Consider the following 227,978-nt stretch of genomic DNA (forward strand, 5'->3'; position numbering starts at 1 on the left):
GATCTACGACGGCCCGGTGCCGGCGGACTCGCAGGCCTGGGCGCAGGGCCGCATCGACGGCGCGTTCGCGGCGTTCAAGGCGGCCGGCCTGGCCGCGCCGACCATCTTCGAGTTCCCGCACTACGCCGGCTCCGACGCGTCCAACAGGGCGGTCGCGGCGACGTTCAAGACGCGGTACGACCGCGGTCTGTACACCTCCGGCGCGCTGCGCGGCGGGGCGCTGGACAACAGCCGCATCTTCGGCCAGTTCTTCCCGTACACGGTGCGCGACATCTACGGGGTGCTGACGGTGCCGGAGAACATCGGCAACATCGAGCTGGAGCCGTTCAACAACCACCCGGCCCACCTGTCGGCGGACATCGTGAAGTCCGCGCAGCTGAACACGGTCGTGCGGGACGGTGTGGCGAGCTTCTTCTTCCACCCGTACGTGCCGCTGAGCTACCTGCAGGAGACCGTCACGGGCATCCAGGCGGCGGGCTACACGTTCGTCGCGGCAGGGTCCATGTAGTCACCACGGCAACACCCAGGAAGGCCGGTGCCCCCAGCGCCGGCCTTTCTGGCTGCCCGGGGGACAGATCCGCACCCCGATTGCACCTAAATTCGACATGTCAGCAAAATTCAGCGCTTGTACCGCAGGAGGCCCGCGTTGGTAGCGTCCCTGGAGATCTCCGAGGAGCCGGCGACGGCGACGGCTGAGGAGACGAAGCCGCGTCGCAACCCGAAGCTCGCCGCCGGTGCGGCCCTGCTCGCCGTCGCGGCCGGCGTCATCGGCTGGCAGGCCCCGCGGGTCGTCGACATGCTGACGAAGCCCGCGTACCTGGGGGAGCCCGCCGCCAAGGTCGCCGCCGACCTCGGCTGCGACAACTACACCCAGGCGACCACCCACGACGAGTCGGTGTACCGCTTCCACGACCAGGGCACCTGCTCCCTGGAGGGCACCGTCGTCACGATCACCACGTTCGACCGGGCGAGCGACGCGCAGGCGTTCGAGTCGGTGATGAAGGCGCTCATCCCCGTCGTCCACCCGACCTGGCAGGGCGCCACCTACGCGGCCGGCGAGGGCTGGAACGTCGCCGACGCCCGCAACCTCACCCCCGAGACCGCCACCCTCGTGGTGCAGCGCCTCGGCACCGGCGCCACGACGGTCATCCCCTTCCCGAAGGGCTGAGCGCCGCTTCGGCCGCGACCGGCGCCGCGAAGTCGATCGGGTGGTCGAACTGCCACCGCCACTTCGCGGGGTTGGCGAACAGGCGCATCATCGGCGGCATCAGCAGGTCGCGCAGGACCCGCGCGACCGGACCGGCGGCCTTGTCGCTGTTCGTGCTGGCCGCGGTCGCGATCACCCGCTCGACCCGGGCGCGCCGCAGTCGCTCGTACGCCGTGAACGCCGCCGGCACGGGAAGGTCGCGCAGGCAGCGGGCGAGCTGCACGGCGCTCTCGATGGCGAGGGACGCGCCCTGCCCGGAGCTGGGCGAGGTGGGGTGCGCGGCGTCGCCGATGAGGACGGCCCGGTCGCGGTGCCACACCGGCACCGACGGGATGTCCTCCAGGCCGCCGGTGACGACGAGAGCGGCCGGGTCGGTGCCGCGGATCAGCGCCACGGCGGGGATCCGGTCGCCGGCGAACGCGTCCGCGAGGATCGGCAGCCACTCCTCACGGCTGAAGGTCGCACCGTACGACGGATCCTTCGACGGCAGGTTGACGAACCAGCCGCTGTCCCCACCGGCGGTCACCTGGTAGCCGAAGAACGCGCGCCGGCCGAAGACCAGGTGCATCTTGTCGCCGGTCGGGGCCACCCCGGCCGGGCCGCAGCGGGCGCCGAAGCCGAGCAGCCCGACGTAGCGGGGCGAGGGTGCGGACGGGTCGATGAGCCGGCGCACGGTGGAGCGGATCCCGTCGGCGCCGATGACGACGTCGGCCTCGGCGGTGCTGCCGTCGGCGAAGCCGGCGACGCCGCCGCGCACCGAGACCAGGCGCTTGCCGTGCACGATGCGGACGCCGCGGGCGACGGCCTCGTCGTAGAGGGCGCGGTAGAGCTCGTGCCGCCAGACCAGCTGCATCGGCGGCAGGTCGTCGAACGAGCCGAACTCGGCGAGCCGCTTGCCGGTCCAGCTCTGCATGACCATCCCGGACATCGGTGTGCCGACCCGCTCCACGACGTGGTCGGCGTCGACGGCGGCGAGGGCGGTGCGCCCGTTCGGCGCGATGCTCAGCGCCCCGCCGACACCGTCGGCGAAGCCGTCGTGCCCCTCGTACACGGTGGCGGCGATGCCGGCCTTCCGCAGGGCGAGCGCGGCGACCGGGCCGGCGATGCCGCCGCCGACGACGATCGCGGACGTGACAGTTCCCATGACGAACCCCCGACGAGACGATTGGTTGACACCAACTATCCGTCGCTGACTAGTCAGAGTCAACTATTTCGCGTCGTGGTACGCGGCCCACATGGGACGCCAGCCGTCGGCCGGGTCGGTGATCTGTTCGATGAACCGCTCGACGAAGGCGATCTCCGCGTCGAGCAGGCCCAGCCGGTACACCTCCTCGATCAGGAACAACGGGTGCGGCTCGGTGCCCCCGGCCAGCTCCGCGGCGGTCGCGCGGTCGGTCCGCAGCCGGGACAGGCGCTCGCGCAGCAGCTCGACGACGACGTCCGGGTGCAGGGCGCTGACCAGGGACAGGGCGGACCCGAACGCCGGGTACTCGTGCCGCGGCACGCCGACCAGGTCGCGCAGCCACCCTTGCAGCTCGGCCCGCCCTTCGGGGGTGATGCCGTAGACGGTCCGCTCGGGGCGCTGCCCTTCGCGGGTCGTCTCCTGCTCGGCGATCAGGCCGGCCTTCAGCAGCTGCTCGACCACCATGTACACCGAGCCGTGGGTGAACTTGATGCTGCGGTCGTCGCCGTGGTTGCGCAGGGTCTTGGACAGCTCGTACGGGTGCATCGGCCGCTGGCTCAGATACGCCAGCACCGCGAGCGCCAGCAAATTCTTCCGGTTGCTCATCCGATTTCTTCTAGAGCGAGGTCGTCCAGGACGACCCGCCCCGCGCCGACGTTCTCCTCGAGGTGCTCCAGGGAGGCGGTGCCCGGGATGAGCAGCGTGTTGGGCGCGATCGCGAGGATCCACGCGAGGGCGATCTGCGCCGGGGTGGCGTCGAGGCGCAGCGCCGCGGACTTCACCGCCGGGTGGCCGAGGACCCGCTCCCGGCCGAACGCCGCGCCCAGCGGGAAGAACGGCACGAAGGCGATCCCGCGGTCCGTGCACGCGCGCAGCACGTCCTCGCCGCCGCGGTCGACCAGGTTGTACGGGTTCTGCACGCACGCGACCGCGGTCCGGGTCAGCGCGTGCTCGAGCTGGGCGAGGGTGATGTTGCTGAGCCCGACGGCGCCGATCAGCCCCTCGTCGCGCATGGCGATCATCGCGTCGAGCTGGGCGTCGAAGTCGCCGTCCGGGCCCGTCACCCGCAGGTTCACCACGTCGAGCCGCTCCACGTCGAGGGAGCGCAGGTTGTCCAGGACCCCGGCGCGCAGCTGCTCGGGCTCCTGCGCCGGCAGCCAGCCGCCCTTGTCGTCCCGCGCCGCGCCGACCTTGCTCACCAGCACGAGGCGGGAGTCGTACGGGTGCAGCGCCGAGCGCAGCAGCTCGTTGGCCACGTCGGGGCCGTAGTACTGCGCGGTGTCGATGTGGTCGACGCCGAGCTCGACCGCGCGCCGCACCACGGCGAGGGCCTCGGCACGGTCCCGGGGCGGCCCGAAGGCACCCCGGCCGGGCAGCTGCATCGCCCCGAAGCCGATGCGGTGGACGGTCCGGTCACCGAGCTGGAATGTCTTCACGCAGCCAGCCTACGACGGCGGTCACGCACGACATCTGCACATCTCGCACACCTGCTCGCCCCCGGTCGATGCCTACCGTCGGTGCCATGCGGGTGCTGATGATTCTTCCGGCCCTGACCGAGGCGACCAGCCCACTGTTCCGGCCGATCAAGTACAGCCTCTTCCCACCGCTCGGCCTCGCGACCCTCGCGGGCTACCTGCCCGGGGACGATGAGGTGCGCATCGTCGACGAGCACGTCGAGCGCTTCGACCCGGCCCTCGCCGACCTGCCCGACCTCGTCGTCATCCAGGTCTACATCACCTCCGCGCGGCGCTCCTACGAGCTGGCGGACTGGTACCGGGCCCGCGGCGTGTTCGTCGCGCTCGGCGGGCTGCACGTCACGTCGTTGCCGGACGAGGCCGCCGCGCATGCCGACAGCGTCTTCTGCGGGCCGGGCGAGGACACGTGGCCCGCCTTCCTGGCCGACCTGCGACAGGGGACCACGGCCAAGCGGTACACCTCGAAGCAACGCACCCTCGCGGGACTGCCGCCGATCCGGCGTGACCTCATCAAACGCCACCGCTACCTGGTGCCCAACTCCATCGTCGTGTCGCGGGGCTGCCCGCACCACTGCGACTTCTGCTACAAGGACGCGTTCTTCGAGGGCGGGAAGTCGTTCTACACGCAGGCGGTCGACGACGCGCTCGCCGAGATCGACCGGCTGCCGGGGCGCCACCTGTACTTCCTCGACGACCACCTGTTCGGCAACGCGCGCTTCGCCACCGAACTGTTCGAGGGGATGCGCGGCGCGGGCCGGGTGTGGCAGGCGGCCGGCACCGTCGACTCGATCCTGCGGCCGGGCCTGCTGGAGCGGGCCGTCGACGCGGGCCTGCGCAGCCTCTTCGTCGGCTTCGAGACCATCAACGCCGGGAACCTCGCCGAGCAGCGCAAGCGGCAGAACGTCGGGCGCGACTACGGCCAGGTCGTGCGCCGGCTGCGCGACGCGGGCGTGATGGTGAACGCCAGCTTCGTGTTCGGCATGGACTCCGACGGGCCCGACGTGTTCGACCGCACCGTGGACTGGGCGGTGCGGCAGGGGATCGAGACCGCCACGTTCCACATCATGACCCCCTACCCGGGCACCGGCCTCTTCCGCCGCATCGAGGCCGAGGGCCGGATCGTGCACCGTGACTGGGAGTTGTACGACACCCGGCACGTCGTCCACGAGCCGCGCGGCATGACCGCCCGGCAGCTCGAGGACGGCTACTGGCGGGCCTACAAGGACTTCTACCGCTGGTCCAACCTCTGGCGCGGCGCCTCCGCGAAGCCGCGGCCCGGCGACCGGCTGCGGCATCTGGCGTACGCGGGCGGGTGGAAGAAGTTCGAGCGGGTGTGGGACGTGCTCATCCGGTCCGGGCAGGTGCTGCACGCGCTGCCGCTGCTGGAGACGGCGCTGTCCAGCTTCGGCACCCGGTCCCCGGGTGGGACAATGCGCGGGGACCTTCTGGAAGGGGCAGTGGATGACCGTCGCGGTGCTGGGGACCGGGATCATGGGCGCGGCCGTCGCGCGGAACTGGCTGCGGGCCGGCGTCGCGGTGCGGGTGTGGAACCGCACGGCTGAGACCGCGGAGGCCCTGGCGCCGGACGGCGCGGTCGTCTGCGACACGCCCGCCGCGTGCGTCGACGGCGCCGACGTGGTCGTGACCGTCCTGTTCGACGCCGCGTCGGTGGCGACGGTCATGACCGCTGCGGCGCCCGCGCCCGGCACCCTGTGGCTCCAGCTGAGCACCGTCGGCGTGCCCGGCGCCGACGACCTCGCCGCCCTGGCCGCCGAGCTCGGCCTGGTGTATGTCGACGCGCCGGTCCTCGGCACCCGGCAGCCCGCGGAGCAGGGCAAGCTCAACGTCCTCGCGTCCGGCCCCGCGGAGGTGCGGGAGCGGGTCGAGGCGCTGTGCGCGCCGATCGCGGCCAAGGTCACCTGGCTCGGCGACGCCGGCGCCGGCAGCCGGATCAAGCTCGTCGTCAACAGCTGGGTGCTGACCGCCGTCGCCGGGCTCGCACAGAGCGTCGCGCTCGCCGACGGCCTGGGCCTCGACCCGAAGCTGTTCCTGTCCCTGGTCTCCGGCGGGGCCCTGGACATGCCGTATCTGCACGCGAAGGCACCGTCCATGATGGAGCGTTCCTACCCGGTGGCGTTCCCGGTGAGCGGCGGGGTGAAGGACGCGGAGCTGGTCGGCGACCTCGCGTCGGCCGTCGGCGTCGACCGGTCCGTCGTGGACGCGGCGGCGGCGCTGCTGCGGACCGCCTCGGACCGGGGGTTCGCCGCCGACGACCTGGCCGCGCTGTACGAGGCCGTGCGGTCGCCGTCGTAGTGCGCCGCCGTGCCCTGCTCGGCGTCGGTCTGGGGGCTCTGGCGGGCTGCACCGCCCGCCCGGCCCGCGGGACGCCCCGCGCCCCTGCCAGCCCTTCGCCGGTGTCGCCCTGGACGCTGCCGGTCGCCACGCCGTCGCCGTGGCGGACCGGGAAGTCGCGCGCCGACCGGCTGCGGGACGCCGTCACGCCGTTCCTGTCCTCGCTGATGTTCCCGGGCGGCGTGGTGTTCGCGGCCGTCGACGGGGCGGTGGTCGCGCACTTCGCGTTCGGCGACGCCGTCCGGTACGACGCCGCGAAGGCCGAGCTGTCCGCGGACCGGCGGGTCCCGGCGACCACGGAGACGCTCTACGACCTCGCCTCGCTGACGAAGACGTTCACCGCGGTGCTGGCGCTGCGCCTCGTCGAGCAGGGCCTGCTCGCGCTGGACGCCCCGGTGGCCGGGTATCTGCCGTCCTTTGTGGACAAGCCGGCGATCACCGTACAGATGCTGCTGACGCACACGTCGGGGCTGTCGAAGGACGTCCCGCTGGCCGGATCGACGCCCGCCGAACGGGTCGAGCACGTGCTGCGGGAGCCGCCGGTCGGACCGGCCGGCGGCGGCTACCTGTACGCCGACCAGAACTTCATCGCCCTCGGCGCGATCGTCTCCCGGCTGAGCGGCAAGCCGCTCGACCTGCTCGTCCGGGAGCAGATCGCCGGGCCGCTCGGCCTTGCCCGCACCGGCTACAACCCACCTTCGTCGCTGCCCACCGCCGCCACCGAGGGCGGGATCCGGGGGACGGTGCACGACCCGTCGGCGGCCGCGTTCGGCGGTGTGGCCGGGCATGCCGGGCTCTTCGCCACCGCCTCCGACGTCGCGCTGCTGGGCCGGGTGCTGCTGACCGGTGGTGGCCCGCTGCTGCGACCGTCCACAGTGGACCTGATGCGCGCCGACGCCAACCGGCGCTTCGGCCCGGCCGCCGCCCACGGGCTCGGCGTCGACGTCGACCAGGCCTGGTACATGGGGAAGCTCGCCGGCCGGGGCGCCTTCGGCCACACCGGCTTCACCGGCACGTCGCTGGTCTGCGACCCGGGCCGCCGCATCGTCCTCGTCCTGCTCACCAACCGCGTCCACCCCGATGCCAGCAGGGGCAGCAACAACCCCGCCCGCCGGGCTGTGGCCGACGCCATGCTGTCGTAGCACCGCGTCATGGGGTATCTTGGAGGGGATGTGATCCACTGACACCTCCCCGACCCGCGCCCGAGGCCACTTGCCCGGCGGGTTTCCGTTTACCCAAACGTCGGTGGTGTCCGCATGTCCTCTTCCGCCCTGCTCGCGTATGACCTCGTCCGCACGTACGGCACCCGCCGCGTGCTCGACGGCGTCTCCCTGACCGCATCGCCAGGCCACCGCATCGGCCTCATCGGCGAGAACGGCGCCGGCAAGTCCACCCTGCTGAGGCTGCTCGCCGGCGCCGAGGAGCCCGAGACCGGCACCGTCGTGCGCCCGGAGGACCTGGGGTACCTGCACCAGGAGATGCCGTTCGACGCGGACGCCACCATCGCCGACGTCCTCGACGACGCGCTGCGCTCGTCCCACGCGGACGTCGCGGCGCTCGAGTCCCCCTCCTCGATGACGCTCGAGGAGTACGGCGTGGTGCTGGAGCGCGCTCAACTGCACGACGCGTGGGACGCCGACCGGCGCGCCGAGCTCGTCCTCGACGGCCTCGGCCTGGGCGCGCTGGCGCACGACCGCCCGCTCGGCTCGCTCTCCGGCGGGCAGCGCGGCCGGCTCGCCCTCGCCGCCGTGCTCATCCGCCGCCCGGCGGCGCTGCTGCTGGACGAGCCCACCAACCACCTCGACGACGCCGCGGCCGCGTTCCTGGAGGCGCAGCTGCGCGACCTGCCCGGCGCGGTGGTCCTCGCCAGCCACGACCGCGCCTTCCTCGACGCCGTCTGCACCGACCTGATCGACCTCGACCCCTCCGTCGACGGACCCACCCGCTTCGGCGGCAACTACACCGGCTACCAGGCTTTCCGTCTCGCGGAACGGGACCGCTGGCAGCGCCGCTTCGAGGAGGAGCAGGAGCAGCTCGACGAGCTGCGCCGGGCCGTCGCCGTCACGGCGCACCAGGTCGCCCCCGGCCGCGAACGCCGCGACAGCGAGAAGATGGGCTACGGCCACACCGCCGGCCGCGTCCAGCAGCAGATCTCCCGCCGCGTCCGCAACGCCGGCCGCCGCCTCGACGACCTCACCCGCACCCAGGTCCGCAAACCCCCTGCCCCGCTGCGCTTCAACGCCACAGCGCTCGCTTCGGCGTCGGCGGATGGTGTACTGGTCGCCGCCCGCTCCCTGACGGTGCCGGGCCGGTTGTCCGTCGACCGCCTGGACGTCCTCGCCGGCGACCGGCTGCTCGTCACGGGACCGAACGGTGCCGGCAAGTCCACCCTCCTGGCCGTGCTCGCCGGCCGTCTGGCGTCCACGGGCACCGTCGAGCGCCGCGGCGGCCTCACCGTCGGCCTCCTCACCCAGGACACCGTCTTCCCCGACCCGGACCGTACGGTGGCCGCCGTCTATGACCAGACCGTCGGCCCGGACCGCGCCGCGTCGGTGCCGCTGCGGTCGCTGGGCCTGATCGCCCCGCGCGACGTCGCCCGGCCCGTGGGGGAGCTGTCGGTCGGCCAGCGCCGCCGGCTCGCCCTCGCCCTGCTCATCGCCGACCCGCCGGAGCTGCTGCTCCTCGACGAGCCGACGAACCACCTGTCCCCGACCCTCGCCGACGAGCTGGAGGACGCCCTGGGCCCCGGCCCCGGCGCGATCGTCGTCGCCAGCCACGACCGCTGGCTCCGCTCCCGCTGGCCCGGCCAGGAGCTGCGCCTGTGAACCGGGCTGCGCCTTTGAGCCGGGCTGCGCCTGTGAACCGGACTGCGCCTTGACCAGCGCTCGACCCGGCCGCCGCGCCGGCCGCGGGTCACGCCGGTGAACCGCGCTCGACCCAGGTCTGGGTCCGGCTGCCGCGCACGGTGACGGCGCCGCCGGCGAAGAACTGCGCCAGGTCGTCCGCCGCGCCGAGCCGCTGCACCTCGCCGACCGGCGGGCCCAGGTCGGCGCTCACCGCCGCCCGGTACAGGTCCGTCGGGACGGCGGTCGGCTCGCCGTCCGCACCGGCGACGATCACCCCGCCCTCGTACTGGAACGGGTCGTGCCGCTTGTCGATCACCCAGCGGGTGTAGCTGCGCCCGCGTGGGAACCCGAGCCAGCCCTCCGGGCCGCCGGCGCGCACGTAGGCCTCCTGCATGGGCTGTCCAAGCTCGATGGGCCGCAAGCCGTCCGCGACGTAGACGGTGACCGGGTCGTCCGGCGGCCCGAAGTCCTGCCAGAAGCCGCGCTGGCCGTACGCCGAGCGGACCGGCGGCGCGGCCGGACCCACCGGTCGCCGATGGGCCCCGCCGCGCCCCAGAAACGCGCGGACCGTTTCGTCGACGGCGATGTGGCCGCCCGCGCCGTCCGAGTGGATGTCGGCGTACTCGAACCGCTGCAGCGTCCCGTCGCCACGCGTGACGATCTCGGTGACCGGCGCGCCCCACATTCCGGGCACCTCCAGGCGCGACACCGTGGTGGTGAACACGCCGGCGGGGGACTCGACGACCACCCAGTCGTCGCCCTCCACCTCCAGGCCGTCGAACGTCACCAGGCTGCCGTCCGCCGCCGCTCCCACCGGCAGGCCGAGCCGGCCGCCCGGGCCTCCGGCCGCGAGGTAGTACCCGTCGATCGGCTCCGGCACCGCCACCGGACGCGCCGACCGGTGCCAGTAGACGGCGCCGCGGGCGCACGGCAGCCGGAACGCGCGCAGCGGCGGAGGAGCCGGGTGGGGCTCGACCGGCCCCGACTCGTCGCCGAGCAGCGCCCGCGCGGTCGCGTGCGCCGCCCTGATCTCCGTCACCGCGTCCGGCAGGTCGCCGATCCACTCGGTGTCTGCCCTGAGCCGGCGGATCAGCGCCGCCGCCTTCCCCCGGTGCATGCTGCACAGGACCGCGACGGTCCGCGCCTCATCAGTGGCGAGCAACCGCTGCAGCAGCGGCACGGCCTCGTCGGGCGCGATGCTGGCCAGCAGGACCGCGGCCTCGTCGACGTCCTCGCGCAGCAGCCGGCGCGCGGCCGCCACTGGGTCGAGGTCGGTGAGGTGGGCCCTGGTCAGCGGCTGCCGGGGCAGCACATGGTGGTTGACCTGCGTGGTGTGGTCCCCGATCGGCATGCCCTGCGCGTCTACGAACTGATGCGGGTCCACGCCTGCACCTGCTCCCCACGCACCGTGACCATCCCGTAGTCGAAGCACTGCGCCTGGTCCCCACCCGTGCCGAGCGGCTCGACGTCGCCGGTCGGTGCTCCGAGACCGTGGGCCGCCATGAAGATGGCGTGCGGGACCGCGAAACCCCCGGTGATCACGCCACCCTCGAAGCTGAATGGACGCCGTTCCGAGGAGCGGCGCCGCCGTGGAAAGCCGAGCCATCCCCCCGGACCCCCGGCTGCCTGATAGATGGCCTCGATCTGAGGGCTGAGGACCGCAGTGTCCTCCTGCCCGGCGACGTACACGACCACCTCGGCACGCGACGGCCCGAACCGCTGCCACGCCCCTCTCGTGCCATAGATCGACGAGACGGGGCGGGCGCGGTCGGCACACGCTCGCAGCTTCCTCCAGGGCGTGTCGCGCAACGCCGCACGGATGTCCTCGGCGACGACGAACACGCCGCCGAAGTCGTCGGTGTCGACGTCACCGTGCTCGAAGCTCTGCCGCCATCCGAAGTCGAGTCGCACGGCCTCCGAGAGCGGGGCACCGAGGAACTTCTTGCGATACAAGGGCAGTTCGGTGGTGAACGTCCCGTGCCCGGAGGTGACGACGACGAGGGAGTCCTCGAACTGCTGGCCGCCACCGCTGGCCGCACGCAGCGGGAAGCCGAGGCGGCCCGCCGGGCCGCCGGCCGCGTCGTAGTAGGTGAGGAACGGTCCGTGGACCGGCACGGCGCCGGCGTCCGGGCTCCAGTAGATCGTGCCGCTCGTGCAGGGCAGGCGGAAGCCGCGCGGGCCGGCCCGGGTGATCGCGCCGGCCTCGTCGCCGAGCGTGTCCCGCGAACTCCCATGCACCCGCCGGATGGCGGCGGTCGCGGCGAGCAGGTCCGCCAGCCAGGGAGCGGTGTGGGTCAGGCGGTCGATCAGCTGCTTCGCCTTCGCCGGGTGCATGCACGTCAGCACCGCAAGGGTGTGCTCCTCGCCGGCGGGCAGCATCGCCTCCAGCACCGCGACCGCGCTCGCACTCGTGGCGACCAGGACCGCGGCCTCGTCCGGGTCCTCGCGCAGCAGGCGGCGGGCGGCGCTCGCCGGGTCGAGCTCGGTCAGGTGCGCCGGGGTCAGCGGCTGGCGGGGGATCGCGAAGTGGTTCGTCTGCGTGTTGTGGTTGCCGACCTGCATCCCGCGGGCGCCGACATCACCGTCCGTCACTCGATGATTGTGCCGGACGGTGACCGGGGATCGACATACCGTTCCGGTCCGTCGCCGGTCGGATCATCGGGTGCCGCCGGCCACCTTGGAAGATGGCCGGCGGCGGGGTGGCTCAGGCGGCGCGGCGGGCGCGGACGGCGGCGGCCAGGTCCGCCAGGAGGTTCTCCGTCGTGTCCCACGACATGCAGGCGTCGGTGACGCTCTTGCCGTAGACGAGCTCGCCGCCGAGGTCCTGCCGGCCCTCGACCAGGAAGCTCTCCAGCATGACGCCGGCGATGCCGGCCTGGCCCGCGGCGACCTGCTCGGCGATCTCCCGTGCCACCGCCCCCTGGCGGACGTGGTCCTTGCCGCTGTTGCCGTGGCTGGCGTCGACCACGAGCCGCTGCGGCATGCCGGCCTTCTCCAGGCGCGCCAGGGCGTCGCTGACGTCCGCCGGGCCGTAGTTCGGGCCGGAGCGGGCGCCGCGGAGGATGATGTGGCAGTCGGGGTTGCCGGCGGTCTCCACGACGGCGGCGCGGCCGTCCTCGTCGACGCCGAAGAACACGTGGCGGCTCGCGGCGGTGTGGCAGCCGTCGATCGCGACCTGCACGTCGCCGTCCGTGGCGTTCTTGAAGCCGACCGGCATCGACAGGCCCGACGCCAGCTGGCGGTGGACCTGGCTCTCCGGGGTCCGCGCGCCGATCGCGCCCCAGGAGACGGCGTCGGCGATGTACTGCGGGCTCGTCGGCTCCAGGAACTCGCAGCCGACCGGCAGCCCGAGGCCGAGCACGTCCAGCAGGAGCCGGCGGGCCAGCCGCAGGCCCGTGGGCACGTCGAACGTCTCGTCGAGGCCGGGGTCGTTGATGAGCCCCTTCCAGCCGACGGTGGTGCGGGGCTTCTCGAAGTACACCCGCATCACGACGCACAGGTCTGCGCTGTGCTCGGCGGCGACGGCGGCGAGGCGGCGCGCGTAGTCGACGGCGGCGACCGGGTCGTGCACCGAGCACGGGCCGACGACGACGAGCAGCCGGTCGTCGCCGCCGGTCACGATCGCGTGGACCTCGTCCCGGGATCGTCGGACGACCTCGGCGCGGGCGTCGTCCATCGGCAGCTCGGCCTGCAGCTCGCGCGGCGTGACGAGTGGCCGGTAGCCGGTGACGCGCAGGTTGCTGGTGTTCATGTCCCGTCCTCTTCTCAGGTGTGAGGCGGGTCCGGTGCTCCAGCCCGCCGTGTGACACGACAAAGGGCAGAGACGTTGGTCTCTGCCCTTGCTGGCTCCGGGTGATGTCAGGTCAGCGCAAACGCCCGCCGGCTCCACCCGGAGCCACGGTAAAGCGCCAATACGCCGTCATCACGCGGCCATCGTACGCCAAGAACACCGCGATGCACCCTCAGGCGGACCGCAGTTCGATCAACGTCACATCTGGCGGCGCGCCGACCCGCACCGGCGGGCCCCAGAAGCCCGCCCCGTTGGTGACATAGACGGGCATATCGTCCACGGCGCCCAGGCCGCTGATCACCGGCTGGGACATCCGGGTCACATGGTGGAACGGCCACAGCTGCCCGCCGTGCGTGTGCCCGGACAGCTGCAGGTCGACGCCGCGGCGGGCCGCCTCGTGCGCCTGGACCGGCTGGTGGGCGAGCAGGACGACAGGCCGGGCCGGGTCGCGGCCGGCGAGCGCCAGGTCGTAGTCGGGCGGGTCGCCGACGGTGCCGCCGGTCGCGTCGTTGACCCCGGCGAGGTCGAGCCCGCCGAGCTCCACCCGCGCGTTGCGCAGCACCCGCAGCCCCAGCGTGCCGAGATGCTCGACCCAGTCCTCGTGCCCGGAGAAGTACTCGTGGTTGCCCGTCACGAAGTACGCGTTGCGCAGCGCCCGCAGCGGGGCGACGGCGTCGGCGAGGTCACCGACAGTACCGTCGACGAGATCACCGACCATGGCCACGATGTCCGCGTCGAGGGCCTCGACGGCCGCGACCACCCGCTCCGTGTGCGCCCGGCCGAGCAGCGCGCCGAGGTGGACGTCGGACACGAGCGCGATCCGGGTGCCGTCCATGCCGCGCGGCAGCTTCGCGAGGGGGATCTGGACCCGGCGGGTCCGCGGCGGGCCGAGCGCGGTGACCATCCCGGCGGCGGTGACGCCGGTCGCGGCGAGCCCGGCGGCGATCGCGGCACCGCGCGCCACCAGCAACCGCCGGCTCCGGTCCGCATCCTCACTCGTCGTCGCGTTTTCCGCTGATGTACGGCGTAAGCCGCGGACCCACGTCGCCAACCGGACCGGCAGCTCGAGGACGAGGAGCGCGAGGGACAGGTAGGCCGCTGCTGCGATCCACACGTAACCGGGCCAGCCGACGACGCGCTCGAACGTCATCTCGAACCGGCGCGGGAGCGCCCGGTTCCCGACGGCGGTGACGGCGAAGAGCAGCGCCAGCGCGCCCACCACCCAGGCGCCGATCCGCCGGGCCCGGGGGTGGCGGGTCGTGTCGCGCACCAGCCGCAGCCACAGGTACCCGTGCGACGCGGCGACGGCGACGAGGACCAGTCCGGCGAACAGCATCCGGCGATCGTGCCAGCCGCCCGCAACCTCAGCCGGTGACCGCAGCCGCCGCCTCCGCGCTGGTGACCGCGGGCGCCTCCGCGCTGGTGACGGCGGCCGCCGCCTCCGCGCTGGTGACCACCGGCACGACCTCGAAGTCGACCAGGTCGGACCACTGGGCGGTCCACGTCATGAGCAGCGTGAGGTCGTCGCACTCCATGAGCTGGAAGCAGCGGGCGAAGCTCGCCTCGACCCAGCTGTCGACGTAGCGCAGGCCGTCGGGCATGAGGCGGCCGCGCTCGCGGGCCCGCTCGTACACGGGCCGGGGCTGACCGTCCTTGAACCGCTCGATCACCATGAACAGCACCGGGACGAGCGTAGTGGACGGGGCGGCCGGCCCCGACCGTCCGCCCCGTCCGCCAGGCCTGGACGACCACCCCACCGTCGCCGTCCTCGCCCGGACACCCCCTGCCGGGGAGCTGTAACAAATGAAACATCGGCGTGTAACATCGCCTGGAACCAGGAAACAGCCCTGGTCGGCCTACTGTCAAGTGTCCTTCCCAAAGACGCCGGAAACGGGGACCGCAACGGATGCGCAAGGTCACGGTGAGAGAGATCGCGGCGGCGACCGGTATGTCGATCGCCACGGTGTCGCGGGCGCTCAACGACCACGGCACGGTCGCCCCGCACACCCGCGACATGGTGCGCCAGGCGGCGGAGCGGCTCAGCGCGCAGGGGCCCGCCCGGGAGCCGCGACCGGCCGGCGACCGGGTGTACCTGCGCTGCCCGTATGTGCTGACGGACTACTTCGGGCTGATCGTGTCGTCGATCGCCGAGACCGTCCAGCTGCACGGCCGCCAGCTGGTCCTCACCGCGGGGGAGGCGGCCCAGCGCACCCCGCTGCTGCGCGACCTGGAGCGGCACGACGGGATCGGCGGCATCATCGTCATCCTGCCGCCCGAGCCGGGCGCGGACCTGGTCGAGCTGCAACGGCGGCGGATCCCGTTCGTCGTCGTCGACCCGCGCACCACGCTGCCGCCCGACATCGTGTCGGTGTCGGCGGCGCACTTCGCCGGCGCCCGCAAGGTCACCGCGCACCTCGTCGGTCTCGGCCACCGCCGCATCGGCGTCATCGGCGGCCCGACCGAGTGGCTGGCCAGCGACGCCCGGCTGGCCGGGCACAACGCCGCGCTCGCCGATGTCGGGGTCCTGCCAGCCGTCGAACTGCTGCGGGCCATCGAGCCGACCACGGAGCACGGCCGGCGGGCCGCGGGCGCGCTGCTGGACCTGCCGCAGCCGCCGACGGCGCTCGTCGCGTTCAACGACAAGGCCGCCGTCGGGGCGATGCAGGCGGCCGCCGAGCGGGGCCTGCGGGTGCCGGACGACCTGTCGGTGACCGGCTTCGACGACATCGACCTGGCCGAGGCCACCAGCCTGACCACGGTCCGCCAGCCGCTGCCGGAGATGGGGCGGATGGCGGTGTCGCTGCTCGTGCGCCTGCTGGAGCGCCACCAGCTGGACGCCCTGCACGTGGAGCTCGCCACGCACCTCGTGGTGCGGTCGTCGACGGCGCCGCCGCGGGCTTAGGATCGTCGTCGATGTCGTTGCCTGTACGCGGCCCGTGGGTCGTGACCCCCACCTCGTCGTCCGTCGACTGGGTGGTGGCCGCGGCCGCCCTCGCCGCGACCGCCGACGGGAGCGCCGCCGCGGTGGTGCTCGGCGGCCCTCCGGCCCCTTCGCAGTTCACGCCCCCGTCTTCGGAGGTCGTGCCCCCGTCTTCGCAGTTCGTGGCCCCGTCGTCGGACGTCGCGGCGCCGTCTTCGGACGTCGCGGCGCCGTCTTCGGACGTCGCGGGGTCGGATTCGCAGTTCGCGGTGCTGGCTTCGCACGTGGCGGCGCTTGTCGAACTGCCGGCCGGGACCGGGCTCGACGCCGTGACCGCGGTGGTGAGGGACCTTGGTGCGAAGCACGACCGGGTCGTGATCCTCGTCGGCGACGGGGTCGTCACGCCGACCGGCGGTGACTGGACGGTGGCCGACCTCGCTTCCGCCGTCCGTGCTCCCGTCGCCGTGGTGACCGGCACCGACGCGGACGCCGTCGGCCACACCCTCCTGGCGCTGGAGGCCCTCGACCGCCGGCGGGTCCCCGCGTCGGTGATCGTCGTCGGCGACGGCGGCGACTTCGACGCCCTGCCGGTCCGCCTGGCCGGACGCATCCCCGCCGACCACACCGCGTTCGCCAGCGACTTCGCGGTCGCGGCCGCCGGCTGGGTCGACCCCCTCGACGGCAGCCGCCCCGCTTCCGTGCAGCCGCCCGTCGTGACCCCCGCCCACCCACGCGACCTGCAGACGCGGGTGGCGATCCGCGCGGCGTGGACCCTCGGGATCGCGTTCCTCCTCGCGATCGTGCTGCTGTGCCTCTGCGGTGGACTGCGTTACCCCGGTTCGTACACCTAGGAAAACCGGCCGCGACGTCTGCTGTGCCGCCCCGGTTCGTACACCGAGAAATCCCGCCGCAGCGTCTGCTGTGCCTCTGCGGTGGGCGGCGCTACCTCGGTTCGTACACCTAGGAAGCCCGCCGCAACGTCTGCTGCCGCCGCCGCACCTTGCGCTCCAGCGGGGCCAGCCGCCGGTGCCGCGGCCACGTCAACGTCAGCTCGGCACCCACCTCAAGGCCCGCCCACGTCCGCTGCGCGGCCCGCAGCGCGGCGACCGCGCGCACCACGGCCGCCTTGTCGCTCACGGCGAGCGGGTCCGCGCCCTGCTGGGCGGCGAGCCGGTCCAGGTCCAGGTCCCCGTCCGGGACGGCGGCGGCCCGCTCGACGAACCCGCCGATCAGCTCCGCCCGCTGCAGCCGGTCCCGGTTGGCCCGGATCAGCTCCGCCGAACGCTCCGCCGCGTGCGGCGGCCGGCGCCCCGACACGTGCGTCATGCTGCGGAACACGACCCCGCCCGCGATCGAGCCCCAGATCCCGTCGGGCATGCCGAGGGCGTCCTCGACGGTGAAGTGCACCAGGTCGTGCGGCGCGTGCGCGGTCACCGGACCCGCGTGCATCCGGTAGACCACACCGTCGTCGCGCGCGATGAGCACATCGGCCCACTGGTGGTCGGCAAGCCGGTGGAAGGTGACCCGCATCGCTCCACCATCCCCGCCGGCGGCAAAGCGCTCAACCGAATTCACCGGCACGAAACGCGCGTCCACCAGCATGGGCACATGGTGGACGAACGGGCCAGGCTCGAGGTCAGGACGCTCGGTGAGAGCCGCATCGACTCACCCCTGGCGGCGCTGCTGCGCACCGGGCGCACCACCCAGCACTACGTCGACGAGTCCGACCGGGTCCTGCTCGACGACACCGTGTCCCTCGTCGCGGCGCGCGGGGTGCCCGTCGACGAGCTGCCCGGCTTCGAGCCCGGCGGCCCCCGCCGCAAGATCTTCTTCGACCCGTCGAAGACCCGCGTCGGGATCGTCACCTGCGGCGGGCTGTGCCCCGGGCTCAACGACGTGATCCGCGCGCTGGTCCTGGAGCTCACCAACCACTACGGCGTGCGGCGCATCTTCGGCTTCCGCAACGGCTACCAGGGTATGACCGCCCGCTACGGCCGGTCCGTGGTCGACCTCGACGCCGACGTCGTCGCCGGCATCAACGAGTACGGCGGCACGATCCTCGGCACCTCCCGCGGCAACCAGGACCCGGACGAGATCGTCGACTGCCTCGAGCAGCTGTCCGTCAACGTCCTGTTCGTCATCGGCGGCGACGGCTCCATGCGCGGCGCGCTGAAGATCGCCGAGGTCGTCGCCGAGCGCGGGCGGCGCATCGCCGTGGTCGGCGTGCCGAAGACGATCGACAACGACATCCCGTACATCGAACGCTCCTTCGGCTTCCAGACGGCCTTCGCCAAGGCCACGGAGGCGATCCGGGCCGCACACGTGGAGGCGACCGCGTTCCCGAACGGGATCGGGCTCGTCCAGCTGATGGGGCGGCACTCCGGGTTCATCGCGTGCTACGCGGCGCTCGCCAACAACGACGCCGACTACGTCCTCATCCCGGAGGTGCCCTTCTCCCTCGACGGCCCCGGCGGCTTCCTCGCCCACCTGCGCGCCCGCGTCGTCGACCGCGGACACGCCATGATCGTCGTCGCCGAGGGCGCCGGCCAGGAGCTGTTCGACGCGGCCTCCTCACTCGACGCGTCCGGCAACGTGCGCCTGCAGGACTTCGGCCGGTACCTGCGGCACCGCATCGCCGAGGACTTCGCCGCGGCGGGCGTCGAGGCCAACCTGAAGTACATCGACCCGAGCTACACGATCCGAAGCGTGCCCGCGAACCCGTACGACAGCGTGTACTGCATCCGCCTCGCACACGCCGCCGTGCACGCGGCGATGGCGGGGCGGACGGAGATGGTGGTGGGCAGGTGGCGGGGACGGTTCGTGCACGTGCCGATCTCCCTCGCGATCAGCTCCCGCAACCTCGTCGATCCCGACGGCGACCTGTGGTTGTCGGTCCTGGAGGCGACTGGGCAGCCGCCGGTGTTCGCCTGAGCCTCGCGCTCCTGTCCTCGCCCCGGCCGCGGCCCGAAATTGTCGGTGGGTCTGGTTAGGGTGACTGCGTGACTGAGAAGGCGGTGGCCGGGGGCGCTCTGCCTGCGGCGGCGCCTGCACGGCTGGTGGTGCCGGCGTCGTGGCGGCGCAGCATCCACCCGCGGCGAGGTGGGACGCGCGTGGCGTACACCCCCGTGACGGATGCGGTGCCCGACTGGCCCGACACGTCAGCCGTCCTGCGCCTCTCCCCGGCCGCGGCGCTGGCCGACGCGCCCTCCGACAGCCCACCCGGCGCGGCGGCAGCGGCCGCGGCCGCGATCCTGCTCTGGACACCGCGGGTGCCGACGTTCGACCCCCGGGCGATCGCCGACCGCTGGATCGCCGACGGGGGCCTGGCGTTCGCCGCGGCCGCGGGCATCGAGCTCGCCGGTCTCCGACCACTCACCGTGCGCTGCGACGCCCCCGCCTGCCCCGGCCGGCACACGACGGTCACCCACCGTGCCGACGAGGCCGACGCACACAACGGCACCACCGGCGTCGAGACGATCCTCGCCCAGCTCCGAGTCGCCCTCACCGCCGCCTCCGACGACCTCCACGCGACGGTCATCGAGTCCTTGTCGGACCTGCGGACCAGGACGCCATCCGGTCAGCTCGCCACGCCGGCGGTCGCGTCCGTGCCGGAGCTGCGGGCCGGGTCGCCGTCCGGCCAGGTCGCCACATCGGATGGCCTCGCCGCGTCGGTGGTTGCGTCCCTCGGCGGCGAGGCCGACAGGACCCGCCGCGCGTCCGTGTCGAAGCCGTGGGCCGGGGTGCGGTCCGGCCAGGTGGCCGTGTCGGGTGGCCTTGACGTGCCGGCGGTCGAGCTGTTGCGGGAGCCTCGGGCCGGGACGCTTGCCCGGCGGATCGCGGCGTCGTTCCTCGCCCCCGACCAGACGGCCTGGGTCGACGAGGACGTCCGAGAGCTGGCCGCCGACGGCCGGCGGCATCCGTACGCACCGCTGCTCATGGCGGCCGCGCACACCCTGGCGCAGGCGGCTCTCATCCGTCCCCAGATCCACTCCGTCGGCTGGCGGCTGCTGCGTGGCACCGCCATGATCCACACGGTTGCCGAAGGGCTCGGCGACGGCGTTCTCGACGTCTACGCAGGCTGGCACCGGTCGGACTGGGGCACCGCCGACGAGCAGCGCGTCCTGATGGCGACCCTGGCCGCTGTCCCGACCGACCGCGCGTTCCAGGCACTGCTCGACGCGCTCGACGTCCGCGGTGCCCAGCCGGCCGTCGAGACCGCCGCCGAGCGCTTCCCGGAGCGGGCGATGCGCCTCCTGTCCTCCGCGTCCGAGCCCGGCGCCGGCCATCCAGCGACGGCACCGGCGGTCTCGAGCCATCCGGCCGCAGCCGCGACGGTTTCGGGCGGTTCAGCTATTGCCGCAGCGGATTCGGGAAGTTCGGCCGCGGTGGTTTCGGGCGGTTCGGCCGCGGCGGGTTCGGGGAGTCCGGCTGCGGCCGCGGTGGTTTCGGGCAGTTCGGCCGCGGTGGTTTCGGGAAGTTCGGCCCCGGCGGTTTCGAGCCATCCGGCTGCGGCCGCGCTGGTTTCGGGCGGTTCAGCTATTGCCGCGGCGGGTTTGGGAAGTTCGGCCGCGGCGGGTTCGGGGAGTCCGGCTGCGGTGGGTCATCTGGCGGCCGACGCGGTGCAGCGTGGGGCGAGGATCGCCGAGCTGCTGCGGCGGCATGCCGTGCGGCATCCGGGGCTGGTGCCGGCCGTTGCCGACGGTGCGCGGGCGGCAGGCGGGGGCTTGGCCGAGGCCGGGCGAATCGCGTTGCCGGCGGTGCTGGTCACGCCGCCGTGGGAGGTGCGGCGGGCGGTGGTGAAGCCGGTCGTGGTGCCCGGTCTCCGGTGCGACGACGAGCCGGCCGTGGTGTGGCCGCCCGGTGAGCGGGAGCAGCTGGTCGCCCGGCTCAAGCGCGGCGTGGACCGCGACGACCCCGAGCAGCTCGCCTCGCAGCTGCGGGCCGGGTCGCTGGAGGACTGGCTCGCCGTCGACCTGTTCGAGGCGGGGCCCGAGGACCTCGTCAGGCCGCTGCTGGCGACGTGGGAGCCGAAGCGCCTGTGGGGTGCGCACTACTGGCTTCGGCTGATCGCCGCGCGGTTCGGGGTCGCGGCCCTGCCGCTGGTGTTGCGGGTCGCGCGGCGGAGCCCGGCGGACGGAGGGCCGGCGTTGCTGGCGTACGCGGGGCCGGAGGTGGCCGTGCTCGTCGCCGGGTGGCACGGGCGGCTGAAGGCGGCGCGGGCGGTCGCTCTGGAATGGCTGCGGCGGCATCCGCGGGCCGCGGCGCGGGCGCTGGTGCCGCCCGCCCTCGGCAGGCAGGGGGCGGGCCGCCGGCACGCGGAGCAGGCGCTGCTCGCGCTGGCCGCCGAGGGGCACCGGGACACGGTCCTCGACGTCGCCGGTGGGCACGGGCCGCGGGCCGGCGACGCGATCCGCGACCTGCTCGACACCGACCCGCTCGACGTCCTGCCCGCGCGGATACCGTTCGCGCCGGCGTGGGCCGACCCGGCGACGCTGCCGCCGGTCAGGCTGCGGGACGGCGCGCACGTCCTGCCGGCCGACGCCGCCGGGCACCTGGTGACGCTGCCGCCGGTCAGGCTGCGGGGCGGCGCGCACGTCCTGCCGGCCGACGCCGCCGGGCACCTGGTGACGATGCTGATGGTGTCGAGGAGCGGCGACCCGTACGCCGGAATCCCCATCGTCAGGGACGCCTGCGAGCCGGCCGATCTGGCCCGGTTCGCCTGGGCGCTGCTGGAGCGCTGGGAGCGGGCCGACGCGCCCACGGCGGACAGCTGGGTGCTGGACGCGCAGGCGCTGCTCGGCGACGACGAGACCGCGGTCCGGCTCGCCGCGGCCGTACGGGATTGGCCGTACCAGGGCGCCCACCAGCGGGCGGCGGCCGGCCTGGACGTGCTCGCCCAGCTCGGCACCGACGCGGCGCTGACCCAGCTGCAGGACATCGCCGTGAAGATGAAGGCCAAGGCGGTGAGGGCACGTGCCGAGCTGAAGCTCCGCGAGGTCGCCGAAGCGCTCGACCTGACCCCGGACCAGCTCGCCGACCGGCTCGTCCCGCACCTGGACCTGACGCCCGACGCGACCCTCACCCTCGACTACGGCCCGCGCGGGTTCGTGGGCGGGTTCGACGAGCAGCTCCGGCCGTACGTGATCGACGAGGCCGGGGCCAGGCGCAAGGACCTGCCGGCGCCGGCCGCGGGCGACGACCCGCGCCTCGCCCCGGCCGCCCAGCAACGCTTCGCCGCCGCGAAGAAGGCCGTCCGGAAGGCCGCCGGCGAGCAGGCGCGGCGGCTGGAGCGGGCCATGGTGATGCGGCGGGAGTGGACCGGGGCCGAGTTCCGCCGGACGTTCCTGCAGCACCCGCTGCTGTGGCGGCTCGCCCGGCGGCTGGTTTGGCTCGTCACGCACGGCGGCGTGGACGTCGCGGTGCGGCTGGCGGAGGACCGGACGCTCGCGGACGCCGGCGACGGGCCCGTCCTGCTCGCCGACGAGGCCGTCGTGTCGGTGGCGCATCCGGTACACCTCGACGTGCCGAAGTGGGCGGAGGTGTTCGCCGCCTACGAGATCCTGCAGCCGTTCCGCCAACTGGCCCGCGACACCCACGCGTTGACGGCCCAGGAGGGCACGGCGACGCGGCTGGACCGGTTCGACGGCAGGAAGGCGCTGACGGTCAAGCTGCTCAGCCTGGAGCGGCGCGGCTGGCGCCGGTCCGGGCAGGACGGCGGTCACCAGGACCGGATCGAGCGCGACCTGCCCGCGGGTCCGGGCGTGCCCGGCGGCGGCACCCTGATCGCCGACCTCGATCCCGGCATCATGATGGGCGTCCCGGGCGAGCACCCCGAGCAGTCCCTGGAGATCTGGATCTGCCCAGCCGGCGGCGACCAGTGGTCGAGCGAGCGCACCGTCCCGTTCTCGGCACTGGACCCGGTCTCGGCCTCGGAAATCCTCCGCGACCTCGGCGGATGCCACTGAAGAGGATGCCACTGAACCCGGCCACAACCCGGCCGCCGGCGTCGCGAGGAGCAGGGCGGGGGCGGGGGCGGGGGCGGGAATCGGGTTGCTGGGGTGGGGGTGGCGGGTCGATCGTCGGGGGCGGAGGTGGTGATGACCGGGCAGCGGCAGATCCGGGCCGACTTCGACGCCAGCACGATCGTGGTCTATCAGGCGTACCCGCGGGCGATCGCCGACGCGGCGCTGGCGGCGGGGAGGTTCGTGGCGCCGTTCTCGTTCGGGAGGATGACGTGGATCAAGCCGTCGCTGCTGTGGTTGATGCACCGCAGCAACTGGGCGCGCAAAGCCGGCCAGGAGCGGATCCTCGCGGTGCGGATCAGCCGGGCGGGATGGGAGCGGGCCCTGGCAGAGGCTGTGCTGACGAGCGACCCTGAGCTGGCGCGGGCGCGGGTCCACGTGCAGTGGGATCCGGAGCGGTCGCTGCGCGGTGCGGCGCTCAACCACTACAGCATCCAGGTGGGGGTCGGGCGGGAGCTGATCCGCAGGTACGCGGAGGAGTGGGTCACCGGGCTCACCGACCTCACCCCGGCCGTGCACAAGATCGCCGTGCTGGTGCGTGGGGGCAGGACCGCCGAGGCGCAGCGGCTGCTGCCGGTGGAGCGGCCGTTCCCGCTGGAGCCGGCCCTCGCCCGCCGGATAGGGGCGGACTGAAGGCCCGTCATGCATTGCGGCAATGCAGGACGGCCCGATGTGTTTCGTGACCTCAGCGATGGACGGTTGAGGTAGCGTACGGAGGCGTGTTGTCGTGATCACCTCCGGTGAGGATGCGTTCATTGTCGCGCAGACCTGTGTCCGTTCCGCTCGCCGTCGCCGTGGCCGGGGTGTTTGGGGCCGTCGGTCTGGGTGGCTCGGGTCTGCTCGGCCCGTGGTGGTCGCAGTTCGTCGACGACCTGGCGCAGTTCGGCGCCGGGCTGGCCGCGACCCTCACCTGCTGGCTCACCGCCCGGCGGCACATCGGCGCCCAGCGCAGCTGGCGGCTGTGGATGGGCGCGGGCGCCTGCGGCTGGTCGATCGGACAGTTCATCTGGTCCTGGCACCAGCTGTTCGGTGACGACGCGCTGCCCTCGCCGTCGCTCGCCGACGCCGGCTACCTGACCCTGCCGGTCTTCGCGCTGCCGGCCCTGGTCGCGCTCGCCGTGGACCGGCCCGGCGGCGGTGGGCCCCGGCGGCTCGCCGCGCAGCTGGTGATGGTCCTGGACGGGCTCATCGTCGTCGGCGCGCTGTTCGTGCTGACCTGGGCCACGTCGCTCGGCGCGGTCGTGCGGGCCGGCGCCGCGACCCCGTTCGCCTACACGGTGGCGATCGCCTACCCGGTCACCGACCTGCTGCTCACCGTCATCGTGATCCTGCTGCTGGCCAGGTCCGCGGCCGCCAACCGGCGGCAGCTGTCGTTCCTCGGCATCGGGCTGTTCTGCCTGTCGTTCTCCGACAGCGTGTTCGCCTACCTGGTCGCCGCCGGCGCCGAGCGCATGCCGCCGCTCGCGGACGCGGGGTTCATCGCCGGCCAGGCCTTCGTCGCCGTGGCCGCGCTGACCCCGACGAAGAGCGCGAGTCCGGACCAGGCGACGGCCACAGGCAGGCCGCACCACCGCTGGGGGCACCTGCTGCTGCCGTACGTGCCGGTCGCCGGCACGGGCGTCCTCTTCATGATCCAGCTGGTGCAGGGCCGGCCGATGGACGCCTTCGAGATCGCCGTCGAGACGGCGGTCATCTCGCTGCTGATCATCCGGCAGGCGGTGACCCTGGTCGAGAACGCGGTGCTGCTCGACCGTCTCTCCGACAGCCAGGCCAGGCTCAGCCACCAGGCGTTCCACGACGGCCTCACCGGGCTGTCCAACCGGGTGCTGTTCCACGACCGGCTCGACCACGCCCTCGCCCTGCACCACCGCGACGACCGCCCCCTCGCCGTGCTCTTCCTGGACCTCGACGACTTCAAGGCCGTCAACGACCGCTACGGCCACCACGCCGGCGACCGGCTGCTGCGGCAGGTCGCCGAGCGGCTCCGGGGCGCGGTGCGCGACGGGGACACCATCGCCCGCGTCGGCGGCGACGAGTTCGCGGTGCTCCTGGAGGGCGGTGGCGACCCGGGCGTCCCCGCGCAGCGGATCATGGCCGCGCTGCGGGAGCCGTTCGACCTCGACGGCGCCGTGGTCGGCGTCGCCGCGTCGGTCGGGCTCGTCGAGGCGGGCACCCACGGGCCGGTGCACAGCGCCGACATGCTGCTGCGCCGCGCCGACGCCGCCATGTACGCCGGCAAGCGCCAGGGCAAGGGCACCCTCGTGCGTTACCGCGTCGACCTCCCCGACGGCACCGGCAGCTCCGACCTCGCCGAGATGCTCGCCGACACGCTGCGCGACGGGCGCGGCCTCGACGTGCACTACCAGCCGATCGTGCGGCTCAACGACGGCACGGTCGTCGCCGTGGAGGCGCTCGCCCGCTGGACCCATCCGAGCCTGGGGCCGGTGAGCGCCGACATGTTCATCGCCACCGCCGAGGAGATCGGCCTGATCCGCCTCGTCGACGACTTCGTGCTCGACCGCGCCTGCCGCGACGCCGCCGCGTTCCGCGGGCCATGGGCGAGCATCGCCGTGCACGTCAACACGTCCGCGGCCCGCCTCGGCCGGCCCGAGCACGAGGAGACCGTCCGCGCCGCGGTGCTGCGCCACGGGCTCGCCCCGCACCGGCTGCTGCTGGAGCTCACCGAGACCGCGCCGCTGCCCGACCTGTCCGCCGCCGCGGGGGCGGTGCGGCGGCTCGGCCGCTTCGGCGTGCGCTTCGCCCTCGACGACTTCGGCACCGGATACAACGCCCTCGCCCAGCTGCACGCGATCCCTGTCGACGAGGTCAAGCTCGACCGCAGCTTCACCCTCGCCGACGGCGGCCGCAGCGAGGCGATCTGCCGGTCCATCGTGTCGATCTGCGCCGGCATGGGCGTGACCGTCGTCGCCGAAGGCATCGAGACCGACCGTCAGGCCGCGACGATGGCCGCGCTGGGCTGCCGGTACGGCCAAGGCCACCGCTACGGGCTCGCCGGCCCGCTGCACGAGGTGGCGCCCCCGGGCGCACAGGACCCCGAGAACAGCCTCGTGTGACGTAAGGTCCTCTACGTGTTGGGCCTGATTCTCGCCGCGCTGCGGGCCCGGCGCGCCACCGCGGTCGTCATGTTCGTCCTCGCCGCGGTCACCATGGGCGCGGCCGTGGGCGCCGACGCCGTGTCCGGGCGCCTGGAGCGCAGCGCCGCCACCGCCAGGGTCGAAGCCGCCACGCCCGTCGAGCGCACCCTGTCCGTCCATGCGTCCGTCGCCCTCGGCACCGCACCCGACGACATCGTCAGCCGGTTCCGGGCGACGATCACCCGGGTCCCCGCGGACCGGACCCTGATCGGCGTGCGGTACTCCGGCGTCCTGCGCACCGACACCTCGCGCCTGCCGCTGGAGCTGCGGGCCGTGGACGGGTTCTGCGACAACATCACCCTGGTGCAGGGGCGCTGCGTCGAGCAGGACGGCGAGATCGTCCTGGCCCCCGACGTCGCCCGGCAGCTCGACCTCGCCGTCGGCGGCACGCTCAAGCAGGACGGCGGCTCCGGCACCGCCGTGGTCCCGCTGACCCTCGTCGGGCTCTACGCGCCCAGCGACCCGCTCGGCTGGTACTGGTCCGGGCTCGACGGGATCGCCGCGTACACCACGCGCAACACCGTCGCGAAGCCCGGCGGCGCGGCGGTCGCCACCTACGACGCCCTGCTGCCCGCCGAGGCCTTCGACGACCCGGCCGGGATCGAGGCCATGATCACCCGCCTGCGCAACGGGTCCGTGGACGTCTCCTCGGCCGCGGGCACGCTCGCCGCGACCGTCGCCGCCGACCGCCGCGGGGTCCGGCGCGGGCTGCTGCTCGTCGAGCTGCAGCTGCTGCTGTGCGGCGGCCTCGCGATCGCGGTCGCGGCCGGCTACGCGGCGCAGGAACGCCGCGCCGACGCCGCCCGCATGGCGATCCGGGGCATGCCGCCGTGGCGCATCCTCGCCGGCACCGCCGGGCAGAGCCTCGTGCCGCTGCTGGCCGGCGCCGCCTGGGCGGTCGCGCTGCGCCCCGCGCTCTGGCCGGCCCTGGTCGCCGGGGTCGTCATCGTCGTCTCCGCCGAGTGGCCGGCAACGCGGGCGAGCGTGCCGGCGCTGCTGCGGGTCGTGCAGCCCCGCCGCCCGCTGATCGCCGCGACCCTCGAGATCTGCGTCCTCGCGGTCGGCGCCGCCGCCGTCTTCCAGCTCGCCGCGGAGCCGGCCGCCAACGTGCGGCGCGACACCGGGTTCGGCCTCGGTCAGGCCGCGGTGCTCCTGATCGCGTTGGCGGCAGGTGTACTGGCGACGCGCGCGCTGCTGTCCCTCGCCGGGTTCGCCGGCCGGACCGCCCTCGCCGGCGGGCACGTCGGCGGTGCCCTCGCGGGCCTGACCCTGGGCCGGCGGCGGACCGCGTACCGGATCGTGCCCGTGCTCGCGGCCGCCACCTGCGTCCTCGCCGTCGCCGCCCAGGACTGGGCCGGGGCCGCGGGCGCCCGCGCCGACCGGGCCGCCGTCGAGGTCGGCGCCGACCGCGTGCTGCGGATCGCGCCGATGGACCGGGAGCGGCTCCTCGCCACGGTCCGCGCCACCGACCCCGGCGGCCGGGACGCGATGGCGGTCGCGATCGGCACCGGCATCGGCGCCCCGGTCATCGCCGTCGACGGCACCCGCCTGCGCGCGGTCACCGGCGTCGACCTGCCGTCGCTGCGCGCCGAGGCGCCCGCGCCGCTGACGCTGACCGGCACCAGGCTCTCGCTGCGTTTCGTCTCGGCGGGCTCGCCGGTGACCATGCTGCTGGCCGGCGACGCGGAGCGCGTGACGGCGGTCTTCCGGCCGCCGGGTGGCGAGCCCGCCGCCGTGCCCGTCGACCCGGCCGAGCCGCCACCGCCGGCGGTGGAGTCCACTGTGGAGGTCGCCGTGCCGCAGTGCGCGGCCGGCTGCCGGATCGTCTCCGTCGAGATCAAGCGCGGCCCCGTCGACCTGCTCGAGCTGCGCGCCGACGGCAAGGTGGCGGTCGACGGGGCCACGTTCGCCGACCCGACCCGCTGGCGGACGACGCTGGGCCGGGCCATCAGCACCGTGCAGGCCGCCCAGCGCGACGGCCGGCTCCGCCTGCTGGACACCGACCCGCCCAGCGAACGCCCCCGCGACAACCGCCTGTACGTCGTCGACACCCCGGTCCCGCTGCCCGCCCTCGTCGCGGGCGACCCGGACCTGTCCGACGACAACGACCTGGCCCGCGTGAAGATCTTCGGCGCCGACATCCCCGTGGCACCGCACGGCGTCACGTCGATCCCGCGCGGCGGTGCCAGGGGCGCGCTCGTCGACCTCGAGTACGCCGCCCACATCGCCGGCCCGGCCGGCGGCGCCACCTCCGGCGCCCGCGAACGCCTCGAGGTGTGGCTCGGCCCGTCCGCCCCCGCCGACCTGCCCGACCGGCTGCGGGCCGCTGGGCTCACCATCATCGGCGGCGACAGCGCCGCCGCGGCCGCGGCCCGCGCCGACCGGCTCTCCCCGGCCGTCACCCTGCTCGCCGGTCTCGTCGGCGGCGCCGTCGCGCTGCTGCTCGCCGCCGTCACCGCCGCGGTCGTCGCCGCCGTCGACCGCCGCCGGCGCGGCGCCGAGCTCACCGCCCTGCGCCGCCAGGGTCTGCCGGCCCCGACCGCCCGCACCGTCGGCCGATGGACCGCCGCCGTCCCGGTCCTCGTCGCGGTCCCCGTCGGTCTCGCCGCCGCGGTCCTGCTCCGCCTGCTCACCCCGGCACCGGTCCGGCCGTTCGCCGACCGGTGGCCGGTGCCGGTCGCGCCGGTCCAGTGGCTCGCGCTGCTGGCCACGGCCGTCGTCGTCTTCGCGGTCCTGCTGCCGCCCGCGCTGTGGTCCCGTTCGGGCGACCGGGCACGACGAGCCGCGCCGGCGGCGGGGAGGGGGTCGCGGTGATCGGGCTCGTGCTGGGGATGCTGTGGTCGCGGCGGGGGCGGGCCGCGACCGTCATGCTGCTGACCGCGCTCGCCACCGCCGGGGCGCTCGCCGCGCCCGCGTACCTCACCGCCGCCGACGACCGGATCGTCCGCTCCGAGGTGGCCGCCGCCGCGCCCAGCGAGCGGACCGTGCTCATCACCGGCGAGGTGCTGTCCTCCGGTGGCGGCAGCATGGCCAAGACGTTCCAGAGCCTCGCCGGCGGCTGGCTCGACGCCCCCGGCTACGCGACCGTGTTCTCCGCCCAGTTCCCCGCACAGCCCGGGGACCTGGCGATGGCGACCGCGTCGCAGCTCACCACCGTCGTGTTCCGCGAGAACATCTGCGCGCACGTCCGCGTCGTCGCCGGCCGCTGCCTGATGGGCACCGGCGACACGATCCTCTCCGGGCGCACCGCCGACCGGCTCGGCCTGCACCCCGGCGACACCATGTCGCTGACCGGCTCCAGGTACGACCAGCTGTCCAGCCGGTACGTGCCCGCCGGGCCGCCGACCGCGCTCACGATCGTCGGTGTCGTCGAGCCCCGCGACGCCGGGGAACCCTACTGGGGCCGCACCGGCGGCATGCGCGACGCGTTCCAGGTCGACCGGCGCACCCTGGACACGTTCTCGCGGCCGGCGGAGCTGGAGTCCTACGACGCGTACCCGCTGCCCGGCGCCATCACCGTCGACACCCTTCCCGCGCTGCGCGAGTGGACCGGGAAGGCGCAGCAGCGCAGCACCGAGGAGGCGCGGCTCAACACCGACCTCGACGTGCTGCTCGACCGCATCGACGAGCGCCGCGCCGAGGTCCGCGCCGCCGTCCCGTTCGCGGTCGCGCCCGTGCTGCTGCTCGCCTGGGCCGTCATCACGCTCGCCGTGTCCACCGTCATCCGGGCCCGCCGCTTCGAGCACGGCATCATCGCGCTGCGCGGCGTGGCCCGTCCCGGCCGGTGGTGGCTGGCGACGGGGGAGACGCTGCTGTCGGTGCTCACCGGGGCGGCGCTCGGGTTCACCGCCGCCGGCGGCTGGCAGATCCGCGGTGCCTGGCCGTACGCGGCCGTCGCCGTCCTCGGCGCGCTCGCCGTCGCCCTCACGGTTGCGCTGCGCACCGTGTCCGCGCCGGTGTCCGCGCTGCTGCGGCAGGTCGACCGGCACACCGCCCGCTGGCGCGGCCTCGCCCTGGAAGGTGTCCTCGTCGTGGCCGCCGTCGTCGCCGTCGCGCAGGTCCGCGGCCGGCCCGGCGGTGTCGCCCTGCTCGCGCCGGCCCTCGTCCTGGTCGCGATCGCGGTCCTCGCCGGCCGGGTCGGGCCGATCCTGAGCGGGCTGGCCGCCGCCAGGGTGCTGCGCCGCCCCTCCGCCGGCCGGTTCCGGCTCGCCGGGGCCCTCGCCGGGTTCCGGCTGGCGCGGCGGCCCGTCGGCGCGCGGCTCCTCGCGCTGCTCACCCTCGCCGTCGGGTCGCTCGCGTTCGCCGCGGGCACGACGTCCGCCGTCGACCAGCGGCAGCGCGACCAGGCCGCCCTCGCCACCGGCGCGCCCGTCGTCCTCAACGTCGACGCGACCAGCCGCACCCAGCTGCTGCGGGCCGTCCGCGCCGCCGACCCCGAGGGGCGGTCCGCGATGGCGGTGGTGCCGATCCGCGACTCCGACGACAACTCCGGTGCCGTCGCCGTCGCCGTCGACGCGGCCCGCCTGCCGGCCGTCGCGCTGTGGCCCGCCGGCGCGCCACCCGTCGCCGACGTGGCCGCGCGGCTGCACCCGCCGGCACCCGCCGAGGCGGTCACGCACACCGGCGCCAAGATCGCTCTGGACGTCACCGTCTCCGTGCTCGACCGGCCCGACGTCGTCCTCACCGCCACCCTCGCCCCGCTCGACGGCCAGCCCACCGCCACCGCCGACCTGGGCAAGCTGGTGCTGGGGCGGCGGACGTACACCGGCGAAACCCCCATGTGCGTGCGCGGCTGCCGCCTCGTGGAGATCGCCGCGAAGCTGCCGCCGTACGTCGGGCCGACCATCGTGGTGACCCTGCACTCGCCGCCGCCGACCGAGTGGCGCACCGCACCGGGCGCGACCGCCGTGCGCGGCGCCGACGGGATCACCTTCAGCCTGCCGATGACCTCCCAGCCGGGCGCCGGCGTGCTGCGCCCCGCCTTCGGCCCGGCCGAGCTGCCGGTCGCGACCACCGCCCCGCTGCCCGACGCCGAGTTCAAGACCTTCGGCAGCAAGGCCGTCCCGGTCGCCGAGTTCAGCGCCACCCGCCTGCCCCGCGTCGGCACCGCCGGTGCCTTCGTCGATCTGGAGTACGCCGACCTCACCGCCGAGGACGACGGCCGCGCCACCGGCGCCGAGGTGTGGCTGTCGGCGACCGCGCCGCCGGGCATCGTCGACGCCCTGCGCGCGCAGGGCCTCACGGTCACCGGCCGCCGCACCGTCGCCGACACCCGTGCCGCCCTCGCCGCCGGCGGCACCGCGCTCGGCCTGCGCTTCTACCTCATGGCCGGCTGGCTGTCGGCGGCCCTCGGCGCGGCCGGCCTCGCGGTGGCCGCGATCGGCACCAGCACCCACGACCTGCGCGCCCTGCGCGTCCAGGGCCTGCGCCGCTCGACCGGCACGCTGGTCGAGCCGTTCGTGGTGCTGGTCCTCGTCGCGGCGGCCGGCGTCGCGGGGGTGCTGGGGGCGGGGCTCGCGTGGTTCGCCGTCGGCGGCACGCTGCCCGGGCTGAAGGGCACCGGCCTGCCGCCGCTCGGCGTGCCCGCGGCGACGGTCGGGGTGACGCTGGCGGCGCTGGCCGTGGCGGGCCTCACCGCCCAGGCGGCGGCTTCCCGCACCCGTACGCCGCGCCGCTCACCCCGCTCCGGCAGGCCCCCGCGCCCCTCATGACCCGGTGCTTCCGTGATCCGGTAGACCTTGTGCACCCAGGGCTGCACGAAGTCTTCCGGATCACGAGGAACGGGCGTGGAGGCTGAGCTGCGGTGGCGGTTGCGGTCCGGCCAGCGCTTTCCGTGATCCGGTAGACCTTGTGCACGCGGGAGTGCACGAAGTCTTCCGGATCATGTGAGAGGGGCGGCGAGGGTGGACAGGCGGGTGGTCAGGCCGGCGGCGGTGATGAGGTCCTCGTGGGTGCCGGGGGCGCCGCAGGCGTACGCGCCCGACACCGCGCCGGCCAGGGCGCACTCGGCGACGGGACGGCCGGCGAACCAGCGGCTCATGAAGGCGGTGCTGAAGGCGTCGCCCGCGCCGTTGCTGTCGACGACCGGGCGGTCCGGGGTGACGGCGGGGTAGCGGACGATGCGGCGGTCGGCGCGGTCGAGCACCTGGCAGCCGGCGGCGCCGCGGGTCGCCACGACGAGCGTCGCCCGGCCCGCGTCGAGGACGGTGCGCATGAGGTCGTCGATCCGGTCCGGGGCGGCCTCGGCGCTGAGGAACACCAGGTCGGCCTCGCGGGACAGGGCCAGGCCCCACTCCGATGTGCCGTCCCAGGCGTGGATGTCGGTCGAGGTCGTGATGCCCAGCCGGTGCGCCTCGCCGAACGCGGCGGCGGCCCGGCCCGCGGCGATGTGCACGTGCCGCGACTGCGCCAGGGCCGGCAGGTACGCGTCCGGCGGCAGGACGAGGTCGGCCGGGTGGCGCGGGTCGAAGAACGAGAACCGGCGGCCGGCGGCGTCGACCAGGTTGACGCTGCGGGGCGTGCCGTTCGGGGCGGGCAGGTGCGCGAAGTCGAGGCCGGCGGCCGCGTAGCGGGCCAGGATCTGCGCGCCCTGCGGGTCGTCGCCCAGGAAGTCGATGAACTTCGTCCGCAGCCCGAGCGCGTGGAACCCCAGCGCCACGCCGTTGCCGGAGTGGGCGACGTAGTCGCGGACGGGGTCGACATGCAGGTTGTCGCCGGGCGGGATGGCCAGGTCGGGGACGCGGACGATGGTGTCCACCCCCACGCCGCAGAGCACCAGGACGTCATAGGTCACGTGTCATTCAACCATGTCCACAGTGGACAGAAGCACCGCACGAACGGAGAAACACGGACGCCGGAAGAAGTGGCATCGTGACAGCGACGGCGTGTACCGGAAGGGGAGCGACATGGCACACATCGATCTCGGGGTCGACGAGAAGCAGTTCCCGGGCATCACGGGACCGATGCGGTTCCGCCCGGAGACCGCGAAGCCGCTCAACGAACTGGCCGAGGTGCTGCTGCGCGCACCGCACTCGCTGCCGGCGGGAGAGCGGGAGCTGATCGCCGCGTACGTGTCCGGGCGCAACGACTGCAACTTCTGCTGCGCGTCGCACTCGGCGTTCGCCGCGGTGCAGCTCGACGAGGGCTACACGCTCGTCGACCAGGTGCGCGCGGACCTCGACACCGCCCCGGTCTCGGCCAAGCTGCGGGCGCTGCTGCGCATCGCCGGCGCGGTGCAGGTCAGCGGCCGCCAGGTGACCACCGAGCTGGTCGAGGCCGCCCGCGCGGAGGGCGCGACCGACGTGGAGATCCACGACACGGTGCTCATCGCCGCCGCGTTCTGCATGTTCAACCGGTACGTGGACGGGCTCGGCACGTTCGCGCCCGAGGGCCGCGACGCCTACGCCGAGTCCGCCCGCCGCGTCGTCGAGGTCGGCTACGGCAACGCCATTCCGATGGACTGAGCAAACACAAGGGTGACCGAGCCCGATCCAACTGCGATCGTCGATGAATGGATCGTGAACGCCGCCTGCTCCTATCCGCGCAGCAACTCCTGGCAGACATGGTCGACCGGCTGGCCACGCTCGTCGCGTGCGAGTCGGCGCCGGGCTCGCTGCCCCATCTCGAATCCTGTGCCGACCTGCTCGCCCGCTGGGGCTCGCAGGTGCTCGGCCGGCCCGCCCGGCGGGTCGTGATCGACGGCCTGCCGCACCTGCTGTGGCCGGCCGCCGATCAGCGGGTGCTGCTCCTCGGCCACTTCGACACGGTCTTCCCGATCGGCACGACCAGGTCCAGGCCCTTCACCGTACAAGGGGACATCGCGACGGGTCCCGGCGTGCTCGACATGAAGGGCGGCATCGTGCAGATGCTCGCTGCGCTGCGCCTGGTCGAGGACACCTCGGCGGTCGGCGTGCTGCTCACCTGCGACGAGGAGACCGGGTCGGTGACGTCGCGGCCGCTGATCGAGGCCGAGGCGCGGCGCTCCGCCGCGGTGCTCGTCTGCGAGGCGGCCACGCCGGAGGGGCACGTGAAGGTGGCGAGGAAGGGCGGCTCGGTTTACAGCCTCACCATCCAGGGCCGCGCCGCGCACGCCGGCGTCGAGCCGCAGCGCGGGATCAACGCGACGGTCGAGGTGGCCCACCAGGTGCTCGCGCTGGGCCGGCTCGGCGTGGCCGACAGCGGCGGCACGTCCGTCACGCCCACCCTGCTGTCGGCCGGCACGACGACGAACACCGTGCCCGAGAGCGCCAGCCTGGCCGTCGACGTGCGGGCCTGGACGAGGGACGAGCTGGAGCGCGTCGACCACGCCATCCGCGGGCTGGTGCCGGTCCTGTCGGACGCGACCCTGGCGGTGGGCGGCGGGATCAACCGGTACCCGATGCCGGCGGAGCTCGCCCGCCCGCTGCTGGCCCTGGCCCGGTCGACCGCACGCCGGCTCGGCATCGCGGACCTCGCCGGGGCGTACGCGGCCGGCGCGTCCGACGGTAACTTCACCGCCGCGCTCGGCGTGCCGACCCTCGACGGCCTCGGCGCGGTCGGCGGTGGCGCGCACGCCGCCGACGAGTACATCCGCCTGGACCGCATGCCGGAGCGGGCCGCGCTGCTCGCCGGTCTCGTCGAAACGCTCGCCGCGGCCAGGCGTGCCGAGGCCGCGAAGGCGGGCGGGATCCCGTAACGTGCGTCGGCATGACCTCGGCGCAGCGCCCGGCATCGTCAGTCCCTCTGGTCGGCGTCGAGGAGGAGTTCCTCGTCGTCGACGCGTCCAGGGGTGAGGTGGTCCCGGAGGCCGCGACGGTCGTCGACGCGGCCCGCCCCGCCCTCGGCGCCAGGGTCGGCGGTGAGATCACCAAGCTGCAGGTCGAGACCCGCACCGACCCGTGCCATAGCGTCGACGACCTCGCCGCGCAGCTCGCCGACGGGCGCGCCGCCGTGCAGGCCGCGGCCGTGCGAGCGGGCCTGCGGGTGATCGCGAGCGGCTCGCCCGTGCTCGGCCGGGCCGTGCCGCCGCCCATCACCGAGGGTCCCCGGCAGGACCGCGGCAACGCCACCTTCCGCGGGCTGCACGACGAGCTCGCGATCTGCGCCGTCCACGTCCACGTGGAGGAGCCCGACCGGGACCGCGCCGTGCTGATCGGCAACCACCTGCGCCCGCACCTGCCGGTGCTGATCGCGCTCACGGCCAACTCGCCGTACTGGGCCGAGCGGGACACCGGCTACGCGAGCTGGCGCAGCGTGACGTGGGGGCGCTGGCCCGTGGCCGGCCCGCCGCCGTTCCTGACCTCCGCGCGCCAGTACGACGACCACGTGGACATGCTGCTCGACGCGGGCGCGCTGGTCGACCGGGGCACGATCTTCTGGGACCTGCGGCTGTCGGCGAACCACCCCACCCTGGAGGTCCGGGTGGCCGACGTGCCCGTCACCGCCGACGAGTCCGCGGCGCTCGCGGCGCTGGTGCGGGCGCTCGTCGTCGTCGCCGGCGACGCCGTGGACAAGGGCGACGAGGGGCCGAGGCCGCTCGCTGAGCTGATGCGGCTGTCGTACTGGCGGGCCGCCCGCGACGGGATGGGCGGCCACGGGGTCGACGTCGCCACCGGGCGGCTGCTGCCCGCGGCGGCGCTGGCCGAGCGCCTCGTTGCGCTCGCCCGGCCGGCGCTGGACGAGGCGGGCGACCGCGCGCGGGTCGAGGACTGGCTGGCGCGGCTCGCCACCGGCGGCGACGGCGCCACCCGCCAGCGCGCCGCCGCGGCGCGGCGCGACCGGCTCACCGACGTCGTCGACGACCTCGCCGCCCACACCGCCCCCGGCGTACCCCTGGCATCGATGACAGTCGAAGAGAGCACGTCCGCATAGCGACGAACCGCACCGGCCTCCGCGACGCTGGAGGGGCCGGGCGCCGCCTGGGCGACCGGCCGACCCTCACAGGGAGGCCACAGGTGACCGACACAGAACTGCTCGCCACCGTCCCGATCCGGCACGACCGCAGGCCACCGGCGGACATGGTCCGCGCGGCGGAGGTGTTCGCGGAGCGGATGGCGCAGCGCCGTTCCGTGCGGGACTTCGCCGCCGACCCGGTGCCGGACGGGGTGATCGAGGCCGCGATCCGCGCCGCCTCGACCGCGCCCAGCGGCGCGAACGTGCAGCCGTGGCGGTTCGTCGTGCTGACGGACCCGGCCCGCAAGCGCCGGCTGCGCGAGGCGGCGGAGGCGGAGGAGCGCGAGTTCTACGAGCGTCGCGCCCCTCAGGAGTGGCTGGGTGCGCTCTCCGCGCTCGGCACCGACTGGCACAAGCCGTTCCTGGAGACCGCACCCGCCGTCATCGTCGTGTTCGAGGTGCACCGGGGACCGCACAGCCCGAAGCCGTACTACGTCAAGGAGTCCGTCGGCATCGCGGTCGGCCTGCTGATCACCGCGCTGCACCACGCCGGCCTGGTCACCCTGACGCACACGCCCAGCCCGATGCGGTTCCTCAACGAGGTGTGCGAGCGCCCGCCGGAGGAGCGCCCGTACGTGGTGATGCCCGTCGGCTACCCCGCGCCGGACGCCCGCGTCCCGGACCTGACCCGCAAACCCCTCGAGGAGGTCATGGTCCGCTGGTGAAGTCCTTGGCCAGGAAATCCACGAGCGGCTCGACGTGCCGGTCGGGGCGCCGCCACTCCGCGAGGAGGTCCTCCAGCAGGTGCTGCTCGGCGACCAGCTCCGTGCCGCGGTACCGGCGGATCACCGGGTGGATGAAGGCGCTCTCCCTGGCCCGGTCGGGGGTGGGGTGGCGCTCGATGGCGAAGACGTCGCCGTAGTCGTCCCGCCCCCAGCGCAGCGCGAGCGTGTACCAGTGCCGGGCGTCCGCGAACCGGTCCACGGCGTAGTCCTCGGGCAGGTCCTCGTAGTGGTGGAAGTCGCCGGTGTCCTCGTCGCGGACGAAGACGTCGCACAGGTACTCGAACTGGGTCCACAGCGCCGAGCTCCAGTTGACCCGGTCGAGCATCAGCTCCGCCAGCGACCCGGGGTCGGCCGGCGTCGCCGCGCGGGGCAGCGGCACGCCCTCGTAGCGCTCCCGCAGGATCCGGGTGAAGGTCCGTAGGTTGTACCGGAAGCCGTCGATGAACGGCGACGACGCGTGCTTCACGTCCCGCGCCTGCGCGATGGTGCCGGCGAAGTACAGGCCGTTGACGTTGCTGGACTGCCAGTCGGGGCGCAGCCCGGGCATCCGCCCGTCGCGGATCATCTGCGGGCTCGTGGTCTCGTCGAAGATGCCGGTGTCCATCTGGAAGCCGGTGCAGCGCAGCACCGTGTGGTAGTCGAGGACGGCGGTCTCGCCCTCGGCGTGCGTGTACGTGATCGACACCTGGAAGCGCCCGTCGACGGGACGGATCTCGTCGATCGTGCAGTCCAGCACCGAGTGCAGCGTCTTGAACTGGTAGCTGTCGAGGATCGCGCCGTACTGCCCGCGGACGTCCCCGGGATGCTTGGTGTTCCACGCGAGCCGCAGCGGCTGCCGGCTGGCGAGGTGCACCATCGACGCGCGCCCGAGGATCGCCGACGCGGTCTCGAACGCCGAGTTGCCCTTGCCGATGATCAGCACCCGCTGGTTGTCGTATGCCTTCGGGTCGATGTCCATGTCCTCGTACCCGACGGCGTGCTCGATGCCCTTGATGGCGGGCACGAACGGCGCTCCCCAGCCGGCCGCGACGATCACGCACGCCGCGCGCACGTCACCCTGCGCCGTGCGCACCGTGAACCCGTCACCCGTCTTGGTGATCCGCTCGACCGTCGTGCCGAACCGGATGTTGAGCCGGTGCACCCGCTGGAACTCCGCGAGGTAGCCGACCAGGTCGTCGGCCGCCGGCAGGTACTCCTCGCTGAACTTCGGGAACAGCAGCTCCGGGTCGTCGTTGAGCAGGGAGTTCCAGTCCCACCGCAGCCGGATCTCCGGGTCGGTGCTGTCGGTGTGCACCTTGTTCAGCGAGATGAGCCGCCGGTGCCGGGGGAACTTCGTGAAGAACCCGCCCGGTGCGTCTCCGCTCTCGAGTGTCAGGTAGTCGGCACCGTGCTGCTGCAGGTAGTAGCTCAGTTGAACTCCGGCGGGTCCCGCCCCGACGATGACGTACCTGTGCTCGCTGCTGGCCATCCGTAGCCCTTCCGCAGATCGACGGCGATGCGTTGCACCGACCTTGGCGGCGGAGGGCGACACGTGTCAAGGCTCACGCGGCCATGCGGGACCAGCTGTCGTAGTCATGGATCGCGATGCCGTTGAAGGAGGTGTACCGCGCCGCCTCTGTGTCCACTGTGGACAGTGCGGCGGACAGGGCGGACCTGGTGCCCGGGGCGAACGTGCAGTAGGCGCAGTCGGCCAGGGGCTGAGTCTCCGCGGCGAGGCGCACCGGGCGGCCGGCGCTCTGCCCGCGGGCGAGCAGGTCCGTGCCGACACCGACGACGCCCGCCGCGCTGTCGCGGTACGACATGACCGTGATCGCGTGCACCCTCGCGATGACGGCGTCGGCGAGGTTGCCCTTGCCCGCGGGCACGGTCGCGAGCCAGAAGGGCACGTCCGCGTCGAGCGGCTCCGGGCCGGCGGTGCGGACCGCGTCGAGCATCGCCAGGTAACCGGCGACGATCCGCGGCTGGTCGGTGGTCCAGCCGGGCAGCAGGTACGGCTCGACGTCCAGGTGGATCCCGTCGAAGAGGCCGGTCGCCGTGGCCCGCTCGCGCCAGGCGACGGCCGACGCGGGGTCGAGGGCCCAGGACGGGTCGCCGCCGAGGGCGGAGAGCCGGATGCCGGCGGCGCGCGTGCGGGTCCGCAGGTCCTTCAGCCGGGCGAGCTGCGCGGCGGTCGGCTGCCACGGCACCGCCACGAAGATCTCCGTGATGCGCTGGCCGGTGGCCCACGGCACGACGGCCGCCGGATCGGCCTGCGACCACAACCACATCGCCCGGGAGCTGGCCATGGTCTTCGCCTTCGAATCGGTCGTGGTCCTCGTGGCCGGCGTGGCCGGCGTTGCGGCGGCCGGCTTCGTCGCGGCCGGTTTCGCGGCGGCCGGTTTCGCGGCGGCCGGTTTCGCGGCGGCCGGTTTCGTCGCGGCGGGTTTCGTCGCGGTGGGCTTGTTCGTGGCGGCGGACGCCGCGGTCGGGGCGAGGGTCAGCCCGACCGTCAGCGCCGCGGCCACCGCCCACAACTTCCGTGCCATGCCCGACCTCCGTGCCCGCCGTTGTGCGTGAGGGGCAAGCGTCACGGCCGGCCGTTGCGGGCAGGTGGCGGGCACGGTCCCGGACCGGTTCGATCCGGTTGCCGTGCCACGGGTCGGGCACATCCCGTGATACTGCGCCGCCCGCGACGTGCGGCCGGCCGGATCCCGGTGACCGGCCGGCCGACACGTGCGGGGTGTTGTTACGGGGTGCAGCAGGTCATGGCGTACACCTGGAACTCGAACAACGAGTAGCCGTAGGTCGTCGCGCGCTGGGTGCCGAGGACGCGGACATAGCGGCCCGACCCGCTCGCGTTGAGCGTCTGCACGCCGCCCGTGCCCGTCGTCGTGGAGTAGATCGTCGTCCAGGTGGTGCCGTCGGTGGATGTCTGCACCTGGAACGCCTTCGCGTAGGCGGCCTCCCAGTTCAGCACGACCTTGTTGACGTTCATGACGGCGCCCAGGTCGACCTGCAGCCACTGCGGGTCGCTGAACGCGCTCGACCAGCGGGTGCTGCCGCTGCCGTCGGTGGCGTTCGCCGCGGCGGTGCCGGCGTTCTCCGTTGACGAGGCGGTCGTCGGCCTGCCCTGCGAGACCAGGGTCCCGCCGGTGTTGCTGCCCGGCGTGCCGTTGACCGACATCTCCCACAGCGAGTAGCCGTACGCGGTGCCGCGCTGTGTGCCGTACATGCGCACGTACCGGCCGGAGCCGTTCACGTTCCAGACGTCGGTGCCGCCGTCGCCCGTCGTCGTCGCGGCGATGTCGACCCACGTCAGCTGGTCGTTGGAGGTCTGGATCCTGTACGCCTTGCCGTACGCCGCCTCCCAGTTGAGGGCGACGTTGGTGATGTTGTACGTCTGGCCCAGGTCCACCTGGAGCCACTGCGGGTCGCTGAACGCGCTCGACCAGCGGGTGTTCAGGTTGCCGTCGGTGGCGCAGGCCGGGCAGCCCGCCCCGCCCTCGTTCGAGGACGCCGTGGTCGGCTTGCCCAGCGCGACGTTGCCGGTCGGCTGGCTGCCGGGGCCCTTGTTGTACACGGCGACCCAGTCGATGTTCAGCTGCCCGCCGGAGACCGTGGCGGCGTTGGGCCCGCCGCCGAACGCGTCGGGGAAGCCGCCGCCGATCGCCAGGTCGTAGATGATGAAGAACGGGTGGTGCACCGCGTTGGCCCAGGTGGTGGCGTCGACCCGGGTCGCCGGCAGGGTGAAGTACAGCGCGCCGTCCAGGTACCAGCGGATCTCCTCCGGCGACTTCGACCGGTCGATCTCCACCGCGTACGTGTGGTAGCCGGTCTGGCAGCCGGCGCACGGCCGCTCGCCGCTGCCGAGCCCGGTCGACTCGTTGCACGGCCCGCCCGGGTTGACCCCGCAGTGCAGCGTGCCGAACGTCGAGCTGCGCCCGTTGATGTCCTCCATGATGTCGATCTCGCCGCTGGTCGGCCAGCTGGTCCCGGTCCGCAGCGTGGAGCCGAGCATCCAGAACGCGGGCCAGTAGCCGGCGCCGTTCGCGGTCGTCACGTCCGGCTGCTGGAGCGAGGACTCCATCCGCACGACGCCGCCGGGCTCGGCGCCGAACGTCGCGGCCTGCGTCTCGATCCGGCCCGACGTCCAGCCGGCCCGCGGGTCGGTCCCCGAGTGCAGCGCCCGCAGCGCCAGGTGACCGTTGCCGTCGTGGAACACGTTGGTGGTGCTGCTGGTCATCGTCTCGATCTCGCCGGTGCCGAAGCTGCTGCCCGGCCCGGTGTCGTACTTCCAGTTGGCGGTGTTGACGCCGGTGCCGGCGGCGGCGCCGAAGTCGTCGCTCCAGGTCAGCGTGAAGCCTGCCGGCGGCGCGGGCACGGCGGCCGCCGCGGCCTGCACCGTGCCGGCGGTGGTCGCGGCGTTCGCGACGGCGGTGATCGCCACCAGGGCGACTGTGGCGGCGACTGTGGCGGCGGCGGTGCCGGCGGCGACCCACCCGCGGAAGCGGCGCTTCGGGGCGGGCGCGTGCGGTGGTGTGTGCACTTCGTGCGGGTCGTTCATGCGGAATCTCCTCAGGCGGGGGTGTCCACGAGCGGCGGAGTCCTGCCGATGGGCGCGACGATGCGGCCGATGGCGGGTCGGCGGGCGGTGCCGGGACGTCCGGGCGGGTGGACGCGGACCGTGTGATTGGCCACGGTCGATGCGTTGAAGCTGAGAGAGCGCTCTCCCGGCACCGTACAACGCGCGGCGCCGGGTGGAAACCCTCGTTCTGCGCGCGGCGGGGCACAATCGGGGACGTGCGGATCGGGGTGCTGGGGCCGCTCGAGGTGCGGGCCACGTCCGGCGCGCCCGTCGAGATCGGCGGTGCGCGGCTGCGGGTGCTGGTCACGCTGCTCGCGCTGGACGCCGGGCGGCCGGTCACCGGCGCCCGCCTCGCCGACGGCATCTGGGGCGGCACCCCGCCGGGCGACGCCACCAACGCCCTGCAGTCCCTCGTGTCCCGGCTGCGCCGGATCCTGCCTGACGGGATGCTGCTCGCCCGCCCTTCCGGCTACCAGCTCGACGTCGACCCCCGCGACGTCGACCACCTCCTGTTCGCCGACCTGGTCGAGCGCGCCAGGGCGCTGCTGGCCGAGGACCCGGCCGCCGCGGTGCGCCTGTTCCGCGACGCGGAGGCGCTGTGGCGAGGCCCGGCGCTCGAGGACGCGGGGGAGGCGCCGCTCGTGCTCGCCCGGCGGGCCACGCTCGACGAGCTGCGCCTGGCCGCGACGGAGGACCGGACCGCCGCCGAGCTGTCCCTCGGCCGCCGCGTCGTGGCCGACCTGGAGGCCGCCGTCGCCGCCCACCCGCTCCGGGAGCGCCTCGTCGACCTGCTGATGCGCGCCCTGCACGCCGAGGGCCGCACCGCCGACGCGCTGCGCGCTTACACCCGCTGCCGCGAGACCCTCGCCGAGGAGCTGGGCGCCGACCCGTCCCCGGCGCTGACCTCCACCTACCTGACGATCCTCCGCAGCGCCCCACCCGGCCACCACGCGGCGGAGCCGCCGCAGATGCCGGGGGAGGCCGCGCCGGAGGAGTCCGCGGCGAACGGGGTGGGGAACCTGCGGGCGCCGCTGACCAGCTTCGTCGGGCGGGCGGAGGAGCTGCGGGCGCTGCGGGGCACGCTCGCCACGGCGCGGCTGGTGACGCTGGTCGGGCCCGGGGGAGCGGGCAAGACGCGGCTGGCGACCGAGGCCGGGCGGGCCGCCGCGCCGCGGGACGGGGTGTGGATCGTCGAGCTGGCCAACGTCACGGACCCCGCGGACGTCGTGCAGGCGGTGTGGACCGGGCTGGGCATGCGGGACCCGTCGGCGGCGGCCGGGCCCGTCCGGCGGGCGACGGTGGCACTGCCGAGGATCGCGGAGGCTCTGTCGTACCGGCGGATCCTCCTCATCCTCGACAACTGTGAGCACGTCGTCGAGGCCGCCGCGGCGCTCGCGGACCGGCTCCTCGGCGACTGCCCGGACCTGCGCGTGCTCGCCACCAGCAGGGAGCCGCTCGGCATCACCGGGGAGGTGCTGCTGCCGGTCGGGCCGCTGCCCGCGGACGCGCTGGACTCGGCGGCGGTGCGGCTGCTGTCGGACCGGGCGGCCGCGGTACGGCCGGGCTTCCGGCTGGACGGATCCGCCCTCCGGATCTGCCGGGCCCTGGACGGGATGCCCCTGGCGATCGAGCTGGCGGCGGCGCGCTGCCGGTCGATGACCGCGGCGCAGGTCGCGGACCGGCTCGACGACCGGTTCCGGCTGCTGACCCGGGGGAGCCGCACCGCGCTGCCGCGCCACCAGACGCTGCGGGCCGTCGTCGACTGGAGCTGGGACCTGCTCACCGAGCCCGAGCGGGCGATGCTGCGCCGGCTCGCCGTCTTCCCCGGCGGGGCGACCCTGGAGGCGGCCGCGGCCGTCTGCGACCCGGACGGCGCGCTCGGCGACCCGGTCGAGCTGGTCGCCGCGCTGGTCGACAAGTCGCTGCTGGTGGAGACCGGCGGGCGGTACGGGATGCTGGAGACCATCCGCGCCTACGGCCTGCAGCGCCTCGACGAGCAGGGCGAGACCGCGCGGCTGCGGCACCGGCACGCGACCTGGTTCCTGGCGCTCGCCGACCGGCTCGAGCCGACGCTGCGCACCGCCGGGCAGCTGGAGTCCCTCGCCGTGCTGTCCGCCGAGCACGACAACCTGCACGGCGCGCTGCGCCGCGCGATCGCCGACGGGGACGCCGACCTCGCCGTCCGGTTCGTGCTGGTCCTCAGCTGGTACTGGTGGATGCGCGGGCACCGGGTCGAGGGCGGCGCCCTGGCCGTCGCCGCCCTCGCGCTCGACGGGCCGTGCGACCCTGGGGCGCGCGCGATGGCGTGCGGGGTCGCCGCCGTCAACGGGTTCGACGGCGTCGGCGAGGCCTCGCAGGTGAACGAGTGGTTCGACGAGGCGTTCGCCCATCAGGGCGACCACCCGATGTTCCGGCTGTTCCAGGCCGTCGCGATGCTGTTCCGTCAGGGGTCGAGCGAGGCCACCCTCGACCGCATCGGCGCGCTCCTCGACGACCCCGACCCGTGGCTGTCGAGCCTCGGGCAGCTGCTGCTGTGCCACGCGGAGATGAACGTCGGCATCCCGTACGACGCCGCGGTCGAGCGCTTCGACCGCGCGCTCGCCGGGTTCCGGGCGATCGGGGAGCGGTGGGGGATGGCGGCGTCGCTGCAGTCGCTCGGTGAGATCCACGCCCGGCGCGGCGACTACGCGACCGCCGCCGGGCACATCGAGGAGGGGCTGCGCCTGTTCGACGTGCTCGGCGCCACCGAGGACCGGCCGCCCGCCGAGGTGCGGCTCGCCCAGCTGTACGAGCTGCTCGGCCGCGCGGACGAGGCGGAGGCGATGCTGGACCGGGCGCGGCACACGGCGCTCAAGGTCGGGTTGCCCGACGGGATCGCCTACGTCGAGTACGTGCACGCCGACCGGGCGCTGCGGGCCGGCCGGCTCGCCGACGCCCGGCAGCGGTTCGACCGTGCGGCCGAGGTGCTCGGCGCCGACCGCGCCTCGCCGCAGCTGCTCGCGGCCGTCCACGGTGGACTGGCGGTGGTGCGCGCCCGGGAAGGTGCGACGGCGGCCGCCCGTACCATGGCCGCAGTGGCTCTTGAACACGCCCGCGACGCGTTCGACGGGCCCGTCGCCGGAGCCGTGCTCGAGGACGCGGCGGAGGTCCTGCTGCTCGGCGGTGACCCGGCCACGGCCGTGACGCTGCTCACGGCGGCCCGGAAGACCCGCGGCGGCCCCGACCGCACCCGCCCGCACGTCGCCACGCTCACGACGGACGCCGAGGCCGCCCTGCCGGTCGCGGAGCGTGCCGCGGCGGTCGCCAGAGGTCACGCCCTGTCGATCGAGACGGCGGTTGATCTCCTGTAAATGGTTTGAAAATGCCCCGCGTCGCGGCGCAGGCTGAGAGGCCGCCAACACGATCCGGGGGGATCCACCATGCGCCTGCTCCGTGACCTGTGGGCCACGTCGCCGCGCCGCACCGGTTTCGTGGTGTTCCTGGTCGTCCTCGGCGCCGCCGGTCAGGCCCTCGCCGCCGGCGTCGCCGGATCGGTCCTGATCCATCGATCATGGACCATGTTCGTGGTCCTCGCGGTGGCGCTCTTCGCCGCCGTGGCCACCGACCTCCTCGTCGGGCTCATCATGGCCAGGGTCACCGCCGACTGGTCCGCCGACGTGCGCCGGCGGCTGTGCCGGGTCGCGTTCGGCCAGGACCTGCCGACCCTGGAGACCACGCCGGTCGGCGAGCTGCTCGACCGCATCGACGGCGACGTCTACCAGGTCGGCTCCGAGCTGCGCGGCAGCGGCGTGCGGATCGCGCAGTCGATCGCGTTCGGCGTGCTGTCGATCGGCACCACCTTGTACGTCTGGTGGCCCGCCGGCGTCGGCATGATCGTGCTCGTCGCCGGCCTCACCGCCGTGCTGCGCAAGCCGACGTCGAAGATCGGCACCGCCCGCATGGGCGAGGAGGAGGCCTGGTCCGACCTCGCCGCCTTGATGGAGGAGTCCATCCACGGCCAGGACGACGTGCGCACCAGCCTCGCCCGTCCCTACGTCCTGCGCCTGTACGCCCGGCGCGCCAGCGTCGTGCTCGAGCGCGGCCGCCAGGTCTGGACCCGCTCCGGCGCGGTCACGGCCGTCGCCGCCGGGACCGTCCGGGCCGGCATCGCGGTCATCGTCGTCGCCGGGCTGTGGGCAATGACCTCCGGCCACATCGACGGCGCTCGCCTCACCGCCGTGTGGCTGCTCGCCCTCGGCTTCGGCGCGACCGTCGAGCACACCAGCCGGATGGTGCCGGAGCTGCAGTACGCGCTGGGCGCCTGGGGCCGGGTGCTCCTGCTGCGCGACTCGCGGCAGGAGCCGCTCGGGGGTGCCGCGCCCGCGCCCGGCGACCTCGTCGTGCGGGACCTGACCTTCCGGTACGGGGCGGACTCCACGGCGCGGGCCGCGCTGCGCGACGTCAGCCTCACGTTCGCGCGGGGGCGTTCGTATGCCCTCATCGGCCGGACCGGATCGGGCAAGTCGACCCTGGCGAAGGTGCTGACCCGCGCCGTCGAACTGCCCCGCGGCACCGTCTTCCTCGGCGGCACCGACCTGCTCGACCTCGACATCGAGGCGCTGCGCCGCTGGATCGCCGTCGTGCCGCAGCGCACCGAGATCCTCGCCGGCACCCTCGCGGAGAACATCGCCCTCTTCGACCCCGCGCTGCTTCCCCGGGCCGCCTCCGCGCTGGAGGAGCTCGGCCTCACGTCGTGGGTCGCCGAGCTGCCGGACGGGATCGACACCAAGCTCGGCGAGGGCGGCCACGCGCTGTCCGCCGGGCAGGAGCAGCTCGTCGCGTTCGCCCGCATCGTCGTGCGCGACCCGCAGGTCGTCATCCTCGACGAGGCCACCGCGCGGCTCGACCCGGTCACCGAGGCGCAGGTCCAGCGGGCCACCGACCGGCTGCTCGTCGGGCGCATCGGCATCATCGTCGCGCACCGGCTGTCCTCCGTACGCCGCTGCGACGAGGTCGTGGTCCTCGCCGACGGCGCCGTCGTGGAGGCCGGCCCCATGTCGTCCTCGACCCGGTTCGCCTCGCTGCTGGCTTCTTCTGAGGTCCGTGTCACCGTGCCCGCGTCTTCCTCGTCGGTCGCGGTGCTCGATGCGCCGCCGCCGTTGGAAGGTTCGCTGGTCTCCGCCGTCACGGACAAAACGGACCCGCCGCCGCTGCCGAAGCTGCCGCGCGCCCGCACGCTGTGGAACATCTACAAGCTCGCCACCAACGACGCCCGGTTCGGCCTGGTCTCCGTCGCCATGTTCTCCCTCATGGTGTTCCTCGGCCTCGACGGCTCGGTGCTGCCGTGGCTGTGGGCCGACCTCGTCGACGGCACCGGCGACCTGCTGTGGCCGGCCGTCGGGATCGTCGCCGGCCTCCTGCTGCCGTTGCCGCTGCCGTACTACACCGGCAAGTGGTTCCCCGAGTGGTGGGTCAGGCAGCTGCTGCGCATCAGCCTGCGGCTCGTGCACGGCCAGACCGGCCCGCGCCGGGTCAGCAGCCACACGCCCGCCGAGGTCGTCGCGCAGGGCGGCGACACCGAACGCGTCGTCGTGCTCGCCGACAACCTCATCGACCAGTGGATCTGCGCCTTCGTCCTGGTCTCGATGACCCTCGTCTCGGGCTCCCTGGTGCCGGCCGCGTTCATGGCCGCCACGATCGTCGTCTCGGGCCTCACCGCCACCCTCTTCGGCCCCGTGCTGAAACGCTCGGCGACCTTCACGGTGGCGGCGCGCGCCGCGTTCGCCACCGCACTCGTCTCGTCGCTGTCCGCCGCCCGCACGGTGAAGCTCGCCGGCGCCACCAGCCCCGTCCTGGACCACCTCGCCAAGCTCGACGAGATCCGCAGCGCCCGGCAGCGCTGGGAGATCTCGATGCAGGTCTGGGCCCGCTCCACCCCCGCCATCGCCAGCGGCCTGCTGCCGATCGGGGCCTGGGCGCTGCTGCTCACCGGCCACCTCACGCCGGGCGCCACCCTCGTCGCCGTGTCCACCCTGGGCTCGGCCCGCTGGTTCGCGTGGACGACCGCGTCGCTGGTCTCGCAGCTGCCCTCCGCCCGCGTCTGGACCCGCCGCACCGTCGCGATGACCGGCGAGGGGGAGTACGCGGCGCAGGTCCCCGGCGTCGACCTGTCGCTGGGCACCGCACCGGCCCCGGTCGCGCCGCCGCGCCGCCCGCTGCGCCGCCTCGACCTCGACGGCTTCACCGCCGTCCACGAGGACGGCACCGTCGCCGTGCGCGACCTCGACCTCACCGTCTCCCGCGGCGAGCTCGTCCTCGTCGTCGGCCCCGTCGGCTCCGGCAAGTCCTCGCTCCTGCGCGCCCTGGCCGGCATCGTCCACCACACCGGCGCCCTGCGCTGGAACGGTGAGCCCGTCACCGAACCCGAGATGTTCCTGCGCCCCAACCAGATCGGCTACGTCGCCCAGCTCCCGCGCGTGCTGTCCGGCACCGTCGCCGACAACATCAGCCTCGGCCACGAGGTCGACCCCGACGACGCCGTCTCCACCGCGCAGCTCACCCACGACCTCGCCGCCGCCGGCGCCGGCCTGGGCCTGCTCATCGGCCACAAGGGCACCCGCCTGTCCGGCGGCCAGCTCCAGCGCCTCGCCCTCGCCCGCGCCCTGGCTCCCCGCACCGAGCTCCTCATCGCCGACGACGTGTCCTCCGCCCTCGACGTCACGACGGAGCTCGCCCTCTGGCGCGCTCTGCGCGCCCACGGCGTCACGGTGATCGGCTCCACCTCCAAGCGCGCCGCCCTCACCCAGGCCGACCGCGTCGTCGTCCTCCTCGACGGCACCGCCGCCGCCCAGGGCACCTGGCACGACCTGGAACCCCACTGGGGCCACCTAGCCGGCTGAGCCTTCGGGTCGCTTCATGATCATGTAGCGGATCCGGTCGCCATGACGACCGGATCCGCTACCTGATCAAGGACGGTGCGGGAGGGGTGGGTGGGTGCGGATGCGGGGCTGGTGGCCGGCGGCGAGACGGGTCAGGTAGGCACGCTCGACCGACCGCACGAATGCCGCCGGCGACTCCCGGATCTGCCGTGGCGAGAAGTGCAGCACCAGGGCGCCCGCCTCGGTCAGCCGCCGGTGCCGGCGCATGGTCCGCTCCCAGTCCTGCGGGGACAGGTGGTACTCGCGGGAGTCGACCTCCACGGCCAGGTCGGCCTCGGCGATCCATCCGTCCGGAGTGGGCAGCTCGACGCCGCCGGGGGTCGTGAGCCGGGGGTTCCACAGCGATCGGGGCAGCACCCGGGATCTGGCCAGGTGCGCCCGCGCGTCGCCCTCGGCGACAGACCTGATCCCGGCGACCATCTCGTCGACCGCCCGGCGCAGCAGCGCGGTCCCGGCGCGCGGTGCGGCAGCCAGCTCGCGGACCAGGTCCTCGACCGTGCACCGCCCGTCCTGCACCGCCTCGGCAACCATCGCCCGCACCTGCCGGGGGTCGCCGCACCGGCGGGCCGCCTCGGCGACCGAGCGCTCCGGTGACGTCACCCGCAACGGGCCGATGCGACGCGTGAACGGGTCCGGCCGGTGGGTGTGCTGAACCAGGACGAACCCCACCGACGGTGTGTTGCGGGTGGGTGGCACGAGCACCTGCAGCATCGGGTCCCTCGGCACGTTGCGGAATCCGTGCGCGGTGAGCGCGGCGGCCCCGGTGAGCAGGGCATCCGGGCCGCCGTGCAGCAGGGCGGCGATGCACCGCTGCCGGTGGTCGAGCTCGCCGCTGAACACCGCGAACACGTTCGGCAGCACCCGCTGCCAGCGGCCGGTGTGCAGGCGCCAACGCAGCTGCGATCTGGTCACGCCGGCGGCGGTGAGCTGTGAACGGGCGATGAGGCCGTGCTGAGTGCCCCCCATGAGGCCCGACAGTGCCGCAGCTTCCGCCGGACCGGAAGCGGCGGGCAAGAGCTGTGGACAACGCGAAAGCGGCTGGCGTTGACGCTGGTGGCAAGGTTTACGGTTGGCGGCATGCGGATCGGTGAGCTGGCGGAGCAGGCCGGGACGAGTGCGCGGGCGCTGCGGTACTACGAGCAGCAGGGGTTGCTCAGCGCCAGGCGGACGTCGAACGGGTACCGGGAGTACGACGAGGAGGACCTGCGGCTGGTGCGGGAGATTCGTGCCCTGCTGGAGATCGGGTTCAACCTCGAGGACACCCGGCCGTTCGTGGAGTGCATCCGCGAGGGGCACAGCTCGGGGGCGGAGTGCCCCGGGTCGGTCGAGGTGCTCACCCGCCGGCTCGCCGAGATCGACGACTACATCGTGCGGCTGCGGCGGATCCGGGCCACGATCGTGAAGGAGCTGGGCTGAGTCATGCAGGACATCACGGATGCCACGTTCGCCGAGGAGGTGCTCGGCAGCGAGCTGCCGGTGCTGGTGGACTTCTGGGCGGAATGGTGCCCGCCGTGCCACCGGTTGTCGCCGGTGCTGGAGGAGCTGGCCAGGGAGTACGAGGGCCGGGCGAGGATCGTGAAGATCGATTCGGATGCGAACCCTGAGACGGTGCGGGCGTACGGGGTGCTGTCGATGCCGACGCTCAGCCTGTTCCGCAACGGGGAGCTGGTGTCGCAGGTGGTCGGGGCGCGGCCCAAGTCACAGCTGCGGGCGCAGCTCGACACCGTGAGCTGAAGCACCCTCAACCAGGCGGCGAACCCGCCGAAATAGCACAGGTGCGGGGAAAGCTGTGGATGTGGTGGACGGTCGCCGGCGTACTGACGACCGTCGGCTACTTCCTGCTCCCCACCGGGTCGCTCGCCGCCGGCCTCGTCTACGACGGGCTCGGCGCCGCCGCCGCGACGGTGCTGCTCGCCGTGGCCCCGAGGCAGGCCGCGAAGGAACGGCCCGCGTGGTGGCTGTTCGCGGCCGGCATGCTGCTGTGGTCGAGCGGCGACGCCGTCTACACCTACTACGCGCACGTGCTGCACCAGGACCCGTTCCCGTCGGTGGCGGACGCGCTCTACCTGGCCGCGTACCCGCTGCTCGCCTCCGGCGTGTTCGTGCTGGTCCGGCAGCGGGCCGGCCGCAGCCGCGCGGCGGTCCTGGACGCCTCGATCGTGGCGACGGGCGCGGGGCTGGTGCTGTGGACGTTCCTCATGCAGCCGATCGCGGACGACGGCACCGCGATCGGCACGCGGGTGGTGGCGCTCGCGTACCCGGCGTTCGACGCGCTGCTGCTGGCCATGCTCGCCAGGCTGTTCGTCTCCGGCGCTGTGCGCGACGCCGGGATCGGCCTGCTCGCCACGTCGCTCGCCCTGCTGAACTGCGCCGACGTCATGTACTCGATCGTCACGTCGTACACCTCCTATGGCGGCGGGCTGTTCGACGCCGGCTGGATGCTGTCCTACGTGCTGTGGGCGGCCGCCGGGCTGCACCCGTCGTCGAGAGCGCCCCGGGCGAAGGCACGGGAGGCGCGGGCGACGGTCGGGTGGGTGCGCCTGCTGACCCTGGCCAGCTCGTCGCTGCTGGCCCCGGGCGTGCTCCTGGTCCAGGGCGTCACCCGGCCGCACGACATCGACTGGCTGCCGGTCGGCGCCTGCGCCGTCGTGTTGTTCCTGCTGGTGGGTGTACGCATGGCGGGGCTGGTCCGGCAGGTGCACCGGCTCGCCATGCTCGACGACCTGACCGGCCTGGCCAACCGGCGGGAGCTGGAGGCGCGCATCCGGGCGGCGCTCGACACCCCCGCGACGGTCGCGCTGATCGACCTCGACGACTTCAAGGGCATCAACGACCGGCTCGGCCACGGCGTCGGCGACCGGCTCCTCATCGCCGTCGCCGAGCGGCTGCGGTCGGTGGCCCGCCCGGGCGACACCGTGGCGAGGCTCGGCGGCGACGAGTTCGCGCTGCTGCTGCCCGGCGGCGACGTGGCCGCCTACGCCGAGGCCCTGGAGCGGCCGTTCCAGGCAGGTTCGCACCGGCTGCTGGTGCGCGCCAGCGTCGGCGTCGCGGACTGCCTGGGCACCGGCGAGGAGTTCGAGCCGCTGCGCCGCGCCGACGTCGCCATGTACGCGGCGAAGAAGACCGGCGGGCGGGTGCTGCGCTACGACACGGCCCTCGACCGGCAGGCGTCCGAGCACGCCGAGCTCGGCGCCGAGCTGCGCACCGCCCTCGACGAGTCGCAGTTCTTCATGGCGTACCAGCCGATCGTCGCCCTCCCGTCGGGGGAGACCGTCGCGGTGGAGGCGCTGGTGCGCTGGCGGCACCCGCTGCGCGGGCTCGTCAGCCCGGCCGACTTCGTGCCGGTCGCCGAGCACAACGGCCTGATCGTCGAGCTCGGCGCCTGGATCCTGCGCGAGTCGTGCGCCCGGATGGCGCACTGGCGGGCCACCCTCGGCGCCGACGCGCCGCAGCGGGTGAGCGTCAACGTCTCGGCCCGGCAGCTGTCGGAGCCCGGCTTCGCCGAGTCGGTCGCCGCCGTGCTCGCCGACACCGGCCTGCCGCCGCGGCACCTGGTCGTCGAGGTGACCGAGACCGCGGTCTTCGACAGCGACACCGCCCTGGACACGCTGCGTGCGGTGCGCGCGCTCGGCGTGCGGATCGCCCTCGACGACTTCGGCACCGGGCACTCGTCGCTCGGCCTGCTGCAGACGGCGCCGGTCGACATCCTGAAGGTGGACAAGTCGTTCGTGGATCACGTCGGTACGCCCGGGCGGCAGGCCGTGATCGCGCGGGCCCTCATCGACGTGAGCAACCATCTCCAGCTGACCGCGATCGCCGAAGGGGTCGAGACCGCGGCGCAGGCCGAGGAGCTGTACCGGCTGGGTTACCGCTTCGTCCAGGGGTACCTCTACGGCCGGCCCGCGCCGGACCTCGTCAGGTCGAGCGGCCAGCACCAGCTGACCGCCTGGACCACCACCGTCAGGAGGGCGGCCGGCACCAGCTGACCGCCTGGACCACCGCCGTCAGGAGGCGGTCAGCACCAGCTTGCCGCGCAGGCCGCCGGCCTCCAGCCGCCGGTGCGCCTCCGCTGCCTCGTCGAGGGGCAGGGTGCCGGCGACCCGGGTGACCAGGCCCGCGCCGAGCAGCTCGGCGAGCAGCGCCCGGTCCGGGGTCACGTGCACCGTGCCGACCCGCACGCCGCGCTCGGCAGCCGGGGCGGCCGGGTCGGTGACGGCCACGTGCACGCCCCCGTCGCGGACCGCGCCGATCGCCCCCGGCACCGACGCCGCGTCCAGCACCGCGTCGAACGCCTTCGGCGGCAGCGGGTCGGTGCGCGACAGCACCGTCTTCGCGCCGAGCCCCGCGACGAACGGCTCGTCGCTGGTGGACGCGACCGCCGTCACCTCGACGCCCGCGGCCGCCGCCAGCTGCACCGCGAACCCGCCGACGCCGCCGCTCGCCCCCGTGACGAGCAGTGACTGGCCGGCGCTGAGCCCGGCGATGCGCAGCGCCTGCGCCGCCGTGACCGCGTTCAGCGGCAGCGTCGCCGCCGTGACGAGATCCGTGCCGGCGGGCACCGGCGCGAACCACGCCGGGTCCGCGAACAGCACCGAGGCCTGGGCGCCGACGGTGCCGCCCTGCTCGAACCACGGCACGAACCCGGCGACCCGCTGCCCGTCGTCGGTGACCCCGGCGAAGTCCCAGCCCAGGACGAACGGCCCGGTCAGGTCCGGCAGCAGCGCGGCCAGCCAGCCGGCCCGCGTCGCCACGTCGACCGGGTTGACCGCGGCCGCCTCGACCCGCACCCGCACCCGCCCGGCGGTGTCAGGGACCGGCGAAGTCCGCTCCACGACCCGCAGCGCGTCGATCCCGCCGTACCGCTGCACCTCGACAACTCGCATGACGATCCCCCTCTGGTGTCGCTCTGACAGGGACCAGCCTGAATCGAGGCAGGTACTGTTGGAAACCAGGCACCTGAAAGTGCCCTAGGGACGCGAAGGGACCGTCATGACGAAGACCGCGGAGCAGCAGCGCCTCGAGGCGAAGGTCCTCTACGACGCCTACATGGCCGCCTGCCCGACCCGCGAGGTGTTCGCCACGATCGCCGACAAGTGGGCCGGCCTGCTGGTCAACGCGCTCGCCGACGGCCCGCGCCGGCACAGCGAGCTGCGGCGCCGCATCGCCGGCGCCAGCCAGAAGATGCTGACCCAGACACTGCGCACCCTGGAGCGCGACGGCCTGGTCAAGCGCACCGTCACCGCCGCGGTCCCGGTCCGCGTCGACTACGAGCTGACCCCGCTCGGCCAGTCCCTGGCCCCGGTCCTCGGCGCCCTGAAAGCCTGGGCCGAGACCAACATCGAGCACATCATGGCCGCCCGGGACGCCTACGAGACCGTTTGAGCATCGGCGGCGTCACAAGCCCTTCAGCGGGCGACCGCCCGGCCGATGACGCGGGCATGCCGGGACCGACGATGGACGCCGCCGCCCGCGACGCGGTGTTCGCCACTGTACTGGCGGAGCACCCCGACGCGTTCGTCAGCGCTGTCACGGTGCAGGGGCTGTTCGCGCCGCTGCCGGACGAGCTGCGCCGCAGCGGCCTGCGCCCGCTCGAGGGTCCGTCGTCCGCGCTCGGCCTCATCGTCGGCGAGGACCACCCGGCGGTCGTCGACGCGTGGCACCGGGCGGTGACGGAGGGCGCCGCCGAGTGCCTGGTCCGCCCGAGGGCCGCGCCCGGCGTCGTCGCCCGCATGCTCCTGGTCGACACGACGCACCGCTTCGGCCTGTACACCTGCTGCATCACGGGACTGGAAGGGCCGCTCGGCGCGCTCGGCGCCGACCCGGTGCGGCCGCGGATGGTCACCGTGCGCAAGGACCAGACGGCGGTCATCACCGCCGCCGATCCGGGCATCGAGCGGCTGCTCGGCTGGACCGCGGAGGAGCTCGTCGGCCGCCGCACCATCGACCTCGTCCACCCCGACGACCACCAGCGGGCCATCACCGGCTGGATGGACCTGCTCACCGTTCCGGACGGCGGCGCCCGCCGGGTCAGGCTGCGGCACCTGCACCGCGACGGCCGCGCCGTCTGGTTCGAGATCACCAACCACAGCTTCCTCGGCACGCCCGGGGACCCGCACGTCGTCGGCGAGATGCTCGACATCAGCGACGAGATGGCCGCCGAGGAGGCGCTGCGGGCCAGCGAGCAGCGGCTGCGCCGGCTCACCGAGGCGCTGCCGATGAGCATCCTGCAGATCGACGCCGACCGGGTCATCGTGTATCAGAACGCGCGGGTCGCCCGCACCGTCGGCACCGCGGAAGGCGACGTGCTCGACGGCGCCCGCCTCGCCGGCGGCGTCACCCCCGGCGACCTGCCCAAGGTCTCCGCCGCCCTCGACGCGGTCCTGCGCGACGGCGCCGACGCCGACCTCGAGTACGGCTTCCGCCACCCGGACACCGGGCTGCGCCGCGTCGACGCGAAGGTCCGCGCGCTCGCCGGCGATGACGGCCGGGTGACCGGCGCCATCATCTGCCTCACCGACGTCACCGACGCGGTCCGGATGCGCGAGGAACTGCACCGGCAGGCGACGTACGACGCCCTCACCGGCTGCCGCAGCCGCGCCGCGACCCTCACCGCCCTCGAAGAGGCCCTGGCCCTGCCGGCCGGCGGCCGGGGTGTCGCCGTCGTCTTCGTCGACCTCAACGAGTTCAAGCAGGTCAACGACCGGCACGGGCACGCCGCCGGCGACCGCCTCCTCACCCACGTCGGCGACCTGCTGCGCGGCGCGGTCCGCGACGGCGACGTGGTCGGCCGCTTCGGCGGCGACGAGTTCGTGGTCGTCTGCCGCGACGTCGCCGGCCGGCCGCAGGCCCGCCGGATCGCCGAGGCCCTCGCCACCGCCGTCGCCGCCGACAGCGCCGCCCTGCGGTTCGACGGCATGCGGATCCTGCCGCGGGCCAGCATCGGCGTCAGCTGGGCGCGCCCCGGCACGGTCGACGCCGACGCCCTCGTCGCCCGCGCCGACGCCGCCATGTACCGCGCGAAGAAGTCCCGGGCCGGCCGCGTCGCCCTGCAGGAAGCCGCCTAGCACGGGGCCTCCTGCCGCCGCCGGGTCCTCCAGGATCGGCGGTCGACTCGGGGGAGGCGCCGCATGGATGACCTGGCACCGTCGGACACGGAGGCCACCGTCGTCACCGTGCTGACAGGAGCGGGGGTGCTGCTGGCGCTCGCGCTGCTGGCCACCCTGGCGGTGCTGCGCCGCAGGCGCCGCCCGGTCGCACCGCCGCCGGGCCGGCCGGCGCTCGGCCTGGCGTTCCTCACGGTGGTCGCGACCGTGCTGCTGTTCTTCGGCGGCCGGATCCCGTTCGTCGACGCCCACCCGGGCGACTCCGCGACCCTCTTCGAGCTGCACGGCCGGCAGGCGCCGGTGTACTGGATCGCGTACCTGATCGGCGGCGGCCTCCTCGTCGTCCTCGTCACCGCGCTGTTGAAGTCGCCAGCCACCCTGCGCTGGGTCGTGGGCCCGCCGGCTGCGCTGGTCGCGGCCCTGATGATCCTGCTGATGGCCGCGCTGCGCCTGAAGATCAGCCACCTGGACGAGCGCCTCGCCGCCGCCCACCTGCCGGAGATCGGGCCGACCCCCGAGGCCAGCGACGGTGCCGCCGGCGCGTACGCGATGGGCGGCTGGATCCTGGGCGTCCTCGGCGTCGCGCTCCTGGCGATGGCCCTCGTGCTGCTGCTCGCCCGGCCCGCACGACCTGGTGGTGCTCGTCGCGGTGACCGCCGGCGTCACGATGCTCAGCGCCCCGCACCTCGGCGCCGACTACTGGGGCCTGCGCGACGGCAGGGCCGAGCGCGTCAGCTACTCCGCGTTCGAGCTCGGCGGCCGCGCCCTCGCCTGGCCCGCCGTCATCACCCTCCTGGCCGCGCTCGTCGTCGCGATCCCGTTCCTGCCGAAGTGGTACCGCGGCGTGGCCACGTCCGCCGCCGCGGTCGCACCCGTCTGGATCGGTCTCGCCGTCGGCGTCTCGGCCGACCTCCTGGACGGCGTCGCCCAGCGCCGCGACGCCGAGGGCTACACCGTCGCCGTCACTCGCGGGGGCAGCGCCGGCATGTTCCTGTACGTCGTCACGCCGGCGCTCGTCGTCCCGATCGTGGCGCTGCGCGCCTGGTCCGTCTCCCGCCGCCGCACGGCACCAACCGTGGCGGGCCCGGTCGCGCCCGCGGCCGCCCCGGTGGAACGGGCCGGCTAGCGGCGGCCGCCGCTGCCCCAGTAGAACGGGCCGGTCGCGTGGACGGTGACGGCCCAGCCGAGCTCGTCGAGCCGCCGCTCGAGGTCGGCGGGCCGGTGCGGGATCTTGAGGATCCGGTAGGGCGTCCCGTCGGTGAGCCGGCGCTGGATCACCGGGGAGTCCGCGCCCTCGATGAGCTCCTCCTCCGTGCGGTAGGCGTCGTCGACGAAGAGCACCCGCCCGTCCGGTTCGAGGCAGTCGGACACCATGGACCAGAACGGCGCGAAGCGCTCCGCCGGGACGTGGGACAGCCAGAAGCCGAAGAACACCACGTCGTAGCGGCGGTCCGGCCGCCAGTTGAACAGGTCGGCGCGCTCGAAGCGCACGGGCGCCGCACCCACGCGCGCCGCGGCGATGCGGAGCATCTCGGCGGAGGCGTCGACGGCGGTGAGGTCGGTGGCGTGCCGCAGCAGCTGCCGGGTCCAGGTGGCCGGGCCGCAGGCGAGCTCCAGGACCCGGCCGGTCGGCCGGAAGTCGTCGATGGCTCTGGTGAGTTCGTCGCCGCCGTCGAAGTGCAGCGCGTGGTCGTCGTACTCGGACGCGACCGCCTGGTAGAAGGCGGCCTGTTCGTCGAGCAGCGTCGTCAGCCGGTCCCCGTCGCCCATCCGCCGACTATCCCGGAACCCTCCGCCGGGGCGCAACGCCGTCGGTCAGCGGATGGCGAAGACCGCCAGGCCCTCCGGGGCCTCCGCGTGGATCTCGACGCCGGAGACGGACGCCTCCGCGGGGCCCTGGCGGGTCCACGCGACCAGCCGCTCGACCGCCTCCAGGGGGCCCTCGAAGACCGCCTCGACGCGGCCGTCGTCGAGGTTGCGGACCCAGCCGCCGACGCCGGCGCCGACGGCGACCCGCCGGCACGTGTCGCGGTAGTAGACGCCCTGGACCCGTCCCGACACCAGCACCCGCCTGCGCTCCATGCTGCGACGCTACGTCATCGGGACGGCCGTTCGGGCAGGAGCCGCTCCTCGTGGTCGAGCTCCCGCTCCAGGACCCGCAGGCCCTCGTCGGGCAGGGTGCCGGCGTCCCGCCAGCGCAGCAGCTCCTCCCGCTGGGCGTCCATCGCGGCGCGCCGGACCCGCAGCGCCGCCTCGTACCGTGGCGACACCGGCATCTCGGGCGACTCGGCGTTCTGCAGGAGGTCGATGCGGCCCTGGTAGCGGGCGAGGCGCTGGTTGAGCAGGCCGCGCATGACCTGGATCGCCTCCATCTCGGCGGCGGCGTCCTCCGCGGACCGCCGGCCGGGCTTCTCGCCGATGACGACGGCGAGGTCGTCGAGGCGTTCGAGGGCGGCGCGGACCGACGCGGAGCGGGCCTCGTTGCGCAGGCGGGCCTCGTCGACGGCGTCGGCGCGCAGGCCGAGGCGGCGCACGAGGGGGCCGAACGTGAGGCCCTGCCCGACGAGCGTCACGAGGACGACGGTGAGGGTGCAGAACAGCAGCAGGTCGCGGTCGGGGGTGATGATGGGCAGGGTGAACACGGCCGCGAGGCTGATGACGCCGCGGGTGCCGGCCCAGCTCAGCGCGGTGACCTCCCGGCCGGTGAGCTTGCCGGCGTGCTGCCCGGTGCCGAGGCGGGAGTGCAGCGACCTGGGCAGCGACTGGGTGAGCAGGAGCCACACGGGCCGGATGAGCAGCACCGACCCGACCGACACGAGGACCGCCGTGACGATGGTGGAGGTCTCGTACCGGCGCAGCCCTTGGAGCACGTCCGGCAGCTGTTGGCCGATGTACAGGAACACGAAGCCCTCGAGCAGGAAGTCGACGAGCCGCCAGACGGCGCTGGTCTGCAGGCGGCTGGCGCCCGACGCGGCGCGGGGCGCGTGGTGGCCGACGACGAGACCGGCGACGACGACGGCGAGGACACCGGAGACGTGCAGGTGCTCGCCGAGCAGGTACGCGGCGAACGGCGTGGCGAGGGAGATCGCGTTGGCCGTGAGCGGGTCCCGGTTGAGGGGCCGCAGCATCCCGACGCCCACGGCGACGACCGCGCCGACGGCGGCACCGCCGACGGCCGCCACGACGAACCGGACGACGGCCGCGGTCGCGGAGAACTTGTCGCCGAGGATCGCCGCGGACGCGAAGCTCAGGATCGTGAGGGCGGTGGCGTCGTTGAGCAGGCCCTCGCCCTGGATGATCGTGACGAGCCGCTGCGGCAGGCCGACCCTGCGCCCGACGGCGAGGGCGGCGACCGGGTCGGGCGGGGCGACGGCGGCGCCGACCGCGATCCCGGCGGCGAGGGACGCGCCCGCGACGAGGTGGTGGAAGCCGGCGCCGATGGCGAGCGCGGTGATGAGCACCAGGATGACCGACAGGCTGACGACGATCCGCACGTTGCGCCGGATCGCCATCAGCGACGCGTCGAGTGCCGTGCTGTACAGCAGCGGCGGCAGCACGAACGTCAGCAGGATCTCCGGCTCGAGGGTGATGTCCGGGGCGGGCAGCAGCCCGTACACGATGCCGAGGACCGGCAGGATCGCGGCGGCGGGCAGCCCGGTGCGCCCTGCGAACCAGCGCACCGCGACGACGACGGCTACCGCGGCGAGGGCGAACAGCAGCAGCGTCTCGGCACCCACCACCCCATTGTCGGTGCCTAACGGGTGGAAGGCTTCCCAGACGGCGACTTCGCCGTCGTCGCGCCGGGCGTCACGGCCGGCTGGTCGGCGTTGTTGTTGATCATTTCGGGGTGCCCGGCGAGGAACGGGCCGACCTCGTCCCGGGCGATCGCGGTGAGGAGCGCCTTCGCGTTGTCGTCGAGGATCTCGTACGACTGCCCGCCGATCGTCTCGGAGTGGAAGTCGCCGTTGTTGACCTTCAACGTCACCATCTGGTCGGGTTTGATGCCCTTGAGGGTGAAGATCCAGTCGGTGAGGTCGATCTTGTTGTTGTAGAACGAGACCGCGTCGCCCATCCGGTTCAGTATCTCGGTGATCTTGATCGGGTTGAGCATGACGCCGGAGCTGGTGGCCTTCTTCAGCATCGCCTTGATGAACTGCTGCTGGTGGCGCTGCCGGCCGTAGTCGCCGTCGTTGTTGGCGAGCTTGTCGCGCTGCCGCACGTAGTCCAGGGCCTCCCAGGCCGCCATGTCGTAGCAGCCGACCTCGTAGGTCTGGGCACGCATGTTGGGCTTGAGGGTGGTGGGGAGGTCGTTGACGAAGTTGTAGGGCACGCCCTCCTTGCCGGTCTTGGTGTTCCAGCCGGTGTGGATGGAGATGACCCGCTCGTCGACGCACATGTGCACGCCGCCCATCGCGTCGACCAGGCCCTTGAACCCGTCGAAGTTGACGATGGCGGCGCCGTTGAACCGCAGGCCGCCGGTCAGCTCCTTGACGGTCTCGGCGAGCAGCTCCAGGCCGCCTTCGCGGCCGCCGCCGTTCTCCGAGCCGGCCTGGAACGCGGCGTTGATCTTGCCGGTGCCGCCGGTGTACTTCGTCTTCGGAAACGCCGGGATCCTGACCCGGGTGTCCCGGGGGATCGAGGTCAGGTAGACCGCGTCGTGGCTGGCCGGGATGTGCGCGATGATGATCGAGTCGGCGCGGGCGCCCATCTCGGCGTTGCCGGCGCGCTCGTCGACGCCGACGAGCAGCAGGTTGATCGGGCCGTCGATGATGTTGCCCTCGGCGGCGGCCTGGCCGAGACCGCCCTCATGGGTGATCTGGTCGCTGTAGTGGTCCAGCAGCAGCTTGCCGCCGATCAGCCCGCCGCCGCTGGCGACGAGCAGCAACGCGCCCAGCACGAGGAGCAGCTTCGCCCACAGCGGGTCCTTGCGTTTCTTCTTCGCCACCGCACGCCCTTCCAACCGTCGATCTCATGCTGAAGACGGAACCGGGGCGTGCAACGTTGCGTCTCGCTACTCGGGTCGGCCGTCTTTGACGATAGCGCCGACGAGTTTCCACTGGTCGTCCCGTGTTCACCCGATGTACGGGTGGCAAGTGTGGCGATGCTCACCCTGCCAGGTCGACCGCCGAGCCCGACGGGCGGCGTGGGGAGGCGGGGGCGGGCTGGATCCGGCCGGGGACGCCGATGCGCACCACCATCGCCGGGTGGCCGACGTCACCGAGCATCCGGCGCAGCATCGTGCGGGCCGGCAGGACCTCGACGAGGTCGCTCATCGGCGAGGCGGCCAGGCCGTCACCGGCGGCGGTGAGCAGCACCGCCGACAGCGCCTCGCCCGCCGCGATCCAGTCGCGGGCCAGGTCGCCGCCGGTGACCAGCACCGCGTAGCGGGCGTGCCGGTCGGCGACGTCGCCGCCGGCGTACACGCTGGGAAGGGCATCCGGCGTACCGGTGAAGTCACGGACCGGCACCGGCCGCGGCCCGCCCTCCGCGGCGGTCGCCGGCGGGACCCCGTCCTCGGCGCCGTCGTGCACCCAGGTCGCCAGCTCGGCGCGGTACGCCGGGTCGGCCCGCTCGACGTCGGCCGCGTGGCCGGCGGCCACCACGACGTCGACCAGGTCCCGCGGGCGGACCACGTGCAGGTTGGCGCCGGCGGTCGCGGCCGCCCGGCGGAGCCCGTCGAGGGCGGCCTCGGGCACGTCCCGCTCGGCGAACGGCCGTCGGTCGGTGCGCCGGATGCCGATCGCCCGGCGCAGCCGCTGCGCCGCCGCGGTGCGTTCCCCGGCGCCGGTGACCCGCACGGTGGCGAGCAGGTCCGGGTCGCCGGCGTCCGGCAGGTACGTCACCTCCGCGGCGAACCCGTCCGCGGCGAGCGCGACCCGGGCGTGGTGCAGGGCGGCGCCGCAGCTGAGCGTCAGCAGCCGGCCGTCGGGGTCGATCACCGGCAGCTGCCGCGACCGGTCGGCGCGCAGCTGCGCGGTGTCGCCGTCGATGCGCCAGTGCCACGGCTGCGTGTTGAGGATCGACGGGGCGCCGAGGGCGGCGAGGACGGCGTCGGTCAGCGCCCGGCCGGCCGGGCTGACCCGCACGGCGGCGCCGTGATCGGTGTACAGGATGGCGGCCATGACGGGCTCCTTCGGATGCTCTGAGAGTGACGCTTCCAGCCTCGCCCCAGGCGGCGGGTGGCGGGCAGGGCGCAGATGCCCGCACCCGCGGGACCTTGGTCCCAGCCTTCTCAGGACCGTTTGTCTGCCGCTGTACGAGAGGCCGCCTGCGGCGCGGTGTGCGACGCAGGCGGCTGCTCGGTACGGGTTGCTCAGCTTGTTTCCTGGTTCGCCCTGGGCTGGGTTGCTCAGGCGGTGGCGGGCTGCGGGGCGGGGGTGCGGCGCAGGCGGGGCAGCCAGCGGACGTCGCCCGCGGTGGCCGGGTCCGAGCCGTAGGCGAGCAGAGTCAGGAAGACGCCGTAGACGGGCAGGTGGCCGAGCAGTTCCGGGGCGCCGAAGATGAGCAGCGTCGCGTTGAACGGGACCGCCGCGACCAGCATCGCCAGCTGCGGCATCGCGCCCGAGAGGACCAGCAGGCCGAAGAGCAGCTCGGTGGCGCCGGCGACGAGGATGAACGTGTCGGCGGGGACGTGCAGGCCGAGGTAGGCGAAGACGTCCAGCTGCGGGTAGTGCTCCAGGGTGGCGCGGGCCATCGCCGGGTTGGCGAGCTTCTCCGAGAACGCGAGCGTGACCAGGGCGGTCGCGACGCCGACCCGCAGCGCGAGCAGCGCCCGGCGCAGGGCCTTCGGGTCGGGGGTGACGGCGCCGTGCCGGTCGCCGGACGGCGGCAGGAACGCGAGGAACCCGGCGATGCCGAGCAGGTCCGCGGCCTCCAGGAGGCTGACCGGCCCGGTCGCGGCGAGCGCCACCGGCCCGACGACGACCAGCAGCAGGGCGGCGGGGCGCAGCCGGTACCCGGTGATGAACCAGACGCCGAGCGCACCCTCCACGACGCCCAGCAGCGCCGGGGCGGGCAGCTCGTGCAGCTCCAGGTCGGCGGCGAGGAAGTAGCCGCGGGCGGCGAGGGTGAGCAGGCTGACCCCGAGGTGGATCGCCAGCAGGCGCGGCAGGTAGGGGGTGATCCGGCCGAGCGGGCGCAGGATCCCCAGCTCCGGGGTGCCGACCCGCCGCCCGACGGCCCGCCAGGCCACGGTCACCGCGACGACGAGCGCGAGCACCGCGAGCGTGGTCGGCCGGGTCGCGAACGACCAGTCCGGCGTGTAGGCCGACGGGTCCTCGAGGAACCACTTCTCGTGGGCCAGCACAATGTCGTCGCGTTGCATCGGGTCGCCTCCAGCGTCCGCCGTCATCCCTGCCATCTCAGGATCGGCGGGCACGGCACCGGTCCTCAGGGCCGAAGGTCCTGAGTCGGCGGGACACGTGGCATCACGACAGCACGGCGTCACCGCATCGGCACCACGGGGGCACCGCGAGGGCACCACGAGGGCACCACGAGGGCACCACGGCGGCACCGGGGTCAGCGGTCGACGGCGATCCAGGTCGCGTGGGCGACGGCGAGGACGTCGCCGCCGGGGCCGTACAGCGTGGACAGCACCGACGCCTTGCGCCCCTCGGAGCCGACGTGCCGGCCGGTGATCACGCACTCGGCCCCCGGCGGCGGGACGGCGTCGACGTGGGCGGTCATGCGGCCCAGGACGTACGGGCGGCCCTCCGTCAGCACGGACCAGCCGCCGGGGCAGTCCAGCGCCGCCCAGACCAGGACCGGCGACACGTCCGCCGGGACGCGCCAGGGCGTGGCGGTGCGGCCGTCGGGCAGCGGCCCGGGGAACAGGCCCAGGCCGTCGGTGCGCTCCGGCCCGCACACGAAACAGGTCGGGAACGGGTGCGCGGCGAACCCGAGGTAGCCCGCCGACGCCTCGACGGCCGCCGCGAACGGGACCGACGGGACCGCGTCGGGCCGCTCCCCGCTGTCGGCCCGCGCGGAGGCGACGAGCGCGTCGCCGTCGTGCACCTGCACCGAACCGGCCGTGGTACTGACGGCGAGCGGCGTGTCCAGCGGCGGCGGCCTCCGCAACGTCACCTCGGCCGGCCCCTCGAGGTGCGCCGCGACCAGCCCGGCGGTGTAGCCGCCGTTGCCGGAGCCGGGTGGACCGTTGTACCGCGCCTCGATGATCATCGTGCCCCTTCACGTACGCTGCCGGCATGGACGGCTCTGACGCGCCCTTGCCCCGCTCCGCCGTGCCCTCGTTCGAGGCGCCCCGGTTCGACGTGCCCGGGCAGGTGGCCCTGGTGACCGGGGCCGCGCGGGGGCTCGGCCGCGCGATCGCTCTCACCCTCGCACACGCGGGCGCCGACGTCGCGCTCGGGCTGCGCGACGCGGGCGCCGACGCGGGTCTCGCCGCCGAGGTCGCCGCGCTCGGCCGGCGGGTGCTGCCGCTGCAGATGGACGTCACCGACGTCGGCCAGGTCCGCGCCGCCGTCGACGCGACCGTCGCGCACTTCGGTCGCCTCGACATCCTCGTCAACAACGCCGGCATCGCCCCGGAGAACCTCGCCGAGGACGTCGTCGAGGACGACTTCGACCGCACCCTCGCCGTCAACCTCAAGGGCACCTTCTTCGCCAGCCAGGCCGCCGGCCGCGTCATGATCGGGCAGGGGTACGGCCGCATCGTCAACATCGGCTCCCAGGCCGGCGCCGTCGCCCTGCCCGGCGAGGCCGTCTACTGCATGACGAAGGCCGCGATCGCGCACCTGACCCGCTGCCTCGCCGTCGAGTGGGGCGGGCACGGCATCACGGTCAACGCGGTCGCCCCGACGTTCATCCACACCCCCGGCACCGAGGAGTACCTCGCCGACCCCGCCCACCGCCGCGACGTCGTCGAGCGGATCGCCGCCCTGCACCGCATCGGCGAACCCGTCGAGGTGGCCGGCGCCGTGCTGTTCCTCGTCTCGCCCGCCGCGTCCCTCATCACCGGCGAGACCCTCCTCATCGACGGCGGCTGGACCGCCCGCTGAGTCCCTGACCCCACTGCCCCGCGGGTCAGTCGCGCAGGGCCAGCTCCGTGGTGCCCAGCAGGCGGCGGAGGCGGGTCAGGGCGCGGGCGCTCTGGGCCTTCACCGTGCCGGTGGGGATGCCGAGGAGGTCGGCGACCGTGTCGACGCTCTGGTCCTCCCAGTAGCGCAGCACCAGGATCGCGCGGTCGCGGGCGGGGATGTGGGCCATCGCCTCCAGCAGGGTCAGCCGGAGCTCGGGCTGGTCCGGGCGGGCCTCCGGCTCGGCGATGTGCGGCACGACCAGCTCGCGGCTGCTGCTGCGGCGCTGGTGGTCCAGGAAGACGCGGAGGAGGACCTTCCGCGCGTACGCGTCGGGGGCGTCCCGCCGCTGGATGCGCCGCCAGTGCACGAACAGCTTCGCCAGCGTCGTCTGCGTGAAGTCCTGCGCCAGATGCCAGTCGTGGCAGAGCAGGTACGCGGTGCGCCGCAACCTCGGCGCCGCCGCCCGCGCGTAGTCGACGAAGTCCTCCTCCGCATCCGTCATGTGAGCTCCGGCAGCGTCGGATGGCGGGCGGCGCCGGCGTCCACGAGGGAGCGGGGGATCATGACGCCCCAGCGGGGGTCGGCGGCGACCGCCTCGGCCTGCACGGCGGTGAGCACCTGCGGCGCCTCCGCGTTGGCGGTGCCGTCCCAGGCGAGGCACGCGGCGATGTTGACCTGCACGACGACCCGGTCCGGGCGGTGCAGCACGACGACGGTGCGCTGCACGCAGTTGTCGGGCAGGTACGCGACGGTCACCTCGGCGCCGTCGGGCCGGCGGAACGGGCCGGTGACCGCGCCCTGGCTCAGCTTCGCGCGCTCGTCCGTGCCGAGCGGGCCGTTGGTGTCCCGGCCGACCGCCACGCGCAGCATGCCCGGGCCCCGGCCGGTGTCGAGGTACACCTGGACCATCAGACCGCCGTCGGCGGAGCCGGCGTAGCCGCTGGTCACGCCCTCCGGCAGGAGCGACTCCAGCAGCACCAGCAGGCCCGCCGGGGTGGCCGGGACCAGCGGGCCGGCGAGCGCGGGGGCACCGACCTGCGCGGCCCCCGGGCGCAGCACGGCCCACCCGCTCACCAGGCCGGTCGTCACCAGCACGGCCAGCAGCGCGGCCGCCCCGTGCCGCAGCCGCCGGGTCACCCGCAGCCGCCGCCCTTGCAGGATCGACGCCGCGACCAGGTCGCCGATGGGCGGCTCCGGCCCCGCCGACAGCTCGTCGGCCAGCCGCGACCGCAGCTCCAGCTCCACCGGCGCCTCCCCACCTGCCCGTCCACCCTTCCCGACGGGCCGGGTCGAGCTTCCGGTTCAGTGGCGTGCGTCACAGCTGCGCCGGGCGTGGGGATGGGCCCCGCGGCCGCGGCTCAGGACAGGCCGAGTTGCAGCGCCAGCCGCTCGTCGGGGTCGTCGAGCCGGTCGCCGTACGCCGCGCGGAGCTTCCGCAGCCGGTACCGGACGGTCTGCGGGTGGGTGTGCAACGCCTCGGCGGTCGCGATGACCTGCCCCTGGCAGCGCAGCCACTGCAGGAGCGTCTCCGCGAGCACCTCCCGTGACGCCGGGGTCGCGTCCGCGAGCGGGGCGAGGGCGCGGGTGGCGAGCCGGTCAGCGACGCCCGGCTCCCACGCGCGCAGCAGCGTCACCAGGTGCTCGTCGCAGGCGACGACGCCGTCGGGGAGCGTGCCCGACTGCTGCAGCTGCAGCGCCCGCCGCGACAGCCGGTGCGACGTCCGCGCCCGCCGCAGCTCCACCTCCGGCCCGACCGCCGCCCGCCGCCCGGTGAGCCCGCGGACGGTCCTGCCGGGCAGCACGACGCTGGTCGCGCCGTCGATGACGGTGGCGATCGCGTTGCCGCCGACCGCGCGGGCCACGTGCTCGGCGTCGGTGCCCTCGACGCTGACGACGGTCACCGTCGCCGGCAGCGGCCAGCGGGCCGCCTCCGCGGCGGCGTGCAGTGCGGCGTCGCCGGGCGGGTCCGGCTGCACCAGCAGGGTGATCAGGCGGCGCCGGACGAGCGCCCAGTCGAGCGCGGCGTCCTGCTGCTCGTCGAGGTACCCCTCGGCGGCGGCACCGGCGAGCACGTCGACGTAACCGAACAGGGCGTGCGCCACGGCGGACAGGTCGGCGCGGTCGAGCGGCTCGCCGTCGTCGCCGGGATCGCTGACGGCGGACCAGATCGCCCGGCCGCCGACGGTCAGCACCGAGCGCAGCGCGTCGATGCGGTGGCCTTCGCGGTACTCCGTCCGGCCGAGCTCGTGGAACACCGCACGGGTGCGGGTCAGGTCGCCGCCGGCGACGAACGTGTCGACGAACGCGTCCACGGCCGTCTCGACGCCCATGGTGAGCCCGCGCCCCTGCCCGCCGGACAGCGACCGGCCCTGGGCGAGCATCGCCGCGCTGACCGTCGCCAGGGTCCGGTCGTGCAGCCGCTCGCGCAGGCCGCGGAGCCGCTCGCGGACGGCGGCGCTGAGATCGACCGTACACCTCCCGAAATTGTCACCGGAGTGACAAGACGACGCCGAGATTCTGCTCCCGACGCCACGATTCTCGCACGCCGATGCCTAGTCTGAGGGCGTGGATGCAGATGTGATCGTGGTCGGCGCGGGGCTCGCGGGGCTGGTCGCCGCGGCCGAGGTCGCCGACGCCGGCAAGCGGGTGATCCTGCTGGAACAGGAGCCGCCGCAGAGCCTCGGCGGGCAGGCGTGGTGGTCGTTCGGCGGGCTGTTCCTGGTCGACACGCCGGAGCAGCGCCGGATGGGGATCAAGGACTCCGCCGACCTCGCGTGGCAGGACTGGCTCGGCAGCGCCGCGTTCGACCGGGACGAGGACCTGTGGCCGCGCCGCTGGGCGGAGGCCTACGTCCAGTTCGCCGCCGGCGAGAAGCGCTCCTGGCTGCGGGCGATGGGGCACCGCGTGTTCCCCGTCGTCGGCTGGGCCGAGCGCGGCGGCGGCCCCGCCGACGGCCACGGCAACTCCGTGCCCCGCTTCCACATCACCTGGGGCACCGGGCCCGGCGTCGTCGAGCCCTTCGCCCGCCGGGTCCAGGCCAGCCCCTGGTCGAGATCCGCTTCCGGCACCGCGTCGACGCCCTGGTGAAGACCGGCGGCACCGTCACCGGCGTCAGCGGCGCCGTCCTGGCCGACAGCTCCGTGGCGCGCGGGCAGACGAGCTCCCGCGAGGCCACCGGCGAGTTCACGCTGTCGGCCCAGGCCGTCATCGTCACCTCGGGCGGCATCGGCGGCGACCACGACCTCGTCCGCAAGGCATGGCCGGCCCGGCTCGGCACGCCTCCGAAGCGCATGGTCGCCGGCGTCCCGGCGCACGTCGACGGCCGGATGCTCGGCATCACCGAGGCCGCCGGCGGGCAGATCATCAACCCCGACCGGATGTGGCACTACACCGAGGGCCTGCAGAACTGGGACCCCGTCTGGCCCAACCACGGCATCCGCATCCTGCCGGGCCCGTCGTCGCTGTGGCTCGACGCCACCGGCAAGCGCCTGCCGGCGCCGTGCTACCCCGGCTTCGACACCCTCGGCACCCTCAAGCACCTGATGGCGACGGGGCACGACTACAGCTGGTTCGTCCTGACCCAGAAGATCATCGAGAAGGAGTTCGCACTGTCCGGGTCCGAGCAGAACCCGGACCTCACCAACCGCAGCGTCCGGCAGGTGCTGCAGCGGGTCCGCCCCGGCGCGCCCGCCCCCGTGGAGGCCTTCAAGCAGAAGGGCGCCGACTTCGTGGTGGCGCCCACGGTGGAGGAGCTCGTCGCCGGCATGAACACCCTGGCCGGCTCCTCCCTGCTCTCCGCCCCCGCCGTGAAGGCCGTCATCGAGTCCCGCGACCGCCAGCTCACGAACCCGTTCGCCAAGGACGCGCAGATCACCGCGATCCGCGGCGCCAGGGCCTACCGCGGCGACAAGCTCATCCGCGTCGCGACCCCGCACCGCCTCCTCGACCCGAAGGCCGGCCCGCTCATCGCCGTCCGCCTCAACATCCTGACCCGCAAGACCCTCGGCGGCCTGCACACCGACCTGTCCGCCCGGGTCCTGCAGTCCGACGGTTCGCCTTTGCCGGGTGTGTACGCCGCGGGCGAGGCCGCCGGCTTCGGGGGCGGCGGCATGCACGGCTACAACTCGCTCGAGGGCACGTTCCTCGGCGGCTGCCTGTTCTCCGGCCGCGTGGCCGGCCGGGCCGCGGCCGCCGCGATCGCCTGACCCCGGCGACCCACAGGCCCGTCCGGCGGTGGCCGGTCCGGCGGTGGCCGTCTGGCGGTGGCCGTCTGGCGGTGGCCGTCTGGCGGTGATCGGCTGGCGGTGGCCGGCGGTCCGTGGCGTGCCGTCCTGCTGCCCGGCGGCGGGGGCGGGACGTCAGACCAGCGGCGGCAGGGCGCGCGGTGGGGCGAGGGCGGCCGCGAACAGGTCGCCGCGCTCGGCGACGCGGTCCGCGACCGTGCGGACCGTGAACGCCGCCGGGGTCAGCGCCGGGTCGTCGAGCTCGTCCCAGCCGATCGGCGCAGACACCGGCGCGCCAGGAGCGGCGAGCGGGCTGTACGGCGCGACCGCCGCCGGCCCGCCCGCCACGCCGTGGTGCTCGAAGCCGGGCGCCACCGCCGCGATGGAGCGCGCGAGCGACTCGACCCAGGCGGTGGCGTCGCCGGCCGCCGGCACCCAGAGCTCGATGCCGGGCCCGACCTTCACGCCGGCGGAGACCTTCAGGTGGTCGAACGCCGTCCGGTACAGGCGGGCGAGCGCCACCTGATCCGCCCACGCGTTGCCGGCGCCCAGGTCGATCACGGCCAGGCCCGTCGTGTCGACGTGCGCCGGTGTGCGGGTCCCACAGCCGGTCGGGGTCGGCGAGCACCTCCTCGCTCGTCCGTCCACTGAGGACGGAGCGCGGATGGTCCTCCGGGTCCCAGCCGTCGACCGCGTGCTCGTCGCGCTTGTGCAGCAGCAGCCAGTCGTCCTTGCCGTTCTGCTGCCGCCCCGTCCGGATCAGGACGAACGCCCCGCGCAGCTTCTCGCCGTGCAGCCGCGCGTGCAGCTGGCCGGCGGCCACCGCGGCGGCGGGGTCCGGGTCCTTGTACGGCTCCCACGTCCCGGCGTCCCACACGATGACGTCGCCGCCACCGTACCCGCCGGCGGGGATGACCCCTTCGAAGTCGACGTAGTCCATCGGGTGGTCCTCGACGTGGAACGCGGCCCGCCGCACCTTCGGGTCGAGCGTCGGCCCCTTCGGCACCGCCCAGCTGGCGAGCGCCCCGTCGATCTCCAGCCGGAAGTCGTAGTGCAGCCGCGTCGCGCGGTGCCGCTGCACCACGAACCGCCGCTCGCCCGCCATGGCTCCAGTCAAGCACGGGGTGGGGTACAGTGCCTGGTGGCGCCGTCCGCGCGCCGTACCCTCTGACCGGTGGCCCACGCCCGCCGGCCGCGCGGGGGAGAAGGTGGTCCGTTGCCATCGCGGTCGCCGCTCGTCTTGTTGAGGCCCGGTCCCGCACGACGGTCGCCGACTTCGCCGCGTGGGCATGCGAAAGCGGCCCGACCGTCGGTGAGGCAGCCGCGATGACCGACCACAAGCATCTCAAGCGACTCGTCCGTGAGCGCAGCACGCGCACCGGGGAGTCCTACACCACCGCCCGCAGGCACGTCGTCGCTGCACGCGTCGCCGCCGCCCGCCCGCCGCAACATCAGCCCAGCGACCTCGTACGCCGCCTCCTGCACGCCGCCGGCTCCGACCTCAGCGAGCCGATGACCTGCGGCCTCGGCGGCGGCATCGGCTTCATGGCCGCCGTCTTCGACTACCGCGGCATGCCCCCGATGCTCACCGTCGTCGCCCAGCACCATCCCGCCCCCTGGACCCCCACGGTGCTGACCCGCCTCGGCGTCCCGTTCACCGAGTCGCACAGCACCACCCCGGCGGCCGCCCTCAAGGCGCTGCGGCTCTCCCTTACCGCCGGGCGTCCGGTGTACTGCACCGTGACCGCGAGCCGGTTGCCATGGCGTACCGTCACCGTCCCCATCGACGCGGACCCCCACGGCATCCTCGTCCTGGACGAACACCCCGGCGGTTTCACCGTCCACGACGGCGCCCCGCACCAGCTGCCCGTGGATGCCTTCATGGAGGCCTGGTCCGCCCACCGCAAGGGCCGCCACCACCGCCTCGTCGTCACCGGCACCCCCACCGTCCCCCTGCCCACCGCGATCCCCGCCGCCCTCGCCGAAACCACCGCCCACCTCACCGGCCCCGTCCTCGGCAACGCCTTCGACGCCAACTTCGGCTTCTCCGGCATGACCCGCCTGGCGTCCCAGCTCCGCGACACCCGCACGAAGACCGGCTTCCCCCGCCGCTTCGCCGAACCCGCCGCATTCACGTTCGCGCTCCGGCGGCTTCACGAGTGCCTGGAGGAGCAGTACACCGCCCCCGCCGCCACCCGCCCGCTCTACGCCGAGTTCCTCGACGAGGCCGCCACCCTGACCGGCAATCCCCACCTCACCGAAGCGGCGTCGGCCTTCCGCTCCTCCGCCACCGTCTGGTCAGCGATGTCCACCACCGCCCGCCACCCCACAACCACCGACCCCACCACCGTCTTCACCACCCTGGCCGACCTCCTGGACCAGGCCCGCACCATCGAGGAGTCCGCGATCCCCCTCCTCCAACCACCCACCTGACCACCGCAGCCCGCGGCGGCTCGACTCCGGACGCGGCTGTGGGCTCAGGTCCGCTGGCACTCCGATACACCGCCGGACCACAACGCTCCGGCATTGATCCAAGGACGGATCTGGCCGCCCCCACGACCGGATCCGTCCTTGGATCAACCGGCAGCCACCACACCGTCGGTCACCGCATCCCGGCCGCCCCGGAGACCCGGCACCACCCACCACCACATCCTCTGCGGCCCGCTCCCACCCACGTTGCCAATTGGGCGGGGCAGGACGATTGGAGCGCCGTGGACGGATCACCGCGGCTGGTAGACGGTCAGGCGGGGCCGGGAGATCGATCCGGCTGACCGGCGGTGGCCAGCGTTGCGGTGTGGAGCCAGCGGGCGGATCAGGCGCGCTGCTGGTCGCCGGGCTGGCAGGGCCGGGTGGAGCGTCGACGGCTGCAGCGGTGCGTGCGGCCGGGTCGGCCAGCCGGCGGGCCGGTTGGCGCGTCGGTCGTTGGAAACGCCCGTGATCGGAGCGTTGGCTGTCGGAAAGCCGGTGGGTAGGGCGGCGAAGGCGGTTGCTGGCCCACCTGGCGTGGCGCGCTGGGTGCTGGCGACCAGAGCTGTGCGGCTGTTCGGCCGGCCGGCGGGGGCGGTTGCCCGGCTGGCGAGGCGCGGCGAGTTCGAGATCCAGCGGCTGCCTCCGTGTGGCTGGGCAGCCGGTTGGACTGTCGATCGAAGCGCCCGTGGCTGGAGTGTTGGCCGCTGGAGGATCGGTGGGTCGGGCGGCAAGGGCGGTTGTTGGCCCAGATGGCAGGGCGTGCCGGGGTGCTGGTGGTCAGCGCCGCGCGCCCGGTTGGCCGAAGGCAGGTCCGGTTGCAGAGATGGCGGGTGGAGGGCCGGCGGGTGGTTGCCCGGTTGGCGAGGCGGGGCGAGTTCGGGCTTCAGCAATCGCTTCCGTGCGGCTGGGCGGCCAGCCAGCGGGACCGGTGGTGAAGGCGGTGTTGGTCCCACGGGCGGTTGCTGGCCCGGGTGGCCGTGGCGTGTTGGGTGCTGGCGGTCAGATTCGTGCGGCTGGTTGGCCGGCTGGCGGGGCGTTGGAGAGACGGCCGTTGAAGGGCCGGTGGGTCGAGGCCAGTGGGTGGGGTGCTGACGGGTGGGTGTCGGTGGGTGGGGGCGAGCGGGCGGTTGCTGGTCTGGGTGGCGTGGCGGTGCTGGGTGTTGGTGGTTAGAGCCGTGCGGCTGGTCGGCCGGCTGGTGGGGCTGGTTGGAGCGACGGTGGGTGGAGGACCGGCAGTTGTGGGGACGGCCGGTTGAGGGCTGGCGGGTGGAGGGCTGGGGCGTGGGGCGGTACGGCTGGCTGGCCCGGCGGCGGGGTGGGGTGAGGGGCGGGCAGGGCGGGATGGCCGGGGGGTGGCTCCGGGGTGCGGATCAGCTTCCTGGCGGTGAGGACGCCGATGGTGAGGGTGAGGATGACGGCGCCGGGGAGGAGGGACATGCCGTCGGCGGCCCAGCTGCTGCCGGCGACGGTGAACAGGACGTTGGCGGCGAACATCGACAGCAGCAGGGACGCGGCGACGAGCAGGAAGCTCAGCACGGGGCTGGTGAGGACGAGGACGGTCCAGAGGGTTGGTCTGGCCCAGCCGCCGGCGGGGCGGCGGGTGCGCATGACGGCGATGACCGTGAGCAGCATCGGGGCGGACAGGAGCAGGCCGGTGATCGTGATGTCGCTCGGCACGCCGGCGCCGGTGGTGAGGCCGAGGGCGCCGAGGAGCAGCACCGGGGCGGCGGTCACGGCGGCGGACCAGGTCGGGTGCAGGGGGACGGGGCGGGCCGCGGCGGCGGACCGGGCGGCGACGAGGGCGAGGCCCGCGGCGACGAGCGCGGTCGTGACGGACAGACCGGTGGGCAGGAACGGGTGGTTGACCGCCGGGGTGCCCTGGCCCAACATGATCGGCCCGCAGCAGGCGGCGATGACCGCCGTCCAGGCGAGGCGGCGGCGGGCGGCCAGGCCGTCCCTGCCGAGGGTGGGGCCGGCGACGGCCCAGGCGACGGTGGCGGTGATCGCGCCCGCGGTCAGGGCGGTGCGCAGGGTGGGGGACTCGGTCCGGGCGAGGACGCCGTCGGTGACCAGCAGCGCGACGGTCTGCATGGCGGCGGCGAGCGGGCCGGCCCGGCGGTCCGCGGTGGCCAGCAGCAGGCCGAGGGCGGCGAGGGTCACGCCGCCCCAGCGCAGCTCGGCGACCCACATGTACAGCTCGCCGTCGCCGCCCGGCATCGGAGCCGTCTCGCCGACCCTGGGCATGGCGGGGGTTAGGACGGTCAGCGTGTAGGCCCACGAGATCAGGCCCACGAGGAGCGCCACCACGCCGGCCGTGACGGTGGACGGGCGCAGGCGCATCGGGGCGGTGGTGGGCACCGGGACCGGTGCCGGCCTCGGCGGGCGGGGGTGGGCCGCGCCCACACCGTAGCCGAGGGCGACGCCGGTGAGGATGAGCAGGTGCACCGGGTATGCATTGGTGGCGTTGAACAGGCTGATGGCGCCGTGTGACTGGTACCACGAGTCGGCGCCGCCGCCCAGGACAGCGCCGGAGACGAGGTCGGGTGCCCAGGCGAAGGCGGCCGACAGGTCAGCGCCGGAGGCGGCGATCGACGGCAGGACGGCGGCGGTCACCGCCAGCTCCACGACCAACGGCGTCCCCACGAGGGCGAGCAGCACGGCGACCGGCCACCAGCGGCGGCGCGTGGACGTGAGCCGGGCGACGGCCGCCGCCAGCGCCGCGGTGAGCGCCGCCCAGACCGGCGCGCCGATGACCAGGCAGACGGCGAACGTCTCGCCGTCGATGCCGATCGAGCTCTGGGTGCCCACGACGAGCACCGCGAACGCCAGTGCCAGGGGCAGCGGCGCCGCGGCGGCGGAGCCGGCCCGGCCGAGGCGGGGCAGGCCCAGCGGCATGCGGCGGCCGAGCCACCACGCGACGATGGTGAGGACGAGCAGCGCGGGCACCGACGTCAGCGCGGTGATCGTGGCGCCCGAGGGCCAGCCGATCTTCACGCCGGCCAGGCCGAGGAGCCATTCGTTGACGGCGCGGAGGACGCCGGCGGCGGGGCCGATCGCGATCAGGCCGAAGAACACCAGCACGGCGAACGGCTGCAGGGCGCGGCCGGCCGCCGGCAGGGCGTCGCGCCAGCCGCGGGGCACCCCGTCCTCGTCGTCGACGGGCGCGGCGGCGGCGAGGCTGAACGCGAACCGCAGCTGCCCGAACGCCCGCCGCCCGGCACCCGCGCCGGGCTCGGTGCGCAGCGCGTGCAGCTCGGCGGACCACTCCTGCAGCTGCACCTCGCGGACCGAGGCCGGCCACCGCCGGGCCGCCAGCCGCAGCAGGGCCTCGGCGAGGCGGTCGAGCGCGGTCATGCCAGCCCCTCGGTGGTCCGCGGCGCGACGACGGGCGCCAGCCGGGCATAGAGCTCCGCCACCGCGGTCCGTGCGGCGACGACGCCGTCGGGGGTCAGCCGGTAGTAGCGGCGGGCGGGGCGGCCGACGGCCACCGGGTCGATGTCCTCCCAGTGCGCGTCGACCCAGCCGGCCCGCTGCAGGCGCAGCAGGATCGGATACAGCGTGCCGCTTGGATGACCGGTCGCCCGCATCAGATCCAGGCCATATCGATCCACGGCGGGATCGGCGAGGAAAGCGGACACCACCTTCGCCACCGCCGCGGTCATTCGAACATCCGACGCCATGCATCGACTCTACATAGCCCTCAGCCGTTTTTCTACATAGCCCCTGCGTGCTAGGACAAATCAGTACATGAGCGAAAAATCGGAAAAAATGGACCTAGGCTCGGCAGCGTGAAGCGCAGAGCACTCCTCGTGGCCGGTGGGGCCTTCGCCGGCTCGGTCCTGGGCGGAAAGGGCGGAAGAACGGCACAGGCGAAGCAGGCGGTCGTGCAGTGGCCGATGTTCGAGTGGGAGAAGCAGCGCGGGTTCTTCCCGCCCGGCGTCGGCGTGCTGGTGCCCCCGCCGCTGGCCGTCTACGGCGACGGCGAGGCCTACGCCGACGCGGCGGCGCACCAGTACCTGCCGGCCGGGGAGGCGGAGGCGCTGCGGACCCACGCGGTCCAGGTCCTCGGCAAGCGGGCGGACCTGCGCCGCCGGCCCGGTTTCGAACCGCCGAAGGACGCCCCGTCGGAGCGGGTGCGGGTCCGGACCGCCGACGGGCACTACCTGACCGCGCATCTCGACGGGTGGGGCGACGGCGATCCGCGGCATGCGTTTCCTGTCGCGCTGCACGAGTTGTACGACCACGTGCAGGTCCTCCGGCGACGGGTGCGCGCGGACGGGACGCCGTGGGCCGCCGACGCGCTGCTCCTGGTCGCCGTGCATCTCGACGCCGAGCCCGACGGCCCCGAGCCGTGGCCCGCGAGCGTGCCGGTGCCCGACGTGCGGCACGACCGGCCCTACCGCGAGACGAAGCTCGCGGGCGCGAAGGCCAGAAAGGTCCGCCGCGACCTGCCGAGGTCCGATGAAGATGAAGGGGTGTGGCCGTCCTACCGGACCCCGGCGGGCGCGTTCATCGCGGCGAACTGGCGCTACAGCCTGCCGCACGAGTGGTGAGTCAGAAGCGAGCCTGCCGCGCGAGTGGTGAGTCAGAAGCGCAGGTCGGACAGGAACTTGAAGCCGTTCCGGGCGGTGGTCAGCGCGTCCGCCGGCGTGCGCGGCGGCGTCCCGGCGTCGTCGCGCTCCACGATGTACTCCACCAGACCTGCCTCACGGGCGTGCTCGAAGATCCGGCCGAAGTCGATGAGGCCGACGCCCGGATCGGTGAACGCCGCCGCCGTGTCCATGTCCTTCACGTGCACCTGACGGATCCGGCCGCGGTGCCGCTGGACGAGGTCGACCGGGTCGGCGGCGCCCCGCCACGCCCAGAAGAGGTCGACCTCCAGGTGGACGAGGTCGGGATCGGTCTCGGCGGTGAGGATGTCGTACCCGGTGCGGGACCCCCCGTCCTGGCGGACGAACTCCAGCTGGTGGTTGTGGTACCCGAAGTCGAGGCCGGCCCGCCTGGCCAGGGCGCCCGCGCGGTTGAGGTCGCGGGCGAGCGCGTGATACTTCGCGCCGTCGCGGATCGGCTGGCCGGTGGCGGGGTCGATGCCGAAGAACGGGTGGACGATGAAGCGGTTGCCGACGACGTTGGCGTCGTCGAGGGCCCGCTGCCACGCGGTCGCGTCCCACGGCTGCGGGATGGCGACGTGCCCCGAGGTGGCCTTCAGGCCGGCGGCGTCCAGCGCGGCGCGGAACTGGGCGGCGGTCCGGCCGACGAACCCGGCGTGCTCGACCCGGGTGTACCCGATGGCGCGCAGCTCGGCGAGGCTCGCGGCGAGGTCCAGGCCGAGCTGGTCGCGCAGTGTGTAGAGCTGCACGCTGATCCGGTCGAGCGGCACCCGCGACTGGCGGTGCGCGGGCGCGGCGCTCGCGGCCGGGGTCCCCAACAGCGAGGCGCCACCGAGAGCGGCCGCGCCGAGGAGACCGCGCCGGCTGACAGAGGAGCTGGGCATGCTGCACTTCCCTCCGAGATGTCAGGAACTTCCGTTCATCCTGACATTTCTATAGTTCGATGCAGCGTTTGTCACGGCTCAGGCCGGCGTCGTCTCACCCCGCAGGTCACGCTGCCGGGGCAGCTCAGTGTCGTCGCCGCGCAGCCAGCTCAGCGCGGCGTCCCGGTCGGGCAGCACGACGAACAGGTGCAGCAGGCACAGGGTGTGCATCATCCGGCGCATGAACGGCGCGATCCCCACCAGGCACGTGTGGCCGCCGGCCTGCGCGGCCCGGTGCCGGGCGGCGACGAGCAGCCCCAGCACCGACGAGTCGAGGGTGGTGACCCGGCTCAGGTCGAGCACCAGGTGCCCGGGCCGGTAGCCGGCGGGCGACAGCGCGTCGCGCAGCGCCGGCCCGACCTCGATGTCCAGGTCGCCGCTGAGTGACACCACCAGTGCCTCGTCGACCACCGCCGCGCTCACCCGGGCGTCGGTGACGACCACGGGGGCGGGCGCCGCCTCGACGACCGCCTCCGAAGGCGGTGCGTCGCCGGCGAGCCAGCCGACCGGGTCGGCGTCCGCGGACGCGAGGGGCACCCGGGAGCAGCGCCCGCAGCTGTGCGGGCCGGTCGCGAGCCGTGCGCCGGTCCAGCCGTGCCGGCGGAACAGGCTCCAGACGAGATCCCAGTTGTGCATCGTCGCGCCCAGCCCGGTGACGCTCTGGCCACAGGCGTCGCAGATCAACGTGAAGTCGGTGCCGTCAGGTGTCGTCGCCGCGGTCACGGTCGCCGCTCCTCTCAAGAGGCCGCTCTGGTCTCCGTCATCATGTCGTGTCCGTCGTCCTCGGGGACCATTCGTAACACGTGATTTACGTGCGCGATTTGCAACGTTCTCCTGACGCGGGGTGACGGGGCGCGCAAGGTGAGTCTGCCACCCGAGGTCCAGACCTGCCGGTGGACGTCCAGCAGCATGCCGATCGCGGTCGCGTCGATGAACGGGCATGCGGAGAGGTCGAGGACGAGCTGCTCGGGGTGCATGGTGAGCGCGTCCTCGAGCAGCGCCCGGACCCGTGGCTCCGAGGCGGCGTCGAGCTCCTCGGTGACGACGATCTCGACCAAGGGGGTGCCGGTGTGCATACGACGAGCCTCCGCCGCGCATGTGGCGGGAGTTCCGCGGAAGTATGACAGTTCGATGACAACGCATCCGACCTGGCATGATGCAGTGGTGTCGGGCGTACTGGTCATCGAGGACGACGATCGGATCCGGTTGTCGCTGGTGCTGGCGCTGGAGGACGAGGGCTATTCGGTGCGGGGCGTGTCCACCGCCGAGGACGGCCTCGTCGCGCAGCGGGCCGAGCCCGCGGACACCGTCCTGGTCGACCTGATGCTGCCCGGCGTCGACGGCTTCGAGTGCATCCGCCAGCTGCGCCGCGACGACGACGTGCCGATCGTGGTGGTCAGCGCCCGCGACGACACCCACGACATCGTGGCCGCGCTCGAGGCCGGCGCCGACGACTACCTGGTGAAGCCGGTCGCGGTGAAGGAGCTGTCGGCCCGGCTGCGCGCCCTGCGCCGGCGCGGCCGGGCGGTGCTGGCCACCGTGTCGACGCTCGTCTTCGGCGACCTGGAGATCCTGCCCGAGGCGGGCGAGGTGCGGGTCGCGGGCGAGCCGGTCGCGCTGACGCGGACCGAGTTCCGGCTGCTGTGCGAGCTCGCAGAGCACCCCGGCCTGGTCCTGTCCCGCCAGCAGCTGCTGCAGCGGGTGTGGGAGTACGACGTCGGCGACGAACGCCTCGTCGACGTGCACGTCGGCCGGCTGCGACAGAAGATCGAGGACGACTCCCGGGCGCCCCGGCGCCTGGTGACGGTCCGCGGCATGGGCTACAAGCTGCAGCGATGAGGCGGGCCGGGCTGCGCACACGGGTCATCGCGGGGTTCGCCGCGGGGGCCCTGGCGCTGTCCGCGTCGATGGCGTTCATCTCGTACGAGCTGACCCGCAGCGCCCTGCTCGCCGGGCGGGAACGGGCCACGGTCCGGGCCACCGCGTACGACGCGAGGATCATCACCGCGAGCCTCCGCGACGACGACCCCGACGTCGTGGACATCCTCAGGTCGCTGGACACCGGTGGCAACCGGCGCACCCTGCTGCGCCGCGCGGACGGCTGGTACACGCGCAACAACGACCCGGGCGCCGCCGCCGCCGTCCCGGCGGGGCTGCAACGGCTCGTCGAGGAGGGCGGCCAGGGCGCCCAGTGGGTCCGCGTCGACGGGGTCCCGGCGCTGGTCATCGGGGTGCCGCTGTCGCCGACGACGGCGCTGTTCGAGATCGACTACCTGCGCGAGCTCGACCAGACGCTGCGGACCCTCGCCTGGGTGCTCGGGCTCGTCGCGGCCGCGGTCGCGGCGGCCGGCGCGGGCCTGGGCTGGTACGCGACCCGGTACGTGCTGCGCCCGCTGCGCTCGGTCGCCGACGCCGCCCAGGGCATCACCGACGGCGACCTGAGCGCCCGCCTCGACCCGGCCGCCGAGCCGGACCTGGCGCGGCTGACGACGTCGTTCAACGGCATGGTCGACCAGCTGGCCCGCCGGCACGAGCGGGACCGCCGGTTCGCCGCCGACGTCAGCCACGAGCTGCGCTCCCCGCTGCAGACCCTCGCGGCGTCGGCGAGCGTCCTGCACCGGCGGCGGGAGCACCTCGACGAGCGGACCGCCCTCGCCGCCGGCCTCGTCGTCGAGGAGATCGAACGGTTCCAGTCGCTCGTCGACGACCTGCTCGAGCTGGCCCGCAGCGACCAGCCGGCGCAGCGCGCCCCGGTCGACCCGCACGCCCTGGCCCGGCGGGTGGCCGAGTCGCAGGGCCTGCCGGCGGACCTGGTGGAGCCGCCCGGCGCCGACGAGGCGCCGCAGTGGCTGGTCGACCGGCGCCGCCTCGAGCAGATCCTGGCCAACCTGCTGGACAACGCGGTCCGGCACGGCGGCGGGCCGGTCGCCGTCCGGCTCACCTGCGTCGCCGGGGCCGGCCGGGTCGAGGTCGACGACGAGGGCCCCGGCGTCCGCCCCGCCGACCGCGAGGTGATCTTCGACCGGTTCGTCCGCGGCCGGTCGGCGGGCGCCCGCGGCGGCGGCGACGGCACCGGCCTGGGCCTCTCGCTGGTCGCGCAGCACGCGAGCGCGCACGGCGGGCGGGTCGAGGTGCTCGACCGTCCGGGCGGCGGTGCGCGCTTCCGGGTGGATCTGCCGGGTGTCGTACGGTGAGACGCCGCGCGCTTCTCGCCGCCGCCCTGCTCACGCTCTCGGTGCAGGCCTGCGGGGTCCCCGACGAGCACGCGCCACGGCCGATCGAGCCGTCGCTGGTGATCCCCAACCCGTCGCAGAAGGCGCCGGGCAACTCGGCGGGCAACTCCGTGGGGGCCGTCGTCGAGCGGCTCTACCTGGTCCGCGACGACCAGCTCGTGGCGGTGGAGCGGCGGGTCGCCTCGACCAGCGACGTGGCCGCGCTGCTCGCCGACCTGGCCGCCGGCCCGACCGACGCCGAGCGCGCCGCCGGGCTGACCAGCGCGCTCACCGGCACGGACCTCATCGCGGGGGTGCGGCTGGTCGCCGGGACCGCGGAGGTGACGTTCCGTCCGCAGGCGGGTGGCCGTACCGACGACATCCTCGCGATCGGACAGATCGTGTGCACCCTGGAAGCCCGCACCGACGTGGACACGGTCCGCTTCCTGCAGGACGGTCAGGTGCTGAAGGTGCCCGGCGCCGACGGCGCGCTCACGGACCGGCCGCTGACCGTCGCCGACTACCACACGCTGATCACCGACCGGTGAGGCGGCCGATCACCAGGTAGTAGCGGTCGATGCCGTGGATGAGCTTCGCCAGCTGCGCGAAGTCGACGGGCTTGCGGAAGAAGTGCTCGCTGGGGACGCCGAAGTCGCGCAGCATCTGCTCCTCCGCGGGCGAGCCGGTGAGCACCACGACGGTCAGGTCGGCGAGGCGGGGGTTGCCGAGGATCCGGTCGAGCACGACCCGGCCGTCGACGCCGGGGAGGTTGAGGTCGAGCAGGACGATGTCGGGCGTCGCGGCGTCCACGTGCGCACCGCGGTGCTCGAGGAAGTCGATCGCCTCGAGGCCGTCGCCGATCACGGTGACCTCGTTGCTGAGCCGGTGTTCGCGGAACTCGTCGAGGGTGAACGCGACGTCGCCGGCGTCGTCCTCGACGATGAGGATCCGGGCCAGCTCCGGCGTGCCGTCGCCGTTCATTTGCCTCCTTCTAGAATGTTGCCGTACTGCAACCGTCAAAGCACACGATAGTGCACCCGGAACGACGTATCCACCATGCAACGATGTCCGGATGACCACCCTGGGGGGAAACGAGGCGTTGGTTCGTGCGTTGCTGGCAGTCAGCCGTTGCATGGTTGCACTGGCGGATCGGAATCTGGCGGCGATGGACTCGGACGTGACGCTGGCCCAGTACCGCACGCTGGTGGAGCTGGCGACCGGCGGCCCGCAGCGCAGCGCGGACCTGGCCAGGGAGCTGGACGTGGCGCCGTCGACCTTGACGCGCATGTGCGACCGGCTGGAGCGCAAGCACCTCGTGCGGCGCTTCCACCGCGTCGACGACCGCCGCTCGACGTGGCTGGCGCTGACGCCCGCAGGGCGCGACCTGGTCGGGGTGGTGATGCGGGAGCGGCTGCGGGAGCTGTCGGCGATCGTCCACGACGCCAAGGTCGACGCGTCGCAGGAGAGCGTGGACCTGCTGGACCGCATCGTCGAGGCGTCCGGTGAGCTGCCGGACGCGCAGTGGTGGCAGCGGTGGGAGACGTCCGCCGACCCCCTCGACAGCGTGACGCTGCCGTGACCGCCGAGCCCGTGCTGCCGTCCGTCACGCTGACCACGCCACGCCTGGTGCTGCGCCCGTTCGTGCCCGGCGACGCGCAGGACGTCCACGCCGTCTGGCACGACGCCCGCTTCGTCGACGCGTCGCCGCTCGGCTACGCGTACGCCGGAGCTGGTCTTGACACGGCGCTGGCCTGGTGCACGAGCGGCATCGAGGAGCGGCGCCGCGCGGGCAAGGGCATCGGCTTCGCCGTGGCGCCCCGCGAGGGCGGGCGGCTGGTCGGGCACGTCTCGCTGTTCAGCGCCGACTGGACGGCCATGTCGGCGGAGATGCACTACTGGACGGCGCCGTGGGCGCGCGGCCGAGGCGTCGCCGCCGAGGCGGCCGCGGCGGTGGCCCGGTGGGCGCTGACGGAGCAGGGCTTCCACCGCATCGCGCTGCAGGCGGCACCGGCGAACGCCGCGTCCCGCCACGTCGCGGAGCGGGCCGGCTTCCGGGCCGAGGGCGTGCTGCGCAACGTCGCCGTCTCCCGCTCCGGCCGGCACGACCTGGTCATGTACAGCATGATCCCGTCGGACCTGTCAGCCGCCGGCTGACGCCTCGTCTCCCCGGCGGCGCCTTGTCTCCCATTAGCGCCTCGCCTTCCGGTGGCGCCTCGTCTTCCGGCGGCGTCCCGGCTTACGGCGGCGCTCAGTCTCGCGGGAGTGCCTCGCCGAGCATGCGTCTGGCGATCGCGGCGAAGGCGGGGTTGCGGTCGCGGTAGTACGGCAGGGCGACCAGGCCCATGCACAGCACCCAGCCGCGCGCCCGCTCCCACATCGCGTCGTCGGCGCCGACCGCGTCGCGGAACGTGTCGCGGTGCTCGGCGGTCAGCAGCGTCCAGGCGGGCATGACGTCGCAGGCCGGGTCGCCGACGCCGGCGCAGCCGAAGTCGATGACCGCGCTGACCCGCCCGCCGGCGGCCAGGACGTTGCCGGCGTGCAGGTCGCCGTGGCTCCACGTCGGCGGGCCGTCCCACGGGGCCGCGGCCAGGGCCTTCTCCCACGCGGCGGTGGCGGCGTCCGGGTCGAGCTCGCCGTCCAGCTGGGCGATCGCGTCGCGTACCGACGCATCGTTGCGGGCGAGGGAGCCGCCGCGATACCCCGCAGGGGCGCCGGCCGGGTCGACGGCGCGCAGCGCGCTGACGAACGCGGCGAGGTCGAGTGCGTCGCGCCGCTCGGTGAACGCCTCGACCGTGTCGCCGGGCAGCCACCTGCCGACCGTCCACGGGAACGGGAAGCCGAGCGCGGGCCGGCCGGTCGCCAGGGGCTCGGGGATCGGGAGCGGCAGCCGGGGCGCGAGCAGCGGCAGCCAGTGCGCGTCGCGCTCGACCTGGGCGGCGCCGCTCGCCTGCCGGGGCAGGCGGACGGCGAACTCGTCGCCGAGGCGGTACATCGCGTTGTCGGTGCCGGGCCTGGGCACCGCCGCCACCGGCAGGTCCGTCCACTGTGGAAACTGGTTGGCGACGAGCCGCCGCACCAGGTCCTCCGCCGTGTCTATGGCAGCCGCTCCTCGATCATCGCGACCCGCTCCTGCACCGTGCCGGGCGGGATCTCGAGCAGATCGTAGCCGTGCTCCCGGTACACCTCCTCGTGAATTCCGGCGAAGACCAGCGACTGCTGGTAGGTGATGCGCCGGGCCGCGGTCGGGGTCACGAACCCGATCGGCTGGATGAGGAACACCAGCCGCTGGTAAACCTGCTGCTCCTGGACCCGCCGCACCTCCGCGACGAGCGCCGGGGTGGGCTCGACGACGGCGAACCTCGCGAGATACCTCGCGAGGGCGAGCGTGCACAGCGGCGAGCGGTCGAAGAGCTGCACCGGTGTGCCGCCGGCCTGCTCCTGCCGGTGCCGCTGCAGGTGTACGACCAGGTCGAGGAACTCCTCGTGGCGCTCGTGCGGCCGCTCATGCGGTGACGCGGCGATCACGTCGGTCGCCGCCTCGTCGACGACGTGGTGCCCCCGGGCGCGCAACGCCAGCGCCACGATGGTCTTCCCGGCGCCCGGCGCCCCGGTCAGAATGTATCGGCGGACATCCATTGACTTCACTCCATTCATACACTTATATGCGTCTATGCGAAGACTGATGCGCCTGCTCAGTGCGGCGCTACTGATGGTGTTCTCGACGGCCGGAGCACTGATCGTCACGGCCGGACCGGCACACGCCGACGCCTGCTACACGTGGAGCGGCACGCTGGCCCAGGGATCGTCGGGAGAAGGGGTCCGGCAGCTGCAGATCCGCGTCGCCGGTTACCCCGGCTCGGGCGCGGTCCTCGGACTCGACGGCGTCTACGGGCCCGCGACGAAGTCAGCGGTGGCCCGGTTCCAAGCAGCATACGGCCTCACCGCCGACGGCATCGCCGGACCCGCCACGTTCGCCAAGCTGTACGCCCTCCAGGACGACGACTGCACGCCCGTGAGCTTCAGCTATGCCGAGCTGAACAACTGCAACAGCACCTGGGCCGGCGGCAACGTCTCCGCCGCGACCGCCAAGGCCAACGCCCTGGTCACGATGTGGAAGCTCCAAGCGCTGCGGCACGCCCTCGGCGACCAGCCGATCCGCGTCACCAGCGGCTTCCGCAGCGCCGCGTGCAACAACGCCGTCGGCGGCGCCTCGTCCAGCCGCCACCTCTACGGCGACGCCGCCGACCTCGGCGCCGGCCCGCACTCCCTGTGCACCCTCGCCCAGGCCGCCCGCAACCACGGCTTCGCCGGCATCCTCGGCCCCGGATACCCCGACCACAACGACCACACCCATGTCGACGGCCGCCCGAGCCGCTTCTGGTCCGCCCCCAACTGCGGCGTCGCCAGCCTCACCGGCGGCCTCGACCCACTGCGCGACAACTGACCCACTGCCCCCTGCCCACTGCCAGGCCTGACCGCCCGCCGGCACACACCACCGGCGGGCGGTCACCGTCAGCTGTTGCTCCCGCCCCACCCGCTGTCGCGGCGGGTCCCGGCGGGGGATTCCCACCGGCGGAAGTGGGTAGTCGTCCAGCCATGGGCCAGCAGGTGAAGAACATCATGACCAGCGCACCACTCACCATCGACGTCGACGCCCCGATCACCGCCGCCGCGGAGCTCATGCGCGACGCTGACATCGGCGCCCTCGTTGTCACAGCCACCAGCGGCGTCCGCGGCGTTCTGACCGACCGCGACGTCACCGTCCGCGTGGTCGCCACCGGCGCCGACCCGGCCACCACCGCCGTCGGCGACGTCGTCGCCCCCGACCTGGTCGCCGTCTCCCCACACGACGACGTGGACACCGCCACGGAGCTCATGCGCACCAACGCCCTCCGCCGCCTCCCAGTCCTCGACGGCGACAACCTCGTCGGCATCGTCTCCCTCGGCGACCTCGCCATCGACCGCGACCCCACCTCACCCCTGGCCGACATCAGCTCCGAGGCCCCCAACAACTGACCCCCCGCCCCCACCGCTCTCCGGCGACGGGTTCCCACCCACCCCCCGAAGTGCTGCCACACGTCCCAGACGCGCCGCGTTGTCAGCCGTGCCGCGTTGCGGGGTGTGCGGCGTTGCGGGGTGTGCCGCGTTCCCAGACGTGCCGCGTTGCTGGGCGTGCCGTGTTGCTGGGCGTGCCGTGTTGCTGGGCGTGCCGCGCTGCACGGGGAGACGCTGCGCTGCCGGAGATGCGGCGCTGCTGGGGTGCTGGGCCGGGGCGAGCCGTGTCGTCATGTGTGACGTGCTGCCGGGGTGCTGGGCTGCTGGATGCGCAGCGCTGCCATGTGTGACGCGCTGCCGCGCTGACAGGGCGGGCCCTGCACTGCGGCCGGCGGTCGGAGGCCGCTCCACCGACGTGCGACGGCGAGAGCGTCGCGATCGCCGCGGCGCCGCCGTGCCAGCCGTCGGACGTGACGGCCGGGAAGTTGCCGGGGCTCGCCGCATTCGTTCGTCAGCCTCTGCAACGCGAACCATGAGCGGCGACCACGTATCGCCGTGGAACCGTCCGAGCCGGCAGCACCTGTCGGTTGCGGTGGCGAGCGCCCACGCCAGCCGATCGGGCGCGGGCACGGCTCGGACAACGATCTTGGCGGCCGCTGAAGGTCGGGGAGATCCTCGGCGTGCCGGTGAACGACGCGGAGATCTGTGGCGAGGTGGAGAGGTCGTGGACGCCGGCGGCAGGTGTGAGGTGCAGGTGGGGCGCATGCCGAGGGACGCGTTGAAGGTCGTCGAGTCAGGCGGCGGGATGTGAAGGTCGTGGCGGCCTGTGACGGGCTGGTGAACGACGTGGAGGCGAAGGTCGTGCAGGCCCACGGTGTCTGAGTGTTGAAGGGCGGGGGATCTGCAGCGAGGTGAAGGTCGTTGGGGTCTGTGGCCGGGTGGGCGAACGACGTGGGGATGAAGGTCGGGGAGATCCTCGGCGTGGCGGTGAACGGCGCGGAGTTCTGCGGCGAGGTGGAGAGGTCGTGGAGGCCAGCGGCAGGTGTGAAGCGCCGGTGGGGTGCATGCGGAGGGGCGCGTTGAAGGTCGTCGAGGCAGGCGGCGGGATGTGAAGGTCGTGGCGGCCTGTGGCGGGCTGGTGAACGACGTGGAGGCGAAGGTCGTGGGGGTCCGTGGCGGGGCGGTGAGCAACGTGGGGATGGAGGCTCACGGTGCCTGGGTGTTGAAGGGCGGGGGATCTGCAGCGAGGTGAAGGTCGTTGGGGTCTGTGGCCGGGTGGGAGAACGAGGTGGGGATGAAGGTCGGGGAGATCCTCGGCGTGGCGGTGAACGGCGCGGAGTTCTGCGGCGAGGTGGAGAGGCCGTGGAGGCCAGCGGCAGGTGTGAAGCGCCGGTGGGGTGCATGCCGAGGTGTGCGTTGAAGGTCGTGGAGGCCTGTGGCGGGCTGGTGAACGACGTGGAGGCGAAGGTCGTGGGGGTCTGTGGCGGAGCGGTGAACGACGTGGGGACGAAGGTTGTGGAGGCACGCGGCGTCTGGGTGTTGAAGGGCGTGGGGGTCTGTAGCGAGGTGAAGGTCGTCGAGGCAGGCGGCGGGATGTGAAGGTCGTGAAGGCCCGTGGCGGGGTGGCGAACGACGTGGGGATGAAGGTCGTGGATGCGTGCAGTGGCCGGGCGTTGGAGGACGTGGGGATCTGCGGCGGGTAGTGAAGGACACGGAGACCCCGCGGGGCTGAAGGCGGTTGGGATGTCCGTTGACGAAACCAGTGCAGCCGCGCCGCAGCGGGCCACCGGTCGGGGCCGGCAGTGGTTGTGGCTGTCTGGGGTGTCGGACGGGGCTGAGGTGGTCGGTGATCGCCTGCGCCGCCAGGTGCAGCGCCCTGGACCTGAACTCGCCCCGCCAGCGGCGTGGGGTGCGGAGGGGACGACGAGGTAGTTGAGGGTGGTGGGCAGGGAGGCGGTGAACGTGGTTGCGCGTAGGTCGGGCTGGAACTGGAGCCGGATGGGGCTGAGGGGCCGGTCGGTGTCAGGCGGGTGGTGGGGTGCGGAGGGGGACGACGAGGTAGTTGAGGGTGGTGGTGGGCAGGGAGGCGGTGAACGCGGTTGCGCGCAGGTCGGGCTGGAACTGGAGCCGCACGGGGTGGTGGGGGAACGCGCGCAGGGCGTCCAGGAGGAGGCGGGCCTGGAACGAGCGGACGACGTGGGTGCCGTCGGTGGTGGCCTTGAGGGTTTGCTCGGACTCGCCGGTGAGGGGGTCGTCGGCGTGGACCAGGAGGGCGCCCTCGATCGGTTGGAGAGTGACGCGGCCGTGGGGGCCACCGAAGGCGGTGGCGCGGTCGACTGCCTGGGCGAGGGTGTCGGCGTCGGTCTCGACGGTGCAGATGGCGGAGATGTCGAGGAGGCGGGACATCTGAGCGTCGGGGTAACCGGTGCCGAGGGTCGGGGTGGTGAGGCTGCCGCCGTCCCAGGACAGGGCGAACAGGTCGTCGTCCGCGTGGACGTGGATGGTCTCCTCGCGGGACAGGTGCTGGGCGGCGCGGGCCAGCACGGCTGCGGGCACGAGTGCTTCGACCCCGGCGCGGACGGTCGCAGTCTCGCGGGCGACGGCATCGGTTGCCGGCGTGGAGGTGGGGTGCCAGGGGATCGCGGCGGCGGCCAGGCGGAAGCGGTCGGTGGCCAGGAGCGACAGGGTGCTGGTGTGGGCGCGGAGACGGACGCCGGTGAAGAGGGGGAGGGCGTGCTCGCGGGAGGCGGCGCCGGCCACCGGGACGGCGGCGGTGCGGAGGTCGTCGCCGGCGACGGTGCCGTGGGCAGGGGGCAGGTGGACCGGCGGGGGTGTGGCGTCGGGGATGCTGGGCAGCGCGAACCGGGCGCCCGGGACGCGGATCGACAGGCGGCCGCCCTGGACGGTGAGGCGGGCGTCGGCGGCGTCGAGGGACGTGAGGGTGTCGGCGACGGCCCGGCGGGGGACGACGACCTCGCCGGGGGTGTGGACGGTCGCGGGGGTGTGCAGGTGGACGACGACCTCGCCGTCGGTGGCGACCAGGTGCAGGCCGGCGTCGTCGGCGCGCAGCAGCACGCCCGCGTGGGACGGCTGCAGGGAGCGGCCGGTCAGCATGCGCAGCAGAAACGACGCGGCTGCGGCGAGCCGGGAAACAGATGCGGTCACGTCCATGCCTGCGAACCTACGCCGAGGGTATGACAAAAACCGGAGCCGGCGAGAGCACGCAGCCCTCACCCGATCGCGGTATAAAACCGACCAATGCCGCATATCATGATCGCGTGGCGATGACCGCTGTCACGGAAGCGCCGCCGGGGCTGTCGCTGGTCTTCGGCGTCGGTGACCTGTTGTGCGCACTGCCCCTGCGTGAGGTGGTGGAGACGATCCGGCCGCTGCCGGTGCAGCCGCTGGCGGGCACGGCCGACGTGCTGCTCGGGGTCAGCGTGATCCGCGGGCTCGCGGTGCCCGTCGTCGACACGGCGCGGCTCCTCGGCGCGGCGGCGGAGCGGCCCAGCAGGTTCGTGACGACGCGCACCGGAGGCGGGCCGCTCGCGTACGCCACCGGGCCGGTCCGAGGCGTGCTGCCGGTGGAGCCGGACGCCGACCGGCCGCCACCGCCGATGCTCGCCGCCTCGGCGACCAGGATCGTCGCGGCCGTCGGCGTCCTGGATGCCCGCCCCCTGCTGTTCCTGAGCAGCGAATGGCCACTGCCGAGCGCGCCCCGCGACGAATGGCCGTTGACAAGCCCAAGCCCAAGCCCAAGCCCAAGGACAAGCTCAAGCACAAGCACGGAACACGACGAGTGGCCGGTGCACGATGGAACGTGACGAGGACGTCGCGCGGCTGCGCGAGCTGCTGTCGGTCCGGCTCGGGCTGACGTTCGACGACAAGCGGGACCCCCAGCTCGCCGCGACCCTGCGGGCGCGCGCCGGCCAGCACGGCCTGTCCGGCCGGGGCTACCTCGACCGCCTCGGCACCGCCTGGAACAACGAGCTCGCCGCTCTCGCCGAGGCCGTGACCGTCAACGAGACCTACTTCTTCCGCAACATCGAGCAGTTCAACGTCCTGGCGGAGGTGGTACTGCCCGCGCGCGTCCGGGCCAGGGCCACCCAGCGGTGCCTGCGGCTGCTGTCGGTGGGCTGCTCGACGGGCGAGGAGGCGTACACGCTCGCGATGGTCGCGGCCCAGCGCGTCGAGCCGTCGTGGGACGTGTCGATCGTCGGGCTCGACGTCAACCGGGCCGCCCTGCGCGTCGCCGCCGCCGGGCGGTACTCGCAGTGGTCGCTGCGGGAGACCCCGGACGCCGTGCAGCAGCGATGGTTCCGGGCCGCCGCCGACGGGGTCGAGATCGACGAGCGGCTCCGCGGGCGCGTGCGGTTCCTGGAGTACAACGCCGTCAACGACGACCCGGTGCTGTTCGCGCCCGACACGTACGACGTCGTCTTCTGCCGCAACCTGCTGATGTACCTGACGCCGAGGACGGTCGCGGCCGCGGTCGCCCGGATCACGCGGGCCCTGGCGCCGGGTGGCTACCTCTTCCTGGGACACACCGACACGCTCGGCAGCAAGCCGCCCGCCCTCGCGGTGCAGCACACCCACAACACGTTCTACTACCAGAAGGTCGTACAGCAGGCGCAGAACGCACACCGGGTGCGGCCGGCGCCTCAGGAGGACGGCAAGGCGAAGGCGCTGCATCTCGTGCAGCAGGAGCGGTTCGGTGAGGCCCTCGCGGCGCTCGACGCGATCGACACCGCCGCGGCCGACCGGCCCGACGTGCTGCTCCTGCGCGGCGCCGTCCTCGCCCATCTCGGGCACACCGGGCGGGCCGCCGCGGTCTGCCACCGCCTGCTGGACCGTGACGCCCTCAACCCCGACGCGCACCACCTGCTCGGCGAGTGCCGGGAGGGCGACGGCGACACGGACGGGGCGCTGGAACACCACCGGATGGCCGCCCACCTCGACGCCGAGTTCGCGATGCCGCGGCTGCGGATGGGGCTGCTCGCCCGGCGCGGCGGCGACCGGGCGACCGCCGAACGCGAGCTGGGCCGGGCCGCGGCCCTGCTGCGGCACGAGAAGGAGGAGCGCGTCCTGCTCTTCGGCGGCGGGTTCGGCCGCGGCGCCCTGATCGCCCTCTGCCACGCCGAAACGGCCGCACCGCGATGACGCCCGCGGAACACGCCATGACAGCCGCGGACCGAAGCCGACCGCCGCGGGACACGCGATGAAGACGAAGACCCTCGACCTGATGCAGCGCCTCGCCGAGCTGCGCGAGTCGTTCGACCGCTCCTTCACCGAGCCGCACCGTGAGCAGGTCACCGGCTTCGACGACCTCCTTGCGATCCGGGTCGGCGGCCACCGGTACGCGCTGCGCCTCACCCAGGCCGCCGGTCTCTTCCCGGACCGCCCGGTGACGCGCCTGCCCGGCCCCCAGCCGTCGCTGCTCGGCGTCGCCAGCTTCCGGGGCTCGATCGTGCCCGTCTACGACCTCGGGGCCGTGTTCGGCCACCCGGCCACCGCCGACCGGCGCTGGCTGGTCCTGGTCGCCGGCGAGCCGACGGTGGCGCTCGCGTTCGAGGGCCTCGACGGCCACCTGCGCGTCCCGCGCGACCTGATCGTGGAGGAGTCGGCGGGCCACGGCCCGCGCGGCTGCCTGCGCGGGATCGTGCCGATGGACGGCGGCGCCCGGCCGATCGTCGATGTCCCGGCGGTACGGGCGGCGATCCAGACACTGACGGGAGCCGCACGGGAAGCGGTGACAGCGGGGGACGGGGAACGATGAACCGGAGATGGACGTTCGGCCGCAGGCTCGCCGCGGGCTTCGCGGCCGTCGTGCTGCTCACGATGATCACCGGCGCGGTCACGGTCGCCGCGCTGGACACGGTCGTCGGCGGCAAGGACCACGTCATCGACATCGGCGTGCAGGGCCTGGTGGAGGCGCAGCAGCTGCGGGTGTCGGTGGAGGCGAAGAGCAGCGCGGCCCGCGGGTACCTGCTGACCGGCGACGATCGGTTCCGCACCCAGATCACCGAGGCCCGCGCCGCCTTCGCCCAGGCGGTCCAGCGGTTGCGCGGAGTGACGGACTCGCAGCGCGAGCGGGACCTGCTCGACGCCTCCGTCCAGGCCGAGCAGAACCACCAGGCGGCGCTGGAGGCGGTGATGGCGTTGCAGCGGGACGCCGCCCCGGCAGAGCGGATCGGCAGGGAGTTCGACGACACGGTGGCGCCGCAGCGCGAGGCGCTCAACCAGCACATCGACGCGCTGGCCGGGCTGCTGCGTCAGGACCTGACGGCCCAGCGGGACGCCGCGTCGAGCAAGGCGCGGGTGGCGACCTTCGTCGTGATCGGCATCGCGCTGATTGCACTGGTGCTCGGGGTGCTGGTGGCGGTGCTGCTGATCCGGGCGCTGGGCAGGCAGGTCGCCAGCACGGTCGGGCACATCCAGAGCTCCTCGGCCCAGCTGGAGGCCGCCGCCAGCCAGCAGGCGAACGGCGCCCGCGAACAGGCGACCGCGATGAGCGAGATCAACACGACGATCGAGGAGCTGCTGATCACGTCGCGTCAGATCGCCGAGGGCTCGCAGCGGGTCGCGAAGATCGCCGAGGAGACCGCGGGCGCGGCCAGCTCCGGCGACGCGACCATCGAGCAGGCCCGCGAGTCGATCACCGCGATCCGCCGCCAGGTCGACCTGATCGTGCAGCACATGCTGGAGCTCGGGCAGCGCTCGCAGCAGATCGGCGGCGTCGTCGACCTGGTGTCGGAGCTCGCCGAGCAGACCAACATCCTGGCCATCAACGCGACCATCGAGGCGTCCGGGGCGGGGGAGTGGGGCCGCCGGTTCGCGGTCGTCGCCGACGAGATCCGCAAGCTCGCCGACCGCACCGCCGGCTCCGCCAAGGAGATCCGCGCCCTCATCGAGGACGTCCGCGGCGCGGTGAACACGACGGTCATGGCGACGGAGACCGGCGCGAAGGCTGTCGACGCCGGCACCCGGCAGTTCGGCGCGGTCACCGCGTCGTTCCAGCAGATCGCCGACCTGGTCGCGACGACGACCGAGTCGGCGCGGGAGATCGAGCTGTCCACCAAGCAGCAGACGACCGCGGTCGAGCAGGTCAACGTCGCGGTCACCGACACCGCCCGGGTCACCCAGGAGAGCGAGTCCAGCGCCGTGCAGACCAGACAGACCGCGACCCATCTGGCCGGGCTCTCCACCGAGCTGCTGCGGCTGGTCGCCGCGGGCGCCGACCGGCATTGAGCGCCCCGTCGCCCGCGGTGCCGGGAGCTGCCGGAATGGCGCGACAGGCCAAGGACCCGCTGCGGTACTTCCGGATCGAGGCGCAGGAGCTCGTCGGGCAGCTCGCCCAGGGGGTCCTGGAGCTCACCCGCGACAGCGCGGACCGGGAGCCTGTCGCCAGGCTGCTGCGGCACGCGCACACGCTCAAGGGCGCGGCGCGGGTGGTGCGGCAGAAGGAGATCGCCGACGCCGCGCACGCCCTCGAGGAGCTGCTCGTCCCGCACCGCGACGGCGCCGCGCCGGTCCCGCCGGAGACTGTCGGCGCGCTGCTCACCCTGACCGACCGGATGACCGCCCTGACCGACGTTCTGCAACAGCCGGACAAGAAGGAAGAAAAGCCCGAAAAGCCAGAAAAGCCAGAGCCTCAAGCCGCTCCTGTACGCCGTGACAGCGCCGACATCGATGAGCTGCTCGACGCGGTCGGCGAGGCCCATGCCCGGTTCGCGCCGCTGCGCCGCCAGGTCGCGACCGTCGAGCGGGCGCGCCGGGCCGCCGAGGCGATCACGGAGCAGCTGCGGATCCGCGCCGCGCAGCACGACGGCGCCGACGGCCGGACGGGCGCCATGGCGACCCGCCTGGCCGCCGAGCTGACGGCGCTCGGCCGGCAGCTCACCGAGACCGTCGAGCAGGTGGAGCGCGAGCTCGACGACATCCGCGGCCGCGCCGAACGGCTCCGCCTGGTGCCGGTCGCGGCGGTGCTGACCACGCTGCACCGGGCCGCGTACGACGCCGCCGCCGCCGAGGGCAAGAAGGTCGTCTTCGACAGCCGCGGCGGCGACCTGCGGCTCGACCCGCACGTGCTGAGCCTGGCGTCCGGCGCGCTGCTGCACGTGGTCCGCAACGCCGTGTCGCACGGGGTGGAGACCGAGGCGGAGCGGCGCACCGCCGGCAAGCCGCCCGCTGGGCACGTCACCGTGGAGGTCCGCCGCCGCGGCACGAACGCCGCGTTCCGCTGCACCGACGACGGCCGCGGCTTCGACCTGGCCGCCGTGCGGCGCCAGGCGGAGGCGCAGGGCTTCGTGGCCGGCGGCTCCGGGACGGCCGAGCAGGACGTGCGGGAGCTGATGCGGCTGCTCATGCACGGCGGGATCAGCACCGCCGGCGAGGTCACCGGCATCTCCGGGCGCGGCATCGGCCTCGACGCCGTCCGTGACGTCGCCGAGCAGCTCGGCGGCGAGATCGACGTCAGCACCGAGCCCGGCCGCGGCACCACCGTGGAGCTGGTCGTGCCGCTGTCGCTGGTGTCGCTGTCGGGGCTCGTCGTCGAGGCGGCCGGGACCCTCGCGTCGCTGCCGCTGGACGCGGTGCGCACCTGCGTCCTGCTGAGCGCCGTCGAGGTCGCCGCCGCCGCGGCGGCCGGCGCGATGGCCCACGAGGGGCAGGTCATCGCGTTCCTGCCCCTCGCGCGCGTGCTGACCCCGGGCGGAGATCCACCGGCGCAGCCGCAGGGCGACGGCGGCGCGGTCGGCGTCATCATCGCCGCCGGCGGCCGGGTCCTCGCGGTGGGCGTCGACCGGCTGCTCGGCACGTCGGCGCTGGTCGTGCGGCCACTGCCGGAGCTCGCGCCGGCCGGCGCGGTGGTCAACGGCCTGTCCATCGACGCCGAGGGCAACCCACGGATCGTGCTCGACCCGCACGGCCTCGTCGCCGCGGCCGACGGCGAGAAGCCCGCCGACCCGCTCACCCGGGAGGCCGCCGCCGCCGGGCGCACCGACCCGGTCCTCGTCGTCGACGACTCCCTCACCACCAGGATGCTGGAGCGCAGCATCCTCGAGTCGGCGGGCTACGAGGTCGAGCTCGCCGCCTCCGCCGAGGAGGCCCTCGAGCGGGTCAAGCTGCGGCGGTACGCCCTGTTCCTCGTCGACATCGACATGCCGGGCATGGACGGGTTCACGTTCGTCGCCCTGACCCGCGAGGACCCGGTGCTGCGCGAGACGCCCGCGATCCTCGTCAGCTCGCGCGCGTCCGCGGAGGACCGCCGCCGCGGCGCCGAGGCCGGCGCCAGCGCGTACATGGTGAAGTCGGAGTTCAACCAGGAGGAGCTGCTCGGCCACATCCGCGACCTGGTGGGGAACCCATGATCAAGGTACTGGTGGTCGAGGACTCCGCGACGGTGCGGCAGTGCCTGCGCGAGGCGCTCACCGAGCGGCACGGCTTCGACATCGTCGGGGAGGCCGTCGACGGCGCGCAGGCCGTCGAGCTGTGCCGGCGGCTGCGGCCCGACGTCATCACGATGGACGTGGTCCTGCCCGTGATGAGCGGCCTCGCCGCCACCGAGCGGATCATGGCGAGCCAGCCGACGCCGATCCTCGTGGTGTGCTCGGCGTCCCGGCAGGAGCTGTTCACCACGTACGACGCGCTCGCCGCCGGAGCGGTCGACGTGCTGGAGAAGCCGCGCGGCGACGCCTCCGACGACACGTGGGGCGCGCGGCTGCGCACCGCGGTCAAGGTCGTGTCGCGCATCCGGGTCGTGACGCGGCACCGGCCCCCGGGAGCGGCCGCACCCGTGCAGGCGGCCATCCGTACACCTCGGATGCCCAGGAGACTCGTCGCGGTCGGCGCCTCGACGGGCGGCCCCGGCGCCATCGTCACGTTGCTGCGCGGCGTCCCGAGAGGCTTGTCGGTGCCGCTGCTGTACGTGCAGCACCTTGCCACCAACGAGACGTTCGCGCAGGCCTTCACCGGGTGGCTCGCCGAGCAGACCGGCCATGTCGTGCGGTACGCCCGCGGAGGGGAGAGCCTCGAGTCCGTCGCCGGGCAGGTCGTGATGGCGCCGCCGGACCGGCACCTGATCGTCCGCGGTGGGCACCTGCACCTGAACTCCGGGCCGCCCCGGCACTCGTGCCGCCCGTCCGTCGACGTGCTCTTCGAGTCCGTCGCCGCCGAGGTCGGCGCGGGCGCCACCGGCGTGCTGCTCACCGGCATGGGCCGCGACGGCGCCGAAGGCCTGCTCGCGATGCGCCGCTCCGGCGCGCACACCTACGCGCAGGACCAGGGCAGCTGCGTCGTCTACGGCATGCCGAAGGAGGCCGCGGCGCTGCACGCCGCGGTGGAGATCCTGCCGCCGGACCTGATCGCGGCCGGGCTGACGGAGAAGGTCGGATGGCGAGCACCGTCCTGATCGTCGACGACAGCCTGACCGTCCGGATGGACCTCCACGAGGCGTTCGAGGAGGGCGGCTTCCGCACCGTGCTGTGCGCCAACGGCGCCGACGCGCTCGCCGCGTTCGAGGCCGAGCAGTTCGACGTCGCGCTCTTCGACGTGCTGCTGCCGGACGCCGACGGGGTCGAGCTGCTGCGGGCGCTGCGCGCCCATCCCGGCCACGCCGGGGTGGTGGCGCTGCTGCTGTCCAGCGAGGCGGAGGTCAGCGACCGGCTCCGCGGCCTGCGCCACGGCGCCGACGACTACGTCGGCAAGCCCTACGACGCGCACGCGGTCGTGGCCCGCAGCCGGGAGCTGCTGCGGCGCGGTGTCGAGCCACCCGCCCAGCCGTCGGTGCTGGTCATCGACGACAGCCTCACGTTCCGCGAGGAGCTGCGGCACCTGCTCGCCGGCGCCGGCTACGAGGTCCTCGCCGCCGCCAGCGGCGAGGAGGGGCTGCGGGTCGCGGCGGCCAGCCCGCCGAGCGCGATCATCGTCGACGGGGTGCTGCCCGGGATCGACGGCGCGACCGTCATCCGCCGGGTCCGGCTCGACGCGACGCTGCGCAACGTGCCGTGCCTGCTGCTGACCGCCGCCGACGACTACGCGACCGAGCTGCAGATCCTCGACGCCGGCGCGGACGCGTTCGTGCGCAAGCAGGAGAGCCTGGCGGTGGTCCTCGCCAAGCTGGCCGCCGTGCTGCGCAAGAGCACCGTCACCCCGCTGCCGCCGGAGGGCCCGTTCCACGGCCAGGTCAAGGTGCTGCTCGTCGACCCCGACCGTGGGTTCCTGGACCACGCCGCGGACCTGCTGCGGGAGGAGGGCTACGAGCCGGTCGCCGCGCCCGACGCCGACGACGCCCTCGCCATGCTCGCCGTGCAACCGGCCGGGTGCGTGGTCCTGGCGGTCGACGGGCAGGGCGACACGACCGCGGGCCTGGAGCTGTGCACCCGGATCCGGTCGGTGCCGGGGCTGCGTGACATGCCGGTCATCGGCCTGGGCGCCGGCGACGCGCTGCTGGACTGCCTCGCCGCCGGCGCCGACGACTACGTGCGCCGCGCCGACGGCCCCAACACGCTGCGCGCCCACATCCGCGCGCACATCCGCCGGCAGCAGCTGCACGAGCAGAACCGGCGGATCCGCGACGAGCTGGTGCGCCGGGAGCTGGAGGCGGCGCACGAGCGGGCCGCCCGGCAGGTCGCGGAGGCCCGCGCCGAGCTCGTCGAGGAGCTCGAGTGGCGCAACCGGGAGCTGGAGGCCTTCAGCGGCTCCGTCTCGCACGACCTGCGCTCGCCGCTGCAGACGATCATCAGCTTCAGCGAACTGCTGCTGGAGGAGCAGACCGGCGGGGAGCCCACCGACCTCGCCCTGCGCATCCACAGGGCGGCCCAGCGGATGAACGCGCTCATCGACGCGCTGCTGCAGCTCGCCTCCGCCAACCGCGGCCAGATCCAGCGCGCCGCGGTCGACCTGACCGCGCTCGCCACCGACGTCGTGGACGAGCTGCGCCAGCGCGACCCGGACCGGGAGGTGGAGGTGACCGTCGCGCCCGGGATGCGGGCCTCCTGCGACGGCGAGCTGGTCCGCGCCGTCCTGATCAACCTGGTCGGCAACGCGTGGAAGTTCACCGGCCGCACCGCGTCCCCGCGGATCGAGATCGGCTGCTCGCCGCCGGCGTTCTACGTCCGCGACAACGGCGCCGGCTTCCCCGCCGAACGCGCCGACCAGCTCTTCCGCCCCTTCGGCCGGCTGCACGACAGCAGCGACTTCCCCGGCACCGGCATCGGCCTGACCACCGTCCAGCGCATCGTCGACCGCCACGGCGGCCGGGTCTGGGCGCAGAGCGAGCCGGGCCGCGGCGCGACGTTCTCCTTCACGCTCCCCGACGCCTGAGCTTCGTGGCGTCGCCGCAGAACCTTCCGGGCGGCTGCCGAGTATTGAGTGCATGCAGCGGCCCGAGAACGACGACGACCGGTTCGTCAGCTTCATGCATGCCAGCGCGGCCCGGCTGTACCGGGTCGCGTACCTGCTCGCCGGGGACGCCGCGCAGGCGGAGGAGCTGACCCAGCAGGCCCTCGTGCGCACGTACACCGCCTGGTCCCGCGTCGCCGGCGACGACGCCTACGGCTACGCCCGCCGGATCCTGGTGAACCTGCACAACGACTGGTGGCGGCGGCGGTTCCTGCGGGAACGGCCGACGCCGGACGTGCCGGAGCCCCGCCGCGCGGAACAGGACCCGGCCGACGGGGTGGTCGTCAGGGACGGGGTGGCCCGGGCCCTGCAGACGCTGTCGCGACGGGAGCGGGCGGTGATCGTCTGCCGCTACTACCTGGACCTCACCGAGCAGCAGACCGCCGACGAGCTCGGCGTGGCCCTCGGCACCGTCAAGAGCACCAACGCGCGGGCACTGCGCAAGCTGCGGATCGCGGCAGACGAGACGACGTATGAGATGAAGGAGGCGCGGTGATGCGCAGCATCGAGGAGCTCCGCCGGGCGATGCGCGACGAGACCGCCGACCTCGCGCCCCGGGTGACGTTCGCCCAGGTCCGGCAGCGGGCCCGCCGGCGCCGCTTCACCGGACTGTTCACGTTCGCGGCCACTGTACTGGTGTCCGTCGCCGCGACGATGACCGCCCTGGCGGGCGCGCCGGCCGGACCCGCCCCGCTGCCCGCGCCCTCGCTGAGCGCCGTCGCACCCACGCTGAGCGCCGCCGCGGCGGCACCGACGCAGCTGGCCGGCGACACCGAGCTGCGGGGCACCGGGCCGGTCGTGCGCACCGGCGTCGCCTACGGCACCGGCGAGGAGCTCGTCCTGCGCTACAGCGGCGACGACATGAACGGCCTGTACTCGGCGCTGCACGACCCGGCCAAGGGGACGTACCGCAGGCTCGGCGGCGGCATCACCGTGCCGCCGGTCGGCGGGTTCTCCACGATCCTGGAGCTCGACGACCGGCACGGCGGCATTGTCGACTACGGCGTGGTCCACGGCGCCGGCCTGCGGGTCGAGCTCACCGCGGACGGGCAGCGCACGCAGGCGAGCACCGCCGAGCTGCCCGGGATGCCGGACGCGACGATCTTCTGGGTCCGGCGCGCCGGGGTCGCGGTCCAGCCGACCGGCGCGGTCGGCGGGCCCACACCGGATCTCGGGTTCACCGCCCGCGACGCCGCCGGGGTCGTCGTCGCCACCGGCGGCCAGGTCCAGCGCAGCGACGGCGAGGTCGTCATCGCCGACACCTCCGTCCAGATCGGTGACCTCATGCGGACCGGTGTGACGCTCGCCGACGGCGGCCGGCTCGTGCTGTGGTTCAGCGGCGACGAGCGCGGCGCCGGGCTCGTCGCCGGCAGCGACCACGGCACCGGCGCCCCCACTGAGGTGCGCGGCCTCGGCCGCTTCGCCCGCCCGCCGTTCGACATCGGCTTCTACGGCGGCCGCCACGAGTTCGACGAGGCCGGCGGCACCAAGGTCGTCGTGGCCGTCTACGTCGGCCCGGCCGCCACGGTGACCCTGGGCGCGCCCGGGGCGACGGGCCGCGGATCCGCGCGCTGGAGCGCCCACCCGCAGCTGCGCGTCGCGTGGGTCAACGGGGTCCCGGCGGGGGACGGGTGGAAGGTCAACGGCGTCGCCACCGACGCGCAGGGGGCGGTCGTCGCCGCCTACGACGGCCGGTGACGGCGCCGGCGGGGTGTGCGATCGTGCCCGCATGGATATCCGGGTCATCCGGTCAGGCACGGTGCAGGTCCGGCACGGGCTGCTCGCGGTACGGACGATGGCCGCGCTCGGGGGCGAGATCTACGGCCGGATGGCGACGCTGTCCCGCGACCAGCGGGACGAGCACTCGATCATCGACATCGTCGACCAGTTCAACCGGGTCCGGTCGGTGGCCGACGGCGAGCGGGAGTACCTGCAGGGCGTCATCGAGTTCTACCAGGCGCGGACGGAGACCAAGATGACGATCGCCGCGGAGCGGCTCGCCGTGATCGCCGCGGTGACCCTGCCGATCACCGCGCTGTCGTCGGTGCTCGGCATGAACCTCATCGTCAGCGACCACACGCGGTGGCCGCACCTGATCGCGGTCCTCGTCATCATGGTCGTCATGTCCGGCACCCTGCTCGGCTGGGCCAAACGGCAGGGCTGGTTCTAATTGGCCACAGGCCGGCTCTCGCTACAGGGCTGGTGCTCGCTACAGGATGCGGGCGAGGAAGGCGTCGAGCTTGCCGCGGGTCCGCTCGACCTTCTCGTCCACCGAGAGCGTCTCCCTCGGCCCGCCGGCGTCCGGGGTGCGCAGCCCGCGCACGTAGAGCGAGCAGGCCAGGTCGCTGCAGATGTACGAGCCGACCGAGTCGCCCTTGCGGCCCGCCTCGCCCGCGCGGCGGCCGGTCATCAGCGACACCCCGTTGCCCGGGTGGGTGGTCAGGCACAGCGAGCACATGTTGCGGTGCAGGAAGCCGCGCTGCTGGGCCGCGATGCGCAGCGTGACGCCGACGAGGGCGTCGCCGCCGCCCGGGGCGACCAGGTAGGCACGGTCCAGCGCGCCCGGGTCGCGCCAGCCGAGGAAGTCGAGGTCGGGCCAGGGCCGGTCGGCCAGGTCGCGGGGGAGCGCGATGCGTTTCGCCTCGCCCTTGGAGCAGTTGACGAACGACGCGCGGATGTCGGTCTCGGTCAGTGGTCTCACGCAGCCGACGGTACCGACGCCTAATGACCCTAGGCAACTGACTATTGTGGCTAGGATGAGACGCGCAGGGCTCACCACCGACCTCGTGACCCGGGCCGCCGCGGACCTCGCCGACGAGGCCGGGCTCGACGGCGTGACGGTGTCGGCGGTCGCGCGGCACTTCGGGGTCAAGGACGCCAGCCTCTACTCGCACGTGCGCGGGCTGCGGGACCTGCGCTCGCGGGTGGCGATCCTCGCCGCGGCGGAGTTCGCCGACCTGCTCGCCCCGGCGGTCGCCGGCAGGTCCGGCCGGGACGCGCTCGTCGCGTTCGCCGACGCCTACCGCGGCTACGCCCGCGCCCACCCGGGTCGCTACGCGGCGCTGCAGGCGCCGGTCGACCCGGCGGCGGACGTCTCGGCCGCGCGGCGGGGGATCGAGCTGACCTACGGGATGCTGCGCGGCTACGGCCTGGAGGAGCCCGACGCCACCGACGCCGTGCGCCTGCTGCGCAGCACCCTGCACGGCTTCGTCGACCTGGAGGCCCGCGGCGGCTTCAACGACCCACGCGACGTCGACGCCTCCTGGCGCCGCACCGTCGCCGCGCTGCACGTCCTGCTGATCCATTGGCGGGAAGCGCTCTCAGAATGAATTAGCAGCTCAGAGCGCTGTTTGAGAGCGCTCTCAGAAGTTGACCATTGACATTGGTCAGATCGATTCCCCAAAATCACCAGGGACCCCAGGAAGCCGCCCACTTCTGATCGGAGTCCCACCCGATGCGCCTTACCCGAGGCCGACCCTTGTTCACCGGTGCCGCCGCACTCGCGCTCGTCGCCTCCGCCGTCACCTTCGTCGCCCTGCAGAGCGCCGCCGCCGACACGCTCGGCTCCGGCAGCTACGCCACCACCCGCCCCGCCGGTCAGGCACCGCCCGCCGGCTGCGGATCGATCGGCACCAACCCGCGCCAGTGGGTCACCGCCAACGCCCCAGCCGGCGCCGTCCCCACCAACGACTGGTGGTCGTCGCTGCTGTTCAAGAAGTTCAACTGCAGCTACTCCGAGCCGCTCAACGCGCACCCGATGGCGTTCAAGCCCGCCAACAACGGGCTCGGCGTCAGCTACACCACCGACGCCGCGATCTCCGGCACCGCCACCGGCGTCGGGGAGTACCACTACCCGTACACGACCGACTTCACCCTCGGCGTGGCCGGCCTCAACTCCCCGGACACCAAGGTCGACGGCTGGACCGACTGGACGGTGACGCCCTACTGGTCCGACGGCGCCCGCACCCTGCGCGCCACGATCGGCCACGGCCTGCCCTTCGTCTACGCCCGCACCAGCGGCGGCAGTGCCCAGCTGACCTTCGGCGGCCCGCCCGCCGTGTGGAGCAACAGCGGCGCCAGGATCGGCTTCACCGTCCGCGGCCACGACTTCGTCGCCTACGCGCCGACCGGGGCCACCTGGACCGTCAGCGGCAGCACCATCACCTCGACCCTCGCCGGCAAGGACTACTACTCGGTGGCGCTGCTGCCGACGACCACGTCCACCCCGGCGGCCGACCGGACGGCGCTTGCCAACACGTACGGCACCTACGCGCACAACCACGTGACCGGCACGCGGGTCAGCTGGGCGTACAACGCCGGCGCGAGCACGGTCAACGCGACCTACGCGTTCACCACCACCGCCCGTGAGGGCAGCGGCAGCGGCACCGTCGTGTCGCTCTACCCGCACCAGTGGAAGAACCTCACCGGCGCCACGCCCATCGCGCAGACCTACGTCTCGGCGCGCGGGCCGATGAAGACGCTCACCGGCGTCTCGTCGTTCACCACCGGCACGAAGTACCAGGGCGTCCTGCCGGAGATCCCCGCGGTCGCCGACAGCAGCGGGGCCGACCTGGCCACGCTCGGCGGCTACCTCGACCAGGCCGCCTCCGGCGACCCCCTGGCGGGCTTCGGCGACGACACCTACTGGACCGGCAAGGGCGTCGGCCGCGCCGCCCGCCTCGCCGAGATCGCCGACCAGCTCGGCCGCACCGCCCAGCGCGACGCGCTGCTCAACGCGATCCGCACCCGCCTCACCAACTGGTTCACCGCCAGCCCCGGCGAGGCGACCCGGCTGTTCGTCTACGACGCCAACTGGGGCACGCTGATCGGCTACCCCGCGTCGTACGGCTCCGACAGCGAACTCAACGACCACCACTTCCACTACGGCTACTACATCGCCGCGGCCGCGACCCTGGCGAAGTTCGACCCGGCGTGGGCGGCGAGCAACGCCTACGGCAGCATGGTCAACCTGCTCATCCGGGACGCCAACAACCCCGACCGCAACGACACGATGTTCCCGTTCCTGCGGGACTTCGACATCTACGCGGGCCACGACTGGGCCTCCGGGCACGGAGCGTTCGGCGCCGGTAACAACCAGGAGTCGTCCTCGGAGGGCATGAACTTCGCCAACGCCCTCATCCAGTGGGGCCAGGCGACCGGCAACACCGCCGTGCGCGACGCGGGCCTGTACATCTACACGACCCAGGCGCAGGCGATCCAGGAGTACTGGTTCGACTCGTCCAACCAGAACTTCCCGTCGACGTTCGCGCACAACACCGTCGGCATGGTCTGGGGCGACGGCGGCGCGTACGCCACCTGGTTCTCCGCCGAGCCGGAGATGATCCAGGGCATCAACATGCTGCCCATCACCGGCGGCTCGCTGTACATGGGCTACAAGCCGGCCTACAACAGCGTCAACTGGAACGAGATGGTCACCAACAACGGCGGCCCGCCGACCGTCTGGCAGGACGTGCTGTGGTCCTTCCAGGCCCTCGGCAACGGCGACACCGCGCTGGCGAACTTCCGGGCCAACTCCGGCTACACCCCGGAGGAGGGCGAGAGCAAGGCGCACACGTTCCACTGGCTGCGCAACCTCGCCGCGCTCGGCCAGGTCGACACGTCGGTCACCGCCAACACGCCGCTCTACGCGGTGTTCACCAAGAACGGCGCGAAGACCTACGTGGCGTCGAACCTGACCGGCTCGCCGCTCACCGTGACGTTCTCCGACGGCCGGACGCTGACCGTGCCCGCCGGCAAGACCGCCACGACCGGTGCGTTCACGTGGGTCGGCGGCGGCGGGACCAGCAACCCGCCGACGTCGCAGCCGCCCACCTCGCAGCCGCCGTCGTCCCAGCCCCCGTCGTCGCAGCCGCCGTCGTCCCAGCCGCCGGTCGGGTCGAACCTGTTCTACCTGCGCAGCGGGCCGGCGCTCAACACGACCGCCGGGACCGCCGCGGGCACCCAGACGGTCAGCGCCGCCAACGGCAACTGGGACGGCACGCCGCACAACCCGGTGACCTACACCAAGTGCGGCATCACCGGCAGCACGAACGGCCAGGCGACCGCGTTCACGCTGTACGTCGACGCCGGGAACACCGTCGGGCAGGGCATCCAGGTCCGGGTGTCGTACGACCTCACCAACAACGGCAGCGACGAGCGGGTGGAGACCTACCGGTACTTCGCCACCGACCCGGTGCCGGGGACGGAGTCGTACACGCAGGCGGTGGGCCTGTCGTCCTCCTCCGGCAGCCTCGGTGCGATGAGCAACGGCTGTGTCCGCATGGAGGTCTGGAACGCGATCGGCAACGCCGCGACCACGGTCCGGATCGACGCGTCCGCCGCCAACGGCAACCAGTCGACGCTGCGGATCCCGTACACCGTGTGAGTTCTTCCTGAAAGTGGCGGGCCGGCACGAGTCAGTGCCGGCCCGCCATGTTTCAGGCTGACCGGCACCGCTGCTGGGGTCGCACGTATGTCGGTGGTTCGCGAAGTGCTCCTTGCGATGCACCAAACATTACGGAGCCGCTGACCTCGCCGAATCACGGAAACGTGCCAGCGCCTCGGGCCGCTCCTCGACGGGCGCCTGGCCCTGGCCCAGCACCGCCAGGACCGTGCCGAGCTTCTCCCGCAGCGTCGGGTCGAGGTGCAGCAGGACGTACAGCAGCGCCCACGCCAACCCGATCACCTTCGCCCAGTCGTGCACTGCTCCGGAGAAGCTGAGCCACGGCTGCGCCGCGTAGACCGCCGCGAGCGGCAGGCCGGCGAACAGCGCGACCCGCAGGACCTCCGCCGCGACCGCCCGCCCGCCGCGCCGCACCGGCGCCGGCACCGCGACCGCCGCGGCGCGCCGCAGCCGGCCGAGCTCGCCGGTGGCGAGGGCCCCCGCGTTGTGCCGCAGCACCTCCTCGACCCGCCGCCACGCGTCGGCGGACGCGGGCGCGGCGACGAGGAACTTCAACTGCCGCACCGCCCTGGCCGCCCCCCGCCCGCCGTCGGCGAGCTGCCGGTGCGTGTCCGGGTCGACGAGCCCGAACGACGCCGGGAGGTCGTGCTCGACGGCGTACGCGATCCGCTCCAGCCGCTCCACCCAGAACCGCCGCCATTGCAGGTCGTTGCGCCGCCCGTGCTGCCGCAGCTCGCCGAGCATCGCGAGGGTCTCCGTCAGCGCGACGGCCCGCGGCGTGCCCCGCCGGTGCCGGCGCATCGCCCACGCCGCGACGAGCCGGCACGCGGCCGCCACGGCGAGCCGGACGGCGCCCATCGCCGCGACGGCGCCGAGCGTGGCACCGGCGACCGCCGTCCAGCCGTCGTGGCCCCGGTACAGCACCGTCCCGGCCAGCGCGAACCCGGCGATCAGCGGCACCGCCCGGGTGAGGACGACCCGGCGGTCGTCGGCCCGCGTGAAGCGGAACAGGATCCGGTTCAGCAGCAGGTACGCCGCGGCCGCGGCGACAGCACCGACGACCTTGCTGTCCGCGGCCGCGGAGAGGACGAGGAACGCGGCCGCGGTCGCCAGGTAGCCGGCGGTGAGCCGGGCCACGATGTTGACACGGTTCCACAGCAACGTGGCGGTCTCGACGTCCAGGGCGTAACTGTCGAGGATGGACCGCGCGGCCGGGTCGGCCGCAGGGACCGAGACGTCCAGTGTGGACAGCAGCGGGACGGTGCCGGTCCGCCAGGCGGCGAGGGCGGCCCGGTCCCCGCCGCGCATGCGCCGCCGGACCATCCACAATGGACCACCGGTGCGCCACCAGAGCGCGCGGCGTCGGGCGCGCAGCCGCTGTGGCACGGTCGCCGCCGGCCCGATCGCGTCCAGCGCGAGGGCCCACAGCCGATACTGCTCGAAGAGCGTCGACTCCTGCTCCCGGACGGGGAACGTGGCACGGACGGCCGGCGCCGTCGCCTCCAGGAGCTCGACCGCCGCCCGCGGGCGGCCCAGCCAGGCGAGCGCGGCGACCCGCCCGTCGACCACGTCGATGTCGTCGGGGTCCGCCGCCACGACGTCGTCGAGGCGGGCGAGGGTCTCCTCCTCGCGGTCGTCGAGGAACAGCCGCACCGCAAGCTCCTTGACGAGCTGCGGATCCTGCCCGCCGGCGGTGAGCACGTCGATCGCGGCCGGCTGACCCGCCCGCGCCTCGGCCCGCTGGGCCCGGTCCAGGACGCCGGCGGCGTGGGCGGCCGCGTCCATGAGCTCCGCGGCGGGGACGCTCGCCAGCGGGCCCAGCACCTCCTCGACGGACAGCGGCGCCCAGGCCGCGACGACCTCCTCGTCGCGGCGGTGCAGCCGGCGCCGCAGGGCCGGCAGCGGGCCACCGGTCCGCCACCACAGGAGCCGGTGCGGGTCCTCCGCGTCGAAGGCGCCGCACGCGGCGGCCGGCAGCCCGGCGTCGTGGTATGCCTGCGCCACGACCCGCCGCAGCGGCCGGGCGCGCGCGGCCTCGGCCGGCAGGCTGTCGGCGAACCGCACCGCCTCCGGCAGCCGGCGCATCCTGATGAGCAGCGTGCACTGGCGGACCAGCACCTGGATCGGACTCGGGTCGACGGCGAGCCGGCGGTGCAGCGCGAGCGCCGGCCCGGGCCGGTCGAGCCGCTCGGCGACCAGCGCGGCGCGGCGCAGCAGCAGCGGGTGCGTGGAGTCGCGGCGCAGCGCCTCGGCGAGGGCGGCCGCGGCCTCGGCCCGCCGGCCGCCGTCGAGGTGCGCGGTGGCGGCGTCGCAGGCGGCGAGCGCGTCGCGATCCTGTGCCGTGCCGTTCACGATCCGGGTCAGCAGCGCGCACATGTCCACCGCGGCGCGGGCGGGCGGGCCGGCCGCCTCGACGAGCCCGGCGAGGACGCGCTCCTCCTCGCGCCGCCGCCGCCGGAACTTCAGCAGGCCGCCGGTGCGCTCCCAGTGGCTCCGCAGACCGGCCGGGTGGGTGTCGACCGCCAGCACCGGCAGGTTCATCGCCTCGTACGTCTCCGCGCGCAGCGCCCGGCGCGGTGCGGTGCCGAGCACGGCGAGGGCCTGGACGAACCGTCCGTGGTCGCGCAGAGCGATGTTGCGGTCGGTGATCACGGCCTCGTCGTCGGGGGCGACCCGGTGGGCCTCGGCGAGCAGGGCGAGCGCGCATCCGTCCCAGCCGATCGCGAACTGCGCCGCGGCGAGCGCGCGCAGCAGATCGGGGTCTGAGGGGCCCGTGATCAGGGCCTCCGCCAGCAGGTGGGCGGCATCGGCGTGGTCGCCGGCAACAGAGCAGAGCTCCGCCGCTTCAAGGACCGCTGCCGGTCCAGTGCTCGACATGGCGGTAAGCATCGAGGGTCGCACGTGTTCAACGCGAGCGGTTCACCTGAAGTATCGAAATATCCGACCATCCGGTGAATGTTTCACGGCCGTCCAGCGTCGATACGTCCTCCGGTCGCCGGTTCGTTGCCATGCGCCGCTCACACACCGTGCAATCCAGGGCAGTGAATGCCTTCTGGAGAGAGGTTCCATGAATCGACGACGAAGACTGGCGCTCTGGCTCGCCGCGGCGGTCGCCGGAACGGGCACGGTGGTCATCGCGGCGGACCCGGCGGCCGCGCACGGCGCGATGATGGTGCCCGGCAGCCGGACCTATCTGTGCTGGAAGGACGGCCTGAACGCCACCGGCGCGATCCAGCCGAAGAACCCGGCGTGCGCGGCGGCGGTCGCGCAGAGCGGGCCGAACTCGCTCTACAACTGGTTCGCGATGCTGCGCTCCGACGGCGCCGGCCGCACGAGCGGGTTCATCCCCGACGGGAAGCTGTGCAGCGGCGCCGCGACCGTCTACGACTTCTCCGGCTTCGACCTGAACCGGTCCGACTGGCCGCTGACCCACCTCACGTCAGGCTCCACAATGGAGTTCGACTACAGTAACTGGGCTGCGCACCCGGGCACGTTCTCGTTGTACGTCACCAAGGACGGCTTCGACCCGACACGGCAGTTCAACTGGTCGGACCTGGAGTCCACGCCGTTCCTGCAGGCGACCAACCCGCAGCAGGTCGGCTCGCCCGGCACCAACGACGGGCACTACTACTGGACGGGGCGCCTGCCGTCCAACAAGTCGGGCCGGCACATCATCTACTCGGTGTGGTCCCGCTCCGACAGCACCGAGACGTTCTACGGCTGCTCCGACGTCATGTTCGACGGCGGCAACGGCGAGGTGACCGGCGTCGGCACCACCGGCCCCGGCCCGTCGACCTCGGCATCGGCGTCCACCTCTCCCAAGCCTTCCACGTCCAGCTCACCGCCGCCGGCCGGCAACGCCGGGTGCGCCGCCACGTACCAGGTGACCAACAGCTGGCAGGGCGGCTTCCAGGCCGACGTCAAAGTGACCAACTCCGGCACCGCACCGGTCAACGGCTGGCGCGTCGGGTGGAGCTGGACCGGCGGGCAGCAGGTGAGCCAGGGCTGGAACGCGACGGTGACCCAGTCGGGCGCCGCCGTCACGGCGACCAACGTGAGCTGGAACGGCACCGTCCCGGCGGGTGGCAGCACCAGCTTCGGCATGCTGGTGAACGGCGCCACGGGCAGCGCACCGCAGCTCAGCTGCAGCGCCAACGGGCAGAACCCGCCGCCCACGTCGCCGTCCGCCTCGGCGTCGGTCTCGCCGTCGGCGTCCACGTCGTCGGGTCCGCCGCCCGCCGGCTGCACCGGTGCCGCCTTCTGCGACGGCTTCGAGAGCCAGACCAGCGGCGGGGTGTCCGGCGCGTGGAGCGTCTCCAACGCCAACTGCTCCGGCACCGGCACGGCCACCGTCGACACCGCGGTCGTGCACAGCGGCAGCAAGTCGGTCCGCATCGACGGGAAGGCGGGCTACTGCAACCACGTCTACGTGCGGCCCACCAAGGACCTCAGCGGGCTGGGCTCGGTGTGGTACGGGCGGATGTACGTCCGTCACACGACGGCCCTGCCGGCCGCGCACGTGGCGTTCGCGGCGCTGAAGGACAACGCCGACGGGGGCAAGGACCTGCGCCTCGGTGGGCAGAACAGCGCCCTGCAGTGGAACCGTGAGTCCGACGACGCGACCCTGCCGGCGCAGAGCCCGTCGGGTGTCGCGCAGAGCCGCCCGCTGCCGACCGGGCAGTGGAACTGCGTGGAGTTCATGGTCGACGGCCGCGGGCTGCTCACGACGTGGCTCAACGGCACCGCCGTGCCCGGCCTGCAGGTCGACGGGGTGCCGACCGCCGACATCGACCAGCAGTGGCTGTCGAAGGCATGGGCGCCGCGGGTCAGCGACCTGCGGCTCGGCTGGGAGAGCTACGGCGTCGGCGACGACACCCTCTGGTTCGACGACGTGGCCGTCGGCGCGTCCAGGATCGGCTGCCTCAGCGCATAGCTGGGCCGCAGCGCGGCGGGGACCCCGGGGCGCCCGAAGAACCAGCCCTGACCGTAGTGGACCCCGAGGCCGGCGAGCGCGAGCGCGTCGGCCTCGGTCTCCACCCCCTCCGCGACGACCGTGGCGCCGCACCCGGCGGCCAGGTCGACCAGCGACCGGGTGAGCACGCGCAGCACCTGGTCGGTGCCGACGCCGGTGACGATGCTGCGGTCGAGCTTGATGACGTCGGGCTGGGTCAGCACGATGTGCCGCAGCGATGAGAACCCGGCACCGACGTCGTCGACGGCGAGCCGCATCCCGCCGCCGCGCAGCGGGGCGAGCGCCTGTTTCAGCAGGTCGTAGTCCTCGACCGGCTGGTGCTCCGACAGCTCCAGCACGATCCGGTCCAGCGGCAGGCGGCCCAGCAGGTCCAGGCACTGCGGCGTCAGCAGCGTGCCCGGTGAGATGTTCATGGCGACGTACCCGTGCACGCAGGCCAGGTGCTCCGCCGCCTTCCGCAGCGCGAGGACCTCCAGCCGGTCGCCGACGCCGATCTCGTGCGCCTCGGCGAAACACACGTCCGGCGGGCGCTGCCACGCCTGCGGGAAGCGGCTCAACGCCTCCGCCCCGATCCGCCGGCCCGTCGCCACGTCCACGATCGGCTGCAGCACCACTTGCGGCCCGCCCGCCTCGATGACCGGCCCGAGCCGGCCGCCGATCTCCGCGTGCAGCTGGCGCCGGCGGAAGTCCGGCTCGACGATCAGCGCGGCCGCCTGCGACAGCACCTCCATCAGCGCCTTGTCACGCTTCGACAGCTGCTTGTCGGCCCCGAACCCGGCCGCGCAGAACGTGCCGTAGACCGTGCCGTCGCTGAGCACCACCGGCACCGACACGTAGCTGCGCAGGCGGGGCATCCTCGCCGCCGGCAGCTTCATCGCCTCCGGGAACCTGGTGACGTCCGGGATCACCGCCGGCAGCCGGCCGTCCATGATGCTCTGGCAGAACGAGTTGGCCCGGGGGCGGGTCGTGCCGTCGCGGAACAGCATCGGCAGCGCCGACTCCACGACCTCCAGGTGCTGGGTCGTCTCGTCCAGGCGGGTCATGAACGCCAGGCTCAGCCCGAGCGCCTCGCGGGCGGTCTTGAGCAGCTCGGCGATCTGCCGGGCGGACTCGGAGCGGGCTCGTGCCATGTCCTGCACCGTCGGCGGCCGCCTCGGGGTCCTGAGGTTCTGTGGTGCAGGGCACGGTGCGGTTTGGTGACAGAGAGTCGATCGCTTTCCTGACGCCGGGCGCCGAACCGGATCCCTACCGTCATGCGGGACACCGATGCAGATGAGGGAATCATGGGACTTTTCAAGCAGTTCAAGGACATGCGGAACGTCGCCGCCGCCGCGCCGGGCATGGTCGCCCAGGCCCAGCAGACCAGCGCCGCCGCGCAGGCCTACGCGGCCCAGCAGCAGGCCACCTACGGCATGCAGGGCTACGGCGCCGCCAACGCCTACGGTGCCCCGGTCGCGACCGGTATCGCCGCCGACGACCCGCGGCTCGCGCCGATCGCCAGCGTCGACCTGGTGATGTACGCCCGCATCTCGAAGGCCGCCTCGCAGGAGGGCCTCAACGCCGACGGCGTGGTGCTGAAGGCGCAGTCCTTCGGCGTGCCCGCTTCCTCGTGGGACGAGGCCGCGGCCGGCTGGCCGGCCCGCATGCGTGGCGACACCCAGCTCGCCGTGCACTACGGCAACCTGTTCGGTCAGGTCTGACAGCCGTGGGCCTCTTCGGTGACCTGCGCCGGCTGAACCAGCAGGCACGGGCGGTCGACGCGACCTACGACCCGGCCGCCCAGATGCGCGCCGGCATGGCGCAGATGCAGCAGGCCCAGCTCAGCATGCAGGCGCAGACCGCGAACCTGGAGCTGGAGCTGATCGGTACACCCGGCGCGGCGACGATCCTCGGGCTGGTCGACACCGGCACGCGGATCAACATGGTGCCGCTGGTGCGCCTGAACCTGCTGGTCGAGCACGCCGGCAAGCCGCCCTACCCGGTGACCGTCGAGACGATGCTGCCGTTGCACGCGTCGGCGCAGGCGGGGATCGGGCAGCGGGTGTCCGTGAAGGTCGACCCGTCACGCGCGGAGCGGGTGCTGGTCCGCTGGGGCCTGCCCGTCTGAGTCCGCTGTTCCGCCGGTGTACCGGTTGCGCCGTTCCACCGCTGTTCCTGGTTTGCGCTGTTCCGCCGGTGTACTGGCTGCGCTGTTCGCCGTTTCGCTGGTGCTTGTGTACCGCTTTTGCTTGTGCACCGTTTGGGCCCCCGGCACGCCGGCCGGGGGCTGCTCAGCGTCCGCTTCTGCGGCCGACCCTGGTCTGCGCGGAGAACGCCGCGGCGCCGGACGGCCGTGCGGTCGCCGCGGTGCCTCCGGTCTTCGGGGCGCCTCCGCCGGCCGCGGTCTCCCGCTGGCCCTCTCGCTGCCCTTCGCGGTGGGTGGCGGGGCGCCGTCCGTGCCGGCGACCGCTGCCCGCGTCGCCGGCCTCGCCCCCGGCTCGGCGTGCCGTGGTGTCGCTGCCCCGGTTTGCCGTGGCGTCCCCGCTCCGGCGGCCGGTGCCGTCTCCGGCGCGGCGTGCCGTGGTGTCGCCACCCCGGGTCGCTGTGGCTTCCCCGCTCCGGCGTGCCGCCGCGGCGCCGCCGCGGGCCGTCGCTTCCTCGCCGCCGCGTGCCTTCGGCTCGCCGCCGCGCGCGCTTCCGCCCCGGCGTCCGGTCCGGCCGGGGCCTTCCGCGGCGAGCGCGGTGCCGCGGCGGGTGGGGGAGGCGGGGGCTGTGATCGTACCGGCGACGCTTGGGCTTGTGGCACTTTCTGCCGCGCTGCCCGCTCCACGGCGGCGACCCGAACGGCGGCGACCCGCGGTGCGCGGGGTGTCGGTGCCGTCCTCGGCCCTGGCGCGACCCTGCTGCCGCGGGACGGTGACCGGCTCGGCGGGCGGCTCGTGGAACGTGCGCACGCCCGGGGCCAGCTCGGTCAGCAGCGAGTCGCCGGGGCGCAGCCTGGTGATCGTCGGCTTGATCCCGGCCTCGCGGGCCAGCTGCCGCACGTCACCGGTCTGCTTGTCGGTCATCAGCGTGACCACGGTGCCGCTGGCACCCGCCCGGGCCGTGCGACCCGACCGGTGCAGGTAGGCCTTGTGCTCCGCCGGCGGGTCGGCGTGGATGACCAGCGCGACGTCGTCGACGTGGATGCCCCGCGCGGCGATGTCGGTCGCGACCAGCGTGCGGGCGCTGCCGTCGGAGAACGCGGTCAGGTTCCGGTCGCGGGCGTTCTGCGCCAGGTTGCCGTGCAGCTCCACGGCCGGCACACCCGCGGCGACCAGCTTGCGCGCGAGGGTCTTCGCGCCGCGCTTCGTGCGCGTGAACACCACGGTCCGCCCGGGCGCGGCGGTCAGCTCGACCAGCACCGGGAACCGGTCCTCGTCCCGCAGGTGCAACACGTGATGGGTCATGTCCACCGGCGGCGCCGCCACCGGGTCGACACTGTGCGTGACCGGGTCGCTCAGGTAGCGGCGGACGAGCACGTCGACGCCGGCGTCGAGCGTCGCCGAGAACAGCAGGCGCTGCGCGTCGGCGGGCGTCGCGTCCAGCAGCCGGCGGACCACCGGCAGGAAGCCCAGGTCGGCCATGTGGTCGGCCTCGTCCAGGACGGTGACCTCGATGTCGTCGAGGCGCGCGTGACCGGACCGCACGTGGTCGTCGAGCCGCCCGGGGCAGGCGACGAGCACGTCGACCCCGGCACGCAACGCGGCGATCTGCGGGTTGGCCCCCACCCCGCCGAACACGACCTGCGTGCGCAGCGACAGTGCCTGCGCGAGCGGGGCCATCGCGGCCTCGACCTGCGTCGCGAGTTCTCTGGTCGGCACGAGCACCAGCGCCCGGGGGCGTCCGGGGCGTCGCGGTGCCCGGCTCGCGGCGAGCCGGATCAGCACCGGCAGCACGAACGCATACGTCTTCCCGGAGCCGGTGCGACCCCGCCCGAGCACGTCACGACCGGCGATCGCGTCCGGCAGCGTGGCCGTCTGGATCGGGAACGGCTCGGTCACGCCGCTGGCGGCGAGCGCGGCGACGAGCGGTGCCGGGACGCCGAGATCGGCGAAGGTCGCCGACGAGGATGCAGGGATGAGGCGGCGGACCGCCATGAAGTCTCCGAACGTCTGAGGGGTCGTCCTGCCCGGCGCTGACAGTGGTGGTCGCGGCGCGGGGGCCGACGGTGCGGACCCATCGTACCCGAGACGATCACCTGGTTTGCGGCTCGGACGGTCCGGGTAGCTGCCAATCCATGGCAGACATCGATGTCCGGACCGCGGCCACCTACGCGCGGAAGGCGCCCGATGAGCGTCCGCTGCGGGGGTACGCCACCGTCATGGCCGTCTTCGGCGCCGCCGTCGCCACGGCCGCCGGTGTTGCCAAACTCACGGGAAAGCGGCTCCCCGAGCGCCCCGCACCGGCCGACGTGGCCCTGCTGGCCGTCGCCACCCACAAGCTGTCCCGGCTCATCACCAAGGACGCCGTCACCAGCCCGCTGCGCGCCCCCGTCACCCAGTTCGAGAGCGCCGCGGGCTCCGCGGAGGTCAACGAGACCCCCCGCGGCCACGGCGTCCAGCACGCCCTCGGCGAGCTCCTGACCTGCCCGTTCTGCACCGCGGTCTGGGTCGCGTCAGGCCTCGGCGCCGGCCTCGTGTTCGCCCCCCGCGCGACCCGCTTCGGCATGGCCGTGGCGTCCGCGATCGCCGGCGCCGACTTCCTGCACCTGGCCTACTCCGCCGCGAAGAAGGCCGCCGGCTGACCTCCGCTCACTGCTTGGTGGAGTCCCCGCCCCCGGTGTGCTGCTGCGCGGCGTCGACGGCCTTCTCGATGTGCTCCGTGTGCTTGCCGCCGGTCTTGTCGTCGACGATGTCGCCCACCTTCTCCAGCGCGGCGTCAACCTTGTCGTCGTGCTGGTCGGCGAGGTCCTTCACCCTGTCGAAGAAGCTGTTCATCGCTCGTCCCCCTTGTCCGTTTTCCGTGCTGTTCCCGTACTCGTGCCACTGTGCCACGATCATGCCCGACCGCCCTCCCCAGGTCACCCGTCCGGCGCGGTTCGCTTCCACCCGGCTGCCTCGACGCGCTGCCTCGACGCGCTGCCTCGACGCGCTGCCTCGACGCGCTGCCTCGACGCGCTGCCTCGACGCGCTGCCTCGACGCGCTGCCTCGACGCGCTGGCCCGGGGTGCTGGCCCGGGGTGCTGGCCCGGGGTGCTGCCTCGACCTGCTAGCTCGACGTGCTGGCCTCGGTGTGCTGCCTCGACGTGCTGGCCCAGCGCGCTGCCTCGACCTGCCAGCACGCCGACGCGCTGGCTCGACGCGCTGGCTCGACGCGCTGGCCCAGCGTGCTGCCTCGACCTGCTAGCCCGACGCGCTGCCTCGACGCGCTGGCCCGGCGTGCTGCGTCGGCGTGCTGGCTCGACGTGCTGCGTCGGCGTGCTGTCCCGGCGTGCTGGCCCGGCGGCGTGCGAGGCGACGATGTTGCCCACACCCCCATCGGCGCCTAGTGAGGCCGCGTCGTCATCCAAGGCCGCAGCGCCACGCCGGTCGCCTCCTCCACCGCCGCCCGCATCTCCTTCGGGTCGTGATGCGCCGGCAGGTCCTCCATCGCCACCTGCACCGCCCCGGTCACCGCCCCGACGAAGGCCCCGACCAACGCCCCCGCCCTGACCCGGTCCAGCTGCTCCGGGAACGCCTCGGCCAGATGCGCCGCGATCTGCTGCTGGGCGTCCAACTGGATCTGTAGCGCCCGCCCCCGCACCGCCGGCACCTCCCGGATCAGCCGCAGCCGTAACGCCGCCAGCCGGTCGGTCAGGTCGTCACTGTCGACGCCGGTCAGATACAGAGCACGGATCAGCACCTCGACCGGCGTGTCCTCCGGGTCGCGGGCGGCTATCGCGTCGACCGTCGCCTGGACCCGGCGGTCGCTCTCGGGGAACAGCAGCTCCTCCTTGCTCGCGAAGTAGCTGAAGAACGTGCGCGTGCCGATGTCCGCCGCTGCGGCGATGTCGGCCACGGTCGTGCGCTCGTAACCGTCCCGCTCGAACAGCTCGGTCGCGGCGTCGACGAGGGACTGCCGGACTCGGGCGCGTTTGCGGTCACGCAAGCTCATGCCGACATCGTACCGCATCAACTGCCGACCCGCACTCATTGCAATTCCGCACTGGATGCAGCTATCGTGGTGGCATGACTCCTCCCACCGTCCTCATCTCTGGCGCCGGCGTGGCCGGCCCGACACTCGCCCACTTCCTGGCCCGCGGCGGGTTCCGGCCCACGATCGTCGAGCGCGCGAGCGGCCTGCGCTCCAGCGGCAATCCGGTCGACGTGCGAGGCCCGGCGCTGCCCGTGGCCGAGCAGCTGGGCATCATGCCCCAGCTGCGGGCCGCCGCCACCCACGCCACCTCGATGCTCGTCATCGACGCCAAGGGCCGTCCCGCCGGCCGCGTCCCCATGCCGAGCTCCAAGAGCGCGGCGGGCAACAGCGAGGTCGAGCTTCCCCGTGGCGCCCTCGCCGCGATCCTGCAGGAGGCCGCCCGCGGCGACGCCGAGCTGCTGTGGGACGACACCATCACGTCGGTGTCGCAGGACGCGAGCGGCGTCGACGTCACGTTCGAGCAGGCGGCTCCGCGCCGCTTCGATCTCCTCGTCGGCGCCGACGGCCTGCACTCCGCGGTGCGCCGGCTCGTCTTCGGTCCCGAGCGCGAGTTCGTGCGGCACATGGGCGTCTGGGTGGCGACGATGCCGCTGGACGAGCCGGCCGACCATCCGCACGACGTGCTGATGCACAACACGCCCGGCAGGCTCGTGTCGATCCATCCGTCCACGGGCCGGGCGATGGTCGCGTTCATCTTCCGCGGTCCGATGGTCGACGGCTTCGACCACCGCGACACCGCCCAGCACAAGCGCATCGTCACGGACGCCTATGCGGGCGCCGGCTGGCGGGTCCCCGAGCTCCTCGCCAGGCTGCAGGCGACACCCGACCTCTATTTCGACTCCGTCAGCCAGGTCCGCCTGCCGTCCTGGTCACAGGGGCGGGTGACGCTGCTCGGCGACGCGGCGTCCTGTGTCTCCCTGTTCGGCGACGGCTCGAGCCTCGCCATGGCCGGCGCGCACACCCTCGCGACCGCGCTCGCGGCGAGTCCGTCCGACCATGCGTCGGCGTTTTTGGCGTACGAGGCAGCTCACCGCACCCGCACCGACGCCAAGCAGCGCGCCGCCGGCCTCGCCGCGACGATGCTGATCCCGAAGACGCGGCTCGGCATCGCCGCCCGCAACGTCGCCGCCCGCGTCCTGCTCTCGCACGCCTGATCAACCGACGGGCGGCCGCAGGCCGACCCCACCAGGCTGCGGCCCGAACGATCTCACCACTGCTCTTGGAGGTGTCAGGTGTGCATCGCGGCGATCGTGTCGGCGGCGGCGAGCATCTGGGCGGCCAGCGGCTGGAGGCCGACCTGGACCAGGACGAGGCCCGTCGAGACGCGTTCGACGACACCCCACTCCCAGATCGCCGTCTCGTCGAGGCCGGTGCGGGCCGCGAGCCAGCGCGAGCGGTCACGGGGGTCGGCCGCCATCAGCTCCACCGGGTCTTCGCGCATGATGACACCGAGGTCGTATTCCGCCTCGACGAGCAACCCGTCAGGGTCGACGAGGCGGAAGCCGTCGGGGGCGCGCAGCGTGTTCCACTCGTGGACGTCGCCGTGGACGAGGACGGCCCGTTCGTCGTCGTGGGCAGCGACGCGACGCTCGGCGCAGGCGAGTGCGTGCGCGACGGTGCGTTCGGCGCAGGGCCGGTCCAGCCGCTCCCACGCCCCGGTGATGAAGGTCGTGAGCCACGCGCCCTTCGCCGCCCCGGTCGGCAGCCCGGCGTCCGGCGCCGGCCGCCACACCTGGCTCGCGACGTCGCAGAGGATCTCGTGGCGCGTGGTGACCGGCAGCCCCAGCTCGAAGAGGCTCGGTCCGAGCTTCTCCAGCAGCAGCGCGTCCTGGGCGACGTCGTGCCGCAGCAGCCGCGCGCACCCGTCGCCGCCCGCGAGCCGCAGCACTGTCACCTCGTTGGCCGCGGCGTTGCCCGCCCGCGGCACGATCAGCTTCAGGACCGCGGGCGTGCCGTCGGTCATGGTGGCGTCGGCGACGAAGGCCTCGGTGGCGTCGGTGTACACCCGCCCGACGCGGATGGCCCAGTCCGCCTCGATGTCGGCGACGAGCTCGGGCAACCGTCGCAGCCAGGCGTGTGCCCCGGCAGCTTCCGCCTTCGCCCGTACCGTCGCCGGCAACGCCTCGTCGACCCACCTCGGCGGCCTGTTGTCCGTGCTCGTCACGGTCCGGTCCTTCCTGTGCCGTCCGCACCTGGCACCACCGGCGTCAGTCGCCGACCGGCGTCGGTCGCGGCCGGTGTCGCGGCAGCGGGCGCGGCTCCGGGCGGTTCGTCCGTGCCGGCCGCCTGAGCTGCTCGGTCGACGCGGCCCGGCCGCTGCGATCCGTTCGGGACGGGAGGTGCCTCCATCGGTCGGAGCCTGCCCGCCGGCCGGGCCGCGGGCAACCGCAATACGGCGCCGCTGTGACGAGGGCCCGGCGCTTGGCGGGGTGGCACGGTCAGGTGGTGGCTCGCAGGACGAACCCGCCGCCGTCGCGGTTGCCGATGGTCAGGGTGCCGCCGGCGGAGTCGACGCGTTCGCGGAGGCCGGCGAGGCCGTGGCCCGGCGAATCGAGGTCTGCGTGGCCGGCCGGGTCCCGGGTGGCAGCGGCCCGGGTGGAGGCGTCCGTCGCGGACGCCGACGCGGCGGACGGGCGGGTGGTGGGGCCGCGGCCGTCGTCGCTGATCTCGACGGCGTTGTGCTCCAGGCGGATCCAGCAGTGTTTCGCGTCGCTGTGACGGATGACGTTGGTGACGCCCTCGCGGACGACCCAGGCGAAGAGCTGCTGCCGGGCAGGGTCGGCGGCCTCGGCGGTGAGCGGCACCTCGGCCTCGATGCCGGCGGCGTCCAGGGCGCTGCGCGCCGAGGCGAGCTCCGTGGCCAGGGACATCTCGCGGTAGCCGGAGACGGCGGCGCGCACGTCGACGAGGGCCTCGCGGACGAGGCGTTGGATGTCGGTGAGCTCGGCCTCCGCGCGGTCGGGGGCGATGCGGACCAGCCGGGCGGCGAGCTCGCTCTTCACGGAGACGACGGTGAGGGAGTGGCCGAGGAGGTCGTGCAGGTCGCGGGCGAAGCGGTTGCGTTCGGCGGCGACGGCCAGCTGGGTGATCTCCTCGCGGGCCTCGGCGAGCTGGGCGTTGCGCTGCACGACGCGGGTGACGCCCCAGACGGCGAGGGCGGCGACCAGGACGGCGAAGGTGAGGTCGATGCCGCCGTCCCAGCCGGGCACGAGCTTCGGCAGGGCGGCGGCGCACGCGGCGGCGCTGAGGACGACGGTCCAGGCGAGGCGCGGGCCGAGCGAGAACACGGCCATGACGCCGACGTAGACCAGCGCCGTGAGGCCCGATTCGCCGACGATGAGCGTGAGCGCCGCGGTGAGGGCGATCATGACCCCGAGCCGCCACGCCGCGGAGGGAAGGACCATGGGGGCGCCGGTGCGTCGCATCGCGGCGCGGGCGGCGACGAACGACATCAGGTAGAGCACGCAGAAGGCGAGCGCCGCGGTGAGGCCGGCGACGCGCTCCCAGACCTCCGGGCGGCGCCAGGCGTCGCCGATGGGGCCTGCCATGTAGAACAGCCAGACCGCGGCCCACAGCCAGAAGAACCTGGGTGCGGACCGGCGGCTGGTTGGGTCACTCATGACGGACACGGTACCGACGACTCAGGCGCGGGCGGTGTCGACGCGGAACCGGCGCAGCGCGACGAGCGCCAGCACGAGCGTCCAGCCGCCGAGGACGAGGATGGCCTGGACGTCGATGTGGCCGTGGTCGAGCGGGCTGCGGGCGACCTGCCCGGTCCAGTAGGAGGGGGTCAGCTTCGCGATCTGCTGCATGAAGCCCGGCATGAGCGAGACTGGCACCCAGAGCCCGCCGAATGCGGCGAGGGTCAGGTTGAGCAGCGCGGTGACCTGCTGGACGCCGTCGGGCTTCGCGAGGTAGCCGATGACGACGCCGAGCGCGGCGAAGGGCAGCGCGGACAGCCAGGCGCCGACGAAGCACAGCACCCACTCGGTCGCGGTGAGCCTGATGTGCAGGCCCAGGGCGCCGACGAGGAACGTGACGAGGGCCGGTGGGATGGCGACGAGCAGCGCGACGATGACCTTGTTGGCGACGTACCCGCCGGGGGACAGGGGCGTGAGGCGCAGGGTGCGGTTCCAGCCGAGGCCGCGCTCGACGGCGATGGTGCTGCCGCTGGTGAGGGCGGCCGTCATGGCGCCGAAGAGGGCCATGCTGACCATGACGTACTTCTTGGCGTCGGCGTCGCCGCCGACGGAGACGCCGCCGATGATGAGCAGGAGCAGGGCCGGCATGAGCATCGAGAAGATGACGACGCGCTTGTTACGGACGAGACGGACGATCTCCATGCGGAGGTAGGTCGTGTTCACTTGCTGCTCCCGGCGGCGGTGAGGGCGATGAAGGCGTCTTCGAGGTTGCGCGCGGTGACTTCGACGTCGCGCGCGTCGGTGGAGTTGAGCAGGGACCGCAGGGCGGTGTCGGAGTCGTCGCAGTGCAGCATGACGACGTCGCCGCGGGTCTCGACCCGGTCGACGCCCGGCAGGGCGGCGAGGCCGACGAGGTCGGCGCCGGGGAGGGTGGCGCGGATCGTCCGTCCGGTCACGGCCGCCTTGATCTGGGCGGCGGTGCCGTCGGCGATGACCTGGCCGGAGCGCAGGAGCACGATGCGGTCGGCGTAGGCGTCGGCCTCGTCGAGGTAGTGGGTCGCGAAGAGCACCGTGCGCCCCTGTGCTGTCTCCTGCCGCATCGTCGTCCAGAACCCGCGACGGGTCTCGACGTCCATGCCGGTCGTCGGCTCGTCGAGGACCAGCAGGTCGGGGTCGGCGACGAGGGCCATCGCGAAGCGGATGCGCTGCTGCTGCCCGCCGGAGAGGCCGCCGACGCGCTGGTTGGCGAACTCGGCGACCCCCGCGCGTTCGAGGACCTCCGGCACCGGACGCGACCGCTGCTGCAGGGCGGCGGTGAGGCGCACCGTCTCGCCCGCGGTGAGGTCCGGCAGCAGGCCGCCGCTCTGCAGCAGCGCGCCGACGGTGCCCTTCGCGATCGCCTTCGCCGGGGACTGCCCGTCGAGCAGGACCGTGCCCTCGTCGGGGCGCAGGAGGCCGAGCAGCATGTCGATCGTCGTGGACTTGCCCGCACCGTTCGGGCCGAGGAGCGCGACGACCTCGCCGCGTCGGATCGTGAGGTCCAGCCCGTCCACGGCGGTGAGGGCACCAAACCGTTTCGTGAGGCCGGTCAACTGGACTGCTGCGTTCGTCATGCCAGAAGCATCGCCGGGCATCCACCCCGGCGGATCTGTCCGGCGTCACCCGCGACCCCATGACGGATGTCATGCCGGGGTGCATGCCGGATCACCCGAGGACCCTGACACGCGTCCATCGGGCAAATATTTCGTATCGTTATCATTGCGTCCTCGCCCGTTTCATCCGCTTGTGTACCGATATCTGACGACTCATGTAGCCACCTTCGACGTAGATGTCGGTCGTTCGGATGAGCTAACGGGGTGGTGAGGGCCTGATCCCGTGCCATACGATCGCGGTCCCACACCGTCGATCGAGCAGGTCACGTGCGCAAGCAGCTGTCCGTCCCCGAACGTATCGGCGCCCTCGGCGCCGGTATCGCGGTGGCCGCGGCGTTCTGGCCGATGTTCACGACATCCACCGGTCTCGGTGCGCCGTGTCTGCTGCGCACCTTCACCGGCGTCCCGTGCCCGGCCTGCGGTCTGACCACCGCCGCGGTCGAGCTGGTGCACGGACACGTCGTGGCCTCGGCGGCGGCGAATCCGGCCATCCTGGGCGTCGCGGCGGTGACCGCCGTGACGGTACCGCTGCTGCTGCTGCGCCAGGTCGGCGTGGTCGGCGCCCCGGTGCCGTGGTCCGGCAGGGCCCGATCGCGCATGGGCTGGGTCATGCTCGTGGCGGCAGCCATGAGCTGGGCCTTCCAGTTGCACCGGCTCGGGTTCTCCTGAGCCGGAAGTTGTTGCAGTACCCCCACTTTCTCGTCCAAGGAGTTCCATGAACCTCGCAACGTGGCCCGTGCGGGTCGGCGCCTTCATCGTCGACTACATCCCCGCCTGGCTCCTGTTCGGCATCGGCGCCGGCGTCGGCCGCAACGACGACGGCACGCTCGGCCCGATCTACTTCGTGTTCTCGCTGCTCGGCTTCGGCTACATCGTGTACAACCGCTGGATCCTCGGCGGCAAGGGCCAGAGCCTCGGCAAGAAGGCGCTGGGCCTGTACCTGGTCAAGGAGCAGACCGGCCAGCCGATCGGCGCGGGCATGGCGTTCCTGCGGGACATCGCCCACGTCGTCGACAGCATCATCTGCTACATCGGCTGGCTCTTCCCGCTCTGGGACGCCAAGAAGCAGACGCTGGGCGACAAGATCGTCGGCACGGTCGTCACCAAGGCGTAAGTCCGCCATGGGAAGCACCCCGGACCTCCGGGGTGCTTTTTCATGCGCCCGGTAGCGTCGGCGTGATGAGGCTCGTGCTGGTCGCCGACACCCATGTACCGCAGCGGGCGCGTGACCTGCCGGCCCAGCTGTGGGCGGCGGTCGAGGCCGCCGACGTCGTCATCCACGCCGGTGACTGGGTCGACGAGCCGTTCCTGGACCGGTTCGAGGCCCGGTGCGCGCGGCTGATCGGTGTGTACGGCAACAACGACGGCCCGGCGCTGCGGGCCAGGCTGCCCGAGGTCGCCGACGTCGACCTCGACGGGCTCCGGGTCGCCGTCGTGCACGAGACCGGCCCGGCGACCGGCCGCGAGCAGCGCTGCGACGCCCGCTTCCCGGGCCGGGACCTGCTCGTCTTCGGCCACTCGCACATCCCGTGGGACACCGTCACACCCGCCGGCCTGCGACTGCTCAACCCGGGCTCACCGACGGACCGCAGGCGCCAGCCGTACGCCACCTACATGACCGCGACCGTGACCGGCGGGGCGCTCGTCGACACGGTGCTGCACCAGGTGCTCAGAGCGCCTCGAGCGTGAAGTACTGCTTCAGGAACGGCAGCAGCGTCTGGTACGCGATGATCGTGTCGGGCTGCTTGTTGTCGTGGGACAGCACGATCGAGCCCTGCCGGACGTGCTGCTTCACGTCGGCGATGACCCGCCTGATGTGGGCGGCGTCATCGGAGTCCTTCGTGTGGTTCCAGTCCGCGGGGTCGACGTCCCAGTAGATCGACGCCATCCCGAGGTCCTTCGCCTTCGCGATCAGGCCGGGGGTGAAGTTGCCGCCGGGCGCGCGGAAGTACTTGATCGGGGCGCCGGGGGCGGCGGCGTGGATGGCCTCGTTGGTGCGCTTGAGGTCCCAGTCGATGTAGCCGGGGTCCTTCTTCGCGAGATTGGTCAGGTGCTGCCACGAGTGGTTGCACAGGGTGTGCCCCTCGTCGGCGATCCGCCGCACCAGCGCCGGGTTGTCCCGGGCGCGGAAGCCGACCAGGCAGAACGTGGCCTTGACGCCGTTGTCCCGCAGCAGGTCGAGGATCTTCGGGGTGTTCACCGGGTCGGGCCCGTCGTCGAACGTCAACGCGACCGCGGTCGTCCCGGTGCGGCTCTGCGAGCCGGCGGCGCCGTGACCGGAGCCCGGCGGGCGGATCACGAACGTGCCCTCGGGCCCCTTCACCGTCGACGCGCTCGCCTTCGGCGACGGCTTCCCGGCCGGTGACTTCGAGGCGGACGGGCCCGCCGACGGCGACACGTCGGCCGTCGGGGAGGGGTCCGCGGACGCCGTCGCGGAAGGGGCGCCGGTGGCGGGCCGGGCGGCCTGGTGGTCCTGCTTCTTGTCCGACCCGCACGCCGTGAGGGCGAGCATCGAGGCGATCAGCAGCGTGACCACGGACCTGCGTCGGGGCACGTTGAACGCTCCTTACAACAAACGGCAAAACGCGTTGCCCGGCCAACGTAGCCGAATCCGGGCATGATTCACATCCCCTCTAGCGGAACGGAGGCATGTGAATACGTAGGGTCATGGGACTCGATACTGCCGTTATGGTGCTGGCATGACGACCGCCAGGGTGGTGCCCGTGCAGCTCCTACCGCATCTACGCCGTGCCCGGGACCATCTCGACCGGCACTATCGCGAGCCCCTCGACCTCGACGCCGTCGCCGCTGTCGCGTGCGTCTCCAAGTACCACTTCGTGCGCAGCTTCGAGTCGGCGTATGGCGAGACGCCCATGCGTTACCTGACCCGCCGCCGGATCGAGCGCGCCCAGGACCTGCTGCGCTCCGCCAACCTGACCGTCACCGAGATCTGCATGCTGGTCGGCTTCAGCAGCCTCGGCTCGTTCTCGTCCAAGTTCACCGCGATCGTGGGCGAGAGCCCGACCGCCTATCGGGACCGCTGGGCGGCGCTCGGCAATCCCCACGTCCCGGGATGCTTCCTGTTCATGAACGGCGTGCTGACGCGCAATTCTGGAGAAGCACCCCGAAGCTGACGGTCAGTAACGTTGTCCGCATGATCTCGAACGTTTCGCTTGTCACGCTGTACTGCCTCGACCAGGACAAAGCCCGCGACTTTTACGTCGATGTGCTCGGTTTCGAGGTCCGCACCGACGTCACGTTGGGTGAAGGTTACCGCTGGCTGACGATCGGCCACCCGAGCCAGCCGGAGCTGGAGGTGACCCTCATGCTCCCCGGCCCGCCGCTCGACGAGGAGGCCGCCGCATTCGTCCGCCGCCAGCTGGAGAAGGGTCAGATGGGCGCGCTCGGCCTCCGTGTCGACGACTGCCACAAGACGTTCGAGGAGCTGTCCGCGAAGGGGGTCACGTTCCTGCAGGAGCCCTCCGACCGCCCGTATGGCGTGGAGGCCGTCATGCGCGACATCACCGGCAACTGGCTGGTCTTAGTCGAGCCCCGCGCCTTCACACCGTCAGACTTCAGCTGACGGACACCAGCCCGCCAGGGTGAGCCCCTGACCTTCGCCTCGAGTCCCGCAATGTACGTGGAGGGTTGCTGACGACACGCTCGACAACCGGTCTGCCCGGCGCGACGGTCATCGCGACCTGGTCGACGACCTCGACGCCGTCCGTTCGCAGATCAGCCTGGCGCTGACGGGGCGGCCGCTGTCGGTGGTGCGGGTGCTGCGGGGCCGGCCGCCCTTCATGCAGAAGAACCTGCCGAGTGCACGCCCGGCTCCAGCCAGCCCGCCCCGACCTGACGCTCGAAGTGGCCGGTTCCGCAGGCGGCGAGCACGGCTCTGCGATGCGCGACGGCAGCGGTGTGCGACGGCAGCGGTGTGCGGATGGCAGCGGTGCGCGGGTGGCGTCGGGTCGGGTTGGCTGGTGGGCATGGGTGCGCAGAGGGAGATGGCTCAGGCGTGCGGGGCTGAGCTCATGGCTGGTGGGTGTTGTGCGCTGACCAGCCGGTGGCGGCGGCCCACTCCTCCGCTGCGACGATGACGAGGTCGACGACCGGGTCCTTGACGTCGCTGTAGATGCCGAGGTCGTCGGGGATGCCGGAGAGGGCGTCGGCGAGGGCGGACTTGAAGGCGCCATAGGCCGGGACGGCGGCGGGGTGGGCGCGGAACCAGTCGCGGAAGAGCAGGGCCAGGCGTTCGTTCGGGGAGCCGGTGCGCCGGACGTGCAGGTTGATGCCGGGGCCGGACCACATCCGCTTGGTCCATCGGGCCGGGTCGTCGGTCAGGCCGGCGGGCACGTGGTCGCGCTCAAACGGCATGCGGGACAGGCCCAGGGCCTGCAGCGGGGCGTCCAGCGGCGCGTCGAGGTCGGCCACGCTGACCTGCAGGTCGAGGATCGGCTTGGCGGGCATGCCCGGGATCGACGTGCTGCCGATGTGCTCGACGGCGGCGGCGTGCGGGGCCAGGTCGTGCAGGAGGCGGGCGGCGAGCGCGAGGCCCTGGGCGGCCCAGTCCTCGCGCGGCGCATCGACGATGATCGGCATCAGGGCTCCACTGTGGCTTCGCGTTTGGCCTTGGCGCGGCGTTTTCCTTCGTGCATCGCCTGTACACGTGGCACGGGGATCGTGTGGCCTTCCTCGATCAGGGCGGCGTCGAGTCGTTGCGGGGATGGCATCCGCTCGGCCCACGGGTCGGCGCCGGCGAGGAGGGCGGGCACGGTGTGGACGGTGAAGTCGGCCGGCGAGACGTCGTCGAGGTCGTCCCAGGCGACCGGGAAGGAGACCGGCGTGCCAGGGCGCAGCCGTGGACTGTACGCGGCGGCGACCGTCGCGCCGCCGACCCTCGTCGGGTCGAGGAAGACCTTGCCCTCGCGGTCCTCGCGGATGAAGGCGGTCGTGGCGAGGGACGGGTCGAGCCGGGCGGCGCGGGCGGCGACCGCGCGGGTGGCGGCGGCGATGTCCTCCATCGGCGCGTGGGCGTCGATGGGCACGAACACGTGCAGGCCCTTGGCGCCGCTCGTCTTCACCACGCTGTCCATGCCGAGGTCGGTGAGCACGGCCCGGATCAGCCTGGCCGCGCCGACCGCGAGCCCGAACGCGTCCGGCGTCGGCGGGTCCAGGTCGAGGATCATGTGGGTGGTGTGCGCGAAGTCGGGTGCCTTCGACAGCAGCGGGTGGAACTCGATGGAGCGCTGGTTGGCGAACCACAGCAGGGTCCGCCGGTCCTCGCACAGCCCGTAGGTGACGTTGCGCTTGGACGACTCGGCCCAGACGGTCACCCGGGGCACCCAGTCGGGCGTGTACTTCGGCAGGTTCTTCTGCATGAAGGGCGCCTGGCCGCGCAGCACCCGCACCACCGACAGCGGACGCCCCGTCAGCGCCGGGATGATCTGCGAACGGACGGCGTCGAGGTAGTCGACCAGGTCGCGCTTGGTCGCTCCCGCCTCGTCGAACAGGGTCTGGTCGAGGTTCGTCAGCGCGACGCCGTCGCGCTCCTCATTCGCAGCGGTCACCGCCACACCGTAACCCCCGTCCGATGCCAGACACTGGAACCTAGTGTCCTAGGAAGCATAACGCGACGTGACCCCGGCCGCCAGTCGCAGCCGGGGCAGACCCTCAACGAGCGCGGATCACGCCGCGTCCTCCAGTACCAGATCCATGTTGATCAGACCGGCGGTGCTGACACCGGCGGCGGCCGAGGCGATGACCGTGGCCATCGGTTCGGTGACGTTGCCCGCCAGGTAGACCCCGGGGACGCTGGTGGTTCCGGCGGGACCGGAGGGGAGGTGCGTGCCCAGCGGCACGCCGTGCGCCTCGAAGGCGGCCGGTGCCAGTCCCAGCGGCTCGAGGAACGCGGCGCGTGCCGTGACCCGTCCCATCGCAACCAGGGCCTCGACCGGCACGATGGTGCCGTCCGCCAGGTGGGCGCCGTCCGCGCCGTACGAGACGACCTCGCCCTCGACGATCCGGATCCCGCGCCGGTCCAGCCGCGCGACCTCGTCCGGGGTCGGGGCGGGGGCGGTGTGCCGCAGCAGCGTGACCTGCGGGGTCCACTGCCGCCACAGCAGCGCCTGGTGGGCCGCCATGCCGGTGGTGGCGAGGACGGCGACCGGCTGGTCCCTGACCTCCCAGCCGTGGCAGTACGGGCAGTGCAGCACCCGGCTGCCCCAGTGCTCGGCGAGGCCCGGGATGTCCGGCAGCTCGTCGACGAGGCCGGTCGTGGCGAGGATCCGCCGCGCCGACACGGTCCGGCCGTCCGCCGTTTCGACGGCGAACTTCGGCGACGCACCGGTGACGGCGGTGACGACGCCGTCGCGGATTTCGCCACCGTACTGGTGAACCTCGGCCCGTCCGATCGACAACAGCTCCGCCGGCGGCGTGCTCTCCCGGCCGAGGTAGTTGTGCACGTGGCCGGCGGGGGCGTTACGGGGTTCGCCGGCGTCGATGACCAGCACCCGGCGGCGGGCCCGGGACAGGGTGAGCGCGGCGCTCAGGCCGGCCGCGCCGCCGCCGATGATCACTACGTCGTAGTCGTTGTCCATGCAACGAGCGTCCGTCGCCCTGGCGCGATCCGCAATGGTGCTTGCTGAAACAGCAAGGCCGGCTCGTCTGCGGGTAGGACGCGGGTCCTACCTGAGGACGAGAGATCGCGGTTCGGTTCGCTACCTGAGACTGTCGTCGCGGGTCCGTGACCGGTCGTAGCGTCGGGGCATGATCGAGGCGCAGGCATTGAGCAAACGCTACGGCGGCACCGTCGCCGTCGATGCACTGTCGTTCGCCGTGAAGCCCGGGCAGGTCACCGGGTTCCTCGGGCCCAACGGTGCAGGCAAGTCCACCACCATGCGCATGATCGTCGGGCTGGACCACCCGACGTCGGGCACCGCTACGGTCAACGGCCGTCCGTACCGGGCCCATCCCGACCCGCTGCGGCAGGCGGGCGTCCTGCTCGACGCCCGATCCGTCCACAAGGGACGGTCGGCCCGCGCGCACCTGCTGGCGCTCGCGCACACCCACGGCATCCCGGCCACCCGCGTCGAAGAGGTCCTCGGGCTGGTCGGCCTGGAGTCCGTGGCGCACCGGCGCGCCGGCGGGTTCTCCCTCGGCATGGGGCAGCGGCTCGGCATGGCCGCGGCGCTGCTCGGCGACCCCGCCGTCATCATCCTCGACGAGCCGGTCAACGGGCTGGACCCCGACGGAGTCCTGTGGATCCGCAACCTGTTGAAGGACCTCGCCGCGGAGGGGCGTACGGTGCTGGTGTCCAGCCACCTGATGTGCGAGATGGCGGTCACCGCCGAGCACCTCGTCATCGTCGGCCGGGGCCGGCTCCTCGCGGACACCACCGTCGCCGAGCTGATCGCCCGGGTCGCGGTCGGCACGGTCGTGGTCCGCTCGCCCGACGCCACGGCGCTGCGCGACGCCCTGACCGCCACCGGTGCCGTCGTCACCGGCGTCGAGCCCGGCCTGCTGCACGTCACCGCCGCCACCGCCGAGCACATCGGTGACGTCGCGCGCGCCGCCGGCATCGCCCTGCACGAGCTCACCCCGCGCCGTGCGTCCCTGGAGGAGGCCTACATGGAGCTCACCGGATCGGAGGTCGAATACCGATGAGGCTCACGTTTCCGCGCGTGCTGCGCTCCGAGTGGAGCAAGCTGCTGTCGCTGCGCTCGACCTGGCTCACCCTCGGCGTCATGGCCGTCGTCACCGTCGGCCTCGCCGGCGCGGTCGGCTATGGCGTGCACCGTTCCGTCCTCGGTGGCGGCGGTGCACCCGACGTGGCCCGGGCCGTCAGCGCCGGTTTCCTGCCCGTCGACTTCGTCGTGCTCGTCGTCGGCGTGTTCGGCGTCCTGCAGATGACCGGTGAATACGGCACCGGGTCCATCCGCTCCACCCTGACCGCGGTCCCGCGCCGCTGGCCCGTCGTCTGCGCGAAGGCCGTCGCCCAGGCGACGCTCACGGTGCCGCTGATGACGGTGGTGTGCCTAGGGTCGTTCCTGGTGTGCCAGGCGTTCCTGGGCGCCGACGGCGCGTCGCTCGGCGACCCGCAGGTGCCGCGGGCGGTCGCGGGCGCCGCGGCGGGTCTCGTCCTCACCGGCCTGCTCGGCCTCGGCGTCGGCACGCTGCTGCGCCACTCCGCCGGTGCGATCACCGCACTCGTCGCCGCCATGTTCGTCGGCCCGGCGCTGCTCGGCGCCGCGCTGCCCGCCGACCGCGCCGACGACGTCATGCGCTTCGTGCCGACGGTCGCCGCCCAGGCCATGTATAGCGTCGACGGCTCCGGAAACCCGTTCAAGACCTTCTCCCCGGCCGTGTCGGCCCTGGTCCTGGCAGGCTGGGTCGCGCTGTTACTGCTCGCCGGCACCCTCGTCCTGCGACGCAGGGACGCCTGACCCCACCCGCACGCCGCTACGGCCCGGCCGCGCCCAGCGGCGCGACGCGGTCCGAGCCACGCCACCCTTCGCCCGCCGAGCCGGGCAGTGAGCGGGGCGGAGCAGTGCTGGTCGCGCCTCATCGCTGCGCGTGGCCGGGGACCAGCGGGGCGCGGCGGTCCCCGTCGTGCCCCGCTGATTCTCGGCCGGCGTCGGCGGGGCGGCGCTCGCCAAGGTGGTCACGGAGATGTCCGGGCCGGGCGTGAGCGGAGTGGTCCTGGTCGTGTCGTTCTCGCTCGGCCGCGGCCTGGTAGGAGCGGCGGTCCTGATGGTGTCGTCGTTGCGTGGCTGGGCCGGGCGATGAGCGGGGGAGCGGTGTCGGTCGTGCCGTCGTTGCTCTGTCGGGGCGGGGGCGGGGGCGAGGTGCGGCGGGACCGTTCGGGCCGGGACACCGTTGGTTGGCAGGGTCGGCAGTTGCGGGGCGGCGGGGCGATTCTGGTCGTGCGCCTCGTCGGTGCGGACGGGGGCGGCGGTACCGGGTGGGACGGGACGATCGTGGGTCTGCGTCAGTCGCTGGCTCTCGGCCGGGGCGTCGGTGCGGGTGCTGGGGCGGAACGATGAGGTCCGGGGAGGGGGATCGGATGGTGGAACGGGAGCCGCCGGTGGTGCGGGACAGGGGCGCGGCGGGGGTGGGGGCGCGGTGGTTCGGTGTGGTGCGGGGGTTCGTGGTGCGGCGCCCGCGCTGGGTCGACGGTGCGCTTGCCGCCGGGGTCGGGCTGCTCAACGCGGACCGGGCGCTCGCCGGGGCCGGGGCGGCCGGGGTGGCGTTCTACGTGGCCGTTCATCTGCTGCTGGTCTGGAGGCGGGCGGCGCCGGTCCTGGTGTGCTGGGCGGTGCTCGGGCTCGCGGTCCTCGGGCTGGTGGTCGTCGGGGTCAGGGTCGAAGGGCTGCATCCGGAGGCGGTGATCGCCATCGGGGTGTACACCGTTGCGCGGCACGCGGCGCTGCGGCGGCTCGTGCCGGTGGTCGTGGTGGTCGGGTCACTGGCGCTCACGGCGTCGTTCTCGGCCGGGCCGCGGTGGACGGCGGTGGGGTTCGTGACGTTCGGGTTGACCGCGGTGGTGCTGCTGGGGTTGGTGGTGCGGACCCGGCGGGCGTACCTGGCCGAGCTGGAGGATCGGGCCCGGCGCCTCGAACGCGACCGTGACCAGCGGGCCGAGATCGCCGTCGCCGCGGAGCGGGCCAGGATCGCGCGGGACATGCACGACATCGTGGCGCACCACCTGTCGGTGATGGTCACGCTCGCGGACGCGGCGACGTTGACGGCGGCGTCGTCGCCGGGCGAGGCGGTGACGGCGATGCAGCACGTGGCGGGCACCGGGCGGCAGGCGCTCGGGGAGATGCGTCGCGTCCTTGGGCTGCTGCACGAGGACACCCGGGCCGCCGTGTCCGCGGGCGCGGGTGGTGCCGGTGATGTGGCGGCGAGCCCGCAGCCGGGGTTGGCGGATCTGGATGCCCTCATCGCCGGTGTACGGGCGGCGGGGCTCCACGTTGAGGTCACCACCGAGGGCGTACCGGGTCGGCTGGGGCCCGGCGTGGAGCTCGCGGTGTACCGGATCGTCCAGGAGGCACTCACCAACGTGCTCAAGCACGCGGGTGCTTCGAGCCGGTCGGGGGTGCGGGTGCGGTACACCGGCGACCGCGTCGAGCTCGAGGTCACCGACGACGGCACGAGCGCCCCGCAGGGCGGTGGGCAGGCTGGTGGCAGGGGCATGACCGGAATGGCGGCGAGAGCGGCGGCGTACGGAGGCCGGTTCGCGGCCGGTCCACGCACGGACGCCCCGGGCTGGTCTGTCCGCGCGACCCTCCACGGCGACCCGGCAAGCGATGCCCCGGCAAGCAGCGGCCCGGCGAGCGGCACGACAAGCGGCGCGGCGGTGCGTGGGGGAAGGGGTGGCGGGGCGTGAGCATCAGGGTGCTGCTGGTGGACGACCAGCCGTTGCTGCGGCTCGGGTTCAGGATGATCCTGTCGACGCAGCCGGACATGGACGTGGTCGGGGAGGCGGGGGACGGCGTGCAGGCGGTGGCGATGGCCGCGGCGCTCGTGCCTGACGTGGTGCTCATGGACGTGCGGATGCCGGTGGCGGATGGGATTGAGGCGACCCGTGGCATCGTGGGGTCGGGGTCGGCGGCGCGGATTCTGGTGCTGACGACGTTCGACCTGGACGAGTACGTGTGGGCGGCGTTGCGGGCGGGTGCCAGCGGGTTCCTGCTCAAGGACGTGCAGCCGGCGGACCTGACGGGGGCGATCCGGTCGGTCGCGGCGGGGGACGCGGTCGTCGCGCCGCGGGTGACGCGGCGGTTGATCGACGCGTTCGCGGGGCATCTGCCGGACCCGGCGGCCGGGGTGTCGGAGGCGGAGCGGCTGCTGGAGGGGTTGACCGTCCGGGAGCGGGAGGTGCTTGTCGAGGTGGCCCGGGGCCGGTCCAACCTGGAGGTCGCGGCGGTCCTGTCGCTGTCGGAGGCGACGGTGAAGACCCATGTGGGACGGCTGCTGATGAAGCTGGGGCTGCGGGATCGCGTGCAGATCGTCGTGTTCGCGTACGAGGCGGGGGTGGTGCGCCGGGGTGGGTCATGAGGCGGCGCCGGGGCGGATCAGGCCGCTTTCGTAGGCGAACGCCACGGCCTGGACGCGGTCGCGGAGGTCGAGCTTGGTGAGCATGCGGGAGACGTACGTCTTCACGGTCGCCTCGCCGAGGAACAGCGATGCGGCGATCTCCGCGTTGGAGCGGCCGCGGGCGACGAGCCGCAGCACGTCGACCTCCCGTTCGGTGAGCGTGGCGAGCTGCGCGGCGGCGCGTGGGTCGGCGACGGGGGAGGCGGCGTAGGAGGTGATGACCCGCAGCGTCACGGCGGGGTCGAGCAGCGCGTGGCCGGCGGCGACGGTCCGGACGGCGTGGACGAGCTGCTCGGGTGGGGCGACCTTGAGCAGGAAGCCGCTGACCCCGAGTCGCAGCGCCCGGCGGACGGCCTCGTCGTCGTCGAAGGTGGTCAGGATGATCACCTTGGTCGGGCCGGCGGCGAGGATGTGGCCGGCGGCCTCGATGCCGTCGCCGTGGGGCATGCGGACGTCGAGGAGGACGACGTCGGGGTTGGTGCGGCGGACCTCGTCGAGGGCGCGGACCCCGTCGGCGGCCTCGCCGACGACCTCGATGTCGGGCTGGTGGTCCAGGAGCATGCGCAGCCCGGCGCGGATCATCGCTTCGTCGTCGACGACCACGACGCGGATCATGACGCGGTACCGAGGGGGAACGACGCCCGGACGGTGAACCCGCCGGGTCGCGCGCCGGCGGTGAGGGTGCCGGAGAAGACGGCGATCCGTTCGCGCATCCCGATGAGCCCGTGCCCGCCGCCGTCCAAGGCGGGGGTGGGGGCGGGGGCGGTGGGGGGTAGGACGTTGTCGACGGTGAGGGTCAGGCGGTCCGTTGCCCGGTGCAGGTGGACGCTGGTCGCGGCGGTGCCGGCGTGGCGCAGGACGTTGGTCAGCGCCTCCTGCAGGACCCGGTAGGCGGAGATGTCCTGGGCGCGGGGGACGCCGGTGAGGTCGCCGTCGACGGTCAGCTCGACGGGCAGCCCGGCGGCGCGCAGCTCCGCGACCAGTTCCTCGGCGCGGGCGATGGACGGCTGGGCGACGAGCAGGTCGGGTGTGTCGCGGAGGATGCCGACGAGGGTGTGCAGCTCGCGGACGGATTCGCGGCCGAGTCGTTCGACGCCCTGCAGCATCTCCGCCTGTGGTGTGCCGGCCGGGAGGGTGGCGCGGACGGCGCCGAGCTGCAGGACCATGACGCTGATCGAGTGGGCGACGGCGTCGTGCATGTCGCGGGCGATCCGTTGCCGTTCCTCGGCGACGATCGCGTGCTCGCGGGCGTCGCGTTCGGCGTCGAGGGCGGTGGTGAGCCGGGCGAGGAGTTCGGCGCGGTCCTGTAGCCGGCGGGCGAGCAGGCCGACGCCCCAGGCGCCCCAGCACAGCAGGCCGAAGAACAGGTTCTCCCAGGCCATGGCGGCGAGCCCGCCGACCGTGGATCCGGCGGCGCGGCCGGCGATCCACGTGCCGAGGCTCGCCATGAGCTGCGCGGCGAGCGGCGCGAGCCAGGAGCCGGCCGACCAGAACCGGGACGGCCGCGAAGTATCTGGTGGCCAGGAGGCCGCCCGCTGGTAGCCGGCCCAGCCGGGGGCGAGGAAGAACCCGAGGACGGCGGCGCCGGTGGGGCCGTTGAGCCCGCCGGCGACCGCGACCGGGAACGCGGCGGCGACGATGGCGGAGCCGGCGATCGGGAACCGGCCGGCGAGGGCGGTGCCGGCGACGACGGTGGCGAGCGCGGCGGCGGGCACGGCCGGCGCGGCGGAGAACGCGCTGTCGAGGAGGATCTCGGCGACGCCGATGACCGCGAGGGTGACGGCGGCGGCCCAGGGGAGGAGGGCGGCCCGGCGCGCGAGCGTGCGGTGCATGGGTTGATCCTATTGCCGCAGTTCAGGGCCCCGGGTCGGCCGTGCGGCGGACAGGTTGACGGTGCCGTGTCCGTCGCGCGGCGGACGCGGGTCGAGACGCCGGACAGCAGACCGTGGGGAGGGTCGGACCATAGCGTTTGCGGCATGAACGAACACGCAACCACGGCCCACCGGGTCCTTCCATACGCCGCCGGCACGTCGCTGATCGCCGGCGCTGTCCTCTTCTTCGCCGGCCTTGCCACGTCCCCGCCGAGCACCGGCGACGACAAGGCCTCCTACCTGCAGTCGTTGGCCGCCGACCCGTTCCAGACGCAGCTGTCGGCGCTGCTGCTGCACTACGGCAACCTGCTGATGGGCGTCGGGATGCTGGCGCTGCCGCTGCTTGTGCGGGGCCGCCGCGGCAGCGTCATGACGCTCGTCGGGGCGCTGCTCGGGGCGCTGTTCCTGACCGAGATGTCCGGGGCGCTGCTGTCGGACTGGTTCCACATGGAGATCGGCCGGAACCTGCCGGTCGAGCAGGCGGTGGCGCTGTCGGACAAGGTGCTGGCGCACCCCGCGCAGCAGCTGGCGTTCAGCCCCGGCCCGCTGGTGTCGCTGGCGCTGCTGCTGACGTTCGTCGGGCTGGCCCGGGCCGGTGTGATCGGCTGGTGGTCCCTCGCCGGGATCGTCCTGGGTTACGCCGGGCTGCTGCTCATGCCGTACGACACGCCTATCCTCCCGGCGGTAGGGACCCTGCCGATGCTGGCGGTGATGGCGTTCGCCGGCCTGCGGGTCATCGAGCGGGCCAGGATCACCGCACCGGAGCCGGTCCGCGCCGCATAAAGAAAAGTCGCATAGAGACGGACCTCACGACCGGTGGGCCACGCGACGGCGTACAGCGCCGGAGCCGCCCGCCGGTCGTAAGGTGTGTGCATGGTCGACGCCACTTTCACACCCCGGACGGCGGTGGGCCTGCGCTCGGAGCGTGGACCGGTCCTGGCCTCGGTGATGCTGACCACCGGGCTCGTCGCGCTCGACAGCACGATCATCGCGACCGCCGTGCCGTCCGTAGTCCGGGACCTCGGCGGGTTCTCGCAGTTCCCGTGGCTGTTCTCGGTGTACCTGTTGACGGCGGCGGTGACGACGCCGCTGTACGGGAAGCTGGCGGACGTCGTCGGCCGCCGCCCGGTGATGTTCGCCGGGATCGCCGCGTTCCTGGTCGGGTCGGTGCTGTGCGGGTTCGCGTGGAGCATGCTGACGCTGATCGTGTTCCGGGCGGTGCAGGGTGTCGGCGCCGGCGCGATCCAGCCGATGAGCATGACGATCATCGGTGACCTGTACACGGTGGAGGAGCGGGCCAGGGTTCAGGGGTACGTCGCCGGGGTGTGGGGTGTGTCGTCGGTGATCGGTCCGGCGATCGGCGGGGTGTTCGCGGACTACCTGTCGTGGCGGTGGATCTTCTTCGTGAACATCCCGGTCGGGCTGGCCGCCGTGTGGATGCTCGTGCGCAACCTCAAGGAGCGCGTCGAGCGGCGCCAGCACCGCATCGACTACCTGGGCGCGTCGCTGCTGGTCGCGGGCTGCACGCTGCTGATCCTCGGCACGCTGGAGGGCGGCATCACGTGGGCGTGGACGTCGGTGCCGAGCGTGGCGATCTTCTCCGGTGGTGCCGTGCTCATGGTCGCGTTCTGGTTCGTGGAGCGCCGGGCCGCCGAGCCGGTCCTGCCGCTGTGGGTGTTCCGGCACCGGATCCTCGTCGGCGGCAACCTCGTCGCGCTGGTCGTCGGCGCGTTGCTGATCGGGCTCACGTCGTTCGTGCCGAGCTTCGCGCAGGGTGTGCTGGGGGCGAGCGCCGTCGGCGCCGGGTTCGTCGTCGCGGCGATGTCGCTGGGCTGGCCGATCGCCGCGACCCTCTCCGGCCAGGTCTACCTGCGCATCGGGTTCCGTGACACGTCCCTGGCGGGTGGCGCGGTCATCGTCGCCGGGAGCGTCATGTGCGCGGTGCTCGGCCGGTACACCGGCATCGGCTGGCTGACGGTCGCCTGTTTCGTCATCGGTGTCGGGCTCGGGCTGACGTCGAGCCCGACGCTCGTCGCGCTGCAGTCGGTGGTCGGCTGGGACCGGCGGGGTGTCGTCACCGGCACGAACATGTTCTTCCGGTCGATCGGCAGCGCCGTCGGCGGGGCGGTGTTCGGCGCGATCGCCAACACGACCCTCGACCGCCGGTTCGCGGCCGCTCCGCCCGGTGTGCGGGAGCGGCTCGGCGGCGCCGACGCGACCGACGTGGTGCTGAAGGGGAAGGACACCCAGCCGGCGGTCCTGGAGTACGCGCGGGGCAGCCTGTATGCGGCGACACACCACGTGTTCATCGCCCTGGCCTGCGTCGCGGTCCTCGGTGCCGGCGCGGTGCTGCTGATGCCGCGCCGGGCCACGCCGTTGCCGTGATCCGACACACGGTAGATCCATTTCCTACCGGTCAGGTGGGTACGATCGCCGCCATGCGCTCCAGGACCCTCCTCCTCGCCGCGGGTCTCACCGCGGCCCTCGCCGCCGCTGCCGGCTGCGCACCGGCCGACGACGACACTGCATCCCCGGCCGCCTCGAGCGGCGCCAGCCCCGGCACAGCGACCTGTGACCCGGCGAACCTCAAGACGGTCGCCGCGGGCAAGCTCACGATCGCGACCGACGAACCCGTCTACGAGCCGTGGTTCAAGGACAACAAGCCCGAGTCCGGTGAGGGCTTCGAGTCCGCGGTCGCGTACGCCGTCGCCACCAAGCTCGGCTACAGCAAGGACCAGGTCGTGTGGACCCGGGTCACGTTCAACAACGCGATCGCCCCAGGCAAGAAGACGTTCGACTTCGACGTCAACGAGTTCTCCATCACCGACGAGCGCAAGCAGGCCGTCGACTTCTCCGCCCCGTACTACGACGTGACGCAGACCGTCATCGCGTTGAAGACCTCGAAGATCGCCGGTGCGAAGAGCGTCGCGGACCTGAAGGGCGCCAAGCTCGGTGCGCAGGTCGGCACCACCAGCTACCGTTCGATCACCGAGGTGGTGCAGCCGTCGGCGCAGCCGCAGGTGTACAACAACAACGACGACGCGAAGAAGGCCCTGCAGAACGGGCAGATCGACGGGCTCGTCGTGGACCTGCCGACGGCGTTCTACATCACCGGCGCCGAGATCACCGACGCGCAGATCGTCGGGCAGCTGCCGCAGCCGTCGGGCACCCCGGAGCAGTTCGGTCTCGTGCTCGACAAGGGTTCGTCGCTGACCGGCTGCGTCAGCCAGGCCGTCGACGCGTTGCGCGGCGACGGCACCCTCAAGACGCTGACCGACAAGTGGTTGTCGTCGGTGCAGGGCGCGCCGAAGCTCAGCTGATGACGTTCAAGCCCAGCCCGTTGCAGCTGGAACGGGACGCGTACCGCCGCCGGCAGACGATCCTGTCGGTGGCGGTCGCGGCCGTGTCCACGCTGGTCGTCGGGGTTCTGCTGTACGCGGCGGTCACCGGCGCGCCCGGCTGGGACCGGTTCCGTGCCAGCTTCCTGTCGGTGGACGCCGCCCGCGACTCGTTGCCGGCGGTGCTGCGTGGCCTGTGGCTGAACGTGCGGCTGCTCGTCGTCTGCGCGGTCGCGGCGGTGCTGCTCGGCCTCGGCATCGCCACCCTGCGCACCGTCCGGCCCGCGGTGTTCTTCCCGTTGCGGGCGCTCGCCGCCGGTTACACGTACACGTTCCGCGGGCTGCCGCTGATCGTGACGCTGTACCTGTTCGCGTTCGGGGTGCCGGGGCTGCGGCTGAGCGGCACCCCGTCGGTGCTCGTGCTCGGCGGGATCGCGATCGTGCTCACGTACGGCGGCTACATCGCCGAGGTGTTCCGCGCCGGCATCGAGTCGGTGCACCCGTCGCAGCGGGCCGCGGCCCGGTCCCTCGGCCTCAACTACCGGCAGACGATGCGGCACGTGGTGCTGCCGCAGGCGGTGCGGCGGGTCGCGCCGCCGCTGCTCAACGACCTGGTCGCGATGCAGAAAGATGTCGGGCTGATCTCCCTGGCGGGGCCGATCGACGCGATCCGGGCCGCGCAGATCGAGACCGCCGGGTCCTACAACTACACCCCGTACGTCGTCGCCGGGGTCCTGTTCGTGCTGCTGGCGATCCCCGTCGTCGCGGTCACCGACTGGGTCACGCTGCGTGCCGCCCGCCGCCAGTCAGGAGACAACCGGCTGTGACCCTGCTGTCCATCAACGGCGTGCACAAGTTGTTCAACGGCAATCCGGTGCTGCGCGGGGTGTCCCTCGACGTCGCCGAGCACGAGGTCGTCGCGCTCATCGGCGCCTCCGGCTCCGGCAAGTCGACGCTGCTGCGCTGCGTCAACCTCCTGGAACAGGTCGACGACGGCACCATCCACCTCGACGGTGAGGACATCACCGACCCGCGCGCCGACCCGGACAAGGTCCGCCGCCGCATCGGCATCGTCTTCCAGGCGTTCAACCTGTTCCCGCACCTGAGCGTCCTGGACAACGTGACGCTCGCCCCGCGGCACGTCCACAAGCTGCCGGCGCGGGAAGCCGAGGCGAAGGCCCTCGCGCTGCTGGAGCGGGTCGGTCTCGCCGGCAAGGCCCGCGCCTACCCCGACCGGCTCTCCGGCGGCCAGCAGCAGCGGGTCGCGATCGTCCGCGCCCTCGTCAACGACCCGCGGCTGCTGCTGCTCGACGAGGTCACCTCCGCCCTCGACCCGGAGCTGGTGGGGGAGGTCCTCGCCCTCATCCGCGACCTGAAGACCGACGGCGTCACGATGGTGATCGCCACCCACGAGATGAGCTTCGCCCGGCAGGTCGCCGACCGGGTCTGCTTCCTCGACGGCGGTGTCGTCGTCGAGGAAGGCCCGCCGGAGCAGGTGTTCGGCGCCCCGCGCGAACCCCGCACCCGCCAGTTCCTGCAGCGCATCACCGAAGCGGGCCGCCTGTAACCGCCGGCACCTGCTGCGTGCGCTGCCGGGGCCGGCTGCATGTGCGCCGACGGTACCGGCGAAAACCGCGTGCACCGGGGTGGGCGGCTCGGATATGTTGCGGCGATGACCATGACGCATGCTCTCCTCGCGGCGGCGGCGATGTCGGCCGTGCCGGCCATGCGCCTGCGCGCCCGGCGTCGCGCCCTGGTCCGCCAGGTGTGACGCACACCTTGTAGAGCGTCGCCACCCGAGTCGCGCCAGGGCCCTCCGAGTCCATCTTCGGAAACGGACGGGCCGCGATGCCGCCTGTCCGTGTTCGCCGCCCTTCGTCGGGGCGGCAGACGGGACCACGGTCATGGCGCCATCCGCTCATTCTCGCAGCCGTCGCGTGTACGGCCAGAACCTGCTCACCGCACCCACCGAGATCCACCGACTCGTCGACGCCGCCGGGCTCGACCCGTCCACGCTCGTCGTCGAGGTCGGGGCGGGCCGCGGGCACCTCACCGCCGCGCTCGCCGAACGGTGCCGCAGGGTGATCGCCTATGAGGTCGACCCGGACCTGGCGGCGGCCCTGACGGCGGCCCTGCCGGCCCGCGACGGCGTCACCGTCCGGGTCGCGGACTTCCTCGCCGCGCGGCCGCCGGCGGCACCGTTCGCGGTCGTCGGCAACATCCCGTACGCGCTGACGTCCGCCGTCGTCGACTGGTGCCTGCACGCTCCCGGGCTGACCGGCGCGACGCTGCTCACCCAGCTGGAGTACGCCCGCAAACGCACCGGCGACTACGGCCGCTGGAGCCGCCTCACGATCGCGACCTGGCCGTGGTGGGACTGGCGGCTCGTGGGGCGGGTGCCTCGTGGGGCGTTCCGGCCCGTGCCCCGGGTCGACGGCGGCATCCTGCGGCTGACCCGCCGCCCTTCGCCGCTTGCGCCGGCCCGCGGCTACGCGGGGTTCGTGGAGCTCGGGTTCAGCGGGGCCGGCGGCTCGCTGCATGCGTCGCTGTGTCGCCGGTACGACCCGCGCCGCGTCTCGGGTGCGTTCCGGGCGCTGCGGCTCGACCCGGACACGCCCGTCGGGCTGGTGTGGCCCGAGCAGTGGCTGACCCTGTTCCGCCTGCTCCAGCACCGTCCGCGGTAACGCACAGCTGGCCGCTTTTACAAGCGCTGGCGAGCGGCCGGCTACTACAGAAAAGGGCCGGCTGCTACCGCAGCGTCTGCGTCAGTGTGTAGCCGGCAGTCGCGGCGGCGAGTCCCAGCACCAGGCTCGCCGTCACGTACGCGGCCGCCCGCCGCGGCCGGCCCTCCTCGACGAGGCGCAGCGTCTCCAGGCTGAACGTGCTGTACGTCGTCAACGCGCCGCAGAACCCCGTGCCCACCAGGGTCCTCACGGTGGCGGGCAGCGCGTCGCCGGCGCCGATCAACGCCCCGAGCAGCGCGCTGCCGAAGACGTTGACGATCAGCGTCCCCAGAGGGGAGCGGTCCTTGAGCGCCCGTTCGGTGAGGTACCGGGCGGGCGCCCCGACCGCCCCGCCGATCAGCACCAGCAGCAGCGTCATGCGGGACGCCTCGTCAGGCGGCGGGCGGACCACACGCCGAACGACACGGCCGCCATCGCGGTGACCAGCGTCCCGGCGACGTACGCGGCCGCGGTCCAGGCGGCACCCCGGGAGGCGAGGACGACGGCGTCGACGGTGTAGGTGGAGAACGTCGTGAACCCGCCCAGCACCCCCACCCCGAGCAGCGGCCGCAGCAGCGGGTGCCGGCCCTCGACGACGACCACGAGGACCCCGATGAGCAGGCATCCTGTCGCGTTCACGGCGATGGTCGACCACGGCACACCCGCCTGGGCGTCGTGCGGCAGCAGCAGCGCCACCCCGTACCGGGCGGCGCTGCCCGCGGACCCGCCCACGGCGACGGCGCCGAGGACGTGCGAGGGGCGTGCGGACATCGGGTCAGGGTACCGGTTTACCCGATCCGTACCCGCCGCTGACCACGGCCACGCCCACGCACCGGACGCTGGGCCGCATGCAGCGCTCGATGCGGTTGATGATCGTGCCCGCCGGCTCCGTGCGGGCGGCCGTCCTCACCTGGGATGTGTGCGTCAGCCCGCTTCCGGCAGCCGGGAGATGATGGTGAAGCCGCCGGCGGGGACGAGGGCGCGGATACGGCCCGCGGTCGTCGTGTAGTGCTCCAGCTCCTCGCCGCCGGGGTCGTTGACGGTCACGGTCGCGGCGCCCTCAACGGCGCCGCCGGCCCCGCTGGACCTGGCCGCCATGTCGACGTCGCAGACGCGGGTGCTCGTCGCGACGCTGCGCAGCAGCGTCACCCGCGCCCGGTGCTGCGGGTCGCGCAGCGTCAGGCAGCGGATCTCCCCGTCGTCGCGGCAGCTGCCGGCCGTCGTCGACGTGTCCGGGTCCGCCTCGGCGATCCGCGCGACCGCCGCCGCGTGCGGGTCCGCGTCCAGGGCCAGCATCGCCAGGAGCCCGTGGATCGTCGACTCCGCGCCCGCGTCACGGTGCACCACCCCGCGCCGGCCCAGCTGCCGCGGTGACCCGTCGACGATGTCGACACCGTCGTAGGTGCGGCCGGTCGCCGGGTCGTACATGGGCGCGCCGGCGGGGTTGTTGCCGAAGAACCACGAGCCGGCGATCCCGGCGAGGGTCGACAGCGCCGGGCGGCCCGTCACCCGCGCCGTGGTCAGCAGCGACTCGACGCGGGACTGCGCGCCGTACGACAGCTGCACCCCGTCGATCGTCAGCGCCTCCCGCGCTCCCGGCACCGCGACCCGCAGGTTGTCCGGTCCGCCCTCGACCAGCAGGTGCGGGGTGAACGACGCCGCGTCGGCCAGAGCGGCGTCGCGTGCGGCGAGGTCACCGGCGACCTCGTACACGCGGGCGAGTCCGGCCGGTGCGAGCCCGGCCCACGCGTGCCAGGCGCTGCGGGACAGCGCCGACGGCAGCACCGCCCCGAACGGCCACGTCCACGGGGTGCCGGTCCGCATCGCCGTGACGCCCTCGGCGAGCTGCTCGATGAGCTTGCGGGCGTCGTCGTCGCCGGTGCAGCCGGTGTACGCGCAAAGCCCGAGCAGCGCCTCGCCGGTGAGGTCGGCGCCGTCGCCGATCAGCCACGCGGGGGTGGCGGACTCCTCGACGACGCGCCACTGGCCGTACCGTGGCAGCACCTGCCGCCGGATGGCGCTCATCGCCAGCCGGAGCCGGCGGCGCAGGAACGCCGGGAACTCCGGCTCGCCGCCGTCGTCGGCGCTGAACGCGGCGAAGCCCTCGCCGAGCGCCCACACGGTGCGGGCCAGCCACGCCGACTCACCCTCGTCGGACGGGTCGGGGCTCTCCGCGGGGATGCCGCTGCGGTTCAGGGTGCCGTCCGGCTGCTGCCACAGCACGACGTTGCCGTGGGCAAGGTCGCCGGGGTCGTCGTCGGTCTCGTCGTCGTGGACGGTCTGCAGGAAGCAGAGGCCGCGCAGCAGCTGCCGGGCGGCGTCACGGCTGGTGCCGTCGCCGGTCGCCCGCCAGTGCCGCACGTAGACGACGGCGGCGCGGGCGATGTCGTCGGCATTGAACGCGCCCTGGGTGTAGTAGCCGTTGTCGGGGTCGACGGGCCCGCCGCCGACCGGGAGGTAGGTGTCGTCCGGGAGCCGCTCGGCGTAGGTCCAGACGACCTCGACCGCCGGCTCCTCGGCCAGGCGGAACGTCGTGTGCCCCGGCTGCGGCGGCGGGGTGAGGCGGACCCGCAACGAGTCCAGATGCGCAAGATTCGTCAGCACCGGACCGGGATACCCGACAAGTCCGAATTTATGCCACTATCGGTTGACTGCGAGCTCGCCGAGCTCGGACCAGTCGTCCTGGTCGACGGTCGCGTTGACGATCCGCGGGGTCGCGGCGAGGTACTGCGGCAGCGTTCGCTGCGCGTCCTTGAAGTGCGCCGACTGGACGTGCGCGCCGCCGGCGTCACCGTCGCGGAACGCCTCGACCAGTACGTATTCGTTCGGGTCGTCGAGGCTGCGGGACCAGTCGAACCACAGGCAGCCCGGCTCGGCCCGCGTCGCCCGGGTGAAGTCCGCGGCGATCTCCGGCCACCGCTCCGCGTGCTCCGGCAGGACCTGGAACTTCGCCGTAATGAAGATCATGACGTCTTCCTCCGTGGGATCAGCGGAACATCTGTGGTCAGCGGAACATCTGTGGTCAGCGGAACTTTGTGATCAGCGGAACGCCAGCCGCGCCTGGCGGCTCGGCTCCAGGACCATCACCTTGTAGGGGCAGGCCCGGTCGGTGATCGCCTCGTACGCCTTGACCGCCCGGTCGGCCGCGTCCAGGGCCTGAGCGAGGGGCGTCTGCCCCTTAGCCCTTGTTGCGGAACAGCGCGCCGTAGAACGCCGAGGCGAACACGGTGCCCTCGTGCCAGCCCACCCGCGTGGACGTGCCGATGTAGACGATCTCACCGTGCAGGCAGTCGCGCAGCGCCTTCTGCCAGGCGCCGATCCCGGTCTTGCAGCCGTCGGCGAGCACCGCGCTCGCGTTGAGCCCGTGCCCGCGCTCGGCCGCGTAGTCGCCGAACTCCTGCAACGCCAGCATCGTCTTGCCGTCGGTACTGCTGAACGTCGGCGTCTCCGCGTGGTCCCCGTGCGCCATCACGTGCAGCACGTCGCACGCCGCCGTGAACGCGGCGAAGATCGTGTCGGGGTCACGGGACCGCACGAAGTCGATGTCGACGATCGGGACGGGTAACCCGGCGTTGATGCTCTGCAACGTCGACTGCACGAACGCCATCGACGCGTCGAACGACTGGTCCAGCCCGATGTCGAGCAGGCTCACCCGCCGGTTCCGCATACCGCAGCCCCCCTCGCTCCGGTCACATTGTGCGTCAGTCCGGCAGGACGGGCTTCTCCCACACCGAGACGTGCTGGACGCTCTCACTCGTGAAGGGCTCCTGCTGCCAGTTCGCCCAGCGCGCGAGCGGCCGCAGCCCCGCGATCTGCGCCATCAGGTCCAGCTCGGCCGGCCACACGTACCGGAACGGGATCGACCGGAAGCCGCCGCGGCCCCCGGAGATCTCGACGTAGTTCGAGCTCATCGACTGGGTCGCGACGTCGTAGAGGTCGTACGCCCAGCGGGTCTCGCTCACCAGGAACGGCACCACGTCCTGCCCCGGCGGCAGCCGCCGCAGGTCGGGCATCATCACCTCGACCGCGAACCGCCCACCGGGCTGCAGGTGCGCGGCCACGTTGCGGAAGCACGCGACCTGCGCCGCCTGCGTCGTCAGGTTCATGATCGTGTTGAAGACGAGGTACGCGACGGCGAACGACTGGTCCACCCGCGCCGTCGCGAAGTCCCCGATCGTCACGCCGATCGCGTCGCCGCCGGGCTTCTCCCGCAGCCGGGCCACCATCGCCCGGGACATGTCGATCCCGTGCACGGGCACCCCACGTGCCGCGAGCGGCAGCGCGATCCGCCCCGTGCCGATGCCCAGCTCCAGCGCGGGCCCGCCGTCGGCGAGCTCGACCAGGGTGTCGACGGCCGGCTTCACGACCGCGGGGTCCGCCATCTCCCTCGACGACTCGTCGTACCGGGCCGCGACCCGCTCCCCGAAGTAGCCGTCCTCATCGATCATCGCCGGACCCTATCGCGACCGTCCGTTTTCGGTACGTCAGGGGCACGGTTTCCGGTTCCGGCGCGGGGGCCCGCCGCAGCGGCCCCCCGGTGCCGGTGCCACGTGGTCAGAGCTGGCCGGTCCGCTCCCGCCACGCCCGCTCCTTGACGATCCACTCGTTGTCCTGCGGGAACTCGTCGATGCTCGGCACCCGCCGGACCTCGACCTTGCTGCCGGGGAACTGGGGGAGCCGCTTGGCCCACTCGACCGCCTCGTCCTTCGAGGCGACCTCGAGGAGGTAGAAGCCGCCGAACAGCTCCTTCGTCTCCCCGTACGGCCCGTCGGTGACAACCGGCGTCTCCCCGTCGAAGTGCACCACGACCCCCTGCGCCGGGTCGTCGAGCCCCTCCGCCGCCACCAGCACCCCGGCCCGCATCAGCTCCTCATTGAACTTGCCGACCGTCTCCAGCATCTCCTCGAACGGCGTCTCCATCATCTTCGCCGTCGACTCATCGCTGCCGCGCATGATCAGCATGTACTTCGCCATCGTGGTTCTCCTCACGGTGAAGGTCGCTCCTCGACCTTCTCACCCCAAGGTCGAACGACCCACCCGAGGATCGACACGCCACCCAAACGAATTTCCAACGGCGTTCCGCCGCAGCTCAGCCGGTGCCCCACCACCCTCCGCCGGCCCGATCACCCCCGCCCCGCCGGCGCGGTCACCCTCAGCCGGTCGCGTTGTCGGCGACAAATGAGGTGACGCCGCAGAAGCCTATGCGCCCCTGGCCGAGCCGCACGCCGACTGCGGCCGCATCGGCCGATCGGATGGGGTCAGGCGATGATCGGCCATTTCCATGTGCGAAGGACTGTCCGCAGCGCCTAGGAAAGAGCCATGGCCAACGAGGTAACCGTCCCCCTGCTGCCCTGCGCATCGATTGACGACATCGTCACCTTCTACGGGGTTCTCGGCTTCAGCACGACGTACAAGCAGCGCAAACCCAACCCCTGCGTGGGACTGCAACGTGAAGACCTGCACCTGCAATTCTTCGAAATCGCCGGGTTCGACCCAGAGCAGTCCTACGGCTCCTGTCTCGTGCTCACCTCGGACATCGCGGAACTGCACCGGGCTTTCGCCGCCGGCATGCGGGCCGCATACGGCAAAGTCCTGGTGTCCGGAATGCCGAGGATGACCCGACCCAGGGCTCGAAAGAACGCCGACGGGCTGGGCGGATTCAGCGTCATCGACCCGGGCGGCAACTGGATCCGCGTCTTCCAGAACGCCGCCACGATGCCCACGCCAGCACCCGCACCCACCGGACGACTCGCCAAAGCGCTGGCGAACGCCATCGTGCTGGCCGACTCCAAGGGTGACGTCGGCCAGGCAGTCCGCATCCTCGACAGTGCGTTGGCTCGCCCGCAGGCCGACGATGACCCCGTCACACAGGTAGAGGTTCTGGTGTACCGCGCAGAACTGGCGATGGCGCTCCATGACCGGGAAACCGCAACGGAGATGCTGACCCGCATCGAGCACGTCGCGCTGAGCGCAGACCAGACCGGAAGGGCGGCACCGGCCTTCGAGATCGCTGCCGACCTCGCAGCGGCGCTGCGATGAGTTCGGGGGTGCAGCGGAGCCGCAGGCGATGCCCTCTCATCGGCCAAAAGCGCGCGTCGACGTTTGGTCCAACATCGCGATCGGCGTCTACGCAGGGTGACGAGGCGGCCCTGTGCCGATCTGGCCGCTGACTCCCGATGGTCAACAAGTGGCGCTCGTTCTGGGTTCTGGCGCAATCTCCGTGAATGATCACTGCGACTACGCGGGCGCCGTCGAGGCTGGCGCTGTTCGTGCAGTCCAAAGCTCAGTCCTCAGGTAGCCGTCGTTGACATCCGTCCTGGCTTCACGGAATGTGCGCCAGAGCCCGGTTCTCGCGGACAAAATCAGAGGCCTGGAACCGGTCCGGCGGGGCGGTCTCGGCGGCGTCGGACTGGTCCGACAGGAGGCGGTGATCCTGCCGGACTGAAACGGTGAGGTGTGGGTCGCCGGACGGCCGGGTCGCGCCGCCCTCCGGCGGTCCGGTCGCGGTCCGGTCCGGTGGCCCGGTGGGTTGTGGTTCGGTCCGGTGGCCGGTGGGTTGTGGTTCGGTCCGGTGGGGCGGTTGTGGCGAGGCCGGTCCGGCGGGAGGCATTGCTCCTGTCGGACCGGCCGGGAGAAGTGCGGGTGAGTGGGCGGGGTCAGCCGACCTCGACCGCGGCGGCGGCGAACTGGACTGAGTACAGCCTGGCGTAGGCGCCGTCGGAGGCGAGCAGGGAGGTGTGGGTGCCCTGCTCGACGATGGTGCAGTGCTTCCATGTCGTTCCGCCGCGGCTCACGCCGAGGCCCGCCCTCTAGCGGGGCGGTCGCGGCCCGGGCCGGGTCCGGCGGGGTGGACGCGGCGGTGCCGGGCCGGTCCGGCGGGAGGCGGGGCTCCTGCCGGACCGGGCGGCGAGGTCCGGGGCTCCGGACAGGTGGGGCGGGGTCAGTCGACCTCGACCGCTGCGGCGGCGAACTGGGCTGAGTACAGCCTGGCGTAGGCGCCGCCGGAGGCGAGCAGAAAGGTGTGGGTGCCCTGCTCGACGATGGTGCCGTGCTCCATCACGAGGATGAGGTCGGCGTCGCGGATGGTGGACAGGCGGTGGGCGATGACGAAGCTGGTCCGGCCGGCGCGCAGGGTGGTCATCGCGCGCTGGATCAGGACCTCGGTGCGGGTGTCGACAGAGCTGGTCGCCTCGTCGAGGATGAGGATCGTCGGCTCGGCGAGGAACGCCCGGGCGATCGTGATGAGCTGCTTCTCGCCCGCCGAGACGCCGGCGCCCTCCTCGTCGATGACGGTGTCGTAGCCGTCGGGGAGGGTGCGGACGAAGCGGTCCGCGTGGGCGGTCTCGGCGGCCGCGACGATCTTGTCCTGGGTCGGGTGGTCGGCGCCATACGCGAGGTTCTCCGCGATGGTGCCCTGGAAGAGCCACGTGTCCTGCAGGACCATGCCGATCTGTTCGCGGAGGTCGTCGCGGGACATGGTGGCGATGTCGACGTCGTCGAGGAGGATGCGCCCGGCGGTCAGGTCGTAGAAGCGCATGACCAGGTTGACGAGCGTGGTCTTGCCGGCGCCGGTCGGGCCGACGATCGCGACCGTCTGGCCCGGCTCCACGGTGAGGGAGAGGTCTTCGATCAGGGGTTCGTCCGCCTTGTACCGGAAGGAGACGCCCTCGAACGTCACCTTCCCCCGCACCTGGGCGGGGCGCGCCGGCTTGACTGGGTCCGGCGACTGCTCGTCGGCGTCGAGCAGCTGGAACACCCGCTCGGCGGAGGCGACACCCGACTGCACCAGGTTGGCCATGCTCGCGACCTGGGTCAGCGGCTGGCTGAACTGGCGGGAGTACTGGATGAACGCCTGCACGTCGCCGAGCGACAGCGACCCCGACGCGACCCGCAGGCCGCCGACGACGGCGACGAGCACGTAGTTGAGGTTGCCGATGAACATCATCGCGGGCTGGATGAGCCCGGAGATGAACTGCGCCCGGAACGACGCGGTGAACAGCGCCTCGTTGTGCTCCTCGAACGTCTTCGCGGCCTCGGCCTGCCGGCCGAAGATCTTCACCACGGAGTGCCCGGTGAACATCTCCTCGATGTGCCCGTTGAGCTTGCCGGTGCTGGCCCACTGCTTCACGAACTGCGGCTGCGACCGCTTGCCGATGCGCATGGTGACCAGCACCGACACCGGCACCGTGACCAGCGCGATGATCGCGAGCAGCGGCGAGATCCAGAACATCATGCCGAGGACACCGAAGATCGTCAGCAGCGACGTGAGCAGCATGCTCAGCGACTGCTGCAGGGTCATCGCGATGTTGTCGGTGTCGTTGGTGGCGCGGCTGAGGACCTCGCCGCGCGGCTGCTGGTCGAAGTAGCTCAGCGGCAGCCGGGACAGCTTCGCCGACACCTGCTCGCGGAGCCGGTAGACGGTGCGCTGCACCACGACGGTGGTGAGCCGGGCCTGGAGCAGGCCGAGGATCCAGGCGCCGAGGTACACGACGGCGACCCACAACAGGACGCGCTCGAGCCGGTCGAAGTCGATGCCCCGGCCGGGCACGACGTGGTCCATGGCGGCGAGCAGGTCGGCGAAGCGGTCCTGCCCGCGCTCCCGCGCACCCGCGACCGCGTCGGCCTTGCTGATGCCCGCGGGCAGCTGCCGGCCGACGATGCCCTCGAAGATGACGTCGGTGGCGTGGCCGAGCAGCCGCGGCCCGATGACGGAGAGCACGACGCTGCCGATGCCGAAGACCAGCACGGCCGCGATGAGCATCCGGTCGGGCGCGAGCATGCGCAGCAGCCGCTTGGACGAGCCCTTGAAGTCCTCCAGCTTCGCCGGCGGCCCGCCGGCGCCCATCATCATCCGCCCAGGCCCGAACGCGGGCGGCGAAGGCCGCGACCCGCCACCCGGCCCACCAGGGCGCCCAGGTCCGGTCATGCCGTCACCTCCGCTTCGCTCCGGCGCCGGCCTGACCCGACCTGCGCTGCTGATTCGCGGCCCGAGCCGCTTCGCTGGCCGCTCATGCCGCCACCTCCGCTTCGCTCCGGCGTCGGCCTGAGCCGAACCTGCAATGCTGATGAGCGGCCCGAGCCGCTCCGCTGGCCGCTCATGCCGCGGCCTCCTGTTCGGTGAGCTGGGAGAGGACGATCTCGCGGTAGGTGGCGTTGCCGTCCATCAGCTCGGTGTGGGTGCCCGTGCCGACCACGCGGCCCTCGTCGAGCACGACGATGGTGTGCGCGTCGCGGATCGTGCTGACCCGCTGCGCGACGATGACGACCGTCGCGTCGACGATCTCGGCGCGCAGCGCGTCGCGTAGCGCGGCGTCGGTCGCGTAGTCCAGGGCGGAGAAGGAGTCGTCGAAGAGGTAGATCTCGGGCCGGGCGACGAGCGTCCGGGCGATCGCGAGCCGCTGCCGCTGCCCGCCGGAGACGTTGGTGCCGCCCTGCGCGATCGGCGCGTCGAGCGCCTCGGGCATCGCCCGGACGAAGTCGGCGGCCTGCGCGACCTCCAGGGCCCGCCACAGCTCGGCGTCGGTCGCGTCGGGCCGGCCATAGCGGAGGTTGGACGCGACGGTGCCGGAGAAGAGGTACGGCTTCTGCGGCACCATGCTCACCGTCGCCGACAGCAGCGCCGGGTCGATGTCGCGCACGTCGACGCCGTCCACGAGGACGGTGCCACCGGTCGCGTCCATCAGGCGGGGGACCAGGTTGAGCAGGGTGGTCTTGCCGGCGCCGGTGCTGCCGATGATGGCCGTGGTCTGCCCGGGCCGGGCGGCGAGATCGATGCCGCTGAGGACCGGCGACTCCGCGCCGGGATAGCGGAACTCGACGCCGCGCAGCTCCAGCTCGCCGTGGCGGGGCAGCGCGGTGACCGGCTTCGCCGGCACCACGACGCTGGAGTCGGTGGTGAGGACCTCCTGGATGCGCTCCGCGCACACCTCGGCCCTCGGGATCATGACGAACATGAACGTCGCCATCATGACCGCCATGAGGATCTGCATCAGGTAGCTGAGGAACGCGGTCAGCGCCCCGACCTGCATGCCGCCGGTGTCGATGCGGTGCGCGCCGAACCAGAGCACGAGGATGCTGGAGGCGTTGACGACCAGCATCACGGTGGGGAACATCAGCGACATCAGCCGGCCCACGGCGAGGGACACGTCGCGCAGGTCGCCGTTGGTCTTGGCGAACCGGACCCGCTCGTGCTCGTCGCGGACGAAGGCGCGGATCACCCGGATGCCGGTGATCTGCTCGCGGATGACCCGGTTGACCAGGTCGATGCGCACCTGCATGAGGCGGAACAGCGGCCGCATCCGCACTACGATGACGGCGATGATCCCGATCAGGATCGGGACCACGACCAGCAGCAGCGCCGACAGCGGCACGTCCTGCACGAGGGCGAGGATGATGCCGCCGACGCACATGATCGGTGCCGTGACCATGAGTGTGAAGGTCATCAGCACCAGCATCTGGACCTGCTGGATGTCGTTGGTCGTGCGGGTGATCAGCGACGGCGCGCCGAACTGCCCCACCTCCCGCGCCGACAGCTCCTGCACCTTGTCGAAGATGCCGGCGCGCACGTCCCGGCCGAGGGCCATCGCGGTGCGGGCGCCGTAGTAGACGGCGGCGGCGGAGCAGACGATCTGCACGAGCGTGACGGCGAGCATCCAGCCGCCGATGCGCATGATGTAGCCGGTGTCGCCGGTGACGACACCGCCGTCGATGATGTCGGCGTTGAGCGTCGGCAGGTACAGCGTCGCCGTGGTCTGCACCAGCTGCAGCAGCACGATGAGCCAGATCGTCCTGCGATACGGGCTCAGATAGGTTTTGAGCAGTCGGATCAACATCGTCAGGCGTCTCCCCCGGTGGTGTCGGTCGGGCGGACCAGCAGGCCGTCGAGCAGGACGGCGACCACGCCGTCGGCGTCGAGCTCGCCGGGCTCGGCCAGCTCCGGCCGGACCGACGCGATCACGAGCAGCACGAGCATGCCGGCGGTGGTGGCGGGGCTGCGCCGCAGCAGCTCCCGGTCGGGCTCGATGAGGGCCTCGACCGCCTCGGTCAGCACCCGGCGGCCCTCCATCAGCTGCTCGACCTGGCGTCGCCCGGTCTCCATCGGCAGCGTCCGGGCGACCATCATGAGCTGGACATTGGACTCGAACCGGCGCAGCAGGACCGCCGCCGCGTCGCGCATGCGCTTGCGCAGCGGTGCCTGCCGGTCGATCGCGTCGAGGTCGCGCAGCACCGTCTCCTGGTCGAAGGCGGTGCCGAGCGCGGCGAGGATCAGCGATGCCTTGTCGGGGAAGACGCCGAAGATGGTGCCTTCGGCGACGCCCGCGGCCTCGGCGATCTGCTTCGTGGTGACCGCCGCCCCGTGGGTGCGCAGCAGCGGGATGGTCGCGGCGACGATCGCCGCCCGCCGCTCGTCCGGCGACAGCGCGGGGACGCGCCGGCGTCGGGCTCGGACAGGCTGCTGGTTCACGACGGCCACCTTACTGAGCGAGCACTCACTCGGACAACCGAATAATGCTGTGAGCGGAAAAGACGAAAACGGAAACCCGAGTACGACGAGAACCACACCCTAACCACAACCACCGACAGTTCCGGCGGACAGCTACCGCATGGCAACCGGCCGTGATCGCGGCGGGCACCCCGGCGTCCCGAACCTGATGGGGCACAACCGAGCCTGGGAGACGAGATGACGACACATGCTCACGACGAGGAGGCCCGCCTCGCCGCGTTGCACAGTTACGGCGTCCTCGACGGCCCCCGCCCCGCGGCCCTCGACGAGCTGACCCGCCTCGCGTCGTCGATCTTCGACACGCCGATGTCCTCGGTCTCGCTCATCGACCGGGACCGGCAGTGGTTCGCCGGCAGCACCGGCCTCGCCGACGCCGAGACGCCCCGCGACGTCTCGTTCTGCGCGCACACCCTGCCCGAGCGGCGGCAGCTCGTCGTGCCCGACGCCCGGCTCGACCCGCACTTCCGCACGTACCCCAACGTCACCGGCGACCCGCACATCCGCTTCTACGCGGGCTCCCCGCTCGTCGACGAGGACGGCCACGCGCTCGGTGCCCTGTGCGTCATCGACGACCGCCCCGGCGACCTCGGCCCCCGCCAGCGCGAGGCCCTGGACACCCTCGCCGCGCAGGCGGTCGGGCACCTGTCGCTGCTGCGCAACCGGCTCCTGCTCGCCGAGCTCGGCGACGAGCTGGCCCGCGCCACGCAGCGCGAGGAGGACCTGATCGCGACCGTCTCGCACGAGCTGCGCACCCCGGTCGCGGCGATCCAGGGGTACCTGGAGCTCCTCGCGGAGGAGGAGCAGCTCGCCGCGTACGCCCGCCTCGTGGAGCCGATCCAGCGCAACGGCGAGCGGCTCGTCCGCATGGTCGACCACCTGCTGACCGGCACCCGCCCCGCGCACGCCCCGACCGAGCTGCACCGCACCCGGGTCGACCTGGCCATGGTCGTCGAGGCCGCCTGGCGCGCCTGCCGCACCCTCGCCGAGCAGCGCGGGGTGACCCTGTCGGTGGTTCCTTCGCCGGTACGGGTGGACGTCCGCGCCGACGTGACCCAGCTGACGCATGCGGTGCAGCAGCTGGTGCGCAACGCGGTGCTCTTCACCCCCGCGGGCGGCGACGTCACCGTCGCGGTGTCCGGCGGCCCGGTGCCGACCGTCGAGGTCGCGGACACCGGCGTCGGTGTCCCGGCCGACGAGCTGCCCTACGTCTTCCAGCGTTTCTACCGCGGCCGCCACGCCCGCCAGCAGGCCGTCCCCGGCGTCGGGCTGGGCCTGCACATCGCCCGCCAGGCCGCCACCGCGCACGGCGGCACCGTCACGCTGAGCTCGGCCGGCAAGGGCACCACCGCGAGGCTGTCGATCACGGCGTGACGGCCGCGGTGGAACTTTCAAGCGAAAGCCGAAGTCCCGCCGTACCGGAGACGTCGATGCTTGCCAATGGCGGGAGGCCGTGGGAACACTGCGCTCACCTCATGTGAGGAGGAGCACATTGCGCCCAGTGTGGAGCGTCTTGGCGGCCCTCGCCGTCGGCGCTGTCGCGGTCCTCGTGGTGCCCGCCCCGGCGAGCGCCCACGGTGTCGCGATGGTGCCCGGCAGCCGCACCTATCTGTGCTATGTGGACGGACTCAAGGCCACCGGCCAGATCATCCCGTCCAACCCCGCCTGCGCCGACGCCGTCGCGCAGGGCGGTCAGCAGCCGCTGTACGACTGGTTCGGCGTGCTGCGTTCAGACGCCGGCGGACGTACCACCGGCTTCATCCCCGACGGCCAGATCTGCGGTGCGGGCACGACGAAGTACGCCGCGTACAACGCCGCCCGGACCGACTGGCCCACCACCCACCTGACCGCCGGCGCCACGATCCAGATGCGGTACAGCAACTGGGCCGCGCACCCCGGCACGTTCCACCTGTACGTCACCCGCAACGGCTGGAGCCCCACCACCCCCTTGGCGTGGGGTGACCTGGAGCCGTTCTGGAGCGCGACCGACCCGCCGCAGTCCGGCCCGCCCGGCGCGCTGAACTACTACTCGTTCAACGCGACGCTGCCGTCGGGCAAGACCGGCAAGCACATGCTGTTCATCCAGTGGGTCCGCTCGGACAGCCAGGAGAACTTCTTCAGCTGCTCCGACATCGTCTTCGACGGCGGCAACGGCGAGGTGACCGGCATCGGCGGCGCGCCGTCGTCGCCCTCACCCTCGGTCTCCCCGTCGAGGAGCACGTCGCCGTCGGCGTCCGCCTCCCCGTCCAGGAGCATGTCACCGTCCAGGAGCACGTCCCCGTCGCGGTCGAACTCGCCGTCCACGGGATCGGGCGCCTGCACCGCCACCTGGAGCATCGTCCCCAGCTCGTGGGCCGGGCACTTCCAGGCCGAGGTCACGGTCCGCAACAACGGGACCGGCAGCCTCAACGGATGGACGGTGCGCTGGTCGTACACCGGCGGACAAGGCTTCGAGGGATCGCCGTGGAACGGCACACTCGTCGCACAGCCCCCGAATCCGGCCGTCAGCAACGTCGACTGGAACAGGGTGCTCGCCGCCGGCGCCACCACGTCGTTCGGATTCAACGCCACCGGCACCGCCCCGGCGACCGCCCCGACCCTGAGCTGCACCAGCCCATGATCAAGTCACCCCTGTTGCGGCTGCTGACCGGTGTGGTGGCGGTGGCGTTGGTACTGGCAGGCCTCGTCATCGCCACCACCCGGAGCTCCAAGCCGGACGCGCCGGCGGAGAAGGAGACGGTGCACACCGTCACCGGCGCGCACGACGGCCGGCAGGCGGCGACGCTGGAGGTGGTCACCGGCGCGGAGTCGGTGATCATCCACAGCGAGCCGATGGACGGTTACCTGTACCGCGCCTCGACCCTGCCCGGCAGCCGCGTCGAACCCGCCGCGGCCGTCGACGGCGAGGTCGTCCGGCTCAGCCTGAACGGCACGGAGGTCGCGGGCCAGGCGACGGTCCACGTGTACCTGAACTCGACCGTCCGCTGGACGCTCAAGCTCGCCGGCGGCGGCCTGCGGCAGGTCGTGGACTTCGGCTCCGGCCGGCTCGCCGCCGTCGACGTGGTCGCCGGGGTGCAGGAGCTCGACGTCACCGTCCCGAAACCGGAGGGCGAGCTGCCGATCCGGGTCGGCGGCGTCGGCAAGCTCCTCGTCCACGCCCCGGCGGGCCCGCCGGCCCAGCTGACGCTCGGCCAGACCAGCACCGTGGGCAAGGCGACCCTGGACACCTCGGCCAAGCAGAACCTGGCCGGCGGCGCCGTCATCGCCCTGCCCGGCTGGCAGCAGGCCGCCGACCGCTACGCCCTGCACGTCGACGGCGGCGCCGCCGAGGTCCTCCTCGACCGCCGCTGAGCAGCACCGCCGCACGACGGAGGAGGCGCGGGCCCAACCCCGCGCCTCCTCCATGTCGGTCAGCGGGGCTCGTCGGCCACCGCCAGCCGCGCGGCGCTCCTTCGATCGGCGGCCCGCACTGTATCGACCGGACGCACGCGGGAAAGATTCTCCGGGGCGCGTGTCGATCGGCGGGTGGGCCCGTTCGACCTCGGGGTGAGAGGGTCGGGACGCGATCCCCAGAAGGCGAGGAGCACGGCGATGGCGAAGTACATGCTGATCCTGCGGGCCACCGACGAGGCGATGGCGAAGTCGGCCGACATCCCGTTCGAGGAGATCCTGGACATGATGGGCCGGTACAACGACGAGCTGATCCGGGCCGGGGTCCTGGTCGCGGCCGAGGGGCTCGACGACGCGGGCCAGGGCGTGGTGGTGGAGTTCGACGGCGAGACGCCAGTGGTCACCGACGGGCCGTACGGGGAGACCAAGGAGCTGTTCGGCGGCTTCTACATCCTCGACGTCGCCTCGAAGGAGGAGGCCGTCGAGTGGGCGCGGCGCCTGCCGGGCGGGCCGGGCACCAAGGTCGAGGTGCGGCGGGTGTCGGACATCGACGACTTCCCGCAGGACAACGAGTGGATCGCCAAGGAGCGGGCGTGGCGTGAGCGGACCGGGCAGCTGTGACCTCCGTGGACTCCGCAGACCCCGACGGCCCGCCGGGCACCGAGACGGCGCGGCGGGCCGTCGAGACCGTGTGGCGGATCGAGTCGGCGAGGATCGTGGCGGCGCTCAGCCGGTACACCGGCGACTTCGGCCTCGCGGAGGACGTCGCGCAGGAAGCGGTGGCGGAGGCGCTCGTCAGCTGGTCCCGCGACGGCACGCCGGACAACCCCGTCGGGTGGCTGCTGTCGACCGCGCGGCGGCGCGCCATCGACAGCTTCCGGCGCAGGTCGGCGCGCGACGAGCGGTACGCCGCCATCGCCGGCCAGCTCGGCGAGGGTGAGGCCGCCGCCGGGGCGCTGGTGCCGCAGCAGCAGGACGACCTGCCGTGGGACCCGGACCGCATCGACGACGACATCCTCGCGCTGATGTTCGTGGCCTGCCATCCGGTGCTCGCGCCGGAGGCGAGGGTCGCCCTGACGCTGCGCACCGTCGGCGGCCTGTCCAGCGAGGAGATCGCCCGGGCGTTCCTGGTGCCGGTGCCGACGGTGCAGGCGAGGATCACCCGGGCGAAGAAGACGATCGCGGCGGCGAAGGTGCCGTTCGAGCTGCCGCCCGCGCAGGACCGCAGGCAGCGGCTCGGCGGGGTCCTCAGCGTCCTCTACGTGATCTTCACGGAGGGTTCGACGGCGACCGCCGGCGACAACCTGCTGCGCCCCGATCTCGCGTACGAGGCGATCCGCCTGACCCGGATGCTGTCCGCGGTGCTGCCCGGCGAGCCCGAGGTGCACGGGCTGCTCGCGCTGTGCGAGCTGACCGCGGCCCGCTTCCCGGCGCGCACCGGCCCCGACGGCGAGGCGGTGCTCCTGGAGGACCAGGACCGGCGGCTGTGGGACCGGTCCGCGATCCGGCGGGGGCTCGCGGCGTTCACGGCCGCGTCGAAGAAGGGGCTCGGCCCGTACGGGCTGCAGGCCGGCATCGCCGCGTGCCACGCCGCCGCGCCGTCGGTGGAGGAGACCGACTGGGAGCGCATCGTGCTGCTCTACGAGGCGCTCGGCCGGATCGCGCCGTCGCCGGTCGTCGAGCTCAACCGGGCCGTCGCCGTCGCGATGGCGAGCGGGCCGCTGCGGGGGCTCGCGATCGTCGACGAGCTCGTCGCGGCCGACCGGCTGCCCGGCTCGCACCTGCTGCCCGGGGTCCGCGGCGAGCTGCTCCGGCGGCTCGGGCGCACCAGGGAGGCGCGGACGGAGCTGGAGCGCGCCGCCCGCCTGTGCACCAACGCCCGCGAGCGGGCGGTCCTGCTGCGCAAGGCGGAGGCGCTGCCGTAGGTCAGGCATCACCGGCCAGTCGGGAATAGCCTCGTCGGAGGCGTATTCCCGGCCGGGGCGCCGGCTGCGTCACGCTGCGCCGGAGGTCGTGACGCTCCTAGGCTCGGTGGCATGAACATCGCATTGACCGGTGGGACCGGGTACATCGGATCCGTGGTGCTGGAGCAGCTCGTCGCGGCGGGGCACGCCGTCACGGCCCTGGTGCGCAGCGACGAGGCGGCCGAGAAGGTCCGCAAGGCCGGGGCGGAGGCCGCCGTCGGGGACCTGTACGACACCGCGTGGACGGCGCGGCTGTTCGCGGCCGCCGACGCCGTGGTGCACACCGCGGCGCCCGGCGACGGCAGCAGCGAGCAGTTCGACCGGGCGGTCGTCGCGGCGGCGGTCGAGGCGCTCGGTGGGACCGGGAAGCCCTACGTGCACACCAGCGGCGTCTGGCTGTATGGCAGCAACGCCGACATCACCGAGGACTCGCCGCTCGCGCCGCCGGCGCTGACCGCGTGGCGGCCCGCGGTGGAGCGGTCGGTGCTCGACGCGGACCTGGTGGCCACGATCGTCACGCCCGGCGTCGTGTACGGCCACGGCGGCGGCATCCCCGCCGGCGTGCTCACGCCCGCCGACGGCAAGGTCCGGCTGGTCGGCGACGGCTCGCAGCACTGGACGACGGTGCACGTCGAGGACGTGGCCGCGCTGTACGTCACCGTCGTCGAGCGCGGCGAGCGCCTCGGGCACGTGCTCGGGGTGTCCGGCGCCGGCCCGACCGTCCGCGAGATCGCCGAGGCCACCGGCGCCGAGGTCGTGCCGGAGACCGTCGAGGAGTCCCGGGCCAGGCTCGGCGCCCTCTTCGCCGACGCGCTGCTGCTGGACCAGCGGGCCACCGGCGCGAAGGCCCGCTCGCTCGGCTGGTCGCCGACCCGCCCGACCCTGCTGGAGGAGATCAGAGGTTAGGCGACGCAGAACTCGTTGCCTTCCGGGTCGAGCATGACGATGTGGCCGAGCCGGTCGCCGTAGCGCTCCTCGCGCACCAGCGTGGCGCCCGCGGCGACCAGCTCGGCGGCCTTGTCGCGGATCGCCGCCGGGCCGGCCACCCGGATGTCGATGTGCATCCGGTTCTTCGCGGTCTTCCCCTCCGGCACGCGCAGGAAGCCGATCGCGGGGCCGGCGCCGGCGGGGTCGCCGATCGAGGCGCCGTCGGGCTCGTCGTTGCCGGGCTCCGGCACGTAGCCGAGCGCCGCCGCCCAGAACGCGGCGAGGGCGTGCGGGTCCGTCGCGTCGCAGCCCAGGGTCCAGTGGGTCATGCGGCCGCGGTACCGACGAAGCCGGCGCTAACGACGATGGCGGGGCGGGACGCCGAAGAGGGGCATCCGCCACAGCGGCAGGTCGGTGAACGACTGGCCCGACAGGGTCAGCATGCGGCGCAGGCTGAGCCGGATCAGGTGGTGCGCGACGTAGAGCAGCCACGCCGCCAGCGGCAGCTCGACCAGCAGCGCGGTGCCGAGGCTGACCCAGTGGTCGGGGCCCGCCGCCGTCATCAGGTCGAACCATGCGTCGCACACCAGCAGGGTCGCGCTGACGACCGCGGTCAGCAGGAGGACCTGGCGGCGCCGCGCCGCCGCCCACGCGGTGGCGGCGAGGGCGGCGGCGAGCACCAGGTCGAAGCCGACCCACGTGGCGCGCCAGTGGCCGGCGAGGTACCGCGGCGGCAACGTCCACGCGAGCACCGCCACCCACGGGATCAGGAACAGGGCGGCGGTGACGACCACGACGACGAACCGGCGCCGCGTCCGCTCACCCGCACGCGGTGCGGGGATGAGGACGGCCAGGCGCCGGGCCAGGTCGGCCCGCTCGGACGGGGACATCCGTGCGAGCTCGTCGTCGGTGATCGGCACTCAGCGGCCGCGCTGCGCCCGGTAACGGTTGACCAGGGCGGCGGTCGAGGAGTCCAGCGCGGACGTGTCGCCGGCCCCGGCGGTGAGCGCCGGCTCGATCCGCTTGGCGAGGACCTTGCCGAGCTCCACGCCCCACTGGTCGAACGAGTCGATGTCCCAGATCGCGCCCTGGACGAAGACCTTGTGCTCGTAGAGGGCGATGAGCTGCCCGAGCACCGACGGGGTGAGCTTGTCGGCGAGGATCGTCGTGGTGGGGCGGTCACCGCGGAACGTGCGGTGCGGCACCTCCTCGGCGGGCACCTCCTCGGCCGCGACCTCCTCCGACGTCTTGCCGAACGCGAGAGCCTGCCCCTGCGCGAACAGGTTGGCCATCAGCAGGTCGTGCTGGTCGGCGAAGACGCCGAGGCCGGGCGCGGGCTGGGCGAAGCCGATGAGGTCGGCCGGGATGAGCATCGTGCCCTGGTGGATCAGCTGGTAGTAGGCGTGCTGGCCGTTGGTGCCCGGGGTGCCCCAGACGACCGGGCCGGTCTGCCAGTCGACCGGGCGGCCGTCGTGGTCGACGTACTTGCCGTTGGACTCCATGTCCAGCTGCTGCAGGTACGCGGTGAACCGGGACAGGTAGTGGCTGTAGGGGAGCACCGCGTGCGTCTGGGCGTCGTGGAAGTTGCGGTACCAGATGCCGAGCAGCCCGAGCAGCAGCGGCGCGTTCTGCTCCGGCGGCGCGGTCCGGAAGTGCTCGTCCATCGCGTGGAACCCGTCGAGCATCTCCCGGAAGCCGTCCGGCCCGAGCGCGATCATCAGCGAGAGGCCGATCGCGCTGTCGTAGGAGTAACGCCCGCCGACCCAGTCCCAGAACTCGAACATGTTGGTCGTGTCGATGCCGAACTTCGCGACCTCGCCGGCGTTGGTCGACACGGCGACGAAGTGCTTCGCGACCGCGGCGTCGTCGCCGAACGCGTCGAGGATCCACTGGCGGGCGGCGGTCGCGTTGGTGATCGTCTCGATCGTCGTGAACGTCTTCGACGACACGATGAACAGCGTTGTCGCCGGGTCCGCGGCCCGGACCGCCTCGTAGAGGTCGGCGCCGTCGACGTTGGAGACGAAGTGCATCTCCAGCCCCCGGTCGGTGTAGCCGCGCAGCACCTCGTAGGCCATCGCGGGGCCGAGGTCGGAGCCGCCGATGCCGATGTTGACGATGGTGGTGATCCGCTCGCCGGTGAAGCCGGTCCACTCGCCGGAGCGGATCCGGTCGGCGAACGCGGCCATCCGGTCCAGCACGGCGTGCACCTTCGGCACGACGTTCTCGCCGTCGACCTCGACGACCGAGTCGCGCGGAGCGCGGAGCGCGGTGTGCAGCACCGCCCGGTGCTCGGTGAAGTTGATCTTGTCGCCGTGGAACATGGCGTCGCGCAGCTGGGCGACCCCGCGCGCGGCGGCGAGGTCGCGCAGCAGGCCGAGGGTCTCGCCGGTGACCAGGTGCTTGCCATAGTCGAGGTAGAGATCGCCGACCTGCAGGGAGTACTTCGTCCCGCGCTCCGGGTCTTCGGCGAACAGGTCCCGCAGGTGCACCTCACCAAGCTCGGCGCGGTGTTTCGCCAGCGCGGCCCATTCGGGCAGTTGGTTGAGTCGGCCCTGAGACATCAAGCACTCCTTCAGCGAGGTCACACTCTCACAGGGATTGTGCCCCTTTCGGGTGCGTCTCGTCCTCCGTGCGCCGATCTTGCGGTTGGTCCCACCCGCTGACCAGCGCCTCCTCCGGTGCGCCGGCGGCTGCCCGTACATCTGCCGCAATCGCCTGACGTCGGCGCAGGCCCAGCACGACGGCCCCGGCGGTCGCCACCGCGACCACGATGCCGACCGTGGCCGTCGGCACCTCGAACAGTTTCAGCGCGCTCGCGATGAGCACGATGACCAGCGCGGCGCGGACCACGCCGGCGGGCGCCCGGGACGACAGGCGGGCGCCGATGAGCACGCCGGGGATCGAGCCGATGAGGACCGCGGCGGCCAGGTCGAGCTTCAGGTCGCCGAAGATCGCGTGGCCGAGGGCGGCCGCGGCGACGAGGGGGATGGCCTGGACGAGGTCGGTGCCGACCAGGTCGTTCGGGCGCAGCATGGGGTACAGGGCGAGCAGGATGACGATGATCAGCGAGCCGGAGCCGACGGAGGTCATCCCGACCACCAGCCCGCCGACGGCGCCGAGCAGGGCCGTGGGGACCGGCTTGACCTTCAGCGGCACCTCCGACTTTTCGCTTTTTCCGCTTTTGTACGACTTAAGGAGCAGTCCGACGACGGCCAGCAGGAGTGCGATGCCGAGCGCGACGCGGACGATGTCCTGGACCTGCTCGCCGTCGCCCAGCGCGCGCATGAGGAGGACCCCGGCGAACGCCGACGGCACGCTGCCCAGGCACAGCCAGCGCACGAGCGACCAGTTGACGGTGCCGCGGCGGGCGTGGACCCAGCCGCCGAACGGCTTCATCACCGCGCTCGCGGCCAGGTCGCTGGATACCGCGGCCAGGGGAGGGATGCCGAAGAACAGCACCAGGATGGGGGTCATCAGCGCGCCGCCGCCCATGCCGGTCAGTCCGACGACGATGCCGACGCCGAGCCCCGCCAGGGCCATCACAGGATCCACCGGCGAATTGTGCACTATCTCGGTCGTCTTTGTCGGTACGAAACGGGGCTGCGGCGGCGGATGTCACGTCGATAGCGTGTGGCGATGCAGGTTGGCACCCAGGTCCGGCTGGTGTTCTGGTCGGTGGCGGCGGCCGCGGCGCTGCTCGCCGTCGATGCCGCCGTCACGGCGGTCGTGACGCGCGACCTCGCCGCGCTCCACACCGTGCTCATGTCTCCCCGGTCGCTCCGGCAGGTCGAGGCCGACTACCACAACAACCTGGCGGTCGCCTCGGTCGGCGCGGTCGTCCTGGGCGCGCTGCTGTTCTTCGTGCGGTGGCGCACCCCCAAGATCAGGGCCATCCTGTGGGTCGCCGGCCCGCTGCTGGCCCTCGCTCTGCTGTGCGGCCTGGTCGGCGGCCCCGAGTGGGCGGTCGCCCCGACGGGTGACGAGCCGGAGCTGCTGCGCCAGGAGTACGCCCGCGCCGTGCCGGAGTGGTACCTGTGGGTGCACGGCGTGGCCGGCCTCATCGCGGCCGGCCTGCTGTTCTTCGTCGCCGGTTTCCTGGTCCGCACCGACCTGCGCGAGTACTACCTGGAAGGCCAGGGCACGGGGGACAGCTACCGCTCCTGGATCGACCGGACCTCGGCGTGAAGCGGATCCCGGGCGACCTGTCGTTCGTCGTGCGGCGCGGCACCGGGCGGTGGACCGTGCTGATCGGCGGCATCTCCGCGGCGGCCTGGGTCCTGCTGATGATCCTGGTGTCGGCCGGCCTGCTGACTGGTGGCTCGCCCGACCGGACCAACGGCGACGCCGTCGCGGTCGCGGCCATCGGGCTGTGCGCCCTGGTGGTCCTCGGCGCGCTGGCCGTCGCCGCCGTGCGGATCGCGGTGTCCGGCGGTCCGGTGCTCGCGCTCGACTCCGTCGGCCTGTGGGTCCGCAACTCGCGCGGGCTCTGGGGCACCCCGGTCTGGGTACCGTGGGTGGGGGTCTCGCAGCTGACCCGGGCCCGCCGGCTGACCGTCCTCACCACCGACGGGGTCCGCTATTCCGTGCCGCTGCGGTTCAACGACCGGACCCCGGCGGAGATCGTCGGCGCGGTCGGCCGGTTCAGCGGGCGGCCGGTCCTGGAGGCGTGACCCGCGTCCCTGGACTGCGTCCCGGGGGTGGTCGTGCTTCACTGAACGGGACGCGGGGCCACCTCGCCGTCCCCGCATGAACCCCGCGACCGTCCGGCCGGCCCGGCGTCGTGTCGTGCTTCTGCGGTCGGCCGTTTGCCGTGGTGTCGTCGTCGCTGGTTTCGTTTTCCGTGGTGTGGTCGTCTTTTCCGTGGTGTCGTCGTCGCTGGTTGCGGCGCGTCGGGCGCCACATCCGGCGAGGGTGCCACGGAAATGTCAGACCCTGCGGCTACGCTCGCGGGCAGCAGCGCACCAGGATCATTGGAGAGCATCGAGTTGACCGCACAACCCGAGACCTTGTACGGGGCTGACGACCTCACGCTCCTCGAAGGGCTGGACGCTGTCCGCAAGCGGCCCGGCATGTACATCGGCTCGACCGACAGCCGCGGCGTCGCTCACCTGTTCAACGAGATCGTCGACAACTCCACCGACGAGGGCATCGCCGGCCACGCGACCCGCGTCGAGGTGACCCTGCACGCCGACGGTTCCGTCCAGGTCGACGACGACGGCCGCGGCATCCCCGTCGGCGTCCACGCGAAGTCGGGCATGTCCGGCGTCGAGCTCGTGCTGACCCGGCTGCACGCCGGCGGCAAGTTCGGCGGCTCCGGCTACAAGACCTCCGGCGGCCTGCACGGCGTCGGCGCCTCCGCGGTCAACGCGCTGTCGCACCGGTTCGACGTCACCGTGCGCCACACCGGCAAGGTCCACCACATGGCCTTCCAACACGGCGTCCCCGGCGACTTCGACGGCGCCGGCCCAGGCGCGGCGTTCACCCGCCGCTCCGGGCTCAATGTCACGGGGCGGATGAAGCGGGGCCAGTCCACCGGCACCTCGATCCGCTACTGGCACGACTCGCGCTACTTCGAGACCGGCGCCGCGCTCGACGTCGAGGCGGTCCGCGCCAAGCTGCGCAACACGGCCTTCCTCGTCCCCGGCGTGACCTATGTGCTCAAGGACGCCACCGGCGGGCAGATCTCGACGGAGACGTTCCACTACCCCAACGGGCTCGCCGACATGGTGGAGTTCCTCGCGCCGTCCGGCGACCGCGCCGTGTGCGGGCTGCTGCACATCACCGGCGAGGGCACCTACAAGGAGAATGCCGCCGACGAGAACGGCGTCATGAAGGCCAATGTCGAGCGCCGCGCCGAGGTCGAGATCGCGCTGCGCTGGGGCACCGGCTATGAGCGGGTCGTGGAGTCGTTCACCAACACGATCCGCAACGTGCACGGCGGCACGCACCGGCGCGGCTTCGAGCGCGGCGCGTTGCGGGCGCTCAGCGACGCGATCCGCAACACCCGCGGCCTGCTGCGGCCGAAGGAGGACCTGCCGACCCTCGACGACGTGCTCGAAGGCATGACGGCGGTCATCCACGTGCGGATCCCGGAGCCGCAGTTCACGTCGCAGACCAAGGACGAGCTGTCCACCGCGCCGGTGACCCGGGTCGTGCAGGGGATCGTCGAGCAGCACATCAAGGCGTGGGTCGAGGCGCGCAAGACCAAGGTCGAGGCCCGCACCGTCCTGCAGAAGATCGTCGACGCCGCGCGGGTCCGCCTGACCCAGAAGCAGCAGAAGGACGCCGCCCGGCGCAAGACCGCCCTGGAAGGCGCGTCGATGCCGGCGAAGCTCGTCGACTGCCGCTCCACCGGCGTGCAGCGCAGCGAGCTGTTCATCGTCGAGGGCGACAGCGCCCTCGGCACCGCGCGCATGGCCCGCTCCTCGGAGTATCAGGCGCTGCTGCCGATCCGCGGCAAGATCCTCAACGTGCAGAAGGCCAACATCCAGCAGGTCCTGGACAATGCCGAGTGCTCCGCGATCGTGCAGGTCCTCGGCGCCGGCTCCGGCCGCACGTTCGACCTGGAGTCGATGCGCTACGGGCGAATTCTGATCATGGCCGACGCCGACGTCGACGGCTCGCACATCCGCACCCTGCTCATCACGCTGTTCGCCAAGTACATGCGGCCCGCCATCGCCGACGGCCGGCTCTACGCCGCCGTCCCGCCCCTGCACAAGATCGTCACGAAGGGGCGCAACTCGGAGACGATCTACACGTACACGCAGCAGGAGATGGTCAGCACGGTCAGCCGCCTCGAGAAGGCCGGCAAGCAGGTCGTCACGCCGATCCCGCGGTTCAAGGGTCTCGGCGAGATGGACGCCGACGAGCTGTGGGACACCACGATGAACCCGGCGACCAGGGCCGTGCGGCGCATCACCCTCGACGACATCGAGAAGGCCGAGGAGGTCCTCGAGCTGCTCATGGGTGAGCGGGTCGAGCCCCGGCGAAACTGGCTGATCGACGCCGCGCCGCGGGTCGACCAAGAGAACATCGACGCCTGAGTCAGGAAGGGTAGTCCGGCGACATGGCACGCAAGGCCAAACCAATGAAGGCCGACCTGTCCGCCTTCGACCAGGCGGGCGCGCGGGTGCTCAACAACCCGCTCATCACCGAGGTCGAGGACTCCTACCTGGAGTATGCGTATTCGGTCATCCACTCCCGCGCGCTGCCCGACGCGCGCGACGGCCTCAAGCCGGTGCACCGCCGCATCCTGTTCTCGATGCAGGAGCAGGGGCACCGTCCCGACCGCGGCCACGTCAAGTCGTCCCGCGTCGTCGGTGACGTCATGGGTAAGTACCACCCGCACGGCGACAGCGCGATCTACGACGCGATGGTCCGCATGGCGCAGGACTTCTCGCTCAACGTGCCGCTGATCGACGGCCACGGCAACTTCGGATCCCCCGACGACGGTCCGGCCGCCTCCCGGTACACCGAGGCGAGGATGTCGCGCGAGGCGATGCTGCTCGTCGGCGAGCTCGACGAGGGCACCGTCGACTTCCGGCCCAACTACGACGGCTCCCTCGACGAGCCCTCGGTGCTGCCCGCCGCGTTCCCCAACCTGCTGGTCAACGGCTCCTCGGGCATCGCGGTCGGCATGGCCACCAACATGATCCCGCACAACCTCGGCGAGGTCGTCGCCGCGGCCCGCTGGCTGATCAACCACCCGACCGCCACGCTCGACAAGCTCATGGAGTTCGTCCCCGGCCCCGACCTGCCGACCGGCGGGCTGCTGCTCGGCCTCGACGAGGTCCGCCGCGCCTACGAGACCGGCCGCGGCGTCGTGCGCATGCGCGGCCGGATCGAGATCGGCCTGCTCGAAGGCAGTCGCGGCCGGCAGGCCATCACCGTCACCGAGCTGCCCTACGGCATCGGCGCCGAGAAGGTCATCGAGAAGATCACCGACGAGGTCAACAAGACCAAGCGCCTGCAGGGCATCGCCGACGTCAAGGACCTCACCGACCGGGAGAACGGCACCCGCCTCGTCATCGAGTGCAAGGTCGGCGTCAACCCGCAGGCGCTGCTCGCCGACCTGTACCGGCTGACCCCGCTGGAGCAGTCCTTCGGCGTCAACAACCTCGTCCTCGTCGACGGCCAGCCGCAGACCCTCGGCCTCAAGCCGCTGCTGGAGGTCTTCCTCGCGCACCGCTACGAGGTCGTGACCCGGCGCACCGAGTTCCGCCGCAAGAAGCGCCAGGACCGGCTGCACCTCGTCGACGGCCTGCTCGTCGCGCTGCTGGACATCGACCGGGTCGTCGCCCTCATCCGCGCCAGCGAGAACGCGGCCGCCGCCAAGGCGTCGCTCATAAGCGAGTTCGGCCTCACCGACATCCAGGCCACCTACATCCTCGACACGCCGCTGCGCCGCCTCACCCGCTACGACCGCATCGAGCTGGAGGCAGAGCAGGCCCGGCTCAACGAGGAGATCGCCGCGCTCAGCCAGATCCTCGACGACGAGAAGGTCCTGAAGAAGGTCGTCTCCGACGAGCTGGCCGCCGTCGTCAAGGAGTTCGCCCAGCCGCGCCGCACCACGCTCATCGACGGCGACCTCAAGGAGGTCCTCGCCGCGTCCATCCCCGCCGGCCCCCTCGAGGTGTCCGACGACCCGTGCCAGGTCCTGCTGTCCACGACCGGCCTGGTCGCCCGCACCGCCGCCGAGTCGGAGGAGGCCCCCGAGGGCAGCCGCAAGGCCGGCCGCGACAAGCACGACACCGTCCGCGCCGTCGTGCACACCACCGCCCGCGGTCAGGTGCTGCTCGTGACCAGCCTCGGCCGGGCGTTCAAGGTCGACGTCCTGCCCCTGCCCGTCCTGCCCGAGCAGCCCGGCACCGTCTCCCTGCGCGGCGGCATGTCCACCGCCGAGCTCGTCTCCCTCCAGCCCGGCGAGACGGTCGTCGCCCTCGCCCCGCTCGGCGGCCCCGGCGCCGAGGGCTCACCCGGCCTCGCCCTCGGCACCCGCAACGGCATGGTGAAGATCTGCGCCCCCGAGTGGCCCGTCCGCGCCGACGAGTTCGAGGTCATCGGCCTCCGCGACGGCGACGAGGTCGTCGGCGCCACCTGGCTCACCGACGGCGCCGAGACCCTCGCCTTCGTCACCTCGGATGCGTCGCTGCTCCGCTTCCCGGCCAAGCTCGTCCGCCCACAGGGCCTGAAGGGCGGCGGCATGGCCGGCGTCGCCCTGTCCGAAGGCGCCCAGGTCCTCTACTTCGGCGCCGTCAACACCCAGGACCCCCAGCACGGCGAGCCCATGGTCGTCACCGCCACCATCGGCAACGCCAAGATGACCCCGCTGCGCCTCTACCCGGCGAAGGGCCGCGCCACCGGCGGCGTGCGCGCCCAGCGCTTCCTGAAGGGCGAGAGCCGCCTGGTGCTCGCCTGGGTCGGCCCGCGCCCGGCCGCCTCCTCCACCAAGGGCGAGCCCCGCGACCTGCCCGCCCCCGACCAGCGCCGCGACGGCTCAGGCGCCCAGCTCCGAGCCCCCGAAATCGTCGGCCACCTGGTCGAACGCGGCTGACCCCTCACTCGCACCCACCAACCTGCCCACCGGCCCGATCCCGCAACCCGCTCCAGTCCCCGCCGGCGCTGCCCACCCCAGCGCCGGCGCACCGACCCACCGCCGCGTGCTGCCTCCTAAGGGCCTGCGCGCAGCACCGGTGCGCTCACCCGACGCAACAGCACCCGCACCCAGCGCCGGGTGTGGGTTCACCAGCGCCAACGGCGGTGCCTCCTCAGCGTCGGCAAGGGCACCCGGCGCGCCGCGGTGCTGCCCCCTCAGCGTTGACATGCTCGCCCGACGCGGCACCAACAGCACCCAAGGCCGCAAACGGTCGTTGAGGTCACCCTCGACGTCCCAGGTTGTCGGGCGCTGGGAGTCGGGCGTGAGTGTCTCTGGCCGCCGGGCCTGGGCGCCGGGTTCGCAAAGGTGCATTGTCGTGGCGGTTGATCCAAGTCGCGGGGTGGCCGTTACCGCGGCCGGTGCTGTCCTTTGATCACGGGCGTCGCCGTGCCGCTGTAAGGGCGGGTGTGGGTGTTGCCGGGCGCCGGTGAGCCGGGTTCGCAAGGTTGATTCTGGTGGCGGTTGATCCAAGTCGCGGGGTGGCCGTTGCCACGACCGGTGCCGTCCTTTGATCACCGGTGCCGCCGTGTTGCTGCGTCGCCGTGCTGCGGCAGGGGGTGGGTGTGAGTGTTGCCAGCTGCCGAGTTCGTGGGGCTGATCCTCGTGTCGGGTTGATCCAAGGACCGGGGTGGCTGCCGGTGCGACCCGGTCCGTCCTTCGATCATTCGTGTCGTTGGGGGTGCTGGGTGTCTGGTGGGGTCGTCAGGGCTGGTAGGTGAGGTCCAGGGTGTCCGTGTGGGCCGGCCAGGTGAGAGTGAGACGCCAGCAGCCGGGTTGGGGGAGGTCGATGATCGACGGGCCTGGGCCGCCGGGGACGGTGCGCCGGACCACGTCTTGAGTGCCGGTGCGGGTGGCGTCGATCTGGAGGTCGCCGGGTGGGGTGGGGTCCTTGGCGACCCAGAGGATCTTGTTGGAGGAGCCGTCGGGTCTGGTGACGGCGAGCGGGTGGCCGAACATCGCGGCGACGATGGTGCCATGGTCGCTCAGGACGTGCGGCATGCTCGAGTCGCCGGTGAAGCCGGCGCGGGCCCATTCGGGCAGCGGGCCGGTGTCGACCGGGGAGCCGCATCCCGAGCGGGCGGGGGTGGCAGGCACGGTCTGAGTCGGTGTGCTCAGAGACGGTGCGCCCGGAGAGGGTGCGCCCAGTGCGGGGGCGGTCTGGGACGGCGGTTGCGGGCGGTTGGCGGTACAGCCGCCGGACACCACGACGACGGCCGGCAGCAGCACGGCGCACCACGAAGAAAGTCTCACGCGTCCGTGAGTCGCGGCGGCGGCGTGAGGTTCCCGGGCCGGGGCGCGAGCCTAGTCGTCGTAGGACTCGGCGAGCTCGGCGAAGGCCTCCTCGACCGGGGCAAGGCGGGTGAGCAGGTCGGCCAGCGGGCGCCGGCCGACGAAGCGGGCGCTGTCGCGGCCGACGGCCAGCAGGGAGATCAGCGCCGACTCGTCGCGGGTCGGGAGGGTGCCGGCGGCGTCCTCCCAGAACAGGACGTGGTCCTCGGTGTCGTCGGTCTTGACGGCGGCCGCCCCGGCCAGCATGAGCAGCAGCTGCTGGGCGGGTGGCTCCCAGAAGCCGGAGTGGCCGACCGTCCACAGGTACGCCTCCAGGGCGCCGTCGTGGTGGCGCAGCACGGTCAGCGTCTGCGGGTCGTCGGCGCGCTCGGCGAGCACGGAGCGGGGGGTCTCGGCGTCGGCGTCGGTGGACCACTGCGGCGTGCGGTCGGACCACCACCAGCCGGCGAACATCGCCGAAGGGTTCTCGATGCGCGAGGCCGGCGGCACCGGCGCGTCCATCCAGGTGTCGAAGCCCTCCCGGGACATGGTGATCCGGGCGGCGGTGATGAAGGTGTACGACACGGCGACGATCTTAGGTCAGCGCGTGCAGGAGGATCACCGCCGGCTTCACAGCCAGCCCGAGCGCCGGAACAGGCGGTAGAGGACCACCGACCCGACGGCCATGATCAGCAGGATGAGGTAGAAGCCGTAGTCCCACCGCAGTCCGGGGATGTGCTCGAAGTTCATCCCGTAGATGCCCGCGATCGCGGTCTGCAGCGCGGCGATCGCGGCCCAGGAGGCGATCTTGCGCATGTCGTTGTTCTGGTCCAGGCCGACCTGGGCGAGGCGGGCCTGCAGGATCGAGTCGAGCAGCTCGTTGTCGGAGGCGACCCGGTCGACGACCTGGGTGAGCCGGCCGAGCAGGTCCGCGAAGTACTGCCGTAGCTGCGGCGGCAGCTCCACCACGGCTGGGTCGTTCATCCGGCGCAGCGGCGCCTGCAGCGGGACGACCGCCCGCTTGAACTCGACCAGCTCGCGCTTCAGCTGGTAGATCTGCTGCACGTCGCAGCCGCCGACGCGCAGGAACGCGGTCTGCTCCAGCTGCTCCACGTCCTGCTCCACGTCGGTGGAGACGTCGTGGTAGACCTCGATCATGCGGTCGCACACCGCGTAGGCGACCGCCCACGGGCCGTGCCCGAGCATGGCGGGGCGTTGCTCCAGCTGATGGCGGACGTCGGCGAGCGCGCCCGCGCCGCCGTGCCGGACCGACACGACGAAGTGCGGGCCGATGAGCAGCGTCACCGCGCCGGTGTCGACGACCTCGGAGGTGGCGGTGAGCTCGGCGTGCTCGACGTAGCGGGCGGTGCGGATCACCAGCATCGTCACGTCGCCGCGGCGCTCGACGGCGGGCCGGCGCTCCCGTGCGACGGCCTTCTCGGCGGTGTGGTCGTCGATGCCGATCTCCTCGGCGACGGCCGCGAACTGGGCCCACGTCGGCTCGAACAGCCCCAGCCAGACGAACCCGTTGCGCCGCCGGCGGGCCGCCGCGTACGCCTCGCGGAACGTGTGCCCGTCCGGCTGCCGGACGCCGCGGACGTAGAGCGCGCAGTCGACGATCGAGTCCCGCCCGTCGTCGGCGAGCAGGTGCGGCAGTGGCTCGCCGGGCTGCAGGTGGCGCATCATCCGGCCGATCATCCGGCCGACCCGCCGGCCGACCCTGACCTGCTGCACTTCCGACCCCCTTGACGCCGAACGCGGTAGCGCCACGCTACCTCGTTGATCGTCAGCGGGTATCGGCCGTGCGGGGCGGCGGCGAGTCCTCGTCGAGCCGCACGTAGAGCAGCGCGCCGAGCACGAGCAGCGTGCCGGCGAAGACCTCCCAGCCGAGCGCGATCCCGGCGACCGTGACGACCACGCACTGCACGACCAGCGCGACCATCGTCAAGCGGCCGGCGGCCCGGGGTCCGAGACGCCCGGCGGCGCCATGTCCAGGACGACCGGCGGCGCGGCGCCGCAACGCGGCAGCGAGCAGCACCGCGCCGAGCGCGACCAGCAACGCACCCAGGATGACGGCGGCGACCCGGATCCCGACCTGGGCATGGTCTGGATCGGCGCCGTTGAGCGACATCGAGTACGCCCCGATCACCCCACCGACGACGAACAGCGCGGCGCCGACGACCACGCCCTCGACGATGATCCCGACCGCCGCGGCCAGCAGCGCCACCATTCGCATCCGGTCAAGTTACTCCCGGGTAGCCGAGGCTTCAAGGGCTGTCGATGAGTCTGGTTAAGGTTGCCCGGATGTACTCGCACATCCTGTTCGACTTCTTCGGCACGCTCGTCGACTACGACGCCGGCCGCACCAGTCAGGGGTACCCGCGCGCTCATGCCGAGCTGGGCGGGCTCGGCGCCACGGTCTCCTACGCCGAGTTCCTCCAGGGCTGGGACGGCGCGTTCGCGGCGTTCGACCGGGACAGCGACGCCGACGACCACGAGTTCTCGATGGCGCAGGTCGGCACCGCCTACCTCACCGAGGTGCTCGGCCGGGTGCCCGCCGCCGGCGAGGTCGACGCGTTCACCCGGGCCTACCTGGCCGAGTGGAGCGCCGGCGTCCGGTATCCCGATGGGGTCGTGCCGCTCGTCCGGTCGTTGTCGCGGGTGTACCGGCTGGCCGTCGTCACCAACACGCACCAGCCGGACCTGGTGCCGGGCCACCTCGCGGCGATGGGCATCGCCGACCTGATGGACGTGGTGATCACGTCGGTGGAGGTCGGTCACCGCAAGCCGCACCCGGCGATCTACACCGCGACCGTGGAGGCGCTCGGCATCGAGCCGTCCGCGGCCGTCTTCGTCGGCGACACCTACCTCGCGGACTTCGTGGGGCCCGAGAAGTTCGGCATGACCGCGTTCCTCATCGACCCGGCGCGCCGCGCCGACGTGCCCGAGGCGCGGCGCCTCGCGTCGGTGCTCGACCTGCCGGCGCGGATCTCTCCGGACGAAGTGGCATGAGCCGGTCGCGTCCGGACCCGCCCCGACGGGTGACCGCCCGGGCGGTATGAGGGAAGTGATATGGATGGGTCATCCCTAGGCATTGCTATATGTACATACGTGACTACCGTCACGGCACATCCGCTGCCAGGGAGGCCGAGTGAAACGAAAGATCGCCGCAGCCGGTGCATTGCTCCTGACCGGGGGCATGCTGGCCGCTCTCGCGTCACCAGCTGACGCGTCGCCCAGCACCCCAGCCCCCTCGGCCCTGCAGGCCCACCGGGTGGACATCCGGGCCGCCGACAGCGAGGCCTACACGGTCGCCAGGAGTCAGAAGGACGCCAGCGGCGCGTCCCATACCCGTTATACCCGCACCTACCACGGCCTGCGGGTCTACGGCGGCGACTTCGTCGTGCACGCCGCGCCGGACGGCACGTTCAGCAGCGCGTCCGTCGGGCTGCACGCCCCGCTCACCCTCGGCACCAGCGCCGCGGTGTCCAAGACGGCCGGTGCCGCCAAGGCGAAGTCGGCGTTCAGCGGCACGATCACCGCGGTCGGCAGCCCCGAGCTGTTCGTCGACGCGAGCGACGGCACCGGCGTGCTCGCCTACGAGACCGTGGTCAGTGGCTGGCTCGCCGACGGACAGACCCCGTCGAAGCTGCACGTCATCACCGACGCGACCACCAACGCGGTGCGCGGCGCCTTCGACGAGATCGAGACCGTCCAGGGCACCGGTAACAGCATCTACTCGGGTTCGGTCCCGATCGACACGACGCTGTCGGGCACGACCTACCAGATGATCGACCCGTCGCACGGCAACGGCCGCACCTGCGACATGAACAACGGCACCAGCACCTGCACCACGTTCACCGACGCGGACAACACGTGGGGCACCGGCGCCAACTCCAACCGGCAGTCGGCCGGCGTCGACGCGCACTTCGGCGCGGCGGTCACGTTCGACTACTACAAGAACGTGCACGGCCGGAACGGCATCTTCGGCAACGGCGCCGGCGTGCCGTCGCGGGTGCACTACGGCAACGCGTACGTCAACGCGTTCTGGGACGGCGCGCAGATGACCTACGGCGACGGCTCCGGCAACAGCCGGCCGCTCGTCGCGCTGGACGTCGCGGGCCACGAGATGAGCCACGGCGTCACGGAGGCGCTCGCCGGCCTGGTGTACTCCGGTGAGTCCGGCGGTCTCAACGAGGCCACCAGCGACATCTTCGGCTCGATGGTCGAGTTCTACGCGAACAACGCCAGCGACGCGGGCGACTACCAGATCGGTGAGAAGATCAACATCAACGGCAACAACACGCCGTTGCGCTACATGTACAACCCGACCCTGGACGGCTCGTCGCACGGCTGCTGGTCCACCAGCACCAAGAACGTCGACGTGCACTACTCGTCGGGCCCGGCGAACCACTTCTTCTTCAACCTCGCCGAGGGCACCGGGGCCACCGCCTACGGCACCTCGCCGGTCTGCGGCTCCGCGCCCGCCGTCGTCGGCATCGGCCGGGCCAAGGCCGAGAAGATCTGGTACCGCGCGCTCGACGTCTACTTCACGTCGAACACGAGCTACGTGAACACCAGCAACCCGGCCAACACGGCCCGGGCGTATTCGCTGAGCGCCGCGACCGACCTGTACGGCACGTGCTCCGGGGAGTACAAGGCCGTCCAGGCCGCGTGGACCGCGGTGAACGTGGCCGGCAACGACGCCGCCTGCCCGACCGGCAACGACTTCTCCCTCGCCGCCGCGCCGGCGAGCGGCTCGGTCAACCCGGGCAGCTCGGCGACCAGCACGATCACCGCGACGCTCACCAACGGCTCGGCCCAGACCGTGGCGCTGACCGCGTCGGGCCTGCCGTCGGGTGCGACCGCCAGCTTCAGCCCGGCCTCGATCAACTCGGCCGGCGGCACGTCCACGCTGACGATCGCCACCTCCGCGTCGACCCCGTCCGGGACCTACCCGGTGACCATCACGGGCACGGGCGCCAGCTCGACCCGGACCACCACGTTCAACCTGACCGTCAACGGTGCGCCCGGCTGCACCGGCACCAACGGCAACGACGTCGCGATCCCGGACAACACCACGGTGACCAGCACGATCACCATCAGCGGCTGCAACCGCAACGCCTCGGCCACCAGCTCGGTGAACGTGGCGATCTACCACACCTACCGCGGTGACCTGGTCGTCGACGTCGTCGCCCCCGACGGCTCGGTCTACAACCTGTCGAACCGGTCGGGCGGCAGCGCCGACAACATCATCCAGAACTTCACCGTCAACCTGTCGACCGAGGCCGCGAACGGCACCTGGACCCTGCGGGTCCGCGACGCCGCGAGCCTCGACACCGGCCGGATCGACACCTGGACGCTCACCCTCTGACGTCCTCGGGGACATTAGGCCCCGAACGTCTGTGGCCGACGACACAGCGTCGACACATGGCATAACGCCCACAACGGCGCAGGCGGGCACCGACCGGTCCTGCCTGCGCCAATGTGAGACCTGGCCGTGATGGATTCGATATGAGAGCGGGGCAGCGCTAACGCTCCGTGACCTGTAGAAAATTCCGCATGTCCAAGGTTGTTAGATTCGGCGTCTCCATCGTTGTGCTGGTCGTCCTGGCCGGGATCGGTTGGTACCTCAACCGCGACTCCGCCGAGAAGGCCAACGTCGGTGACTGCATGCACAAGGCTTCGGCCAACGAGCTGAAGATCGTCAAGTGCGGTGACGCCGACGCGGACTTCAGTGTCATCGGCAAGGTCGCCGACAAGAAGGAGTCGGACGCGATGTCCGACGAGAAGAACGTCTGCGAGGCCTTCCCGGAGACCACCGACCTGTACTGGTGGGGCGAGGCCGGCAAGAACGGCGACGTGCTCTGCCTGAAGAACCTCAAGGCCGCCTGAGCCGCGGATCCCGCTGCGGCAACGTCCGGCACGACCGCGTCGCAGCATGGCTCGACACTCAGCTTTGCCGCTCGTCCCCCCACCCCTCGCGACCCCGGCCCGGAACTCCGGTGCCGGGGTCGCTCTGTGTCCGGGGGCGGCAGTGAACTCAGTAGCCGGGGAAGACGGCGCGGAGGTCGTCGAGGGTGATCGGGCCGGTGATCTTCACGTCGGACGGGGTGTACCGGGCACCGAGGCGGCCGGCGGCCAGGCGCAGGAACGCGTCCAGGGTCAGGCTCAGCTCGCCGTCCGGCGACGCCGGGGCGGCGCCCAGGGTCACCGGGTCGGCCAGGCGCAGGCCGCGCTGCTCGCCGACGTCGGTGAGCGTGACGATCAGGTCGGCCGTGCGCCCGTCGAGGTAGGCCGGCTTCGCGATCCAGCCGAACAGCCCCTCCACCCGCTCGTCGATGAGCACCGCCGCCTCCGGCGCCAGGGTCGCCGACGGGTCGAGCGCGACCCGGATGTCCCAGTCGTGGTAGCCGAACTCGGTCAGCCGCAGCACCGCCGACGTCGCGACGTCGACGGGCTCGGGCATCCAGCCCACGTCGATGCGGTGCGAGGCGCGCTGCTCGGCGTCGAGGGCCTCGTATGCCTCGACCAGGCGCTGGTTCGCAACCGGGAACTCGACAGCCCGCTCGGCCGGGGTCATCCCGTCCCACCGGGCCCACACGCCCTTGTTGAACTCGAACTCCGGGGCGGGGCGGCCCTCGAGCGAGGCGCGCACCACCTCCAGGTTGATCTCGGCTCCGCTGCCCAGGTGGCTGATCACCTGGGAGATGTCCCACTCACTCGCCGCCGAAGGGCTGGTGAGCTGCTCAGACGTGAGCCCGCGAACGACGGTGGTGAGATCCTCGTGCCCCTTGCGCAGGGCGGCGATCGCCTGGTCGGCTCGGCTGCTCATCGTGCTCCTTCAACGCTTGAACATCGACAATTTCCTTGAAGCATAAACAAGTTTGTGACGCAGGACATGACGAGGACTGCCCGATCGGCAATATTGCCGGGTTGGCAACATCAGGTACGTTGTCGATCGTGAACACGGGGCCCGGGTTGCGTGAACGGGACGACGCCGCCACGCGAACCACGTCCCAGCAAGGGACGCGGGTGCGTCCCCGTGCCTGGGCCGAGCTGCTGCTCATCGTCGGACTCTTCCTCGCGTACAAGATGGGCCGGCTGCTCGTCGACGGGCGGGTCGGGGAGTCCTACGCCAACGCGAAGCTGGTGTGGCAGGCCGAGCGGGCGCTGTGGCTACCGGGCGAGGCGGACCTGCAGCACCTGCTGCTCACCTCCGACGTCGTCATCCGCACCGCCAACGTCTACTACGCCGTCGTGCACTTCCCGGCGACCGTCGCGTTCCTGGTGTTCATGTACGTCTTCCGCCCCGCACACTACCTGCGTTTCCGGCGGATCCTCGCCTGGTTGACCGCGGCGGGGCTGGTCATGCACCTCGGGTTCCCGCTCGCGCCGCCGCGGATGCTGGCCGGCATCGGGATGATCGACACCGCCGCGAAGTTCGGTCCGTCGGTGTACGGGCCGCCGCAGACCGACACGCTCAGCAACCAGTACGCGGCGATGCCGTCGCTGCACGTCGGCTGGGCGCTGGTCATCGCGCTCGGGCTCATCACGGCGACCAGCAGCCGGTGGCGCTGGCTGTGGCTGGCTCACCCGGTGATCACGATGCTGGTCGTCGTCGGCACCGCCAACCACTACTGGCTCGATGGGATCATCGCCTCGATCCTGGTCGGCGCGCTGATGCTGGTCGTGGGGCGCACCAGGAAGCGGGCCCGGAAGCGCTCCCGGGGGCGGACCGGGACGCAGGCCGACGCGCCCGCGCCGGCCGAGATCCCCGCGCAGCTGCGGCGCAACCTGGACTACCTGGCCGTCGGCGAGGCCGCCTACCTGGCCACCTTCGGCGACACGATCACCGACGCCGGGCATCCGCAGACCGTTGGAAAGCCGACCTGACCGACGCGGGGCCGGCGCGTCTGCGGTACGAATAGCGCGTGGACTGGAACCTACGCACCTGCGCGCGGCGCGGGCACGTCACCTACGCCCCGGACGAGGCGCCCTTCCGGGAGCGGCTGCACGCCACGACCCCCGTCGGCGCGGCGTGGCGCTGCCTGCGGTGCGGCGACTTCGTCATCGGCGAGCCGCAGGCGCAGGGCCCCGCCGAGGACGCCCCGATCGTGCTGCGGGGCAGGGCGCTGCGCGACGCGCTCGTGCTGCGGCTGCTGTCGATCGAGCGGTTCGCCAAGGGCATCGCCGTGCTGCTCGCCGGCTACGGGGTGTACCGCTTCCGCACCCACCGCGACGGCGTCGAGCGGGCGTTCAACGAGGACCTGCCGCTGCTGCGCCCGTTCGCGGACCGGATCGGCTGGAAGTTCGAGGACTCCGCGATGATCCACACGATCCGGACGGTCATCGAGGCGGAGTCCAAGACGCTGCTGTGGGTCGCGATCGGCCTGATGGTCTACGGCGTCCTGCAGGTCGTCGAGGGCGTCGGCCTGTGGATGCTGAAGCGCTGGGGTGAGTACTTCGCCGTCGTCGCCACGTCGCTCGGCCTGCCGGTGGAGATCTACGAGCTGTCGGAGAAGGTCACCTGGCTGCGCATCGGCGCGCTCGTGGTGAACATCGTCGCCGTGCTCTACATCCTGCTGTCGAAGCGGCTCTTCGGGCTGCGTGGCGGGCATGCCGCGTACGCCGCCGAGCGGCACGAGACCAGCCTGATCGAGGTGGAGATCGCCGCCAGCGAGCCGACTCTGCCGAAGGGCCTGCGCAACCCGAAGGCGCCGGTCGCCCACGGTGACGACCGTCCGACGGAATTGACCTCTGGCGGGAAACGTGCGGGCGTCGTATAGTTGAACGCGAGACCGGCATCTTCCCCCGTGGATGCCGGTCTTCTACTTTTCCCGGGCGGACCTGATCGCCCGGATGGTGTTGAGGTTGTGCTCGCGGGCGCAGGCCTCGAGCGTGCCCGGGTCGTCCTCGCCCCGCTCCAGCCGGTCCAGCAGCTCGTCGTGCTCGTCGACCGCGGCCCGCACCCGCAGCCGGGGGTAGAGCGACGCCAGGACTCGCGAAGCGTCGATGCGGTCCCAGATCCATTCGAGGGCCTCGATCACGTGCCGGTTGCCGCAGCAGCCGTAGATCGTGCGGTGGAACTCCCGGTGCAGCGCCATGACCCGCTCGTTGGTCTGCTCCAGGCGCAGCTGGGCGTTGAGCCCCCGGGCGGTCCCGATCCGCTCGGCGGACATCTGCGGCGCCGCGGCCGCGAAGGCGTACCCGTCCAGCAGCGCCAGCATCTCGACCAGCTGCACCCAGTCGTCGTCGCCGAGCGTGGCGACCCGGGCGCCGACGTTGCGCTCGAAGCTGACGAGGCCTTCCGCCTCCAGCCGCCGGATCGCCTCCCGCACCGGCACGGGGCTGACGTCCAGCTCCCTGGCCAGGGTGCTGAGCACGAGGCGGTGTCCAGGCCGGTACCGGCCGTCGAGGATCCGCTGGCGGATGCGGCTGTAGGCGAGCTCGTGCTTCGACGGCGCGGGCGGCCCGTCATGGTCCGCGGACCCGGACGGCCCGGTACTGCTGTGCTCATGTTGCACGTGCGAGTTCCGCTCTTGACAGGGGCCGGGCGCCCGCACGATCATATACGATCGGATGGAGGGCAGAGTCATCCTCACATTCCCGCAGCTGGTTCGCCATCGGCGGTGCGGCTGATGCGAGACGGGGGCGGCCGCACCCGCCGATGGCGCACTGGCGCGGTGTGCGAGCCCCGTTCTCTGCGTACGCTGGTCGGGTGGGTGAGGCGGCCTGGTCGACGTCCGACGATTCCGAGGTGAGCCGCGACCTCGGCGCGGTCGACTGGGCGGCGACCCCGCTGGGTGAGCCCGCGAGCTGGCCGCAGAGCCTGCGCTCGGTCGTGCGGATCCTGCTCGGCTCCCGGTTCTCGATGTGGATGGCGTGGGGTCCCGAGCTCACGTTCTTCTGCAACGACGCCTACCGGCGCGACACCCTCGGCAAGAAGTACCCGTGGGCCCTGGGCAAGCCGGCCCGCGACGTGTGGGCCGAGATCTGGCCCGAGATCGGCCCGCGGATCGCCGCCGTCATGCAGACCGGCGACGCCACCTGGGACGAGGCGCTGCGCCTGTTCCTCAGCCGCAGCGGCTACACCGAGGAGACCTACCACACCTTCTCCTACAGCCCGCTCACCGACGACGACGGGGTCATCGCCGGGATGCTCTGCGTGGTCAGCGAGGACACCGACCGCGTCATCAGCGAGCGCCGCATGACGACCCTGCGCGACCTCGGCGCCGACACCGCCGGTGACAGCGAGGAGGACCTCTTCCGCGCCGTGGTCCGGCACCTCGGGGCCCGCGCCGACGATCTGCCCTTCACCCTCACGTACCTCTTCGACGAGGACGCCGACACCGCCCACCTCGCCTGCAGCACCGGCGTGCAGCCCGGCGCGCCGGCGGCGCCCGCGGTGCTCGACCCTGATGCCGGGCCGTTCTGGCCCGTGGCGGAGCTCGCCCGGGGCGCCCCGCTGACCCTCGGCGGCTACACCGAGCTGCCGACCGGCGCGTGGGAGGAGCCGCCGACCGAGGTGCGTCTCGTCCCGCTGCCGAAGCCCGGCGGCGGCCGCCCGTACGGCTTCCTGGCCGTCGGGCTCAACCGCTACCGCCCGTTCGACTCCGCGTACGCCGGCTTCGTCGACCTCATCGCCGGGCAGCTCGCGGCGAGGATCGGCACCGCCCGCTCCTACGCGGCCGAGCGCCGCCGCGCCGAGTCCCTCGCCGAGCTGGACCGGGCGAAGACGGCGTTCTTCACCAACGTCAGCCACGAGTTCCGCACGCCGCTGACGCTGCTGCTCGGCCCGACCGAGGACGCCCTCACCGACCAGGCCAGGCCGCTGCCGCCGGGCCAGCGCGAGCGGGTCGAGGTCGTGCACCGCAACGCCGAGCGGCTGCTGAAGCTCGTCAACACCCTGCTGGACTTCTCGCAGCTGGAGTCGGGCCAGGTCGAGCCGCGCTTCGAGCCGCTCGACATGGCCGCCGCCACCGCCGAGCTGGCCGGCATGTTCGACACCGCCACCCAGCGCGCCGGCCTGCACCTCGTCATCGACTGTCCGCCGCTGCCCCGGCCCGTCCTCGCCGACCCGGAGATGTGGGCGAAGATCACGCTGAACCTGCTGTCCAACGCGCTGAAGTTCACGTTCGACGGCTCGATCACCATCCGCGTCGCCGAGGTCGGCGGCGCCGCCGAGCTCAGCGTCACCGACACGGGCGTCGGCATCGACCCCGCCGACCAGGCCAACCTCTTCGACCGCTTCCACCGCATCATGGGCACCCCCTCGCGCACCCACGAGGGCTCCGGCATCGGCCTCGCCCTGGTCGCGGAGCTGGCCGCCCTGCACGGCGGCACCGCGGGCGTCCACAGCGCGCCCGGCGCCGGCAGCACGTTCACCGTCAGGCTCCCGTTCGCCCCCGAGCCTGCCGCCGGCACCGCGCAGGACACCGCTTCCGGTACCGCCGCCGACGAGGCCTTTGAGAGCGCCGCCGCCGGTGCCGCCGGTGGTGCGCACGACGCGGCCGACCGGAAGTCGGCGGCGGACCGGGTCGTGCCCGGGTTCCTGGCGGAGGTCGAGCGGTGGATGGTCCCCGCGCCGCCGTCCGCCACGCCGGTGCACTCGACGGCGCCGACGGTCATGGTCGTCGACGACAACAGCGACATGCGGGACTACATCCGCACCATCCTCGAGGCCGACTACCAGATCGTCGAGGCGTCCGACGGCATGGCGGCGCTGCGCCTGCTGCGCGGCACCCGGCCGGACCTCATCCTCACCGACGTCATGATGCCCGAGCTCGACGGCTTCGGCCTCGTCGCCGCCCTGCGCGCCGACAGCACCGCGGCGCTCCTGCCGGTCGTCATGCTGTCGGCGCGGGCCGGCGACGAGGCGACCGTCGAAGGCCTCGACGCGGGCGCCGACGACTACCTCATCAAGCCGTTCTCGCCGCGGGAGCTGCGCGCCAGGGTCCGGGCCAACCTCGAGTTCGACCGGGTCCGGCGGGCCCGCGACGAGCTCCAGCGCAGCCGCGAGCTGCTGGACCAGGCGCAGCGCCTCGCATCCGTCGGCAGCTGGGAGCTCGACCTCGCCACCGGCGACATCCACGGCTCGGAGGAGTTCCAGCGGCAGATGGGCATGACCGCCGCCGAGCTGCTCGACCCCGCCGCCCGCGATGCGACCAACGCCCTCCTGCACCCCGACGACCGCGCGCTCGTCGACGCGGCGATGGCCGCCGCGATCGCCGGCGAGCCGCTGGACTACGAGGCCCGGGTGTTGCAGCCCGACGGCTCGCTGCGCGTCTTCCGCACCATCGGCGAGCTCGAGCTCGATGCCGCCGGCGCTCCGGTCCGGCTGCGCGGCTCCAACCAGGACGTCACCGAGCAGCGCCGCGCCGAGCAGGCCCTCGCCGCCGCCAGCGGCCTGCAGGAGGCCGCCGCCCGCGAGCACCGCATCGCCGACGAGCTGCAGCGCAGCCTCATGCCACCGCTCACGTTCGACCCCGAGCACCTCGAGGTCGCCACCTACTACCGGCCCGGCGTCGCCGGCACGCAGGTCGGCGGCGACTGGTACGACGTCATCGAGCTCGGCGCCGACCGCACCGCCCTCGTCATGGGCGACGTCATGGGCCGCGGGGTCCCGGCGGCCGCGGTGATGGGCCAGCTGCGGGCCGCGGTCCGTGCCTACGCCCGGCTCGACCTGCCGCCCGCGGACGTCCTGGAGTTCCTCGACGGCGTCGTGCGCGACCTGCGCGAGGACCAGATCGTCACGGTGGTCTACGCGGTGTACGACCCGGGCGAGCGCAGCCTCACGTACGCCAACGCCGGCCACCTGCCGCCGCTGCTCCTGCTGCCCGGCGGCGCCGTGCGCCCGCTCACCGTCTCGGGCCCGCCGCTGGGCACCGGCCCGCTGACCCTGAGCGAGGAGCGCGTCGAGCTGCCCGTCGGGGCGCTGCTGACCCTCTACACCGACGGTCTCGTCGAGCACCGCGACCGCGACCTCGACACGGGCATCGACGCGCTCGCCGCCCACGTCGGCACCCTGACCGGCCCGCTCGCCGACGTCCCGGACCGGCTCGTCGACGCGCTGCTGCCCGACGGCCCGGACGACGACATCACCGTCCTGCTGGCCCGGGTCGTCGCCGAGCCCGGCGAGGAGCGGTCCGTCGTCCAGGACATCCCCGCCGAGGAGCGGGCCGTGCGCACCGCCCGCCAGTTCGTCGCCACGACCCTGCGCCGCTGGGATGCCCCGTCCCGCGTCGTCGACGACCTCGTCCTCGTCGTCAGCGAGCTCGCCGCCAACGCCGTGCTGCACGGCCGCCCGCCCATCCAGCTCCGCCTGCGCAACGGCGGCACCCACGTGGTCCTCGAGCTGCACGACACCGCGACCTACCTGCCCCGCAAGCAGCGCCCGACCCCGGACGACGAGCACGGCCGCGGCCTCCAGCTGGTCTCCTCGCTGTGCGACCGCTGGGGCACCCGGCCCACCGCCGACGGCAAGGCCGTCTGGTGCATGCGCATGATCTGACGCGTCAGGCGCACAACGCGCGGCGGGCGTCCTCGAGGCCCTTCTCGTTCTCCGCCGGGTCCGCGATGCCGGTCAGGTCGTCGCCGGCGATGCGGCGGGCGAAGTAGTCGGCCTGCACCGCGTGGCGGAAGCGCAGCAGCACGGGGAGCGCGTCGCGCAGCTCGCCGGCGGGGACGATCCCGGCCCGGCCGTACGCGTCGAGGAACGCGCCGGCGGCGTCGCCCAGGTACATGACGGCGGAGGCCACGTCGTACATGAGCGGCCCGCGCAACGCGACGCCCCAGTCGATGAGGCCTCCGCCCACGAAGGCCTCCGGCGCGGGGTCGGCGTGCAGCAGCCCCTCGGTGAGCGGACCTTGCGCGTGCAGCGCGTGGACTGCCCCGGCGACGGCCTCCCGCAGCCACGGCCGCAGCCCGAGGTGCGCGGCGCCGGGGTCGACCCAGTCCATCGCGACCTCGCCGTCGACGGTGACCCCAGTGCGCATCGAGGAGCGCCCGCACTCAGCGCTGGATCGGCCGGCGGAGCGAGTAGGTGACGGCGTGGAGCCGGTGCGGCTGCCCGACGACGAGCGCGGCGCGGTCATACGCCTGCCAGCCCTCCGCACCAGCCCGGTTGAGGTGGCGCAGGTCGTTGTACCGCTCGTCGGTGCCCCACCGCTGCACCCCACCCGGGTGGTGGAACACCGCGTCCCAGTCCTCGAACTTGTCCGTGCCCAGCGTCCCAGCCGCCCGATACTCAAGCCGCGCATACTCCCATTGCGTCACGCCATCCATCATGCACCACTACGTTGGTGGATATGGATCGTGATCGCGACGATGCCGGCCGGGCCCGCAGCGCCCGCCCGCGCGACGGCCTCGGCCGCCCCCTTCCGCGCGGCGCGGAGGGCATCCCGACGATGCCCGACGACGTCGACGCCACCCCCGACGCCGCGCTGACCCTGGCGCAGGAGCTGCTCGACGCGGGCCGCCCGTTTCACGCCCACGAGGTCCTCGAGGCCGCCTGGAAGAGCGCCCCCGCCGAGGATCGCGAGCTGTGGCGCGGGCTGGCGCAGCTCGCCGTCGGCCTGACGCACCTGTACCGCGGCAACCCCACCGGCGGCCACCGCCTGCTGACCCGCGCCGCCGACCGCATCGAGGCCCAGATCCCCGCCCCGCACGGCATCGACGCGCCCGGCCTCGTCGCCTGGGCCCGCGGCGTCGTCGCCGGCACCGTCCCACCCGACGCCCCGGCGCCGCGACTGCGGTGAGCGCCGCGGCTGCGGCGAGCGCCGCGAACGCCCAGCCGTCACAGCACCGCGGCCGGCTCCGGCGCCGACAGGTGCAGGACCTCATAGCGCTCGCCGGCCTGGTCGGGCGGGACCTCGGTGCGCCACAGGGCGAAGCGCACCAGGTGCCACGAGCGCGGGTCGTACGCCAGGGCGGCGGTGTGCAGGTCCGGGCGGGCGGCCAGGGACCGCAGGTCCGCGACGGCGGATTCGATCGAGGTGTCGGCGGTCAGCGGGGTGAGGTGGCGGGAGGCCGCCAGCGGCGGGGTCGTCGCGGCGGCGCCCTGGGTGGCGGCGACAGCCGTCCAGTGGGAGACGGGTGGCCGGCCGAAGTCGCGGACGATGTTCTGGAACCCGCCGCCGCCGAGGAGGAAGTGGGTCATGGCGGTGGGGGAGTTCCAGAGATAGAACGGGGCGTACTGGTTGACGGGGGAGTCGTCGACGCCGCGGGTGCGGATCAGGTAGGCCTTCAGCGCCAGGCCGTGGCGGTCGTCCAGGACCGGGCCGGCCAGACGGACGCGGGTGCGGATGATCCGCATGTCGTAGTCGGCGGGCAGCGTCAGCTCGTACTGCATGGCATGCATCAGGGGGTCGCCGCCTTCAGGAGGGACAGGGCGCCCTGGATGGCGCGGTCGAACGGGTCTCTGGAGCCGGCCGCCCGGGCCAGGACGTAGCCGCCCTGGAGGGTGGCGACGATGGTGGCGGCGGTGTCGTCGGGGTCCAGGGCCGGGGAGAGCTCGCCTGCGGTGATTCCCTCGGCGAGGACGGCGGACAGCTCGGCGCACAGCCAGTCGAACGTCTCGGCGACCGGGGCGTGCAGGGTCGGGTCGGCGAGGACGTCCGGGTCCTGGGTGAGGCGGCCGACGGGGCAGCCGAGGAGCACGTCGCGGTCGCGGCGCAGGTAGGCCTCGATCCGGGCCAGGGCCGGGCCGGGGGCGGCGAGCTGGTCGCGGGCCCGGGAGCGCAGCTCGTCGGCGGTGCGGCGGATGGCGGCCGCGGCGAGGTCGGGCTTGCCGCGGAAGTGGTGATACATGCTGCCCTGGCCGGCGCCGGCGCGCTCCTGGATGGCGCGGGGGCTGGTGCCGGTGTAGCCGCGCTCCCACAACAGTGCCCGGGTGCTCTCGACGAGGCGTTCGGCGGCGTCCATGCTGTACATACTAGTAGGTACAGCATGTCGCGAAGGCGAGCGGGAGCGGCGTGGTGCCACTCCCGCTCGCGGTGGCGTTAGGTGCGGTCGACCGGCATGGCTTGGAACGTCGAGCGCTCGGCGGCGGCCTGGGCGCGGAGGATCTCGTCGATCTCGCGGGTCTCGTCGGCGGTGTGGCGGCCGAGGATCAGGTCGAGCTCGAGGCGCTCGGCGGGCGTGCGGTAGGCGGCGATCTCCCGGGCGAGGGCCCTGCGGGCGCGGCGCGCCTCGAAGCGGCTGGTGACGGCGTTGCGGACGCGGCTGGCCGTGGTCTGTGCGGGCATCTGGCTTCTCCTCTGGTCTGGTCTCTCTGACGTCTACTGTATCGATTCAGAAAGATCATCACAGCTGGATGGGCGGTGAGCCTCGACACGCGTCGGATGGGCGTCAGGCGCCGCGAGCGGCGCCCAGGTGAAGCGTCAGGTGAGGGTCAGGCGGCTTCGCGGTCGGTGACGTGCGCGGTAGCCTGCCCGGGCACGATCCGCAACGGCCGCCGCGGCGCAGCGCCGCCATGAGCGCCGCCGGGGCCGCCGGAAGCGCCGCCGGAGCCGCCCGAAGAACCGCCGGAGCCCGAGGTCGAGGAGCCGCCGTCGAAGAAGCCCGGGTCGAGGGCGGGACGGGTCAGGGCGATCACGATCGCGTACCCCGCCAGGACGAACGCGTGGCTCAGCAGCCGCTCCGTCTCGACCCGTCCGGCGAGCAGGTCGTTGACGCTGAGCAGCGCGAGCAGCCCGACGAACGCCGTCAGCATCGGCAGCGCGCCGGCGGGGCGGCCGCGGCGGCTGGCGATCCAGCCGAAGCCGGCGCCGATCGCGACGTTCCAGGCGGCCGACTCGTGCCACAGGTGGCCCGCGCCGTCGCCGTGCAGGTCGGAGGCGGTGGCGGCGGTCGTCACCTGGGCGATGCCGAGCATGAACTGGGCCGCCCCGAAGCCCCCGAGCAGCACGCGCAGCGCCAGGACGACGTGGGCCCGGCCGATCCGGCCACGAATCCAGGAAGCGGGCAGGGCGAGCCGCCGACGGAGACCGGAGGCGGGCGCAGGGGGTACATCGGCCGCCGGAAGCACTCCGTGGGCGTCGAGGGCGGCGAGGAGGTCGTCCACGCCGGCCGGCTGTGCGGGCACCTGCTGGACCCGGAAGAGCCGGGTGGCCGTCACCGCGTCGGCGTGCCAGGCCCGGCAGTCGGCGCAGCGGCGCAGGTGCGCGTCGGTGAGGGCGGCCTCGATCGGCTCGTCCTCACCGTCGAGGCGGGCCGACAGCGCCTCGCGGAAGGCAGCGCAACGTTCCACGACCCGATGGTGCCAGACGGAGGCGCCCCGCAGGTCATCCGGCGGCGTTCACCGCGTCCGGGACGGTGTCGAAGAGCGGGAAGACGTTGTCCAGCCCGGTGATCCGGAAGACCCGGCGGATCCGCTCCTCGGGGCAGACCAGGCGCAGCGAGCCGGAGCCGCTCTCGCGGACCCGGTTGTGGGCGCCGATCAGCACGCCGAGGGTGGTGGAGTCCATGAACGTGACGGTCGTCAGGTCGACGATCACCGTGCCGGAGCCCTCGTCGAGCGCGGTCGTGATCGCCTCGCGCAGCCGCGGCGCGGTGCTGACGTCGAGTTCGCCGTCCGCCCGGACCACGGTGTGCCCATCGAACGTCGAGATCGGGAACGTCATCAGGCAATCTCCGCATCGTTGAGTGGCGGTATGACGGTAGCCGGTCTTGCGCCGGACGCTATCGTTGGGCCGGAACATGCTGTTGGGAGGACCCGTGGACGACTCGCCCGCCGGCGTGCCGATCGAGATCCTGCTCGTGGAGGACGATCCGGGCGACGTGCTCATCACGCGCGAGGCGTTCGCCGACCACAAGGTGTCCAACCGGTTGACGGTCTGCGCCGACGGTGCCGACGCGCTGCGGTTCCTGCGCCGGGAGGGTGCCTATGCCACGGCGCCCCGCCCCGACATCGTGCTGCTGGACCTCAACCTGCCGGGCGTCGACGGCCGCGCGGTGCTGGCCGCGATCCACGCCGACCCGGCGCTCAACGACATCCCGGTCGTGGTGCTGACCAGCTCCCGCGCGGAGGAGGACTTCCTGCGCAGTCACGAGCTGCGGGTCGACACGTACATCGCCAAGCCCGTCGACTTCGCCAGCCTCATGCACGTCGTGCGCCGGATCGAGACGTTCTACATCAGCGTCCGCCGCAACGCGAACGCCTGATCCGGAAGACCCGCGCGCCGGATCGCGGAAACGGGGTCAGGGGGCGTCGATGGCGTTGCGGGTGATGGACTCGGCGAGCCAGCGGCCCGAGGACTTCACGGTGCGGGCGAGCGTGTCGTAGTCGACGTGGATGAGGCCGAACCGGCGGCTGAAGCCGAACGCCCACTCGAAGTTGTCCAGCAGGGACCACGCGAAGTAGCCGCGGAGGTCGACGCCGGCGGTGATGGCCTCATGGACGGCGGCGAGGTGGCCGCGCAGGTAGGCGATGCGCTCGGGGTCGTGGACCGCGCCGTCGGCGGTGGGGCGGTCGTCGTAGGCGGCGCCGTTCTCCGTCACGTAGATCGGGCGGTCGCCGTAGTCACGGCGGATCCGCAGGAGCAGGTCGCGCAGGCCGGTCGGGTCGACGGACCAGCCCATGTGCGTGACCGGGCCCGGCGTCGGGTGGAAGCGGACGTGCTGCGCCGTCGGGTATGGCGTGCCCTCGTCGAGCGTCCCGTCGGTGGCGGCGCTGACCAGGTCCGGCTGGTAGTAGTTGACGCACACCGCGTCGACCGGCTGCGACACGACCTCCAGGTCCCCGGGCCGCACGTACGACATGTCGGTGATGTCCGCGATGTCCGCGATGGTGTCCGTGGGGTACGCGCCGCGCAGGATCGGGTCGAAGAAGATGCGGTTCAGCAGGCCGTCGATGCGCCGCGCGGCGTCCACGTCCGCCGGTGCGTCGGTGAAGGGGCGCACCGCGCCGGCGTTCAGCGCCACCGACACCTGCCCGGTGACCCCCGCCGACCGTAGCGCCGCGACCCCCAGCCCGTGCGCCAGCAGCAGGTGGTGCGTGGCGACCAGCGCGTTGAGGTGTCCCCGCCGGCCCGGCGCGTGCCCGCCGGTGCCGTATCCGAGGAACGCCGAGCACCACGGCTCGTTCAGCGTGTTCCACAGCGCGACCCGGTCGCCGAGCCGCGCGGCGACGGCCGCCGCGTAGTCGCCGAAGCGCAGCGCGGTGTCCCGGTTCGTCCAGCCGCCGGCATCCTCCAGCTCCTGCGGCAGGTCCCAGTGATACAGCGTCGCGGCCGGCCGGACGCCGGCGGCGAGCAGCTCGTCGACGAGCCGGTCGTAGAAGCCGAGGCCGGCCTCGTTGACGCCGGACCCGCCGGCCGGGCGGATCCGCGGCCAGGCGATCGAGAACCGGTACGCGGACAGCCCGAGGTCCTTCATCAGCGCGACGTCGCCCCGGTAGCGCTCGTAGTGCCCGGTGGCGCGGGCGCCGGTGTCGCCGTTGTCGATGCGGCCCGGCTGGGCGGCGAAGGTGTCCCAGATCGACGGGGTGCGGCCGTCGGCGTCCACGGAGCCCTCGATCTGGTAGGCGGCGGTCGCCGCGCCCCACCAGAAGTTCGACGGGAACGTCAGGACCTCTGTCGCGGTCCGCACCGCTGTCGTGCTCACACCCACCACCACTTTCCCCGTGCGACAAATTGGAGGCTTGGAGAGCGCTCTCCAAGCCGTGTGACCAGACTGCGACGTCGCGTGTACGGGTGTCAAGGTGCGGCGTGGCGTGCTTCTTCGCAAAACGGGCAAATTGCCCGCAAAGAAGTCCGCCACTCTTGACACGCGGGAAACCACGGGGCAACACTGCGACCTATCGGAGAGCGCTCTCCAAACCGCCCGCCGCGCCTCCACACCCCTCAGCAAGGAGCTCACGTGCATCCGGCACACGCTTCCGCCCCCGCCTGGCGGAGACTGCTCAGTTCGCGATGGCGCATCATCCTGGTGGCCGCCGTCGTCGCAGCCATCGCTGTCGTGGTCGCGCCCTTCGCGCGCGCCGCGGACAGCCTGATCTCGCAGGGCAAGCCCGTCACGTCGTCGTCGGACCAGGCTCCCGACGTGGCCGCCAGCTTCGTCAACGACGGCAACGCCGGCACCCGCTGGAGCAGCCAGTGGAGCGACCCGCAGTGGATCCGCATCGACCTCGGCGGCACCGCCACCATCAGCCAGGTCGTGCTGCAGTGGGAAGGCGCCTACGGCAAGTCGTTCAAGATCCAGACGTCGGCGAACGACAGCACCTGGACCGACATCTACACCACCACGACGGGCGCCGGCGGCACGCAGACGCTCAACGTCTCCGGCACCGGCCGGTACGTCCGCATGAGCGGCACCGAGCGCGGCACCGGCTACGGCTACTCGCTGTACGAGTTCAAGGTGTACGGCTCCCTGGACGGCACCACCAACCCGGGCACGTGCAACACCGGGACCAACGCCGCGCAGGGCAAGACCGCCACCGCCTCCAGCGTCGAGGGCGCCGGCAACCCGGCCTCCGCCGCGGTCGACGGTGACGCCGGCACGCGCTGGAGCAGCCAGTTCAGCGACCCGCAGTGGCTGCAGGTCGACCTCGGCAGCAAGCAGAACATCTGCCAGGTCGTGCTGCAGTGGGAGGGCGCCTACGGCAAGGCCTTCCAGATCCAGGTCTCCGACAACGCCACCAGCTGGACCGACGTCTACACCACCAGCACCGGCACCGGCGGCACCCAGACGATCCCGGTGACCGGCGCCGGCCGGTACGTGCGGATGTACGGCACCGCCCGCCCGGGCGGCTACGGGTACTCGCTGTGGGAGTTCAAGATCTCCACCGGCGGCGGCACCACGACCACCCCGCCGACCAGCACCAGCCCGTCGCCGAGCACCCCGCCGTCGCAGGACCCCAACTGGACCCCGGTGTGGAGCGACAACTTCGACGGTGCCGCCAACACCTCGCCCAACGCGGCCAACTGGCTGCTGCGCACCGGCACCCAGTTCCCCGGCGGCGCCGCGAACTGGGGCACCGGTGAGGTCGAGACCGCCAGCGCCTCCACCGCCAACGTGTACCTCGACGGTGCCGGCAAGCTGAACATCAAGGCGATCCGCGACGGCGGCGGCACGTGGACCTCGGGCCGCCTGGAGACCCAGCGGACCGACTTCCAGGCCGCGGCCGGCGAGCAGGTCAAGTTCACCGCCGTGCTCAAGCAGCCCGACGTCGCCAACGCGGCCGGCTACTGGCCGGCGTTCCGGGCGACCGGCGCCGCCTACCGCGGCAACTACACCAACTGGCCGTCCGTCGGCGAGACCGACATCATGATGGACGTCAACGGCCGCAGCCAGCTGTCGCAGACCCTGCACTGCGGCACCGCCCCCGACGGGCCGTGCGGCGAGTACAACGGCCGCACCTCGGGCCTGGCCAGCTGCACCGGCTGCCAGACCGGCTACCACGAGTACACCCAGGTCATCGACCGGACCAAGACCGACGAGGAGATCCGCTTCTACCTCGACGGCAAGCAGTCCTGGATCGTGCGCAAGAGCCAGGTCGGCGTCACCGCGTGGAACGCGGCCGTCAACCACGGCTTCTACCTGCGCCTCGACCTGTCCATCGGCGGCTCGCTGCCCAACGCGATCGCCGGCTTCACCACCCCGACCCCGGACACCACCTCCGGCGGCGTGCTGTCCGTGGACTCCGTCTCCGTGTCCAAGCAGACCGGCACCGTGCCGACTGCGATGACCGACCCGGCGACCCCGGCCGGCCCGAGTGTCGTCAAGGTCACCGGCTCGCAGGGCAACTGGCAGCTGCAGGTCAACGGCCAGCCGTACGAGGTCAAGGGCCTCACCTACGGCCCGCCGCAGGCCGCCGCCGACGGTTACATGCGGGACCTGAAGAACATGGGCGTCAACACGATCCGCACCTGGGGCGTGGACGACGCGAACACCCCGACCCTGCTCAACCGGGCCGCGCAGCAGGGCATCAAGGTGATCGTCGGGCACTGGCTCAACCAGGGCGCCGACTACGTCAACGACACCGCGTACAAGAACGCCACCAAGACCGAGGTCGTGAACCGGGTCAACGCGCTCAAGAACAACCCGGGCGTGCTGATGTGGGACGTCGGCAACGAGGTCATCCTCACGATGCAGGACCACGGCCTGGACGCCGCGACGGTCGAGGCCCGCCGCGTGGCGTACGCGAAGTTCGTCAACGAGCTGGCGGTCGCGATCCACGCCGCCGACCCGAACCACCCGGTCACCTCGACCGACGCGTACACCGGCGCGTGGCCGTACTACAAGAACAACTCCCCGGCGCTGGACCTGCTCGCGGTCAACTCCTACGGCGCGATCAACAACATCAAGCCGGACTGGATCGCCGGCGGCTACACCAAGCCGTACGTCGTGACCGAGGCCGGCCCGTCCGGTGAGTGGGAGGTCCCCAACGACGTCAACGGCGTGCCGAGCGAGCCGACCGACCTGCAGAAGCGGGCGGGCTACACGGCCAGCTGGAACGCGATCAAGGGGCACCCCGGCGTGGCGCTCGGCGCGACCGAGTTCCACTACGGCCTGGAGAACGACTTCGGTGGCGTCTGGCTCAACACCTACGGCGGCGGCTGGCGCCGGCTCGGGTACGGCGCGCTGAAGCAGGCGTACACCGGCACCCCGCTGGCCAACACGGCGCCGGAGATCACCAGCATGACGGTCGGCAACCAGACCGCCGTGCCGGCCGGTGGCACGTTCACCGTCAACGTCGCCGCGACCGACCCGAACAACGACACCATCCGGTACAACGTGATGATCAGCGACAAGCACATCACCGGGAACACCGGCTTCCGCAACGTCAACTTCACCCAGAACGGCTCCACCTTCACGGTGACCGCTCCGGAGACCCTCGGCGTGTGGAAGGTGTACGTCTACGCGTTCGACGGCCAGGGCAACGTGGGCATCGAGACGAAGTCGTTCAAGGTCGTCCCGCCGGTCATCGCCGGCACCAACATCGCCCAGGGCAAGACGGTGACCGCGTCGACCTACCAGCCGACCGGCACCAACGGCCCGCAGCTGCCGTCCTACGCGACCGACAACAACTACGGCACCCGCTGGGCGTCGGAGTGGGTCGCCACCGCGTGGTGCACGGTCGACCTGGGCAGCAAGCAGACCTTCAACAAGGTCTTCCTGGCCTGGGAGGCGGCGTACGCGACCGGCTACCAGATCCAGACGTCCGACGACAACAACAACTGGACGACGATCTACTCGACGACCACCGGCAACGGCGGCTTCGACGAGATCAACGTCAACGGCAACGCCCGCTACGTGCGCATGAACGGCACCGCCCGGGCCACCACCTACGGGTACTCGCTCTGGGAGTTCGGCGTGTACCGGTAAGTCACGCGATTCGGGCGGGCGGCGTCTGCCGCCCGCCCTTTCGTCTGTATTTTTCAGCGAATTTCATGCTATGTAGTGGAGAGCGCTCTCCATGCTCCGTGCTATAAAACCGGCCATGAGCGATCCACGTTCGGCCCGCAAGCCCACCCTTGAAGACGTCGCGGAAGCCGCCGGCGTCTCCCGGGCGACGGTCTCGCGCGTCATCAACGGTGTTCGCAACGTCGACCCGAAGCTGCACGAGATCGTGTGGCAGGCCGTCGACGCCACCGGCTACGTGCCCAACCGTGCGGCCCGGTCGCTCGTCACCCGCCGCAGCGGGACCGTCGCCCTCGTCGTCTCCGACTCGGTCAGCCACGACGACGACCCCTTCATGCGCCGGTTCTTCGCCGACCCGTTCTTCGGCCGGATCGTCGGCGGCGTCATGTCGGTCCTGCGCCCCCGGGGGATCCAGCTCGCGCTGCAGATCGTCGGCACCGACGAGGCCCGCGGCCGGCTCGTCGGCGACCTCGGTCAGGGCCAGGCCGACGGCGCGGTCGTGCTGTCGCTGCACCCCGACGACACGCTGCCCCGCCAGCTCTACGAGGCCGGGATCGCCGCGGCACTCGTCGGCCGCCCCGCCCAGCCGGTGCCGATCAGCTACGTGGACCTCGCCAACGACGCCGGCGGCGTCCTGGCCGCCGAGCACCTCATCGGCCGCGGCTGCACCCGCCTCGGCATGATCACCGGCCCAGCGCACGTCCCCGCCAGCCAGGACCGGCTCACCGGCTTCCGGCAGGCCCTCGCCCGGCACGGGCACGCCTGGTTCCCCACCGTCGAGGGCGGCTTCACCTACGAGTCGGGGGAGACCGCCCTGCTGGAGCTGCTGGACCAGCAGCCCGAGCTGGACGGCGTGTTCGTCGCCAACGACGTCATGGCCCAGGCGGCCGTGATGGCGCTGCGCGGCCGCGAGCTGCGGGTCCCCGACGACGTGGCGGTCGTCGGCTTCGACGACAGCAGCGCCGCGCTCGACGCCCGGCCGCAGCTCACCACCGTCCGGCACCCTCTGGAGGACATGGCGGCGGAGAGCGCCCGGCTGGTCCTCGCCCGCATCGACGATCCCTCCCTGCGCGTCGAGTCGGTCATCTTCGACCCGAAGCTCGTCGTGCGCCAGTCCGCATGACGGCCGGCACTCCCGCCGCCGAGGTGGCGGTCTCCGAGTCGTTGGTGGCGGCGTTGGTACGCACGCAGCACCCGGACTTCGACGGCCCGCTGCGACTGGTCGCCAACGGCTGGGACAACGCCGTCTACCGGCTCGGCACCGCCTGGTCGGTGCGGCTGCCGCGGCGCGCCGTCGCGGTGCCGCTGCTGGTCAACGAGCAGCGCTGGCTGCCGCGCCTGGCACCGCGGCTGCCGGTCCCGGTCCCCGTCCCGGCGGCGGTGGGGGAGCCGGCCGGGTCGTATCCGTGGCCGTGGAGCATCAACCCGTGGCTGCCCGGCCACCCCGCCACCGCGGTGCCCGTGCCGGAGCGGGTCGCGTTCGCCGCGGACCTCGCCCACACCTTCGCCGCGCTGCACGTCCCCGCGCCCGCGGACGCGCCGCCGAACGCCTTCCGCGGCGTGCCGCTGAGCGACCGGACCGAACCCGTGCGGGAACGCCTCGCCGGCGGCGGTTTCCCGGCCGGGCTCGCGGCGGCCTGGGGGGAGGCCCTGGCCGCGCCGCCGTGGACGGGCCCGCCGGTGTGGCTGCACGCCGACCCGCACCCGGCGAACCTGCTCGCCGGCGACGACGGCCGGCTCGCCGCGCTCATCGACTTCGGCGACCTGACCTCCGGCGACCCCGCCACCGACCTCGCCGCCGCCTGGATGGTGTTCGACGCCGCCGGGCGGGCCGTGTTCCGGGAGACCTACGCCGCGCTGGCGCCGCTTGAGGACGCGACGGTCGATGCGACGTGGCGGCGGGCGCGGGGCTGGGCGCTGAGCATCGGCTCGGCCATCGCGGCGAGCTCCGCCGACAACCCGGCCATGGCGGCGATCGGCGCGCACGCGCTGGACCAGGTGCTGCTCCCGGACGGGCGGTAACCGGGGCGCGCCACGACTCTGGTCAGTGACGCGCGCCGGGAGCTGCCGGAAGGGCGTGATGGGCAGGTATTCCACCGCTCGGAGAGCGCTCTCCGAGATGGTTCGAGTCTGCCCGTTCGGATCTTCTTCGTCAACCCGTCGCAAGCTGTTGACACCGTCCGGTACCAGCGGGAAACTTCCCTTACGGAGAGCGCTCTCCAGCCGGGTCGGGTGCCGGCGGGGAGCAGCGCCGAGGTGGCCGGCCACACGATCCGAACGGATCGACGGGGGTTGGCTGGGTCACCTGACCGACGCCGTAGGACAGGCTGTTCGGGTTGGTCGTCCAGGCGGGGGCTGCTCGAAGATCGTCCGACGGGCCCGCGGTGCCGTTTCCCGGCCCGCGCCGCGCCCACCGGTGCCGGCCAGGTGCGCCGTCCGGGCCGTGCCGTTCAGGCAGGCCGGAGGGTCCACCAGCACGTCACCGACGGCGACCGGGTTGGGGTCGCCGCCGGCGGGACGACCGCGCGAGCCGCCGTCCCGTTGCATCGATCCCGCGGTCGCGGCCGGTCGCTCCGGGCTCTGGGCGCCCTGACCGCCGCGACCGCGGGATCGGTCCCCGACGAAGGGAGCCCGCCCGTGCCACCCCGCCCCGCCGCTTCGCAGGTCCTGGTCCTGACCCTCGTCCTGGCCCTCGGGTCCGCGTGCGCGGGCGACCAGGTCGAGCCGCCACCGGCCGCGAAGGCCGCGCCGGCCAGCGCGCCGGCCACGACCGACTTCGGCGGCACCGACATCGCGTGGGTCCAGCTGATGATCCCGATGGACGAGCAGCTGCTGCCGGTCCTCGACCTCGCGAAGGAGCGCGGCGCCGACCAGCGGCTGGTCCAGCTGGCCGGTGAGCTGCGCAGCCGGTACACCGGCGAGATCCAGCAGCTCAAGACGCTGCGCCGCGGCGCCGGGCTGGACGAGACCAACCCGCACGCCGGGCACAAGATGCCGGGCCTCGTCGACGCCGACAGCCTGGCCGCGATCGGCGGGGCCGGCGGCGCCGAGTTCGACCGGAAGGTCACCGCGTGTCTGCGGGAGCACCTGGATCAGCTGGCGAACCTGGCCCGCTCCGAGATCACCAACGGCACCAGCGCCGCCGTCAAGGACCTCGCCAGGCAGGTCGAGTCATCTCGCACCGCCGGCCTGACCCAGCTCCCCCCTTCCCCATGATCCGGAAGACTTCGTGCAGTCAGGGGTGCTCAAGGTCTTCCGGATCACTGCGGGTGGGGCGGAGGCGGGTTTCCCGTGATCCGGAAGACTTTGTGTCGTCATAGCAGCACAAAGTCTTCCGGATCACGGAAAGCGGTCAGCGGCGGAGAAGGCGGTGGCCGGCGAGGGCGGTGACCAGGACGGTGACCGTGGCGAAGCCCAGCAGCGCCACCCTTGCCGGCAGGAACTGCGTCGCCACGCCGAGGCCGAGGACGGGCACGGCGAGCCCGAGGTAGCCGCCGAGGAACACCGCTGCGAGGGCCTCGCCGCGGGTGGCCGGGGACGCCAGGTCGACGACCGTGGAGACCGCGCCCTTGAGCAGCGCGCCCGCGCCGCCGCCGGCGACCGCGCCGCCGAGCAGGAACACCGGCAGGCTCGCCGCCCACACGCCGGCGGTCAGCGTCAGCAGGCCGGCGGCCATGAGCACCACGCCGCCGGCGACCTGCCGGCGCACCGGCTCGCGGCGCAGCAGGATCTGCGTGGCGGCACCGCTGGCGAACACCATCGCCGCGACCAGGCCGGCGAGGGCCCGCGACGGGTGGTGCAGGGTGCCCGCGACGAAGGCCGGCGCCAGCGAGGTGAACAGGCCCAGCACCGACAGCGCCGCGAACGCGCCACCGCCGGCGGCGAGGTAGCGGGGAGAGATCCGCTGCGGGCGGTACCGGCGCGGGCGCGGCGCGACGGAGACCGTCTCCGGGACGCGGGCGACCACGGCAGCCGCCGCGAGCAGGAGCACCAGGAAGACCGCGTAGGAGGTGCGCAGCGGCGCGGGGCCGAACTGGGCGAGCAGGCCGGCCAGCAGCGGGCCGGCCGCGAAGCCGCCGAGGTTCGCCACGGTCGCGACCAGGTCGGCCCGGGCCCGGCCGGCGGACGGGCGGGCTGCGGCGTGCAGCTCGGACAGGTGCGCGGTGGCGGTCGCGGTGAGCATGCCGACGCCGAGCCCGGACAAGACCCGGGCGGCGACGACCACGCCGAGCGACGTCGAGGTCAGGAACAGCGCGGCGGCCGCCGCCTCGAGCAGGATCGCCGGCAGCAGGACCCGGCGCCGGCCCCACAGGTCAGACAGGTGGCCGGCGAGGAACAGGCTGACGATGACGCCGAACGCGTACGCGGCGAACGCGACCGTGACGTCGATCGTCGAGTAGCCGTCGTGCCGCTGGTAGATCGCCCACAGCGGGGTCGGCACGACGGTGAACGCCAGGGACACCGCGAACGCCGCCGCGACGGTCCAGAACCCCCGCTCGTGGCGGGACGTCGACGGAGCCGCCGGAGCCGGTCGGGCGGGGCGGGTCAGCACACTGGTCATGGGCCCGACTGTGCCGCGGCGGGTCGATCACCTGCGACGAATGTTCGTGCTCGCAGCTATCATCATCGGTGATGGAACTGCGGCATCTGGTGTACTTCGTGACCGTCGCCGAGGAGCGCAACTTCTCCCGCGCGGCCCAGCGGCTGCGGGTGGTGCAGTCCGGGGTGTCCGCCGCGATCCGGGCGCTGGAGCGGGAGCTCGGCACGCCGCTGTTCGAGCGCACGTCGCAGCGCGTCGCGCTGACCGACGCCGGCACGGCGCTGCTGCCCGCGGCCCGGGCGACGATCGACGCGGCCCAGGCCGCCCGGGACGCCGTCGACGAGGTCCGCGGCGGGCTGCGCGGCACGGTGCGCATCGGCACCCTGATCTCGGTCGGCTTCGTCGACCTGCCGGGGCTGCTCGGCCAGTTCCGCGCCGAGCACCCAGGCGTCGACCTGCGGATGCGGGCGGCGCCGACCGGCTCGGCGGGGCTGGCCCGGGCGCTGCTGGACGGGGAGCTCGACGTCGCGTTCGTGTCGCTGGCCGGGCGCCCGCCGGCGGGCCTGTCGGTGCGCGTCCTCGTCGCCGAGCCGATCGTCGCGGTGCTGCCGGCCGGGCACAGGCTCGCCGGCGCGGGCGCGACAGACCTCGCCGGCAAGTCTTCCCGGCGCCCCGCCGGCACGGCTTCTGTGGGCCCTGCCGGCAGGGCTTCCGTGAGCCTCGCCGATCTTGTCGATGAGCCGTTCGTGGACTCGCCGCCCGGCTACGGCAACCGGACCGAGGTCGACCGGGGCTTCGCCGCCGCGGGCCTGCAGCGGCGGGTGGCGCTGGAGGTCGCCGACATCGCCACCGTCGCCGACTACGTGCGCAACGGCCTCGGGGTGGCACTCATCCCGCGCTTCGCGGTGGGGTCCGGTGACGGGCTGGTGACGCTGTCGGTCACCGGGGCGGGGCTGCGCTGGACGTTCGGGGTGGCGACGGCCTCCGCGCGAGGTCCGAGCGCGGCGGTCCGCGCGCTGCTCGACATGGTCGACGCCCACCGTCTCGAGCGCTGAATTCGCTCAGGTGGGTGCGCCGCGGGCCGAACGGACGGCAAACGGGTTCTCTGCGATGAGGTGCCATGACGGACACGACGCCCCGCCGTGCGGGCGGGCCGCTCCGGTGGTTCGGCGACATCCGGATCGGTGTGAAGATCACGGCGGCGCTGGCCGTCGCGCTCCTCGCCGGCGGCCTGGTCGCCTGGGCCGGGCTGGCCGCGCTGGGCACCGCCAACGCCAACGCCACCGCGATCTACCGCGACAACCTGCTGCCGACCAGCATGCTCAACACCACGCAGGGCGCGCTCGACGACGAGATCAACAGCCTGGCGATGATGGCGATCGCCACGACGCCGGCGGCCACCGAGGCGCAGCGCCAGCGGGCCCTCGGCGCGGCGAAGGAGCTGCAGGACGGCATCGACGCCTACCAGGCACTCGGGACGCACGGTCCCCAGGAGCAGCTGCTCGCCGCGCTGCGGCAGGCCGTCACCGGCCTGCACAAGGTCCGCGACGAGCGGCTCGTCCAGGCGGCCGCCGCCAGCGATGCCGCCGTGTACGAGCAGGCGTACCAGAGCGCGGCCGCATCACTGGTCGACGCCGCCAACAAGGCCCTCGACGGGCTCGCCGCCTACGAGCGGACCTCCGCGGCGGCGGCCGCGAAGCACAACGCGGACCAGTACTCCAGCAGCCGTGGCGTCATCGTCGCCTGCCTCGTCGCCGGCTGCCTGATCGCCGCGGCCCTCGGCTGGGTCACGGTGCGCCGGATCGTCGGGCCGATCCGCCTCGTCGGCGGGGTGCTGGCGCAGATGGCCGACGGCGACCTCACCGGCCGGCTCGACCTCGACACCCGCGACGAGGTCGGCGCGATGGCCGGCGCGCTCAACCGGGCGACCCAGAGCATGGGCGCGGCGGTGCGGACGCTGGGGCGGACCTCGTCGACCCTCGCGGCCGCGGCCGAGCAGCTGTCGGGGGCCAGCACGCAGATCGCGACGAGCGCCGCGCAGACCAGCGACCAGGTCGCCGTCGTGGCGAGCGCCGCCGACGAGGTGACCCGCAACGTGCACACCGTGTCGGCGGGCTCGCAGGAGATGAGCCTGTCGATCCGGGAGATCTCGCAGAACGCCAACGAGGCCGCCCTCGTCGTCGGCGAGGCCGTGTCGGCGGCGCGGGCGACCGACGCCACCGTGTCGAAGCTCGGCGAGTCGTCGCACGAGATCGGCAACGTCGTCAAGACGATCACGTCGATCGCCGGGCAGACCAACCTCCTGGCCCTGAACGCGACGATCGAGGCGGCCCGCGCCGGGGAGGCCGGCAAGGGCTTCGCCGTCGTGGCGACCGAGGTCAAGGACCTCGCCCAGGAGACGGCCCGGGCCACCGAGGACATCTCCCGCCGCGTCGCCGGCATCCAGGCCGACACCGACACCGCGGTCACCGCGATCCGCAACATCGGCGAGATCATCGCGAAGATCAACGACTACCAGCTGACCATCGCGTCCGCGGTCGAGCAGCAGACCGCGACCACCGGCGAGATGAACCGCGGGGTCGCCGAGGCGGCCGGCGGGATCACCGAGATCGCCTCCAGCATCGGCTCGGTCGCCGCCGCCGCCCAGGTCACGACCGAGGGCGTGGCCGAGTCGCAGCGTACCTCGGCGGAGCTCGCCCGCATGTCGCACGAGGTCAGGACCCTCGTGGCGGGCTTCCGGGTCTGAGACCTCCAGCACATCCATTTGCGTCACCATGCGGCAATGTTTTTAGACTGACTGGTCAGTTCAAAGTCAGGAGGCCGCCATGAGCGTGGTGGAAGCGCGCGGGCTCGGCGCCCGGACCCGGCGCGGCTGGGTGTTCCGCGACGTCGACCTCGACGTCGCCGCGGGGGAGCGGGTCACCGTCACCGGCCCGGCCGGCAGCGGCCGCACGTCGCTGCTGCTCGCCCTCGCCGGCTGCTTCAGGACCAGCGCCGGCACCGTCCGGCGGGAGGGCGTCGTCGCCCTGGCGCACGTCCCCGGCGTGCACGAGCCGGAGCCCGCGCTGACCGTCGCCGAGCACGTCGAGGAGCGCCGGCTGCTGCTCGACGGTCCCTTCAGGAGGCGGCGTCCGGTCGCCATCGACCCGGCGCTGGACCCCGGCACGCTGGGCCGCGACCTCGACGTCCTCGGCCGGCACCTGCTCGGCCTCACCCTGGCCAGGGTCGCCGCCCCGGCCGCGGTCGTCGTCGACGACGTCGACAGCGGCCTGTCCGTCGAGGAGCGCGCGCTGCTGGACGAGGCCCTCGACGCCCTCACCGGCGACGGGATCGCCGTCATCGCCGCCGCCCGCGAGGTTGCCGCAGCCGGGACCGGAAGCGTGTTCGAGCTGGAGGGGCAGCGATGAGGCTGGCACGGTTCGAGTTGCGGCGGTTCACCCGCGCGCCGATCACCGTGGCGGCGCTGGTCGTGCTGGCGCTGATCCCGCTGCTGTACGGGGCGCTGTACCTGTGGGCGTTCTGGGACCCGTACGGCAACATGCGTCACATCCCGGTCGCCGTCGTCAACGCGGACCGGCCCGCGACCGCCGCCGACGGCAGCACCGTGCACGCCGGTGACGACCTCACCGCGAAGCTGCTGCGCCGGGACGTCTTCGGCTGGCAGCAGACCACCGAGGCCGCGGCCCGCAAGGGGCTCGCCGACGGGCGGTTCCAGCTCGTCTTCGAGATCCCGGCGGACTTCTCCGCGTCCCTGGTCACGCCGCCGGACCCGGACCGCGACCCGACCGGTGGCCGGCTGCTCGTGGTCAACGACGACGCCACCAACTACCTCACCGGCCAGCTGTCGCGCAGCGTCTTCACCGAGGTCCGCGCCAGCGCCGCCGCGTCCGTCGCCGGCGGCTACTTCGACCGGATGCTGATCGGCTTCACCGACCTCAAGTCGCAGACCGCCCAGGCCGCCGACGCCGCCGGGCAGCTCTCCGCCGGTGCCACCCAGGCCGGTGCCGGTGCCGGCTCGCTGGTGAGCGGCCTCGACCGGGCCGCCGGCGGCGCCGGGGACCTCGCCGCGGGTCTCGACGAGGCGACGAAGGGCTCGCAGCGGCTGTACGACGGGCTCGTCGCCCTCGACCAGGGCGCCGCGCAGCTCGCCGACGGCACCGCCCAGGCCGCCGCCGGTGGGCGCCTGCTCGCCACCAAGGTCGGCGCCGCGGCCGACACGGTCGAGCCGGTGCTGCGCGACAACGCCGCCCTCATCGAGGCCGCCGCGACCAGCATCGCCGACGGCGCCGACCTGCTCCGCGAGCACCTCGACGCGCTGCCCGCCCTCGCCCGGACCGCGACGGAGCGGGCGACCGCGACCCGCGCCGCCCTGGACACGCTCGGGTCGCGGTATCCGCAGATCGCCGGCACCGCCGAGTACAAGACGGCCGTCGCCGCCGCGGACGCCGCTGTCACCGCGGCCCGCTCCGTGGAGACCCGGCTCGAGACCGGCGACCTCGGTGCGGTCCGCGCCGACCTGGACCGCGCGTCGAAGCTCGCCCGGCAGGTCGCGGCGGCGGCCCCGCACCTCGCCGACGACGTCGCCGCCGCCCGCGCCCAGGTCGACCAGCTCGCCGACGGCCTCGACCGGCTCGCCGGCGGCGCGGCCCAGCTGCACGCCGGCGCCGGCGAGGCCCGCGACGGCGCCCGCGACCTGTCCGGCGGCATCTTCCGGCTCTCCACCGGCGCCCAGCAGCTCGACGACGGCCTCGGCGCCCTCTCCGACGGTGGGCGGCGCCTCGCCGGTGGGCTCGGCGAGCTGTCCGACGGCGCCAGCCGGCTCGCCCGCGGCCTGTCCGACGGTGCGGCGAAGATCCCCGGCTACGACCCGGACACCCGCGCCGAGCGGGCCGGCGTCCTCGGCGACCCCGTCGCGCTGGACCGCTCCACCGAGCACCCGTCCGCGACGTACGGGGCCGGGTTCGCGCCGTACTTCCTCGGCCTCGCCCTCTGGGTCGGCGCCATGATCAGCTACATGGTGCTGCGCCCCCTGACCCGCCGGCATCTCGTGTCGGGCGCGCCCGCCCACCGCGCGGCCCTGGCCGGCTGGCTGCCGGGCCTGGCCGTCGGCGTCGCCCAGGCGACCGCGCTGTTCCTGGTGGTGCGGTTCGCGCTCGGCCTGCACCCCGCGCACCCGCTGGCCATGTACGGGTTCCTGTGCCTGACGGCGGTCGCGTTCACCGCGATCGTGCAGTGGCTCGGCGCCCGGCTCGGCGCGGCCGGCCGGCTCGTCGCCCTCGCGGTGCTGATGCTGCAGCTCACGTCGTCCGGCGGCACGTACCCGATCGAGACGACCCCCGGTGTGCTGCAGGCGATCCATCCGTTCCTGCCGATGACGTACGTCGTGTCGGGGGTCCGGCATCTCGTCAACGGCGGCCCGGGCGGTACGGTCGTCACGGGTGCCTTGGTCCTGGCCGGGTTCGCCGCCGCGGCGTTCGCGCTGACGACCCTGGCGGCGTGGCGCGGCCGCCGCCTGACGACGTCCAAGCTGCACCCGGATCTGGTGATGTAGGGGGTTTCGTACGTGGCGGAGGACGGCCGGACCAGGCGGCGCACCGACACCCGGCAGCGGCTGTACGACGCGGCGATGGAGCTCATCGCCGAGCACGGGTTCTCCGCCACGACCGTCGACGACATCGCCCTGCGCGCCGGTGTCGCCAAGGGCACCGTCTACTACAACTTCTCCTCGAAGAACGCCCTCTTCGAGGAGTTGCTGCGGCACGGCGTCGGCCTGCTCACCGCCGACTTCCGGGCCGCCGTCGCGGGCGTGTCGCCGCCCGAGGCGGTCCTGGCGCTGATCCGGGCGGAGCTGGCGTACATCGAACGGCACCGCTCCTTCGCGCAGCTGCTGCTCTCGGAGATGTGGCGGACCAACCGCGAGTGGCATCAGACGCTGCAGCTCCTGCGCAGCGAGGCCGTCGACGTCATCGCCGGCGCCCTGCGCCGCGGCGTCGACGAGGGTCACTTCGACGCCGCGCTGGACGTCCGGATGGCGGCGGCGGCGCTGTTCGGCGTCTGCCTCGTCGTCGCCGTCGACTGGCTCGTCTTCGAGCCCGACCGCTCCCTGGCTGATGTCCAGGAGGCGCTGATCACCGTGATCCGGGCCCGGGTGGGCGTGTGACGCCGTCCGGCGGTCCTGCGGGACCGGCCGGTGACCGGCGGCCCGGCCGCCGGCTGTGCGATGCGGGCCGGGCTGTGTCAGGGTAGGCCGTGGTCGAGGTTGTGCTGGGCGGTCGGTATGAGCTTCGGCGTGTGCTGGGCCGGGGCGGTATGGCCGAGGTGTGGCTGGGATTCGACCGCCGGCTGGGCCGTGCGGTGGCGGTCAAGGTCCTGCCCGATGCCGGCGCGGTGGACCGGATGGCGCGGGAGCGGTTCGACCGGGAGGCGCGCACCGTCGCCCGGCTGTCGCACCCGAACATCGTCGCGATCCACGACGTCGGCGTCGACGCCGACGCGCACTTCGGCGGTGCGGTGTCGTTCCTGGTGATGGAGCTGGTGGAGGGCGGGAGCCTCGCCGACCGGCTCGTCGCCGGCCCGCTGCCGCCCGCGGCTGCCGCCGCCGTCGCGGTGCAGGTCTGCGACGCGCTCGAGGCCGCGCACGCCGCCGGGGTGATCCACCGGGACGTCAAGCCGGCCAACATCCTCTTCACCGGCGCCGGCGCCGACCGGGTGAAGGTCTGCGACTTCGGGATCGCCCGCGTCACCGGCGCCGGGCAGGCCGAGCTCACCGCGTCGGCGCAGGTGCTCGGGACCACCGCGTTCATGGCGCCCGAACAGATCACCGGCGGGCCGGTCGACGCCCGCAGCGACGTGTACGCGCTCGGGTGCGTGGTGTACACGATGCTGACCGGGCAGCCACCGTTCGCCGGCGAGACGCCGATGCGGATCGCGTGGCAGCACGTGAACCAGCCGGTCGTGCCGGCCTCCACGGTCCGGCCCGGCCTGCCGCCGCGGGTGGACGGGATTCTCGCGAGGCTGCTGGCCAAGCGACCGGACGACCGGCCGGCGACGGCGGCCGAGGCCCGGGCCCTGCTGCAGCACCTCGGTGACGGCACGGCACCGGCCGCCACCGCAGCCTTCCCGGCCGTCCCCACCGCCGCCGTCCCCACCGCCGCCGTCCCCGCCGCGCGGCAGCCGGTCCGGGCCACCGCGGCCGTCGTCGCGCCGACCCAGTCGATGCCGGTGACGCCGGCCGCGGAGGTGGCTCCCGCGGGCCGCCGCACCGGGATCGGACCGATCGGCGTCGCGCTCGCCGCGGTCGTCGTCCTCGTGGCGGTCGTCGCCGTCACGGCCGCGATCATGGCCGGACGCGACGGCTCGCCGTCGTCAGGCGCCGGCCCGACGAGCTCGGCGGCGGCCGTCGCGCCCCCGACGTCCGGTGCCGCGCCGACCAGCGCTGCCCCGTCCCCGAGCCTGCCCGGTGACGCGCTCGCCGCGGCGCGCGCGACCGTCAGCGAGCAGGCGGGGGCCGGGCAACTCTCCACCGAGTCGGCGCGGGAGCTGAACAAGCGGCTCGACGAGATCGAGCGGTTCATCACCAAGGGCGACGAGGAGAAGGCGGCGGACAAGGTGGCCGAGCTGCGCAGGAAGCTCGGCGAGCAGCGCAAGGACGGCAAGACGCAGCAGGCCGGGTACACCGCCGTGCTCGCCAGCCTGGACCGGCTCGCGGCGAGCCTGCCACCGCCCCGCAACGAGGACGACTGAGGCGCTCACCGCGGCCGGGTCCGCCGACGGTGCGTCAGCGGACGACGCGGCGCTGGGGGCGGGGCGGCGGGGTCGTGAGGGCGACCGGCTCCAGGACGACGGCGACGCGCGCCCCGCGCAGCGGGCTGCGCTCCACGACGAGGCGGCCGCCGGCGGTTTCCGCGACGCGTCGGACGATGTCCAGGCCCAGCCCGGTGGAGCCGGCGCCGCTGGAGCCGCGGCGGAGGGCACGCGCCGGGTCGGCGATGCCGGGGCCGGCGTCGTCGACGATGAGGCCGCGCGGGGAGACGTGGACCTCGAAGCCGGTGCCTTCCGGGGTGTGCTGGAAGACGTTGCCGAGCATGCAGTCGACCGCGGAGACCAGGTCGGACTCGGCGACCGGCACCCACACGGGCTCCTGGCCGCCGACGACCCGCCAGGGGCGCTGCTGGTCCTCGGCGAGCACCGACCAGAACGCGAGGCGGTCGGCGACGACCTCGACCAGGTCGGTGCTCTCGGGCACGCGGTCGGCGGCGGACCGGCGGGCGGTCGTGATGATCTGCTCGATCTCGTCGTCGAGGGCGTCGAACGCCTGGCGCATGCGTTCGCCGATCGGGCCCGGCGGCATCGCGTCGGCGTCCAGGCGCAGCGCCGTCAGGGGGGTGCGGAGGCGGTGGGAGAGGTCGGCGGCGAGCTCGCGTTCGGCGTCGGCGAAGGCGACCATCTGGTCCGCCATGCGGTTGAAGCTGCGCGCCGCGTCCCGCAGCTCCGGCGGGCCGTCCGGCTCGACGCGCGCGTGCAGGTCGCCGTCGCCGAAGGCCCGGGCGCCCTCCGCGAGGCGCTGTGTGGAGCGCACGATCTGCGCGCCGAGCCGGTCCGCGACCAGGATCGAGCCGCCGATGAGGACGACCGCGAGCCCGGCGAGGGCCAGCCAGGCGGCGCCGACACCGCGGCTGAGGTCGCCGTCGGACACGTACACCTCGACGACCGCGGTCCGGTCGCCGTCCAGGACAACCGTCTGGAGGTAGGCGACGCCGCCGGGCGCGTCGACGGTGAGCGACCTGCCCTGCGTGGCGGCGCGGTCCACCTCAACGGCTGCGGCGTGGCTGGTGCCGACCGTCGGCTCCCCGAGCAGGTGCACGGCGAGCCGCCCGCTCTGCCCGGCCGGCACCGTGGCGACGGCGCGGTCCAGGGCGCCGGATCCGTTGCCGGACGTTGACGCGAGGGCGGCGACCATCGCGTCGGCCTGGTAGCGGGCCTCGGCCAGGGCACGGTCGTGGGCGATCTCCTTGGTGACGTAGGCGAGCGGCACCAGGAAGGCCAGCGCGATCATCGAGGTGATCGCGAACGAGAGGCGCATGAGCGCGTTTCTCATGGCTGTGCGGGTGCCTGGTCCGGGTCGACGAGCATGACCCCGACCCCGCGGAACGTGCGCAGATACCGCGGCTGGGTCGCGCTCTCGCCGAGCTTGCGGCGCAGCCAGGACACGTGGACGTCGATCGTCTGGTCCTCGCCGGAGCTGTCGGGGCGCTGCCACACCTCGGTCAGCAGCTCCCGCCGGCTCACCACCCGGCCGGACCGCTGGGCGAGGTACGCCAGCAGATCGAACTCCTTCTTCGTCAGCTGCAGCGGCTGGCCGCCGATGGACGCGAACCGCTGCTGCGGGTTGACGTGCAGCGTGCCGATCGTCACGCCCGCCGGCACGGCGGCGGGTCCGGGGGTGCCTTGCCCGCGGCGCAGGACCGCGTTGATCCGCGCCGACATCTGGGCGCTGGAGAACGGCTTCGTCACGTAGTCGTCGGCGCCGGCGTCGAGCAGCCGGATGATGTCGCGTTCCGAGCGCCGGGCGGTGGCGACGATGACCGGCGCGTTGGAGATGCCGCGCAGCATCCGCAGCACGTCGAGCCCGTCCATGTCCGGCAGCCCGAGGTCGAGGATGACCAGGTCGGGCGGGTCGGTCGCGATGACCCGCAGCGCGGACCCGGCGTTGCCGACCGGACGCACCACGTGACCGGCGTCGGTCAACGCCCTGGACAGGGCGCCGGACACGGCGACGTCGTCCTCGACGAGCAGGATCAGCGGCATGGCAACACGGTAACCGCCGGGTTTGCCATGTGGAGCGGGGCGGGTGAGAAGATCTGCCGGTGCGGGTCAGACGTGCGGCGGTGCCGGTGCTGCTGTGGTGCCTGGCGACCACGGCGAGTATCGGCGTCGCGTCGCTGGCGCTGCGCCCCGTGCTGCGCACGGCCGTGCCGTCCGACTCGCTGCCCGTGCCGGCCGCGGAGGCGCGCGGGCCGGGCGACCTGATCCCGCAGCCCGGCCTGCCGCCGCTCACCACGCCGGTCTCCCCGCCCGCGGCCGCCGGGACCACGCCGCAGGCGCCGACCTCGGCGGTGCCGCGCACGTCGGCGGCCGCCACCCCGACCGCGAAGGTCACGACCGCCGCCCCCGCCCGCGTCGTCGACGGCTGGACCGTGACGACCGGCGCCGATGGCGTCGACACGTACCTGCGCTCGTTCCGGTCCGAGGGCGGCGACGCGGTCATCCGCATCCGCGACGGTGCCGTCTCCGTCGTCACGGCGACGCCCCGCGACGGGTATTCCGTGTCGCGGGGGCAGACCGAGCCGAGCCGGCTGGTCGTGCAGTTCATCTCCGCCGGTGGCGACGCCGCCTTCCTCGTCGATGCGATGTGGTGGCAGGGCGCCCCGCACGGCACCGTCACCCGCATCGGGACCTGACCGCCTCGACCGGGCGTGCTACACAGGCGGTGACGTTTCCCGGGAGGTTGTCATGATCGATGTCGGCGAGGTCACCAGCGCGGTCGTGCCGTTCGTTTCCGCGGCGGTCGGCGCGTACGGCACAGCGGTCGTCCAACGCGTCGCCGACCAGGCCAGTGACGCGACCGTGGACGGCACCATCGGCGTGGGGCGGCGGGTGCTGGCGCGGCTCTTCCGGTCCGGCCGCGGCGCGCAGATCGAGGGGGCGGTCGTCGATCTCGCCGGGTCGCCCGCCGACGAGGACCTCGCCGAGATCGTGCGGGCACAGGTGCGCGCCGCGCTCGCGCAGGACCCGGAGCTCGCGGCCGAGATCGCCCGGCTGCTGCCGGCCCGGCCCGGCTTCACCATCACCAAATCCAATGGCGTCCAGGTCGGCGAAAACAATACGCAGACCAACCACTTCGGTGCGTGACCTGCGGAAAAACTGTTATCCGCGGCGCCGGAGAACGTCGGGGCGACCAGGACAAATCTTAAAGTTCAGCTAATGCGCTCCGCAGGTTCCGGCGTTTACCGTCGATGCGTGACCACCGCCCGGATCGTGTCCACAGGTCTGCCGGGGCTGCGCCTGCACCCCGCGGACCGGACCGCGGCTGCGCACAGCACCGCGGCACCGTCGGTCGGGGCCGCCACCCCGACCGCGGTGGACCTCCCTCCCCGCCGCGGCGGGGGTGGCGGCCGGTGATGTCGAACCAACCGGCCGAGGCCCCGGAAGCAGAGACCTCGGACGCGCCCGCCACCGAGGCACCGGTCGAGGAGGCCGCGGCGACGGAGGCATCGGAAGCACCGAAGGCTTCTGAAAGCGCGGACTCCACCGGTACCGCGGAAGCAGCGGAAATCGAGGGGGCCGGGGAGCGCGGGCGGGACGGCTGGCGCAGGGTCGGGGCGGTCCTGATCGTGCTGGTCGCCGCGTTCGCCGTCGTGGTCCTCTGGGCGAGGCCCGCCCACGAGCCGACGGCCCCCACGGCGCAGCGCAGCACCGCACCGGTCGCGGTGACGTCGCTGAACCCGACGGACATCGCGTACCTGCAGCTGATGATCTCCCTGAACACCAGCGCCGGGCAGCTGTTCGACCTCATCGTCACCGGCGGCGACCCGGCGCTCACGCCGATCGCCCGCTCCGCCGCCGACGGTCACCGGGCCGAGCTCGCCGCGTTGCGCAAGGCCCTCGCGGACGGTGGCGCCGTCGAGGACTCCAGCATCCACGCCGGGCACGACCTGCCCGGGATGGTCGTCGACGCCGACATGGCGGCGATCCGCGCCGTGCCCGCCGCGCAGCAGCCGGCGAAGGCCCTCGAGGTGCTCCGCGACCACCTGACCGGCACCACCGCGCTGTGCGGGTCAGAGGCGAAGAACGGCGCCGACCCCGCCACCAAGGCCGCCGCCCAGCAGGTCCTGGACGCGCACAGCAAGCTGCTGGCGCAGCTTCCCACGATGTAACTTTCGCCCTTCACGCCCGGCTGACCTGCGGTTTTGCTCGTACCGTGGCGGCGGCGACGACACGTGCGATCGCCCGCTCCTAGCGTCGGCCTGCCACTGCCACGACTCCCGTCCCGGTGGCAGTTTCGACTGAGGAGGGTGTGGTGAGAAGACTCTGGGCCGCCGTCGCGGCCAGCAGCCTGGCCGTTGTCGGCGCGGTCGTCGTCATCGGGCTCAACAGCACGGCGTCGGCGGCCGTGGGCGGCACCGGCACGGGCTACCTGAGCACGCGCGGCAACCAGATCATCGACGCCGGCGGCAACCCGGTGCGCCTGACCGGCATCAACTGGTTCGGCATGGAGACCGACAACAAGACGTTCCACGGCCTGTGGGCCCGCCCGTGGCGCGACCACATCGACCAGATGGCGAGCCTCGGCTACAACACGCTGCGCGTGCCGTTCTCCGAGGACGCCCTGAAGCCCGGCGCGACCGCCAACAGCGTCGACGGCTACACCAACCCCGACCTGCAGGGCCTGACCCCGCTGCAGATCCTCGACAAGGTCGTCGCCTACGCCGGCACGAAGGGCATGCGCATCCTGCTGGACCGGCACCGCCCGACCAGCGCCGGTCAGAGCGCCCTCTGGTACGTGTCGGCGACGCCGGAGTCGACCTGGATCAGCAACTGGCGTTCGCTCGCCCAGCACTACGCCAACAACCCGACCGTCGTCGGCGCGGACCTGCACAACGAGCCGCACGCGGACGGTACGGACCCGAACGGCACCGGGTCGTGCTGGGGCTGCGGCGACGTGAACCGGGACTGGCGCCTGGCCGCCGAGCGCGCCGGCAACGCCATCCTGGAGGTCAACCCCAACTGGCTCATCGTCGTGGAGGGCGTCAGCTGCCCCAGCGGCGGCAACGCCAACGCGTGGGACAACATCCCCGACGAGCCGTGCGGCTGGTGGGGCGGCAACCTGTCGAAGGCCGGCCAGTTCCCGGTCCGGCTCAACAAGGCCAACAAGCTCGTCTACTCCGCGCACGAGTACGGCAACTCCGTCTACCACCAGGCGTGGTTCGACGACCCGGCGTTCCCGAACAACCTCCCCGCCATCTGGGACCAGTTCTGGGGTTACCTGGAGAAGCAGAACATCGCGCCGGTGCTCGTCGGCGAGTTCGGCTCGACGTTGCAGAGCCCGCAGGACGTGCTGTGGCTGAAGAAGCTCATGGAGTACATGGGCACCGGCGTCACCGGCATGGACTTCACCTACTGGTCCTGGAACCCCAACTCCGGCGACACGGGCGGCATCGTCGGCGACGACTGGAAGACGGTCAACCAGCAGAAGCAGTCGATCCTGCAGCCGTACCTCATCCCGCCCGTCGGCGGCACGAACCCGACCGGCTCGGTCTCGCCGTCGCGCTCGGTCTCGCCGTCGGTCTCGACGTCGCCGTCCGGCAACACGGGCACCGGCTCCTGCACCGCCACCGTCCGCATCGACAACGCGTGGCAGGGCGGCTACCAGGCGGCCGTCACGGTGAAGAACACCGGCAGCGCCGCGGTCAACCCGTTCTCGATCACGTGGACGGTCCCGTCGGGCGTGACCCTCGCCAGCGGCTGGAACGCCACGGTGACCCAGTCGGGCACCACGTTCACCGCCGCCGGCCCCTCCTGGGCCCCGTCCCTCGCCGCGGGCGCGTCGGTGTCGGTCGGCTTCACCGCCAACGGCCCCTCCACCCCCGCCCCGAGCAACGTCAAGCTCAACGGCGTGACCTGCTCCTGACGCTGTACTGACCCCGCCGCGCCGGTCTTGGTCCCAGGACCGGCGCGGCGGCTCAGCACGCGCAGTCGAACGCGAGCCCGCTGCCGACGGGCTTCGCCCGCCACGCCGCCCGTACCGGCGGTAACCGCTCGATCTGGCCGCGCACGGCCGCGAGGGCCGCCTCCCGGCCCGCTCCCACCGGCGTGAAGTCGAACCCGCTGTCACTTGGACGCAGCTCGCCGATGCCCGCGAGCTCGATCCCGTCGGCGAACCACAGCTGGAGACTCACCTGCCACAGCTCCGGCCCGACCTCCACGTCGTCCGAGCCTTCCGTGCCTTCCGTGCCGCCCGCATCGTGAACGTCGACGACGGCGAGCTGCCGGGTGAAGTCGAGCGACGGCAGCCCGCCGTTCCACGAGTACCGCCCCCACTGCACGATGAACCCGTCGGCGTCCGCCCCCGGGTCGAGCCCGTCGATCTCGACCTGCACGAACGCCTCGAACGCCCGCCACGCCGCCTCGACGTCGTCGACGCCCGCCGGATCGAGCCCGTGCCCCGCGAGGCACCGCTCGAACAGTTTCCCAGCTGCCCGCCACGAGACTCCCACCGCCGCATTCTCCACGGCGGTCAGGGGTGGTGCCTGGTCCGGCGCCACAGGGATCTGGCGGCGGACACGAGGGTCAGGACGAGGGCGGCGTTCGCCGCGGCGATCACGCCGAACGACAGTCCGAAGAGGACGGCCGGGAGATGGCCGGCAACGTTGACGACGTCGAGGACGAGCGGGAGCCACGCGTGCCACAGCAGGCCCAGCGGCACGGTCAGGGCGATCGCCGTCCAGAACAGCGGCGTGGCGAAGTCGGCCGACGGGGACTCGTGGTCGAGCCGGCCGAGCTCGGTCATGGCGCCACAAGCGACCGCGCTGACCGCCGCGACGTAGACCGCGACGGCCTTCCGGACCCGGCCCGGGTGCGTCGCGGGCGGGTGCGGGGCGCGGGCGAACCGCGTCCACCGCTCCGCCTCGTCGTCCCCGGTCGGGTCCCGGCTCATGACCTGTCCTCGCGCTGATCTCCCGACCCCAGTGTGCCGCCCCGCCGCACCGCGGCCGGTGCGAACGCGGGAATCAGCCGGTGCGGTAGCGGGCGGCCAGGTCGTCCATGAGCTTGTCGAGGCGGTTGTCGACGGTCTGGCGGGACGGGTCCTCGTCGAACCAGGCCACGATCTCGCGTGCGCCCACGTGGAAGGGGACGGTGGCGACGTAGTCGGGGACGAGGGCGCGCAGCTTGCTGTTGTCGAAGACCATCGAGTGGGCCTTGTCGCCGAGGAGGCCGGCGCCCCAGTCCGGGTCGGCGGCGGCGATCGCGTCCGACGGGACGTGGACGAGCTTGGCGGTGACGCCGAGCGCGGCGGCCATGTGTTCGGCGATCTGGTTCCAGGTGAGGACGTCGTCGCTGGTGATGTGGAAGACGTCGCCGATGGCACGGGGGTGGCCGAGCAGCGGGACGAAGCCCCGGGCGAAGTCGGTGTGGTGCGTGAGGGTCCACAGGGACGTGCCGTCGCCGTGGATGACGACCTCGCGGCCGGCGCGCATGCGGGCGGGTGCGGTCCAGCCGCCGTCGAAGGGCACGAGGGTGCGGTCATACGTGTGGGAGGGGCGCACGATGGTCGCGGGGAACCCGGACTCCCGGTACTCCCGCACGAGGAGGTCCTCGCAGGCGATCTTGTCCCGGCTGTACTGCCAGAAGGGGTTGCGCAGCGGGGACGACTCGACGACGGGCAGCCGGGCCGGCGGGGTCTGGTAGGCCGACGCGGAGCTGATGAAGACGTACTGACCGGTCCGGCCGCGGAACAGCTCGACGTCGGTGCGCACGTGCTCCGGCGTGAACGCGACCCAGTCCACCACCGCGTCGAAGGTCAGGCCATCGAGCGCGGCGTGGGCGGACAGCGGGTCCCGGATGTCGCCGCGAAGGACCGTGACGCCCGGCGGGAGCGGCCGGGTCGTGCTGGTGCCACGGTTCAGCACGTACAGGTCGATGCCGCGGGAGACGGCCAGGTCGGTGCAGGCGGAGCTGATGATGCCGCTGCCGCCGATGAAGAGGACCCTCATCCTCAGCTCTCCACCCAGCCGTGGGTCCGCGCGAAGCTGACCAGATGCTGGCGCGCCTGCGAGATCTGGCTGCCGGTGAGCGACGGGACGTGCTGGATGAGCAGCTCGGTCACCTCGGCGGAGAACTCGCGGCTGCTGAGCACGTCGCACAGGCCGTCGTCGTCGCCGGGCTCGGCGTCCTCGTCGTCGTGGTGCACGGGCCGCGACGGCCGGGCGTGCTCGCGGCGCGCGGGCGCGTCGAGGATGCGCACGGTGGCGACCTTCAGGCCCCGCTCGCCCTCCTCGACCTCGTATTCGACGCGCATCCCCGGATGCACGAGGTGCCGCTGCTCGCCGAAGTCGTTGGCGTGGACGAACACGTCCTCGCCGCCCGCGTTGGGGGCGATGAACCCGTAACCACGCACCTCGTCGAACCGCAGAATTCTGCCTGTCTCCACCACGACCACCACCAGCCATCGAGCCGGCCCGCGTCCGCTGGGTCCGGCACATCAGAGCATAGGACCACCGAGGCGCTTCTTCTGCACCTTGCCCATGGCGTTGCGTGGTAGCGCCTCGACCAGGTGCACCACGCGCGGCCGCTTGTGCACGGAGAGTTGCCTGGCGACGAAGTCGACGAGGTCATCCGCGCCCAGCGCCGCGCCGGGGGAGACGACGACGTACGCGGTGACCGCCTCGCCGAGGTCGGCGTGCGGGGTGCCGATCACGGCCGCCTCGCGGACCGCGGGGTGCGCCAGCAGGGCGTCCTCGACCTCGCCGGCGCCGATGCGGTAGCCGCCGGACTTGATGAGGTCGGTCGAGGCGCGGCCGACGATCCGGTGCCGGCCGTCGGGGGTCTTGCGGGCGATGTCGCCGGTGCGGAACCAGCCGTCCACCAGGTCGGCGGGCTGGTGGACGTACCGCCGCAGCAGCATGGGTCCGCGCACCCACAGCTCCCCGATGTCGCCGTCGGACGCCTCGACGCGGGTCTCGACGCCGCGCACGGGGACGCCGACGTCCCCCGGGAAGCGGGCGCCGTCGAAGCGGCTGCTGATCGTGATCAGGGTTTCGGTCATGCCGTACCGCTCGACGGGTGTGTGGCCGGTCAGCGCGCGCAGGCGCTCGAAGACCGGCACGGGGAGGGCGGCGCTGCCGGAGACGAGCAGCCGCGCGCGGGACAGCGCCCGGGCCGCGGCGGGCTGCGCGCAGATCCGCGACCACACGGTCGGCACGCCGAAGTAGAGGGTCCCACCGGCGGCGGCATACCGCTCAGGTTGCGGTTTCCGCGTGTGTACGAGCGGAGAACCGGCCCGCAGCGCACCGAGCACCCCGAGCACCAGACCGTGCACGTGAAACAGCGGCAGGCCGTGCACGAGCCGGTCGTCCGGCGTCCAGTCCCACGCGTCGGCGACGGCGTCCACGCCGGCCTCGAGCGACGCGTGCGTGTGCACGACGCCCTTGGGTGCGCCGGTGGTGCCGGAGGTGTACATGATGAGCGCCGGGGACTCGGGCGCCGGGGTGGGCAGGCTGATCGACGAGCGCCGGGTGACGTCGACGGTGTCCAGGACGACCGATGCCCCGGAGTCGTCGAGAATGTGTGAGCGCTCGGCCGGGCCGGCGTCGGACGGCACGGGCACGACCGCGGCGCCGGCGAGGAGCCCGCCGACGACGGCGACGACCGTCTCCAGGGACGGGGTCGCGTCGACGGCGACGGTGGCCGCGCCGTGCACGTCCGCGGCGACCGCGAGGGCCGCGCCGAGCAGTGCCTCGGAGGACAGGGTCCGGCCGTCGACGGTCACCGCGTCGGGCCGGTCGGCGGATCCCGGGCCGGTGGTGCCGGCGAGCAGGCGCATGACGACCATCCTCCCATTTCGTGATCCGATGGTGTCTTGACACCTTCATTTGTGAGCGTTAACACTGTGCCGAGCAACACCCCCGCCACGGACTTGAAACGTTTACCGGCTTTCAAGTCCTCCATGACCAAGACACCCACAGATTTCTGCCGGCACCGTTGATAGCGCTCACATGGGCCGTCACCGGGCGCTGCACCCTGCGTACACCGTGGAGGACACCCCAGATGAAGTTCACCAGAGCACTGGCCGCCGCGGGCCTCAGCCTCGCCGTCGCGATCGGCGTCACGGGCTGCGGCTCCGCCGAGAAGACCGCCGACAAGGAGGCGGGCGCCGCCGCCGGCGCGGGCAGCCTCATCGGCGTCACGATGCCGACGAAGTCCTCCGAGCGGTGGATCGCCGACGGCAACAACGTCAAGGCGGCGCTGGAGAAGCTCGGCTACAAGGTCGACCTGCAGTACGCGGAGAACGACATCCCGACCCAGGTCAACCAGATCGAGAACCAGATCACCAAGGGCGCCAAGCTGCTCATCATCGCCTCGATCGACGGCACCGCCATCACGACCCAGCTGCAGCAGGCCGCGGACAAGAAGATCCCGGTCATCGCGTACGACCGGCTCATCCGCAAGTCCCCGAACGTCGACTACTACGCCACCTTCGACAACTACAAGGTCGGCGTGCAGCAGGCGACGTCGCTGCTGGTCGGCCTCGGCCTGAAGAAGGAGGACGGCAGCGACGGCACCGCGACCGGGCCGTTCAACATCGAGCTGTTCGCGGGCTCGCCCGACGACAACAACGCCACCTTCTTCTTCAACGGCGCGATGGACACGCTCAAGCCGTACATCGACAAGGGCACCCTCGTGGTGAAGTCCGGGCAGACCGACTTCAAGACCGTCGCCATCCTCCGGTGGGACCCCGCCACGGCGCAGAAGCGCATGGAGGACATCATCACCAAGACCTACGTCGGCGGCACCAAGGTCCAGGGCGTGCTGTCCCCGTACGACGGCCTCTCGATCGGCATCCTGTCGGCGCTGAAGAGCAGCGGCTACGGCACCGCCGGCCAGCCCTACCCGATCGTCACCGGCCAGGACGCGGAGAAGGCGTCGGTCAAGTCCATCATCGCCGGTGAGCAGTACGCGACGATCTACAAGGACACCCGCAAGCTCGCCGACGTCACCGTGAAGATGGCCGACGCGGTCCTCAAGGGCGGCAAGCCGGAGACCAACAACACCAAGGACTACGACAACGGCGTGAAGGTCGTCCCGTCGTACCTCCTGGAGCCGGTCATCGTCTACAAGTCGAACTACAAGACGGTCCTCATCGACTCGGGCTACTACACCGAGAGCGACCTCAAGTAGCCATGTCCCAGGCTCAGTCCGACGTAATCCTGCGGATGCGCGGCATCACCAAGACGTTTCCCGGCGTTGCCGCGCTGCAGGATGTGAACCTCGAGGTCCGCCGCGGGGAGATCCACGCGATCTGCGGTGAGAACGGCGCCGGGAAGTCGACCCTCATGAAGGTGCTGTCCGGCGTGTACCCGCACGGCTCGTACACCGGCGACATCGACTTCGACGGGGAGCCCTGCCACTTCGGCGGGATCCGCGACAGCGAGCGGCGCGGCATCGTCATCATCCACCAGGAGCTGGCGCTCATCCCGCACCTGTCGATCGCGGAGAACATCTTCCTCGGCAACGAGCGGGTGCATCGCGGCCTGATCGACTGGAACCGCACGAATGCCGACGCCGGCGCGCTCCTGCGCCGGGTCGGCCTCCGTGACAACCCGGTCACCCCGGCGATGGACCTCGGCGTCGGCAAGCAGCAGCTCGTCGAGATCGCCAAGGCGCTGTCCAAGGAAGTCCGCCTGCTGATCCTCGACGAGCCGACCGCGGCGCTCAACGAGTCGGACTCCCAGCACCTGCTGGACCTGCTGCGGGAGTTCCGCGAGCGCGGCATCACCTGCGTGATCATCTCGCACAAGCTCAACGAGATCGAGGCGGTCGCCGACACCACCACGATCCTGCGCGACGGCCGCACCATCGAGACCCTCGACATGCGCGGCAAGGGCGTGACGGAGGACCGCATCATCTCCGGCATGGTCGGCCGGGACCTGTCGCACCGCTTCCCGCCGCGGTCGCCGTCCCCGGATCTTCCGGGCTTCGGCGACGAGGCGCTGCGGATCGAGGACTGGACCGTGCACAGCCCCACCCAGCACGGGCGGGTCGTCGTCGACCGGGCGTCGTTGTCGGTGCGCCGCGGCGAGATCGTCGGGCTCGCCGGACTCATGGGCGCCGGGCGCACCGAGCTCGCGATGAGCGTCTTCGGGCGCAGCTACGGCACCGGCATCAGCGGCCAGGTGTACAAGGACGGCGTCCCGGTCGAGCTGCGGACCGTCGGCGACGCGATCGCGCACGGCATCGCGTACGCCACCGAGGACCGCAAACGGTACGGCCTCAACCTCATCGAGGACATCCAGCGCAACGTCTCCGGCGCCGCGCTGCCGCGCATCGCCAAGGGCGGCTGGGTCGACGAGAACCGCGAGTTCCGGGTCGCCGAGGACTACCGGCACAGCCTCAACATCAAGGCGCCCGGCGTCGGCGCCGTCACCGGGACACTCAGCGGCGGCAACCAGCAGAAGGTCGTGCTCGCCAAGTGGATCTTCACGGACCCTGACGTGCTGATCCTCGACGAGCCGACCCGCGGCATCGACATCGGCGCCAAGTACGAGATCTACACGATCATCAACCGGCTCGCCGACGAGGGCAAGGCGATCCTGGTCATCTCCTCCGAGCTGCCGGAGCTGCTCGGCATCTGCGACCGCATCTACGCCCTGTCGGCGGGCCGGGTCACCGGCGAACTGCCCCGCGCCGACGCGACCCCCGAGCGGCTCATGCAGCTCATGACCAGCTTTAAGGAACGCTCATGACGACCATCGTGGAGGCCGACGCGGAGACCGTGGCGCCGACCCGCTTCTCGGTCAACCTGCGCCAGAGCGGCATCTACATCGCGTTCGCCGCGATCGTGGTCCTGTTCGAGGTCCTGACGTCCGGCTCGCTGCTGGAGCCGCAGAACATCTCGAACATCGTCGTGCAGAACTCGTACATCCTGATCCTCGCCATCGGCATGATCCTGATCATCATCGCCGGGCACATCGACCTGTCCGCGGGCTCCGTCGTCGCGGTCACCGGCGCCGTCGCCGCGGTGCTCATGGTCGACCTGGACGTGCCGTGGCCCGTCGCGATCCTGGCCACCCTCGCCGTCGGGGCGCTCATCGGCGCCTGGCAGGGGTTCTGGATCGCGTACTTCGGGATCCCGGCGTTCATCGTCACGCTCGCCGGCATGCTCGTCTTCCGGGCGCTCACCATGACCGTCCTGGGCAACCAGGGCATCGGCCCGTTCCCCGACGACGTGCGGACCCTCGCCAACGGCTTCACGCCGGGCTTCCTGAACAACATCGGCCTCGGCGTCCTCGGCGGCGCGGACCTCTTCACGCTCCTCGTCGGCCTGGCGGCGGTCGCCGGGATCGTGGTCGTGCAGTGGCGGGCCCGCAGCGGCCGCATCGGCTACGGGCAGGCCGTCGACAGCCTTCCCGTGTTCGTCGCGAAGATCGCCGGCGCGTCGCTCGTGCTGATGTTCATCATCGTCCAGCTGGCCCGCTTCAAGAACCTGCCATGGGTGCTGGTCCTGCTCGCCGCGCTCGTCCTGCTGTACACGCTGATCTCCCAGCGCACCGTCTTCGGCCGGCACATCTACGCCGTCGGTGGCAACCTGCAGGCCGCCGGGCTCTCCGGCGTCAAGGTCAAGTCGGTGACCTTCTGGATCTTCGTGAACATGGGGCTGCTCGCCTCGATCGCCGGCATCATCTTCGCCGGCCGGCTCAACCAGGCCGGCCCGACCGCCGGCAACGCGTTCGAGCTGGACGCGATCGCCGCGGCGTTCATCGGGGGCGCGGCGGTGCAGGGCGGTGTCGGGAAGGTCGTCGGCGCCATCACCGGCGGCCTCATCATGGCCGTCATCAACAACGGCATGTCCCTCATCGGCTCCCCGAGCGAGCGGGTCATGCTCGTGAAGGGTCTGGTCCTGCTGGCGGCGGTCGCGTTCGACGTCTGGGCGAAGCGCCGGGCGGGCCGCTCCCGCTGAGGTCTCGCCGGTACGTGACCTGGGCGGGACGCGAACCGGTGGATGATGGAGGCCCAGGGGATGCTGACGGTCCCCTGGGCCTCCTGGTCGTTGCGGGCCGCTCGTCGTGGTCCGCTCAGCTTCGTTGCGGGGGCGCTCGTCGTGGTCCGCTCAGCTTCGTTGCGGGTGCGCTCGTCGTGGCCCGGTCAGCTTTCGTTGCGGGGCGCTCGTCGTGGCCCGGTCAGCGCACCGTCCACGCGATCGCGGGCGGGCGGACCCGCGCGCACACCGGATCGCCCGCCGCGTCGGTCAGCCCGAGCCGGCCGTGCAGCGTGCCGGCCCCGTCGTGCGCCGCGCGCAGCACCTCGGTCGGGATGTCGCCGAACATGAGCTTCGCCCGGCGGAACATCGCGAACTCGTCGCCCGTCACAGCGCCCCAGCTCAGGTAGAGGAACCGCGCCCCGGGCCGCCCGTGCACCCACGGCCCGCCCACGTCGAGCAGCCCGTCGACCTCCCGGCTGGTCACCTCCAGGTCCCAGGTCACGTCCGGCGCGTCGGCCCGGACCCTGTCCACCACGTCGGCCTTGCGCTGCACGCCCACGTGCACGTTGTGCAGCCGCAACTCGTCGGCACCGGGGCGCCGCCCCGGCAGGTCGGTGCCCTCGATCCGGATTCGCACACCCCTGACCCTATGCCGCTCGGCTTTACAGCGCCGCGATCGACGCGGGGGCCCGCTCCTGCCGGGCGAGTGTCCTGACCACCGGCAGCGCCCCGTGCCGCCACACCGCCAGCCTGCCGAGCAGCTCCACGGTCGCCGCGACGGCTTCCGGCGGCAGCTGCGGCGTCGGTACGTCGAGGCTCACCGCCAGGTCGTCCACGTGCACGACGAGCTCCAGCACCCGGGTCAGCAGGAAGTCGTCGACCGTCAGCCCCCACTTCCCGACGTCCACGATCCGCTCCGGATGCTGCGCCGGCACGGTCGTGCGCAGCTCGTCCAGCGCCGCGTCGACCTCGGCGGCCAGCTCGGCGGCGCTGGTCAGCGCGGCGGCCTCCTCACCCCGCGAACGGATGAAGACGTTGTCGTCGCTGTCCCTGCCCGACCCGACCCAGCCCGCGCCGGTGAAGTGGTCCAGAACGGGGACGGCGGCCTCACCCGGCGGCCCCGCGAGCAGCGTCACGGTCCTGGTGACCTGATTGGCGAGGTGCCGGGCCAGCCCGCCGACGGTGAACCCGGGCAGCGCACTCGGCTCGCCCCACCTCGCCGTCACGGCCGGGTCCCGCAGCAGCCCCGCGGCGGTCTCACTGGCATCGAGAAACGCGGATCGCATCACTCGTCGATCCTATTCGGCCTTTTGTTGAGGGCCCTCACGATGAGGGGGTACCGTTTACGGGGTGAACGATCTCGACCTCGCCGACCAGCTGCTGGGCTGCGTGACCCAGATCCGCCGGGTCCTGGACACCCGCCTCCAGCGGCACGGCGTGTCCGTCGCCCGCAAGCGGGTCCTCGGCGCCCTGGCCGCCGGCCCTGCCCGGCAGAGCGAGCTCGCGACCGCGCTGGACGTCGCCCCGCGCACGATCACCGAGCTGATCGACGGCCTGTCCCGCGACGGCCTGGTCCAGCGCACCGACGACCCACGCGACCGCCGCGCCCGCCTGGTCCGCCTCACCCCCGCCGGCGAACACGCCAACACCCTGGCCACCGCGACCCGGCACGAGTTCCTGGCCGAGCTCTTCGCCGACCTGACGACCGAGGAGTGCGCCGCCCTGGCGCACACCCTCGCCACCCTGCGCACCCGCGCCACCGCACTGACCTGAACCAGCCCGGAGAACCCAGCACGGAGGACTCCATGTCACTCAACCTCGCCGAGAAGGCCCAGACCGCCGCCGAACTCCAGGCAAACCAGCGCCTGACCGGCCGCACACCCGACGCCCTGGCGGCCGACCTCGGCTTCACCACCGCTTACCTCGACGACCTCCTGCACCTGCGCCCCGCCATCGACCCCGCCGACGTCTGGCTCCTGCGTGACCACCTCGAACGCGAGGTCCTCACCCACGGCGGCACCCCCGTCCCCTACACCGTCCTCACCGAACCCGCCCGCGCCGCCGCCACCACCTGGTTCAACCTCCGTCCCCTGCCCTGACACCGCCGTTGCCCGCCGCCCGGCGATGATCTACATTCCGTTCCGGCACGGCGTCGCCGGGAGCGGGAGAGCGCGTGAACAGTTGGCACCATGCGGTCTCGGCGGCGCGCAAGTGGGGCGGCACCCCTGAGGACTACATCGAGTTGGAGGAGTTCCTCGATTCCTCCAAGAAGATCATCGGCGACGTCCGGCACCGGTCGCTCTACCACCACACCGAGGGCGTCTGGCTGTGCCAACGCATCTTCGGCCGCACCATCGAAGTCTCCCGGAGCGCCGGTGGGACGGTCCAGGTCCCCGTCCGGCTGATCGCGGAGCGGCACGTCCTGGAAGATCTCGGCTGGCTCCCTTCACCGGCCGACTACATCGCCGGCATGCCGATCGCGCCGTGGATGTCCGGCGCGCAACGCAAGCAACTGCCGCTGTCCCACCTTCTGCAGAGCGAACCCCGGACCGAGGAGCCAGCCGAATGAGCCACTTCAACTTTCTCGGCATCCCGGTCGACGGGACCATCATCCGCCCCGCCCCCACGGTGCAGCAGCGCCCGCTGTCGGACCTCGAACCCCTGATCCGCGCACTCCTCGCCGACGACGCGATCGTCGAGTTCGGCTGGACGCAGTACACGCCCTACTACAACGACGGGGACCCGTGCGTGTTCAGCGTCGACACGCCATGGTTCCGGACTCCCGAGGACCCGGCCCTCGAGCCGCAGTTGACCCACCAGCTCCGGCTCGAGGATGGACAACACCCGTCGCTGGGCCGCCGGCAGGGCAAGTGGGTCAACGGGCAGAGGTACAGCGCATACACCGGCCCGGACGAGGAGCGGTACGACCGGGCCCGCGCACTCACCGACGCCTTCGAGAGCGAAGCGTTCAACCAGGTGCTGCTCGACGCATTCGGCGACCACGCACACATCACCGTCCGCCGCGACGGCATCACCGTCGACAGCTACTCGCACGACTGACACCTGCCCTCACCGGCCCGGCACGACGATCGGACTCCGCGGCCCGCGGCGCACCTGTGGCGGCGACGGTGCTGCTCGACGGTCCCGGCGAACGTCCGCACGCCCCGGTCCGGCCTGCCGGGTTCGCCGGCGCCCCGCTGTGATCCAAGGACGGTTCTGGTCGCGCGGGCGGCCGGATTCGTCCTTCGATCTCTCGTAGTGTGGGCGACCAGTGCGGCGTGTGATGGCCGGGCTGCCTGAGCGGGCCGTGCGGTGTGCCGCCGCGGTGTTCGCTTTCATGGCTCTGAGGGTGTGGCATCGCGGGGGCTCTGCTGTTTGATCGCTGTGTCCGGTCGGTGGTGGTGGGGTTTGCCTGGGGCTTGCTGGGTTTGCCGAGGCTGCTGTGATCCAAGGATGGTTCTGGTCGTGGGCGGCCGGAATCGTCCTTGGATCATGTGGTGCGTGGGCGAGCCGTGTGGGGTTGCGTGAGTGGGTGACCGGGGTGTGCCGAAGGGTTCAGCGGCTGCGATGTTCGTCGTCGAGGCCCTGACCGGGGTGGCTTCGCTGGCGATGCGGGGGCGCTGCTGATTGATCGCTGTGTCCGGTCAGCGGTGATGGAGGTTCGCCAGGCTTTGGGATGCATGTCGCGGGCCGGGACGACGGGCTGGCTCGCGGTCGCACGGATCAGCCGCGGTGCAGCTCGATCGCGGAGAGCTGGCCGGCGGGCTGGACGTTGTCGGAGGAGATGTAGATGCGGATGCAGCGGTGGTTGCCTGAGGGGACGGTGAGTGTGGCGTGCTGGCCGGTGGTGGGGTCGAAGTCGCTGCTCCGGGGGTCGCTCGGGGACGTACTGACGGGGCCCGAGTGGGCTGGGCGCGGTCGTGAGGGGTCAGCCGCGGTACAGCTCGATCGCGGAGAGCTGGCCGGCGGGCTGGACTGTGTTGGAGGAGATGAGGATGCGGACGTAGCGGTGGTTGCCGGAGTTGACGGCGAGTGTGGCCTGCTGGCCGCTGTTGGGGTCGAAGCGGCAGGCGGCGCCCGGGATGAGGACGGAGAAGGTGGCGCCGTCGGGGCTGCCGAGGACGGTCACGGTCTGGGTGCGGGCGGGCCAGGCGGACGACGGGGGCAGGCGCAGGACGATGCGGCGGACCGCGACCGGGGCGCCGAGGTCGACCTGGATCCACTGGGGGAAGGCGTTGTTGCGGCTCTCCCAGTAGCTCATCGGGTCGCCGTCGGTGGTGCGGCTCGCGACATACGAGTCGGTGTGGCTGCTCTCCGTGGCCGGTCGGCCGCGTGCGACGTCGGTGCCGGTGTCCAGCGGCAGCGGGGGCGCGCCCGTGGCCGAGGTCGTGAGGCTGGGGCCGGCGGACGCCGACGCCTGGGTGGAGCCGCGGGGCGAGGCGGACGTGCTGGCCCGAGGGGAGGCGCTGCCGCTCGCCGATGCCGCCGCGGACGGGGTGCCGGGCGCGGCGCCGGGGGCCGTCGCCGTCTGCGGCCCGACGTCGCCGGCGAGGTCGGCGCCGTCGCCGCCGCGCGGCCAGAACGCGACCAGGCCCGCGACGGCGAGCAGCACCACGACCACCGCCGCGGCGGCCAGCAGCGCCAGCCCGTTGCGGGCGCGGCGGACCGCGGACGGCGGGTCGGGCGGCAGCGGCGCGGGCGGCATGGGCAGCAGGTCGGCGCGCTGGAACTCGCGCGCCTGCCCGTTGGTCACGCCGCCGCCGGGGTGCCGCTCGGCGAGCTCCCGCTCGGCGGCCTCGCCCCACGCCGAGGACGTGCCCTCCACGACGAGGTCGACGGCGGCGGGAATGTCGGACAGGAGCGCGGTGAACATCGCCGACAGCGGCGGCCACACCAGGTCGTCGATCGTCTCCCCGGCGCTGCCGACGACGACCCGGTAAGCACCCGGCCGATCAGCGAACGAAGCCGGGACCGAGGGACCATCGGGGAGACCCGCATCCACAGCGGCGAACGACTCAGTGACGGCCGCGGTGGCAGGCAATGAGGCGCGGCCCTTCGCGGGTGGCGGGGGAGGGCCGGGGAACGCATGGATCCCGCCGCCGCTTAACCGCACCTGCCAGCCCATGTCCATCGCATACGTGGCGGGGGAGAGCTCGCGCAGCGAGGTGTGCGGCGGGGACGACGCCACGACCTCCTCGCCGCCGTCGGGGGTGAGGCGCAGCAGCCACGCGGGCTCCGCCCAGACGGGCCGGCGGTGGGCGTCGAGGGCGAACACCACGATCGACCCGGCGGGCGTGTGCAGGGGCACCCCGTTGACCAGGTGGACGGGCTCGCCGAGGCGGGCGGCGGCGGTCGCGGCGACCGCGCGGCCGGCGCCCTGGCCCGCGCCCAGCGGCACGAGGTCGGCGACGCGCCGCACGCGGGTCGGCAGGGCAGTCATGGCCAGTGCGAGCTGCTCGCCGGTGAGGGCCGGGTCGAGCAGCAGCCGCGGCCGGGACGGGTCCACGGCGACGGCGAACTCGACCCCGTCGAAGGCGGCCGCCGAGCCCACCGGGCCGGGGGACAGCAGCCAGCCGGCGGGGACGGGCTGGGCGATGACCGTGGAGGGCCACAGCGGCGCGGACCCCTGCCAGTCGGGTGCGGGCCAGCGCGGGCCGAGCGGCTCGGCGGGCCGGCCGGGCCGGTGCCGCCACCAGCCGCCGCCGGCGTCGGTCGTGACCATCACCCCGCCGGGCGTCTGCACGACCGGGCCGTCGGGTGCGACGACGGGCCGGTCCAGCGCCGCGGCGAGGTCGGGGCCGAGCGGGCCGGCCGCGAGCAGCACGACGCGCTCGGCGTCGGGCGGCACCGCCGCGGCGAGGTCCGAGGCTGTGACGGAGACGGCGGGGGCGACCGCTACGGCCAGCCACCCGTCGGGCACCACGGGGAATCCCGGCACGTCGCCGGCGAGCACGCACCGATCCACCCTGCGGATCAGGTCCGAGCTCGCCGACGTCATGCCAACAAGCTACCGCCCAGGTATGACAGGAACGCTAACGCACGTAGATGACGGGCGCCGGCGGCGTCGACATGCCGCTGCCGATGAAGTACGACGGGTGCGGCGGCTGGTTGTACGCCGTGTTCTGCCAGGCGATCGCGCACCGGTACTGCGGGTCGTGCATCAGCGTGAAGAGCCGCGTCGACGTCGGGTCGGGCGTGCTGTAGATGCGCAGCGCGGTGTTGTCCGACGTGGGCCAGATCACCTCCTCGCGCCAGTCGCCGAGGATGTCGCCGGACAGCGACGGCGTCGACTTCGTGCCGTTGTTGGAGTGCACGCCGGAGGCGGTCAGCAGCCGGGTGTCGCCGGAGGTGCCGTACTTGTCGATGTGGGTGCCGTCGAGGAGCTCCCGGGTCGTGTCGCCGTCCCACCAGGCGAGGAAGTTGGTCGAGCTCGGCTTGCGGGTGGAGACGACCGTGCCCTTGGGGTTGCGGACGCCGTCGGCGGCGGAGGACCATGACTCGGCGCCGGCGCTGCCGGCCCAGATGTCGCCGGACACGCCGCGGCCGTTGTCGCCGTTGGCCGGGGTGGTCCACAGGATCTGCCCGGTGCGCGCGTCGGCCATCCACGAGGAGGGCTTGCTGCCGTCCTCGTCGACCTTGAACTCCTCCAGGCCGGGGCGGGACGGGTCGAGGTCGCCGACGTGCAGGGCGTCGCCGTGGCCGTTGCCGGTGTTCCAGAGGCGGGCGCCGTTGTCGTCGACGGCCATCGACCCGTACACGATCTCGTCGCGGCCGTCCTGGTCGACGTCGGCGACGGAGAGCTGGTGGTTGCCCTGCCCGGCGTAGGCGCTGTTGCCGGAGCTGTTGCTGTCGAACGTCCAGCGCCGGGTCAGCGACCCGTTGCGGAAGTCCCAGGCGACGATGACCGACCGGGTGTAGTACCCACGGGCCATGATCAGCGATGGGCGCTGGCCGTCGAGGTACGCGGTGCCGGCCAGGAACCGGTCGACCCGGTTGCCGTAGCTGTCGCCCCACGACGAGACGGTGCCGCGCGGCACCACGTAGTCCACTGTGGACATGGCGGCGCCGGTGAGGCCGTTGAACATGGTGAGGAACTCGGGGCCGCTGAGCACGTAGCCGGAGCTGTTGCGGTAGTCGGCGGAGGCGTTGCCGATGACGCGGCCGGTGCCGTCGACCGTGGCGTCCGCGGTCTTCATGGCGACCTCGGCGCGGCCGTCGCCGTCGTAGTCGTACACCTGGAACTGCGTGTAGTGGGCGCCGGCGCGGATGTTGCGTCCGAGGTTGATCCGCCACAGCCGCTGCCCGTCCAGCCGGTACGCGTCGACGTACACGACGCCGGTGACACCGGACTGCGAGTTGTCCTTGGCATCGGCGGGGTCCCACTTCAGCACGATCTCGTAGTCGCCGTCGCCGTCGAGGTCACCGACGGAGGCGTCGTTGGCGGTGTAGCCGGAGCCGGGCGAGGAGATCGGCACGTCGAGGTAGCCGTTGGCGAAGCGTAGCGACGCACCGGACGCGGCCTGCTCGGTGCCGCCGACGACCGCGCGCACCGTGTAGGAGGCGTCCGCGGCGGCGCCGGCGTCGAGGTAGTTGGTGCCGGTGGTGACCGTCGCTATGCGGGTGCCGCCGCGGTACAGGTTGAACGCCGTCGACAGGGCTTCGGTGCCGAGCAGCCGCCAGGAGACGAGGTTGCCGCTGCCGGACCGCACGGAGATGAGGCCGCGGTCCAGGTCCTCCATCTGCTTGGCGTTGCCCGTGGGAGGCGGCGGCGCCGAAGAAGAGGGCGGTGGCGCGGAAGACGATGTGGGGGCTCCGGTGCAGGTGACGCCGTTCAGCGAAAATCCAACAGGCGATGGATTACTGCCCGTCCACGTGCCGTTGAAGCCGAACGACACGGTCGCCCCGGTCGCGATCGGCGCGTTGTAGCCGGCGTCCGTCGCGCGGGCCTGGCCGCCGCTGGTCGTGACGGTCGCGTTCCACGCCTGGGTGACCGTCTGTCCGGCCGGGAACGTCCACGCCAGGGTCCAGCCGTTCACGGCGTCGCCGAGGTTGGTGATGTCGACGTTCGCGCCGAAGCCGCCCTGCCAGGAGTTGGTCACGGTGTACGTGACGCGGCAGCCGGACGCGGCGGCCAAAGCCACGGTCACGGTGACGGCGGCCGCGGCGACGGCCACCGCGCCGGCCGCGACGATGGCGACGGCCCGCCGCCGATGGGGGATGAACCGCACGATCCGCTCCTCGCTGTACAACATGCGAACGGCGGTCGGGCGAGTGTCACAATGTCACAATTGCCCGACCCGGGACGGCGAGACCGTAGTCCCGGTGTCCAGGGCCGGGCAATGCATCACCATGCGTCAATGCTCGGAGCGGTCCGTGGAAGCCGAAACTTTCAGGACAGCCGGAAGGACTGGGCCGCCGTGCCGTTGCAGGTGTACTGCACGAGCTGCACGCTGTCGGCGGTCGACGCGGCCGGGACATCCAGGCACTTGCCCGAGAGCCGGCTCACGAAGTGGTACCAGCCGCCGCCCTCGGCCACGGGCTGCCACTGCTGGTTGTTGCCGCCGCCGTAGGTCCACGTCTGGATCAGCGCGTTGTCGGCGCTCGACACGTTGGTGACGTCGAGGGCCTGTGCGCTGTTGCCGCGGTTGTTGATGCGCACGAACCCGCCGCTGGTCGGCTGGAACTGGAACTGCTGCGCGGTGGAGCCGTTGCACGTGTACTGCTGGATCGCCGTGCCGTTGGTGGTGCCGGCGGCCCGCGCGTCGACGCACTTCGACGAGTTCTTGTTGGTGACGCTGTACCAGGCGGTCGGCGAGATCGGTCCCGTGCTGGACGAAGGGGAAGCGGACGGCGTGGGCGACGACGACGGCGGGGTGGTGGAGGCGCCGGCGAGCCACAGGATGCCGTCGATGATCCAGCGGTTCTGGTCGGCGCTGGCGAACGTCGAGGACGTGCGGGTGTTGGTGGAGTAGTTCATGCCGTTGTGGCCGAAGTTGGCGTACAGCATCTTGTAGTTACGGTTCGTCCACAGGATCGGGTAGTAGCCGCTGTACCACGACTGGTTGGGGTCGGTGCCGACCGGGAAGCTGCTGGGGTCCACCGAGGCGAGGATGTCGATCGCGGGGTTCTGGCGCAGGTCGTTGCTCCACGAGTACCACTCGCTGACCGCGGACCGGAACGTGGCCGGCAGTCGTACCGTCGACGGGTGCGCCCGGTCCTCGACCTTCAGCGTGACCGCGGTCGGCCCCCACGTGTTGGTCCGGAACGCGCCCGAGCCGAGGAACGTGTTGTAGTACCAGCTCCACGAGCCGGGGTCGGTGGTGAACGCGCTGACGTGGAAGCCCATCCAGGCGCCGCCGTTGTTCATGTACTGCTGGAACGCGGCCCGCTGTCCCGACGGCGGCGCGTCGTCGAGGAACATGATGACTTTGTACTGGGCCAGGTTGCCGGTGTTGAGCCGGCTCCAGTCGGTGGTCGCCTCCCAGGTGAAGCCGTTCTGCGCGGCCTGCGCCGGGAACCAGTCCCGGGCCTCCTTGTCGAAGTCGATGTGGGCCGCGTCCCAGGTGCCGTTGTAGAAGGCGAGCACCTTGAACGGGGCGGCGGCGGCCAGGGCGGGCCTGATGACCAGGCCCACCCCCAGCGCGGTCACCAGGGCGAGCGCGGCGAGCACGAGGCGTCGCGCGCTCAAGGGGAGCTTCTTGAGCACGGGTGGTCCTTCGGTAGGCGGGAGGGGATGGGCGGATCCGCTCCCCTCGCATCATCAGCCATCGATGACGCCACCACAAGGTAAAGAGTCCTAATAGTTAAAGTAAGTCTCCAATTAAGTCGTCCGCGCAGGTGGCGCTAGGGTGTCGGGCATGGACGCTGCCGCGCGCATCCGGACTGACAACGTGATGACGCTCTGGTTCGTGGGGCTCGGCCTGGCCACGACCGCGGGGTTCGCCGCCTACGCCTTCGGCCCCTGGACGTGGGCGCTGTGCGGCGGCACGTGGTGCGGCCAGCCCGACATCCAGTTCCTTACTGCGTTCTTCCTGGCTGTGATCGTGGTGCCGCTGTTCGCCGCCGGCGTGGGGATCTCGCTCCTGGTGCGGGGCCTGCTCGTCCGCCGGCCCATGTCGCCGGCGGTGGCCGGCACCGTCGCCGCGCCGACTGGACCGTTGATGGTCGGTCTGATGGCCGCCACCTACCCCACGCCCTGGTTCCCTTACGCCATCGTCGTTGCCGTCGGCGCCGTGCTGGTCGCGGTGATGACGCGGATCGCGCGGAGCTAGGCCGCCGGCTGCGGCCGCCGTAAGGGCGTGACCGCGAATTCGGCGAGTAGCGGGCGTCGGCTAGCCGACGCGGCGTGGATTCGCGACCGCCCAGGCCGCCAGGGCCGACAACGGCTCCAGGAGGCTGACGCCGAGCGGGGTCAGCCGGTATTCGACGCTGGGCGGCAGGGTCGCGAACACCTCGCGCTCGACCAGACCGTCGGCCTCAAGGGTGCGCAGGGTCCGGGTCAGCATCCGTTGGCTGATGCCCTCGACCGCGCGGTGCAGCTCGTTGAAGCGGAACGGCCGCCGCGCCAGCAACGACAGCGTCACCAGCGTCCACTTGTCGCCGAGCCGTCGCAGCAGCTCGGTGACCGGGCACTGCTCGTATTCGCCGGCCGGCACCGGCACCGGCAGGGCGTGCTGCCGGAGCGAGGTGGGCACACCGGTG

The 227,978-nt window shown here is 73.0% G+C and carries 203 protein-coding genes and 6 pseudogenes (2 of these 209 running past the window's edge); 114 read left to right on the forward strand and 95 right to left on the reverse strand.

The window, feature by feature from the left end:
- Both ABD332_RS23435 and ABD332_RS23440 read left to right on the forward strand, forming a co-directional pair.
- Nucleotides 1-508 carry the 3' end of a DUF2334 domain-containing protein gene (locus ABD332_RS23435; RefSeq protein WP_344504199.1) on the forward strand. 1,925 nt of this gene lie to the left of the window's left edge, so 508 of the gene's 2,433 nt are visible here — the last part of the coding sequence; its start codon lies off the left edge, out of view; the stop codon is at nt 506-508.
- Between the two features lie 138 nt (nt 509-646).
- The gene (locus ABD332_RS23440; RefSeq protein ID WP_344504200.1) at nt 647-1,168 is read left to right on the forward strand and encodes a hypothetical protein; all 522 of its coding nucleotides are present in this window, start codon (nt 647-649) and stop codon (nt 1,166-1,168) included.
- Here ABD332_RS23440 and ABD332_RS23445 read toward each other — a convergent pair.
- From ABD332_RS23445 to ABD332_RS23455, 3 genes are all read right to left on the reverse strand, one after another.
- A complete protein-coding gene (locus ABD332_RS23445) occupies nt 1,146-2,351 on the reverse strand; it encodes an FAD-dependent oxidoreductase (protein ID WP_344504201.1) in 1,206 nt (401 codons plus the stop codon). The genes ABD332_RS23440 and ABD332_RS23445 overlap by 23 nt on opposite strands.
- 63 nt (nt 2,352-2,414) lie before the next feature.
- Nucleotides 2,415-2,996 carry a PadR family transcriptional regulator gene (locus ABD332_RS23450; protein WP_344504202.1) on the reverse strand — a complete coding sequence of 194 codons (582 nt, stop codon included), beginning with the start codon at nt 2,994-2,996 and terminating at the stop codon, nt 2,415-2,417.
- Entirely contained in the window at nt 2,993-3,826 is an 834-nt protein-coding gene (locus ABD332_RS23455; protein ID WP_344504203.1) for an oxidoreductase, read from the reverse strand. The genes ABD332_RS23450 and ABD332_RS23455 overlap by 4 nt, the downstream gene beginning before the upstream one ends.
- Before the next feature lie 86 nt (nt 3,827-3,912).
- Between ABD332_RS23455 and ABD332_RS23460 the strand changes: the two genes are divergently transcribed.
- From ABD332_RS23460 to ABD332_RS23475, 4 genes are all read left to right on the forward strand, one after another.
- Complete coding sequence (locus ABD332_RS23460) at nt 3,913-5,427, forward strand: B12-binding domain-containing radical SAM protein (RefSeq protein WP_344504204.1); 1,515 nt, start codon at nt 3,913-3,915, stop codon at nt 5,425-5,427.
- The gene (locus ABD332_RS23465) at nt 5,327-6,178 is read left to right on the forward strand and encodes an NAD(P)-dependent oxidoreductase (protein WP_344504205.1); all 852 of its coding nucleotides are present in this window, start codon (nt 5,327-5,329) and stop codon (nt 6,176-6,178) included. The genes ABD332_RS23460 and ABD332_RS23465 overlap by 101 nt, the downstream gene beginning before the upstream one ends.
- Nucleotides 6,178-7,359, forward strand: a complete 1,182-nt coding sequence (locus ABD332_RS23470; protein ID WP_344504206.1) for a serine hydrolase domain-containing protein — start codon at nt 6,178-6,180, stop codon at nt 7,357-7,359. Before ABD332_RS23465 ends, ABD332_RS23470 begins: the two co-directional genes overlap by 1 nt.
- A gap of 114 nt (nt 7,360-7,473) precedes the next feature.
- On the forward strand, nt 7,474-9,042 hold the full coding sequence (locus tag ABD332_RS23475) for an ABC-F family ATP-binding cassette domain-containing protein (RefSeq protein WP_344504207.1): 1,569 nt from the start codon (nt 7,474-7,476) through the stop codon (nt 9,040-9,042).
- An 88-nt stretch (nt 9,043-9,130) separates the two neighbouring features.
- Here ABD332_RS23475 and ABD332_RS23480 read toward each other — a convergent pair whose 3' ends face one another.
- The 5 genes from ABD332_RS23480 to ABD332_RS23500 all read right to left on the reverse strand — a co-directional run bounded on the left by ABD332_RS23480 (nt 9,131) and on the right by ABD332_RS23500 (nt 14,526).
- On the reverse strand, nt 9,131-10,447 hold the full coding sequence (locus ABD332_RS23480; protein ID WP_344504208.1) for a hypothetical protein: 1,317 nt from the start codon (nt 10,445-10,447) through the stop codon (nt 9,131-9,133).
- Entirely contained in the window at nt 10,426-11,655 is a 1,230-nt protein-coding gene (locus tag ABD332_RS23485; RefSeq protein ID WP_344504209.1) for an LGFP repeat-containing protein, read from the reverse strand. Before ABD332_RS23485 ends, ABD332_RS23480 begins: the two co-directional genes overlap by 22 nt.
- 112 nt (nt 11,656-11,767) lie before the next feature.
- Nucleotides 11,768-12,814 (reverse strand): 3-deoxy-7-phosphoheptulonate synthase, encoded by a 1,047-nt coding sequence (locus ABD332_RS23490; protein ID WP_344504210.1) that lies wholly within the window; start codon nt 12,812-12,814, stop codon nt 11,768-11,770.
- Nucleotides 12,815-13,025: 211 nt separating this feature from the next.
- The gene (locus ABD332_RS23495) at nt 13,026-14,189 is read right to left on the reverse strand and encodes a metallophosphoesterase (RefSeq protein WP_344504212.1); all 1,164 of its coding nucleotides are present in this window, start codon (nt 14,187-14,189) and stop codon (nt 13,026-13,028) included.
- Nucleotides 14,190-14,217: 28 nt separating this feature from the next.
- Nucleotides 14,218-14,526 (reverse strand): DUF3303 domain-containing protein, encoded by a 309-nt coding sequence (locus ABD332_RS23500; RefSeq protein ID WP_344504442.1) that lies wholly within the window; start codon nt 14,524-14,526, stop codon nt 14,218-14,220.
- A gap of 233 nt (nt 14,527-14,759) precedes the next feature.
- Between ABD332_RS23500 and ABD332_RS23505 the strand changes: the two genes are divergently transcribed.
- Nucleotides 14,760-15,755: a LacI family DNA-binding transcriptional regulator gene (locus ABD332_RS23505; RefSeq protein WP_344504213.1), complete on the forward strand. Its 996-nt coding sequence runs from the start codon at nt 14,760-14,762 to the stop codon at nt 15,753-15,755.
- 11 nt (nt 15,756-15,766) lie between these two features.
- Nucleotides 15,767-16,624, forward strand: coding sequence for an AAA family ATPase (locus ABD332_RS23510; RefSeq protein ID WP_344504214.1), 858 nt, complete (start codon nt 15,767-15,769; stop codon nt 16,622-16,624).
- Nucleotides 16,625-16,733: 109 nt separating this feature from the next.
- Here the strand turns inward: ABD332_RS23510 and ABD332_RS23515 are convergent, their stop codons facing one another.
- Entirely contained in the window at nt 16,734-17,303 is a 570-nt protein-coding gene (locus ABD332_RS23515) for a hypothetical protein (RefSeq protein ID WP_344504215.1), read from the reverse strand.
- 78 nt (nt 17,304-17,381) lie between these two features.
- Here ABD332_RS23515 and ABD332_RS23520 point away from each other — a divergent pair, with 78 nt between their 5' ends.
- From ABD332_RS23520 to ABD332_RS23545, 6 genes are all read left to right on the forward strand, one after another.
- Complete coding sequence (locus ABD332_RS23520) at nt 17,382-18,704, forward strand: ATP-dependent 6-phosphofructokinase (protein ID WP_344504216.1); 1,323 nt, start codon at nt 17,382-17,384, stop codon at nt 18,702-18,704.
- A 179-nt stretch (nt 18,705-18,883) separates the two neighbouring features.
- Nucleotides 18,884-22,738 (forward strand): DUF4132 domain-containing protein, encoded by a 3,855-nt coding sequence (locus ABD332_RS23525; RefSeq protein ID WP_344504217.1) that lies wholly within the window; start codon nt 18,884-18,886, stop codon nt 22,736-22,738.
- A 132-nt stretch (nt 22,739-22,870) separates the two neighbouring features.
- Complete coding sequence (locus ABD332_RS23530) at nt 22,871-23,428, forward strand: DUF4291 domain-containing protein (protein WP_344504218.1); 558 nt, start codon at nt 22,871-22,873, stop codon at nt 23,426-23,428.
- A gap of 122 nt (nt 23,429-23,550) precedes the next feature.
- Nucleotides 23,551-25,869, forward strand: a complete 2,319-nt coding sequence (locus ABD332_RS23535) for a putative bifunctional diguanylate cyclase/phosphodiesterase (RefSeq protein ID WP_344504219.1) — start codon at nt 23,551-23,553, stop codon at nt 25,867-25,869.
- 15 nt (nt 25,870-25,884) lie between these two features.
- Nucleotides 25,885-28,764: a hypothetical protein gene (locus ABD332_RS23540; protein ID WP_344504220.1), complete on the forward strand. Its 2,880-nt coding sequence runs from the start codon at nt 25,885-25,887 to the stop codon at nt 28,762-28,764.
- On the forward strand, nt 28,761-31,661 hold the full coding sequence (locus ABD332_RS23545; RefSeq protein WP_344504221.1) for a hypothetical protein: 2,901 nt from the start codon (nt 28,761-28,763) through the stop codon (nt 31,659-31,661). Before ABD332_RS23540 ends, ABD332_RS23545 begins: the two co-directional genes overlap by 4 nt.
- A gap of 170 nt (nt 31,662-31,831) precedes the next feature.
- Here the strand turns inward: ABD332_RS23545 and ABD332_RS23550 are convergent, their stop codons facing one another.
- Complete coding sequence (locus tag ABD332_RS23550; RefSeq protein ID WP_344504222.1) at nt 31,832-32,743, reverse strand: carbohydrate kinase family protein; 912 nt, start codon at nt 32,741-32,743, stop codon at nt 31,832-31,834.
- 112 nt (nt 32,744-32,855) lie between these two features.
- Here ABD332_RS23550 and ABD332_RS23555 point away from each other — a divergent pair, with 112 nt between their 5' ends.
- From ABD332_RS23555 to ABD332_RS23570, 4 genes are all read left to right on the forward strand, one after another.
- Nucleotides 32,856-33,413, forward strand: a complete 558-nt coding sequence (locus tag ABD332_RS23555; protein ID WP_344504223.1) for a carboxymuconolactone decarboxylase family protein — start codon at nt 32,856-32,858, stop codon at nt 33,411-33,413.
- Nucleotides 33,414-33,460: 47 nt separating this feature from the next.
- The gene (locus tag ABD332_RS23560; protein ID WP_344504224.1) at nt 33,461-34,624 is read left to right on the forward strand and encodes a M20/M25/M40 family metallo-hydrolase; all 1,164 of its coding nucleotides are present in this window, start codon (nt 33,461-33,463) and stop codon (nt 34,622-34,624) included.
- Nucleotides 34,625-34,635: 11 nt separating this feature from the next.
- Entirely contained in the window at nt 34,636-35,799 is a 1,164-nt protein-coding gene (locus ABD332_RS23565; protein ID WP_344504225.1) for a carboxylate-amine ligase, read from the forward strand.
- A 146-nt stretch (nt 35,800-35,945) separates the two neighbouring features.
- Entirely contained in the window at nt 35,946-36,545 is a 600-nt protein-coding gene (locus ABD332_RS23570) for a nitroreductase family protein (protein WP_344504443.1), read from the forward strand.
- On the opposite strand, the gene ABD332_RS23575 is transcribed toward ABD332_RS23570, so the two are convergent.
- From ABD332_RS23575 to ABD332_RS23585, 3 genes are all read right to left on the reverse strand, one after another.
- Nucleotides 36,529-38,073 (reverse strand): NAD(P)-binding domain-containing protein, encoded by a 1,545-nt coding sequence (locus tag ABD332_RS23575; RefSeq protein WP_344504226.1) that lies wholly within the window; start codon nt 38,071-38,073, stop codon nt 36,529-36,531. The genes ABD332_RS23570 and ABD332_RS23575 overlap by 17 nt on opposite strands.
- A gap of 73 nt (nt 38,074-38,146) precedes the next feature.
- On the reverse strand, nt 38,147-39,130 hold the full coding sequence (locus tag ABD332_RS23580; protein ID WP_344504227.1) for a hypothetical protein: 984 nt from the start codon (nt 39,128-39,130) through the stop codon (nt 38,147-38,149).
- 200 nt (nt 39,131-39,330) lie between these two features.
- Nucleotides 39,331-41,148, reverse strand: coding sequence for a discoidin domain-containing protein (locus ABD332_RS23585; protein ID WP_344504228.1), 1,818 nt, complete (start codon nt 41,146-41,148; stop codon nt 39,331-39,333).
- A gap of 236 nt (nt 41,149-41,384) precedes the next feature.
- Here ABD332_RS23585 and ABD332_RS23590 point away from each other — a divergent pair, with 236 nt between their 5' ends.
- Both ABD332_RS23590 and ABD332_RS23595 read left to right on the forward strand, forming a co-directional pair.
- Nucleotides 41,385-44,519, forward strand: coding sequence for an AfsR/SARP family transcriptional regulator (locus ABD332_RS23590; protein ID WP_344504229.1), 3,135 nt, complete (start codon nt 41,385-41,387; stop codon nt 44,517-44,519).
- A 69-nt stretch (nt 44,520-44,588) separates the two neighbouring features.
- Nucleotides 44,589-48,047 (forward strand): ATP-binding cassette domain-containing protein, encoded by a 3,459-nt coding sequence (locus tag ABD332_RS23595; protein WP_344504230.1) that lies wholly within the window; start codon nt 44,589-44,591, stop codon nt 48,045-48,047.
- Nucleotides 48,048-48,113: 66 nt separating this feature from the next.
- On the opposite strand, the gene ABD332_RS23600 is transcribed toward ABD332_RS23595, so the two are convergent.
- Nucleotides 48,114-49,052 carry a hypothetical protein gene (locus ABD332_RS23600; protein WP_344504231.1) on the reverse strand — a complete coding sequence of 313 codons (939 nt, stop codon included), beginning with the start codon at nt 49,050-49,052 and terminating at the stop codon, nt 48,114-48,116.
- Nucleotides 49,053-49,163: 111 nt separating this feature from the next.
- On the opposite strand from ABD332_RS23600, the gene ABD332_RS23605 reads away from it, so the two are divergent.
- The 3 genes from ABD332_RS23605 to ABD332_RS23615 are packed head-to-tail and all read left to right on the forward strand — an operon-like array spanning nt 49,164 to nt 52,072.
- Entirely contained in the window at nt 49,164-49,502 is a 339-nt protein-coding gene (locus ABD332_RS23605; protein WP_344504232.1) for a MerR family transcriptional regulator, read from the forward strand.
- A gap of 3 nt (nt 49,503-49,505) precedes the next feature.
- A complete protein-coding gene (gene trxA / locus ABD332_RS23610; RefSeq protein WP_344504234.1) occupies nt 49,506-49,820 on the forward strand; it encodes a thioredoxin in 315 nt (104 codons plus the stop codon).
- A gap of 41 nt (nt 49,821-49,861) precedes the next feature.
- Complete coding sequence (locus ABD332_RS23615) at nt 49,862-52,072, forward strand: putative bifunctional diguanylate cyclase/phosphodiesterase (protein WP_344504235.1); 2,211 nt, start codon at nt 49,862-49,864, stop codon at nt 52,070-52,072.
- An 18-nt stretch (nt 52,073-52,090) separates the two neighbouring features.
- Here ABD332_RS23615 and ABD332_RS23620 read toward each other — a convergent pair whose 3' ends face one another.
- Nucleotides 52,091-52,969 carry an NADP-dependent oxidoreductase gene (locus ABD332_RS23620; RefSeq protein ID WP_344504236.1) on the reverse strand — a complete coding sequence of 293 codons (879 nt, stop codon included), beginning with the start codon at nt 52,967-52,969 and terminating at the stop codon, nt 52,091-52,093.
- 106 nt (nt 52,970-53,075) lie between these two features.
- Between ABD332_RS23620 and ABD332_RS23625 the strand changes: the two genes are divergently transcribed.
- From ABD332_RS23625 to ABD332_RS23635, 3 genes are all read left to right on the forward strand, one after another.
- Nucleotides 53,076-53,468 carry a winged helix-turn-helix transcriptional regulator gene (locus ABD332_RS23625; RefSeq protein ID WP_344504237.1) on the forward strand — a complete coding sequence of 131 codons (393 nt, stop codon included), beginning with the start codon at nt 53,076-53,078 and terminating at the stop codon, nt 53,466-53,468.
- Between the two features lie 56 nt (nt 53,469-53,524).
- Nucleotides 53,525-55,150 (forward strand): diguanylate cyclase, encoded by a 1,626-nt coding sequence (locus tag ABD332_RS23630; protein WP_344504238.1) that lies wholly within the window; start codon nt 53,525-53,527, stop codon nt 55,148-55,150.
- Nucleotides 55,151-55,826: 676 nt separating this feature from the next.
- Nucleotides 55,827-56,315: a hypothetical protein gene (locus ABD332_RS23635; RefSeq protein WP_344504239.1), complete on the forward strand. Its 489-nt coding sequence runs from the start codon at nt 55,827-55,829 to the stop codon at nt 56,313-56,315.
- Here the strand turns inward: ABD332_RS23635 and ABD332_RS23640 are convergent.
- The 7 genes from ABD332_RS23640 to ABD332_RS23670 form a co-directional block, all read right to left on the reverse strand.
- Complete coding sequence (locus ABD332_RS23640) at nt 56,312-56,959, reverse strand: class I SAM-dependent methyltransferase (protein ID WP_344504241.1); 648 nt, start codon at nt 56,957-56,959, stop codon at nt 56,312-56,314. The two genes, ABD332_RS23635 and ABD332_RS23640, sit on opposite strands and share 4 nt — an antisense overlap.
- 45 nt (nt 56,960-57,004) lie before the next feature.
- The gene (locus tag ABD332_RS23645) at nt 57,005-57,271 is read right to left on the reverse strand and encodes an acylphosphatase (RefSeq protein WP_344504242.1); all 267 of its coding nucleotides are present in this window, start codon (nt 57,269-57,271) and stop codon (nt 57,005-57,007) included.
- 14 nt (nt 57,272-57,285) lie between these two features.
- Entirely contained in the window at nt 57,286-58,926 is a 1,641-nt protein-coding gene (locus ABD332_RS23650; protein WP_344504243.1) for a cation:proton antiporter, read from the reverse strand.
- Between the two features lie 17 nt (nt 58,927-58,943).
- Complete coding sequence (locus ABD332_RS23655) at nt 58,944-60,134, reverse strand: LCP family protein (RefSeq protein WP_344504244.1); 1,191 nt, start codon at nt 60,132-60,134, stop codon at nt 58,944-58,946.
- Between the two features lie 160 nt (nt 60,135-60,294).
- Nucleotides 60,295-61,311, reverse strand: a complete 1,017-nt coding sequence (locus ABD332_RS23660; protein WP_344504245.1) for an Acg family FMN-binding oxidoreductase — start codon at nt 61,309-61,311, stop codon at nt 60,295-60,297.
- A gap of 227 nt (nt 61,312-61,538) precedes the next feature.
- Nucleotides 61,539-62,540, reverse strand: a complete 1,002-nt coding sequence (locus ABD332_RS23665; RefSeq protein WP_344504246.1) for a hypothetical protein — start codon at nt 62,538-62,540, stop codon at nt 61,539-61,541.
- 167 nt (nt 62,541-62,707) lie between these two features.
- Nucleotides 62,708-63,367: a hypothetical protein gene (locus tag ABD332_RS23670; protein ID WP_344504247.1), complete on the reverse strand. Its 660-nt coding sequence runs from the start codon at nt 63,365-63,367 to the stop codon at nt 62,708-62,710.
- A gap of 26 nt (nt 63,368-63,393) precedes the next feature.
- Here ABD332_RS23670 and ABD332_RS23675 point away from each other — a divergent pair, with 26 nt between their 5' ends.
- On the forward strand, nt 63,394-64,206 hold the full coding sequence (locus tag ABD332_RS23675) for an SDR family NAD(P)-dependent oxidoreductase (RefSeq protein ID WP_344504248.1): 813 nt from the start codon (nt 63,394-63,396) through the stop codon (nt 64,204-64,206).
- 25 nt (nt 64,207-64,231) lie between these two features.
- Here ABD332_RS23675 and ABD332_RS23680 read toward each other — a convergent pair whose 3' ends face one another.
- The 3 genes from ABD332_RS23680 to ABD332_RS23690 all read right to left on the reverse strand — a co-directional run bounded on the left by ABD332_RS23680 (nt 64,232) and on the right by ABD332_RS23690 (nt 66,743).
- On the reverse strand, nt 64,232-64,729 hold the full coding sequence (locus tag ABD332_RS23680) for a SigE family RNA polymerase sigma factor (protein WP_344504249.1): 498 nt from the start codon (nt 64,727-64,729) through the stop codon (nt 64,232-64,234).
- Nucleotides 64,726-65,472 (reverse strand): hypothetical protein, encoded by a 747-nt coding sequence (locus ABD332_RS23685; RefSeq protein WP_344504250.1) that lies wholly within the window; start codon nt 65,470-65,472, stop codon nt 64,726-64,728. Before ABD332_RS23685 ends, ABD332_RS23680 begins: the two co-directional genes overlap by 4 nt.
- 113 nt (nt 65,473-65,585) lie before the next feature.
- Nucleotides 65,586-66,743: a PucR family transcriptional regulator gene (locus ABD332_RS23690; protein WP_486303844.1), complete on the reverse strand. Its 1,158-nt coding sequence runs from the start codon at nt 66,741-66,743 to the stop codon at nt 65,586-65,588.
- Between the two features lie 49 nt (nt 66,744-66,792).
- On the opposite strand from ABD332_RS23690, the pseudogene ABD332_RS23695 reads away from it, so the two are divergent.
- A pseudogene (locus ABD332_RS23695) lies at nt 66,793-68,432 on the forward strand (FAD-binding dehydrogenase).
- A 153-nt stretch (nt 68,433-68,585) separates the two neighbouring features.
- On the opposite strand, the gene ligD reads toward ABD332_RS23695, so the two are convergent.
- Nucleotides 68,586-69,011 carry a non-homologous end-joining DNA ligase LigD gene (ligD, locus tag ABD332_RS23700; RefSeq protein ID WP_344504252.1) on the reverse strand — a complete coding sequence of 142 codons (426 nt, stop codon included), beginning with the start codon at nt 69,009-69,011 and terminating at the stop codon, nt 68,586-68,588.
- A 196-nt stretch (nt 69,012-69,207) separates the two neighbouring features.
- Nucleotides 69,208-69,741, reverse strand: a pseudogene (locus tag ABD332_RS23705) (DNA polymerase ligase N-terminal domain-containing protein); the annotation flags it as partial.
- A gap of 35 nt (nt 69,742-69,776) precedes the next feature.
- Between ABD332_RS23705 and ABD332_RS23710 the strand changes: the two are divergent.
- Complete coding sequence (locus ABD332_RS23710; protein WP_344504254.1) at nt 69,777-70,883, forward strand: BtrH N-terminal domain-containing protein; 1,107 nt, start codon at nt 69,777-69,779, stop codon at nt 70,881-70,883.
- Between the two features lie 1,203 nt (nt 70,884-72,086).
- On the opposite strand, the gene ABD332_RS23715 is transcribed toward ABD332_RS23710, so the two are convergent.
- Together ABD332_RS23715 and ABD332_RS23720 are read right to left on the reverse strand one after the other, a co-directional pair.
- Entirely contained in the window at nt 72,087-74,273 is a 2,187-nt protein-coding gene (locus ABD332_RS23715) for a hypothetical protein (RefSeq protein WP_344504255.1), read from the reverse strand.
- On the reverse strand, nt 74,270-74,599 hold the full coding sequence (locus tag ABD332_RS23720) for a PadR family transcriptional regulator (RefSeq protein WP_344504256.1): 330 nt from the start codon (nt 74,597-74,599) through the stop codon (nt 74,270-74,272). Before ABD332_RS23720 ends, ABD332_RS23715 begins: the two co-directional genes overlap by 4 nt.
- A gap of 108 nt (nt 74,600-74,707) precedes the next feature.
- Here ABD332_RS23720 and ABD332_RS23725 point away from each other — a divergent pair, with 108 nt between their 5' ends.
- Nucleotides 74,708-75,472 carry a hypothetical protein gene (locus ABD332_RS23725; RefSeq protein ID WP_344504257.1) on the forward strand — a complete coding sequence of 255 codons (765 nt, stop codon included), beginning with the start codon at nt 74,708-74,710 and terminating at the stop codon, nt 75,470-75,472.
- 32 nt (nt 75,473-75,504) lie between these two features.
- On the opposite strand, the gene ABD332_RS23730 is transcribed toward ABD332_RS23725, so the two are convergent.
- The 3 genes from ABD332_RS23730 to ABD332_RS23740 form a co-directional block, all read right to left on the reverse strand.
- Complete coding sequence (locus ABD332_RS23730; RefSeq protein ID WP_344504258.1) at nt 75,505-76,413, reverse strand: sugar phosphate isomerase/epimerase family protein; 909 nt, start codon at nt 76,411-76,413, stop codon at nt 75,505-75,507.
- Between the two features lie 78 nt (nt 76,414-76,491).
- Nucleotides 76,492-77,175, reverse strand: coding sequence for an STAS domain-containing protein (locus ABD332_RS23735; RefSeq protein ID WP_344504259.1), 684 nt, complete (start codon nt 77,173-77,175; stop codon nt 76,492-76,494).
- A 14-nt stretch (nt 77,176-77,189) separates the two neighbouring features.
- The gene (locus tag ABD332_RS23740) at nt 77,190-77,528 is read right to left on the reverse strand and encodes an STAS domain-containing protein (protein WP_344504260.1); all 339 of its coding nucleotides are present in this window, start codon (nt 77,526-77,528) and stop codon (nt 77,190-77,192) included.
- An 88-nt stretch (nt 77,529-77,616) separates the two neighbouring features.
- Here ABD332_RS23740 and ABD332_RS23745 point away from each other — a divergent pair, with 88 nt between their 5' ends.
- From ABD332_RS23745 to ABD332_RS23755, 3 genes are read left to right on the forward strand one after another with little or no spacing between them, the layout of a single operon-like run.
- Nucleotides 77,617-78,291, forward strand: a complete 675-nt coding sequence (locus ABD332_RS23745; protein WP_344504261.1) for a response regulator transcription factor — start codon at nt 77,617-77,619, stop codon at nt 78,289-78,291.
- Complete coding sequence (locus ABD332_RS23750) at nt 78,288-79,646, forward strand: HAMP domain-containing sensor histidine kinase (protein WP_344504262.1); 1,359 nt, start codon at nt 78,288-78,290, stop codon at nt 79,644-79,646. Before ABD332_RS23745 ends, ABD332_RS23750 begins: the two co-directional genes overlap by 4 nt.
- Nucleotides 79,643-80,212, forward strand: a complete 570-nt coding sequence (locus ABD332_RS23755; protein ID WP_344504263.1) for a GerMN domain-containing protein — start codon at nt 79,643-79,645, stop codon at nt 80,210-80,212. The genes ABD332_RS23750 and ABD332_RS23755 overlap by 4 nt, the downstream gene beginning before the upstream one ends.
- Here ABD332_RS23755 and ABD332_RS23760 read toward each other — a convergent pair.
- The gene (locus tag ABD332_RS23760) at nt 80,199-80,645 is read right to left on the reverse strand and encodes a response regulator (protein WP_344504264.1); all 447 of its coding nucleotides are present in this window, start codon (nt 80,643-80,645) and stop codon (nt 80,199-80,201) included. The two genes, ABD332_RS23755 and ABD332_RS23760, sit on opposite strands and share 14 nt — an antisense overlap.
- 184 nt (nt 80,646-80,829) lie before the next feature.
- On the opposite strand from ABD332_RS23760, the gene ABD332_RS23765 reads away from it, so the two are divergent.
- Together ABD332_RS23765 and ABD332_RS23770 are read left to right on the forward strand one after the other, a co-directional pair.
- A complete protein-coding gene (locus ABD332_RS23765) occupies nt 80,830-81,243 on the forward strand; it encodes a MarR family winged helix-turn-helix transcriptional regulator (protein WP_344504265.1) in 414 nt (137 codons plus the stop codon).
- Entirely contained in the window at nt 81,240-81,818 is a 579-nt protein-coding gene (locus tag ABD332_RS23770; protein ID WP_344504267.1) for a GNAT family N-acetyltransferase, read from the forward strand. The genes ABD332_RS23765 and ABD332_RS23770 overlap by 4 nt, the downstream gene beginning before the upstream one ends.
- 94 nt (nt 81,819-81,912) lie before the next feature.
- Here ABD332_RS23770 and ABD332_RS23775 read toward each other — a convergent pair whose 3' ends face one another.
- Nucleotides 81,913-82,740 carry an aminoglycoside phosphotransferase family protein gene (locus ABD332_RS23775; RefSeq protein WP_344504268.1) on the reverse strand — a complete coding sequence of 276 codons (828 nt, stop codon included), beginning with the start codon at nt 82,738-82,740 and terminating at the stop codon, nt 81,913-81,915.
- A 17-nt stretch (nt 82,741-82,757) separates the two neighbouring features.
- Nucleotides 82,758-83,300 (reverse strand): AAA family ATPase, encoded by a 543-nt coding sequence (locus ABD332_RS23780; RefSeq protein ID WP_344504269.1) that lies wholly within the window; start codon nt 83,298-83,300, stop codon nt 82,758-82,760.
- 46 nt (nt 83,301-83,346) lie between these two features.
- Between ABD332_RS23780 and ABD332_RS23785 the strand changes: the two genes are divergently transcribed.
- The 3 genes from ABD332_RS23785 (at nt 83,347) to ABD332_RS23795 (ending at nt 86,258) form a co-directional block, all read left to right on the forward strand.
- On the forward strand, nt 83,347-84,108 hold the full coding sequence (locus ABD332_RS23785; protein WP_344504270.1) for a D-Ala-D-Ala carboxypeptidase family metallohydrolase: 762 nt from the start codon (nt 83,347-83,349) through the stop codon (nt 84,106-84,108).
- Nucleotides 84,109-84,284: 176 nt separating this feature from the next.
- Nucleotides 84,285-84,680, forward strand: coding sequence for a CBS domain-containing protein (locus ABD332_RS23790; protein ID WP_344504271.1), 396 nt, complete (start codon nt 84,285-84,287; stop codon nt 84,678-84,680).
- Nucleotides 84,681-86,075: 1,395 nt separating this feature from the next.
- Nucleotides 86,076-86,258 (forward strand): hypothetical protein, encoded by a 183-nt coding sequence (locus ABD332_RS23795; RefSeq protein WP_344504272.1) that lies wholly within the window; start codon nt 86,076-86,078, stop codon nt 86,256-86,258.
- 423 nt (nt 86,259-86,681) lie between these two features.
- Here ABD332_RS23795 and ABD332_RS23800 read toward each other — a convergent pair whose 3' ends face one another.
- Nucleotides 86,682-87,830 (reverse strand): DNA polymerase III subunit beta, encoded by a 1,149-nt coding sequence (locus ABD332_RS23800; protein WP_344504273.1) that lies wholly within the window; start codon nt 87,828-87,830, stop codon nt 86,682-86,684.
- 23 nt (nt 87,831-87,853) lie between these two features.
- Here ABD332_RS23800 and ABD332_RS23805 point away from each other — a divergent pair, with 23 nt between their 5' ends.
- From ABD332_RS23805 to ABD332_RS23850, 10 genes are read left to right on the forward strand one after another with little or no spacing between them, the layout of a single operon-like run.
- A complete protein-coding gene (locus ABD332_RS23805; RefSeq protein WP_344504274.1) occupies nt 87,854-88,483 on the forward strand; it encodes a chemotaxis protein CheW in 630 nt (209 codons plus the stop codon).
- Entirely contained in the window at nt 88,473-89,819 is a 1,347-nt protein-coding gene (locus tag ABD332_RS23810) for a CheR family methyltransferase (RefSeq protein ID WP_344504275.1), read from the forward strand. Before ABD332_RS23805 ends, ABD332_RS23810 begins: the two co-directional genes overlap by 11 nt.
- 58 nt (nt 89,820-89,877) lie before the next feature.
- Entirely contained in the window at nt 89,878-90,435 is a 558-nt protein-coding gene (locus ABD332_RS23815; RefSeq protein ID WP_344504276.1) for a chemotaxis protein CheW, read from the forward strand.
- Complete coding sequence (locus tag ABD332_RS23820) at nt 90,432-91,907, forward strand: HAMP domain-containing methyl-accepting chemotaxis protein (protein ID WP_344504277.1); 1,476 nt, start codon at nt 90,432-90,434, stop codon at nt 91,905-91,907. Before ABD332_RS23815 ends, ABD332_RS23820 begins: the two co-directional genes overlap by 4 nt.
- A 35-nt stretch (nt 91,908-91,942) precedes the next feature.
- Nucleotides 91,943-94,027, forward strand: coding sequence for a hybrid sensor histidine kinase/response regulator (locus tag ABD332_RS23825; RefSeq protein WP_344504278.1), 2,085 nt, complete (start codon nt 91,943-91,945; stop codon nt 94,025-94,027).
- The gene (gene cheB, locus ABD332_RS23830; RefSeq protein ID WP_344504279.1) at nt 94,024-95,067 is read left to right on the forward strand and encodes a chemotaxis-specific protein-glutamate methyltransferase CheB; all 1,044 of its coding nucleotides are present in this window, start codon (nt 94,024-94,026) and stop codon (nt 95,065-95,067) included. The genes ABD332_RS23825 and cheB overlap by 4 nt, the downstream gene beginning before the upstream one ends.
- Nucleotides 95,049-96,980 carry a response regulator gene (locus ABD332_RS23835; RefSeq protein ID WP_344504280.1) on the forward strand — a complete coding sequence of 644 codons (1,932 nt, stop codon included), beginning with the start codon at nt 95,049-95,051 and terminating at the stop codon, nt 96,978-96,980. The genes cheB and ABD332_RS23835 overlap by 19 nt, the downstream gene beginning before the upstream one ends.
- Nucleotides 96,981-97,032: 52 nt before the next feature.
- Nucleotides 97,033-97,554 carry a SigE family RNA polymerase sigma factor gene (locus ABD332_RS23840; protein WP_344504281.1) on the forward strand — a complete coding sequence of 174 codons (522 nt, stop codon included), beginning with the start codon at nt 97,033-97,035 and terminating at the stop codon, nt 97,552-97,554.
- Nucleotides 97,551-98,756, forward strand: coding sequence for a hypothetical protein (locus ABD332_RS23845; protein ID WP_344504282.1), 1,206 nt, complete (start codon nt 97,551-97,553; stop codon nt 98,754-98,756). Before ABD332_RS23840 ends, ABD332_RS23845 begins: the two co-directional genes overlap by 4 nt.
- Before the next feature lie 31 nt (nt 98,757-98,787).
- A complete protein-coding gene (locus ABD332_RS23850) occupies nt 98,788-99,228 on the forward strand; it encodes a CorA family divalent cation transporter (RefSeq protein ID WP_344504283.1) in 441 nt (146 codons plus the stop codon).
- Nucleotides 99,229-99,267: 39 nt separating this feature from the next.
- On the opposite strand, the gene ABD332_RS23855 is transcribed toward ABD332_RS23850, so the two are convergent.
- Nucleotides 99,268-99,759, reverse strand: coding sequence for an FBP domain-containing protein (locus ABD332_RS23855; RefSeq protein ID WP_344504285.1), 492 nt, complete (start codon nt 99,757-99,759; stop codon nt 99,268-99,270).
- A 55-nt stretch (nt 99,760-99,814) separates the two neighbouring features.
- On the opposite strand from ABD332_RS23855, the gene ABD332_RS23860 reads away from it, so the two are divergent.
- Together ABD332_RS23860 and ABD332_RS23865 are read left to right on the forward strand one after the other, a co-directional pair.
- Nucleotides 99,815-100,387, forward strand: coding sequence for a TetR/AcrR family transcriptional regulator (locus ABD332_RS23860; protein WP_344504286.1), 573 nt, complete (start codon nt 99,815-99,817; stop codon nt 100,385-100,387).
- Nucleotides 100,388-100,536: 149 nt separating this feature from the next.
- On the forward strand, nt 100,537-103,443 hold the full coding sequence (locus ABD332_RS23865) for a glycosyl hydrolase (protein ID WP_344504287.1): 2,907 nt from the start codon (nt 100,537-100,539) through the stop codon (nt 103,441-103,443).
- A gap of 129 nt (nt 103,444-103,572) precedes the next feature.
- On the opposite strand, the gene ABD332_RS23870 is transcribed toward ABD332_RS23865, so the two are convergent.
- Nucleotides 103,573-106,338 (reverse strand): hypothetical protein, encoded by a 2,766-nt coding sequence (locus tag ABD332_RS23870; RefSeq protein ID WP_344504289.1) that lies wholly within the window; start codon nt 106,336-106,338, stop codon nt 103,573-103,575.
- Between the two features lie 190 nt (nt 106,339-106,528).
- On the opposite strand from ABD332_RS23870, the pseudogene ABD332_RS60465 reads away from it, so the two are divergent.
- Together ABD332_RS60465 and ABD332_RS60470 are read left to right on the forward strand one after the other, a co-directional pair.
- Nucleotides 106,529-107,617 (forward strand): annotated as a pseudogene (locus ABD332_RS60465) (lytic polysaccharide monooxygenase); the annotation flags it as partial.
- Between the two features lie 174 nt (nt 107,618-107,791).
- Nucleotides 107,792-108,394, forward strand: a pseudogene (locus ABD332_RS60470) (cellulose-binding protein); the annotation flags it as partial.
- Here the strand turns inward: ABD332_RS60470 and ABD332_RS23880 are convergent.
- On the reverse strand, nt 108,316-109,563 hold the full coding sequence (locus tag ABD332_RS23880) for a sensor domain-containing phosphodiesterase (protein ID WP_344504291.1): 1,248 nt from the start codon (nt 109,561-109,563) through the stop codon (nt 108,316-108,318). The pseudogene ABD332_RS60470 and the gene ABD332_RS23880 sit on opposite strands and share 79 nt — an antisense overlap.
- Nucleotides 109,564-109,716: 153 nt before the next feature.
- Between ABD332_RS23880 and ABD332_RS23885 the strand changes: the two genes are divergently transcribed.
- Entirely contained in the window at nt 109,717-110,133 is a 417-nt protein-coding gene (locus ABD332_RS23885; protein WP_344504292.1) for a hypothetical protein, read from the forward strand.
- A gap of 5 nt (nt 110,134-110,138) precedes the next feature.
- Nucleotides 110,139-110,540 (forward strand): hypothetical protein, encoded by a 402-nt coding sequence (locus ABD332_RS23890; RefSeq protein ID WP_344504293.1) that lies wholly within the window; start codon nt 110,139-110,141, stop codon nt 110,538-110,540.
- A 649-nt stretch (nt 110,541-111,189) separates the two neighbouring features.
- Here ABD332_RS23890 and ABD332_RS23895 read toward each other — a convergent pair.
- Nucleotides 111,190-112,551 (reverse strand): annotated as a pseudogene (locus ABD332_RS23895) (DEAD/DEAH box helicase); the annotation flags it as partial.
- 140 nt (nt 112,552-112,691) lie between these two features.
- On the opposite strand from ABD332_RS23895, the gene ABD332_RS23900 reads away from it, so the two are divergent.
- On the forward strand, nt 112,692-113,198 hold the full coding sequence (locus tag ABD332_RS23900; protein ID WP_344504294.1) for a DUF1360 domain-containing protein: 507 nt from the start codon (nt 112,692-112,694) through the stop codon (nt 113,196-113,198).
- Between the two features lie 7 nt (nt 113,199-113,205).
- On the opposite strand, the gene ABD332_RS23905 is transcribed toward ABD332_RS23900, so the two are convergent.
- Nucleotides 113,206-113,391 carry an antitoxin gene (locus ABD332_RS23905; RefSeq protein WP_344504295.1) on the reverse strand — a complete coding sequence of 62 codons (186 nt, stop codon included), beginning with the start codon at nt 113,389-113,391 and terminating at the stop codon, nt 113,206-113,208.
- A gap of 547 nt (nt 113,392-113,938) precedes the next feature.
- Nucleotides 113,939-114,547: a TetR/AcrR family transcriptional regulator gene (locus tag ABD332_RS23910; protein WP_344504296.1), complete on the reverse strand. Its 609-nt coding sequence runs from the start codon at nt 114,545-114,547 to the stop codon at nt 113,939-113,941.
- Between the two features lie 74 nt (nt 114,548-114,621).
- Between ABD332_RS23910 and ABD332_RS23915 the strand changes: the two genes are divergently transcribed.
- Entirely contained in the window at nt 114,622-115,743 is a 1,122-nt protein-coding gene (locus tag ABD332_RS23915) for an FAD-dependent monooxygenase (RefSeq protein WP_344504297.1), read from the forward strand.
- A 74-nt stretch (nt 115,744-115,817) separates the two neighbouring features.
- Here ABD332_RS23915 and ABD332_RS23920 read toward each other — a convergent pair whose 3' ends face one another.
- The 4 genes from ABD332_RS23920 to ABD332_RS23935 form a co-directional block, all read right to left on the reverse strand.
- Entirely contained in the window at nt 115,818-116,753 is a 936-nt protein-coding gene (locus ABD332_RS23920) for an aminoglycoside phosphotransferase family protein (protein ID WP_344504298.1), read from the reverse strand.
- 274 nt (nt 116,754-117,027) lie between these two features.
- Nucleotides 117,028-118,209 (reverse strand): sensor histidine kinase, encoded by a 1,182-nt coding sequence (locus ABD332_RS23925; protein ID WP_344504299.1) that lies wholly within the window; start codon nt 118,207-118,209, stop codon nt 117,028-117,030.
- A 21-nt stretch (nt 118,210-118,230) separates the two neighbouring features.
- A complete protein-coding gene (locus tag ABD332_RS23930; RefSeq protein ID WP_344504300.1) occupies nt 118,231-118,953 on the reverse strand; it encodes an ABC transporter permease in 723 nt (240 codons plus the stop codon).
- The gene (locus ABD332_RS23935) at nt 118,950-119,843 is read right to left on the reverse strand and encodes an ABC transporter ATP-binding protein (RefSeq protein WP_344504301.1); all 894 of its coding nucleotides are present in this window, start codon (nt 119,841-119,843) and stop codon (nt 118,950-118,952) included. The genes ABD332_RS23930 and ABD332_RS23935 overlap by 4 nt, the downstream gene beginning before the upstream one ends.
- Before the next feature lie 306 nt (nt 119,844-120,149).
- Between ABD332_RS23935 and ABD332_RS23940 the strand changes: the two genes are divergently transcribed.
- From ABD332_RS23940 to ABD332_RS23950, 3 genes are all read left to right on the forward strand, one after another.
- Complete coding sequence (locus ABD332_RS23940; protein WP_344504302.1) at nt 120,150-120,551, forward strand: DUF2752 domain-containing protein; 402 nt, start codon at nt 120,150-120,152, stop codon at nt 120,549-120,551.
- Nucleotides 120,552-120,597: 46 nt separating this feature from the next.
- Complete coding sequence (locus ABD332_RS23945) at nt 120,598-120,996, forward strand: RDD family protein (protein WP_344504303.1); 399 nt, start codon at nt 120,598-120,600, stop codon at nt 120,994-120,996.
- A gap of 65 nt (nt 120,997-121,061) precedes the next feature.
- Nucleotides 121,062-121,571: a metallophosphoesterase family protein gene (locus ABD332_RS23950; protein ID WP_344504304.1), complete on the forward strand. Its 510-nt coding sequence runs from the start codon at nt 121,062-121,064 to the stop codon at nt 121,569-121,571.
- On the opposite strand, the gene ABD332_RS23955 is transcribed toward ABD332_RS23950, so the two are convergent.
- Nucleotides 121,552-122,436: a polysaccharide deacetylase family protein gene (locus ABD332_RS23955; RefSeq protein WP_344504305.1), complete on the reverse strand. Its 885-nt coding sequence runs from the start codon at nt 122,434-122,436 to the stop codon at nt 121,552-121,554. The genes ABD332_RS23950 and ABD332_RS23955 overlap by 20 nt on opposite strands.
- A gap of 145 nt (nt 122,437-122,581) precedes the next feature.
- On the opposite strand from ABD332_RS23955, the gene ABD332_RS23960 reads away from it, so the two are divergent.
- From ABD332_RS23960 to ABD332_RS60090, 3 genes and pseudogenes are all read left to right on the forward strand, one after another.
- A complete protein-coding gene (locus ABD332_RS23960) occupies nt 122,582-123,016 on the forward strand; it encodes a helix-turn-helix domain-containing protein (protein WP_344504306.1) in 435 nt (144 codons plus the stop codon).
- 20 nt (nt 123,017-123,036) lie between these two features.
- Nucleotides 123,037-123,465, forward strand: coding sequence for a VOC family protein (locus tag ABD332_RS23965; RefSeq protein ID WP_344504307.1), 429 nt, complete (start codon nt 123,037-123,039; stop codon nt 123,463-123,465).
- A gap of 112 nt (nt 123,466-123,577) precedes the next feature.
- A pseudogene (locus ABD332_RS60090) lies at nt 123,578-123,712 on the forward strand (ATP-dependent DNA ligase); the annotation flags it as partial.
- Nucleotides 123,713-123,911: 199 nt separating this feature from the next.
- Here ABD332_RS60090 and ABD332_RS23970 read toward each other — a convergent pair.
- The 3 genes from ABD332_RS23970 to ABD332_RS23980 all read right to left on the reverse strand — a co-directional run bounded on the left by ABD332_RS23970 (nt 123,912) and on the right by ABD332_RS23980 (nt 126,478).
- The gene (locus ABD332_RS23970; RefSeq protein ID WP_344504308.1) at nt 123,912-124,481 is read right to left on the reverse strand and encodes a GrpB family protein; all 570 of its coding nucleotides are present in this window, start codon (nt 124,479-124,481) and stop codon (nt 123,912-123,914) included.
- Nucleotides 124,481-125,449 carry a DNA polymerase domain-containing protein gene (locus ABD332_RS23975; protein WP_344504309.1) on the reverse strand — a complete coding sequence of 323 codons (969 nt, stop codon included), beginning with the start codon at nt 125,447-125,449 and terminating at the stop codon, nt 124,481-124,483. Before ABD332_RS23975 ends, ABD332_RS23970 begins: the two co-directional genes overlap by 1 nt.
- 117 nt (nt 125,450-125,566) lie before the next feature.
- Nucleotides 125,567-126,478, reverse strand: a complete 912-nt coding sequence (locus tag ABD332_RS23980) for an NAD(P)/FAD-dependent oxidoreductase (RefSeq protein ID WP_344504310.1) — start codon at nt 126,476-126,478, stop codon at nt 125,567-125,569.
- 169 nt (nt 126,479-126,647) lie between these two features.
- Here ABD332_RS23980 and ABD332_RS23985 point away from each other — a divergent pair, with 169 nt between their 5' ends.
- The 4 genes from ABD332_RS23985 (at nt 126,648) to ABD332_RS24000 (ending at nt 130,940) form a co-directional block, all read left to right on the forward strand.
- Entirely contained in the window at nt 126,648-127,544 is an 897-nt protein-coding gene (locus tag ABD332_RS23985; protein WP_344504311.1) for an ABC transporter ATP-binding protein, read from the forward strand.
- On the forward strand, nt 127,541-128,323 hold the full coding sequence (locus tag ABD332_RS23990) for an ABC transporter permease subunit (RefSeq protein ID WP_344504312.1): 783 nt from the start codon (nt 127,541-127,543) through the stop codon (nt 128,321-128,323). The genes ABD332_RS23985 and ABD332_RS23990 overlap by 4 nt, the downstream gene beginning before the upstream one ends.
- Nucleotides 128,324-128,943: 620 nt before the next feature.
- Nucleotides 128,944-130,269 (forward strand): sensor histidine kinase, encoded by a 1,326-nt coding sequence (locus tag ABD332_RS23995; protein ID WP_344504313.1) that lies wholly within the window; start codon nt 128,944-128,946, stop codon nt 130,267-130,269.
- Entirely contained in the window at nt 130,266-130,940 is a 675-nt protein-coding gene (locus ABD332_RS24000) for a response regulator (protein ID WP_344504314.1), read from the forward strand. Before ABD332_RS23995 ends, ABD332_RS24000 begins: the two co-directional genes overlap by 4 nt.
- Here ABD332_RS24000 and ABD332_RS24005 read toward each other — a convergent pair.
- Together ABD332_RS24005 and ABD332_RS24010 are read right to left on the reverse strand one after the other, a co-directional pair.
- Nucleotides 130,935-131,594 carry a response regulator gene (locus ABD332_RS24005; RefSeq protein WP_344504315.1) on the reverse strand — a complete coding sequence of 220 codons (660 nt, stop codon included), beginning with the start codon at nt 131,592-131,594 and terminating at the stop codon, nt 130,935-130,937. The two genes, ABD332_RS24000 and ABD332_RS24005, sit on opposite strands and share 6 nt — an antisense overlap.
- Nucleotides 131,591-132,811 carry a sensor histidine kinase gene (locus tag ABD332_RS24010; protein WP_344504316.1) on the reverse strand — a complete coding sequence of 407 codons (1,221 nt, stop codon included), beginning with the start codon at nt 132,809-132,811 and terminating at the stop codon, nt 131,591-131,593. Before ABD332_RS24010 ends, ABD332_RS24005 begins: the two co-directional genes overlap by 4 nt.
- Nucleotides 132,812-132,955: 144 nt before the next feature.
- On the opposite strand from ABD332_RS24010, the gene ABD332_RS24015 reads away from it, so the two are divergent.
- The 6 genes from ABD332_RS24015 to erm all read left to right on the forward strand — a co-directional run bounded on the left by ABD332_RS24015 (nt 132,956) and on the right by erm (nt 138,872).
- Nucleotides 132,956-133,633 (forward strand): hypothetical protein, encoded by a 678-nt coding sequence (locus ABD332_RS24015; protein ID WP_344504317.1) that lies wholly within the window; start codon nt 132,956-132,958, stop codon nt 133,631-133,633.
- Between the two features lie 90 nt (nt 133,634-133,723).
- The gene (locus ABD332_RS24020; RefSeq protein ID WP_344504318.1) at nt 133,724-135,235 is read left to right on the forward strand and encodes an MDR family MFS transporter; all 1,512 of its coding nucleotides are present in this window, start codon (nt 133,724-133,726) and stop codon (nt 135,233-135,235) included.
- Nucleotides 135,236-135,288: 53 nt separating this feature from the next.
- A complete protein-coding gene (locus tag ABD332_RS24025; RefSeq protein ID WP_344504319.1) occupies nt 135,289-136,170 on the forward strand; it encodes an ABC transporter substrate-binding protein in 882 nt (293 codons plus the stop codon).
- Entirely contained in the window at nt 136,170-137,015 is an 846-nt protein-coding gene (locus tag ABD332_RS24030; RefSeq protein WP_344504320.1) for an amino acid ABC transporter permease, read from the forward strand. Before ABD332_RS24025 ends, ABD332_RS24030 begins: the two co-directional genes overlap by 1 nt.
- A complete protein-coding gene (locus tag ABD332_RS24035) occupies nt 137,012-137,755 on the forward strand; it encodes an amino acid ABC transporter ATP-binding protein (RefSeq protein WP_425552277.1) in 744 nt (247 codons plus the stop codon). The genes ABD332_RS24030 and ABD332_RS24035 overlap by 4 nt, the downstream gene beginning before the upstream one ends.
- Before the next feature lie 337 nt (nt 137,756-138,092).
- On the forward strand, nt 138,093-138,872 hold the full coding sequence (erm, locus tag ABD332_RS24040; protein ID WP_344504321.1) for an ErmE/ErmH/ErmO/ErmR family 23S rRNA (adenine(2058)-N(6))-methyltransferase: 780 nt from the start codon (nt 138,093-138,095) through the stop codon (nt 138,870-138,872).
- Nucleotides 138,873-138,936: 64 nt separating this feature from the next.
- On the opposite strand, the gene crcB is transcribed toward erm, so the two are convergent.
- From crcB to ABD332_RS24075, 7 genes are all read right to left on the reverse strand, one after another.
- A complete protein-coding gene (gene crcB / locus ABD332_RS24045) occupies nt 138,937-139,290 on the reverse strand; it encodes a fluoride efflux transporter CrcB (RefSeq protein ID WP_344504322.1) in 354 nt (117 codons plus the stop codon).
- Nucleotides 139,287-139,682 (reverse strand): fluoride efflux transporter FluC, encoded by a 396-nt coding sequence (locus tag ABD332_RS24050; protein WP_344504323.1) that lies wholly within the window; start codon nt 139,680-139,682, stop codon nt 139,287-139,289. Before ABD332_RS24050 ends, crcB begins: the two co-directional genes overlap by 4 nt.
- Before the next feature lie 153 nt (nt 139,683-139,835).
- Nucleotides 139,836-141,515, reverse strand: coding sequence for a hypothetical protein (locus tag ABD332_RS24055; RefSeq protein ID WP_344504324.1), 1,680 nt, complete (start codon nt 141,513-141,515; stop codon nt 139,836-139,838).
- 36 nt (nt 141,516-141,551) lie between these two features.
- On the reverse strand, nt 141,552-141,878 hold the full coding sequence (locus ABD332_RS24060; protein WP_344504325.1) for a putative quinol monooxygenase: 327 nt from the start codon (nt 141,876-141,878) through the stop codon (nt 141,552-141,554).
- Nucleotides 141,879-142,089: 211 nt separating this feature from the next.
- Nucleotides 142,090-142,578: a hypothetical protein gene (locus ABD332_RS24065; RefSeq protein WP_344504326.1), complete on the reverse strand. Its 489-nt coding sequence runs from the start codon at nt 142,576-142,578 to the stop codon at nt 142,090-142,092.
- A 34-nt stretch (nt 142,579-142,612) separates the two neighbouring features.
- Entirely contained in the window at nt 142,613-143,359 is a 747-nt protein-coding gene (locus ABD332_RS24070; RefSeq protein ID WP_344504327.1) for a class I SAM-dependent DNA methyltransferase, read from the reverse strand.
- Between the two features lie 106 nt (nt 143,360-143,465).
- On the reverse strand, nt 143,466-143,900 hold the full coding sequence (locus ABD332_RS24075) for a YciI family protein (RefSeq protein ID WP_344504328.1): 435 nt from the start codon (nt 143,898-143,900) through the stop codon (nt 143,466-143,468).
- A 330-nt stretch (nt 143,901-144,230) separates the two neighbouring features.
- On the opposite strand from ABD332_RS24075, the gene ABD332_RS24080 reads away from it, so the two are divergent.
- Nucleotides 144,231-144,950: a VOC family protein gene (locus ABD332_RS24080; RefSeq protein WP_344504329.1), complete on the forward strand. Its 720-nt coding sequence runs from the start codon at nt 144,231-144,233 to the stop codon at nt 144,948-144,950.
- A 617-nt stretch (nt 144,951-145,567) separates the two neighbouring features.
- On the opposite strand, the gene ABD332_RS24085 is transcribed toward ABD332_RS24080, so the two are convergent.
- The 4 genes from ABD332_RS24085 to ABD332_RS24100 form a co-directional block, all read right to left on the reverse strand.
- Entirely contained in the window at nt 145,568-145,705 is a 138-nt protein-coding gene (locus ABD332_RS24085; protein ID WP_344504330.1) for a hypothetical protein, read from the reverse strand.
- A 146-nt stretch (nt 145,706-145,851) separates the two neighbouring features.
- Nucleotides 145,852-147,837: an ABC transporter ATP-binding protein gene (locus tag ABD332_RS24090; protein ID WP_425552278.1), complete on the reverse strand. Its 1,986-nt coding sequence runs from the start codon at nt 147,835-147,837 to the stop codon at nt 145,852-145,854.
- A gap of 169 nt (nt 147,838-148,006) precedes the next feature.
- Entirely contained in the window at nt 148,007-149,743 is a 1,737-nt protein-coding gene (locus ABD332_RS24095; protein ID WP_344504332.1) for an ABC transporter ATP-binding protein, read from the reverse strand.
- A 2-nt stretch (nt 149,744-149,745) separates the two neighbouring features.
- A complete protein-coding gene (locus ABD332_RS24100) occupies nt 149,746-150,375 on the reverse strand; it encodes a TetR/AcrR family transcriptional regulator (RefSeq protein ID WP_344504333.1) in 630 nt (209 codons plus the stop codon).
- Between the two features lie 216 nt (nt 150,376-150,591).
- Here ABD332_RS24100 and ABD332_RS24105 point away from each other — a divergent pair, with 216 nt between their 5' ends.
- The 6 genes from ABD332_RS24105 to ABD332_RS24130 all read left to right on the forward strand — a co-directional run bounded on the left by ABD332_RS24105 (nt 150,592) and on the right by ABD332_RS24130 (nt 156,671).
- The gene (locus tag ABD332_RS24105) at nt 150,592-151,785 is read left to right on the forward strand and encodes a GAF domain-containing sensor histidine kinase (RefSeq protein ID WP_344504334.1); all 1,194 of its coding nucleotides are present in this window, start codon (nt 150,592-150,594) and stop codon (nt 151,783-151,785) included.
- Between the two features lie 118 nt (nt 151,786-151,903).
- Nucleotides 151,904-153,031 carry a lytic polysaccharide monooxygenase gene (locus tag ABD332_RS24110; protein WP_486303843.1) on the forward strand — a complete coding sequence of 376 codons (1,128 nt, stop codon included), beginning with the start codon at nt 151,904-151,906 and terminating at the stop codon, nt 153,029-153,031.
- Nucleotides 153,028-153,762: a hypothetical protein gene (locus tag ABD332_RS24115; protein ID WP_344504336.1), complete on the forward strand. Its 735-nt coding sequence runs from the start codon at nt 153,028-153,030 to the stop codon at nt 153,760-153,762. The genes ABD332_RS24110 and ABD332_RS24115 overlap by 4 nt, the downstream gene beginning before the upstream one ends.
- A gap of 240 nt (nt 153,763-154,002) precedes the next feature.
- A complete protein-coding gene (locus ABD332_RS24120) occupies nt 154,003-154,422 on the forward strand; it encodes a YciI family protein (protein WP_344504337.1) in 420 nt (139 codons plus the stop codon).
- A gap of 5 nt (nt 154,423-154,427) precedes the next feature.
- Nucleotides 154,428-155,726, forward strand: a complete 1,299-nt coding sequence (locus ABD332_RS24125) for an RNA polymerase sigma factor (protein WP_344504338.1) — start codon at nt 154,428-154,430, stop codon at nt 155,724-155,726.
- 111 nt (nt 155,727-155,837) lie between these two features.
- The gene (locus ABD332_RS24130; RefSeq protein ID WP_344504339.1) at nt 155,838-156,671 is read left to right on the forward strand and encodes an NAD-dependent epimerase/dehydratase family protein; all 834 of its coding nucleotides are present in this window, start codon (nt 155,838-155,840) and stop codon (nt 156,669-156,671) included.
- Here the strand turns inward: ABD332_RS24130 and ABD332_RS24135 are convergent.
- Genes ABD332_RS24135 through ABD332_RS24150 form a run of 4 tightly spaced genes read right to left on the reverse strand, consistent with a single transcriptional unit; the run spans nt 156,668 to nt 160,244 of the window.
- Complete coding sequence (locus ABD332_RS24135) at nt 156,668-157,021, reverse strand: VOC family protein (protein WP_344504340.1); 354 nt, start codon at nt 157,019-157,021, stop codon at nt 156,668-156,670. The genes ABD332_RS24130 and ABD332_RS24135 overlap by 4 nt on opposite strands.
- Before the next feature lie 27 nt (nt 157,022-157,048).
- Complete coding sequence (locus ABD332_RS24140) at nt 157,049-157,582, reverse strand: hypothetical protein (protein ID WP_344504341.1); 534 nt, start codon at nt 157,580-157,582, stop codon at nt 157,049-157,051.
- A 30-nt stretch (nt 157,583-157,612) separates the two neighbouring features.
- Nucleotides 157,613-159,253: a glucose-6-phosphate isomerase gene (gene pgi, locus ABD332_RS24145; RefSeq protein WP_344504342.1), complete on the reverse strand. Its 1,641-nt coding sequence runs from the start codon at nt 159,251-159,253 to the stop codon at nt 157,613-157,615.
- A gap of 28 nt (nt 159,254-159,281) precedes the next feature.
- A complete protein-coding gene (locus ABD332_RS24150; protein ID WP_344504343.1) occupies nt 159,282-160,244 on the reverse strand; it encodes a sulfite exporter TauE/SafE family protein in 963 nt (320 codons plus the stop codon).
- A gap of 84 nt (nt 160,245-160,328) precedes the next feature.
- Between ABD332_RS24150 and ABD332_RS24155 the strand changes: the two genes are divergently transcribed.
- The 4 genes from ABD332_RS24155 (at nt 160,329) to ABD332_RS24170 (ending at nt 166,245) form a co-directional block, all read left to right on the forward strand.
- Nucleotides 160,329-160,877, forward strand: a complete 549-nt coding sequence (locus ABD332_RS24155; protein WP_344504344.1) for a hypothetical protein — start codon at nt 160,329-160,331, stop codon at nt 160,875-160,877.
- On the forward strand, nt 160,874-161,362 hold the full coding sequence (locus ABD332_RS24160) for a hypothetical protein (protein ID WP_344504345.1): 489 nt from the start codon (nt 160,874-160,876) through the stop codon (nt 161,360-161,362). Before ABD332_RS24155 ends, ABD332_RS24160 begins: the two co-directional genes overlap by 4 nt.
- 252 nt (nt 161,363-161,614) lie before the next feature.
- Nucleotides 161,615-163,735 carry a DNA gyrase/topoisomerase IV subunit B gene (locus ABD332_RS24165; RefSeq protein WP_344504346.1) on the forward strand — a complete coding sequence of 707 codons (2,121 nt, stop codon included), beginning with the start codon at nt 161,615-161,617 and terminating at the stop codon, nt 163,733-163,735.
- A gap of 23 nt (nt 163,736-163,758) precedes the next feature.
- Complete coding sequence (locus tag ABD332_RS24170; protein WP_344504347.1) at nt 163,759-166,245, forward strand: DNA gyrase/topoisomerase IV subunit A; 2,487 nt, start codon at nt 163,759-163,761, stop codon at nt 166,243-166,245.
- Nucleotides 166,246-167,049: 804 nt separating this feature from the next.
- On the opposite strand, the gene ABD332_RS24175 is transcribed toward ABD332_RS24170, so the two are convergent.
- From ABD332_RS24175 to ABD332_RS24190, 4 genes are all read right to left on the reverse strand, one after another.
- Nucleotides 167,050-167,442: a hypothetical protein gene (locus tag ABD332_RS24175; protein WP_344504348.1), complete on the reverse strand. Its 393-nt coding sequence runs from the start codon at nt 167,440-167,442 to the stop codon at nt 167,050-167,052.
- Between the two features lie 207 nt (nt 167,443-167,649).
- On the reverse strand, nt 167,650-168,201 hold the full coding sequence (locus ABD332_RS24180; protein ID WP_344504349.1) for a hypothetical protein: 552 nt from the start codon (nt 168,199-168,201) through the stop codon (nt 167,650-167,652).
- A 45-nt stretch (nt 168,202-168,246) separates the two neighbouring features.
- Complete coding sequence (locus ABD332_RS24185; protein ID WP_344504350.1) at nt 168,247-169,350, reverse strand: magnesium and cobalt transport protein CorA; 1,104 nt, start codon at nt 169,348-169,350, stop codon at nt 168,247-168,249.
- Nucleotides 169,351-169,402: 52 nt separating this feature from the next.
- Nucleotides 169,403-169,852: a hypothetical protein gene (locus ABD332_RS24190; protein ID WP_344504351.1), complete on the reverse strand. Its 450-nt coding sequence runs from the start codon at nt 169,850-169,852 to the stop codon at nt 169,403-169,405.
- Nucleotides 169,853-169,920: 68 nt separating this feature from the next.
- Between ABD332_RS24190 and ABD332_RS24195 the strand changes: the two genes are divergently transcribed.
- The 3 genes from ABD332_RS24195 to ABD332_RS24205 all read left to right on the forward strand — a co-directional run bounded on the left by ABD332_RS24195 (nt 169,921) and on the right by ABD332_RS24205 (nt 173,511).
- A complete protein-coding gene (locus tag ABD332_RS24195; RefSeq protein ID WP_344504352.1) occupies nt 169,921-170,628 on the forward strand; it encodes an HAD family hydrolase in 708 nt (235 codons plus the stop codon).
- Nucleotides 170,629-170,767: 139 nt separating this feature from the next.
- Complete coding sequence (locus ABD332_RS24200; protein ID WP_344504353.1) at nt 170,768-172,990, forward strand: M4 family metallopeptidase; 2,223 nt, start codon at nt 170,768-170,770, stop codon at nt 172,988-172,990.
- Between the two features lie 188 nt (nt 172,991-173,178).
- On the forward strand, nt 173,179-173,511 hold the full coding sequence (locus tag ABD332_RS24205; RefSeq protein WP_344504354.1) for an LppU/SCO3897 family protein: 333 nt from the start codon (nt 173,179-173,181) through the stop codon (nt 173,509-173,511).
- A 148-nt stretch (nt 173,512-173,659) separates the two neighbouring features.
- Here ABD332_RS24205 and ABD332_RS24210 read toward each other — a convergent pair whose 3' ends face one another.
- Nucleotides 173,660-174,451, reverse strand: coding sequence for a maleylpyruvate isomerase family mycothiol-dependent enzyme (locus ABD332_RS24210; RefSeq protein WP_344504355.1), 792 nt, complete (start codon nt 174,449-174,451; stop codon nt 173,660-173,662).
- A gap of 200 nt (nt 174,452-174,651) precedes the next feature.
- Here ABD332_RS24210 and ABD332_RS24215 point away from each other — a divergent pair, with 200 nt between their 5' ends.
- Both ABD332_RS24215 and ABD332_RS24220 read left to right on the forward strand, forming a co-directional pair.
- The gene (locus ABD332_RS24215) at nt 174,652-175,512 is read left to right on the forward strand and encodes a phosphatase PAP2 family protein (RefSeq protein ID WP_344504356.1); all 861 of its coding nucleotides are present in this window, start codon (nt 174,652-174,654) and stop codon (nt 175,510-175,512) included.
- Between the two features lie 38 nt (nt 175,513-175,550).
- Complete coding sequence (locus ABD332_RS24220; RefSeq protein ID WP_344504357.1) at nt 175,551-176,405, forward strand: DUF2127 domain-containing protein; 855 nt, start codon at nt 175,551-175,553, stop codon at nt 176,403-176,405.
- Nucleotides 176,406-176,447: 42 nt separating this feature from the next.
- On the opposite strand, the gene ABD332_RS24225 is transcribed toward ABD332_RS24220, so the two are convergent.
- A complete protein-coding gene (locus tag ABD332_RS24225) occupies nt 176,448-177,143 on the reverse strand; it encodes a GntR family transcriptional regulator (protein WP_344504358.1) in 696 nt (231 codons plus the stop codon).
- 194 nt (nt 177,144-177,337) lie between these two features.
- Between ABD332_RS24225 and ABD332_RS24230 the strand changes: the two genes are divergently transcribed.
- On the forward strand, nt 177,338-181,129 hold the full coding sequence (locus ABD332_RS24230; protein ID WP_344504359.1) for a SpoIIE family protein phosphatase: 3,792 nt from the start codon (nt 177,338-177,340) through the stop codon (nt 181,127-181,129).
- 4 nt (nt 181,130-181,133) lie between these two features.
- On the opposite strand, the gene ABD332_RS24235 is transcribed toward ABD332_RS24230, so the two are convergent.
- Complete coding sequence (locus ABD332_RS24235; protein ID WP_344504360.1) at nt 181,134-181,613, reverse strand: phosphotransferase; 480 nt, start codon at nt 181,611-181,613, stop codon at nt 181,134-181,136.
- Between the two features lie 16 nt (nt 181,614-181,629).
- Entirely contained in the window at nt 181,630-181,893 is a 264-nt protein-coding gene (locus tag ABD332_RS24240; RefSeq protein WP_344504361.1) for a hypothetical protein, read from the reverse strand.
- A gap of 32 nt (nt 181,894-181,925) precedes the next feature.
- Between ABD332_RS24240 and ABD332_RS24245 the strand changes: the two genes are divergently transcribed.
- Entirely contained in the window at nt 181,926-182,375 is a 450-nt protein-coding gene (locus tag ABD332_RS24245; RefSeq protein ID WP_344504362.1) for a DUF309 domain-containing protein, read from the forward strand.
- Between the two features lie 38 nt (nt 182,376-182,413).
- Here ABD332_RS24245 and ABD332_RS24250 read toward each other — a convergent pair whose 3' ends face one another.
- From ABD332_RS24250 to ABD332_RS24270, 5 genes are all read right to left on the reverse strand, one after another.
- Nucleotides 182,414-182,968, reverse strand: a complete 555-nt coding sequence (locus ABD332_RS24250; RefSeq protein ID WP_344504363.1) for a DUF4865 family protein — start codon at nt 182,966-182,968, stop codon at nt 182,414-182,416.
- An 8-nt stretch (nt 182,969-182,976) separates the two neighbouring features.
- Nucleotides 182,977-183,540: a TetR/AcrR family transcriptional regulator gene (locus ABD332_RS24255; protein WP_344504364.1), complete on the reverse strand. Its 564-nt coding sequence runs from the start codon at nt 183,538-183,540 to the stop codon at nt 182,977-182,979.
- A 77-nt stretch (nt 183,541-183,617) separates the two neighbouring features.
- The gene (locus tag ABD332_RS24260; protein WP_344504365.1) at nt 183,618-183,863 is read right to left on the reverse strand and encodes a hypothetical protein; all 246 of its coding nucleotides are present in this window, start codon (nt 183,861-183,863) and stop codon (nt 183,618-183,620) included.
- 146 nt (nt 183,864-184,009) lie between these two features.
- On the reverse strand, nt 184,010-184,867 hold the full coding sequence (locus ABD332_RS24265) for a zf-HC2 domain-containing protein (protein ID WP_344504366.1): 858 nt from the start codon (nt 184,865-184,867) through the stop codon (nt 184,010-184,012).
- 34 nt (nt 184,868-184,901) lie between these two features.
- Nucleotides 184,902-185,240, reverse strand: a complete 339-nt coding sequence (locus ABD332_RS24270) for an STAS domain-containing protein (protein WP_344504367.1) — start codon at nt 185,238-185,240, stop codon at nt 184,902-184,904.
- A gap of 94 nt (nt 185,241-185,334) precedes the next feature.
- Here ABD332_RS24270 and ABD332_RS24275 point away from each other — a divergent pair, with 94 nt between their 5' ends.
- The gene (locus tag ABD332_RS24275; protein ID WP_344504368.1) at nt 185,335-185,781 is read left to right on the forward strand and encodes a response regulator; all 447 of its coding nucleotides are present in this window, start codon (nt 185,335-185,337) and stop codon (nt 185,779-185,781) included.
- Between the two features lie 36 nt (nt 185,782-185,817).
- Here ABD332_RS24275 and ABD332_RS24280 read toward each other — a convergent pair whose 3' ends face one another.
- Nucleotides 185,818-187,221, reverse strand: a complete 1,404-nt coding sequence (locus ABD332_RS24280; protein ID WP_344504369.1) for a GH1 family beta-glucosidase — start codon at nt 187,219-187,221, stop codon at nt 185,818-185,820.
- A gap of 255 nt (nt 187,222-187,476) precedes the next feature.
- Between ABD332_RS24280 and ABD332_RS24285 the strand changes: the two genes are divergently transcribed.
- From ABD332_RS24285 to ABD332_RS24300, 4 genes are all read left to right on the forward strand, one after another.
- Nucleotides 187,477-190,944 (forward strand): galactose-binding domain-containing protein, encoded by a 3,468-nt coding sequence (locus tag ABD332_RS24285; RefSeq protein WP_344504370.1) that lies wholly within the window; start codon nt 187,477-187,479, stop codon nt 190,942-190,944.
- A gap of 115 nt (nt 190,945-191,059) precedes the next feature.
- Complete coding sequence (locus ABD332_RS24290; RefSeq protein WP_344504372.1) at nt 191,060-192,103, forward strand: LacI family DNA-binding transcriptional regulator; 1,044 nt, start codon at nt 191,060-191,062, stop codon at nt 192,101-192,103.
- Nucleotides 192,100-193,002, forward strand: a complete 903-nt coding sequence (locus tag ABD332_RS24295) for an aminoglycoside phosphotransferase family protein (RefSeq protein ID WP_344504373.1) — start codon at nt 192,100-192,102, stop codon at nt 193,000-193,002. Before ABD332_RS24290 ends, ABD332_RS24295 begins: the two co-directional genes overlap by 4 nt.
- 615 nt (nt 193,003-193,617) lie before the next feature.
- Entirely contained in the window at nt 193,618-194,196 is a 579-nt protein-coding gene (locus ABD332_RS24300; RefSeq protein ID WP_344504374.1) for a DUF305 domain-containing protein, read from the forward strand.
- 136 nt (nt 194,197-194,332) lie between these two features.
- Here ABD332_RS24300 and ABD332_RS24305 read toward each other — a convergent pair whose 3' ends face one another.
- Nucleotides 194,333-195,541: an MFS transporter gene (locus tag ABD332_RS24305; RefSeq protein WP_344504375.1), complete on the reverse strand. Its 1,209-nt coding sequence runs from the start codon at nt 195,539-195,541 to the stop codon at nt 194,333-194,335.
- Between the two features lie 71 nt (nt 195,542-195,612).
- Here ABD332_RS24305 and ABD332_RS24310 point away from each other — a divergent pair, with 71 nt between their 5' ends.
- The 6 genes from ABD332_RS24310 (at nt 195,613) to ABD332_RS24335 (ending at nt 203,263) form a co-directional block, all read left to right on the forward strand.
- Nucleotides 195,613-196,575: a LysR substrate-binding domain-containing protein gene (locus tag ABD332_RS24310; RefSeq protein ID WP_344504376.1), complete on the forward strand. Its 963-nt coding sequence runs from the start codon at nt 195,613-195,615 to the stop codon at nt 196,573-196,575.
- Between the two features lie 65 nt (nt 196,576-196,640).
- Nucleotides 196,641-198,266, forward strand: coding sequence for a methyl-accepting chemotaxis protein (locus tag ABD332_RS24315; protein ID WP_344504377.1), 1,626 nt, complete (start codon nt 196,641-196,643; stop codon nt 198,264-198,266).
- 79 nt (nt 198,267-198,345) lie between these two features.
- Nucleotides 198,346-198,927, forward strand: a complete 582-nt coding sequence (locus ABD332_RS24320) for an ATP-binding cassette domain-containing protein (protein ID WP_344504378.1) — start codon at nt 198,346-198,348, stop codon at nt 198,925-198,927.
- Nucleotides 198,924-201,071 carry a YhgE/Pip family protein gene (locus ABD332_RS24325; RefSeq protein ID WP_344504379.1) on the forward strand — a complete coding sequence of 716 codons (2,148 nt, stop codon included), beginning with the start codon at nt 198,924-198,926 and terminating at the stop codon, nt 201,069-201,071. Before ABD332_RS24320 ends, ABD332_RS24325 begins: the two co-directional genes overlap by 4 nt.
- A gap of 12 nt (nt 201,072-201,083) precedes the next feature.
- On the forward strand, nt 201,084-201,680 hold the full coding sequence (locus ABD332_RS24330) for a TetR/AcrR family transcriptional regulator (RefSeq protein ID WP_344504380.1): 597 nt from the start codon (nt 201,084-201,086) through the stop codon (nt 201,678-201,680).
- A gap of 101 nt (nt 201,681-201,781) precedes the next feature.
- A complete protein-coding gene (locus tag ABD332_RS24335; RefSeq protein WP_344504446.1) occupies nt 201,782-203,263 on the forward strand; it encodes a serine/threonine-protein kinase in 1,482 nt (493 codons plus the stop codon).
- A gap of 34 nt (nt 203,264-203,297) precedes the next feature.
- On the opposite strand, the gene ABD332_RS24340 is transcribed toward ABD332_RS24335, so the two are convergent.
- Together ABD332_RS24340 and ABD332_RS24345 are read right to left on the reverse strand one after the other, a co-directional pair.
- Complete coding sequence (locus ABD332_RS24340; protein WP_344504381.1) at nt 203,298-204,617, reverse strand: sensor histidine kinase; 1,320 nt, start codon at nt 204,615-204,617, stop codon at nt 203,298-203,300.
- Nucleotides 204,614-205,327, reverse strand: a complete 714-nt coding sequence (locus tag ABD332_RS24345) for a response regulator transcription factor (protein ID WP_344504382.1) — start codon at nt 205,325-205,327, stop codon at nt 204,614-204,616. Before ABD332_RS24345 ends, ABD332_RS24340 begins: the two co-directional genes overlap by 4 nt.
- A gap of 59 nt (nt 205,328-205,386) precedes the next feature.
- Here ABD332_RS24345 and ABD332_RS24350 point away from each other — a divergent pair, with 59 nt between their 5' ends.
- From ABD332_RS24350 to ABD332_RS24370, 5 genes are all read left to right on the forward strand, one after another.
- Nucleotides 205,387-205,980, forward strand: coding sequence for a DNA mismatch repair protein MutL (locus tag ABD332_RS24350; RefSeq protein ID WP_344504383.1), 594 nt, complete (start codon nt 205,387-205,389; stop codon nt 205,978-205,980).
- A gap of 52 nt (nt 205,981-206,032) precedes the next feature.
- The gene (locus tag ABD332_RS24355; protein WP_344504384.1) at nt 206,033-206,431 is read left to right on the forward strand and encodes a hypothetical protein; all 399 of its coding nucleotides are present in this window, start codon (nt 206,033-206,035) and stop codon (nt 206,429-206,431) included.
- Nucleotides 206,432-206,539: 108 nt separating this feature from the next.
- Nucleotides 206,540-206,701, forward strand: a complete 162-nt coding sequence (locus tag ABD332_RS24360) for a hypothetical protein (protein ID WP_344504385.1) — start codon at nt 206,540-206,542, stop codon at nt 206,699-206,701.
- Nucleotides 206,701-207,456 (forward strand): DUF305 domain-containing protein, encoded by a 756-nt coding sequence (locus tag ABD332_RS24365; protein WP_344504386.1) that lies wholly within the window; start codon nt 206,701-206,703, stop codon nt 207,454-207,456. The genes ABD332_RS24360 and ABD332_RS24365 overlap by 1 nt, the downstream gene beginning before the upstream one ends.
- 140 nt (nt 207,457-207,596) lie before the next feature.
- Nucleotides 207,597-209,210: a cellulase family glycosylhydrolase gene (locus ABD332_RS24370; protein WP_425552279.1), complete on the forward strand. Its 1,614-nt coding sequence runs from the start codon at nt 207,597-207,599 to the stop codon at nt 209,208-209,210.
- A 52-nt stretch (nt 209,211-209,262) separates the two neighbouring features.
- On the opposite strand, the gene ABD332_RS24375 is transcribed toward ABD332_RS24370, so the two are convergent.
- From ABD332_RS24375 to ABD332_RS24395, 5 genes are all read right to left on the reverse strand, one after another.
- Nucleotides 209,263-209,796 carry a hypothetical protein gene (locus ABD332_RS24375; protein WP_344504387.1) on the reverse strand — a complete coding sequence of 178 codons (534 nt, stop codon included), beginning with the start codon at nt 209,794-209,796 and terminating at the stop codon, nt 209,263-209,265.
- Between the two features lie 20 nt (nt 209,797-209,816).
- On the reverse strand, nt 209,817-210,236 hold the full coding sequence (locus tag ABD332_RS24380) for a hypothetical protein (protein ID WP_344504388.1): 420 nt from the start codon (nt 210,234-210,236) through the stop codon (nt 209,817-209,819).
- Between the two features lie 73 nt (nt 210,237-210,309).
- Nucleotides 210,310-211,293 (reverse strand): SDR family oxidoreductase, encoded by a 984-nt coding sequence (locus ABD332_RS24385; RefSeq protein WP_344504389.1) that lies wholly within the window; start codon nt 211,291-211,293, stop codon nt 210,310-210,312.
- 2 nt (nt 211,294-211,295) lie between these two features.
- Complete coding sequence (locus tag ABD332_RS24390) at nt 211,296-211,733, reverse strand: cold shock domain-containing protein (RefSeq protein WP_344504391.1); 438 nt, start codon at nt 211,731-211,733, stop codon at nt 211,296-211,298.
- Between the two features lie 48 nt (nt 211,734-211,781).
- Nucleotides 211,782-213,122 carry an AMP-binding protein gene (locus tag ABD332_RS24395; RefSeq protein ID WP_344504392.1) on the reverse strand — a complete coding sequence of 447 codons (1,341 nt, stop codon included), beginning with the start codon at nt 213,120-213,122 and terminating at the stop codon, nt 211,782-211,784.
- A 224-nt stretch (nt 213,123-213,346) separates the two neighbouring features.
- Here ABD332_RS24395 and chvE point away from each other — a divergent pair, with 224 nt between their 5' ends.
- Genes chvE through mmsB form a run of 3 tightly spaced genes read left to right on the forward strand, consistent with a single transcriptional unit; the run spans nt 213,347 to nt 217,256 of the window.
- Nucleotides 213,347-214,477 carry a multiple monosaccharide ABC transporter substrate-binding protein gene (chvE, locus tag ABD332_RS24400; RefSeq protein WP_344504393.1) on the forward strand — a complete coding sequence of 377 codons (1,131 nt, stop codon included), beginning with the start codon at nt 213,347-213,349 and terminating at the stop codon, nt 214,475-214,477.
- 35 nt (nt 214,478-214,512) lie between these two features.
- Nucleotides 214,513-216,042 carry a multiple monosaccharide ABC transporter ATP-binding protein gene (gene mmsA, locus ABD332_RS24405; protein WP_344504394.1) on the forward strand — a complete coding sequence of 510 codons (1,530 nt, stop codon included), beginning with the start codon at nt 214,513-214,515 and terminating at the stop codon, nt 216,040-216,042.
- A complete protein-coding gene (mmsB, locus tag ABD332_RS24410; protein WP_344504395.1) occupies nt 216,039-217,256 on the forward strand; it encodes a multiple monosaccharide ABC transporter permease in 1,218 nt (405 codons plus the stop codon). The genes mmsA and mmsB overlap by 4 nt, the downstream gene beginning before the upstream one ends.
- 220 nt (nt 217,257-217,476) lie before the next feature.
- On the opposite strand, the gene ABD332_RS24415 is transcribed toward mmsB, so the two are convergent.
- Complete coding sequence (locus tag ABD332_RS24415; RefSeq protein ID WP_344504396.1) at nt 217,477-217,914, reverse strand: DUF5990 family protein; 438 nt, start codon at nt 217,912-217,914, stop codon at nt 217,477-217,479.
- 25 nt (nt 217,915-217,939) lie between these two features.
- On the reverse strand, nt 217,940-218,563 hold the full coding sequence (locus ABD332_RS24420) for a maleylpyruvate isomerase N-terminal domain-containing protein (RefSeq protein ID WP_344504397.1): 624 nt from the start codon (nt 218,561-218,563) through the stop codon (nt 217,940-217,942).
- Between the two features lie 64 nt (nt 218,564-218,627).
- Between ABD332_RS24420 and ABD332_RS24425 the strand changes: the two genes are divergently transcribed.
- The 4 genes from ABD332_RS24425 (at nt 218,628) to ABD332_RS24440 (ending at nt 220,337) form a co-directional block, all read left to right on the forward strand.
- Entirely contained in the window at nt 218,628-219,050 is a 423-nt protein-coding gene (locus ABD332_RS24425; RefSeq protein ID WP_344504398.1) for a MarR family winged helix-turn-helix transcriptional regulator, read from the forward strand.
- 32 nt (nt 219,051-219,082) lie between these two features.
- Nucleotides 219,083-219,376: a DUF2316 family protein gene (locus ABD332_RS24430; RefSeq protein ID WP_344504399.1), complete on the forward strand. Its 294-nt coding sequence runs from the start codon at nt 219,083-219,085 to the stop codon at nt 219,374-219,376.
- Between the two features lie 74 nt (nt 219,377-219,450).
- Complete coding sequence (locus tag ABD332_RS24435) at nt 219,451-219,846, forward strand: DUF6915 family protein (protein WP_344504400.1); 396 nt, start codon at nt 219,451-219,453, stop codon at nt 219,844-219,846.
- A complete protein-coding gene (locus ABD332_RS24440; RefSeq protein WP_344504401.1) occupies nt 219,843-220,337 on the forward strand; it encodes a hypothetical protein in 495 nt (164 codons plus the stop codon). The genes ABD332_RS24435 and ABD332_RS24440 overlap by 4 nt, the downstream gene beginning before the upstream one ends.
- Nucleotides 220,338-221,205: 868 nt before the next feature.
- Here ABD332_RS24440 and ABD332_RS24445 read toward each other — a convergent pair.
- The 3 genes from ABD332_RS24445 to ABD332_RS24455 form a co-directional block, all read right to left on the reverse strand.
- Nucleotides 221,206-223,275 carry a discoidin domain-containing protein gene (locus ABD332_RS24445; protein ID WP_344504402.1) on the reverse strand — a complete coding sequence of 690 codons (2,070 nt, stop codon included), beginning with the start codon at nt 223,273-223,275 and terminating at the stop codon, nt 221,206-221,208.
- A gap of 34 nt (nt 223,276-223,309) precedes the next feature.
- Nucleotides 223,310-225,529: a rhamnogalacturonan lyase family protein gene (locus ABD332_RS24450; RefSeq protein ID WP_344504403.1), complete on the reverse strand. Its 2,220-nt coding sequence runs from the start codon at nt 225,527-225,529 to the stop codon at nt 223,310-223,312.
- Between the two features lie 137 nt (nt 225,530-225,666).
- Entirely contained in the window at nt 225,667-226,965 is a 1,299-nt protein-coding gene (locus tag ABD332_RS24455; protein ID WP_344504404.1) for a ThuA domain-containing protein, read from the reverse strand.
- A 169-nt stretch (nt 226,966-227,134) separates the two neighbouring features.
- On the opposite strand from ABD332_RS24455, the gene ABD332_RS24460 reads away from it, so the two are divergent.
- The gene (locus ABD332_RS24460) at nt 227,135-227,548 is read left to right on the forward strand and encodes a hypothetical protein (protein ID WP_344504405.1); all 414 of its coding nucleotides are present in this window, start codon (nt 227,135-227,137) and stop codon (nt 227,546-227,548) included.
- 60 nt (nt 227,549-227,608) lie between these two features.
- Here the strand turns inward: ABD332_RS24460 and ABD332_RS24465 are convergent, their stop codons facing one another.
- A protein-coding gene (locus ABD332_RS24465; protein ID WP_344504407.1) for a winged helix-turn-helix transcriptional regulator crosses the window boundary here: on the reverse strand, nt 227,609-227,978 show its 3' portion. Its footprint extends 14 nt past the window's final position; 370 of the gene's 384 nt are visible here — the last part of the coding sequence; its start codon lies beyond the right edge, outside the window; its stop codon occupies nt 227,609-227,611.

Source organism: Dactylosporangium maewongense (genome assembly GCF_039531485.1).
Classification (GTDB): Bacteria; Actinomycetota; Actinomycetes; order Mycobacteriales; family Micromonosporaceae; genus Dactylosporangium; species Dactylosporangium maewongense.

Excerpts from the sequence above, each read along its gene's own strand:
- ABD332_RS23620 (WP_344504236.1), bottom strand. The coding sequence starts at position 52,969 with ATGCGAGTTGTCGAGGTGCAGCGGTACGGCGGGATCGACGCGCTGCGG.
- ABD332_RS23870 (WP_344504289.1), bottom strand. The coding sequence starts at position 106,338 with ATGTCGAGCACTGGACCGGCAGCGGTCCTTGAAGCGGCGGAGCTCTGC.
- ABD332_RS23980 (WP_344504310.1), bottom strand. The coding sequence starts at position 126,478 with ATGGACAACGACTACGACGTAGTGATCATCGGCGGCGGCGCGGCCGGC.
- ABD332_RS23815 (WP_344504276.1), top strand. The coding sequence starts at position 89,878 with ATGAAGACGAAGACCCTCGACCTGATGCAGCGCCTCGCCGAGCTGCGC.
- ABD332_RS23645 (WP_344504242.1), bottom strand. The coding sequence starts at position 57,271 with ATGGAGCGCAGGCGGGTGCTGGTGTCGGGACGGGTCCAGGGCGTCTAC.
- trxA (WP_344504234.1), top strand. The coding sequence starts at position 49,506 with ATGCAGGACATCACGGATGCCACGTTCGCCGAGGAGGTGCTCGGCAGC.
- ABD332_RS23995 (WP_344504313.1), top strand. The coding sequence starts at position 128,944 with ATGGTGGAACGGGAGCCGCCGGTGGTGCGGGACAGGGGCGCGGCGGGG.
- ABD332_RS23445 (WP_344504201.1), bottom strand. The coding sequence starts at position 2,351 with ATGGGAACTGTCACGTCCGCGATCGTCGTCGGCGGCGGCATCGCCGGC.
- ABD332_RS23465 (WP_344504205.1), top strand. The coding sequence starts at position 5,327 with ATGACCGTCGCGGTGCTGGGGACCGGGATCATGGGCGCGGCCGTCGCG.
- ABD332_RS23915 (WP_344504297.1), top strand. The coding sequence starts at position 114,622 with ATGACTCCTCCCACCGTCCTCATCTCTGGCGCCGGCGTGGCCGGCCCG.
- ABD332_RS24205 (WP_344504354.1), top strand. The coding sequence starts at position 173,179 with ATGTCCAAGGTTGTTAGATTCGGCGTCTCCATCGTTGTGCTGGTCGTC.
- ABD332_RS23530 (WP_344504218.1), top strand. The coding sequence starts at position 22,871 with ATGACCGGGCAGCGGCAGATCCGGGCCGACTTCGACGCCAGCACGATC.
- mmsA (WP_344504394.1), top strand. The coding sequence starts at position 214,513 with ATGCGCGGCATCACCAAGACGTTTCCCGGCGTTGCCGCGCTGCAGGAT.
- ABD332_RS23580 (WP_344504227.1), bottom strand. The coding sequence starts at position 39,130 with ATGGCACGGAAGTTGTGGGCGGTGGCCGCGGCGCTGACGGTCGGGCTG.
- ABD332_RS24395 (WP_344504392.1), bottom strand. The coding sequence starts at position 213,122 with ATGCGCCTGCTCGCCGGCACCACCGGCCCGGGATCCGCCGACCGGCCC.
- ABD332_RS24120 (WP_344504337.1), top strand. The coding sequence starts at position 154,003 with ATGGCGAAGTACATGCTGATCCTGCGGGCCACCGACGAGGCGATGGCG.
- ABD332_RS24015 (WP_344504317.1), top strand. The coding sequence starts at position 132,956 with ATGAACGAACACGCAACCACGGCCCACCGGGTCCTTCCATACGCCGCC.
- ABD332_RS24025 (WP_344504319.1), top strand. The coding sequence starts at position 135,289 with ATGCGCTCCAGGACCCTCCTCCTCGCCGCGGGTCTCACCGCGGCCCTC.
- ABD332_RS23985 (WP_344504311.1), top strand. The coding sequence starts at position 126,648 with ATGATCGAGGCGCAGGCATTGAGCAAACGCTACGGCGGCACCGTCGCC.
- ABD332_RS23665 (WP_344504246.1), bottom strand. The coding sequence starts at position 62,540 with ATGACGGCGGACGCTGGAGGCGACCCGATGCAACGCGACGACATTGTG.
- ABD332_RS24440 (WP_344504401.1), top strand. The coding sequence starts at position 219,843 with ATGAGCCACTTCAACTTTCTCGGCATCCCGGTCGACGGGACCATCATC.
- ABD332_RS24135 (WP_344504340.1), bottom strand. The coding sequence starts at position 157,021 with ATGACCCACTGGACCCTGGGCTGCGACGCGACGGACCCGCACGCCCTC.
- ABD332_RS23840 (WP_344504281.1), top strand. The coding sequence starts at position 97,033 with ATGCAGCGGCCCGAGAACGACGACGACCGGTTCGTCAGCTTCATGCAT.
- pgi (WP_344504342.1), bottom strand. The coding sequence starts at position 159,253 with ATGTCTCAGGGCCGACTCAACCAACTGCCCGAATGGGCCGCGCTGGCG.
- ABD332_RS24060 (WP_344504325.1), bottom strand. The coding sequence starts at position 141,878 with ATGATCTTCATTACGGCGAAGTTCCAGGTCCTGCCGGAGCACGCGGAG.
- ABD332_RS23780 (WP_344504269.1), bottom strand. The coding sequence starts at position 83,300 with ATGGATGTCCGCCGATACATTCTGACCGGGGCGCCGGGCGCCGGGAAG.
- ABD332_RS23925 (WP_344504299.1), bottom strand. The coding sequence starts at position 118,209 with ATGAGTGACCCAACCAGCCGCCGGTCCGCACCCAGGTTCTTCTGGCTG.
- ABD332_RS24005 (WP_344504315.1), bottom strand. The coding sequence starts at position 131,594 with ATGATCCGCGTCGTGGTCGTCGACGACGAAGCGATGATCCGCGCCGGG.
- ABD332_RS23860 (WP_344504286.1), top strand. The coding sequence starts at position 99,815 with ATGAGACGCGCAGGGCTCACCACCGACCTCGTGACCCGGGCCGCCGCG.
- ABD332_RS23820 (WP_344504277.1), top strand. The coding sequence starts at position 90,432 with ATGAACCGGAGATGGACGTTCGGCCGCAGGCTCGCCGCGGGCTTCGCG.
- ABD332_RS23515 (WP_344504215.1), bottom strand. The coding sequence starts at position 17,303 with ATGCGGGTCACCTTCCACCGGCTTGCCGACCACCAGTGGGCCGATGTG.
- ABD332_RS24365 (WP_344504386.1), top strand. The coding sequence starts at position 206,701 with ATGTCGAACCAACCGGCCGAGGCCCCGGAAGCAGAGACCTCGGACGCG.
- ABD332_RS23600 (WP_344504231.1), bottom strand. The coding sequence starts at position 49,052 with ATGGGGGGCACTCAGCACGGCCTCATCGCCCGTTCACAGCTCACCGCC.
- ABD332_RS23555 (WP_344504223.1), top strand. The coding sequence starts at position 32,856 with ATGGCACACATCGATCTCGGGGTCGACGAGAAGCAGTTCCCGGGCATC.
- ABD332_RS23750 (WP_344504262.1), top strand. The coding sequence starts at position 78,288 with ATGAGGCGGGCCGGGCTGCGCACACGGGTCATCGCGGGGTTCGCCGCG.
- ABD332_RS23835 (WP_344504280.1), top strand. The coding sequence starts at position 95,049 with ATGGCGAGCACCGTCCTGATCGTCGACGACAGCCTGACCGTCCGGATG.
- ABD332_RS23800 (WP_344504273.1), bottom strand. The coding sequence starts at position 87,830 with ATGGACGTGACCGCATCTGTTTCCCGGCTCGCCGCAGCCGCGTCGTTT.
- ABD332_RS24090 (WP_425552278.1), bottom strand. The coding sequence starts at position 147,837 with ATGACCGGACCTGGGCGCCCTGGTGGGCCGGGTGGCGGGTCGCGGCCT.
- ABD332_RS24320 (WP_344504378.1), top strand. The coding sequence starts at position 198,346 with ATGAGCGTGGTGGAAGCGCGCGGGCTCGGCGCCCGGACCCGGCGCGGC.
- ABD332_RS24380 (WP_344504388.1), bottom strand. The coding sequence starts at position 210,236 with ATGAGCCGGGACCCGACCGGGGACGACGAGGCGGAGCGGTGGACGCGG.
- ABD332_RS24070 (WP_344504327.1), bottom strand. The coding sequence starts at position 143,359 with ATGATCGATGAGGACGGCTACTTCGGGGAGCGGGTCGCGGCCCGGTAC.
- ABD332_RS24030 (WP_344504320.1), top strand. The coding sequence starts at position 136,170 with ATGACGTTCAAGCCCAGCCCGTTGCAGCTGGAACGGGACGCGTACCGC.
- ABD332_RS24345 (WP_344504382.1), bottom strand. The coding sequence starts at position 205,327 with ATGCCGCTGATCCTGCTCGTCGAGGACGACGTCGCCGTGTCCGGCGCC.
- ABD332_RS23680 (WP_344504249.1), bottom strand. The coding sequence starts at position 64,729 with ATGACGGATGCGGAGGAGGACTTCGTCGACTACGCGCGGGCGGCGGCG.
- ABD332_RS24155 (WP_344504344.1), top strand. The coding sequence starts at position 160,329 with ATGCAGGTTGGCACCCAGGTCCGGCTGGTGTTCTGGTCGGTGGCGGCG.
- ABD332_RS23950 (WP_344504304.1), top strand. The coding sequence starts at position 121,062 with ATGAGGCTCGTGCTGGTCGCCGACACCCATGTACCGCAGCGGGCGCGT.
- ABD332_RS24305 (WP_344504375.1), bottom strand. The coding sequence starts at position 195,541 with ATGACCAGTGTGCTGACCCGCCCCGCCCGACCGGCTCCGGCGGCTCCG.
- ABD332_RS24165 (WP_344504346.1), top strand. The coding sequence starts at position 161,615 with ATGTCAGACCCTGCGGCTACGCTCGCGGGCAGCAGCGCACCAGGATCA.
- ABD332_RS23910 (WP_344504296.1), bottom strand. The coding sequence starts at position 114,547 with ATGAGCTTGCGTGACCGCAAACGCGCCCGAGTCCGGCAGTCCCTCGTC.
- ABD332_RS23850 (WP_344504283.1), top strand. The coding sequence starts at position 98,788 with ATGGATATCCGGGTCATCCGGTCAGGCACGGTGCAGGTCCGGCACGGG.
- ABD332_RS24315 (WP_344504377.1), top strand. The coding sequence starts at position 196,641 with ATGACGGACACGACGCCCCGCCGTGCGGGCGGGCCGCTCCGGTGGTTC.
- ABD332_RS23730 (WP_344504258.1), bottom strand. The coding sequence starts at position 76,413 with ATGCCCAGCTCCTCTGTCAGCCGGCGCGGTCTCCTCGGCGCGGCCGCT.
- ABD332_RS23765 (WP_344504265.1), top strand. The coding sequence starts at position 80,830 with ATGGACTCGGACGTGACGCTGGCCCAGTACCGCACGCTGGTGGAGCTG.
- ABD332_RS23500 (WP_344504442.1), bottom strand. The coding sequence starts at position 14,526 with ATGGTGATCGAGCGGTTCAAGGACGGTCAGCCCCGGCCCGTGTACGAG.
- crcB (WP_344504322.1), bottom strand. The coding sequence starts at position 139,290 with ATGACGCTGCTGCTGGTGCTGATCGGCGGGGCGGTCGGGGCGCCCGCC.
- ABD332_RS23630 (WP_344504238.1), top strand. The coding sequence starts at position 53,525 with ATGCCGGGACCGACGATGGACGCCGCCGCCCGCGACGCGGTGTTCGCC.
- ABD332_RS24210 (WP_344504355.1), bottom strand. The coding sequence starts at position 174,451 with ATGAGCAGCCGAGCCGACCAGGCGATCGCCGCCCTGCGCAAGGGGCAC.
- ABD332_RS23520 (WP_344504216.1), top strand. The coding sequence starts at position 17,382 with ATGGTGGACGAACGGGCCAGGCTCGAGGTCAGGACGCTCGGTGAGAGC.
- ABD332_RS24460 (WP_344504405.1), top strand. The coding sequence starts at position 227,135 with ATGGACGCTGCCGCGCGCATCCGGACTGACAACGTGATGACGCTCTGG.
- ABD332_RS24290 (WP_344504372.1), top strand. The coding sequence starts at position 191,060 with ATGAGCGATCCACGTTCGGCCCGCAAGCCCACCCTTGAAGACGTCGCG.
- ABD332_RS23625 (WP_344504237.1), top strand. The coding sequence starts at position 53,076 with ATGACGAAGACCGCGGAGCAGCAGCGCCTCGAGGCGAAGGTCCTCTAC.
- ABD332_RS24020 (WP_344504318.1), top strand. The coding sequence starts at position 133,724 with ATGGTCGACGCCACTTTCACACCCCGGACGGCGGTGGGCCTGCGCTCG.
- ABD332_RS23715 (WP_344504255.1), bottom strand. The coding sequence starts at position 74,273 with ATGACCGCGCTCGACCGCCTCGCCGAGGCCCTGCTGCGGCTGGCGGCC.
- ABD332_RS24270 (WP_344504367.1), bottom strand. The coding sequence starts at position 185,240 with ATGACGTTCCCGATCTCGACGTTCGATGGGCACACCGTGGTCCGGGCG.
- ABD332_RS23900 (WP_344504294.1), top strand. The coding sequence starts at position 112,692 with ATGGCAGACATCGATGTCCGGACCGCGGCCACCTACGCGCGGAAGGCG.
- ABD332_RS23670 (WP_344504247.1), bottom strand. The coding sequence starts at position 63,367 with ATGATCATCGAGGCGCGGTACAACGGTCCACCCGGCTCCGGCAACGGC.
- ABD332_RS24190 (WP_344504351.1), bottom strand. The coding sequence starts at position 169,852 with ATGCGAATGGTGGCGCTGCTGGCCGCGGCGGTCGGGATCATCGTCGAG.
- ABD332_RS24235 (WP_344504360.1), bottom strand. The coding sequence starts at position 181,613 with ATGCGCACTGGGGTCACCGTCGACGGCGAGGTCGCGATGGACTGGGTC.
- ABD332_RS23565 (WP_344504225.1), top strand. The coding sequence starts at position 34,636 with ATGACCTCGGCGCAGCGCCCGGCATCGTCAGTCCCTCTGGTCGGCGTC.
- ABD332_RS23880 (WP_344504291.1), bottom strand. The coding sequence starts at position 109,563 with ATGGCACGAGCCCGCTCCGAGTCCGCCCGGCAGATCGCCGAGCTGCTC.
- ABD332_RS23605 (WP_344504232.1), top strand. The coding sequence starts at position 49,164 with ATGCGGATCGGTGAGCTGGCGGAGCAGGCCGGGACGAGTGCGCGGGCG.
- ABD332_RS24195 (WP_344504352.1), top strand. The coding sequence starts at position 169,921 with ATGTACTCGCACATCCTGTTCGACTTCTTCGGCACGCTCGTCGACTAC.
- ABD332_RS23505 (WP_344504213.1), top strand. The coding sequence starts at position 14,760 with ATGCGCAAGGTCACGGTGAGAGAGATCGCGGCGGCGACCGGTATGTCG.
- ABD332_RS23675 (WP_344504248.1), top strand. The coding sequence starts at position 63,394 with ATGGACGGCTCTGACGCGCCCTTGCCCCGCTCCGCCGTGCCCTCGTTC.
- ABD332_RS24245 (WP_344504362.1), top strand. The coding sequence starts at position 181,926 with ATGGATCGTGATCGCGACGATGCCGGCCGGGCCCGCAGCGCCCGCCCG.
- ABD332_RS24385 (WP_344504389.1), bottom strand. The coding sequence starts at position 211,293 with ATGAGGGTCCTCTTCATCGGCGGCAGCGGCATCATCAGCTCCGCCTGC.
- ABD332_RS24295 (WP_344504373.1), top strand. The coding sequence starts at position 192,100 with ATGACGGCCGGCACTCCCGCCGCCGAGGTGGCGGTCTCCGAGTCGTTG.
- ABD332_RS24095 (WP_344504332.1), bottom strand. The coding sequence starts at position 149,743 with ATGTTGATCCGACTGCTCAAAACCTATCTGAGCCCGTATCGCAGGACG.
- ABD332_RS23510 (WP_344504214.1), top strand. The coding sequence starts at position 15,767 with ATGTCGTTGCCTGTACGCGGCCCGTGGGTCGTGACCCCCACCTCGTCG.
- ABD332_RS24170 (WP_344504347.1), top strand. The coding sequence starts at position 163,759 with ATGGCACGCAAGGCCAAACCAATGAAGGCCGACCTGTCCGCCTTCGAC.
- ABD332_RS24250 (WP_344504363.1), bottom strand. The coding sequence starts at position 182,968 with ATGCAGTACGAGCTGACGCTGCCCGCCGACTACGACATGCGGATCATC.
- ABD332_RS23760 (WP_344504264.1), bottom strand. The coding sequence starts at position 80,645 with ATGAACGGCGACGGCACGCCGGAGCTGGCCCGGATCCTCATCGTCGAG.
- ABD332_RS24105 (WP_344504334.1), top strand. The coding sequence starts at position 150,592 with ATGACGACACATGCTCACGACGAGGAGGCCCGCCTCGCCGCGTTGCAC.
- ABD332_RS24080 (WP_344504329.1), top strand. The coding sequence starts at position 144,231 with ATGGCCAACGAGGTAACCGTCCCCCTGCTGCCCTGCGCATCGATTGAC.
- ABD332_RS24445 (WP_344504402.1), bottom strand. The coding sequence starts at position 223,275 with ATGACGTCGGCGAGCTCGGACCTGATCCGCAGGGTGGATCGGTGCGTG.
- ABD332_RS24115 (WP_344504336.1), top strand. The coding sequence starts at position 153,028 with ATGATCAAGTCACCCCTGTTGCGGCTGCTGACCGGTGTGGTGGCGGTG.
- ABD332_RS23575 (WP_344504226.1), bottom strand. The coding sequence starts at position 38,073 with ATGGCCAGCAGCGAGCACAGGTACGTCATCGTCGGGGCGGGACCCGCC.
- ABD332_RS24420 (WP_344504397.1), bottom strand. The coding sequence starts at position 218,563 with ATGCGATCCGCGTTTCTCGATGCCAGTGAGACCGCCGCGGGGCTGCTG.
- ABD332_RS24140 (WP_344504341.1), bottom strand. The coding sequence starts at position 157,582 with ATGTCCCCGTCCGAGCGGGCCGACCTGGCCCGGCGCCTGGCCGTCCTC.
- ABD332_RS24355 (WP_344504384.1), top strand. The coding sequence starts at position 206,033 with ATGATCGATGTCGGCGAGGTCACCAGCGCGGTCGTGCCGTTCGTTTCC.
- ABD332_RS23905 (WP_344504295.1), bottom strand. The coding sequence starts at position 113,391 with ATGAACAGCTTCTTCGACAGGGTGAAGGACCTCGCCGACCAGCACGAC.
- ABD332_RS24260 (WP_344504365.1), bottom strand. The coding sequence starts at position 183,863 with ATGCCCGCACAGACCACGGCCAGCCGCGTCCGCAACGCCGTCACCAGC.
- mmsB (WP_344504395.1), top strand. The coding sequence starts at position 216,039 with ATGACGACCATCGTGGAGGCCGACGCGGAGACCGTGGCGCCGACCCGC.
- ABD332_RS23495 (WP_344504212.1), bottom strand. The coding sequence starts at position 14,189 with ATGCTGTTCGCCGGACTGGTCCTCGTCGCCGTCGCCGCGTCGCACGGG.
- ABD332_RS23945 (WP_344504303.1), top strand. The coding sequence starts at position 120,598 with ATGAACCTCGCAACGTGGCCCGTGCGGGTCGGCGCCTTCATCGTCGAC.
- ABD332_RS23810 (WP_344504275.1), top strand. The coding sequence starts at position 88,473 with ATGGAACGTGACGAGGACGTCGCGCGGCTGCGCGAGCTGCTGTCGGTC.
- ABD332_RS24255 (WP_344504364.1), bottom strand. The coding sequence starts at position 183,540 with ATGGACGCCGCCGAACGCCTCGTCGAGAGCACCCGGGCACTGTTGTGG.
- ABD332_RS23570 (WP_344504443.1), top strand. The coding sequence starts at position 35,946 with ATGGTCCGCGCGGCGGAGGTGTTCGCGGAGCGGATGGCGCAGCGCCGT.
- ABD332_RS23990 (WP_344504312.1), top strand. The coding sequence starts at position 127,541 with ATGAGGCTCACGTTTCCGCGCGTGCTGCGCTCCGAGTGGAGCAAGCTG.
- ABD332_RS24050 (WP_344504323.1), bottom strand. The coding sequence starts at position 139,682 with ATGTCCGCACGCCCCTCGCACGTCCTCGGCGCCGTCGCCGTGGGCGGG.
- ABD332_RS23585 (WP_344504228.1), bottom strand. The coding sequence starts at position 41,148 with ATGAACGACCCGCACGAAGTGCACACACCACCGCACGCGCCCGCCCCG.
- ABD332_RS23460 (WP_344504204.1), top strand. The coding sequence starts at position 3,913 with ATGCGGGTGCTGATGATTCTTCCGGCCCTGACCGAGGCGACCAGCCCA.
- ABD332_RS24430 (WP_344504399.1), top strand. The coding sequence starts at position 219,083 with ATGTCACTCAACCTCGCCGAGAAGGCCCAGACCGCCGCCGAACTCCAG.
- ABD332_RS23825 (WP_344504278.1), top strand. The coding sequence starts at position 91,943 with ATGGCGCGACAGGCCAAGGACCCGCTGCGGTACTTCCGGATCGAGGCG.
- ABD332_RS23595 (WP_344504230.1), top strand. The coding sequence starts at position 44,589 with ATGCGCCTGCTCCGTGACCTGTGGGCCACGTCGCCGCGCCGCACCGGT.
- ABD332_RS23960 (WP_344504306.1), top strand. The coding sequence starts at position 122,582 with ATGACGACCGCCAGGGTGGTGCCCGTGCAGCTCCTACCGCATCTACGC.
- ABD332_RS23935 (WP_344504301.1), bottom strand. The coding sequence starts at position 119,843 with ATGACGAACGCAGCAGTCCAGTTGACCGGCCTCACGAAACGGTTTGGT.
- ABD332_RS23720 (WP_344504256.1), bottom strand. The coding sequence starts at position 74,599 with ATGGCGTCGGATGTTCGAATGACCGCGGCGGTGGCGAAGGTGGTGTCC.
- ABD332_RS23790 (WP_344504271.1), top strand. The coding sequence starts at position 84,285 with ATGACCAGCGCACCACTCACCATCGACGTCGACGCCCCGATCACCGCC.
- ABD332_RS23710 (WP_344504254.1), top strand. The coding sequence starts at position 69,777 with ATGACCGACCACAAGCATCTCAAGCGACTCGTCCGTGAGCGCAGCACG.
- ABD332_RS24325 (WP_344504379.1), top strand. The coding sequence starts at position 198,924 with ATGAGGCTGGCACGGTTCGAGTTGCGGCGGTTCACCCGCGCGCCGATC.
- ABD332_RS23660 (WP_344504245.1), bottom strand. The coding sequence starts at position 61,311 with ATGGCCGCCATCCTGTACACCGATCACGGCGCCGCCGTGCGGGTCAGC.
- chvE (WP_344504393.1), top strand. The coding sequence starts at position 213,347 with ATGAAGTTCACCAGAGCACTGGCCGCCGCGGGCCTCAGCCTCGCCGTC.
- ABD332_RS23450 (WP_344504202.1), bottom strand. The coding sequence starts at position 2,996 with ATGAGCAACCGGAAGAATTTGCTGGCGCTCGCGGTGCTGGCGTATCTG.
- ABD332_RS24065 (WP_344504326.1), bottom strand. The coding sequence starts at position 142,578 with ATGCGGAACCGGCGGGTGAGCCTGCTCGACATCGGGCTGGACCAGTCG.
- ABD332_RS24010 (WP_344504316.1), bottom strand. The coding sequence starts at position 132,811 with ATGCACCGCACGCTCGCGCGCCGGGCCGCCCTCCTCCCCTGGGCCGCC.
- ABD332_RS24130 (WP_344504339.1), top strand. The coding sequence starts at position 155,838 with ATGAACATCGCATTGACCGGTGGGACCGGGTACATCGGATCCGTGGTG.
- ABD332_RS23785 (WP_344504270.1), top strand. The coding sequence starts at position 83,347 with ATGCGCCTGCTCAGTGCGGCGCTACTGATGGTGTTCTCGACGGCCGGA.
- ABD332_RS23805 (WP_344504274.1), top strand. The coding sequence starts at position 87,854 with ATGACAAAAACCGGAGCCGGCGAGAGCACGCAGCCCTCACCCGATCGC.
- ABD332_RS23965 (WP_344504307.1), top strand. The coding sequence starts at position 123,037 with ATGATCTCGAACGTTTCGCTTGTCACGCTGTACTGCCTCGACCAGGAC.
- ABD332_RS23640 (WP_344504241.1), bottom strand. The coding sequence starts at position 56,959 with ATGGGCGACGGGGACCGGCTGACGACGCTGCTCGACGAACAGGCCGCC.
- ABD332_RS24340 (WP_344504381.1), bottom strand. The coding sequence starts at position 204,617 with ATGAGAAACGCGCTCATGCGCCTCTCGTTCGCGATCACCTCGATGATC.
- ABD332_RS24450 (WP_344504403.1), bottom strand. The coding sequence starts at position 225,529 with ATGTTGTACAGCGAGGAGCGGATCGTGCGGTTCATCCCCCATCGGCGG.
- ABD332_RS23560 (WP_344504224.1), top strand. The coding sequence starts at position 33,461 with ATGGATCGTGAACGCCGCCTGCTCCTATCCGCGCAGCAACTCCTGGCA.
- ABD332_RS23475 (WP_344504207.1), top strand. The coding sequence starts at position 7,474 with ATGTCCTCTTCCGCCCTGCTCGCGTATGACCTCGTCCGCACGTACGGC.
- ABD332_RS23490 (WP_344504210.1), bottom strand. The coding sequence starts at position 12,814 with ATGAACACCAGCAACCTGCGCGTCACCGGCTACCGGCCACTCGTCACG.
- ABD332_RS23970 (WP_344504308.1), bottom strand. The coding sequence starts at position 124,481 with ATGCCGATCATCGTCGATGCGCCGCGCGAGGACTGGGCCGCCCAGGGC.
- ABD332_RS24310 (WP_344504376.1), top strand. The coding sequence starts at position 195,613 with ATGGAACTGCGGCATCTGGTGTACTTCGTGACCGTCGCCGAGGAGCGC.
- ABD332_RS23885 (WP_344504292.1), top strand. The coding sequence starts at position 109,717 with ATGGGACTTTTCAAGCAGTTCAAGGACATGCGGAACGTCGCCGCCGCC.
- erm (WP_344504321.1), top strand. The coding sequence starts at position 138,093 with ATGGCGCCATCCGCTCATTCTCGCAGCCGTCGCGTGTACGGCCAGAAC.
- cheB (WP_344504279.1), top strand. The coding sequence starts at position 94,024 with ATGATCAAGGTACTGGTGGTCGAGGACTCCGCGACGGTGCGGCAGTGC.
- ABD332_RS23740 (WP_344504260.1), bottom strand. The coding sequence starts at position 77,528 with ATGCACACCGGCACCCCCTTGGTCGAGATCGTCGTCACCGAGGAGCTC.